At 61.8% G+C, this 230,152-nt stretch carries 208 protein-coding genes, 2 tRNA genes, 2 pseudogenes and 1 riboswitch (2 of these 213 cut by a window edge); of the genes and pseudogenes, 97 read left to right on the forward strand and 115 right to left on the reverse strand.

Annotation, left to right across the window (positions count from 1 at the left end; all coding sequences use genetic code 11):
* Positions 1-1,299, reverse strand: the 5' portion of a protein-coding gene (cobG, locus tag QNH97_RS26230; protein WP_283554535.1) for a precorrin-3B synthase. The gene continues 21 nt to the left of window position 1, outside the view; the window shows 1,299 of its 1,320 coding nt (coding positions 1-1,299); it begins with the start codon at positions 1,297-1,299; its stop codon lies off the left edge, out of view.
* 412 nt (positions 1,300-1,711) lie between these two features.
* Between cobG and cbiE the strand changes: the two genes are divergently transcribed.
* From cbiE to ureC, 19 genes are all read left to right on the forward strand, one after another.
* On the forward strand, positions 1,712-2,923 hold the full coding sequence (gene cbiE / locus QNH97_RS26235; protein WP_283554536.1) for a precorrin-6y C5,15-methyltransferase (decarboxylating) subunit CbiE: 1,212 nt from the start codon (positions 1,712-1,714) through the stop codon (positions 2,921-2,923).
* Entirely contained in the window at positions 2,916-4,013 is a 1,098-nt protein-coding gene (locus QNH97_RS26240; RefSeq protein ID WP_283554537.1) for a cobalt-precorrin-5B (C(1))-methyltransferase, read from the forward strand. The genes cbiE and QNH97_RS26240 overlap by 8 nt, the downstream gene beginning before the upstream one ends.
* Positions 4,010-4,732: a cobalt-precorrin-6A reductase gene (locus QNH97_RS26245; protein WP_283554538.1), complete on the forward strand. Its 723-nt coding sequence runs from the start codon at positions 4,010-4,012 to the stop codon at positions 4,730-4,732. The genes QNH97_RS26240 and QNH97_RS26245 overlap by 4 nt, the downstream gene beginning before the upstream one ends.
* A gap of 302 nt (positions 4,733-5,034) precedes the next feature.
* Positions 5,035-5,445 carry a DUF2946 domain-containing protein gene (locus QNH97_RS26250; protein ID WP_283554539.1) on the forward strand — a complete coding sequence of 137 codons (411 nt, stop codon included), beginning with the start codon at positions 5,035-5,037 and terminating at the stop codon, positions 5,443-5,445.
* Positions 5,446-5,493: 48 nt separating this feature from the next.
* Positions 5,494-5,973: a copper chaperone PCu(A)C gene (locus QNH97_RS26255; protein WP_283554540.1), complete on the forward strand. Its 480-nt coding sequence runs from the start codon at positions 5,494-5,496 to the stop codon at positions 5,971-5,973.
* A gap of 39 nt (positions 5,974-6,012) precedes the next feature.
* On the forward strand, positions 6,013-6,435 hold the full coding sequence (locus tag QNH97_RS26260) for a DUF2946 domain-containing protein (protein ID WP_283554541.1): 423 nt from the start codon (positions 6,013-6,015) through the stop codon (positions 6,433-6,435).
* Positions 6,436-6,518: 83 nt separating this feature from the next.
* Positions 6,519-8,639, forward strand: a complete 2,121-nt coding sequence (locus tag QNH97_RS26265; RefSeq protein WP_283554542.1) for a TonB-dependent copper receptor — start codon at positions 6,519-6,521, stop codon at positions 8,637-8,639.
* 206 nt (positions 8,640-8,845) lie between these two features.
* Complete coding sequence (locus QNH97_RS26270) at positions 8,846-10,225, forward strand: PepSY-associated TM helix domain-containing protein (RefSeq protein ID WP_283554543.1); 1,380 nt, start codon at positions 8,846-8,848, stop codon at positions 10,223-10,225.
* Positions 10,226-10,606: 381 nt separating this feature from the next.
* Positions 10,607-11,872: an urea ABC transporter substrate-binding protein gene (gene urtA, locus QNH97_RS26275; protein WP_283554544.1), complete on the forward strand. Its 1,266-nt coding sequence runs from the start codon at positions 10,607-10,609 to the stop codon at positions 11,870-11,872.
* Between the two features lie 158 nt (positions 11,873-12,030).
* Entirely contained in the window at positions 12,031-13,533 is a 1,503-nt protein-coding gene (gene urtB, locus QNH97_RS26280; RefSeq protein ID WP_283554545.1) for an urea ABC transporter permease subunit UrtB, read from the forward strand.
* Positions 13,533-14,609: an urea ABC transporter permease subunit UrtC gene (urtC, locus tag QNH97_RS26285; RefSeq protein ID WP_283554546.1), complete on the forward strand. Its 1,077-nt coding sequence runs from the start codon at positions 13,533-13,535 to the stop codon at positions 14,607-14,609. Before urtB ends, urtC begins: the two co-directional genes overlap by 1 nt.
* Positions 14,609-15,469, forward strand: a complete 861-nt coding sequence (gene urtD, locus QNH97_RS26290) for an urea ABC transporter ATP-binding protein UrtD (protein WP_283554547.1) — start codon at positions 14,609-14,611, stop codon at positions 15,467-15,469. The genes urtC and urtD overlap by 1 nt, the downstream gene beginning before the upstream one ends.
* A 131-nt stretch (positions 15,470-15,600) precedes the next feature.
* On the forward strand, positions 15,601-16,299 hold the full coding sequence (gene urtE / locus QNH97_RS26295) for an urea ABC transporter ATP-binding subunit UrtE (RefSeq protein ID WP_283554548.1): 699 nt from the start codon (positions 15,601-15,603) through the stop codon (positions 16,297-16,299).
* Positions 16,300-16,329: 30 nt separating this feature from the next.
* On the forward strand, positions 16,330-17,181 hold the full coding sequence (locus QNH97_RS26300) for an urease accessory protein UreD (RefSeq protein ID WP_283554549.1): 852 nt from the start codon (positions 16,330-16,332) through the stop codon (positions 17,179-17,181).
* Between the two features lie 150 nt (positions 17,182-17,331).
* A complete protein-coding gene (gene ureA, locus QNH97_RS26305; protein ID WP_283554550.1) occupies positions 17,332-17,634 on the forward strand; it encodes an urease subunit gamma in 303 nt (100 codons plus the stop codon).
* 9 nt (positions 17,635-17,643) lie between these two features.
* Entirely contained in the window at positions 17,644-18,177 is a 534-nt protein-coding gene (locus QNH97_RS26310; RefSeq protein ID WP_283554551.1) for a GNAT family N-acetyltransferase, read from the forward strand.
* 5 nt (positions 18,178-18,182) lie between these two features.
* Positions 18,183-18,716: a GNAT family N-acetyltransferase gene (locus QNH97_RS26315; RefSeq protein ID WP_283554552.1), complete on the forward strand. Its 534-nt coding sequence runs from the start codon at positions 18,183-18,185 to the stop codon at positions 18,714-18,716.
* Positions 18,713-19,021 (forward strand): urease subunit beta, encoded by a 309-nt coding sequence (locus QNH97_RS26320; RefSeq protein ID WP_283554553.1) that lies wholly within the window; start codon positions 18,713-18,715, stop codon positions 19,019-19,021. The genes QNH97_RS26315 and QNH97_RS26320 overlap by 4 nt, the downstream gene beginning before the upstream one ends.
* A gap of 142 nt (positions 19,022-19,163) precedes the next feature.
* Positions 19,164-20,864 (forward strand): urease subunit alpha, encoded by a 1,701-nt coding sequence (gene ureC / locus QNH97_RS26325; protein WP_063325175.1) that lies wholly within the window; start codon positions 19,164-19,166, stop codon positions 20,862-20,864.
* Positions 20,865-21,040: 176 nt separating this feature from the next.
* Here the strand turns inward: ureC and QNH97_RS26330 are convergent, their stop codons facing one another.
* Both QNH97_RS26330 and QNH97_RS26335 read right to left on the reverse strand, forming a co-directional pair.
* On the reverse strand, positions 21,041-21,340 hold the full coding sequence (locus QNH97_RS26330) for a chaperone modulator CbpM (RefSeq protein ID WP_283554554.1): 300 nt from the start codon (positions 21,338-21,340) through the stop codon (positions 21,041-21,043).
* Positions 21,341-21,550: 210 nt separating this feature from the next.
* A complete protein-coding gene (locus tag QNH97_RS26335; RefSeq protein ID WP_283554555.1) occupies positions 21,551-22,492 on the reverse strand; it encodes a DnaJ C-terminal domain-containing protein in 942 nt (313 codons plus the stop codon).
* Positions 22,493-22,798: 306 nt separating this feature from the next.
* Between QNH97_RS26335 and QNH97_RS26340 the strand changes: the two genes are divergently transcribed.
* Positions 22,799-24,073, forward strand: coding sequence for an Hsp70 family protein (locus QNH97_RS26340; protein ID WP_283554556.1), 1,275 nt, complete (start codon positions 22,799-22,801; stop codon positions 24,071-24,073).
* A gap of 133 nt (positions 24,074-24,206) precedes the next feature.
* Here QNH97_RS26340 and QNH97_RS26345 read toward each other — a convergent pair whose 3' ends face one another.
* The 3 genes from QNH97_RS26345 to QNH97_RS26355 all read right to left on the reverse strand — a co-directional run bounded on the left by QNH97_RS26345 (position 24,207) and on the right by QNH97_RS26355 (position 26,833).
* Positions 24,207-25,220 carry an AI-2E family transporter gene (locus QNH97_RS26345; RefSeq protein WP_283554557.1) on the reverse strand — a complete coding sequence of 338 codons (1,014 nt, stop codon included), beginning with the start codon at positions 25,218-25,220 and terminating at the stop codon, positions 24,207-24,209.
* A gap of 232 nt (positions 25,221-25,452) precedes the next feature.
* Positions 25,453-25,734 (reverse strand): PsiF family protein, encoded by a 282-nt coding sequence (locus tag QNH97_RS26350; protein ID WP_283554558.1) that lies wholly within the window; start codon positions 25,732-25,734, stop codon positions 25,453-25,455.
* A gap of 208 nt (positions 25,735-25,942) precedes the next feature.
* The gene (locus QNH97_RS26355) at positions 25,943-26,833 is read right to left on the reverse strand and encodes an esterase/lipase family protein (RefSeq protein ID WP_283554559.1); all 891 of its coding nucleotides are present in this window, start codon (positions 26,831-26,833) and stop codon (positions 25,943-25,945) included.
* Between the two features lie 195 nt (positions 26,834-27,028).
* On the opposite strand from QNH97_RS26355, the gene QNH97_RS26360 reads away from it, so the two are divergent.
* Entirely contained in the window at positions 27,029-27,559 is a 531-nt protein-coding gene (locus tag QNH97_RS26360; protein ID WP_025211584.1) for a ferritin-like domain-containing protein, read from the forward strand.
* 129 nt (positions 27,560-27,688) lie between these two features.
* Here the strand turns inward: QNH97_RS26360 and QNH97_RS26365 are convergent, their stop codons facing one another.
* Complete coding sequence (locus QNH97_RS26365; RefSeq protein ID WP_283554560.1) at positions 27,689-29,764, reverse strand: AsmA family protein; 2,076 nt, start codon at positions 29,762-29,764, stop codon at positions 27,689-27,691.
* A gap of 385 nt (positions 29,765-30,149) precedes the next feature.
* Here QNH97_RS26365 and QNH97_RS26370 point away from each other — a divergent pair, with 385 nt between their 5' ends.
* The 7 genes from QNH97_RS26370 to QNH97_RS26400 all read left to right on the forward strand — a co-directional run bounded on the left by QNH97_RS26370 (position 30,150) and on the right by QNH97_RS26400 (position 35,433).
* Positions 30,150-30,644: a hypothetical protein gene (locus tag QNH97_RS26370; RefSeq protein WP_283554561.1), complete on the forward strand. Its 495-nt coding sequence runs from the start codon at positions 30,150-30,152 to the stop codon at positions 30,642-30,644.
* A 156-nt stretch (positions 30,645-30,800) separates the two neighbouring features.
* Positions 30,801-31,433, forward strand: a complete 633-nt coding sequence (locus tag QNH97_RS26375; protein WP_283554562.1) for a TetR family transcriptional regulator — start codon at positions 30,801-30,803, stop codon at positions 31,431-31,433.
* Between the two features lie 281 nt (positions 31,434-31,714).
* Positions 31,715-32,215, forward strand: a complete 501-nt coding sequence (gene ureE / locus QNH97_RS26380; protein ID WP_283554563.1) for an urease accessory protein UreE — start codon at positions 31,715-31,717, stop codon at positions 32,213-32,215.
* Positions 32,212-32,886, forward strand: a complete 675-nt coding sequence (locus QNH97_RS26385; RefSeq protein WP_283554564.1) for an urease accessory protein UreF — start codon at positions 32,212-32,214, stop codon at positions 32,884-32,886. Before ureE ends, QNH97_RS26385 begins: the two co-directional genes overlap by 4 nt.
* A gap of 9 nt (positions 32,887-32,895) precedes the next feature.
* The gene (ureG, locus tag QNH97_RS26390) at positions 32,896-33,510 is read left to right on the forward strand and encodes an urease accessory protein UreG (RefSeq protein ID WP_283554565.1); all 615 of its coding nucleotides are present in this window, start codon (positions 32,896-32,898) and stop codon (positions 33,508-33,510) included.
* Between the two features lie 31 nt (positions 33,511-33,541).
* Entirely contained in the window at positions 33,542-34,114 is a 573-nt protein-coding gene (locus tag QNH97_RS26395; RefSeq protein ID WP_283554566.1) for a HupE/UreJ family protein, read from the forward strand.
* A 185-nt stretch (positions 34,115-34,299) separates the two neighbouring features.
* The gene (locus QNH97_RS26400; RefSeq protein ID WP_283554567.1) at positions 34,300-35,433 is read left to right on the forward strand and encodes an AGE family epimerase/isomerase; all 1,134 of its coding nucleotides are present in this window, start codon (positions 34,300-34,302) and stop codon (positions 35,431-35,433) included.
* 123 nt (positions 35,434-35,556) lie between these two features.
* Here QNH97_RS26400 and QNH97_RS26405 read toward each other — a convergent pair whose 3' ends face one another.
* The 8 genes from QNH97_RS26405 to amaB form a co-directional block, all read right to left on the reverse strand.
* Positions 35,557-36,321: an SDR family oxidoreductase gene (locus QNH97_RS26405; RefSeq protein WP_283554568.1), complete on the reverse strand. Its 765-nt coding sequence runs from the start codon at positions 36,319-36,321 to the stop codon at positions 35,557-35,559.
* Between the two features lie 848 nt (positions 36,322-37,169).
* On the reverse strand, positions 37,170-37,886 hold the full coding sequence (locus QNH97_RS26410) for an ABC transporter ATP-binding protein (protein ID WP_283554569.1): 717 nt from the start codon (positions 37,884-37,886) through the stop codon (positions 37,170-37,172).
* Complete coding sequence (locus QNH97_RS26415; protein ID WP_283554570.1) at positions 37,883-38,755, reverse strand: ABC transporter ATP-binding protein; 873 nt, start codon at positions 38,753-38,755, stop codon at positions 37,883-37,885. Before QNH97_RS26415 ends, QNH97_RS26410 begins: the two co-directional genes overlap by 4 nt.
* The gene (gene livM / locus QNH97_RS26420) at positions 38,752-40,035 is read right to left on the reverse strand and encodes a high-affinity branched-chain amino acid ABC transporter permease LivM (RefSeq protein ID WP_283554571.1); all 1,284 of its coding nucleotides are present in this window, start codon (positions 40,033-40,035) and stop codon (positions 38,752-38,754) included. The genes QNH97_RS26415 and livM overlap by 4 nt, the downstream gene beginning before the upstream one ends.
* 3 nt (positions 40,036-40,038) lie before the next feature.
* The gene (locus tag QNH97_RS26425; protein ID WP_283554572.1) at positions 40,039-40,953 is read right to left on the reverse strand and encodes an ABC transporter permease subunit; all 915 of its coding nucleotides are present in this window, start codon (positions 40,951-40,953) and stop codon (positions 40,039-40,041) included.
* A gap of 224 nt (positions 40,954-41,177) precedes the next feature.
* The gene (locus QNH97_RS26430) at positions 41,178-42,311 is read right to left on the reverse strand and encodes a branched-chain amino acid ABC transporter substrate-binding protein (protein WP_283554573.1); all 1,134 of its coding nucleotides are present in this window, start codon (positions 42,309-42,311) and stop codon (positions 41,178-41,180) included.
* Positions 42,312-42,682: 371 nt separating this feature from the next.
* On the reverse strand, positions 42,683-43,966 hold the full coding sequence (gene amaA / locus QNH97_RS26435) for an L-pipecolate oxidase (RefSeq protein ID WP_283554574.1): 1,284 nt from the start codon (positions 43,964-43,966) through the stop codon (positions 42,683-42,685).
* 168 nt (positions 43,967-44,134) lie between these two features.
* Positions 44,135-45,625: an L-piperidine-6-carboxylate dehydrogenase gene (gene amaB / locus QNH97_RS26440; RefSeq protein WP_283554575.1), complete on the reverse strand. Its 1,491-nt coding sequence runs from the start codon at positions 45,623-45,625 to the stop codon at positions 44,135-44,137.
* A 178-nt stretch (positions 45,626-45,803) separates the two neighbouring features.
* On the opposite strand from amaB, the gene QNH97_RS26445 reads away from it, so the two are divergent.
* From QNH97_RS26445 to nadE, 3 genes are all read left to right on the forward strand, one after another.
* The gene (locus QNH97_RS26445) at positions 45,804-46,712 is read left to right on the forward strand and encodes a LysR family transcriptional regulator (RefSeq protein WP_283554576.1); all 909 of its coding nucleotides are present in this window, start codon (positions 45,804-45,806) and stop codon (positions 46,710-46,712) included.
* A gap of 235 nt (positions 46,713-46,947) precedes the next feature.
* A complete protein-coding gene (pncB, locus tag QNH97_RS26450; protein ID WP_283554577.1) occupies positions 46,948-48,174 on the forward strand; it encodes a nicotinate phosphoribosyltransferase in 1,227 nt (408 codons plus the stop codon).
* Positions 48,175-48,178: 4 nt separating this feature from the next.
* Positions 48,179-49,006, forward strand: coding sequence for an NAD(+) synthase (gene nadE, locus QNH97_RS26455; RefSeq protein ID WP_283554578.1), 828 nt, complete (start codon positions 48,179-48,181; stop codon positions 49,004-49,006).
* Positions 49,007-49,528: 522 nt separating this feature from the next.
* On the opposite strand, the gene azu is transcribed toward nadE, so the two are convergent.
* Positions 49,529-49,975, reverse strand: a complete 447-nt coding sequence (azu, locus tag QNH97_RS26460) for an azurin (RefSeq protein WP_283554579.1) — start codon at positions 49,973-49,975, stop codon at positions 49,529-49,531.
* 343 nt (positions 49,976-50,318) lie between these two features.
* On the opposite strand from azu, the gene QNH97_RS26465 reads away from it, so the two are divergent.
* Together QNH97_RS26465 and QNH97_RS26470 are read left to right on the forward strand one after the other, a co-directional pair.
* Positions 50,319-50,906: a cytokinin riboside 5'-monophosphate phosphoribohydrolase gene (locus QNH97_RS26465; RefSeq protein ID WP_283554580.1), complete on the forward strand. Its 588-nt coding sequence runs from the start codon at positions 50,319-50,321 to the stop codon at positions 50,904-50,906.
* A 68-nt stretch (positions 50,907-50,974) separates the two neighbouring features.
* Complete coding sequence (locus QNH97_RS26470) at positions 50,975-51,166, forward strand: hypothetical protein (RefSeq protein WP_283554581.1); 192 nt, start codon at positions 50,975-50,977, stop codon at positions 51,164-51,166.
* A gap of 72 nt (positions 51,167-51,238) precedes the next feature.
* Here QNH97_RS26470 and QNH97_RS26475 read toward each other — a convergent pair whose 3' ends face one another.
* From QNH97_RS26475 to rnr, 14 genes are all read right to left on the reverse strand, one after another.
* A complete protein-coding gene (locus QNH97_RS26475) occupies positions 51,239-51,616 on the reverse strand; it encodes an NUDIX hydrolase (RefSeq protein WP_283554582.1) in 378 nt (125 codons plus the stop codon).
* 142 nt (positions 51,617-51,758) lie between these two features.
* A complete protein-coding gene (locus QNH97_RS26480) occupies positions 51,759-52,652 on the reverse strand; it encodes a transglutaminase family protein (RefSeq protein ID WP_283554583.1) in 894 nt (297 codons plus the stop codon).
* Positions 52,652-55,138 carry a circularly permuted type 2 ATP-grasp protein gene (locus QNH97_RS26485; protein WP_283554584.1) on the reverse strand — a complete coding sequence of 829 codons (2,487 nt, stop codon included), beginning with the start codon at positions 55,136-55,138 and terminating at the stop codon, positions 52,652-52,654. Before QNH97_RS26485 ends, QNH97_RS26480 begins: the two co-directional genes overlap by 1 nt.
* A 227-nt stretch (positions 55,139-55,365) precedes the next feature.
* The gene (locus QNH97_RS26490) at positions 55,366-58,659 is read right to left on the reverse strand and encodes a transglutaminase family protein (RefSeq protein WP_283554585.1); all 3,294 of its coding nucleotides are present in this window, start codon (positions 58,657-58,659) and stop codon (positions 55,366-55,368) included.
* 175 nt (positions 58,660-58,834) lie between these two features.
* Positions 58,835-59,296 carry a hypothetical protein gene (locus QNH97_RS26495; protein ID WP_283554586.1) on the reverse strand — a complete coding sequence of 154 codons (462 nt, stop codon included), beginning with the start codon at positions 59,294-59,296 and terminating at the stop codon, positions 58,835-58,837.
* A complete protein-coding gene (gene ssp4, locus QNH97_RS26500) occupies positions 59,293-60,219 on the reverse strand; it encodes an Ssp4 family T6SS effector (RefSeq protein WP_283554587.1) in 927 nt (308 codons plus the stop codon). Before ssp4 ends, QNH97_RS26495 begins: the two co-directional genes overlap by 4 nt.
* 325 nt (positions 60,220-60,544) lie before the next feature.
* Positions 60,545-62,845, reverse strand: a complete 2,301-nt coding sequence (locus QNH97_RS26505; RefSeq protein WP_283554588.1) for a YgiQ family radical SAM protein — start codon at positions 62,843-62,845, stop codon at positions 60,545-60,547.
* Positions 62,846-63,033: 188 nt separating this feature from the next.
* Positions 63,034-64,431: a replicative DNA helicase gene (gene dnaB / locus QNH97_RS26510; RefSeq protein ID WP_003186384.1), complete on the reverse strand. Its 1,398-nt coding sequence runs from the start codon at positions 64,429-64,431 to the stop codon at positions 63,034-63,036.
* Between the two features lie 134 nt (positions 64,432-64,565).
* The gene (rplI, locus tag QNH97_RS26515) at positions 64,566-65,012 is read right to left on the reverse strand and encodes a 50S ribosomal protein L9 (RefSeq protein WP_283554589.1); all 447 of its coding nucleotides are present in this window, start codon (positions 65,010-65,012) and stop codon (positions 64,566-64,568) included.
* Between the two features lie 18 nt (positions 65,013-65,030).
* A complete protein-coding gene (locus tag QNH97_RS26520; protein ID WP_283554590.1) occupies positions 65,031-65,924 on the reverse strand; it encodes a YybS family protein in 894 nt (297 codons plus the stop codon).
* Between the two features lie 36 nt (positions 65,925-65,960).
* Positions 65,961-66,191, reverse strand: coding sequence for a 30S ribosomal protein S18 (gene rpsR, locus QNH97_RS26525; protein WP_002551829.1), 231 nt, complete (start codon positions 66,189-66,191; stop codon positions 65,961-65,963).
* 28 nt (positions 66,192-66,219) lie between these two features.
* Entirely contained in the window at positions 66,220-66,648 is a 429-nt protein-coding gene (rpsF, locus tag QNH97_RS26530; protein ID WP_003186395.1) for a 30S ribosomal protein S6, read from the reverse strand.
* 305 nt (positions 66,649-66,953) lie between these two features.
* Positions 66,954-67,715, reverse strand: coding sequence for a 23S rRNA (guanosine(2251)-2'-O)-methyltransferase RlmB (gene rlmB / locus QNH97_RS26535; RefSeq protein ID WP_283554591.1), 762 nt, complete (start codon positions 67,713-67,715; stop codon positions 66,954-66,956).
* Positions 67,712-70,330, reverse strand: coding sequence for a ribonuclease R (gene rnr, locus QNH97_RS26540; RefSeq protein WP_283554592.1), 2,619 nt, complete (start codon positions 70,328-70,330; stop codon positions 67,712-67,714). Before rnr ends, rlmB begins: the two co-directional genes overlap by 4 nt.
* 226 nt (positions 70,331-70,556) lie before the next feature.
* Between rnr and QNH97_RS26545 the strand changes: the two genes are divergently transcribed.
* The 4 genes from QNH97_RS26545 (at position 70,557) to QNH97_RS26560 (ending at position 73,796) form a co-directional block, all read left to right on the forward strand.
* A tRNA-Leu gene (locus QNH97_RS26545) sits at positions 70,557-70,643 on the forward strand.
* Positions 70,644-70,818: 175 nt separating this feature from the next.
* A tRNA-Leu gene (locus QNH97_RS26550) sits at positions 70,819-70,905 on the forward strand.
* Between the two features lie 315 nt (positions 70,906-71,220).
* The gene (locus QNH97_RS26555; protein ID WP_283554593.1) at positions 71,221-72,231 is read left to right on the forward strand and encodes an extracellular solute-binding protein; all 1,011 of its coding nucleotides are present in this window, start codon (positions 71,221-71,223) and stop codon (positions 72,229-72,231) included.
* Positions 72,231-73,796, forward strand: coding sequence for an ABC transporter permease (locus QNH97_RS26560; protein ID WP_283554594.1), 1,566 nt, complete (start codon positions 72,231-72,233; stop codon positions 73,794-73,796). The genes QNH97_RS26555 and QNH97_RS26560 overlap by 1 nt, the downstream gene beginning before the upstream one ends.
* Before the next feature lie 542 nt (positions 73,797-74,338).
* On the opposite strand, the gene QNH97_RS26565 is transcribed toward QNH97_RS26560, so the two are convergent.
* From QNH97_RS26565 to QNH97_RS26620, 12 genes are all read right to left on the reverse strand, one after another.
* Positions 74,339-76,273 (reverse strand): methyl-accepting chemotaxis protein, encoded by a 1,935-nt coding sequence (locus QNH97_RS26565; protein ID WP_283554595.1) that lies wholly within the window; start codon positions 76,271-76,273, stop codon positions 74,339-74,341.
* A gap of 151 nt (positions 76,274-76,424) precedes the next feature.
* Entirely contained in the window at positions 76,425-77,717 is a 1,293-nt protein-coding gene (locus QNH97_RS26570; protein WP_072407084.1) for an adenylosuccinate synthase, read from the reverse strand.
* 54 nt (positions 77,718-77,771) lie between these two features.
* Positions 77,772-78,959, reverse strand: coding sequence for an ATP phosphoribosyltransferase regulatory subunit (locus tag QNH97_RS26575; RefSeq protein WP_283554596.1), 1,188 nt, complete (start codon positions 78,957-78,959; stop codon positions 77,772-77,774).
* A 313-nt stretch (positions 78,960-79,272) separates the two neighbouring features.
* Positions 79,273-80,142, reverse strand: a complete 870-nt coding sequence (hflC, locus tag QNH97_RS26580) for a protease modulator HflC (RefSeq protein ID WP_214913593.1) — start codon at positions 80,140-80,142, stop codon at positions 79,273-79,275.
* Positions 80,142-81,314, reverse strand: a complete 1,173-nt coding sequence (hflK, locus tag QNH97_RS26585) for an FtsH protease activity modulator HflK (RefSeq protein WP_283554597.1) — start codon at positions 81,312-81,314, stop codon at positions 80,142-80,144. Before hflK ends, hflC begins: the two co-directional genes overlap by 1 nt.
* Positions 81,315-81,399: 85 nt before the next feature.
* Entirely contained in the window at positions 81,400-82,701 is a 1,302-nt protein-coding gene (gene hflX, locus QNH97_RS26590; RefSeq protein WP_283554598.1) for a ribosome rescue GTPase HflX, read from the reverse strand.
* Positions 82,702-82,713: 12 nt separating this feature from the next.
* Positions 82,714-82,974 (reverse strand): RNA chaperone Hfq, encoded by a 261-nt coding sequence (gene hfq, locus QNH97_RS26595; protein ID WP_003186419.1) that lies wholly within the window; start codon positions 82,972-82,974, stop codon positions 82,714-82,716.
* A gap of 92 nt (positions 82,975-83,066) precedes the next feature.
* Positions 83,067-84,038 carry a tRNA (adenosine(37)-N6)-dimethylallyltransferase MiaA gene (gene miaA, locus QNH97_RS26600; RefSeq protein WP_283554599.1) on the reverse strand — a complete coding sequence of 324 codons (972 nt, stop codon included), beginning with the start codon at positions 84,036-84,038 and terminating at the stop codon, positions 83,067-83,069.
* A complete protein-coding gene (mutL, locus tag QNH97_RS26605) occupies positions 84,038-85,951 on the reverse strand; it encodes a DNA mismatch repair endonuclease MutL (protein ID WP_283554600.1) in 1,914 nt (637 codons plus the stop codon). Before mutL ends, miaA begins: the two co-directional genes overlap by 1 nt.
* Positions 85,948-87,378 carry an N-acetylmuramoyl-L-alanine amidase gene (locus tag QNH97_RS26610; RefSeq protein ID WP_283554601.1) on the reverse strand — a complete coding sequence of 477 codons (1,431 nt, stop codon included), beginning with the start codon at positions 87,376-87,378 and terminating at the stop codon, positions 85,948-85,950. Before QNH97_RS26610 ends, mutL begins: the two co-directional genes overlap by 4 nt.
* Positions 87,378-87,848 (reverse strand): tRNA (adenosine(37)-N6)-threonylcarbamoyltransferase complex ATPase subunit type 1 TsaE, encoded by a 471-nt coding sequence (tsaE, locus tag QNH97_RS26615; protein ID WP_283554602.1) that lies wholly within the window; start codon positions 87,846-87,848, stop codon positions 87,378-87,380. The genes QNH97_RS26610 and tsaE overlap by 1 nt, the downstream gene beginning before the upstream one ends.
* Positions 87,836-89,335: an NAD(P)H-hydrate dehydratase gene (locus tag QNH97_RS26620; RefSeq protein WP_283554603.1), complete on the reverse strand. Its 1,500-nt coding sequence runs from the start codon at positions 89,333-89,335 to the stop codon at positions 87,836-87,838. Before QNH97_RS26620 ends, tsaE begins: the two co-directional genes overlap by 13 nt.
* 63 nt (positions 89,336-89,398) lie before the next feature.
* On the opposite strand from QNH97_RS26620, the gene queG reads away from it, so the two are divergent.
* Positions 89,399-90,478, forward strand: coding sequence for a tRNA epoxyqueuosine(34) reductase QueG (gene queG, locus QNH97_RS26625; RefSeq protein WP_283554604.1), 1,080 nt, complete (start codon positions 89,399-89,401; stop codon positions 90,476-90,478).
* On the opposite strand, the gene QNH97_RS26630 is transcribed toward queG, so the two are convergent.
* Positions 90,460-91,074, reverse strand: coding sequence for a trimeric intracellular cation channel family protein (locus QNH97_RS26630; protein WP_283557557.1), 615 nt, complete (start codon positions 91,072-91,074; stop codon positions 90,460-90,462). The genes queG and QNH97_RS26630 overlap by 19 nt on opposite strands.
* A 242-nt stretch (positions 91,075-91,316) precedes the next feature.
* Positions 91,317-91,859 (reverse strand): oligoribonuclease, encoded by a 543-nt coding sequence (gene orn / locus QNH97_RS26635; protein WP_024780809.1) that lies wholly within the window; start codon positions 91,857-91,859, stop codon positions 91,317-91,319.
* 107 nt (positions 91,860-91,966) lie between these two features.
* Between orn and rsgA the strand changes: the two genes are divergently transcribed.
* On the forward strand, positions 91,967-92,998 hold the full coding sequence (gene rsgA / locus QNH97_RS26640; RefSeq protein WP_283554605.1) for a small ribosomal subunit biogenesis GTPase RsgA: 1,032 nt from the start codon (positions 91,967-91,969) through the stop codon (positions 92,996-92,998).
* Positions 92,999-93,218: 220 nt separating this feature from the next.
* On the opposite strand, the gene motB is transcribed toward rsgA, so the two are convergent.
* Complete coding sequence (motB, locus tag QNH97_RS26645) at positions 93,219-94,256, reverse strand: flagellar motor protein MotB (protein ID WP_283554606.1); 1,038 nt, start codon at positions 94,254-94,256, stop codon at positions 93,219-93,221.
* Positions 94,257-94,259: 3 nt separating this feature from the next.
* On the reverse strand, positions 94,260-95,111 hold the full coding sequence (motA, locus tag QNH97_RS26650; protein ID WP_283554607.1) for a flagellar motor stator protein MotA: 852 nt from the start codon (positions 95,109-95,111) through the stop codon (positions 94,260-94,262).
* Positions 95,112-95,277: 166 nt separating this feature from the next.
* On the opposite strand from motA, the gene QNH97_RS26655 reads away from it, so the two are divergent.
* From QNH97_RS26655 to QNH97_RS26670, 4 genes are all read left to right on the forward strand, one after another.
* Positions 95,278-96,816: an HDOD domain-containing protein gene (locus tag QNH97_RS26655; protein WP_283554608.1), complete on the forward strand. Its 1,539-nt coding sequence runs from the start codon at positions 95,278-95,280 to the stop codon at positions 96,814-96,816.
* A 42-nt stretch (positions 96,817-96,858) separates the two neighbouring features.
* Positions 96,859-97,674: a rhodanese-like domain-containing protein gene (locus tag QNH97_RS26660; protein WP_283554609.1), complete on the forward strand. Its 816-nt coding sequence runs from the start codon at positions 96,859-96,861 to the stop codon at positions 97,672-97,674.
* A gap of 19 nt (positions 97,675-97,693) precedes the next feature.
* Positions 97,694-98,557 (forward strand): archaetidylserine decarboxylase, encoded by an 864-nt coding sequence (asd, locus tag QNH97_RS26665; RefSeq protein ID WP_283554610.1) that lies wholly within the window; start codon positions 97,694-97,696, stop codon positions 98,555-98,557.
* Positions 98,558-98,747: 190 nt separating this feature from the next.
* The gene (locus tag QNH97_RS26670) at positions 98,748-100,508 is read left to right on the forward strand and encodes a cyclic-di-GMP receptor FimW-related protein (RefSeq protein ID WP_283554611.1); all 1,761 of its coding nucleotides are present in this window, start codon (positions 98,748-98,750) and stop codon (positions 100,506-100,508) included.
* 169 nt (positions 100,509-100,677) lie between these two features.
* Here QNH97_RS26670 and serB read toward each other — a convergent pair whose 3' ends face one another.
* Positions 100,678-101,892: a phosphoserine phosphatase SerB gene (gene serB / locus QNH97_RS26675; RefSeq protein WP_123345118.1), complete on the reverse strand. Its 1,215-nt coding sequence runs from the start codon at positions 101,890-101,892 to the stop codon at positions 100,678-100,680.
* 133 nt (positions 101,893-102,025) lie between these two features.
* Between serB and QNH97_RS26680 the strand changes: the two genes are divergently transcribed.
* The gene (locus tag QNH97_RS26680; protein ID WP_283554612.1) at positions 102,026-103,540 is read left to right on the forward strand and encodes an AhpA/YtjB family protein; all 1,515 of its coding nucleotides are present in this window, start codon (positions 102,026-102,028) and stop codon (positions 103,538-103,540) included.
* Between the two features lie 236 nt (positions 103,541-103,776).
* On the opposite strand, the gene QNH97_RS26685 is transcribed toward QNH97_RS26680, so the two are convergent.
* The 12 genes from QNH97_RS26685 to tkt form a co-directional block, all read right to left on the reverse strand.
* Positions 103,777-104,481, reverse strand: coding sequence for a PqiC family protein (locus QNH97_RS26685; protein ID WP_283554613.1), 705 nt, complete (start codon positions 104,479-104,481; stop codon positions 103,777-103,779).
* Positions 104,482-104,651: 170 nt separating this feature from the next.
* Positions 104,652-106,925: a DNA topoisomerase IV subunit A gene (parC, locus tag QNH97_RS26690; protein WP_283554614.1), complete on the reverse strand. Its 2,274-nt coding sequence runs from the start codon at positions 106,923-106,925 to the stop codon at positions 104,652-104,654.
* A gap of 10 nt (positions 106,926-106,935) precedes the next feature.
* The gene (locus QNH97_RS26695; RefSeq protein ID WP_283554615.1) at positions 106,936-107,457 is read right to left on the reverse strand and encodes a retropepsin-like aspartic protease family protein; all 522 of its coding nucleotides are present in this window, start codon (positions 107,455-107,457) and stop codon (positions 106,936-106,938) included.
* The gene (locus QNH97_RS26700; protein ID WP_283554616.1) at positions 107,454-108,440 is read right to left on the reverse strand and encodes an esterase-like activity of phytase family protein; all 987 of its coding nucleotides are present in this window, start codon (positions 108,438-108,440) and stop codon (positions 107,454-107,456) included. The genes QNH97_RS26695 and QNH97_RS26700 overlap by 4 nt, the downstream gene beginning before the upstream one ends.
* Positions 108,440-110,344: a DNA topoisomerase IV subunit B gene (gene parE / locus QNH97_RS26705; RefSeq protein WP_283554617.1), complete on the reverse strand. Its 1,905-nt coding sequence runs from the start codon at positions 110,342-110,344 to the stop codon at positions 108,440-108,442. Before parE ends, QNH97_RS26700 begins: the two co-directional genes overlap by 1 nt.
* A 41-nt stretch (positions 110,345-110,385) precedes the next feature.
* Positions 110,386-110,994: a YqiA/YcfP family alpha/beta fold hydrolase gene (locus QNH97_RS26710; RefSeq protein WP_283554618.1), complete on the reverse strand. Its 609-nt coding sequence runs from the start codon at positions 110,992-110,994 to the stop codon at positions 110,386-110,388.
* Positions 110,995-111,306: 312 nt separating this feature from the next.
* Entirely contained in the window at positions 111,307-112,371 is a 1,065-nt protein-coding gene (fba, locus tag QNH97_RS26715) for a class II fructose-bisphosphate aldolase (RefSeq protein WP_003177554.1), read from the reverse strand.
* Positions 112,372-112,645: 274 nt separating this feature from the next.
* Positions 112,646-112,978: an MliC family protein gene (locus QNH97_RS26720; protein ID WP_283554619.1), complete on the reverse strand. Its 333-nt coding sequence runs from the start codon at positions 112,976-112,978 to the stop codon at positions 112,646-112,648.
* 56 nt (positions 112,979-113,034) lie between these two features.
* The gene (locus tag QNH97_RS26725; protein ID WP_283554620.1) at positions 113,035-113,262 is read right to left on the reverse strand and encodes a hypothetical protein; all 228 of its coding nucleotides are present in this window, start codon (positions 113,260-113,262) and stop codon (positions 113,035-113,037) included.
* Positions 113,263-113,293: 31 nt separating this feature from the next.
* On the reverse strand, positions 113,294-114,457 hold the full coding sequence (locus tag QNH97_RS26730; RefSeq protein WP_283554621.1) for a phosphoglycerate kinase: 1,164 nt from the start codon (positions 114,455-114,457) through the stop codon (positions 113,294-113,296).
* A 24-nt stretch (positions 114,458-114,481) separates the two neighbouring features.
* The gene (gene epd / locus QNH97_RS26735) at positions 114,482-115,552 is read right to left on the reverse strand and encodes an erythrose-4-phosphate dehydrogenase (protein WP_283554622.1); all 1,071 of its coding nucleotides are present in this window, start codon (positions 115,550-115,552) and stop codon (positions 114,482-114,484) included.
* A gap of 148 nt (positions 115,553-115,700) precedes the next feature.
* Positions 115,701-117,698 (reverse strand): transketolase, encoded by a 1,998-nt coding sequence (tkt, locus tag QNH97_RS26740; protein WP_283554623.1) that lies wholly within the window; start codon positions 117,696-117,698, stop codon positions 115,701-115,703.
* Between the two features lie 30 nt (positions 117,699-117,728).
* Here tkt and QNH97_RS26745 point away from each other — a divergent pair, with 30 nt between their 5' ends.
* Genes QNH97_RS26745 through metK form a run of 3 tightly spaced genes read left to right on the forward strand, consistent with a single transcriptional unit; the run spans position 117,729 to position 120,176 of the window.
* Positions 117,729-117,959, forward strand: coding sequence for a hypothetical protein (locus QNH97_RS26745; RefSeq protein WP_283554624.1), 231 nt, complete (start codon positions 117,729-117,731; stop codon positions 117,957-117,959).
* 11 nt (positions 117,960-117,970) lie between these two features.
* Entirely contained in the window at positions 117,971-118,966 is a 996-nt protein-coding gene (locus QNH97_RS26750; RefSeq protein WP_283554625.1) for an ArsR/SmtB family transcription factor, read from the forward strand.
* A gap of 19 nt (positions 118,967-118,985) precedes the next feature.
* Positions 118,986-120,176: a methionine adenosyltransferase gene (gene metK, locus QNH97_RS26755; protein ID WP_123343703.1), complete on the forward strand. Its 1,191-nt coding sequence runs from the start codon at positions 118,986-118,988 to the stop codon at positions 120,174-120,176.
* A gap of 216 nt (positions 120,177-120,392) precedes the next feature.
* On the opposite strand, the gene QNH97_RS26760 is transcribed toward metK, so the two are convergent.
* The gene (locus QNH97_RS26760; protein ID WP_283554626.1) at positions 120,393-121,013 is read right to left on the reverse strand and encodes a LysE family translocator; all 621 of its coding nucleotides are present in this window, start codon (positions 121,011-121,013) and stop codon (positions 120,393-120,395) included.
* Between the two features lie 208 nt (positions 121,014-121,221).
* On the opposite strand from QNH97_RS26760, the gene ligB reads away from it, so the two are divergent.
* Positions 121,222-122,895: an NAD-dependent DNA ligase LigB gene (gene ligB, locus QNH97_RS26765; protein WP_283554627.1), complete on the forward strand. Its 1,674-nt coding sequence runs from the start codon at positions 121,222-121,224 to the stop codon at positions 122,893-122,895.
* Between the two features lie 91 nt (positions 122,896-122,986).
* Positions 122,987-123,391 carry a DUF1090 domain-containing protein gene (locus QNH97_RS26770; RefSeq protein ID WP_283554628.1) on the forward strand — a complete coding sequence of 135 codons (405 nt, stop codon included), beginning with the start codon at positions 122,987-122,989 and terminating at the stop codon, positions 123,389-123,391.
* Between the two features lie 48 nt (positions 123,392-123,439).
* Here the strand turns inward: QNH97_RS26770 and QNH97_RS26775 are convergent, their stop codons facing one another.
* Positions 123,440-123,889, reverse strand: a complete 450-nt coding sequence (locus QNH97_RS26775; RefSeq protein WP_283554629.1) for a c-type cytochrome — start codon at positions 123,887-123,889, stop codon at positions 123,440-123,442.
* A gap of 125 nt (positions 123,890-124,014) precedes the next feature.
* On the opposite strand from QNH97_RS26775, the gene mltA reads away from it, so the two are divergent.
* Positions 124,015-125,202, forward strand: a complete 1,188-nt coding sequence (mltA, locus tag QNH97_RS26780; RefSeq protein WP_283554630.1) for a murein transglycosylase A — start codon at positions 124,015-124,017, stop codon at positions 125,200-125,202.
* 153 nt (positions 125,203-125,355) lie between these two features.
* On the opposite strand, the pseudogene QNH97_RS26785 reads toward mltA, so the two are convergent.
* Both QNH97_RS26785 and QNH97_RS26790 read right to left on the reverse strand, forming a co-directional pair.
* Positions 125,356-125,738 (reverse strand): annotated as a pseudogene (locus tag QNH97_RS26785) (MAPEG family protein).
* 51 nt (positions 125,739-125,789) lie between these two features.
* Positions 125,790-126,059: pseudogene (locus QNH97_RS26790) on the reverse strand (EamA family transporter); the annotation flags it as partial.
* 186 nt (positions 126,060-126,245) lie between these two features.
* Between QNH97_RS26790 and QNH97_RS26795 the strand changes: the two are divergent.
* Both QNH97_RS26795 and QNH97_RS26800 read left to right on the forward strand, forming a co-directional pair.
* Positions 126,246-127,406, forward strand: coding sequence for an MFS transporter (locus tag QNH97_RS26795; protein WP_283554631.1), 1,161 nt, complete (start codon positions 126,246-126,248; stop codon positions 127,404-127,406).
* Between the two features lie 244 nt (positions 127,407-127,650).
* On the forward strand, positions 127,651-129,717 hold the full coding sequence (locus QNH97_RS26800) for a patatin-like phospholipase family protein (RefSeq protein WP_283554632.1): 2,067 nt from the start codon (positions 127,651-127,653) through the stop codon (positions 129,715-129,717).
* A gap of 39 nt (positions 129,718-129,756) precedes the next feature.
* Here the strand turns inward: QNH97_RS26800 and QNH97_RS26805 are convergent, their stop codons facing one another.
* Together QNH97_RS26805 and QNH97_RS26810 are read right to left on the reverse strand one after the other, a co-directional pair.
* Complete coding sequence (locus QNH97_RS26805) at positions 129,757-130,638, reverse strand: formate/nitrite transporter family protein (RefSeq protein ID WP_283554633.1); 882 nt, start codon at positions 130,636-130,638, stop codon at positions 129,757-129,759.
* A gap of 225 nt (positions 130,639-130,863) precedes the next feature.
* Positions 130,864-131,268, reverse strand: a complete 405-nt coding sequence (locus QNH97_RS26810) for an acyl-CoA thioesterase (RefSeq protein WP_283554634.1) — start codon at positions 131,266-131,268, stop codon at positions 130,864-130,866.
* 191 nt (positions 131,269-131,459) lie between these two features.
* Positions 131,460-131,566, forward strand: a riboswitch (S-adenosyl-L-homocysteine riboswitch).
* 23 nt (positions 131,567-131,589) lie between these two features.
* Between QNH97_RS26810 and ahcY the strand changes: the two genes are divergently transcribed.
* The 4 genes from ahcY to rhlE2 all read left to right on the forward strand — a co-directional run bounded on the left by ahcY (position 131,590) and on the right by rhlE2 (position 137,155).
* Positions 131,590-132,999 (forward strand): adenosylhomocysteinase, encoded by a 1,410-nt coding sequence (gene ahcY, locus QNH97_RS26815; protein WP_283554635.1) that lies wholly within the window; start codon positions 131,590-131,592, stop codon positions 132,997-132,999.
* Positions 133,000-133,182: 183 nt separating this feature from the next.
* Entirely contained in the window at positions 133,183-134,028 is an 846-nt protein-coding gene (gene metF, locus QNH97_RS26820) for a methylenetetrahydrofolate reductase [NAD(P)H] (protein ID WP_283554636.1), read from the forward strand.
* Between the two features lie 208 nt (positions 134,029-134,236).
* Complete coding sequence (locus tag QNH97_RS26825; protein ID WP_283557558.1) at positions 134,237-135,019, forward strand: substrate-binding periplasmic protein; 783 nt, start codon at positions 134,237-134,239, stop codon at positions 135,017-135,019.
* A 261-nt stretch (positions 135,020-135,280) separates the two neighbouring features.
* Positions 135,281-137,155, forward strand: a complete 1,875-nt coding sequence (gene rhlE2, locus QNH97_RS26830; protein ID WP_283554637.1) for an RNA helicase RhlE2 — start codon at positions 135,281-135,283, stop codon at positions 137,153-137,155.
* 183 nt (positions 137,156-137,338) lie between these two features.
* On the opposite strand, the gene QNH97_RS26835 is transcribed toward rhlE2, so the two are convergent.
* The 3 genes from QNH97_RS26835 to QNH97_RS26845 form a co-directional block, all read right to left on the reverse strand.
* Positions 137,339-137,935: a YceI family protein gene (locus tag QNH97_RS26835; RefSeq protein WP_283554638.1), complete on the reverse strand. Its 597-nt coding sequence runs from the start codon at positions 137,933-137,935 to the stop codon at positions 137,339-137,341.
* Between the two features lie 32 nt (positions 137,936-137,967).
* Positions 137,968-138,519, reverse strand: coding sequence for a cytochrome b (locus tag QNH97_RS26840; RefSeq protein WP_283554639.1), 552 nt, complete (start codon positions 138,517-138,519; stop codon positions 137,968-137,970).
* Between the two features lie 1,603 nt (positions 138,520-140,122).
* Positions 140,123-141,880 (reverse strand): flavin monoamine oxidase family protein, encoded by a 1,758-nt coding sequence (locus tag QNH97_RS26845; protein WP_283554640.1) that lies wholly within the window; start codon positions 141,878-141,880, stop codon positions 140,123-140,125.
* A gap of 224 nt (positions 141,881-142,104) precedes the next feature.
* Here QNH97_RS26845 and QNH97_RS26850 point away from each other — a divergent pair, with 224 nt between their 5' ends.
* Together QNH97_RS26850 and QNH97_RS26855 are read left to right on the forward strand one after the other, a co-directional pair.
* The gene (locus QNH97_RS26850; RefSeq protein ID WP_283554641.1) at positions 142,105-143,511 is read left to right on the forward strand and encodes an adenosylmethionine--8-amino-7-oxononanoate transaminase; all 1,407 of its coding nucleotides are present in this window, start codon (positions 142,105-142,107) and stop codon (positions 143,509-143,511) included.
* A gap of 159 nt (positions 143,512-143,670) precedes the next feature.
* The gene (locus QNH97_RS26855) at positions 143,671-144,390 is read left to right on the forward strand and encodes a 16S rRNA (uracil(1498)-N(3))-methyltransferase (RefSeq protein ID WP_283554642.1); all 720 of its coding nucleotides are present in this window, start codon (positions 143,671-143,673) and stop codon (positions 144,388-144,390) included.
* A gap of 136 nt (positions 144,391-144,526) precedes the next feature.
* On the opposite strand, the gene trhA is transcribed toward QNH97_RS26855, so the two are convergent.
* Positions 144,527-145,144 (reverse strand): PAQR family membrane homeostasis protein TrhA, encoded by a 618-nt coding sequence (gene trhA / locus QNH97_RS26860; RefSeq protein ID WP_283554643.1) that lies wholly within the window; start codon positions 145,142-145,144, stop codon positions 144,527-144,529.
* 298 nt (positions 145,145-145,442) lie between these two features.
* Here trhA and QNH97_RS26865 point away from each other — a divergent pair, with 298 nt between their 5' ends.
* The gene (locus QNH97_RS26865) at positions 145,443-146,357 is read left to right on the forward strand and encodes a LysR family transcriptional regulator (RefSeq protein ID WP_283554644.1); all 915 of its coding nucleotides are present in this window, start codon (positions 145,443-145,445) and stop codon (positions 146,355-146,357) included.
* Positions 146,358-146,495: 138 nt separating this feature from the next.
* Here the strand turns inward: QNH97_RS26865 and madM are convergent, their stop codons facing one another.
* The 17 genes from madM to QNH97_RS26950 all read right to left on the reverse strand — a co-directional run bounded on the left by madM (position 146,496) and on the right by QNH97_RS26950 (position 165,401).
* Positions 146,496-147,260, reverse strand: coding sequence for a malonate transporter subunit MadM (gene madM, locus QNH97_RS26870; RefSeq protein ID WP_283554645.1), 765 nt, complete (start codon positions 147,258-147,260; stop codon positions 146,496-146,498).
* Between the two features lie 5 nt (positions 147,261-147,265).
* Complete coding sequence (gene madL / locus QNH97_RS26875; protein WP_283554646.1) at positions 147,266-147,658, reverse strand: malonate transporter subunit MadL; 393 nt, start codon at positions 147,656-147,658, stop codon at positions 147,266-147,268.
* Positions 147,659-147,724: 66 nt separating this feature from the next.
* Positions 147,725-148,645, reverse strand: a complete 921-nt coding sequence (gene mdcH, locus QNH97_RS26880) for a malonate decarboxylase subunit epsilon (protein WP_283554647.1) — start codon at positions 148,643-148,645, stop codon at positions 147,725-147,727.
* On the reverse strand, positions 148,642-149,265 hold the full coding sequence (locus QNH97_RS26885; RefSeq protein ID WP_283554648.1) for a malonate decarboxylase holo-ACP synthase: 624 nt from the start codon (positions 149,263-149,265) through the stop codon (positions 148,642-148,644). Before QNH97_RS26885 ends, mdcH begins: the two co-directional genes overlap by 4 nt.
* On the reverse strand, positions 149,259-150,062 hold the full coding sequence (gene mdcE, locus QNH97_RS26890; RefSeq protein WP_283554649.1) for a biotin-independent malonate decarboxylase subunit gamma: 804 nt from the start codon (positions 150,060-150,062) through the stop codon (positions 149,259-149,261). Before mdcE ends, QNH97_RS26885 begins: the two co-directional genes overlap by 7 nt.
* Positions 150,059-150,910, reverse strand: coding sequence for a biotin-independent malonate decarboxylase subunit beta (locus tag QNH97_RS26895; protein WP_283554650.1), 852 nt, complete (start codon positions 150,908-150,910; stop codon positions 150,059-150,061). Before QNH97_RS26895 ends, mdcE begins: the two co-directional genes overlap by 4 nt.
* Complete coding sequence (locus QNH97_RS26900) at positions 150,903-151,202, reverse strand: malonate decarboxylase subunit delta (protein WP_003177514.1); 300 nt, start codon at positions 151,200-151,202, stop codon at positions 150,903-150,905. Before QNH97_RS26900 ends, QNH97_RS26895 begins: the two co-directional genes overlap by 8 nt.
* Positions 151,202-152,077, reverse strand: coding sequence for a triphosphoribosyl-dephospho-CoA synthase (locus QNH97_RS26905; RefSeq protein WP_283554651.1), 876 nt, complete (start codon positions 152,075-152,077; stop codon positions 151,202-151,204). The genes QNH97_RS26900 and QNH97_RS26905 overlap by 1 nt, the downstream gene beginning before the upstream one ends.
* Positions 152,078-153,748 (reverse strand): malonate decarboxylase subunit alpha, encoded by a 1,671-nt coding sequence (gene mdcA / locus QNH97_RS26910; protein ID WP_283554652.1) that lies wholly within the window; start codon positions 153,746-153,748, stop codon positions 152,078-152,080.
* Positions 153,749-153,999: 251 nt separating this feature from the next.
* Positions 154,000-154,425, reverse strand: coding sequence for a hypothetical protein (locus QNH97_RS26915; RefSeq protein WP_123343674.1), 426 nt, complete (start codon positions 154,423-154,425; stop codon positions 154,000-154,002).
* Positions 154,388-155,017, reverse strand: a complete 630-nt coding sequence (locus QNH97_RS26920; RefSeq protein ID WP_283554653.1) for a nucleotidyltransferase domain-containing protein — start codon at positions 155,015-155,017, stop codon at positions 154,388-154,390. Before QNH97_RS26920 ends, QNH97_RS26915 begins: the two co-directional genes overlap by 38 nt.
* 203 nt (positions 155,018-155,220) lie before the next feature.
* Positions 155,221-155,682: a chemotaxis protein CheW gene (locus QNH97_RS26925; protein ID WP_283554654.1), complete on the reverse strand. Its 462-nt coding sequence runs from the start codon at positions 155,680-155,682 to the stop codon at positions 155,221-155,223.
* Entirely contained in the window at positions 155,675-161,605 is a 5,931-nt protein-coding gene (locus tag QNH97_RS26930; RefSeq protein WP_283554655.1) for an Hpt domain-containing protein, read from the reverse strand. Before QNH97_RS26930 ends, QNH97_RS26925 begins: the two co-directional genes overlap by 8 nt.
* 189 nt (positions 161,606-161,794) lie before the next feature.
* A complete protein-coding gene (locus QNH97_RS26935; RefSeq protein ID WP_283554656.1) occupies positions 161,795-163,855 on the reverse strand; it encodes a methyl-accepting chemotaxis protein in 2,061 nt (686 codons plus the stop codon).
* A 155-nt stretch (positions 163,856-164,010) separates the two neighbouring features.
* Positions 164,011-164,550, reverse strand: coding sequence for a chemotaxis protein CheW (locus QNH97_RS26940; RefSeq protein WP_283554657.1), 540 nt, complete (start codon positions 164,548-164,550; stop codon positions 164,011-164,013).
* A 10-nt stretch (positions 164,551-164,560) separates the two neighbouring features.
* Positions 164,561-164,926, reverse strand: coding sequence for a twitching motility response regulator PilH (gene pilH, locus QNH97_RS26945; RefSeq protein ID WP_283554658.1), 366 nt, complete (start codon positions 164,924-164,926; stop codon positions 164,561-164,563).
* A gap of 46 nt (positions 164,927-164,972) precedes the next feature.
* Complete coding sequence (locus tag QNH97_RS26950; RefSeq protein ID WP_283554659.1) at positions 164,973-165,401, reverse strand: response regulator; 429 nt, start codon at positions 165,399-165,401, stop codon at positions 164,973-164,975.
* Positions 165,402-165,625: 224 nt separating this feature from the next.
* On the opposite strand from QNH97_RS26950, the gene gshB reads away from it, so the two are divergent.
* From gshB to QNH97_RS26985, 7 genes are all read left to right on the forward strand, one after another.
* Positions 165,626-166,579: a glutathione synthase gene (gshB, locus tag QNH97_RS26955; protein WP_053126210.1), complete on the forward strand. Its 954-nt coding sequence runs from the start codon at positions 165,626-165,628 to the stop codon at positions 166,577-166,579.
* Between the two features lie 77 nt (positions 166,580-166,656).
* Positions 166,657-167,553 carry an energy transducer TonB gene (locus tag QNH97_RS26960; protein ID WP_283554660.1) on the forward strand — a complete coding sequence of 299 codons (897 nt, stop codon included), beginning with the start codon at positions 166,657-166,659 and terminating at the stop codon, positions 167,551-167,553.
* A 185-nt stretch (positions 167,554-167,738) separates the two neighbouring features.
* Positions 167,739-168,308: a YqgE/AlgH family protein gene (locus QNH97_RS26965; RefSeq protein ID WP_283554661.1), complete on the forward strand. Its 570-nt coding sequence runs from the start codon at positions 167,739-167,741 to the stop codon at positions 168,306-168,308.
* A complete protein-coding gene (ruvX, locus tag QNH97_RS26970; RefSeq protein WP_283554662.1) occupies positions 168,308-168,745 on the forward strand; it encodes a Holliday junction resolvase RuvX in 438 nt (145 codons plus the stop codon). Before QNH97_RS26965 ends, ruvX begins: the two co-directional genes overlap by 1 nt.
* 86 nt (positions 168,746-168,831) lie before the next feature.
* Positions 168,832-169,338: a bifunctional pyr operon transcriptional regulator/uracil phosphoribosyltransferase PyrR gene (gene pyrR / locus QNH97_RS26975; protein WP_135847618.1), complete on the forward strand. Its 507-nt coding sequence runs from the start codon at positions 168,832-168,834 to the stop codon at positions 169,336-169,338.
* A gap of 24 nt (positions 169,339-169,362) precedes the next feature.
* Positions 169,363-170,367: an aspartate carbamoyltransferase catalytic subunit gene (locus QNH97_RS26980; RefSeq protein ID WP_003177495.1), complete on the forward strand. Its 1,005-nt coding sequence runs from the start codon at positions 169,363-169,365 to the stop codon at positions 170,365-170,367.
* Positions 170,364-171,635 carry a dihydroorotase gene (locus QNH97_RS26985; protein WP_283554663.1) on the forward strand — a complete coding sequence of 424 codons (1,272 nt, stop codon included), beginning with the start codon at positions 170,364-170,366 and terminating at the stop codon, positions 171,633-171,635. The genes QNH97_RS26980 and QNH97_RS26985 overlap by 4 nt, the downstream gene beginning before the upstream one ends.
* 132 nt (positions 171,636-171,767) lie before the next feature.
* Here QNH97_RS26985 and QNH97_RS26990 read toward each other — a convergent pair whose 3' ends face one another.
* On the reverse strand, positions 171,768-172,196 hold the full coding sequence (locus tag QNH97_RS26990) for an NINE protein (protein WP_283554664.1): 429 nt from the start codon (positions 172,194-172,196) through the stop codon (positions 171,768-171,770).
* A 248-nt stretch (positions 172,197-172,444) separates the two neighbouring features.
* On the opposite strand from QNH97_RS26990, the gene QNH97_RS26995 reads away from it, so the two are divergent.
* Entirely contained in the window at positions 172,445-173,056 is a 612-nt protein-coding gene (locus QNH97_RS26995; protein ID WP_283554665.1) for a C40 family peptidase, read from the forward strand.
* 153 nt (positions 173,057-173,209) lie between these two features.
* On the opposite strand, the gene QNH97_RS27000 is transcribed toward QNH97_RS26995, so the two are convergent.
* Positions 173,210-174,244 carry a type IV pilus twitching motility protein PilT gene (locus QNH97_RS27000; RefSeq protein WP_283554666.1) on the reverse strand — a complete coding sequence of 345 codons (1,035 nt, stop codon included), beginning with the start codon at positions 174,242-174,244 and terminating at the stop codon, positions 173,210-173,212.
* 53 nt (positions 174,245-174,297) lie between these two features.
* Between QNH97_RS27000 and QNH97_RS27005 the strand changes: the two genes are divergently transcribed.
* From QNH97_RS27005 to QNH97_RS27050, 10 genes are all read left to right on the forward strand, one after another.
* A complete protein-coding gene (locus QNH97_RS27005) occupies positions 174,298-174,984 on the forward strand; it encodes a YggS family pyridoxal phosphate-dependent enzyme (protein ID WP_283554667.1) in 687 nt (228 codons plus the stop codon).
* A gap of 36 nt (positions 174,985-175,020) precedes the next feature.
* On the forward strand, positions 175,021-175,839 hold the full coding sequence (gene proC / locus QNH97_RS27010) for a pyrroline-5-carboxylate reductase (RefSeq protein WP_283554668.1): 819 nt from the start codon (positions 175,021-175,023) through the stop codon (positions 175,837-175,839).
* 10 nt (positions 175,840-175,849) lie between these two features.
* The gene (locus QNH97_RS27015) at positions 175,850-176,440 is read left to right on the forward strand and encodes a YggT family protein (protein WP_283554669.1); all 591 of its coding nucleotides are present in this window, start codon (positions 175,850-175,852) and stop codon (positions 176,438-176,440) included.
* A gap of 5 nt (positions 176,441-176,445) precedes the next feature.
* Positions 176,446-176,739, forward strand: coding sequence for a DUF167 domain-containing protein (locus QNH97_RS27020; RefSeq protein ID WP_283554670.1), 294 nt, complete (start codon positions 176,446-176,448; stop codon positions 176,737-176,739).
* A gap of 251 nt (positions 176,740-176,990) precedes the next feature.
* Positions 176,991-178,130: a homoserine O-succinyltransferase MetX gene (gene metX / locus QNH97_RS27025; RefSeq protein WP_283554671.1), complete on the forward strand. Its 1,140-nt coding sequence runs from the start codon at positions 176,991-176,993 to the stop codon at positions 178,128-178,130.
* Positions 178,131-178,137: 7 nt separating this feature from the next.
* Entirely contained in the window at positions 178,138-178,758 is a 621-nt protein-coding gene (gene metW / locus QNH97_RS27030) for a methionine biosynthesis protein MetW (protein ID WP_283554672.1), read from the forward strand.
* Positions 178,759-178,783: 25 nt separating this feature from the next.
* Positions 178,784-179,218 (forward strand): DUF4426 domain-containing protein, encoded by a 435-nt coding sequence (locus tag QNH97_RS27035; RefSeq protein WP_283554673.1) that lies wholly within the window; start codon positions 178,784-178,786, stop codon positions 179,216-179,218.
* Positions 179,215-179,811, forward strand: a complete 597-nt coding sequence (gene rdgB / locus QNH97_RS27040; protein ID WP_185045904.1) for an RdgB/HAM1 family non-canonical purine NTP pyrophosphatase — start codon at positions 179,215-179,217, stop codon at positions 179,809-179,811. The genes QNH97_RS27035 and rdgB overlap by 4 nt, the downstream gene beginning before the upstream one ends.
* Entirely contained in the window at positions 179,808-181,007 is a 1,200-nt protein-coding gene (gene hemW / locus QNH97_RS27045; protein ID WP_283554674.1) for a radical SAM family heme chaperone HemW, read from the forward strand. The genes rdgB and hemW overlap by 4 nt, the downstream gene beginning before the upstream one ends.
* Before the next feature lie 21 nt (positions 181,008-181,028).
* Complete coding sequence (locus tag QNH97_RS27050) at positions 181,029-181,352, forward strand: DUF3392 domain-containing protein (protein WP_003177482.1); 324 nt, start codon at positions 181,029-181,031, stop codon at positions 181,350-181,352.
* Positions 181,353-181,496: 144 nt separating this feature from the next.
* On the opposite strand, the gene trmB is transcribed toward QNH97_RS27050, so the two are convergent.
* The 4 genes from trmB to QNH97_RS27070 form a co-directional block, all read right to left on the reverse strand.
* Complete coding sequence (gene trmB / locus QNH97_RS27055; RefSeq protein ID WP_283554675.1) at positions 181,497-182,222, reverse strand: tRNA (guanosine(46)-N7)-methyltransferase TrmB; 726 nt, start codon at positions 182,220-182,222, stop codon at positions 181,497-181,499.
* Between the two features lie 9 nt (positions 182,223-182,231).
* The gene (locus QNH97_RS27060) at positions 182,232-183,026 is read right to left on the reverse strand and encodes a thiazole synthase (protein WP_003177480.1); all 795 of its coding nucleotides are present in this window, start codon (positions 183,024-183,026) and stop codon (positions 182,232-182,234) included.
* A 54-nt stretch (positions 183,027-183,080) separates the two neighbouring features.
* A complete protein-coding gene (thiS, locus tag QNH97_RS27065) occupies positions 183,081-183,281 on the reverse strand; it encodes a sulfur carrier protein ThiS (RefSeq protein ID WP_283554676.1) in 201 nt (66 codons plus the stop codon).
* A gap of 90 nt (positions 183,282-183,371) precedes the next feature.
* Positions 183,372-183,743, reverse strand: coding sequence for a DUF423 domain-containing protein (locus QNH97_RS27070; RefSeq protein ID WP_047226019.1), 372 nt, complete (start codon positions 183,741-183,743; stop codon positions 183,372-183,374).
* Between the two features lie 73 nt (positions 183,744-183,816).
* On the opposite strand from QNH97_RS27070, the gene mtgA reads away from it, so the two are divergent.
* Positions 183,817-184,539 (forward strand): monofunctional biosynthetic peptidoglycan transglycosylase, encoded by a 723-nt coding sequence (mtgA, locus tag QNH97_RS27075; RefSeq protein WP_283554677.1) that lies wholly within the window; start codon positions 183,817-183,819, stop codon positions 184,537-184,539.
* A gap of 199 nt (positions 184,540-184,738) precedes the next feature.
* Here mtgA and rpoH read toward each other — a convergent pair whose 3' ends face one another.
* The 4 genes from rpoH to ftsY all read right to left on the reverse strand — a co-directional run bounded on the left by rpoH (position 184,739) and on the right by ftsY (position 188,838).
* Positions 184,739-185,593, reverse strand: coding sequence for an RNA polymerase sigma factor RpoH (gene rpoH / locus QNH97_RS27080; protein ID WP_003177476.1), 855 nt, complete (start codon positions 185,591-185,593; stop codon positions 184,739-184,741).
* 112 nt (positions 185,594-185,705) lie between these two features.
* On the reverse strand, positions 185,706-186,728 hold the full coding sequence (gene ftsX, locus QNH97_RS27085; RefSeq protein ID WP_283554678.1) for a permease-like cell division protein FtsX: 1,023 nt from the start codon (positions 186,726-186,728) through the stop codon (positions 185,706-185,708).
* Positions 186,725-187,396 carry a cell division ATP-binding protein FtsE gene (ftsE, locus tag QNH97_RS27090; protein WP_025215982.1) on the reverse strand — a complete coding sequence of 224 codons (672 nt, stop codon included), beginning with the start codon at positions 187,394-187,396 and terminating at the stop codon, positions 186,725-186,727. Before ftsE ends, ftsX begins: the two co-directional genes overlap by 4 nt.
* Positions 187,393-188,838, reverse strand: a complete 1,446-nt coding sequence (ftsY, locus tag QNH97_RS27095; protein WP_283554679.1) for a signal recognition particle-docking protein FtsY — start codon at positions 188,836-188,838, stop codon at positions 187,393-187,395. Before ftsY ends, ftsE begins: the two co-directional genes overlap by 4 nt.
* A 344-nt stretch (positions 188,839-189,182) precedes the next feature.
* Here ftsY and QNH97_RS27100 point away from each other — a divergent pair, with 344 nt between their 5' ends.
* The 4 genes from QNH97_RS27100 to QNH97_RS27115 are packed head-to-tail and all read left to right on the forward strand — an operon-like array spanning position 189,183 to position 193,662.
* Positions 189,183-190,538: a M16 family metallopeptidase gene (locus QNH97_RS27100; RefSeq protein WP_283554680.1), complete on the forward strand. Its 1,356-nt coding sequence runs from the start codon at positions 189,183-189,185 to the stop codon at positions 190,536-190,538.
* On the forward strand, positions 190,531-192,021 hold the full coding sequence (locus QNH97_RS27105; RefSeq protein ID WP_283554681.1) for a M16 family metallopeptidase: 1,491 nt from the start codon (positions 190,531-190,533) through the stop codon (positions 192,019-192,021). The genes QNH97_RS27100 and QNH97_RS27105 overlap by 8 nt, the downstream gene beginning before the upstream one ends.
* Positions 192,021-192,632 carry a 16S rRNA (guanine(966)-N(2))-methyltransferase RsmD gene (gene rsmD, locus QNH97_RS27110; RefSeq protein WP_283554682.1) on the forward strand — a complete coding sequence of 204 codons (612 nt, stop codon included), beginning with the start codon at positions 192,021-192,023 and terminating at the stop codon, positions 192,630-192,632. The genes QNH97_RS27105 and rsmD overlap by 1 nt, the downstream gene beginning before the upstream one ends.
* 31 nt (positions 192,633-192,663) lie before the next feature.
* Positions 192,664-193,662 (forward strand): hydrolase, encoded by a 999-nt coding sequence (locus QNH97_RS27115; protein ID WP_283554683.1) that lies wholly within the window; start codon positions 192,664-192,666, stop codon positions 193,660-193,662.
* 132 nt (positions 193,663-193,794) lie between these two features.
* Here QNH97_RS27115 and QNH97_RS27120 read toward each other — a convergent pair whose 3' ends face one another.
* Positions 193,795-194,649 (reverse strand): sulfurtransferase, encoded by an 855-nt coding sequence (locus QNH97_RS27120; RefSeq protein ID WP_283554684.1) that lies wholly within the window; start codon positions 194,647-194,649, stop codon positions 193,795-193,797.
* Positions 194,650-194,683: 34 nt separating this feature from the next.
* Complete coding sequence (locus QNH97_RS27125; RefSeq protein ID WP_283554685.1) at positions 194,684-195,355, reverse strand: TetR/AcrR family transcriptional regulator; 672 nt, start codon at positions 195,353-195,355, stop codon at positions 194,684-194,686.
* 148 nt (positions 195,356-195,503) lie between these two features.
* Between QNH97_RS27125 and QNH97_RS27130 the strand changes: the two genes are divergently transcribed.
* The 5 genes from QNH97_RS27130 to QNH97_RS27150 all read left to right on the forward strand — a co-directional run bounded on the left by QNH97_RS27130 (position 195,504) and on the right by QNH97_RS27150 (position 200,231).
* Entirely contained in the window at positions 195,504-196,934 is a 1,431-nt protein-coding gene (locus QNH97_RS27130) for a coniferyl aldehyde dehydrogenase (protein WP_283554686.1), read from the forward strand.
* Between the two features lie 27 nt (positions 196,935-196,961).
* Positions 196,962-197,507: a twin-arginine translocation pathway signal protein gene (locus QNH97_RS27135; protein ID WP_283554687.1), complete on the forward strand. Its 546-nt coding sequence runs from the start codon at positions 196,962-196,964 to the stop codon at positions 197,505-197,507.
* A gap of 145 nt (positions 197,508-197,652) precedes the next feature.
* Positions 197,653-199,248: a GMC family oxidoreductase gene (locus QNH97_RS27140; RefSeq protein ID WP_283554688.1), complete on the forward strand. Its 1,596-nt coding sequence runs from the start codon at positions 197,653-197,655 to the stop codon at positions 199,246-199,248.
* A 115-nt stretch (positions 199,249-199,363) separates the two neighbouring features.
* Positions 199,364-199,843: a pantetheine-phosphate adenylyltransferase gene (coaD, locus tag QNH97_RS27145; RefSeq protein WP_283554689.1), complete on the forward strand. Its 480-nt coding sequence runs from the start codon at positions 199,364-199,366 to the stop codon at positions 199,841-199,843.
* A gap of 136 nt (positions 199,844-199,979) precedes the next feature.
* Entirely contained in the window at positions 199,980-200,231 is a 252-nt protein-coding gene (locus tag QNH97_RS27150; RefSeq protein WP_060740180.1) for a YfhL family 4Fe-4S dicluster ferredoxin, read from the forward strand.
* Between the two features lie 162 nt (positions 200,232-200,393).
* Here QNH97_RS27150 and QNH97_RS27155 read toward each other — a convergent pair whose 3' ends face one another.
* The 3 genes from QNH97_RS27155 to QNH97_RS27165 are packed head-to-tail and all read right to left on the reverse strand — an operon-like array spanning position 200,394 to position 202,433.
* Positions 200,394-200,714 carry a multidrug transporter gene (locus QNH97_RS27155; protein WP_283554690.1) on the reverse strand — a complete coding sequence of 107 codons (321 nt, stop codon included), beginning with the start codon at positions 200,712-200,714 and terminating at the stop codon, positions 200,394-200,396.
* A 46-nt stretch (positions 200,715-200,760) separates the two neighbouring features.
* On the reverse strand, positions 200,761-201,573 hold the full coding sequence (gene mutM, locus QNH97_RS27160) for a bifunctional DNA-formamidopyrimidine glycosylase/DNA-(apurinic or apyrimidinic site) lyase (RefSeq protein ID WP_025215995.1): 813 nt from the start codon (positions 201,571-201,573) through the stop codon (positions 200,761-200,763).
* A gap of 44 nt (positions 201,574-201,617) precedes the next feature.
* On the reverse strand, positions 201,618-202,433 hold the full coding sequence (locus tag QNH97_RS27165) for an HDOD domain-containing protein (protein ID WP_283557559.1): 816 nt from the start codon (positions 202,431-202,433) through the stop codon (positions 201,618-201,620).
* 190 nt (positions 202,434-202,623) lie between these two features.
* Here QNH97_RS27165 and QNH97_RS27170 point away from each other — a divergent pair, with 190 nt between their 5' ends.
* From QNH97_RS27170 to ilvD, 3 genes are all read left to right on the forward strand, one after another.
* Positions 202,624-203,820 (forward strand): class I SAM-dependent rRNA methyltransferase, encoded by a 1,197-nt coding sequence (locus QNH97_RS27170; RefSeq protein WP_025215997.1) that lies wholly within the window; start codon positions 202,624-202,626, stop codon positions 203,818-203,820.
* 250 nt (positions 203,821-204,070) lie between these two features.
* The gene (locus QNH97_RS27175) at positions 204,071-205,276 is read left to right on the forward strand and encodes an MFS transporter (protein WP_283554691.1); all 1,206 of its coding nucleotides are present in this window, start codon (positions 204,071-204,073) and stop codon (positions 205,274-205,276) included.
* 258 nt (positions 205,277-205,534) lie between these two features.
* A complete protein-coding gene (gene ilvD / locus QNH97_RS27180; RefSeq protein ID WP_025216001.1) occupies positions 205,535-207,376 on the forward strand; it encodes a dihydroxy-acid dehydratase in 1,842 nt (613 codons plus the stop codon).
* Positions 207,377-207,565: 189 nt separating this feature from the next.
* On the opposite strand, the gene QNH97_RS27185 is transcribed toward ilvD, so the two are convergent.
* Both QNH97_RS27185 and QNH97_RS27190 read right to left on the reverse strand, forming a co-directional pair.
* The gene (locus tag QNH97_RS27185; RefSeq protein ID WP_283554692.1) at positions 207,566-208,621 is read right to left on the reverse strand and encodes an HAD family hydrolase; all 1,056 of its coding nucleotides are present in this window, start codon (positions 208,619-208,621) and stop codon (positions 207,566-207,568) included.
* A 225-nt stretch (positions 208,622-208,846) separates the two neighbouring features.
* The gene (locus QNH97_RS27190; RefSeq protein WP_283554693.1) at positions 208,847-209,371 is read right to left on the reverse strand and encodes a dihydrofolate reductase; all 525 of its coding nucleotides are present in this window, start codon (positions 209,369-209,371) and stop codon (positions 208,847-208,849) included.
* 96 nt (positions 209,372-209,467) lie between these two features.
* Here QNH97_RS27190 and QNH97_RS27195 point away from each other — a divergent pair, with 96 nt between their 5' ends.
* Positions 209,468-210,835: a DUF2868 domain-containing protein gene (locus QNH97_RS27195; RefSeq protein WP_283554694.1), complete on the forward strand. Its 1,368-nt coding sequence runs from the start codon at positions 209,468-209,470 to the stop codon at positions 210,833-210,835.
* On the forward strand, positions 210,828-212,201 hold the full coding sequence (locus QNH97_RS27200) for a GTPase/DUF3482 domain-containing protein (RefSeq protein WP_283554695.1): 1,374 nt from the start codon (positions 210,828-210,830) through the stop codon (positions 212,199-212,201). The genes QNH97_RS27195 and QNH97_RS27200 overlap by 8 nt, the downstream gene beginning before the upstream one ends.
* Before the next feature lie 181 nt (positions 212,202-212,382).
* Here the strand turns inward: QNH97_RS27200 and QNH97_RS27205 are convergent, their stop codons facing one another.
* Together QNH97_RS27205 and QNH97_RS27210 are read right to left on the reverse strand one after the other, a co-directional pair.
* Entirely contained in the window at positions 212,383-212,874 is a 492-nt protein-coding gene (locus QNH97_RS27205) for a 2-thiouracil desulfurase family protein (protein ID WP_283554696.1), read from the reverse strand.
* A 2-nt stretch (positions 212,875-212,876) separates the two neighbouring features.
* Positions 212,877-213,509, reverse strand: a complete 633-nt coding sequence (locus QNH97_RS27210; protein WP_283554697.1) for a 2OG-Fe(II) oxygenase — start codon at positions 213,507-213,509, stop codon at positions 212,877-212,879.
* 140 nt (positions 213,510-213,649) lie between these two features.
* Here QNH97_RS27210 and QNH97_RS27215 point away from each other — a divergent pair, with 140 nt between their 5' ends.
* Positions 213,650-214,393 carry a hypothetical protein gene (locus tag QNH97_RS27215; protein WP_283554698.1) on the forward strand — a complete coding sequence of 248 codons (744 nt, stop codon included), beginning with the start codon at positions 213,650-213,652 and terminating at the stop codon, positions 214,391-214,393.
* 127 nt (positions 214,394-214,520) lie between these two features.
* Here QNH97_RS27215 and bipL read toward each other — a convergent pair whose 3' ends face one another.
* A complete protein-coding gene (gene bipL / locus QNH97_RS27220; protein WP_283554699.1) occupies positions 214,521-215,468 on the reverse strand; it encodes a phospholipase BipL in 948 nt (315 codons plus the stop codon).
* 107 nt (positions 215,469-215,575) lie between these two features.
* On the opposite strand from bipL, the gene QNH97_RS27225 reads away from it, so the two are divergent.
* From QNH97_RS27225 to QNH97_RS27235, 3 genes are all read left to right on the forward strand, one after another.
* On the forward strand, positions 215,576-216,163 hold the full coding sequence (locus QNH97_RS27225) for a DUF6436 domain-containing protein (protein ID WP_283554700.1): 588 nt from the start codon (positions 215,576-215,578) through the stop codon (positions 216,161-216,163).
* 101 nt (positions 216,164-216,264) lie between these two features.
* Entirely contained in the window at positions 216,265-218,673 is a 2,409-nt protein-coding gene (locus tag QNH97_RS27230) for a penicillin acylase family protein (protein WP_283554701.1), read from the forward strand.
* 102 nt (positions 218,674-218,775) lie between these two features.
* On the forward strand, positions 218,776-219,117 hold the full coding sequence (locus tag QNH97_RS27235) for a carboxymuconolactone decarboxylase family protein (protein ID WP_014340738.1): 342 nt from the start codon (positions 218,776-218,778) through the stop codon (positions 219,115-219,117).
* Positions 219,118-219,128: 11 nt separating this feature from the next.
* On the opposite strand, the gene QNH97_RS27240 is transcribed toward QNH97_RS27235, so the two are convergent.
* Positions 219,129-220,094 carry a GlxA family transcriptional regulator gene (locus QNH97_RS27240; RefSeq protein ID WP_283554702.1) on the reverse strand — a complete coding sequence of 322 codons (966 nt, stop codon included), beginning with the start codon at positions 220,092-220,094 and terminating at the stop codon, positions 219,129-219,131.
* A gap of 187 nt (positions 220,095-220,281) precedes the next feature.
* Between QNH97_RS27240 and QNH97_RS27245 the strand changes: the two genes are divergently transcribed.
* Complete coding sequence (locus QNH97_RS27245) at positions 220,282-220,920, forward strand: HD domain-containing protein (protein ID WP_283554703.1); 639 nt, start codon at positions 220,282-220,284, stop codon at positions 220,918-220,920.
* A gap of 214 nt (positions 220,921-221,134) precedes the next feature.
* Here QNH97_RS27245 and QNH97_RS27250 read toward each other — a convergent pair whose 3' ends face one another.
* From QNH97_RS27250 to QNH97_RS27285, 8 genes are all read right to left on the reverse strand, one after another.
* Positions 221,135-222,022 (reverse strand): ABC transporter permease subunit, encoded by an 888-nt coding sequence (locus QNH97_RS27250; protein ID WP_283554704.1) that lies wholly within the window; start codon positions 222,020-222,022, stop codon positions 221,135-221,137.
* Positions 222,019-222,939, reverse strand: a complete 921-nt coding sequence (locus tag QNH97_RS27255) for an ABC transporter permease subunit (RefSeq protein ID WP_283554705.1) — start codon at positions 222,937-222,939, stop codon at positions 222,019-222,021. Before QNH97_RS27255 ends, QNH97_RS27250 begins: the two co-directional genes overlap by 4 nt.
* Positions 222,936-224,078, reverse strand: coding sequence for an ABC transporter ATP-binding protein (locus QNH97_RS27260; RefSeq protein ID WP_283554706.1), 1,143 nt, complete (start codon positions 224,076-224,078; stop codon positions 222,936-222,938). The genes QNH97_RS27255 and QNH97_RS27260 overlap by 4 nt, the downstream gene beginning before the upstream one ends.
* Before the next feature lie 69 nt (positions 224,079-224,147).
* Positions 224,148-225,245 (reverse strand): polyamine ABC transporter substrate-binding protein, encoded by a 1,098-nt coding sequence (locus tag QNH97_RS27265; protein ID WP_283554707.1) that lies wholly within the window; start codon positions 225,243-225,245, stop codon positions 224,148-224,150.
* A 184-nt stretch (positions 225,246-225,429) separates the two neighbouring features.
* Entirely contained in the window at positions 225,430-226,527 is a 1,098-nt protein-coding gene (locus tag QNH97_RS27270) for a polyamine ABC transporter substrate-binding protein (protein ID WP_283557560.1), read from the reverse strand.
* Between the two features lie 181 nt (positions 226,528-226,708).
* The gene (locus tag QNH97_RS27275; protein WP_283554708.1) at positions 226,709-228,073 is read right to left on the reverse strand and encodes an aspartate aminotransferase family protein; all 1,365 of its coding nucleotides are present in this window, start codon (positions 228,071-228,073) and stop codon (positions 226,709-226,711) included.
* Positions 228,074-228,132: 59 nt separating this feature from the next.
* Positions 228,133-229,491, reverse strand: a complete 1,359-nt coding sequence (locus QNH97_RS27280) for a glutamine synthetase family protein (protein ID WP_283554709.1) — start codon at positions 229,489-229,491, stop codon at positions 228,133-228,135.
* A gap of 40 nt (positions 229,492-229,531) precedes the next feature.
* Positions 229,532-230,152, reverse strand: partial view of a gamma-glutamyl-gamma-aminobutyrate hydrolase family protein gene (locus tag QNH97_RS27285; RefSeq protein ID WP_283554710.1) — the 3' portion only. It continues 156 nt past the right edge of the window; 621 of the gene's 777 nt are visible here — the last part of the coding sequence; its start codon lies beyond the right edge, outside the window; it ends in the stop codon at positions 229,532-229,534.

Genomic DNA, 230,152 nt, shown 5'->3' on the forward strand with positions numbered 1-230,152 from the left:
GGGGCGAGCGTCGAGCCAGTGGCCGAGCGCTTCAATAGTTAGATTGTGTGCCTGCAACGCGCCGAAACCCGGCAGCGTGGCATCGCGAAAATACAGGTCGTAACGACCGGGGGCGACCGCCAGCAAGGTGGCAGGCGCAATATGGGCCGCCGCGCAGGAACGCGGGCAGCCCGACAGATGGACCTTCAGGGTTTGGCCCTGGCGTTGTAGCAGCTCGGCCAGTTGGCGGGCATCGGCCTTGGTGTCGGCCAAGGCTTTGCCACAGCCACTGGAGCCGGTGCAGGCGATGAGTTGCGCCAGAGGTTGAGCGAGCGAGCACAACAGGCCCAATTTATCGAGCCGCGCCAAGACGCCGTCCGCATCCTCGCGGCGCACGTTGGGCAGCAGCAGGCTTTGCCACGGTGTGAAACGAAGGCTGGCGTCGCCCTTCTCCCGCGCCAGTTGCGCCGCCCCTCGCAGCATCACGGGGTCAAGCCGGCCCAGGGGCGCCGCAGCCCCCACATAGACGCGGTCGTCGTGCTGGGCGTGGACACCGATGTGCAGTCCGTCGGTGGACGCGTCCCGCTGCCAATCGCGGCACACTTGCAGTGGTACGCGACGGGCTAGCCGGGCCATGAACTCATCCGTGTGGATTTCATCCAGCAGGTGGCGCATGCGTGTCTGGTCCGGGCGGGCCAGGTCGAGAAACTGCTCCAGCACCGCTACCACCAATGCATGCCCCTGGGCCATCGGGACCCTGCCCGCCGGCGCATCCAGCGGCGAGCCGGCCAGACCGAAGGCCAACCAGGGCTCGCCTTCGCGGACAAGGGCCGACAGCCACAGGTCGTGGTGATGTTCGAGCATCGCCAGCGCTTCCCCGCCGTCCAGCTGCACGGCGAACTTGGCCGACAGTTCATGGAAGCGCTCATGGGTTTGCAGGGTGAAGAGGATCTGCGCGGCCAACGGACGAATATCGAGCAGCATCTGCCGGTCGATCCCGGCCGAGGGGCTGAGCATCAGGTTACGCACGTCATCGCCAGCGGGCGTTCGCGGACCGAGTCCGGCGGCCAGCAATGACTCGATCAGCGCGCCGTGCTCGGAACCAATCCCGCGGATTTGCAGGTTGCCGCGGTTGGTCGCCTCGATCACGCCAGCGGCGAAGCGCTCGGCCGCCGTCGCCACGGCTTCGGCCTGATCCGCCCGGATGGAACCGCCATCGAGCTTGATTCGACAGATCCCACCGTCCAATGCCCGGACGACACGCAACAAGCCCGGGCAACCCGAGGGGCGTATGACGTTGGTTGATGGGCGTTCGTTCAAGGGATAACCGGTAGATAGGCACGCCGCCACGGCGAAGGAGCGCCATTATGCCTGCTTTGCCGGGGGTCATGAAAAGCTTGCCGGTCGGATTGAAGCGAGATTGCTCAAGAACAGGGCTGCCTGATCCGTTGATGTTGTCTGTACCTTCGCCATCGCGAGCAAGCTCGCTCCCACAGTTTTGATCGGGTTGTTCACAAACCCTGTGTTCAGCACAAATCCCCTGTGGGAGCGAGCTTGCTCGCGATAGCGGCCTGTCTGAAAAGATGATGCTGGATGGACCGACGCCTTCGCGAGCAGGCTCGCTCCCACAGGGGATGGTTCGCGCCTGATCCGTCGGGGCGCGGTATGATGGCGGCCCGGTTCGCGGCTGCAACGCGCCTGTCGATCAACCCTATTTAATCGAGGAATACAGATGACCCCCTGGCTGACCGTAGTGGGCATCGGTGAAGATGGCTTCAAGGGTCTGGGCCGAATCGCTCGCCATGCCTTGCTGCGGGCGTCGCGCATTGTCGGCAGCGATCGGCAACTGGCGCTGTTGCCGGTGTGCATCCGCGGCGAACGGGAATTGTGGCCCAGCCCGTTTTCCCTTGAACCGCTGCTGGCGCGACGGGGCGAGTCGGTGTGTGTGCTGGCCAGCGGCGATCCGATGTTCTATGGCGTGGGCGCCAGCCTGGCGAAACAGGTGCCGGAGGATCAAATGCGGGTGATCCCGGCGCCATCGTCCTGTTCGCTGGCGGCGGCGCGCCTGGGCTGGCCGCTGCAGGACGTGGTCACGCTGTCGCTGGTAGCGCGCCCCCTGGCGGCGCTCAATGTTCATTTATCCACAGGCGTCCGGCTGTTGCTGCTGAGCAATGACCGCCACAGCCCTACCGCCGTGGCGACGTTGCTGCGCGAGCAAGGGTTCGGGCCCAGCGCCATGGTCGTCCTGGAACACTTGGGCGGCGCGGCGGAACGACGGATCGAAGGCACTGCGACGCAATGGTCCGACCCAGCCGTCGCGGACCTGAACCTGATCGCTGTCGAATGCCGCAGCGAACCCTCGGTGCTGCGCCTGTCACGCCTGGCCGGTTTGCCGGACAGCGCGTTCGAACATGACGGCCAGTTGACCAAACGCGACGTGCGCGCCATCACCCTCGCCCGCCTCGCCCCAGCCCCTGGCGAGTTGCTCTGGGATGTCGGCGCCGGCAGCGGCTCCATCGGCATCGAATGGATGCGCACCCACCCCAGTTGCCGGGCCCTGGCCATCGAAGCCGACGAAGGCCGCCAAGTCTTGATTGAACGCAACCGCGACAGCCTCGGCGTGCCCGGTCTGCAACTGATTCGCGGGAAAGCCCCACAAGCGTTGGAGGGCCTGGAGCGTCCGGACGCGGTGTTCATCGGCGGCGGTGTCACCCGCGAAGGTGTGCTCGACACCTGCTGGGCCCGACTCAAACCGGGCGGCCGGCTCGTGGCCAACGCCGTGACCCTGCAAAGTGAGATGACCCTCATGGACTGGCGTGCACGGCACGGCGGCGAGCTGACCCGGATCCACATCGCCCAGGCCCAACCCTTGGGCGAGTTCGACACTTGGCGCCAAGCCTTGCCAATCACCTTGCTGGACCTGACGAAACCTCTCGATGCGTGACGAAACCGCCGAACACCCCGCGCCCCTGCGCAGCGGCCTGACCACTGGCAGCTGCGCCACCGCCACCAGCCTGGCGGCGGCCCGCTTGCTGCTGGGCGGTATCCACGCCGACGCCGTGGAGATCGTGCTGCCCAAGGGCAAGCACGTGCAGATGCGCCTGGAGTTCTGCCGACGGACCGAACAAGGCGCCGAGGCCGGGACGATCAAGGACGCCGGCGACGACCCGGACGTGACCCACGGCGCGTTGTTGTTTTCCCACGTACGGTTGATCGCCGAACCGGGCGTGCGCTTCGTGGCCGGGCGCGGCGTGGGGACGGTAACGCGCCCCGGCCTGGTGTTGGAAGTTGGTGAGCCGGCGATCAACCCGGTGCCGCGCAAAATGATCAACGATCACCTTGGGCGGCTGGCCGAAGACAGCGGTTATGCCGGCGGTTTCGAGGTCACGGTCAACGTCGAGGGCGGCGAAGCCCTGGCGCTGAAAACCATGAACCCGCGGCTGGGCATCCTCGGTGGCCTGTCGATCCTTGGCACCAGTGGCATCGTCCGGCCATTTTCCTGCGCGGCCTACATCGCCTCGATCCACCAGGGCATCGACGTAGCGACAACCAATGGTTACCAGCACGTCGCCGCCTGCACCGGCAATGCCAGCGAAGACACCATGCGCCGAGTCTACAACTTGCCGGAAATCGCCCTGATCGAAATGGGTGACTTCGTCGGCGCCGTGCTCAAACATGTGCGCAAGGTGCCGGTGGAAAAGCTCAGCCTCTGTGGCGGCTTTGGCAAGATCAGCAAACTGGCCGCCGGCCACATGGACCTGCACAGCCGTCATTCGAGTATCGACCTGCCACAATTGGCCGAATGGGCAGCGGCTATCGGCGCTGATGAAACCTTGCAGCAAGGCATCCGCACGGCCAACACCAGCCAGCAAGCCCTGGCAATGGCCAGCGCCGCCGGCATCGCCCTCGGCGACGCGGTGTGCGCACACGCGTTGGCCTTCGCCCGCAGTGTGGTGCCGGCCCAGGTCCAGGTCGAAGTCTTCGCCATCGATCGCCAGGGCGGGATTGTCGGCCACGCCGGAGAGTTCCAATGAAACCCATCCTGCTGCTGGGCGGCGTTACCGAAGCCCTGGCCATCGCCCGTACCCTCGGCCCCCAACATATCTACAGCCTGGCAGGCATCGGTCGCGTTCCCACGGACCTGACCTGCCAGGTACGCGTCGGCGGCTACGGCGGAGCCGACGGCCTGGCGCAGTTCATTCGCGAGCAAGGCATCGGCCTGCTGCTGGACGCCACCCATCCCTACGCCGCACAAATCAGCCACAACGCCGCCCGTGCGGCCCGCACCTGCGGCATTCCGTGCTGGGCCCTGCGACGTCCGGCATGGCAACCCCAGGCGGGGGATGACTGGCGCGAAGTGGCCGATTGGGCCGAACTGATCCAAGCCCTGAAACCCTTCCGCCGCCCGCTGTTCACCCTCGGCCGCGAACCGCTGCAACACTTGCACGAAATTCCGCCAGAGCAATTCTGGACCCTGCGCACCCTGGACGTTTATCCCGGCAATGAACGCTGCGAAGTCATTGGTGCCCGTGGGCCATTTCACATCGAAGACGAGCGCGAGCTGTTTGAGCGAAGGCAGATTGATGTGCTGATCAGCAAGAACAGCGGTAGCACGGCCACTGAGCCGAAGCTGGAGGTGGCGCGGGAGCGGGGGGTGCCGGTGTTGGTTTTGCGGCGGCCGGTGTTGCCTAGGGTAGACCGGGAGTTGGGGACGGTGGATGAGGTATTGCAGGGTTTGCGACATCGGGTCTGACAGCCTCTGGTCTGATCAAAATCGAATGGCCACCCCTGTGGCGAGGGAGCTTGCTCCCGCTGGGCTGCGCAGCAGCCCCAAGAAGGCGGACGCAATTTTCCTGAGACACCGCGATGTACGATTCAGGGCCGCTTCGCGCCCCAGCGGGAGCAAGCTCCCTCGCCACGACAGCATCCACTTACAAAACTGTTGCTACTGTTAAGGCAAACCCTGCGACCCTATACCGCACGTGGCTTTTTTACTTCTCAACCCCGATCAGGCTAAATACCGCCACCTGATCGCCCAACCGAGCGGATTCGCCCATGTCCCGACAACGGCTTGCATTTGCCTGGATCGCCTGCTTCGCAGTGCTATTCAATATGCTTGCCATGCCGCTGTCCGGCAGCGTTGGCGCGATGGCGAATGCGCAGGCCCAGGCGCCGTCGGAGCAGCTGTTGTGGGGCAGTTTCTGCTCGTCCAACGGCATGAAGATGGTGGCGATTTCCCTGGGCAAGCTCGAACAGGGCTCGCCGCAGAAAGACAATCATTCGACGATGCAGCATTGCTGGTGCTGCTCAGGTTCAGCGCCGTTGGTGGCACTCACCGGTCACGCCCCGCAGTTGTACCTGGATGCTCGGCCCAGCCATCGCGGCATTGCTCAATTGAAGCTCGACAGCCCCACGCCCCGCCAGCAATGGCCAAGCCTTAATCCCCGCGCTTCGCCTCTGGTCTGATTCCTCCGCATTTGAACCTGCGCCCTGAATCGTTCTGGAGAATCACCCATGTTGAACAGACTCATCCTGCTGGCTGCCCTGCTGCTTCCCGTCGGCTTCGCCCAAGCTCATCAATACAAGGTGGGCGAGCTCGAGATTGCCCATCCGTGGTCTCAAGAGTTGCCGCCCAACGCGCCGACCGTGGCCGCGTATTTCGTGATTCACAACAGCGGTTCCACCGCCGATAAACTGCTCAGCGTCGACTCGCCCATTGCCGGCAAGGCCGAGCTCCATGAGCATGTGATGCAAAACGACCTGATGAAGATGCAACCGGTACCCGTCGTGGACATCACCCCTGGTGCGACCGTCACTTTCGCGCCAATGGCGTACCACGTGATGCTGCTGGAGCTGAAGGACCGCAGCCTGCTCAGCGACGGCAAACGCTTCTCCATGACGCTGCATTTCGAAAAAGCCGGGGATATCACGGTTGACGTTGCGGTGCAGAAAAAAGCCCCCGACGGCAGCAAAACCCAAATGCACATGCACTGATAGCACCTGCCCATGGGTCTTCCTCGCAACAGGTCAGCCATGCCCCGCCGCCAGCCCTTGAGCCTGGCACGCGGCAGCTGGATCAGCCTGTTCGCCATGCTGATGATCTTTATCGGTCCACTGATTTCTCAGTCGATGCCGATGGATCAGCGCATGCCCATGAACATGCCCATGAACATGTCGATGGACATGAGCATGGACATGCCGGCGGGAGCCCACGCCGAGCATGAGGCGCCCGCCGCCGAACACTGCCCGCCCCAGAGCGAACATCACGCACTGTGGGAAAAATGTGGCTATTGCAGCCTGCTATTCAATTGTCCGGCACTGACTGGCGGCCATAGCTTCACCGCCTTCGATACACCGCTCGCCAACACCTACACCAGCCCGTCTCCGCGCCTAGGCCATGCCCGGCCAGCGTTCTTCCCGGGTGCCCGCACCCGCGCACCGCCCTTCGTCGCGTAAACCCGACACTTACCTCACCCGGTCGCACAAGACAGCCTCAGGCTGACCGACCGTGTCGTTTATGTCTGTTCGATGGAATCATCATGTCCAGGTTTTCTGCCGGCATCGCTTTGGGCACTGCCCAGGTTAGCTGCCCCCCGAACGAGCCCCGGGTTCGTTTGCGTCACACCATCGCTGCGCTGTGCGGCCTGCTGCTCACGCCTTACGCAGTCGCCGATGAGCACGACCATCACGAGGTCGAAGAACTGAGCCCGACGGTCATCACGGCCATCGCCCCCAGTTCGCCCCTGACCGTCGTCACCAATCCCAAGGACCCACGTCAGCCGGTCCCGGCCAGTGATGGCGGCGACTACCTCAAGACCATTCCGGGTTTTGCCCTGGTACGCAACGGCGGCACCAATGGCGATCCGGTGCTGCGCGGCATGTTCGGCTCGCGGCTGAACATCCTCACCAATGGCAGCATGCTGCTGGGTGCCTGCCCGGGACGGATGGACGCACCGACGTCCTACATCTCGCCGGAAACCTACGACAAGCTCACCGTCATCAAGGGTCCGCAAACCGTGCTCTGGGGCCCCGGGGCATCGGCGGGGACCGTCCTGTTCGAGCGTGAACCGGAACAGTTCGGCGAACTGGGCACCCGGGTCAATGCGAGCGTATTGGCCGGCTCCAACGGCCGCTTCGACAAGGTCGTGGATGCAGCAGCGGGCGGGCCGCTGGGTTACGTTCGGGTGATCGGCAACACCGCCCACTCGGACGATTACCGCGACGGCAACAACGACACCGTGCCGTCGCGCTACGACAAGTGGAACGGCGACGTGACCCTCGGCTGGACGCCGGACGCCGACACCCTGCTGGAACTGACGGCCGGCAAGGGCGACGGTGAAGCGCGCTACGCCGGGCGCGGCATGGACGGCTCGCAGTTCAAGCGCGAAAGCCTCGGGCTGCGTTTCGAGCGGTCGAACATCGGCGAGGTACTGGATAAGGTCGAGGCCCAGGTCTACTACAACTACGCCGACCATGTGATGGACAATTACACGCTGCGCACGCCGTCCGGCACCGGGATGATGGCCGGGCCCATGGCCTCCAACGTCGACCGCCGCACCCTGGGCGCACGCATCAAGGCCACCTGGCGCTGGGCCGATGTGCAATTGATCAGCGGCCTGGACGCCCAGACCAACGAACATCGCCAGCGCAGCAGCATGGGGATCGATACTTACAAAGAACTGCCACGCACCAAGGACGCCGACTTCCACAATTACGGAGTCTTCAGCGAATTGACCTGGTATGCCGCCGATCGCGACCGAGTGATTACCGGCGCCCGGCTCGACCGCGCCTCGGCCAAGGACTACCGCCAGAACATCGGTTCCGGCATGGCGGCCCGGCCCAATCCCACCGCCGACAAGACCCGTGCCGACACCTTGCCCAGCGGTTTCGTGCGTTACGAACACGACCTGGCCGACAGCCCCACCACGTTGTATGCAGGCTTGGGACACGCGCAACGTTTCCCGGATTACTGGGAGCTGTTCTCGCCGAACGCCGGCCCCAGCGGTTCGCTAAATGCCTTCGACGCGATCAAGCCGGAGAAAACCACCCAGCTCGACTTCGGCCTGCAGTACAAGACCGAAACCCTCGAAGCCTGGGCATCGGGTTATGTCGGGCAGGTGCGCGACTACATCCTGTTCGACTACACCCGCGGAATGATGGGCACCACCTCCCGGGCCGAGAACATCGACGCACGGATCATGGGCGGTGAACTGGGGGCGGCCTACAAGCTGACCGACCATTGGAAAGCCGATGCGACCCTGGCCTATGCGTGGGGCAAGAACAGCAGCGACGGCAGCGCACTGGCGCAAATGCCGCCGCTGGACGCCCGCCTGGGCCTGACCTACAGCGAAGACCGCTGGAGCGCCGGCGCCTTGTGGCGTGTGGTGGCGGCACAGCACCGCGTCGATGAAAACAAGGGCAACGTGGTGGGCAAGGACTACGGCACAAGCTCGGGGTTCGGCGTGTTCTCACTCAACGGCGCCTACCGCATCAACAAACACTGGAAGGTCAGCAGCGGCGTCGACAACCTGTTCGGCAAAGCCTATGCCGAGCACTTGAACCTGGCAGGCAACGCCGGGTTCGGTTACCCGGCGAGCGACCCGCAAGCCATCAACGAACCGGGGCGCACGCTCTGGACGAAGGTGGACATGAGTTTCTAACCACATTGTAGGCAAGGCCTGACACCTGACCCCGTGGCGAGGGAGCCTGCTCCCGCTCGGTTGCGTAGCGACCGCATTAAAAGAAGGACTGCTGCGCAGCCCAGCGGGAGCAAGCTCCCTCGCCACAGGGTCTGTGTTCAATCATGGTTTTGCTGAAACCGCCAAAAAAACATAACGATTACATTTGCCCTGCGGAGCGCTTTCTGATGAGCCAACCGAAACCGAACTTCTTCAACCTGGCCTGGCGCTGGCATTTTTATGCCGGGCTGTTCGTGGCGCCGTTCATGGTGATGCTGGCCCTGACCGGCATCATTTATTTGTTCAAGCCCCAACTCGATCCACTGATGTACGGCAGCCTGCTGAATGTGCCCGCCGGGCATCACACCCTGGCGGCGGACGACTTGCTCAAGCAGGTCCGCCAGGCCTACCCCGAAGGCCAGGTCAAACAATACCTGCCGCCGCTCAACGCCGAGCGCAGCGCGCAGTTCGTGGTCATCGACAAGGGCCGGGAACTGAATGTGTTCATCGACCCGTACCATGGCGACGTTCTCGGTGAACAGGATGCAAAAAACAACCTTCAGGCCATGGCCCGTGCCATCCACGGCGAGCTGCTGATCGGCACCGTCGGTGACCGACTGGTGGAAATGGCCGCTGGCTGGGGCGTGGTGCTGGTGGTGTCGGGGCTGTACCTGTGGTGGCCTCGCGGACAATCGTCCGCCGGGGTGCTGTGGCCACGCTGGAGCGCCCGCGGTCGCGTGTTCTGGCGCGACCTGCATGTGGTCGTCGGCTTCTGGGGCGCGGCCTTGTTGCTGGTGATGCTGCTCAGCGGCATGACCTGGACCGGCTTTTGGGGCAAGCAATACGCCGACCTCTGGAACCGTTTCCCGGCGGCGATGTGGAACGACGTGCCCAAGTCCGACGTCGAGGCTCGCAGCCTCAACAACGCCCACCGCCAGACCGTGCCGTGGGCCGTAGAAAATACGCCGATGCCGATGTCCGGCGACCACGCCGAACACATGGCCCATGGCGGCGCCCACGAAGGTCCGGCGGCCCCGACCGTCAGCCTGCAAGCGGTGCAGGACATCGCCACCGAACGCCAGGTCACACCCGGCTACAGCATCACCCTGCCAACCACGTCCACCGGTGTGTTCACCGTCGCCGTGTTCGCCGATGACCCGCGCAACGACGCGACCCTGCACGTGGACCAATACACCGGCAAAGTCCTGGCCGATGTGCGCTGGGCCCATTACAGCCTCGTCGCCCGCGCCACCGAAACCGGCGTGATGCTGCACGAAGGCAAGATGTTCGGCCCGCTGAACCAGATCATCGTGCTGCTGATCTGCCTGATGATCCTGCTCAGCGCCGTGAGTGGCCTGGTGATTTGGTGGAAGCGCCGGCCGCAGGGCAAGTTCGGTGTACCGCCGCTGCGTCACGACCTGCCGACATGGAAGACCGGAGTGTTCATCATGCTGGCCCTGGCAGTGGTGTTTCCGTTGGTGGGGGCGTCGCTGGTGGTGGTGTGGTTGTTGGATCGGCTGCTGATCCGCTGCAATCGCGAGCCTGAAGTGGCCTCATCTTCAAGCTGAAGACAGTGCACTAACGGAAGACGGCGCGAACGCTCTATTATCGCGCCCGCCATCCAAACGGTGACCACAGCCCCTGTGGGAGCGAGCTTGCTCGCGATGGCGTCAGCCCATCCAGCATTGGTGTGGCAGACAAACAGCTATCGCGAGCAAGCTCGCTCCCACAGTTGATCGTTGGCGACCGTGATATCGGCGCCCCAATGCGGCGCACCCCATCGCACCAACCCCCGAATCGCGATCACTCATGGTGCACCATCCTTTCTCCCCTCCTCGCCACCCCCCTGTTTCCGGGCCTTTTTCCGACCGGGCACACCCCTTGCAAAAGCGCCTTCAGCGTTTGCATCTGCCCTCGAAAAAAACTCATAAGTCCACGGAGATCGCACAATGAAGCGTCGTAGCTTGATCAAGGCTTTTACACTCTCGGCAAGCATTGCCGCGATGGGCATGGCCTGGACCGTCCAGGCCGCCGAGACCATCAAGGTCGGCATCCTGCATTCGCTGTCCGGCACCATGGCGATCTCCGAAACGTCCCTCAAGGACATGGCGCTGATGACCATCGATGAGATCAACGCCAAGGGTGGTGTGAACGGCAAGAAGCTCGAAGCCGTGGTCGTCGACCCTGCATCGAACTGGCCGCTGTTCGCGGAAAAAGGTCGCCAACTGCTGACCCAGGACAAAGTCGCGGTGGTGTTCGGCTGCTGGACCTCGGTGTCACGTAAATCCGTGTTGCCGGTGTTCGAAGAACTCAACGGCCTGCTGTTCTACCCGGTGCAATACGAAGGCGAAGAGATGTCGCCGAACGTGTTCTACACCGGTGCTGCGCCAAACCAGCAGGCGATTCCGGCGGTGGAATACCTGATGAGCGAAGAAGGCGGCAGTGCCAAGCGCTATTTCCTGCTGGGCACCGACTACGTCTACCCGCGCACCACCAACAAAATCCTGCGCTCGTTCCTGCACTCCAAAGGCGTGGCGGACAAGGACATCGAAGAGGTCTACACGCCGTTCGGCCACAGCGATTACCAGACCATCGTGGCCAACATCAAAAAATTCTCGGCCGGTGGCAAGACCGCCGTCATCTCCACGGTCAACGGCGACTCCAACGTACCGTTCTATAAAGAACTGGCGAACCAGGGCCTGAAAGCCACCGACGTGCCGGTCGTAGCATTCTCGGTGGGCGAAGAAGAGCTGCGCGGCATCGACACCAAACCGCTGGTGGGCAACCTGGCGGCGTGGAACTACTTCGAATCCGTGGATAACCCGGCGAACAAGAAATTCGTCGATTCCTGGAAAGCCTACGCCAAGGCCAAGAACCTGCCGGGCGCCGACAAAGCAGTGACCAACGACCCGATGGAAGCCACCTACGTTGGTATCCATATGTGGGCGCAAGCGGCGGAAAAAGCCAAGTCCACCGATGTCGACAAGGTCCGCGAAGCCCTGGCCGGCCAGACCTTCGCCGCACCGTCGGGCTACACCCTGACCATGGACAAGACCAACCACCACCTGCACAAGCCGGTGATGATCGGCGAGATCCAGGCCGACGGTCAGTTCAACGTGGTCTGGCAGACCGAAGGCCCGATCCGCGCCCAGCCGTGGAGCCCCTTCATCGCCGGCAACGACAAGAAGCCTGACTATGCGGTGAAGAGCAACTGAGCCCATGGGTGTTGGTCCAGATCCCCGGGCCGACATACAACCCCTGTGGGAGCGAGCTTGCTCGCGATAGCGGTGGGTCAGCCAGAGGAACAGTGACTGACACACCGCCATCGCGAGCAAGCTCGCTCCCACAAAAAGCACTGTGCAAGGCCTAGCATATGCCCACCGCCCTTTACCGCCTCATCCTCGCCCTGGTGCTGCTGTTGCCACTGGAGGCCCACGCCGGTGACGCCGAAGACTTCGTCGCCGCCAACCCGACCCAGCAAGCCAAGCTGCTGGAAACCTGGGCCGCCCAGCCTGAACCCGAGCGTGTCGAACTGATCAACGCCTTGCAACAAGGCCAGTTGACCGTCGATGGCCAGCCCAAGACCCTGCGTCTGAACAACCGCTTGCGCGGACTGATCGAAACCGCCCTCGCCAGCCATCAACTGCTGGCCGTCGATGCCCGCGTACGCCTGGGCGCCGCGCAGCAGCTGCAAAAAAGCGCCCGCCCGGCCCAACTGACCTTTCTCGATCGGCAACTGGCCGGCGAGCAGGACGAAGACGTGCATGCCGCCCTGAGCCTGGCCCTGGCGAACCTGCAACTGGTGGACGCCAACCCGGCCGTGCGCCTGGCCGCCGTCCGATTGCTGGGGGAAACCGGCGATCCGCTGGCCCGCACCCGTCTCGAAGGCCTGCTTGAGCCCGGCGTCGAAACCGATGCCAACGTGCGCACCGCCGCCGAAACCAGCCTCGCCCAGGTCAAACGCAAACTGCTGGTGGGCGAGCTGCTGGGCCAGGCCTTCAGCGGCATGTCCCTGGGCTCGATCCTGCTGCTCGCCGCCCTCGGCCTGGCCATCACATTTGGCTTGCTGGGGGTGATCAACATGGCCCACGGCGAGATGCTGATGCTCGGCGCCTACTCCACGTATGTGGTGCAGATGCTGTTCCAGCGCTTTGCCCCGAACGCCATCGAGTTCTACCCGCTGATAGCCCTGCCGGTGGCGTTTTTCATCACCGCCGCCATCGGCATGGCCCTGGAGCGCACGGTGATCCGCCACCTCTACGGACGCCCATTGGAAACCCTGCTCGCCACCTGGGGCATCAGCCTGATGCTGATCCAACTGGTGCGCCTGGTGTTCGGCGCACAGAACGTTGAAGTCGCCAACCCGGCCTGGCTGTCGGGTGGGATCCAGGTGTTGCCAAACCTGGTGCTGCCGTACAACCGCATCGTGATCATCGCCTTTGCGCTGTTCGTGGTGGTGCTGACCTGGCTGCTGCTGAACAAGACCCGCCTGGGCCTGAACGTGCGCGCCGTGACCCAGAACCGCAACATGGCCGCCTGCTGCGGCGTGCCCACCGGCCGCGTGGACATGCTCGCCTTCGGCCTCGGCTCGGGCATCGCCGGGCTCGGCGGCGTGGCCCTGAGCCAGATCGGCAACGTCGGCCCGGACCTGGGCCAGAGCTACATCATCGACTCGTTCCTGGTGGTAGTACTTGGCGGCGTGGGCCAGTTGGCCGGTAGCGTGTTCGCCGCGTTCGGCCTGGGCATCGCCAACAAGATTCTCGAACCGCAGATCGGCGCCGTGCTCGGCAAGATCCTGATCCTGGCGTTGATCATTCTGTTCATCCAGAAGCGTCCGCAAGGCCTCTTCGCGCTCAAAGGACGGGTAATCGACTGATGAACCAGCCCCTGATGCTCACGGCCACGCAAAAGGCCGGCCCCAAAGTCACCCTCGCCGTCGGCGCGGTAATCCTGGTCGTGCTGCTGAGCCTGCCACTGTTATCGCTGTTGGCGGCGGACAATCCGTTGCACGTCTCGGCGTACACCCTGACGCTGGTGGGCAAGATCCTCTGCTACGCCATCGTCGCCCTGGCCCTGGACCTGGTCTGGGGCTACGCCGGGTTGCTCTCCCTGGGCCACGGCCTGTTCTTCGCCCTTGGCGGCTACGCCATGGGCATGTACCTGATGCGCCAGGCCGCTGGGGATGGCTTGCCGGCGTTCATGACCTTTTTGTCCTGGACCGAATTGCCTTGGTATTGGGCCGGTACCAGCAGCTTTGTCTGGGCGATGTGCCTGGTGGTGCTGGCGCCGGGGTTGCTGGCGCTGGTGTTCGGCTTCTTCGCCTTCCGCTCGCGAATCAAGGGCGTGTATTTCTCGATCATGACCCAGGCCCTGACGTTCGCCGGAATGCTGTTGTTCTTCCGCAACGAAACCGGGTTTGGTGGCAACAACGGCTTCACCAATTTCCGCTCGATCCTGGGCTTTGGCATCACCGAGCCGGGCACCCGAGCGGTGCTGTTCCTGGCCACCGTGCTGTTGCTGGTGGCGAGCCTGTTCATTGGCTGGCGCCTGGCCCGCAGCAAATTCGGTCGGGTGCTGACGGCCCTGCGGGACGCGGAAAACCGCCTGATGTTCTGCGGCTACGATCCCCGAGGCTTCAAGCTGTTCGTCTGGGTATTGAGCGCGGTGCTGTGCGGCCTGGCCGGGGCGTTGTATGTACCGCAGGTGGGCATCATCAACCCCAGCGAAATGTCACCGACCAACTCCATCGAAGCCGCCGTGTGGGTCGCCCTTGGCGGGCGTGGCACGCTGATCGGGCCGCTGCTGGGCGCCGGTGTGGTCAATGGCATGAAGAGCTGGTTCACCGTGGCCTTTCCTGAGTACTGGCTGTTCTTCCTCGGTGCGCTGTTCATCGTGGTGACCCTGTACTTGCCCAAGGGCGTGATCGGGTTGCTGAAGAAAAGGGGCGAATGATGAGAATCACACCAACGGCCGATTTCATGCTCGAACCCATTCTTGAGCCCAACAAAGACCAAGGCAGCAGTCGCGACGCCATCGGCCTCGGTCAAGCCGCGGGCGTGGGCCTGAACACCCGTCACGGCACCATCCTGACCCTCGAAGACATCAGCGTCAGTTTCGACGGTTTCAAGGCCCTGAACGATCTGAACCTGTACATCGGCGTTGGCGAATTGCGCTGCATCATCGGCCCCAACGGCGCGGGCAAGACCACGCTGATGGACGTGATCACCGGCAAGACCCGTCCCAGCCACGGCAAGGCCTGGTTCGGCGAGACCCTGGACCTGACCAGCATGAGTGAAGTGCAGATTGCCCAGGCCGGCATCGGGCGCAAGTTCCAGAAACCCACAGTGTTCGAAGCCCTGAGCGTGTTCGAGAACCTGGAGCTGGCGCTGAAAACCGACAAGTCGGTGTGGGCCAGTCTGCGGGCGAAACTGAGCGGCGAACAGCACGACCGTATCAGCGAAGTGCTGGAAACCATCCGCCTCACCCCCTCGGTCAATCGCGCGGCCGGCTTGCTGTCCCACGGCCAGAAGCAGTTCCTGGAGATCGGCATGCTACTGGTGCAAGACCCGCAACTGCTGTTGCTCGACGAGCCGGTGGCAGGCATGACCGACGCCGAAACCGAGTTCACCGCCGAGCTGTTCAAGTCCCTGGCGGGCAAGCATTCGCTGATGGTGGTGGAGCACGACATGGGCTTCGTCGGCGCGATTGCCGACCACGTCACCGTGTTGCACCAGGGCAGTGTGCTGGCCGAAGGGTCGTTGGAACAGGTGCAGGACAATGAGCGGGTGATCGAGGTGTATCTCGGTCGCTAGAGCGGCAATGCTGTTCCCTGTGGGAGCGAGCTTGCTCGCGATGGCGGCGACACATTCAACACCTAAGCAAGCTGACCCACCGCTATCGCGAGCAAGCTCGCTCCCACAGGGACTTGAGGAGATTCTGGAATATGCTGCAAGTCGACAAGCTGCACCAGTACTACGGCGGTAGCCACATCCTGCGGGGGCTGTCCTTCGATGCCAAAGTCGGCGAAGTGACCTGCCTGCTGGGTCGCAACGGCGTGGGCAAGACCACCCTGCTCAAATGCCTGATGGGCCTGTTGCCGGCCAAGGAAGGTGCGGTGAGTTGGGAAGGCAAGGCCATCACCACCTTCAAGCCGCACCAACGGGTGCATGCCGGCATTGCCTACGTGCCTCAGGGCCGGGAGATTTTCGGGCGGCTGACGGTGGAAGAAAACCTGCTGATGGGCCTGTCGCGTTTTCCCGGTGCCGAGGCCAAGGAGGTGCCGGCATTCATCTACGAATTGTTCCCGGTGCTGCTGCAAATGAAACAGCGCCGAGGCGGTGACTTGTCCGGCGGCCAGCAACAGCAGCTTGCCATTGGCCGGGCCCTGGCCAGCCGTCCGCGCCTGCTGATTCTCGATGAACCCACCGAAGGCATCCAGCCATCGGTGATCAAGGAGATCGGGGTGGTCATCAAGAAACTGGCGGCACGGGGCGACATGGCGATTCTGCTGGTGGAGCAGTTCTACGACTTCGCCGCCGAGCTGGCCGATCAATACCTGGTGATGTCCCGGGGCGAGATCGTGCAGCAGGGCCGCGGGGAAAATATGGAAGCCGAGGGTGTGCGCGGGCTGGTTACGATCTAGTCTGTAGCGTCCTGACGATAATTAGAAATCATGAACCTACCTGTCTCGCTGTTGACGCCTTCGGCCCTGTTCACCCCCAGCTGGCATGCCGAGCTGGAACTGGGCTACGCCCGGTTTGGCGACTGCACACGCCCGGTACAGCGCCGCCATAAAGGCCCGCTGCGGGTACAAAAGCACCTGTACGCCGAAGGCCCGCAGGTGTGCCAGCACATCATCGTCCACCCGCCCGGCGGGATTGCCGGCGGCGATCGGCTGGACATCTCGGCCCACGTCGGGCCTGGTGCCTGGGCACAACTGACCAGCCCCGGCGCCGCCAAGTGGTACCGCGCCGCCGCCCCGGCGTACCAACAACTGAGCCTGAGCGTGGCCACCGGTGCGACCCTGGAATGGCTGCCCCAGGAAACCATCGTCTTCAGCGCGGCCCAGGCCGAGCTCGGCACCTCCATTGACCTGCAGGGCGACGGGCGTTTGTTCTACTGGGACATGGTTGCCCTCGGCCGACCGGCCAGCGGCGAGCGCTTCGACCTGGGGCATTTCCAGTCGCGGCTGGACATCCGCCGCGACGGCCAGTTGCTGTGGCATGAACGCCAGCGCATTGTGGGCGGTGATGGATTGCTCGACTCGCCCATCGGGTTGGGCGGTGATCCGGTGTTCGCCACGTTGTTGGTGACCGGTGAAGTCGATAGTGCGCTGCTGGAGCAATGCCGCTCCCTCGGCCATGCCGTACGCGGCGACCTGACTCAATTGCCCGGCCTGGTCGTGGCGCGGTGCCTGGCGAGCGAGGCGTTGCTGGCGCGGGGGTGGTTGATTGAATTGTGGCGTTTGCTTAGGCCTGCATTGCTTGGAAGAGAGGCCGTACCACCCAGAATCTGGAGCACCTGAATTGGCTTTCCTGTGGGAGCGAGCTTGCTCGCGATGGCGGAGTGTCAGTCGACATCTACTTTGAATGTCCTGCCGCTATCGCGAGCAAGCTCGCTCCCACAGGGGATGTGTTTACAGCGAAAACTATTTATCTGCCCTTATGGATTGCACATGGACCTGACCCCACGCGAAAAAGACAAGATGCTGATCTTCACCGCCGGCCTCGTCGCCGAACGACGGTTGGCTCGTGGCTTGAAGCTCAACTACCCGGAAGCCATGGCCTATATTTCCGCGGCTCTGCTCGAAGGCGCCCGTGACGGCCAGACCGTGGCCGAGCTGATGCACTACGGCACCACGCTGCTGACCCGTGAACAGGTGATGGAAGGCATCCCGGAAATGATCCCGGAGATCCAGGTCGAGGCGACCTTTCCCGACGGCACCAAACTGGTCACCGTCCACCAGCCGATCGCCTGAGGCCGCGCCATGACCTATCTCGTTCGTGACGCCCAGCCTGCCGACCTGCCCGCGATCCGCGATATCTACAATGACGCGGTACTGAACACCACCGCGATCTGGAACGAACAGCCCGTGGACTTGGGCAATCGCCAGGCGTGGTTCAGCGCCCGGCAATCCCAAGGCTACCCGGTGCAGGTGGTGGTCGACGCCGAGGAGAACGTGCTCGGCTACGCTTCATTCGGCGACTGGCGGCCTTTCGACGGTTTCCGGCACACCGTGGAGCATTCGGTGTACGTGCGCAAAGATCAGCGCGGCCATGGCCTCGGCCCTCTGCTGATGACGGCACTGATCGAGCGCGCCAGGGCCTGCGGTAAACACATCATGGTCGCCGCCATTGAAAGCGGCAACGTCGCCTCGATTCGCTTGCACGAGCGAGCCGGTTTCACCACCACCGGGCAGATGCCCCAGGTGGGTACCAAGTTCGGCCGCTGGCTGGACCTGACTTTCATGCAGCTGGTCCTCGATCCCGGGGCGCAACCGCCTGCCTTTGACAAGGAGTGATGTCTATGAACCCCGCCCAGTTGCGTCGAGTCCCCGCTGAAAGCTTTGCGCATTATCGCCAGGGCCTGATCGATCTGTTGCTCGACGCCGTCGGCTATGGCGCCAGTGTGGGGTTCATGGCCGACCTCGATGCCGTCCAGGCCCGCGCTTATTTCGACGAGGTCCAGGCCAGCCTTGACCAGGGCCATCTACTGCTGTGGGTGGTGGTCAAGGATGAGCAAGTGCAGGCCAGCGTCCAGCTTGCCCTGTGCCAGAAACCCAACGGTCTCAACCGTGCCGAAGTGCAGAAACTGCTGGTGCGCGGCGAAGCTCGGCGCCGTGGCCTGGGCCAGCAATTGATGAGTGCCCTGGAACTCGGCGCCCGCCAGCACAAGCGTGGCCTGCTCTATCTCGACACCCAGGCCGGCTCCGAGGCCGAGGCGTTCTACCGCGCCATGGGCTATACCCGCGTGGGTGAACTGCCCGACTACTGCCAGAGCCCGGACGGGACCTATACCCCGACCACCATTTACTACAAGACTTTGGGGCAACCGCAATGATTCCAGGCCAATACCAGGTCCAGCCCGGCGACATCGAGCTCAACGTCGGCCGCCGCACCCTTACGCTGAAGGTCGCCAACAGCGGTGACCGGCCGATCCAAGTCGGCTCGCACTATCACTTTTTCGAAACCAACGACGCCCTGGCCTTCGACCGTGCCGCCAGCCGTGGCATGCGCCTGAACATCCCGGCCGGCACCGCCGTGCGCTTCGAGCCGGGCCAGAGCCGGGAAGTCGAGCTGGTGGATCTGGCGGGGCATCGTCGGGTGTTCGGGTTTGCCGGACGGGTGATGGGCGAGCTGGATTGACACGCTCTTGTGGCGAGGGAGCTTGCTCCCGCTGGGGCGCGTAGCGGCCCTGTTTTTTGGGGTCTGCTGCGCAGCCCAGCGGGAGCAAGCTCCCTCGCCACAGTGATCGCACATTTCGAATGTTGAATTCCAAGGCATACGCATGAAAATTTCGAGACAAGCCTACGCCGACATGTTCGGCCCCACCGTCGGTGACAAGGTCCGCCTGGCCGACACCGAGTTGTGGATCGAAGTGGAAAAGGACTTCACCACCTACGGCGAAGAAGTGAAGTTCGGCGGCGGCAAGGTGATTCGTGACGGCATGGGCCAGAGCCAGCTGTTGGCCGCCGAGGTCGTGGACACGCTGATCACCAACGCGCTGATCATCGACCACTGGGGCATCGTCAAGGCCGATGTCGGCCTCAAGGACGGGCGCATCGCGGCCATCGGCAAGGCCGGCAACCCGGACATCCAGCCCGACGTAACCATCGCCATCGGCGCCAGCACCGAAGTGATCGCCGGCGAAGGCATGATCCTCACCGCCGGGGGTATCGATACCCACATCCACTTCATCTGCCCACAACAGATCGAAGAAGCGCTGATGAGCGGCGTGACCACCATGATCGGCGGCGGCACAGGCCCGGCCACCGGGACCAACGCCACCACCTGCACTTCTGGGCCGTGGCACCTGGCGCGCATGCTCCAGGCCGCCGACGCGTTCCCGATGAACATCGGTTTCACCGGCAAGGGCAACGCCAGCCTGCCGGAGCCGCTGATCGAACAGGTCAAGGCCGGGGCCATCGGCCTGAAACTCCACGAAGACTGGGGCACCACGCCGGCGGCCATCGACAATTGCCTGAGCGTGGCCGACCAGTACGACGTGCAGGTGGCGATTCACACCGACACCCTCAACGAGTCCGGTTTCGTCGAAACCACCCTGGCCGCGTTCAAGGGCCGCACCATCCACACCTACCACACCGAAGGCGCGGGCGGCGGTCATGCGCCGGACATCATCAAGGCCTGCGGCTTCCCCAATGTGCTGCCCAGCTCGACCAACCCGACCCGGCCGTTCACCCGCAACACCATCGACGAACACCTGGACATGTTGATGGTCTGCCATCACCTGGACCCGAGCATCGCCGAAGACGTGGCGTTCGCCGAGAGCCGCATCCGTCGCGAGACCATTGCCGCCGAAGACATTCTCCACGACCTCGGCGCGTTCTCGATGATCAGCTCCGACAGCCAGGCCATGGGCCGCGTCGGCGAAGTCATCACCCGTACCTGGCAGACCGCCGACAAAATGAAGAAGCAACGTGGCGCCCTGCCCGGCGACGGAGAAGGAAACGACAACTTCCGCATCAAGCGCTACATCGCCAAGTACACCATCAACCCGGCGATCACCCACGGTATCAGCCATGAAGTGGGCTCCATCGAAGTGGGCAAGTGGGCTGACCTGGTGCTATGGCGACCGGCGTTCTTCGGCGTCAAGCCGACGCTGATCCTCAAGGGCGGCGCCATCGCCGCCAGCCTGATGGGCGACGCCAACGCCTCGATCCCAACGCCGCAGCCGGTGCACTACCGACCGATGTTCGCAAGCTTTGGCGGCTCGCGCCACGCCACCAGCCTGACCTTCATCAGCCAGGCCGCCGCCGAGGCGGGGCTACCGGAGCAATTGGGTTTGAAGAAGAGAATCGCCGTGGTCAAAGGTTGCCGCGATGTGCAGAAGACCGACTTGATTCACAACGACTACCTGCCGAGCATCGATGTTGATCCCCAGACTTACCAGGTCAAGGCCGATGGGGTGTTGCTGTGGTGTGAGCCGGCTGAGGTGCTGCCGATGGCGCAGCGGTATTTTCTGTTTTGAGGTGAATCAAAAAGCATACCTGGCCAAACACTTAACCCTGTGGCGAGGGAGCTTGCTCCCGCTGGGCTGCGTAGCAGCCCTCGCTTTTTGGCGGTTGCTGCGCAACCGAGCGGGAGCAAGCTCCCTCGCCACGGGTGGTGTGTCTGCTCACGTAGGGTATCGGCCGTTGCCTCGCATCACTCCACCAACCGCCCCAACCGCTGCTTGAGCATGCGGTTTTCAGTACGCAGCTGCTGCACTTCCTCCAGCAGGTCCAGCGCCAGGGCGACGCCTTCCCATTCCAGCTCCAGTTCGCGGCGCAGCTTGACCGCACGGCGGGCCAGGACCAGTTCGTAATCGGTGAAACGCCAATCTCCCGGGGCCGTGCCGTGGGGTTCGAGGATGCCATGGGCGACGATCTCGATCACATGGACATCCTGCAACGCGGCAGCCTCGCAGAACTCCGTCAAGGTCAGTTCAATGATCGGGTTGTTCATGGTCTGCTTCTCCCAATGCTTTAACTGTCGAGTCTAGCCGTGACTGTGGCGAGGGAGCTTGCTCCCGTTCGGCTGCGAAGCAGTCGTAAAAGACTGCCAACTGTTTTTTCCTGGCTCACCGTGCCCGATGGTTTTGGGGCTGCTTCGCAGCCCAGCGGGAGCAAGCTCCCTCGCCACGGGTCTTGTGTCCAGCGGGTCATTAACCACAGGTCAGAAATTCTCCCGCGGGTCGAACGCGGCTTTCTTCGCCAGTTCTGCCCACAACGCCTTGACCGCCTCATCGCTGGCCTTGGGCATCACCGCCTTGAGCTGCACGAACAGGTAACCGCGCTCGCCGGCCTTGTTGCGCAGGCCGTGGCCCTTGGCGCGCATGCGCTGGCCGTTCTGGCTGCCGGCCGGGATCTTGAGATTGATCTTGCCGGTCAGGGTCGGTACCGCCACTTCGGTGCCCAGCGCCAATTCCCATGGGGCGAGGGGCAAGGTGATGATCAGGTCCTGGCCTTCGACGTCGAACTTGGGGTGCGGCGCGAAGCGAATCGTCAGGTACAAATCACCATTGGCACCACCACCGATACCGGGCGCACCCTGGCCCTTGAGGCGGATGCGTTCACCATCGGTCACACCCAGCGGAATCTTCACGTTCAGGCTTTTGCTGGTGTTGCTCACATGCTGGCCGGCCGCGTTGTACTGCGGCACCTGGAAGCTGACTTTCTTCGACTCGCTCGACAGGGTTTCTTCCAGGAAGATCGGTAATTCCATTTCCACGTCTTGCCCTCGACGGCCGGCGCTGCGACCTGACTGTCCGCCACCGAAACCCGGTCCGCGATTACCGAAAATAGAACTGAAAAAGTCCGAAAAATCGCCCGTATCCTGACCGCCGCCAAAACCGCCACGGCTTTGCCAACCCGGCGGGCCCTGGAACGGCTGGCCGTGCTGGCCATAGCGACGCAGGTCGTCGTATTCGGCGCGTTTGTCGGCGCTTTTCAGCGCTTCATAGGCTTCGGAGACGTCCTTGAACTTGGTCTCGGCATCCTTTTCCTTACTGACGTCCGGGTGGTATTTGCGCGCCAGTTTGCGATAGGCGGCCTTGATCGTGGCGTCGTCGGCCGTCGGCTCCACCCCCAGAATCTTGTAATAGTCTTTGAAGTCCATTGAAGGATCACCATCCGTTATCGATATCGCACCGCCACCCGCAGCATGCTCGTGATACAAGTCCTGGAGTTTGACCGATCTCAAGGTTTGTGACCGGGCGGTGCAGCAGAAGTTTATCGGCAGCCGGTGGCGGTTCTTGTATCCGCCCTGTGGCTACCAGGCTCATGCCAGCAAGTTTGGGGGTGCAAGGGCGTCTTTCAAGGCCCAATGGCCCAGCGTTTGCGAATTAGCAGATAACCGGCCTTCGAATCCGGGCCGCACTGACATACACTGCGCGGCCGTTTTTTCAACTGGAACCCGAAAGACATGAAAAACGCATCCCCGGCCCGTGCCTGCGGCATCGACTTCGGCACGTCCAACTCCACTGTCGGCTGGCTGCGCCCCGGCATGGAAACGCTGATCGCGCTGGAGGATGACAAGATCACCCTGCCCTCGGTGGTTTTCTTCAATTTCGAGGAGCGCCGCCCGGTCTATGGCCGCCTGGCCCTGCACGAATACCTGGAAGGCTACGAAGGCCGGCTGATGCGCTCGCTCAAGAGCCTGCTGGGCTCCAAGCTGATCAAGCACGACACCAGCGTGTTGGGCACGGCCATGCCCTTCAAGGATTTGCTGGCACTGTTCATCGGCCAGCTGAAGAAGCGCGCCGAAGCCACCGCCGGTCGGGAGTTCGAAGAGGTGGTGCTGGGTCGTCCGGTGTTTTTCGTCGATGACGATGAAATGGCCGACCAGGAAGCGGAAAACACCCTGGTGGACGTCGCCCGCGCCATCGGCTTCAAGGAAGTTTCATTCCAGTACGAGCCTATCGCCGCGGCGTTCGATTATGAATCGACCATCGAGAAAGAAGAGTTGGTGCTGATCGTCGACATCGGCGGTGGTACGTCGGACTTCTCCCTGGTACGCCTGTCGCCCGAGCGTCGCACCCACGACAACCGTCACGCCGACATCCTCGCCACCGGCGGCGTGCACATCGGCGGTACCGATTTCGACAAACAACTGAGCTTGCAGGGCGTGATGCCGCTGTTCGGCTACGGCAGCCGCATGAAGAGCGGCGCCTACATGCCCACCAGCCACCACATGAACCTGGCGACCTGGCACACCATCAACGCGGTGTACTCGCAGAAATCCACCTTGGCCCTGGGCAGCATGCGTTACGACATCGAGGACACTGGCGGGATCGACCGGTTGTTCCATCTGATCGAACAGCGCGCCGGGCACTGGCTGGCGATGGAAGTGGAAGACACCAAGATCCAGCTGACCCACACCGACCACCGCCACGTGCCGCTGGACCGGATCGAGCCGGGCCTGAGCGTGGACCTGAGCCGGGCGCTGTTTGAATCGGCCATCGGCGGCTTGCTGGAACGCGTACGCGCCAGCGTCACGCAACTGCTGGGCGATGCCAACGTACGCGTCGATCAGGTGGACACGGTGTTCTTTACCGGCGGCTCCAGCGGCATCCCGGCGCTGCGCAACAGCGTCTCGGCGATGCTGCCCCAGGCGCGCCATGTGGAAGGCAATATCTTTGGCAGCATTGGCAGCGGTTTGGCGATTGAGGCGATGAAGCGTTATGGCACTCAGGTCTGATCCAGGACCGAGGCGCCTGAATCGCGAGCAAGCTCGCTCCCACAGTTAACCGAGTTTCTTCAGAAAGAATGCGGTCAACTGTGGGAGCGAGCTTGCTCGCGATGGCGCCAGACCAGACGCCACATACCCCCGATCAAACCATCCCCACCTGCTTCAACTCACTCTTCAGATAGGCATAGTAAATCGGCCCCGCCACCACCCCCGGCAGGCCGAATGCCGCCTCGAACACTAGCATCGCCATGAGCAACTCCCAAGACTTGGCGCTGATCTGCCCGCCAACGATGCGGGCGTTGAGGAAGTATTCGAGTTTGTGGATCACGATCAGGTAACCCAGCGCCGCCACCGCTACCCAGATCGACAGTGACAAGGCAACGATGGTGATCAGGGTATTGGACATCAGGTTGCCGATGACCGGCAGCAGTCCCAGCAAGAACGTCATCACGATCAGGGTCTTGGTCAACGGTAGATGGATGCCGAACAGCGGCAACACCACCGCCAGGAAGATCCCGGTGAAGAAGGTGTTGAGCAGGGAAATCTTGATCTGGGCAAAGACGATGTTGCGGAACGCCTTGACCAGCAGGTTCAGGCGATCGAACAGCGCAGCCGCCAAGGGTTTGCGCTTGGTCAGGTCGGGGATGCGCTGCAGGGCGACGATTGCTCCCAGCACCATGCCGATCAGCAGCGTCACGAACATATGGGCCGCGTCCTTGCCCACCAGTTGCAAATCACTCAGGTGCTTGCTGACCCAGTCACCAATGGCCACCCGGAACTCGGCGGCGCTGGCGGGCAGATAGGCGTCGATGAACGGCGGCAATTGCCCACGGGCGCGGTCGACCACCCCCATGAACTTGTCCAGGGAAGCGCCGGGGTTTTCCGCTTCATGCAGCAGGAAGCTGAAGGCGCCGGCGAAGATCAACGACAGCACGCTGACCACCAGCGTGCCCAACAACGCCACCGCCAGCCAGCGGGCGCGCCGGCCTTCGATCAGCCGTTGCAACTGCGGGGTGAGCATGTTGACCAGTTCGAACACCAACAACCCGGCCAGCAGGCTCGGCAACAGGCGCAGCGGCAACACCAGCAACAACCCACCAAAAATGATCACCCAACTGATCACCAACAATACATGACGCTGAGAAAACGTTGGCATACAGCCTCAAAACGAAACGGCGTGAAAGGATTGGCAGTCTGCCAGCCTTCCACTAGCAGCACTAGAGATTGTATCGACCGACCTTGATCGGGGTTCAGTTATTTTTTGCAGCGATTGTGAGGGTCTTATCGCGAGCAAGCTCGCTCCCACAACAGATCAAGCAATGCGAATCCAATGTGGGCGCGAGCTTGCTCGCGATGGGGCCCTCACTGGCTCAGGAAAATCCCGGCTATTACTTCTTTTTCAGGCACTCACTCATGAACGCCTTGCGGGCATCGCCCTTCAGCGCCTGGGTGGTGGCGTCGGCGTTGCAGGTTTTCATGCGTTCCTGCGGCGTAGTCGGGGCAGCCTTGAGGCAGGTGCTCATGAAGGCTTTGCGCTCGTCACCCTTGAGCGCCTTGGCCGTGGCGTCGGCGTTGCAGGTGGTCATCTTGGTCTGTTGCGCCGTGGCGGCGAAGCCCTGGGAACACAGCAGCAAACCGATCATCAACAAAGGCACACGCAGCATCTTCATGATGTTTCTCCTGGTTGCCGCACGAGGGTACGGCGATGAGATGGAGTGTAGACAAAGCCTGTTACACCTTCACCCGATTGATCTTCTGTGCCTGAGCTACCGCTTTCGCGAGCAGGCTCGCTCCCACAGTTGCCCGCATTGCTTCTGACGGCACTCGGTCGAAGGTGGGAGCGAGCCTGCTCGCGAAGAACGATAACGCGGTGGCGATCTAAACACCGGCAGCCTTCAACCGCTCGGCATGCTCAACGAACAACCGCACAGGCTCGGCGCCCTTACCCACCAGCCCCAGCGACTGGTTGACGATGTCGAAGTGATCCAGCGGATAGTCATCACCAATCACCGTACCCAGGTGCGAGCTGTAGCGCCCGACCATGCCGTCGCATTGCCCCGCCTCGCGCACGAAGGTGCGGGCGAACAGGCGGCAGCTGCGGTTAGTTCCATCAAACAGGTTGCCCCCTTTATCGGTCTTGCCCGGCTGCAAGGTCCCGGACCAGGAATAGTAACGAACGCCGTCAACCTCTTCCGGCCCCTGTCCACCCCAGGTTTCAGGCAATCCCTGTGGATAATGCTGGTTGAACAAGGCCACGCCCTGCGTGGTGAGCGAGGCATGGGAAGCCTGGATATCCACCGGCAGCTTCGGCCCGCGATAGCCGGTTTCCAACAGGCTCATCAAGGCATTGATCAGTCGCAACAAGGCCGTGAGCAAGCGGCCCCTGGCGCTGTCGGCCGGATAGTGGGTTTGCAGGTAGTCAGCCAGTTCGGAGCCGTGGTTGGTGCCGGCCACCGATGTGACCGATGCCACCAGGTCAGGGCGTTTGGCGGCTGCGTAGCGAGCGGTAAGGCTTCCCTGGCTGTGGCCGATCAGATTGACCTTCTGCGCACCGGTTTGCCGCAGGATCTCCTCGATCCGCGCCAGCAACTGCTCGCCGCGCACCTCGGATGAATGCAGCGGCGAAACCTTCACCGCCACCACCATGGCCCCACCCCGACGCAACGCCGAAACGATCCCATACCAGTAGGGATACAACACCAGGCGAATAAACCCGAGCATGCCCGGGACCAATACCAGCGGGTAGCGAGTGGCGCAGCGTTGCGACATAGCGACATCCTTGTGATCGAGAGGGCCCAGCATCGGTACCGATGATGACCAGTCTATGACACCGGCGTCACTTCGGCCCGATCAGCCTGCGGACAAATTCGGTAAAACTTTTTCCGGATCGCGTCACTCAGACCTAGAGTGATCGCGCCTGCAGAGCGTGACGCCTCAACCGGATCAGCCTCCAGGAGAAACGAGATGAGCGACATGCACTTATCCGATGTAACCACCCTGCGCGAACGGGCACGGCAGAACGTGCAGAACGGCGCCGTGACCGAGGGCTACAGCGCCGATCGACAGGAGGTCGTTCGCCTGCTCAACGAAGCACTGGCCACCGAACTGGTGTGCGTGCTGCGCTACAAGCGCCACTACTTCATGGCCACCGGCCTCAAGGCCAGCGTGGCCGCCAGTGAGTTCCTCGAGCACGCGAACCAGGAAGCCGAGCACGCCGACAAGCTTGCCGAACGCATCGTGCAACTGGGCGGTGAACCTGAGTTCAACCCCGACCTGTTGACCCGCAATTCCCATGCCCAGTACGTGGCCGGCAATACGCTCAAGGAAATGGTCTACGAAGACCTGGTGGCGGAACGGATCGCCATCGACAGCTATCGGGAAATCATCCAGTACATCGGCGAAAAAGACCCGACCACCCGGCGTATCTTCGAAGACATCCTGGCCCAGGAAGAAGAGCACGCCGATGACATGGCCGACATCCTGGCCGATTTGTAAGAGCCTTTAGGGCCCCATCGCGAGCAAGCTCGCTCCCACAGGGGACCGCATTCTGTCTGAAAGAATGCGGTCAAAATGTGGGAGCGAGCTGGCTCGCGATGAGGCCAGCCGCCTCACAGCACAATCTGGCTACCGGGTAGGTTTGACCGTCACCGGCGCCTTGCCCGCCTTCATCTGCTCCAGCAACGGCGCACACTGGTTCGGCTCGCCACCGCTGGGAGCGACCAACGCCAGCAACCCGGCCGCAGGCGCCGCGATCACACCCAGCGCCACCATCCCGGCACCGCGCAGAATCAGCGGTACAGCCTTGACGCCGGCGGCGGGCTTGGAGAACTTGCCTCGCACGTACAACGGCGAGCGCAAGGAAATCAGTCTCCAGCCCTTGGACTCGGGGGTGATGGTCAGGTCCAACTGTTCAGTGGCCATGTTCGCCGTGCCGTCGATGTAGATGATTGCGTTCTCGGTGTCGAACACGAACAGGCGGGTGGTCGCCAGGCCGGTCTTGATGTCGAAGTCCGCGGCCGCGCAGTTGATCTTCACTTCCTTGTCGCCAAAGATTTTTCCCACCACGTAGTTGCCGACGTTCAACCCCGCCAACTCCATCAGCTCCCGACTGATAGCGCCGTCGTTGATGAGCATTTTCAGGGTGCCGTTGGAGGTACCCAGCAACGCCGCCACCGAATTGCCGCGCCCGGCAATATCGGCATCGCCGTTCAGCTCACCAAAACTGGTTTTCATCGGCTCGAAGCCGGGGAACAGTTGCTTGAGCTTGAAACCCCGCGCGGTCAGCTTCGCCTGGCCTTCCAGAGGCTGGGCGTGGCCATTGAGGCGGACCTGCGCATCAAGGCGGCCACCGGCCACGCCGAAACGCAGGGGTTCGAGGCTTAGCTGACCATCGTTGAGCACCAAGTGAGTGTAGAGATCGGTGAATGGCAATTGCTCGCTGTGGACGATTCGTTTGCCGGTGAACTCCACATCGGCATCCATCACCCCCCAGCGCTCGGTACGAAACTCCTCTACGGGCAGGACCTTGTCGGTCGGCTGCTTGCTCGCACCGCCACGGGCCTTTTGTTCGGTATTGGAGTCGGCACCGATCAGCGGTGCCAGGTCGCTGAACAGCAGTTGATTGGAGACCAGCGCGCCACTGAGTTTCGGCCGGGGCTGGCTGGCGACATAGGCCAGGTCGCCATGGATATCGCTGTCGCCGATCTTGCCGTTGAACGCTTCGTAGCGAAACAGCGCCCCGCCCGGTTCGTGGAGCTTGGCGATCAGATGGCCGTCGGTGGAATAGGGCGGCGAATCCGGCAGGGTCACGCCGGTCAGGGGGTAGAGATTGGCGAGGCTGGTGCCGGCCAGTTTCAAGCGCAGGTCCAAGGCTCCGAGGTTCATCGGGTCGGTGAGGGTGCCAGCCAGTTCGACGCGGGTGTCACCGATTTTCGCCTGGGCCTGAAGCGGAAAGGGTCGTGAGGCGTCCTGCAACGCCAGCAAGCCGCCCACCTTGCCGGAGCCGGTGAGGTTCTGCCCCTGATACTGCCCGTTGACCTTGAAGGCGAACGCATAGTCCTGCGGCGTCGCCCCCTGGTCCTGGGCTTTCTTGGCGGCCTTGTCACCGACGATATCGCTGAAGGGGATGGGCTTGCCCAGCGGGTCGATCAGCAGGTCGAGGCGGGTTCTCAGCGTCTGGTCGTCAAGGGTGACGTGGCCCTTGTCGAAGCCGATGGCACCGATGTCCACCACCCAACTGGACGGCTCGGCGTCCGGGTCCTTCGGGTCGAACTGAAACGTCCAGTTGGCGCGCCCGTCGGCCAGGCGTTGCAGGTTGGCGTCGGGCTCGGTCAGGTCGATACGGGGAATGGTCACTCGCCGGACCAGCAAGGCCAAGGGGGAAATGCGCAACTCAACCCGCTTGAGCGTGACCATCTGCGGGGTTTTCGACCAGTCCGGGTTACCCAGGCTCAAGTCTTCGGCCACCACGTGAGGCCACGGCACCCAAGCCCGCCAGCCCCCCTCTGCAGGCTCGCGCTGCCAGATCACCGCCAGGTTGCCGTTGATCGCGAACGGCCGGTGCAACTCCTCCGAAACCTTGGCGTTGAGTGGAGGCTTGATCCGGTTCCAATCGAAGAAGGCGATGATCAGCACCAGCACCGCCAGCAAGACAACAAGGCAGGCGAAGCTCCAGGCGAAGATTTTTGAGGTGCGCGTCATGCACAAGGCTCCTGATGACAATTCAGCGCCGACCTGCGACGCCTTTGGAAACACGAACCTGTAATCGGCTCGCTATGAGAATAGGACTGGCGAAACGGCCAACAGGTTTAACCCCACGGGCGATGAACGGCACAAGAATCGTCGAAAATCCTGACCAGTTCGCCAAGTATGTGTTACCGACCCCGCACGTTTTGGAAGCACTACTGGGTACAAAATACCCATCACAGTGCAAAACCACGCCCCTGAGAGGCCCGTTCTAGAGCCTTCGCCCGTAACAATCAATTCCGTTGATTATTACCATTGCGTTTATGAACTTTTATATCGACTTATCGAGAGTAGCATTGCCCTCGTACCCACTTTATCGCCCTCCCAAGGAGCAATGATCATGAAACGCCAATTACTGATGAGCCTTTCCCTTTCACTGCTGGCCTCTACCGCTTTCGCACTGCCAGCCTCCGAACAAGCCACCCCTCAGGTCAGGGACAGCCATTCGGTCTACAGCCAGACCGTTGCCGAAGGTGGAAGTGATCGCCTGAAAGAAAAAGGCTTGGCCGAAGACGGTTCTGACCGCACGCCACAAGGCCAGACCCTGGCTGAAGATGGTTCCGACCGCACGCCACAAGGCCAGACCCTGGCTGCTGACGGTTCCGACCGCACTCCAGGCCAGACCTTGGCTGCTGACGGTTCCGACCGCACTCCAGGCCAGACCTTGGCTGCTGACGGTTCCGACCGCACCCCAGGCCAGACCCTTGCCGCAGATGGTTCCGACCGTACTCCTGGCCAGACCCTTGCCGCAGATGGTTCCGACCGTACTCCTGGCCAGACCCTTGCCGAAGGCGGTGGTGACCGTGTGATCGAACGCAACGGCACAGTGAGCTGAGCCCATGGTATCTCGGAAAAAAGCCCGATTCCTCCAATCGGGCTTTTAACTTTTCAAACGTCCCATTTCCCCGCCTGATCCCTCTCTACCGTTCGACGTCGGCAAAGCCGATTTGCTAGAGTGCATCGCTCCCGTGAATCAGAAGTCAGCCTTGCGATGCTGCCCCGCGCCGAACAGAAACAACAGACCCGAAACGCCCTGATGGATGCAGCCCGGCATTTGATGGAGAGTGGCCGGGGGTTCGGCAGCCTGAGCCTGCGGGAAGTCGCCAGGACGGCGGGCATCGTGCCCACCGGGTTCTATCGGCACTTCGACGACATGGATCAACTGGGCCTGGCACTCGTCAGCGAAGTCGGCCAGACCTTCCGCGAAACCATTCGACTGGTGCGCCACAACGAATTCGTCATGGGCGGCATCATTGACGCGTCGGTGCGGATTTTCCTCGATGTGGTGCAAGCCAACCGCTCGCAGTTCCTGTTCCTGGCCCGCGAGCAATACGGCGGCTCCCTGCCGGTGCGCCAGGCCATCGGACGACTGCGCGAAGGCATCAGCTCGGATTTGGCCGCCGACCTGGCACTCATGCCGAAACTGCAGCACTTGGACTTGGCCGGGTTGAGTGTGATGGCCGACCTTATCGTCAAAAGCGTGTTCGCCACCCTGCCGGACATCATCGACCCACCCGCCGAAGCCTTGCCCGAGCACCTCACTCCCCAAGTGAAAATCACCCAGCAGCTGCGGTTTATCTTCATTGGTCTCAAGCATTGGCAAGGGCTGGGTAGCACCGAATAATTCCCCGAATGTACCCACTGTGGGAGCGAGCTTGCTCGCGATAGCGATTCATCAGTGGAGTTGATGCTGACTGACACTCCGCTATCGCGAGCAAGCTCGCTCCCACAAGTTTTTCTCAAGCCGCAAAATAGTGCACCGCTTTACGGCGCGCACCAAAATGGCACGCAACGCGAGACGCCAGCAAACACCTTCCCCAGCAGCCCCCCCTATTTCCTACACCCCCTTCGATTGGCAAGCCCCTTGCTCTAAACACAGCACTGTTCATTGCTGGAAGCACTCCGATGCTGGTGATTCATCGCAGAATCGACCCTCAACCCCGCTGGGACGCCGAACTGCTACTGACCTTCGACGCCCGTAGCAAAAGCCGCCTGCGCTGTTTCAGTGCCGAAGGTGAAGATGTGGGATTGTTTCTGGAGCGAGGCCAACCGCCGCTGTATGACGGCGAATGCCTGCAGGCCGAAGACGGTCGCATCGTGCGTGTCTGTGCCCGTCCCCAACAATTGTTGCACGTCACCTGCGCCAACGCGTTCGAACTGACCCGTGCCGCCTATCACTTGGGCAATCGCCATGTTGCCCTGCAAGTGGGCGATGGCTGGTTGCGCCTGCTGGACGATTACGTGCTCAAGGCGATGCTCGAACAACTGGGCGCCAGCGCCGAACCCATCGATGCTCCGTTCCAACCGGAACATGGCGCCTATGGTGGTGGTCACCATCACTCACGGCACGGCGACGAAGACTTCAACTACGCGCCGCGCCTGCATCAGTTCGGCGTGCGCACATGAACCCGGCCTGGGCGCTGCTGCGCCTGGCCAGCCCGCAACTGCCGATTGGCGGCTACAGCTATTCCCAGGGGCTGGAGATGGCGGTGGATAACGGCCAGGTCAAGAATCCCGACGATGCGCGTCGCTGGATCAGCGATCAATTGCTGCTGAACCTGGCACGCTTCGAAGCGCCCTTGCTGCTGGCTCACTGCACTGCAGCCGCCGCCGACGACTGGAACGCCCTGCTGCTGCATTGTGAAGAGCACCGCGCCAGCCGGGAAACCCGTGAGCTGTATCAGGAGAGCCGGCAGATGGGCTACTCGTTGCAGCAATTGTTGAACGGCCTGCCGGAACTGGACGCCGCCGCACGAGCCTTTCTCGAACAACGCAGCGAGCCGCACCTGGCCCTGGGCTGGGCCCTGGCCGCCCGCGCCTGGCAGATCACGCCCCAGGACGCCCTCGCCGCCTGGCTATGGAGCTGGCTGGAAAACCAACTGGCGGTGTTGATGAAAACCCTGCCCCTGGGCCAGCAAGCGGCCCAACGCCTGACCAGCGAACTGCTGCCGTTGCTGCAGCAGGCCCAGCACAACGCTTCGAACATCGACCCCGATCATTCCGGCAGCGCCGCGTTTGGCCTGTCACTGGCGTGCATGGCCCATGAGCGCCAGTACAGCCGTCTGTTCCGTTCCTAGGAGACACACATGAATACACAACCTTTGCGCGTCGGTATCGGCGGCCCAGTGGGTTCCGGCAAAACCGCGTTGACGCTGGCCCTGTGCCTGGCCCTGCGCGATCGCTACAACCTGGCGGTGGTTACCAACGACATCTACACCCGCGAAGACGCCGACTTCTTGGTGCGCAACGAGGCCCTGGCGCCAGAGCGGATCATCGGCGTGGAGACCGGCGGTTGCCCGCACACGGCGATTCGCGAAGACGCCTCGATCAACCTCGAAGCAGTGGACCAACTGAACCGGCGCTTCCCGGGCCTGGACTTGATCCTGGTGGAATCGGGCGGCGACAACCTTTCGGCGACCTTCAGCCCGGAACTGTCGGACCTGACCATCTATGTGATCGACGTCTCGGCCGGTGACAAGCTGCCGCGCAAGGGCGGGCCGGGCATCTGCAAATCCGACCTGCTGGTGATCAACAAAATTGACCTGGCACCGCTGGTAGGCGCGTCCCTGGAGATGATGGACAGCGACACCCGGCGGATGCGCAACGGCAAGCCGTTCGTGTTCAGCAACCAGAAGACCGGCCAGGGCCTGGACGCCATCATTGCGTTCATCGAGCGCCAGGGCCTGCTGACCGCCGCCTGATTTTTCCGACCTTCAACAAGGAAGCTTATCCATGACATGCAAACGTATCCTCGGCGCCCTCGTCCTGCTGCTGACCCCGGCCCTGGCCTTCGCCCACCCCGGCCATGGCGACAATGGTCTGATCGCTGGCCTCGGCCACCCCATTGGCGGGCTCGATCATTTGCTGGCGATGCTGGCGGTCGGCTTGTGGGCCGCGCAACAACAAGGCGCGGCGCGCTGGGCGCTGCCGTGCACTTTCGTCGGGACCATGCTGCTCGGCGGCTTGCTGGGTTTTGAAGGCCTGGACCTGCCGGCGCTGGAAAGCGGGATTGCCGCCTCGGTCCTGGCCCTGGGCCTGGCCGTGGCACTGGCGGTGCGTCCACCGCTGGGCCTGGCGGTCGCCGCTACCGCGATGTTTGCGCTGTTCCATGGCGTAGCCCATGGCTTGGAACTGCCGGACATGTCGAGCCCTTGGGCCTATGCGGCCGGGTTCGTCGCGGCCACGGCGGCGCTGCATGGCGCGGGGTTTGCGCTGGTTCGCGTATTGCCGCGAGCGGCCGCGCCGCTAGTGCGTTTGGCTGGGGCGGCTTCGGCGGCGGCTGGGGTTTGGTTGTTGGCAGGTTGATTTTCTAGCGCCTCCAAAGGCCCCTTCGCGAGCAAGCTCGCTCCCACATTAAGTACGGTGTACACCGAGCAAATGTGGGAGCGAGCTTGCTCGCGAAGGCGGCCTGACAGGCGCCCCATCTCCCACGGCCTGCCACTCTGCTACCATGTCGCGCAATCGCCCCCCAGCCGTGACGACGTCCGCCCATGCCTGATGCTTCCCGCCCCGCTCCCCAGCCTGAATTGACCGCCCTGTTCGCAACGGTGCATCAGCATTTTCACGACGTGATCGTGCCAATGTGGCAAGGCCCGGGCTGGAATGCCGATTTGGCATTGCCCTATGAATCCCTGGACGCCGGGCATTCGCCGCTGCCGCCCCAGCGCTATCGGGCCATGGCCTGTGCGCGGCAGTTGTACATGTTCGCCAGCCTGATCGGCGAAGTACCGCAAGCCGAGGAACGGGCCGGGGCACTGTTTCGCTCGCTGCAACGGCATTTCCACGATGCCGAACACGGCGGCTGGTTCTACAGCATCGACCCGCAAGGCGCGCCACTGGACACTGGCAAGGACCTCTACACCCACGCCTTTATCCTGTTCGCCTGTGCCCACTACTGGGGCAAGGTCCGCGAGCCGCTGGTAGAGTCGGTACTCAACGCCGCCCTGGAAGTCATCGCCCGGCGCTTTGCCAGCGCCGATGGCCTGTACGAAGCCAGCCTCAAACGCGACTGGTCAACGCTCGGATCCGGCCCTCTGCAAAACCCGCTGATGCACTTGGCCGAAGCGTTCCTCGCCACCCTCTCCGTGCGCGAAGACGCCCATGTCCGCCAAGCGCTGCTGAGCCTGTGCGACGGGATGTTCAAGCGCTTCATCGACCCCAGGCAGCGCGTCATGATGGAGAAACCGCTCAAGGCTGTGGATAACTGGTTCGAGCCAGGACACCAATTCGAGTGGTACTTCCTGCTCAGTTCCTCGCCCCTGCTGCGCGGTGGCAAGTTGCATGGGGCCTTGGAGCGCAGCTTTGGCTACACCGAGCAACAAGGCGTGAACCCGCAGTCCGGTGCGGTGCGCGCCATGCTGGGCCTGGAACCGCACGTTGTCGCGCGAGACGCGACCCAGCGCATCTGGGCCCAGGCAGAGTATTTGCGGGCACTGACCTTACGCCCTGGGAACGAGGGAGCCTTGCTGCGTCAGTTGCAGGCGCTGCAGCAACACTTCCTGCACCCCCGGGGCTGGAATGAATGCCTGGACGCCAATGGCGCTGTCAGCCGCCTGGACATGCCTTCCACCACGCCGTACCACCTGCTGACCTGCTATCGCGGACTCGCCGATTATCTGGCCTAAAGCCCCTGTGGCGAGGGAGCTTGCTCCCGTTCGGCTGCGAAGCAGCCGTTAGCTTTTGGGGCCGCTACGCGCCCCAGCGGGAGCAAGCTCCCTCGCCACAGGTGTCCACAACAATGTCAGCCATCAAGCCTTGTTGCGCTCGATGGCAAACCCGGCCCAGGTCTGGCTCACCGGCATCAGCTCCAGACTGTTGATGTTGATGTGGGCCGGCGCGTTAAGCACCCAGAAAATGGTATCGGCGATGTCCTGCGGCTGGATCGGCTCGGCGCCAGCGTAGGTCGCGTTGTAGCGCTCCTGATCGCCGCCAAAGCGGACCAGGGAGAATTCGCTTTCGCACAGCCCCGGCTCGATGTTACTCACCCGCACCCCGGTACCTTGCAGGTCGCAACGCAGGTTCAGGGAGAACTGTTTGACGAACGCCTTGCTCGCGCCATACACGTGGCTGCCCGGGTACGGGTAGTTACCGGCGATGGAGCCCAGGTTGATGATCCCGGCACCACGGCCATGGGCTATCAGGCGCGGCAGCAACAGGCGGGTGCTGTAGAGCAGGCCCTTGACGTTGGTGTCGACCATGGTGTCCCAGTCATCAAGGTCGCACTTGGGCGCCGGGTCCACGCCCAAGGCTAGCCCCGCGTTGTTGATCAGCCCCCGCAACTTGGCGAACGACGGCGGCAGGTTCGCGATGGCCTCTTCCATGGCCTTGCGATCACGTACGTCCAGTACCAAGCCATGGACCTCGGTCTGCTTCGACAGCTCGGCACACAGGGCATCGAGGCGCTCTTCACGACGGCCGGTCAGCACCAACTTCCAGCCAGCCTCGGCGAAACGACGGGCACAGGCCTCACCAAAACCGGACGTCGCACCGGTAATAAACAGGGTGTTGGACATCATGTTCTCCTTGCTTTGGGCTTAAGCCATTGAATGAAATTCGGCCAACAGAATGCCCGGCCCGACACGCTACCGGCAAGGCTTGTGGAGACAAGCGTTATGTCCCGCGACTGTCCATAAAATAACCAATTACCGCCAGACCTTATCAAACAAGGCCCACAGCCAATTACCCGCACCTTATCCACAGGCGCGTCCACAGTAATCGGGGGCAAGTGCAAACTCTGCAAGCCGCTTTGCATAAGGCTTTGCGAGGTATTTGGAAAGTTTTTTCCCTTGACCCCGCAACGCAGGTTGTGCAGTTCAAGTTATCTGCTATAAGCCGCCAATCAGCGAGCGATGGCTCCAAGCCAGTAACGACGGCCCTGAGCGCGGTCTTTCCAGAGTTTAGTCACAGACTTATCCACAGGCCTGCCCACAGATTTTCGAGCTCTTTCCAATGCTCATAAAAGTGTTGACAAGCCTAGCGTCAGCTTGTCTAAAAACGCCTGATCAAAAAACGATCACACACCTGTAAGCCTTGTATTTAAAGGCTTTCAGCCAGCTACTCCCACGTTACCCACAGTCGGTTCCACAGCAAACGGGGACAAGTCAAAACTGTGACAAAACAACTATTTGCGGCGACTTTATGTCGCGGTTTCGTAAGGGCTCAGGATTGTTGTCCACAATTCTCGCCATGGCCCAAAACCCTGTGGGAGCGAGCTTGCTCGCGATAGCGGTCTACCTATCACTTCTCCATTGAATGTGCCGCCGTCATCGCGAGCAAGCTCGCTCCCACAAGGGTGGGTGCATTCTGAAGGGATAAAAAAACCGGCGATCACTCGCCGGTTCCAGTCACTGCAACAACAGCCTCAATGCCCGCCCAGGTACGCGTTGCGCACCTCTTCGTTGACGAGCAACTCCTTGCCGGTGCCGGTCAGGCGGATTTCGCCGTTGACCATCACATAGGCCCGGTCCGACAGCCTGAGAGCGTGGTTGGCATTCTGCTCGACCAGGAAGATGGTCATCCCGGTGGACGCCAGCTCACGCAGGGTTGAGAAGATCTGTTTCACCACGATCGGCGCCAACCCCAGGCTCGGCTCATCAAGCAGCAACAACTTCGGCCGGCTCATCAACGCCCGAGCGATGGCGAGCATCTGCTGCTCACCGCCGGACATGGTCATGGCCCGCTGGTTACGTCGCTCCTTGAGCCGCGGGAACAGCTCGAACATGCGCTGCATGTCTTCACCGGCGTGCTTGTCACCGATGGGGATGGTGCCCATTAGCAGGTTTTCCTCAACGGTCATGTCCGGGAATACCCGCCGCCCTTCCGGCGACTGCGCGATGCCATGGGACGCGATGTAATGGGACGATTTGTGGGTGATGTCCACGCCCTGGTAAATGATCTGTCCGCTCGCGGCTCGCGGCTGGCCGAAAATCGACATCAGCAGCGTGGATTTGCCGGCACCGTTGGAGCCGATCAGGCTCACGGTCTCGCCTTCGCCAATGTGCAGCGAGACTTTCTTCAAGGCCTGGATCGGCCCGTAGAACACGTCCAGCTCCTTGAGTTCGAGGATAGGTCCACTCATACCAGCTCCTCTTCGTCGGCACCCAGGTAAGCCGCGATCACTTTCGGATCGTTGCGAATCGCCTCAGGACCGCCTTCGGCGATCACAGTGCCGTGGTCCAGCACCACGATGTGGTCGGAAATGCTCATTACCATGCCCATGTCGTGTTCGATCAGCACCACGGTCAGATCGTGCTCGTCGCGCAGCAGCCGGATCATCGCGCTCAGCGCTTCGGTTTCTTGAGGATTGAGGCCAGCGGCCGGTTCGTCGAGGCAGATGATCTGCGGACGGGTGCACATGGCCCGGGCAATTTCCAGGCGCCGTTGCTGGCCGTAGGAAAGCTCGCCCGCGAGGCGGTTGGCGCAATCCACCAGGTCCACCACTTCCAGCCAATAGAAGGCATGATCCAGGGCATCGCTTTCGGCCTGGCGGTAGCCCTTGGTGTTGAGGATGCCCGCTAGCAGGCTGCGGTTGACCCACATGTGCTGGGCCACCAGCAGGTTTTCCAGCACCGACATTTCCTTGAACAGGCGGATGTTCTGGAAGGTCCGCGCCAAGCCGGCACGGTTCACCAGGTGAGTGCCGCCGAACATCTTGTAGTACATGCGGCTGCAGAAGGATGTTGGTGACACGAAGTCAGTCGGGCGAAACGCTTCGCCCAACAACTTGATGACATCGGTCCGTTCGCCGCGCACGTTGAGTTCGATCTTGCCGCCCGTGGCCTTGTAGAACCCGGTCAGGCAGTTGAATACCGTGGTCTTGCCCGCACCGTTGGGGCCGATCAGGGCGAAGATCGAGTTACGTTTGACTTGCAGGCTGACGTCGTTGAGGGCCTTGATCCCACCGAATTGCATCATCAGGTTTTCGACCTGGAGTACGACTTCGCTCATGGCGCTACTCCTTTACGCGGCGTCACACCGGTACGGCTGATGCGAATCAGGCCGCGGGGGCGCCAGATCATCATCAACACCATCAGTATGCCGAACAGCAGCACCCGGTATTCCGCGAAGCCGCGCAGCAGTTCCGGCGCCACGGTCAGCACGAAGGCCGCAATCACCACGCCGATGGTCGAGCCCATGCCGCCCAGCACCACGATGGCGAGGATCAGGGCCGATTCGAAGAAGGTGAACGATGTCGGATTGACGAAGCCCTGGTAGGTGGCGAAGAACACACCGGCCAGGCCGGCCGTCGAGGCCCCGATGGTGAACGCCGAGAGCTTGACCAACACGTGGTTCAGGCCCATCGAGCGACAGGCGATTTCATCTTCGCGCAAGGCTTCCCAGGCGCGACCGACCGGCATGCGGGTCAGGCGATGCTTGATGTACAACACGCCCAGCACGACAAGGAACAACACTGCGTAGATGAAGTAGTACTTCACGTCCGGGTTGTAGGTGAGGCCGAAAAACTCATGGAAGGGTATGCCGCCGTCCTTCGCTCTTTTACCGAACTCAAGGCCAAAGAAGGTGGGCAACGGCGCCGCCATGCCATTCGGGCCGCCCGTCAAGGACAGCCAGTTATTGAGGACCAGCCGGATGATTTCACCGAAACCCAGGGTCACGATTGCCAGGTAGTCACCGTGCAGGCGCAGCACCGGGAACCCGAGGATGCAGCCCGCCAGCCCCGCCGTGATCGCGGCCAATGGCAGCACCGTCCAGAAACCCAGCCCCAGGTATTGATAACCGAGTGCCAACCCATAGGCGCCAATGGCGTAGAACGCCACATAACCGAGGTCAAGCAGGCCCGCCAGCCCCACCACGATGTTCAACCCCAGGCCCAGCAAGACATAGATCAACCCGAGGATGACCACGCCCAGAAGGTAGGAGTTGGAGAAAAACGGGAATACCACGGCAACGACAATCAGCACCGGGATGATCCAGCGCAACCGGGTCTTGTAATCAGGCGGCAGTACATGGACTCCCGAGCCGGTGCTTTCAAAACCCTCAAGGATTTTCAGGCCCTTGGGACTTTGCAGGAACAGGCTCAGGGCAAAGCGGCCAGCCATGACAATGGCGACAATCCACGCCACGCGGGTCGGTTGCAGGTTGAAGCCGTAGCCGTCCAGGACCACGCCGACAATCGGGCCGAACACAATCAGGGCGACAAGGCCGGCGAGAATCGCATCAACCAGGCTTCTTTTGATATCAATGGTTTTTTTAGTGGTTGAAGACATCGCTTACACCTTCGACACAAGAGGACGGCCAAGCAGGCCTTGGGGCCGAAAGACCAGAACGAGAACGAGCAGCGAGAAGCTGAAGACGTCTTTGTAATCCGAGTTCACGAGGCCGGAGAACAGCGACTCGGAGATCCCCAGGATGATCCCGCCAAGCATCGCTCCAGGCAGTGAGCCGATCCCGCCAAGTACCGCTGCGGTGAATGCCTTGATCCCAATGATGAAACCGGCATAGAAGTCGAACGTTCCGTAGTTCATGGTGATCAGCACGCCGGCCAGGGCCGCCATCGCTGCACCGATGATGAAGACGTAGGAAATCACCCGGTCGGTGTTGATCCCCAGGATCGAGGCCATCTTGCGGTCTTGCTGGGTAGCCCGGCACATACGGCCAAGCTTGGTGTACTTGATGACGTAGGTCAGCAGCGCCATGCCGGCAAACGCAGCAATCAGGATGAAGATCTTGGTGTAGGTGAGCTGGACGAATCCCGTGCCGACTTCGACACGCAAGGCCCCCGTCAGCAAGGTTGGAACGCCTTGTTGCTTCGCGCCCTGGGCGATCTGTGCATAGTTTTGCAGGATCAGCGAAATACCGATGGCGCTGATCAGCGGTGCCAGCCGGGTGGAGTTACGCAGGGGTTTGTAGGCGACGCGCTCGATGACCCAGCCATACACCGCCGTGACAATGATGGTGAAGACCAGCGTGCCAAGCATCAGCAGAGGGAAGGATTCAATACCGAAGTATGCCAGCAGAGCCAGACTGATCGCCGCGAGGTACGCAGAAATCATGTAAACCTCGCCGTGGGCGAAGTTGATCATGCCGATGATGCCATAGACCATTGTGTAGCCGATGGCGATCAGGCCATAGACCGACCCGAGGGTCAGGCCGTTGACCAGTTGCTGCAGGAAAATACCATCCATAACGCAATCTCACGCAGTGAGAACCTGCACACCCTTGAGTGTGCGGTTCTTCTAAGGAAAATACAGATTTACGTCGGAGCAATGTCAGTCAGAACACTACATCCCTTGTGGAAGCTGGCCTGCCAGCGATAGCGGACAGACATTCAACAAAGATGTCGCCTGTCAGTCCGCCATCGCGAGCAAGCTCGCTCCCACATGGGATCGGGGGATCTAGCCGATCGCGTTTATTTCTGTTTTTCCAACTGGTGGTATTTACCTTCCTTGTCCCACTCGTAAACCACGTAGTCGGAGACTTTCAGGTCGCCCTTGGCGTCCCACTCTTTCTTGCCCATTACGGTCTGGACCGAGTTGGCCTTGAGCCACTTGGCCGCGGCTTCGCCATCGTTTTTCTTGGCACCGTTGAAGGCCGCCGCGAGAGTCTGGACCGAAGCGTAGGCATACAGGGTGTAGCCTTCCGGCTCAGTACCTTTAGCGCGGAACGCGTCCACTACAGCCTTGCTGTCTGGCAGCAGGCGTGGGTCGGCACCGAAGGTCATCAGCACGCCGTCGACAAACTGCGGGCCGCCAGCGGTGGTGACCAGCTCATCGGTCACGATGCCGTCATCGGACATGAACTTGACGTCTTTCAGGCCTTGCTCACGCAGTTGACGAACCAGGGGACCGGCTTCCGGATGCAGGCCGCCGAAGTAGACGACGTCGGCGCCGGCGCCGCGGATCTTGGTGACAATGGTGCTGAAGTCTTTCTCACCACGGGTCAGGCCTTCATACAGCACGGGCTTCACGCCACGCTTCTCGAGCTGGGCTTTGGTTGCATCCGCCAGGCCCTGACCGTAGGTATCCTTGTCGTGCAGCACGACGACTTTTTTACCCTTGAGCACGTCAACGATGTAGTCGCCGGCGACGATGCCTTGCTGGTCGTCACGACCGCACATACGGAACATGGCACTCAAGCCGCGCTCGGTCACAGCAGGGTTGGTCGAGCCCGGGGTGATTGCAATGATGCCTGCTTCGTCGTAGATCTCGGAGGCCGGGATGGTCGACGAGGAGCAGAAGTGACCGACAACGCCCGCCACTTTCTGGTTGGTCAGGTCCTTGGCCACCGTAACAGCCTGTTTCGGTTCACAGGCGTCATCGCCTTTGACCAGCAGGATTTTTTCCCCGTTCACGCCGCCCTTGGCATTGATCTCGTCTGCCGCGGCCTGTGCACCCTTCATGTACTGCTCGCCGAATGCCGCGTTGGCGCCTGTCATGGGACCCGCTACGCCGATCTTGATGTCGGCCTGAGCAAACGCAGAAACACCCAACGCAGCAGCCACTGCGAGGGCCAGAAAGCCTTTCTTGTAAAACGTCTGGGACATGAGGTGGTGCTCCAAGGTTTTTTTTAGTTGGCACTGCGACTTCACTTTCACGCAGAAGCTAAGAGCAAGGGCCGTGCCATCGGTTTTTTATTCTGAGAAAAGTCGCTGCTTTATTGTTAATTCGACTGTTTCGGGCCCTTTTTCATAGGGCGTGCAACCGTCTAAACCGCGCGAGGTACAACCTTTTTGTAGAACAGGTACAACCCTCAACGAGCCATCATTGCAACCGTCGTGCGAAACGGCGTGCAACCATGCTGTAACAACCTACGCTACCTAACTGCACACTCCCGGTGCGCGACTGCTACAACCCGCACCATAACAGGCTAGCCGCTATGCCGGAAAACGCTGGCCCCGGTAACATTTACCAACACTCAAATGACGATCCGCAGGCACTGGCCCGCGTGATACAGCGAAAAGCCCGCTTCATACAAGCAACTTCGCACCCCCGCCCCGACCAGTGGCTGCATCGGAGCAAAGGGGATCGGCAGCGCCTTGGCGTCACCGCGGCACAGGTAGTCGGCGAAGGCCTTGCCCACCACCGTACCGGTGGTCACGCCCCGGCCGTTGTAACCCGTCACCGCCACCAGACCGGGGGCCGGCTCGAACAGGCGCATCAGATGATCAGGCGTAAAGGCGATGCAACCGGTCCAGGTACATTCCCACTCCACCGGCTTGAGGTAGGGGAAATAGTGCTGCTGCACCCGATCGGCCCAAGCCTTGAGGAACCAGGTTGGCTTACGGTTGCCGTTGCCCAGGCTGCCCAGCAATAAACGGCCGTCCTTGTCCCGACGGATGCTGCTCAACACCTGGCGGGTGTCCCACGAACCTTGCCCACCCGGCAGAATGCGCCGCGCCGCCTCGTCGGTCAGCGGGGCGGAGGCGACTTGGTAGTAGTAGCCAGGAAAGAAGTTGCGTCGCAGCTCGGTCCAGTCACCCTCGGTGTAGGCATTGGAGGCGATCACCACCTGCTCGGCCAGTACCGAACCCTGGGCGGTCTGCACCGACCAACGCTGGCCCTGGCGCTCCAGGCGTGTCACCGGTGAATGGTCGAACAGTTGCCCCCCCAGATCCTGCGCGGCCTTGGCCAACCCGCTGGTGTAGGCCATCGGATTGAGCGTTCCGGCACGCCGATCGAGCAACGCCGCGGCGATTTTCGAGGTACCGGTGGCCTCGACGCAGGCCTGGCCGGTGAGCAACTCCACCGGGGCGCCTCGGCGTTTCCATTGTTCTTCGCGACTGCGCAGGTCCGCCTCGCCCCTGGCGTTATGGGCCATGTGCAAGGTGCCTTCGCGGCGCAACTGACAATCAATGTTGTATTTGTCGACGAGACTGAACACCAAGGCCGGCGCGGCGCCCAGCATGCGGTTGAGCTGGCTGCCCACCGCCTCGCCAAAGCCAGCCTCGATGTCGTCCGGCGGGATCCACAGGCCGGCGTTGACCAGGCCGACGTTGCGGCCCGATCCCCCGTGCCCGGCCCGATGCGCTTCCAACACGGCAACCCGCTTGCCTTGTTCCAGCAAGTGCACCGCCGCCGACAGGCCGGTGAAGCCTGCGCCGATCACGCAGACATCGACGGTGACTTCCCCTGCGAGCGCAGTATTTTCAGGCCTTTGCGGCGTCAGACTTTCCCACAGACATTCTTCGCGTAACGGCATTGCAGACTCCGGAAATGAAACCCAACCATCACACTATTTAATGTGGGAGCGAGCTTGCTCGCGATAGCGGTTCTCCAGTCACTGCCCTGTTGAATGTTCCGCCGTCATCGCGAGCAAGCTCGCTCCCACAAGGGATCTTCACGAATCGAAAATCCGACCCAAGCGACCTCAGTCGAAGGTAATCCCCTGCGCCAACGGCAACTCCAGGGAGTAGTTCACGGTGTTGGTCTGGCGGCGCATGTAGCCGCGCCAGGCGTCGGAGCCGGATTCGCGACCACCGCCGGTTTCTTTCTCGCCACCGAACGCGCCGCCGATTTCCGCGCCGCTCGGGCCGATATTGACGTTGGCGATGCCGCAGTCGCTGCCCACCGCCGACATGAACTGCTCGGCTTCACGCACGTCGGTGGTGAAGATGCAGGACGACAGGCCCTGGGGTACCGAGTTGTTCAGGTGCAGGGCTTCGCTGAAGTCCTTGTAGCCAACCACGTAGAGAATCGGAGCAAAGGTTTCGTGGCGCACGACGTCGCTCTGCTCTGGCATCTCGACGATGGCCGGCGAGACGTAATAGGCATTCGGGAACTGATCTTCGAGCTGGCGCTTGCCGCCGAACACTCGCCCGCCTTCGCTCAGGGCCTGCTCCAAGGCATCCTGCATGTTGTCGAAGCTGTGTTTATCGATCAACGGCCCGACCAGGTTGCCTTCCAGCGGATGGCCGATGCGCACTTTCGAATAGGCGGCCTTGAGGCGGGTGACGATCTCTTCCTTCACCGATTCATGGGCGATCAGGCGGCGCAGGGTGGTGCAACGCTGGCCGGCGGTGCCGACGGCGCTGAACAGGATGGCGCGCACGGCCATGTCCAGATCGGCGCTAGGGGCCAGGATCATCGCGTTGTTGCCGCCCAGTTCCAGAATGCTGCGGGCAAAGCGCGCAGCGACTTTCGGCGCCACTTCGCGGCCCATGCGGGTGCTGCCGGTGGCGCTGATCAATGCCACACGCGGGTCATCCACCAACGCTTCACCGGCATCACGACCGCCAATGATGACTTGGCTCAGGTACGGAGGCGCATCGCTGAAATTCTTCAGCACGCGTTCGAACAGCGCCTGGCAAGCCAGGGCGGTGAGTGGAGTTTTTTCCGAGGGTTTCCAGATCACCGCGTTGCCGCATACCAGGGCCAGCGTGGTGTTCCAGGCCCAGACCGCCACGGGGAAGTTGAAGGCACTGATCACCCCGACCACGCCCAGCGGATGCCAGGACTCACGCATGTGGTGGCCCGGACGCTCGGAGGCGATGGTCAGGCCGTACAGCTGGCGGGACAAGCCGACGGCGAAATCGCAGATGTCGATCATCTCTTGCACTTCACCCAGGCCTTCCTGGGTGATCTTGCCGGCTTCCCACGACACCAGTTCGCCGAGATCGGCTTTGTACTCGCGCAACAGGTCGCCGAACTGACGTACCAGTTCGCCGCGACGCGGGGCCGGTACGTTACGCCACAGGTCGAAGGCGTGTTCGGCACGGCTGACCTGCTGCTCGACCTCGGCGGCACCTTCCCAGTTCACGGCACCGATGCGGCTGCCATCAATGGGTGAGTGCACCGGCTCAGTGCCGTTCTGGTACAGGGCCGGGCTGACGCCCAGACGATCAAGCAATGCAGCAACCATGGGGAATTTCCTCAAGCAAAAGACAAAGGATTGGCAACCGGACGATCACGGCTGATCAGGCCTGTAGTTGTAGCTGGCCTGAGTCTTGTCAACAAACGACCTTTAAGCGAGATATCATTCCGTTTATTCATGCTGCCCATGACCGGTTAAGCAGAGCGACAAGAAATAGGGCCTCATCATGCTCAATAAACGCTATTTGCCGTCGATCACGGCGCTGCAGTGCTTCGAGGCGGTGACCCGTCACCTGAGCTTCACCCGCGCCGCCGAAGAGCTGAACCTGACCCAGAGCGCGGTCAGCAAACAGGTCGCGCAACTGGAGGAACTACTGCAGCACCTGCTATTTCGGCGCGTGCGCCGACGCTTGCAGCTGACACCAGCGGGGGATTTGTACTTGGGAGAGGTCCGAAAGATCCTTACGCAGGTGGAAATGTCCACCCACTACCTGCGCTCCTACGGTGGCGACACCGAGGTCCTACGGGTCTCCACACCTCCGACCTTCGGGGCGCGCTGGCTGGTTCCACGGTTGAAGGGCTGGCGCCTGCGGCATCCGACGATTCATCTGGACCTGTGCAGTGAACAGGAGGCCGACGACTTGCTGCAAGGGCGCAGCGACCTGGCGTTCTACTTCGGCCAAGGCTCGCGGGCCGGCACCGAGTCCCTGAAGCTGTTCGGCGAAGAACTGGTGCCGGTGTGCGCCCCGGGCAGCCTGCCGGACCAGCCCTTCACCGAGCCGACGCAACTGGCCGACCTGGTGTTGCTGCAGAACGCGTCGCGCCCCCAAGCCTGGCACGACTGGTTCGCCAGCCAGGGCTACCACACCGAACACAGCTACCACGGGCCGCGCTTCGAAACCTTCTACATGTGCATCCGCGCCGCCCAGGTCGGCTGCGGCGTGGCCCTGTTGCCACGGTTTCTGGTGGAGGAAGAACTGGCCGATGGCAAGCTGGTCATCCCCTGGCAGCATGCAATGCCGAGCACCGACGCTTACTACCTGGCCTACCCCGAACACTCGGCGGAAGTGCCCAAGGTGCGGCTTTTTGTGGAGTGGATGCTGGGGCAGATCGAGAGCCCTGATACGCCGCAGTAGCAGTAGCCAGCACCAAACCCTGTGGCGAGGGAGCTTGCTCCCGCTGGGGCGCGAAGCGGCCCTGTTTCTAGGCGGGCGCTGCGCACCCGAGCGGGAGCAAGCTCCCTCGCCACAAAGGCCTGTGAACACTAAAAAATCACTGGCAATACCCACCCAGGTTATGCGCCACTACCCTCTTCACCTAAAACCGCCGCACCCCGCCGCCCACCCAGCGGCTTGCCTGGAGATTCCCGTTATGAGCGAGAGTGTGTTTGCCGATCGTATCGTGCAGAACCTGCTCGACACCGACTTCTATAAACTGACGATGATGCAGGCGGTGCTGCACAACTACCCCAACGTCGAAGTCGAATGGGAATTTCGCTGCCGCAACAGCGAGGACCTGCGGCCGTATCTGGCGGAGATCCGCTTTCAGATCGAACGCCTGGCGGAGTTGAACCTGAGCGCCGACCAGTTGGGGTTCCTGGAGCGCATCAGCTTTCTCAAGCCGGACTTCCTGCGCTTTCTGGGCCTTTTCCGCTTCAACCTGCGCTACGTTCACACTGGCATCGACAACGGCGAGCTGTTCATCCGCCTGCGCGGGCCGTGGCTGCATGTGATTCTGTTCGAAGTGCCGTTGCTGGCCATTGTCAGCGAAGTGCGCAATCGCTATCGCTACCGTGAAATTGTCTTGGAACAGGCGCGGGAACAGTTGTATCGCAAGTTCGACTGGCTGAGCGCCAACGCCAGCGCCGATGAATTGTCCGAACTGCAGGTAGCGGACTTCGGCACCCGTCGGCGGTTTTCCTACCGGGTCCAGGAAGAAGTGGTGAACGTGCTCAAGCACGACTTCCCCGGGCGTTTTGTCGGCACCAGCAATGTCCACCTGTCCCGGGAGCTGGACATGAAGCCCTTGGGCACCATGGCCCATGAATGGATCATGGCCCACCAGCAACTGGGCCCACGGCTGATTGACAGCCAGATCGCCGCCCTCGACTGCTGGGTGCGCGAGTACCGGGGCCTGCTAGGGATCGCGCTGACCGACTGCATTACCATGGACGCTTTCCTGAAGGACTTCGATCTGTTCTTCGCCAAGCTGTTCGACGGTTTGCGCCATGACTCCGGTGACCCGATCATCTGGGCCGAAAAAGCCATCGCTCACTATCACAAGCTCGGGATCGACCCGATGAGCAAGACCCTGGTCTTCTCCGACAGCCTGACTTTGCCCAAATGCCTGGAGATTTTTCGGGCCTTGCGTGGTCGCATTAATGTCAGCTTCGGTATTGGCACCAACCTGACGTGTGACATTCCGGGTGTAGAGCCCATGAGCATCGTGCTTAAAATGATCAGCTGTGACGGGCAACCCGTGGCCAAGATTTCAGACGAGCCCGGCAAGACCCATTGCAAGGACCCGAATTTCGTCGCCTACATGCGACACGTGTTCCAAGTACCTGCCGCCCTTTCTGACACATCAAGCAAGGAGTGAATTCATGCAAGCCGTACAGCGTGAGATTGCTGAACAGCTCAAGGTCCAGCCACCGTTCGCCGATGACGCCGCCCTCAAGGCCGACATCGCCCGCCGGGTGAGCTTTATTCAGGATTGCCTGGTCAACTCCGGGCTCAAGACCCTCGTACTGGGCATCAGTGGCGGGGTCGACTCGTTGACCGCCGGCCTCCTGGCCCAGCGCGCCATGCGCGAGCTACGGGAGAAAACCGGTAACGCGGCCTACAAGTTCATCGCCGTGCGCTTACCGTACGAAACCCAGTTCGACGAACATGACGCACAAGCCAGTGTGGACTTCATCGAACCGGACGAGCGCCATACCGTCAACATCGGCCCGGCGGTCAAGGCACTGGCCAACGAGGTCCTGGCGTTCGAAGGCAAGGCGCCGGGCATGCGGGATTTCGTGGTGGGCAATACCAAGGCGCGGATGCGCATGGTGGCGCAGTACACCATCGCGGGCGCCGAGCAGGGCCTGGTGATCGGCACCGATCACGCGGCCGAAGCCGTGATGGGTTTCTTCACCAAGTTCGGTGACGGCGCCTGCGACCTGGCCCCGCTGAGCGGCCTGGTGAAAAGCCAGGTCCGCGCCATCGCCCGGGATTTCGGCGCGCCGGAATCACTGGTGGAAAAAGTCCCCACCGCCGACCTCGAAGACCTGTCCCCCGGCAAACCCGACGAAGCCGCCCACGGCGTGACCTACGGCGAGATCGATGCCTTCCTGCACGGCAAGACGATCCGCGAAGAAGCAGCCCGAATCATCTGCGACACCTACCGCAAGACCGAGCACAAGCGGGTGATGCCGTACGCCCCGTGATGGGCAAATCCCTGTGGGAGCTTGCTCGCGATAACGGTGTGTCAGCCAGCGTCAATGTTGGCTGATCCGACGCCATCGCGAGCAAGCTCGCTCCCACAGGGGAAACGCGGTCCCACCCAAACCAGGTCGGCTATAAGGCCGCCTCGCGATGGACGTTGATTTCTGCGCCCCGTTAACCACGCTGGCCGAACGCAGGCATTGCGCAGTGGGCAACCCGGCATGGATGCCGGGTTAGCCGCGCTGGGCCATGGATGGTCCTTCGCGGCGGGCCCACGGAGCAATGCCTGCGTTCGGGCATGCCGAGCCTAGGCGAGGCACCAAGTGGTGGGGCAAAAGCGTTTTGCTTACTTTTGCGCTTCTCAAAAGTGAGCCGCCGTCAGGGCGGAACCATAAGTCGCCGTTACCGCAGAAACGGATATACACACGACTTAAAAACTCACCAATAAAGACGAGCCCAAAAAAACGGCGCGTTTCATCTCGGAAAAGCGCCGTTTTCTTAAGTAAATTGTGCCCTGAAGTTGCTTATTTCAGAGTCACAGTACCTTTCATCATCGAGATGTGCCCCGGGAACGAACAGAAGAAACCGTATTTCTGCGCCGCGTCGAGCTTCGACACATCAAAGGTCACCGAGTCAGTCTCCTTGGCCCCGATGAGCTTGGTGTGAGCAATGATGCGGGCATCCCCTTCTTTCAGATAGTCCTTGTCGATACCAGCGCCCACGCCATCAGTGGCGATCGCCTGCATATCCGCCTCTTTACTCAGCACCCAGTTATGGCCCATGACATTTTTTGGCAGGCTGCCCGAATGAGTCAGTTCAACGGTGAAGGTCTTGCAGCTCTTGTCGATCTCGATGGCCTTGGTGTTAAAGGACATCTGGTCGGTCGAGTCGATCGTGGTCTTGCACTCCGCTGCCATCAGTTGGCTGCTGGCCAGCGTTAACAGGGATACTGCAACAAGTTTGGCAAACATCGTGAATCTCCAAGGCATGGTTAACAAAATTCCTTCAAAGGGGAAGACTGCCTGAATTCGAGGCAAGTTCCTATGACCTGAATCAAAGATTGTATACAACTTAAGGCTATCAGCCTGATGAACACAATCAACCAGCCAGACGTATGACTCCCCCTCTATGATCGCTCCCATCACCTCTCTGGAGCGCCCATCATGAACATCAACAGCCTGCTATGCAGCTTGCTCGCCGCCTATGCCTGCGGCGCCAGTGGCACCTACGAAAAACCACGGCGCGAGGTTTAAGTGCTTTGCGCAACCCAGGCCAGGCTTTACTCTGAACCGGTCAATGACCACGGAGTAGAGCATGTCCATCGCGTCTGTTTGTGTATTTTGCGGCGCCAGCACCGGCACGAACCCAGCCTATCGTGAAGCGGCACAGGCCTTGGGACGAGCGTTGGCGGAGCGAAAGCTGACCCTGGTCTATGGCGGTGGAGCCGTGGGCCTGATGGGCATCGTCGCCGATGCGGCCCTGGCGGCTGGCGGCGAGGTCATTGGCATCATCCCGCAAAGCCTGAAAGACAAGGAAATCGGCCACAGCGGCCTGACCCGCCTGGAGGTGGTGGACGGCATGCACGCCCGTAAAGCGCGCATGGCCGAACTCAGCGATGCCTTCATCGCCCTGCCCGGCGGCCTCGGCACGCTGGAAGAACTGTTCGAAGTCTGGACCTGGGGCCAGCTCGGCTACCACGGTAAACCGCTGGGATTGCTGGAAGTGAACGGGTTCTACAGCAAACTCACCGGTTTTCTCGATCATATCGTCGACGAAGGCTTCGTCCGCGCGCCGCATCGTGACATGCTGCAAGTGAGCGACGCACCGCATAACCTGCTCGATGCGCTGGACGAATGGCAACCGTCGGTGCAGCCAAAGTGGGCCGAACAAAAACCCAGCTAACCGCTCGACCCCGATACAGGGCAGAATACGCGCCGCTCAACCTCACCTTCGACCCCAGAGGATCGCCCATGGCTAAACCCAATTATTCCTTCGCCAAACGTCAGAGAGACTTGGCCAAGGAGCAGAAGAAAGAGGAAAAACTTCAGCGCAAGAAAGCGACAGCTGAAGAGGAAGCCGCAGCACTGAACCCGGATACCGAAGGCGAAGTCGCGGCAAAAGATGATGTTGATGCACCGAAAGATCAGGCACCCGACGCCTGAGCCCCTCCGGGCCCGATGATGTAATCCGGCCCCACGGTTTGTGTCCAGGGCCGGCAGCCTAGCTGCCGGCCCTCACAACCCTAGCGCCTTGATAATCGAATCGCGATAACCTGTTGGCAGATTGCCCGGCAACCGCCCCGGTTCGAACAGCCCGATTTCCTTGTGTTCATGACTGATCATCGGCACGAAACCGCCCAGTAATTGGCAGCGGTAAGTGGAGATGAAGACGTGCTTGCCGGGAATGACCTCGAACAAGTACGAATCCAGCGGCTCCCCCACGCTTACCTCAACAGCCAGTTCCTCGTCGATCTCCCGCGCCAGGCATTGCGGCGCCGTTTCGCCCAACTCGATCCGCCCGCCAGGCAACTCCCATTCATCCCGTTCGTTGAGCATTAGCACGACCAGGCCTTCGGGGGATTGCAGCACGCCTTTGATAGATACAGGGAACATAACGGATCTCGCGGTTGATGAGTGCCCTTGTGGCGAGGGAGCTTGCTCCCGCTGGACTGCGCAGCAGGCCCATTTTTGTGAGCGCTTCGCACTCAAGCGGGAGCAAGCTCCCTCGCCACAGGGTATTCGCCCAGAAAGCGGGTCATGACTCCAGCGGCATCACCGTCACCCGCACCTCGGGATCATGACTCCCGCCCCCCAGGATCACTCCCCGCAACGGCGACACATCGGAAAAATCCCGGCCCCAGGCCAGGGTGATGTGTTCCAGGGCGGGTTGCACGTTGTTGGTCGGGTCGAAGTCCACCCAACCCAGCACCGGGCAATACACCGAAATCCAGGCGTGGGAGGCATCGGCACCGATCAGCCGTGGCTGGCCGGGCGGCGGCTGGGTCAGCAGATAGCCACTGACGTAGCGCGCCGCCAGCCCGCGGGAGCGCACGCATGCCAGCATCAGGTGGGCAAAATCCTGGCACACACCCCGCCGCCGTTCCAACACCTCCACCAGCGGCGTCGCCACGTGAGTCGCTTCGGCATCGAAGGTGAACTCATCGAAGATCTTTTCCATCAGCGCCCGAACGCAGAGCATCAATGGACGCCCCGGCGGAAAGCAACTTTCGGAAAACTCGACAAAGCTCCGCTTAAGGTGCACATAAGGCGACTCGAAGCGGTAGCGGCACGCCTCCAGCAGCGGCGCAGCCAGCGGCCGGCCGCTGTAGGTCAGCGCGTGACAGGTCGACTCCCAGGCTGGGGACAGGTTGAAATCCAGCTGCGGGCGGGCCAGCACCTCGACGCTCAGACGAGCGTTGACCAACAACTCGTCATGGGGCCGTTCGAAGGCCAGGCGGGTCAGCGGATTGCCAAACACATCCAGCTCATCGCGACGGGTGGTCGGCTCCGGGCTGATCAACAACATCTGCTCGGTGCAACGCTGCCAGTCACAGGGTCGCGGCCACAGGTGGGCAAGCTGCTGGGCCAGGGATACTGGGCTGTCGTAGTGATAATGGGTGTCGTGGAGGATCTGGTAACGAGCGTTCATCAGACGGACACCGTGCGCTGGCTGACATCATCGACATGGGCAAAATGCCGCAAGGCCAGCCGATCGGAAACCTGGCCGCTGACGTCAGCCACTTCCTGCAACAGATCGGCCAAGCCGTCGAGCGCGGCGCGCAGACTGGCTTCGCCGAACAGTGGATTTTCCAGGCAGCGCAGGTCAAAGCGCGAAAGACGCGCCACCAGTTCTGGCAAGGCCGTTTCCCTGGGCGCGCCAAAATCGTCGTTCAGACGCTTGAGGGTGCGGGCGACCAGCTTCAACTGGAAGAGCACGGCATGGGGGTTTTGTTCGTCCAGCAGCAACAGGTCGAGCACCGGGATCAACTGGGCCACCGCCAGGTAACGCGAACGGTAGGTGATACTGCTGTTGCCCAGTTCCAGAAGCCACTCCAGCCCAGCCTGATCGAACACCGCCTCGCCCCGCAGGAACGCGGCCAGGCTGCTGCTGAGAAACTGCAAACGCTCCAAGCGCCGCCCCATCATCAAAAAGCGCCAGCCTTCGTCGCGGGTCATGTCGTCCAGGGCGAATCCGGACAGTGCCGCCAGGGACATCACCAAGCGGTTGAGGAAGTCCAGCAGCTCGCCGAAGTCCGGCTCCTCGGTTTCCAGCTCCATGGCTTCGCGCTGCAGTTCCACCAGCGCCTGCCAGTTTTCCCGGGAGAGCTTTCCGCGAACCTGCGAGGCCGCCCACTGCAAGCGCTGCAGGTTGGAGCGTAGGCTGAACGACCAGTCATCCCCCAGCAACGCCGCCTGCAGACGCTCCGGCAATTCGCCCTCTTCGGGCAGCAGCATCAGGCTTTCGCCCAGGGACACCGCCGATTCCAGAGCCTGCGGATCGTCGCCATCGACATAACGCGCCAGCATAATCCGCAGCAACCGTGCACTGTCATCGCAACGTTCGCAGTAGCGGCCAAACCAGAACAGGTTTTCCACCACCCGCGAAGGCAGGTACGGATCACGCCGAACCAGATCGTGGACACCCACGGTTCGTTGGGCCTTCCATTGTTCACTGCCAGGCGCCTGCTCCCCCAGCACCCAAGTGTCCTTGCTGGCGCCACCGCGTTGCATCGACACCACTTCGGCGTCGGCCTCGGCGGCCACGCGTGTCAGGCCACCCGGCAGCACCCGGTAATCGTCCTCCCCGGACACGGCATACACACGCATGCCAATGGCCCGGGGTTGAAGTTGACCGTCTTCGGCCTGCCAGACCGGAGCCTGGGACAGTTGCGCCAACTCCTGGGCGACATAGGCATAGGGCCGCGCCTGCATGCGCGCCGCCAACTGGCCGCGCTGTTCCTCGTTCAGGTCGCGACCGAATACCGGGCTGAAGCTTTGAGAAGGAAACGCCGGCTTGATCAACAAGTGAGGCAATTTTTCCAGGGCCTGGGCCAGCACCGGCGGCTCGCCGCACCACCAGGTGGCAATGGACGGCAGCATCAGTTCCTCGCCGAACAAATACTGGTTGATCTTCGGCAGGAACCCCAGCAGCCCCGGGGATTCCAGCACGCCGCTGCCCAGGGCATTGGCCACCAGCACCCGCCCCTGGCGCACCGCCTCCAGCAGCCCAGGCACGCCCAGGGCCGAATCGGTGCGCAGTTCCAGTGGGTCGCAGAAATCGTCGTCGAGCCGACGCATGATCGCGTGGACCCGGCGCAGTCCGCTGAGGGTCTTGAGGTAAACCGTGGCGTCCCGAACGGTGAGGTCGCCCCCTTCCACCAGCGGATAACCCAGCTGGCGCGCCAGGTAAAGATGTTCGAAATAGCTTTCGTTGAAGCGCCCCGGCGTCAGCAGTACCACCAGCGGCGGCTCCCCCTCGCTGGGGGCCTGCCGCGCGAGGGTTTCCTGCAAGGTGCGGAAAAAACCGGACAGGTGCTGCACCTTCAGGTCGCGATACAGGTCGGGAAAAGCGCGGGACACGATCATGCGATTTTCCAACGCATAACCGGCCCCCGAAGGCGCCTGGGTCCGATCCGCCGTGACCCACCAGCGACCATCGGGCGTACGGGCCAGGTCCACGGCATACAAATGCAGGAAAATGCCGTCCGGCGGGGCGATGCCCTGGCACGGCCAGAGAAAATTGTTGTGCCCAAACACCAGCTCCGCCGGCAACAGCCCTTCGCTGATCAGCCGCTGCGGCCCATACAGGTCGGCCAGCACCGCATTGAGCAGCCGCGCACGCTGAGCGATCCCGGCCGACAGCTGCTTCCATTCCTGCGCATCGATCACATGGGGCAGCAGGTCCAGTTCCCACGGCCGATCCGCGCCCTTGGGATCCGCGTAGACGTTATAGGTGACGCCGTTTTCCTGGATCTGCCGGGCCAGCAGCGCCTGACGCTGGATCAGATGGGCCGACGTACTGCGCTGCAACTGATCGAACAACCGCCGCCAGTGCGGACGCACCGCGCCGCTGTCGTCCAACAGTTCGTGATAGGTGCCCGTCGTCAGCGGGTAACGGTCAAGCAGGTCAGGCATGGAAAGCTCGGCAGACGGCAATAAAAGGTGAGACTAGCGCAGCGCGTGACGCCCGGATAGCTGAGTTTGGAGCGGAACATCACGACTGTGGCGAGGGAGCTTGCTCCCGCTAGGCTGCGCAACAGCCCCACGGCAGCCGACTCCATTTGCCTGACGCACCGGGTCGTCAGGTTTCAGGGCCGCTTCGCAGCCCAGCGGGAGCAAGCTCCCTCGCCACGGGGGTTCTCTTACACCTTGGGGGCCCCTTGAAAACGTCGCAGGTCGAGCGTGAGGGGAAACTCGTCGTCCATCGCCAGGCTGGGGATCGGAAGTTTCCCAGGCGTGTGTCCCAGACGGAAGAAACGCGCCATCCGCCGGCTCTCGGCCTCGTTCGCATTCACCGGCAGGCTGTCGTAGTTGCGTCCGCCCGGATGGGCCACGTGATACTGGCAACCGCCCACGGAACGTTGCATCCAGGTGTCGAGCAAGTCGAAGACCAGCGGCGCATGCACCGGGATGGTCGGTTGCAGGCAGTTGGCCGGTTGCCAGGCGCGAAAACGCACCCCGGCGACGAACTCACCGACCCGTCCGGTGGGCTGCAAAGGCACGGGCACGCCATTGCACGTCAGCAGGTAGCGTTGCGGTGCCAGGCCACTGAGCTTGACCTGCAAACGCTCCAGGGAGGAGTCCACATAACGCACGGTGCCGCCCACTGCGCCCTCTTCCCCCAGCACATGCCAGGGTTCGAGGGCCTGGCGCAGTTGCAGCTCGATGCCGTTGACCGCGTAGTCGCCCACCTTGGGGAAACGGAACTCCAGGTGCGCGGCGAACCAGTCGGCCTGCAACGGGTAGCCGGCGACGTTCAGCTCATGGATGACGTCGGCAAAATCCTGCTCGATAAAGTGCGGTAACAGGAAGCGGTCATGCAGCTCGGTGCCCCAGCGCGCCAGCTTCGCCGGTGCATAGGGTTCACGCCAGAACCGCGCCACCAGCGCCCGCAGCAATAACTGCTGGGCCAGGCTCATGCGGGCGTGGGGTGGCATCTCGAAAGCACGCAACTCCAACAGGCCGAGGCGTCCGGTGGCACCGTCCGGTGAATAGAGCTTGTCGATGCAGAATTCGGCGCGGTGGGTGTTGCCGGTCACGTCGATCAACAAGTTGCGCAACAGCCGATCAACCAGCCAGGGCGGGCATTCCTCACCCGACAGGGGCATTTGCGCGAAGGCGATTTCCAGCTCGTACAACGCGTCGTTGCGCGCCTCATCCACCCGTGGTGCCTGGGAGGTCGGGCCGATGAACAATCCGGAAAACAGGTAAGACAACGACGGGTGGTTATGCCAGTAACTGATCAGGCTGCGCAGCAGATCGGGACGCCGCAGAAACGGTGAGTCAGCCGGTGTCGCGCCACCCAGTACGAAATGGTTACCGCCACCGGTACCAGTGTGCCGGCCATCGATCATGAATTTTTCGGTGGTCAGGCGGGTCTGTCGCGCCTCTTCGTAAAGAAACTCCGTGCGCTCGACCAACTCATCCCAGGTCGCCGAGGGTTGCACGTTGACCTCGATCACACCCGGGTCGGGGGTGATGCGGAAATTGCCCAGGCGCGGATCGCTCGGCGGCTCATAGCCCTCCAGCAGCACCGGACACTGCAACGCCTCGGCCGTCGCCTCGATGGCGCTGACCAGTTCCAAGTAATCTTCGACCCGCTCCAACGGCGGCATGAACAGGTACAACCGGCCTTCGCGGGCCTCGGCACAGAATGCAGTGCGGGTCAGCCAGTCGGCGGACTTGTCGATCTCTGGAACACGATCCTGCTCGGCCGCCGCCTCGCCGTGCCGCGCCAGCTGTTCCGTGTCGGGCAGCTCGGGCAAATCCTGGTTCGGGTCGGTGGGGTGGATGAACGGGTACTCGGCCGCCGTCACCCAAGGTTGGGACGCCAGTGGCAAGCGATAACCCAGGGGCGAATCCCCCGGCACCAGTCGACAGTGGTTGTCCCGCAGGTACCAGCGACCGCTTTGCCATTGATCACCTTTGGCGGTGCGGGCCAGCGGCAGGACCTGACCGATCACCTTGTCCAAGCCCTGGTTGAAGACCTTGCGCAACCGGGCCCGCTCCAAGGCGTCTTCCAGGCGTGGATCCTGAGCCGTGACGTTCGACGGCAACGCGCCTTCACGCCAGAGGTAATAGAAGTTGTCTTCGTAGGCGGGAAAAATGAACCGCGCCGGAATGTTCAAGCGCTCGGCGACGCTGCTCAGAAACCGCCCAGCCAGCTCGCCGTCGGCGCCGTAGTCTTGCTGCTCGTCGGCGATCAACGCGCTGTTGTGCCAGATCGGCACCCCGTCTCGCCGCCAGTAGCAGTTGAGGGACCAGCGTGGCAACTGCTCGCCCGGGTACCACTTGCCCTGGCCGAAATGCACCAGCCCCTTGGGCGCATAGTGATTGCGCATGCGCTGGAACAGCTCGGCGGAGAGCCGGCGCTTGTCCGGCCCGAGCGCCGCGGTATTCCACTCGGCGCCGTCCGGGTCATCGATGGACACGAAGGTCGGTTCGCCGCCCATGGTCAGGCGCACGTCCCCCTCCAGCAGGTCCGCATCGATCTGGTGACCCAGCGCCTGGATCGCCAGCCATTGTTCTTCGGTGTAGGGCTTGGTGACACGCGGCGCTTCCCAGATCCGCTCCACGGACATTTCGTGGCTGAACTCACACTCGCAAGGCTCCACCAAGCCACTGATGGGTGCCGCCGAGGACGGATCAGGACTGCAGGCCAATGGGATGTGTCCTTCGCCGGCGAACAACCCGGACGTCGCATCCAGGCCGATCCAGCCGGCACCGGGCAGGTAGACCTCGCACCAGGCGTGCAGGTCAGTGAAATCCACTTCTGTACCGGACGGGCCGTCGAGGCTTTTCACATCGGCGGTCAACTGGATCAGGTAACCGGAAACAAACCGCGCGGCCAGCCCCAGGTTGCGCAATAACTGCACCAGCAGCCAGGCTGAGTCGCGGCAGGAACCGGACGCATGCTCCAGAGTGTGCTCCGGGGTTTGGACGCCTGGCTCCATGCGGATCAGGTAGTTGATGTCTTCGCTCAGGCGCTGGTTGAGCGCCACCAGAAAATCCACCGCCGGCAGCGGCGTGCGGTCAATACCGTCCAGATAAGCCTGGAACCTTGGCGTCAGCGGCAAGGTTTCCAGGTAAGGCGCCAACTCCTTGCGCTCATCGGCCGCGTAGACGAACGGGATTTTTTCGGCATAGGGTTCGAGGAAGAAATCGAACGGATTGAACACCGCCATTTCCGCCAACAGATCGACTTCGATTCGCAGTTCCCTGGTTTTCTCGGGAAAGACCAATCGCGCCAGGTAATTGCCTTGGGGATCCTGCTGCCAGTTGATGAAGTGCTGGTCCGGCGAGACCTTCAGCGCATACGAAAGAATCCGCGTGCGGCTGTGGGCGGCCGGGCGCAGGCGAACAATCTGCGGGCCGAGTTCGACGGCGCGGTCGTAGCGGTAATGCGTGACGTGGTGCAATGCGACATGGATCGACACGACGTGCCTCCTGCGAGCCTGGGCGTTAGTGAAAGCGGCGCAAGACTTATGCCATGCAGGCAGGTCGGACACTTTCTTTGTCTACTCAAGGCAGTAGAGCACTAAAACCGCGCGATGCTCGCATTCAGGTGCAACGGGGCGCACATAAATGTGGCGGGCGTGGTAGCGAATCGACTCAGCGGCGCGTGCGCGAGGTCTTGGCCGCTTGGATGATGAGCTCACGTTGGCGGCGGATTTCTACCAGTTTGCTGCGCATTTCACGATGGCGCTTACTATTGAGCAACAACAACCCCAACAGCGGCAGCAGCACAGCGAACAGGTAGACGCCTTGATGCGGGCCGTAGGCAAACATCGGCAACACCGCTGCCAGGCATGCCAGGAAATAACCCGCCACCCACCAAACCGCCCAGGCGCGCCCGCGAGCAATCATGAGGTTGCCCAAGACCAGCACGAGCACCAGGGCCAGGGTGCCGAGGCCAACATAGTCGACCCTGACGGAAGGCTCGAGGGCACGCCAATACGTAGTCCCAGCCAAGACCAGCAGCGTCGAGCCTGAAAAGCAACCCAGTAGAATGGTGCCCATGAACACCGGAAAATATCGAGCAAGAAAGCTCTTCAGTGAGCCTCCACCGATCATTCTGTGAACTCCTCGTACAGCCCGACGGCAACGGTTTTCACATGGCCGCCCCCTGTGTAGCTGCCGATGACGCCCAAGGCGCCGCCCAAAGAATCTTTAATTTGAGTCAGCGTAGCGTGCCTGATTTCAGCCGACGAATAACGCTTGGGCAGGGCCCCCGCGCGTTGCTGCAGCTTGAGTAACTTTGCGGTCAGGCTCGGGTCCTTCAGCGTCAGCAGCTCTTTGGTCAACTTGCTTCGCTCCTGCCGGCTCAACCCTTTGAGTAGCTGATACCAGCTTTTTCCGGTGCCTGCGGCTTTGTTGGCCTTGAGCAGACGGACAGTCGTCAGGGCTGAACCGCCGACACCCACCAGGGAAACCGCGTCAAGAATCGGGGAAACTATGTTGTACCAGTCAGCGTCGTTCATCTCATCATTGCCAGTCGGATTGGTCAGCTCATTCGCCACCCGCATTCCGCCAATGACGCATTGCGCGGTACTGGCCGTCGCGGCAGCAGCTCCCAGGGCAACGACAAAAGCACTTGCCCCCGCCGTAAAGGGCACAGCCACACTTCCACTGAACACCACCACCCAACCAATCACCGCAGCGACACAGGACAAGCCGGCATTGGTTGTTTCAAGCCCCAGCTTGGACTCCCGTGGACTGCTTTTTACCTGATCGATGAACTGTTGTGGCGCGATGTATGTTTTCGCTTCCCGCAGAATCACGCGCTTGGGGGCGATGCTGCAGATCGGCTTGAATTCCCGCAGGGTCACCACGTTGTATTCGGCATCGATATACACCACGCCCGCGCCGGCGATGCCAGGATCGGCGTCGATGGCAGCAAACAGCCGTGGCAGGTTGACCTGGCTTTCAATGCGCTGGCGGGCCATGTACTGGGAGAAGGTGAAGTCCATGCCGATGGCCGGTGCAGGGGTGCTCATTCGAATCGTCCTTGAGGATCGGAGAGGGCAAACTTTATTGCTGTGCCGCTGAATACCATCATTGTGGCGAGGGAGCTTGCTCCCGCTGGGCTGCGCAGCAGTCCCAAATCAATCGACGCACTCTTCCAGGCAGACCGCATCAGCCGGTTTTACGACGGCTTCGCCGTCGAGCGGGAGCAAGCTCCCTCGCCACAAGGGCAGCGCCCGGCTTTATTGCACTGAACTGGCGCGTATCGCGGCGGCCACGATAGCAAATGGGCAGCACCGCCGCTAGAAAGCAAAACGCCAGCACTGAGGCTGGCGTTTTACATCGTAGATTGACCCGTTAGCGCGGCACGACAGGCTTGCGCGCCGGTTTCGGTCCTTTGCCCTTGGCGGCGTCCTTGCGTTCCTTGGCAGCTTGCTGGTTGCGGGCGAATGCCGCGGCCTTGGCTTGCTCGCGCTTGTCCCACGGATTGCCACCATCGCTGGCGCGCGGTGGCAGGCCGGTGTGCTGGGTCAGGATCTTGGTGGTTTCCTTGGCCACTTTGTGGCTGCCGGCCGGCGTCGAGTTCTTGCGACGGGCGCTCTGGTAGCTGTCGGTGGCCGGCTGGTGCAGCGGGATCAATTGGTTCTTGCCCGGCCCGATCAAGTCGGCGCGGCCCATGCGAGTCAGCGCTTCACGCAGCATCGGCCAGCCTTTCGGGTCGTGATAACGCAGGAAGGCCTTGTGCAGCCGGCGCTGCTCCTCGCTCTTGACGATGGTCACCGCGTCGCTCTTGTAGGTGACCTTGCGCAGCGGGTTCTTGCCCGAGTGGTACATGGCGGTGGCCGTGGCCATCGGCGATGGATAGAACGCCTGCACCTGGTCGGCACGGAAACCGTTGCCCTTGAGCCACAGTGCCAGGTTCATCATGTCTTCGTCGGTGGTGCCCGGGTGAGCGGCAATGAAGTACGGAATCAGGTACTGCTCTTTCCCGGCTTCCTTGGTGTACTTCTCGAACATCCGCTTGAATTTGTCATAGCTGCCGATGCCCGGCTTCATCATCTGGTTGAGCGGGCCTTCTTCTGTGTGCTCCGGGGCGATCTTCAGGTAACCACCAACGTGGTGGGTCACCAGCTCCTTGACGTATTCCGGCGACTCGACTGCCAGGTCGTAACGCAGGCCGGAGGCGATCAGGATCTTCTTCACCCCAGGCAATGCCCGGGCGCTGCGATACAGCTGGATCAGCGAAGAATGGTCGGTGTTCAGATTCGGGCAGATGCCTGGGAACACGCAGGATGGCTTGCGGCACGCGGATTCGATTTCCGGGCTCTTGCAGGCGATGCGGTACATGTTCGCGGTCGGGCCGCCGAGGTCGGAAATGACGCCAGTGAATCCCGGGACCTTGTCGCGGATTTCTTCGATCTCGCGAATGATCGATTCTTCGGAGCGGTTCTGGATGATCCGGCCTTCGTGCTCGGTGATCGAACAGAACGTGCAGCCACCAAAACAGCCACGCATGATGTTCACCGAGAAACGGATCATCTCGTAGGCCGGGATCTTTTCCTTGCCGTAGGCTGGGTGCGGAACACGTGCGTAAGGCATGCCAAACACGTAGTCCATTTCCTCGGTGGTCATCGGAATGGGCGGCGGGTTGAACCAGACATCGACCTCACCATGCTTCTGCACCAAGGCACGGGCGTTGCCCGGATTGGTTTCCAGGTGAAGGACGCGGTTGGCATGAGCGTAAAGCACCGCATCGCCACGCACCTTTTCCACCGACGGCAGACGAATCACGGTCTTGTCGCGGGTCATGCGCGGGCTTGCCAGGATCTGTACGACCTTGGCTTCGCTCGGGTCCTCAACCGGCCCCTTCTCTTGCTCGATGGCGCAGGCCTGAGTGTCCTGGGTGTTCACGTACGGGTTGATGATCTTGTCGATCTTGCCCGGACGGTCGATGCGCGTGGAATCGACTTCGTACCAGCCTTGCGGCGTGTCGCGGCGGATGAACGCCGTGCCGCGCACATCAGTGATGTCTTCGATCTTGTGACCGTAGGAAAGACGTTGGGCGACTTCGACAATCGCCCGTTCGGCGTTGCCGTACAGCAGGATGTCGGCGCAAGCGTCGATCAGGATCGAGTTGCGCACCCGGTCCTGCCAGTAATCGTAATGGGCGATGCGACGCAGGGAAGCTTCGATACCGCCAAGCACGATCGGTACGTTCTTGTAGGCTTCCTTGCAGCGCTGGCTGTAGACCAGGCTCGCACGGTCCGGCCGCTTGCCCGCCATGCCGCCGGGGGTGTAGGCGTCATCGGAGCGAATTTTCTTGTCGGCGGTGTAGCGGTTGATCATCGAGTCCATGTTGCCGGCCGCGACACCGAAGAACAGGTTGGGCTCGCCGAGCTTCATGAAGTCGTCTTTGGACTGCCAGTTCGGTTGGGCGATGATCCCGACGCGAAAGCCCTGGGCCTCCAGCAGTCGGCCGATGATCGCCATGCCGAACGACGGGTGATCGACGTAGGCATCACCGGTCACGATGATGATGTCGCACGAATCCCAGCCGAGCTGATCCATCTCCTCCCTGCTCATGGGCAGGAACGGCGCCGGGCCGAAACATTCGGCCCAGTACTTGGGATAGTCAAATAACGGCTTGGCTGCTTGCATGTCGATGACCGGTATAAAAGATGAAAAATCGCGGGCGCGGAATATAGCACAAAAAATAACCAATTCCGACGGCTATGGTCGGAAATTGGTAGCACACCTTTCGCGAGCAGGCTCGCTCCCACAGAGGAATGCATTCCAAGGCGGGAGCGAGCCTGCTCGCGATGAGGCCGGATCAGACGACGAAGAACTTACTCGTCGTCATCAAAATTGTAGCTACCCGGTGCCAGGTTCTCGAATCGGGTGTACTTGCCGATAAAGGCCAGGCGAATGAAGCCGATCGGGCCGTTCCGCTGCTTGCCGATGATGATTTCGGCGATGCCTTTGTGTTCCGTCTCAGGGTGATACACCTCGTCGCGGTACACGAACATGATGACGTCGGCGTCCTGCTCGATCGCTCCGGATTCCCGCAAGTCGGAGTTCACCGGGCGCTTGTTGGGGCGCTGTTCCAAGGAACGGTTCAACTGGGAAAGCGCCACCACCGGGCAGTTGAATTCCTTGGCCAAGGCCTTGAGGGAGCGGGAGATCTCGGAAATCTCGTTGGTGCGGTTGTCGCCGCTGGAGCCCGGGATCTGCATCAACTGCAAGTAGTCGATCATGATCAGCCCGACTTCACCGTGCTCGCGCACCAGGCGACGGGTTCGGGCGCGCATTTCCGACGGACTGATACCGGCGGTATCGTCGATGAACAACTTACGGTCGTTGAGCAGGTTGACCGCCGACGTCAGGCGCGGCCAATCGTCGTCTTCCAGTTGGCCGGAACGGACCTTGGTCTGATCGATCCGCCCCAAGGACGAGAGCATACGCATGATCAGCGATTCGCCTGGCATCTCGAGGGAGTACACCAGCACAGCCTTTTCGCTGCGCAGCACGGCGTTTTCCACCAGGTTCATCGCAAAGGTGGTCTTACCCATGGACGGACGGCCGGCGACGATGATCAGGTCGGAGGGCTGCAAGCCGCTGGTCTTCTCATCGAGGTCGGTGTAGCCGGTGGACAGGCCGGTAATGGCATTGTCGGTGTTGAACAAGGTGTCGATGCGGTCGATGGCCTTGGTCAACAGGTCGTTGACGCTGACCGGCCCCCCGGTTTTCGGCCGGGCCTCGGCGATCTGGAAGATCTGCCGCTCGGCTTCGTCGAGGATCTCAGCGGCGGTGCGGCCTTCCGGATTGAAGGCGCTGTCGGCGATTTCGGTGCTGATGCCGATCAACTGGCGCAAGGTGGCCCGCTCGCGCACGATCTGGGCATAGGCCTTGATGTTGGCGACCGACGGCGTGTTCTTCGCCAGTTCACCCAGGTAGCCGAGGCCGCCGACCTGGGACGTCTGGCCTTCCTTGTCCAATTGCTCGGACAGGGTGACGACGTCGATCGGCATGTTCTGATCGGCCAGCTTGGCGATCGCACGGAAAATCAGGCGGTGGTCATGTCGATAGAAATCGCCGTCGGATACTTGATCGAGCACGCGTTCCCAGGCGTTGTTGTCCAGCATCAGACCACCGAGCACAGCCTGTTCGGCCTCGATGGAATGCGGCGGCACCTTCAGGGCAGCGGTTTGCAGATCGTATTGCTCAGGAGCGGTGATTTCGTTCATGGCCACTTGATTCTTGGGAAACGCAGGGGTTTTGAAAATCAGCAATTGCAGAAAGACAAAGGGCACGACCTGTAAACAGGATCGTGCCCGATGTTACCGGCTAGCACCCGAGGGCACCAGTCGACAGGTATTGCTTAAGCTGCTACCACGACAACGCGTACGGTGGCTTCAACTTCGGCGTGCAGGTGCACGGCTACGTCGAATTCGCCTACGTTGCGGATGGTGCCGTTCGGCAGACGAACTTCGCTTTTCGCCACTTCAACGCCGGAGGCGGTCAGTGCGTCAGCGATGTCGTGAGTACCGATCGAACCGAACAGCTTGCCTTCGTCGCCAGCGGTGGCAGTGATGGTCACTTCCAGCTCGGCCAGTTGGGCAGCACGGCTTTCAGCCGATGCTTTACGGTCTGCGGCAGCTTTTTCCAGCTCAGCACGACGCTCTTCGAACGCAGCCAGGTTGGCAGCGGTCGCATCGGTGGCTTTGCCGAAAGGCAGCAGGTAGTTACGACCGTAACCGGCCTTAACGTTTACTTTGTCGCCCAGGTTGCCCAGGTTGGCGATTTTTTCCAGAAGGATCAGTTGCATGTGAAAATCCTCTAACTTTTAACCTTCACCGTTCGCGTTGTCGGCGTCTTTCGGCGCCATACGACCGCGAAAATCAATCAGGCTGTCGACGATGGCCAAGACCACCAGCAACGGATAGATCAGTTGCATGAACAGCAATAACGTGACGTACAACCCCACCAGCCAGAACCTGCCCAGTCGCTTTTGCGCCACCAGCCCGTGAATCAGGGCCAGGGCGGCAAAGACCAGCGGTACACTGCACAACGGCGTGAGCATCGCCATCTGCGGACCGAAGTTCGGCCCCAGAAGCATGCCCGCCAGCAGCAACATCGCCAGCCCAAGCGGGAATCGGATGGCGCGAAATTCGCGACCAAAACCACCCGGGTTGTACAACAACGCCTGCCAGTAGCGCCCAATGATCAGGCTCAGCACACTGACGATTTGCAACAAAGCCGCAATCAGGCCGGTCAGGACCGGTGCAATCAGGGACGCGAAACGCGCCTGCTCCTCTACCGACATCTGCTGGTAGAGATCACCGAGGGCTTCGGGCAGGATTTTTATCAAAGCCTGCGACAGCATCTCGATCTGGGGTGCGAAAGCCACCCCGAGCACCACTGAAAACACCACTCCAATCGCTATGCTGACCAGCAGCACACGGTTCCAGGATTCACTTGCGCGCAACACCAACGCCAGCGCCGAAGACCCCAGCAGCACCATGAGTGCCCGCGGGTCAGCGGAATACCACCACCAGAGCAAAGCCGGCAGCAGTCCCAGAGCAAGAACGCCAAGGGCGTCCTTCAATCCGCGCCGCAGGAGTACAAGACTTCCCGCGGCAGCACCCAACCAATACAACAACGGCAATGCCGCGCATCCAGCCACTACCAGAGTGGCCTGCATACGACCGCGCATGATGAACTCAGCTATGGCGCGCATGCATTCAATCCTTTGCTACGTGTCGACTGCCCGGTCTCAGCGGCCGTGGCTGTCGGTGTAGGCCAGCAGGGCCAGGAAGCGGGCGCGCTTGATAGCGGTGGCCAGCTGACGCTGATAACGAGCTTTGGTACCGGTGATACGGCTTGGAACGATTTTGCCGGTCTCGGATACGTAGGCTTTCAGAGTGTTGAGATCTTTGTAATCGATCTCTTTCACGTCTTCAGCGGTGAAGCGGCAGAATTTACGACGACGGAAGAAACGTGCCATGTGATTGGCTCCTTAAAAGGTCCGTGGATTACTCGTCAGCGTTATCGCTGTTGTCGCTGTCGCTATCGCTGTCATCGCCATCGGCGCTGTCAGAGTGCTCAGGACGGTCGCGACGCTCACGGCGCTCACTGCGGTTTTCTTCAGCCTTGAGCATCTCGGATTGGCCGGTGACGGCTTCTTCGCGACGGATGACCAGGTTACGGATCACTGCATCGTTGTAGCGGAAGTTGTCTTCCAGCTCGGCCAGGGCCTTGCCAGTGCATTCAACGTTCAGCATCACGTAGTGAGCCTTGTGAACATTGTTGATTGCGTAGGCCAGTTGACGACGGCCCCAATCTTCCAGACGGTGGATTTTGCCGCCGTCTTCTTCGATCAGCTTGGTGTAACGCTCAACCATGCCGCCGACTTGCTCGCTTTGATCCGGGTGGACCAAAAAGATGATTTCGTAATGACGCATGAATGCTCCTTACGGGTTGTAGCCTGCCGCTCAAAAACGGTCAGACAAGGAGTGAATGACACTTATGGACTTGTGGACGCTAGACACATAAGTGCCTGCCATCACAGCAAGGGGCGCAATTGTAGAGAAGGGTCGAGGGAGGCGCAAGGTGATTGGCGATTATTTGAACAACCGCCGATCTTTGCCAACACAAAAATACTGTGGGAGCGAGCTTGCTCGCGATAGCGGCGCGCCAGGCAACATTTATGTCACTGATTCGCCGCCATCGCGAGCAAGCTCGCTCCCACATTTAATACGCATCTGGCTCAGGGCTTCTTGGCAGAAGCCTTGACACTGCGCTGGCGCAGGGCCTCGAACAGGCACACACCGGTCGCCACCGAAACGTTGAGGCTGCTGACGCTACCGGCCATCGGCAGCTTGACCAGGTAGTCGCAATGCTCACGGGTCAGGCGACGCATGCCCTTGCCTTCGGCACCCATGATCAGGATGGTCGGGCCCGTCAGGTCCTGGTCATAAATGCTGACCTCCGCCTCGCCCGCCGTGCCTACCACCCACAGGCCGCGCTGCTGGAGTTTCTCCAGGGTACGCGCCAGGTTGGTCACGGCCACCAGCGGAATCACTTCCGCCGCGCCGCAGGCAACTTTACGCACCACCGGCGTCAACGTCGCCGACTTGTCTTTAGGCACGATGACCGCCAACGCACCGGCTGCATCCGCCGAGCGCAGGCAAGCGCCAAGGTTATGCGGATCGGTCACGCCGTCCAGCACCAGCAACAAAGGCGCGCCCTCGGTGCGATCGAGCAACTCGTCGAGCATCGCCTCGCCCCAGACCTGGCTGGGGCTGACTTCAGCCACGACGCCCTGGTGCACGCCTTCGACCCAGGCGTCCATCTCGCGCCGCTCGGCTTGCCCGACGGCTACACGACTTTCGTTGGCCAACTCGATCAGCGTCTGGACCCGCGGATCACTGCGACCTTCCGCCAACCAGATCTGCTTGACCCGCTTGGGATGATGGCGCAGCAACGCTTCCACGGCATGCACGCCGTAGATTTTTTCCAACTGACTCATGACTTGGCCTTGGGTTTACGCGACCCGCCGCTTTTGGCCGGGGCCGAGCCCGCTTTTGGCGGGCCTTTACGGTGCTTGCTCGGCTTGCTGGTCGCCGTGTCCGGGGCCGACCGTCCGGCCTTTCCCCCAGACGCCGCTTTACCACCGCTTTTGGCTTCGGCGAGCAATGCCTGCTTCATTTCCCGGCTTTTGCGCAGCTCGGCGTTTTTCGCCGCCGCATCGCTCGGGCGATAGGCCTCTGCGGCCTTTTCCTTGGCCGGGCCGCGACGCCCGGACTTGGACGAGGCCGGCTCAGCGGCGGTCTTGGCTGCAGGCGCGGCGGTTTCGCTACCGCGCTTCTTGCGACCAATCGGCGCGCTGATGGTTTTTTCCGCCATCTCGAAGTCAATTTTGCGCTCGTCGAGATCGACACGCATCACCCGCACTTCGACGGTATCGCCAAGACGGAAGCTGCGACCAGTGCGCTCGCCCGCCAGGCGGTGATGCACAGGATCGAAGTGGTAGTAATCACCCGGCAGCGCGGTGACGTGCACCAGGCCTTCGACGTAGATATCGGTCAGTTCGACGAACAGGCCAAAACCGGTCACGGCGGTGATCACGCCTGGGAAGGACTCACCCACGCGATCTTTCATGAACTCACACTTGAGCCAATTCACCACATCGCGAGTCGCTTCATCGGCGCGACGCTCACTCATCGAGCACTGCTCGCCGAGTTGCTCAAGGGCGGCTTCGTCGTACGGATAGATGCGCGCCTTCGGTATGGACATCGCACCGGCACGCTTGACGTGCGGGGTGTTCATCTTCGAATGGATGACGCTGCGGATCGCCCGGTGCGTGAGCAGGTCGGGATAGCGGCGAATCGGCGAAGTGAAGTGGGTGTAGGCTTCGTAATTCAGGCCGAAGTGGCCCTGGTTATCGGCGCTGTACACCGCCTGGCTCAACGAGCGCAGCATGACGGTCTGGATCAGATGGAAATCCGGGCGATCCTTGATACTGGCCAGCAAGGCCTGGTAATCCTTGGGCGACGGACCGTCCTTGCCTTTGTGCAAGGAGAGGCCAAGCTCACCGAGGAACGCCCGCAGTTTTTCCAGGCGCTCCGGTGGCGGACCGTCGTGGACCCGGTACAGCGCAGGAATTTCGTGTTTCTTCAGGAACTCGGCAGTGGCCACGTTGGCGGCCAGCATGCATTCCTCGATCAGTTTGTGCGCATCGTTGCGCACCGTCGGGCGAATCTCGGCGATCTTGCGCTCGGTACCGAAAATGATCCGGGTTTCCTGGGTTTCAAAATCGATCGCACCGCGTACATGGCGGGCCGCGAGCAACACCTTGTAGAGCGAGTACAGCTCCTTGAGATGCGGCACGACGTCGGTGTATTCACCGCGCAGCTTGCGCGACTCGGCCAGTTTCGGCGTTTCCAGCATTGCGCTGACCTTGTTGTAGGTCAGGCGCGCATGGGAATGGATGACTGCTTCGTAGAAGCAGTAATCCGTCATTTCGCCGGATTTGGAGATGGTCATCTCGCAGACCATGGCCAGGCGATCGACGTGTGGGTTGAGCGAGCACAGCCCGTTGGACAGTTGCTCAGGCAACATCGGCACGACACGCTCGGGGAAATACACCGAGTTGCCGCGCACCTGTGCTTCAGCATCCAGCGCCGAACCGAGCTTCACATAACTGGAAACGTCGGCAATGGCGACGTACAACTTCCAGCCGCCGGAGAACAGGCGCAACTTGCCAGGCTTGGCTTCGCAGAATACCGCATCGTCGAAGTCCCGAGCGTCTTCGCCGTCGATGGTGACGAACGGCAAGTGGCGCAGGTCGATGCGTTTCTCTTTGTCTTTATCTTCGACTTCCGGCTTGAGTTTCGCGGCTTCTTTGAGGACCGCTTCAGGCCAGACGTGGGGGATGTCGTAGGTACGCAGGGCAACGTCGATTTCCATGCCCGGCGCCATATAGTTGCCGACCACTTCCACCACATCGCCTTGGGGCTGGAAGCGCGGGGTTGGCCAGTGGGTGATCTTCACCTCGACGAACTGACCGACCTTGGCGTTGGCGTTACGACCCGGAGTGACCAGCACTTCTTGCTGGATCTTCGGGTTGTCGGCGACGACAAAGCCGATGCCGCCTTCTTCGAAGTAACGGCCGACGATGCTTTCGTGGGCGCGGGACACCACCTCGACGATCACGCCTTCGCGACGACCGCGGCGGTCCAGGCCGGACACGCGAGCCAGCGCCCGGTCACCGTCGAACACCAGGCGCATTTGCGCCGGGCTCATGAACAGGTCATCGCTGCCGTCGTCCGGGATCAGGAAACCGAAGCCATCACGGTGACCGGCGATGCGGCCCAGGATCAGGTCGAGTTTGTCCACGGGGGCATAAGTGCCGCGCCGGGTGTAGATCAGCTGAGCATCGCGCTCCATGGCACGCAGACGGCGGCGCAGGGCTTCGAGCTGGTCTTCGGTGGTCAGACCGAACTCTTCGACCAGTTGCTCGCGGCTAGCAGGCGAACCCCGATCGGCGAGATGCGCCAGGATCAGTTCGCGGCTAGGAATAGGGTTTTCGTATTTTTCCGCTTCACGAGCGGCCTCGGGATCGAGGGACTGCCAATCGGCCATTAGAGAGTTTTCACCTTGTCTATATACGGGTTAGTTTGGCATAGGCGTAATGAAACGGGAAATTTCAAGCAATGGATGCCTGTTCTAAAGCCTTTTGACCCACCTTTGAAGCCCCGGGATGCGCCGCTCAGGAAATTTCCCGGTTTTTTTCTCGGGAGGGGTTTACAGTTAAAAACACGCTCCGTATAGTGCGCGCCATCGACGACGCACACACGTTGCCGATACTGCCCAGATGGTGAAATTGGTAGACACGCCAGCTTCAGGTGCTGGTGACCGCAAGGTCGTGGAAGTTCGAGTCTTCTTCTGGGCACCAATTTCGAGCGACAGACCAACGGTCTGCACGCTCAACAAGAACCCGCGAAAGCGGGTTTTTGCATTTCTGGCCCTGCCATTTTGTTTGGCAATTACCAAAAGAAAAACAGGGGTTTACAGATCAAAACGCGCTCCGTATAGTGCGCCACATCAACAGCGGCAACGCTGAAGATGCTGCCCAGATGGTGAAATTGGTAGACACGCCAGCTTCAGGTGCTGGTGACCGCAAGGTCGTGGAAGTTCGAGTCTTCTTCTGGGCACCAATTCAAGCTTCAAGGTTTACGATCTTGAACCTCACAAAAACCCGCGAAAGCGGGTTTTTGCGTTTTCGGCCACCTGAAACTGCAAACACTCCTTCTGTGGCGAGGGAGCTTGCTCCCGCCGGAGGGCGAAGCCCTCCCCCCAATACCCATGGTGAACCGCGACTTCAGGGTTTTGGGGCTACTGCGTAGCCCAGCGGGAGCAAGCTCCCTCGCCACAGATCTGACCCGCAGCACACTCCCAAGCCGTACATGAGAAACAATATCGTTTATTATTGTTACAAGTTTTTGCTACACGACAGTGAGGAACCCCCGCGAATGATGTTTCGAACCACCCTGTGCCGCGCCCTGACCTGCACCCTGCTCGGCCTGACCCTCGCAACGCCCCTCGCCCACGCCACCGACAAGGTGGAACTGACCCTCTACAACGGCCAGCACAAAGAAGTCGGCGACGAACTGGCCAAAGCCTTCGAAGCCAAGACCGGCATTCACGTCAAGGTGCGCAAGGGCAGCAGCAACCAGCTCGCCAGCCAGGTGGTCGAAGAAGGCGACCGCTCGCCGGCCGATGTGATCTACACCGAAGAATCGCCGCCCCTGAACAAGCTCGGCGAACAAGGCTTGCTGGCGAAAATCGACGACGCGACCCTCAACGTCCTGCCCAAGGACTATGTTGCCGGCAACGGCACCTGGATGGGCGTTACCGCCCGCGTACGTGTCGTGGCCTACAACCCGAAGCTGATCGACGAAAAAGACTTGCCCAAAACCGTCCTCGATTTTGCCCAGCCCCAATGGCAAGGCAAGGTCGGCTTCGTACCGACCAGCGGTGCATTCCAGGAACAAGCCGTGGCCATTATCAAATTGCACGGAATGGATGCCGCCGAAGAATGGCTCACCGGTCTGCGCGCCTTCGGCAAGGTCTACAGCAACAATATGGTTGCCCTCAAGGCCGTGGAAAACGGCGAGGTCGCCACCGTCCTGGTGAACAACTATTACTGGTTCGCCCTGCAACGAGAGAAAGGCCAGCTCGCCTCCAAGTTGCATTACTTCACCGGTGGAGATGCCGGGGGCCTGGTGACCGTGTCCAGCGCCGCCGCGCTGAAATCCAGCAAACATCCTAAAGAAGCCCAACAGTTGCTCGCCTATATGGCCAGCGAAGAGGGCCAGCGCGTGATCACCCAGACGTCCGCCGAATATCCGCTGCACAAAGGCATGACCTCGGATCGCGGCCTCAAGCCCTTCAGCGAACTGGAGCCGCCGAAGGTCACCCCGGCCGACCTCGGCAACGCCGAAGAAGCTCTGGAACTGGAACGCGAAGTCGGCCTGAATTGATGACCCCATCGCTAAGCGCCCCGCCCCCCACCGTGAGCTACGTTCCGCGCCGCAAGCGCCCGCCGCTCGGGGTGTTGCTGCCGGTGCTGCTGTTGGTGTTCCTGAGCGCGCTGCCGCTGCTCTACGTCGTTGTGAAGGCCTGGCAAGCTGGCTGGGCCGAGGCGTTGCATCTGTTGTGGCGCCCTTATGTACTCGGGCTGCTGCGCAACACCCTGGCACTGATGGTCGGCGTCACGCTGGCCTGCGGGATCATCGGCCTGTCCCTGGCCTGGCTGCTGGAACGCAGCAACCTGCCGGGGCGTCGAGTATGGGGCGTCATTCTCTGCCTGCCGTTCGCGGTGCCAGCGTTTGTCAGCAGCTTCACCTGGGTGTCCCTCAGCGCCCAGTTCGAAGGCCTGGGCGGCGCGATCCTGGTGATGACCCTGTCCAAATACCCGCTGATCTTCCTCCCGGTGGCGGCGACGTTGCGCAACCTGGACCCTTCCCTTGAAGAGTCCGCTCGTACCCTGGGGCAAAATCGTAGGGGGGTGTTCTTTCGTGTCACCTTGCCGCTGCTCTGGCCCTCGCTGCTCGCCGGCTCATTGCTGATCGCATTGCACATGCTGGTGGAATTCGGCGCATTGTCGATCATCGGCCTGCAAACCTTCACCACGGCGATCTATCAACAGTTCGAGCTGGAATTCAGCAACGCCAATGCCGCCATGCTGTCGGCGGTGTTACTGGCGCTGTGTTTGATTCTGCTGTGGCTGGAACTGCGGGTGCGCGGCAAGGGCCGGCATGTGCGCACTGGCCAGGGCGCCGCGCGACAGGCCGAACAAGTACGACTAGGGCCTTGGGCTCTTCTCGGGCAGGGCTATTGCCTGGCACTGACGATCATCGGGAGCGGTATTCCCCTGGGGATGCTGGCGTATTGGCTGGCGGTCGGCACCTCCGCCGCGTTCCCGGTGGGCGAAATCAGCGAGGCGCTGCTGTCGTCCCTGGCGCTGTCTCTCGGAGGGGCCGCGCTCTGCCTGGTGCTGGCGGTGCCGGTCGGCTTGCTGGTGGTGCGCTACAAGGGTCACTTGGCCCTGTGGGCCGAACGCCTGCCGTACTTGCTCCACGCATTACCAGGGCTGGTGATTGCCCTGAGCCTGGTGTATTTCGCGCTGCACTACGTGCCGGCGCTGTATCAGACGTCAGGCCTGCTGCTGATAGCCTACGCGCTGCTGTTCCTGCCACTGGCCCAGGCGCCGGTACGTACCGCCCTGAACAAGGCGGCACCGCAACTGGAAGAAGCCGCGCGCACACTGGGGGCTTCGTCGTTCAGCGCATTTTGCCGAGTGACCTTGCCGATCATCTTCCCGGCGCTTGGGGCGGCGTTTGCATTGGTATTCCTGGATGCGATGAAGGAGCTGACAGCCACGCTACTGCTGAGCCCCACCGGGCTCAATACGTTGGCGACGGCGGTCTGGGCCCATACGTCAAATGTGGAGTTCGCAGCCGCGGCGCCGTATGCGGCGCTGTTGATCGTGGTGTCGGGGTTGCCGGTGTATTTGCTGACGACGCGGATGTACCTGAGCCGCTGAAACCGCCATCGCGAGCAAGCTCGCTCCCACAGTTGGATTGGAGTACGACAGGGAGAAACAGGTCGGCTGGCAGGCCGCCTTCGCGAGCAGGCTCGCTCCCACAGTTGGATTGGAGCACGACAGGGAGAAACAGGCCGGCTGGCAGGCCGCCTTCGCGAGCAGGCTCGCCCCCACAATTGGATCGGAGTACGACAAAAGAGACAGGTCGGCTGGCAGGCCGCCTCGCGACGGACGTTGATTTCGGCGCCCCGTTAACCACGATGGCCGAACGCAGGTATTGCGCAGTGGGCATCCCGGCATGGATGCCGGGATAGCTGCGCTGGGCCATGGATGGCCCTTCGCGGCGGGCCCACGGAGCAATGCCGGAGTGAGGGCATGCCGAGCCTAGGCGAGGCACCAAGTGGTGGGGCAGAAGCGCTTTGGTTACTTTCGCCTGGGCCGGCTTCCGGATTTTCGAAAGTGACCCGCCGTCAGGGCGGAACCATAAGCCGCCGTTACCGCAGCAACGGATATGTACCCGATCAAAAACCCCCAGCCAGACGTCAGGCCCTGAACTGCCCCAAACTCGCCTTCAACTGCGCCGCCAAACCATCCAACACCTTGCCACTGGCCGTAGTCTCAACCACAGCCTGAGCCGCTTTCTCAGCCTGCGCATGAATGGTCTCCACCCGCCCACGCACCGCCTGCGCACCCTGAGCCTGATGGGCCGCCGCCTGAGTCGCCAGACCAATAGCCGCATGCACCTGCTCCACAGAAGCCTGAACCGACTGCTGCAACCGCGCACTGTCACGCAACACCAGCAAGCCCTCACTGGCCTGACGCCCAGCCTGACCGATAGCCGCCACCGCCTCGCGAGCACCCTGCTGCAAAGCCACAATGTGCGCCTGGATGTCCCCGGTCGAACTCTGGGTCTTGCTCGCCAAGGCCCGCACCTCATCCGCTACCACCGCAAACCCACGCCCGGTCTCCCCAGCCCGCGCCGCTTCGATGGCCGCGTTCAAGGCCAGCAAGTTGGTCTGCTCGGCAATCCCATGAATCACAGTCAGCACCACTTCGATCTGCTCACTCTGCTGCGCCAGCCGTTCGATCACCTTCGCCCCGGTATCCACCTGCCCGGCCAGCGCCTCGATCAAGCCGCCAACCTTGGCCGAGGTGCGGGTGTTTTCATCAGTGGCCTTGCGAATCTCCACCACTTGCTGCAAGGCCGCTTGCATTGCGTGGCTTTCCGACTGCGCTTCGTCAGCCATTTGCGACAGCGCCCGCAGGCTCTCAGCCACTTCGTCGCGCTGCATGCCCGCCGCCGCGTCAGCACCGGAGTTACGCAGGGTCATCGCGCCAATTTCCTGACCGGTGCGCTGGGCCACGTCACCCGCCTCTCGCACGATCGGTTGCAACTTATCCACAAAGCGATTGACCGCCGAGGCCATCTCGCCAATTTCATCTTTGCTGCTGATCTGCACACGCTTGGTCAAATCGCCTTCGCCCGCCGCCAGGTCGTTCATCGCCGCGATCAACAACTTCAAGCGATTGACTACCCGACGCCCCAATACCACGGCCAACAGAACCAGTACACCGAAGCCCACCAGCGCCAGGCCCATACCGATGCGCCAGCGCAACGTGCCCGCCGCGTCCTGCACAGTGCTCGCGGTATTGGTCTGCATTTGCGTGGCCGTAGCCTGGGCCGACTCCAGGCGACCGCGCATGGCGGCGGCACTGTCGGCTGCCGCGCCCTTGAGGCTGTCGCCGACCAACTGGTCGCTGCTGGCGATCAAGGCCGAGAAACGCTGGTCCAGCGCCTTCAGGTCGGTTTCAACGGAAGCCGTGGAGACCCCCATCAAGACTTTGCCGATTTCCACGCCGTTGGGGTTGATCGAGGCTTCAAGGTAATACACCGACGGATCACTCTTCGCCGCATCCAACACCTTGTCCAATGCCCGCTCGCCCTTGCCTTTTTCCAGCAAGGCCTTGTTGATCGGATTTTCCCGGTTCAGATAGCGGGTCAGGTGCTCACCAGCAGCATCGTCATAGATGACGAACAACACATTGGGATTGCGCTGGGCCCGACGGGCGAACTCGGAGAGTGTGGGCACGTCATTGTCCCACATGGCGCGGGGTGCGACGGAGGCCAAGAGTTGCGCCATATCATTGGCGGAATCCTTGAGCGTTTTCTCCAATGTCACCCGTAATTGCGCCTGTTCGTCCTTCAGACGCGCGGATAAACCGGCGGTGAGGCGCTGACGGGTGCTGGCAGACAAACTGTCCAGGCTCGAGGTGACCTCGCGCCCGGCCTGCTCCAGTTCGCCAGACAATTTCTGACTGTCGCCCCCCAGTCGAGCGCCTAGATCGGCCTCCAGCGCGGTGACCGTGCTTCGCGTCAGCGCGACAGCCACCAGCACTTGCACCAAAAGGGCGATACCAAGGGTAACGAAGACAGGCCGCAACAAACGGCTTTGTAACAGTGAGAGAACGGCCGACACAGGGGAATCCCTCTACTAAACGCCATTAAATTGATGGCACTTCAAAGAAGTACTGATTATTAATGGTGCATAGCAAAGGTCGTGCCGTTCGGCAGGCAAAAACACAAAAGGCCCCAAAAGAGGGGCCTTTATGTTTTACATCAACGAGTTATCAGGCAAATGGGTGACGCAGTACGATGGTTTCGTTGCGGTCTGGCCCCGTCGAAATAATGTCAATCGGCGCACCGACCAACTCTTCAACGCGCTTGATGTAGTTGCGGGCCGCCACTGGCAGCTCTTCCAGGGTCTTGGCACCCACGGTCGACTCGGTCCAGCCTGGCATCTGCTCGTACACCGGCTCCAGGCCGATGTAGCTGTCCGCGTCGGTCGGGGCATCGATGACGGCGCCGTCCTCGTTCTTGTAGCCCACGCAGATGTTGATGGTTTCCAGGCCGTCCAGCACGTCCAGCTTGGTCAGGCACAGGCCCGAGATGCTGTTGACGTCGATGGCGCGACGCAGGATAACGGCATCGAACCAACCGCAACGACGGGCACGGCCAGTGGTGGCACCGAACTCGTGGCCGCGCTTGGCCAGGAAGGCACCGACGTCGTCGAACAGCTCAGTCGGGAACGGACCCGAACCGACGCGGGTGGTGTAGGCCTTGGTGATGCCCAGGATGTAGTCCAGGTACATCGGACCAAAACCCGAACCCGTGGCGATGCCGCCGGCGGTGGTGTTGGAGCTGGTGACGTACGGGTAGGTACCGTGGTCGATGTCCAGCAGCGAACCCTGGGCACCTTCGAACATGATGTCCTTGCCGGCGCGACGCAGCTCATGCAGCTCGGCGGTGACGTCGAGCATCATCGGCTTGAGCAGCTCGGCGTACTCCATGCACTCGTCCAGGGTCTTCTGGAAGTCGATGGCCGGTTCTTTGTAGTAATTGACCAGCACGAAGTTGTGGTAGTCCAGCAACTCGCCCAGTTTGGCGGCGAAACGCTCGCGGTGGAACAGGTCACCGATACGCAGGCCACGACGGGCCACTTTGTCTTCGTAGGCCGGGCCGATGCCGCGACCGGTGGTGCCGATCTTCAGCTCGCCACGGGCCTTTTCACGGGCCTGGTCCAGCGCAACGTGATAGGACAGGATCAGTGGGCAGGACGGGCTGATACGCAGGCGCTCGCGCACCGGTACGCCTTTCTCTTCCAGCTTGATGATCTCCCGCAACAGGGCGTCGGGGGCAACTACCACACCGTTGCCGATCAGGCACTGCACACCTTCGCGCAGCACGCCCGAGGGAATCAGGTGCAGAACGGTTTTTTCACCGTCGATCACCAACGTGTGACCTGCGTTGTGGCCACCCTGGTAGCGCACTACGGCGGCAGCATGTTCGGTCAGCAGATCAACGATCTTGCCTTTGCCCTCATCACCCCATTGGGTGCCCAGGACTACGACATTCTTACCCATAACACTTGTCCTCATTCGCGCAAACTTGGTGCCGGCCGCAGCCGACAGGAAAACTCAAGAAGCCAGCGGCAATACTTGCCAAAGCCCGTTCTGCTGAATCAATTGCCGGTCGCAGTCCGCTTCACGGGCGGCGGCCAAAGGTTGCCCAGGCAAAGCCTGGACAACGCGCTGACCCTCACTGCGCAACTGGCAGACCGTCTGCCAGAGTGCCGCATCCGTACTGTCAGGCATCCAGATACCGCCAGACGGTAGCTCGATTTCAGCACGCCCCAGGGTCACCAGGGTTTTCAAATCGGTGGAGAAACCAGTCGCTGGACGGGCACGACCGAAGTCGGCACCGATATCGTCATAACGACCGCCCTGGGCGATGGATTGGCCCACGCCCGGTACAAACACCGCGAACACAACGCCCGTGTGGTAGTGATACCCGCGCAACTCGCCCAGGTCGAAATACAGCGGCAACTCCGGGAAACGCACCGACAGACGCTCGGCAATCGCCAGCAAATCGTCCAGTGCCGCCAATACAGGCGCTGGCGCATGGGCCAGGCGTTCGCGGGCGGCGGTCAGCACTTCACGACCACCACACAGGTCCACCAGGGCCCGCAGCATGCCCGACAGATCGGCCGGCAGGCCTTCGGTCAAGCTGATGACTTCATCGATGGCCTTGCGCTGCAGGGCATCGAACAGCTGTTGTTCCACTTCGCCAGACAGACCCGCCGCACGGGCCAGGCCGCGATAGATGCCGACATGGCCCAGGTCCATGTGGACATCCGGCACGTCAGCCAGTTGCAGCATGGCCAACATCAGGCTGATGACTTCCACGTCGCTGCTCGGACTGGCGTCGCCATACAGCTCGGCACCTAGCTGGATAGGGCTGCGCGAAGACGACAAGGCACGTGGCTGGGCGTGCAGCACACTGCCGGCATAGCACAGGCGGCTCGGCCCTTCACGGCGCAGGGTGTGGGCATCGATGCGCGCCACTTGTGGCGTGATGTCGGCACGAAAGCCCATCTGCCGGCCCGACTGCGGGTCGATAACCTTGAAGGTGCGCAGATCCAGGTCCTGGCCCGCACCGGTCAGCAGGGATTCCAGGTACTCGATATGCGGGGTGACGACGAACTCGTAACCCCAGCTCTGGAACAGATCCAACACCTGCCGACGCGCGACTTCGATACGCGCGGCTTCCGGTGGCAGTACTTCTTCGATGCCATCTGGCAGCAGCCAGCGGTCTACCGTTGCCATTACGCCATTCCCCTATGGTCCGGGCGGCCAGCCCTCGGGCAAGCCTTGAGTGAAGCAGAAAACACTTGGCCCACGCGCAAAACACGCGCATGAGCGACGTGACGAATGGCCAGCAATCGGCCTCGCCCAGCGCTTTCCTCGAAAAACCTGTCGAGTCGTTCAACCCGACGCCTGCAACCAAAACCACAATCAAACGTGCAGACGCAAAAAAGCCGGGAATTTCCCGGCTGCCGCATCATACACACGTTTTCCCAAAGGATCACCCCGCCCGACGCTTTAGCCGCCGGGCGGAGTGCTTCAGGTCAACGTCGCATCAAGGCTTGGACTTTTCCAGGTAACGGAAGAAGTCGCTGCTTGGGTCCAGGACCATGACGTCGGATTTGTTAGCGAAGCTTTCACGGTAGGCGCGCAGGCTACGGTAGAACCCGTAGAACTCCTGATCCTGGCCATAAGCCTTGGAGTAGATCGAAGCAGCCTGGGCATCACCATCACCACGGACCTCTTCCGATTCCCGATAGGCTTCGGCCAGCAGCACGCGACGTTGGCGATCGGCGTCGGCACGGATGCCTTCGGCCAGCTCGTTACCCTTGGCGCGGTGCTCGCGGGCTTCTCGCTCACGCTCAGTGCTCATGCGTTCGAACACGCTGCGGTTCACTTCCTTCGGCAGATCGATGGCCTTGACCCGGACATCGACCACTTCGATACCCAGCTCTTTTTCCGCCATCGCATTCAGCGAACGGGTGATGTCGGCCATGAGCGCATCACGCTCACCGGACACGACTTCATGCAGCGTGCGCTTACCGAACTGGTCACGCAGGCCCGATTCCAGACGACGGGACAGACGCTCGTCGGCGATCTGCTTGAGGCCGGAAGTCGCGGTGTAGAAGCGTTCGGCATCTTTCACGCGCCACTTGGCGTAGGCATCCACCATCACGGCTTTCTTTTCCAGCGTCAGGAAGCGCTGCGTCGGTGCATCCAGCGTCATCAGGCGGCCGTCGAACTTGCGCACCTTGTTGACGTACGGCACCTTCACATGCAGCCCTGGCTGGACATCAGCCTGGACCACGCGACCAAACTGCAGCAACACCGCACGCTCGGTCTGAGCCACGATGTAGAAGCAGTTCCAGGCAGCGATCGCCACGACGACACCGACAATAAGGGCGATCAGCGATTTATTGCTCATCAGCGACTCTCCCTGGTACGTGCTTGCTGTTGCTGCAGTTCCACCGCACGGGCATTGCCTTCATTATTGCTGGCCGCTGCCGCGCCGGTCGACGGCGTGCTGGTGTTGCGACCGCTCTCGACCATTTTGTCCAGCGGTAGGTACAGCAGGTTGCTCTGGCCGTTCTTGTTGCCGGTCACGAGGACCTTGCTGGTGTTGCTGAAGACCTCCTGCATGGTGTCCAGGTACAGACGCTCACGGGTGACTTCAGGGGCCTTGCGATACTCGGCCACCAATTTGGTGAAGCGATCCGCCTCACCCTTGGCACGGGAGACCACTTCGTCGCGGTAACCGTTGGCATCTTCGATGATGCGCTGGGCCTGACCACGGGCTTCCGGCACGACGCCGTTGGCATAGGTTTCGGCCTGGTTGCGCGAACGCTGTTCGTCTTCACGAGCACGAATCACGTCGTCGAAGGCTTCCTGGACTTCACGCGGTGCCGCTGCGCTCTGGACGTTGACCTGGGTAACGGTGATACCGGTGCGATAGGTATCGAGGAACCGTTGCAGGCGCTCCTTGATTTCGCTGGCCATCAGCTCGCGACCTTCGGTCAGCACCTGGTCCATGGCGGTGGAACCCACCACATGGCGCAAGGCACTTTCGGTCGCATGCTGCAGGCTGATTTCCGGCTGGTCGACGTTCAGCACGAAGTCCTGCAGGTTGGTGATCTTGTATTGCACAGTCAGCGGCACTTCGACGATGTTCTCGTCTTCGGTCAGCATCTGGCCCTGCTTGGTGTAGGCACGCTCACGCGTGACGTTTTCCAAATACTTCTGGTCGATCGGCGGAAAATAGATGTTCAAGCCCGGCCCGACGGTTTCGTAGTACTTGCCGAAGCGCAGCACTACGGCCTGCTCCTGCTCGTCCACGACATAAACCGCGCTGTACAGCCAGACAGCCGCGAGCACGACGAGGGCGATGCCGAGCAGGCCAAAACCGCCGCCCTTGCCCGAACGACCACCGCCGTCATCACCGCGTTTTTTTCCACCACCGAACAAACCGTTCAGGCTTTCCTGCAGCTTTCGAAAGGCCTCGTCGAGATCTGGCGGCCCCTTGCGGTCGCCGTTGTTACGACGTTTGCCACCCCAAGGATCCTGATTATTCGAGTTGCCACCCGGCTCATTCCAAGCCATAGCGCTCTCCATCTGATAAAGCAAAGACGCACCCACGGCGCGCCGACCAATGCTACAGAATGCCTGACACAGCTTTCTCAGGCTTTTATTGCAAAGTGTGTTGCTCGATGAACTCCATCGGTTGCAGCCCTTCGCGACTGACCAGCCGGTTAAGCTCCGAGCGAGGCAGGCGAACAGCCAGCAGGTAGTCGCCTTCTTCGTCGTGTTCTTCTTTTTGCACCGCCCCCAACTCAAAGAATTGGGCACGCAGCCGGGCGAAACGTTGCGGTAACTTCAGCGTGCCGACAAACAGATCATTGCCCAACAGCTCCGCCACCGCCTGCTTGAGCAGGTCCAGGCCGCTGCCGTCACGGGCCGACAACCAGACCCGTTGCGGCTTGCCATCGGCATCGCGCTGAATCTGCGGTTCCACGCCTTCGAGCAAATCGAGTTTGTTGTATACCTCGAGGATCGGCAAGTCCTGGGCCCCGATCTCGCCCAGCACTACCATCACTTGCTCGATCTGCAGCATCCGGTCCGGCTCGGCGGCATCGATCACGTGCAGCAGCAGGTCGGAGTTGCTCGACTCTTCGAGCGTAGCCCGGAAAGCCTCGACCAGTTTATGCGGCAGGTGGCGGATGAAACCCACGGTGTCGGCCAGCACGATCGGCCCGAGGTCGTCCAGGTCGAGCCGGCGCAGGGTCGGGTCGAGCGTGGCGAACAACTGGTCGGCGGCATAGACGTCCGACTGAGTGACGTTATTGAACAGGGTCGATTTGCCGGCGTTGGTATAACCCACCAGTGAAACCGTCGGGATGTCCGCGCGCTTGCGCCCGCGTCGCGACTGCTCGCGCTGGCTGCGGACCTTTTCCAGGCGCCCCTTGATCTGGCGCAGGCGAACCCGCAGCAAGCGCCGGTCGGTTTCCAGCTGGGTTTCACCCGGGCCACGCAGACCGATACCGCCCTTCTGCCGCTCAAGGTGAGTCCAGCCGCGAACCAGCCGCGTACTCATGTGTTCAAGCTGGGCCAGTTCGACCTGGAGCTTGCCTTCATGGGTGCGGGCGCGTTGGGCGAAGATGTCGAGAATCAGGCCCGTCCGGTCGATCACGCGACACTCGAAAACACGTTCGAGGTTACGTTCCTGACTGGGCGTGAGGATGTGATTGAAAATAACCAGATCGACCTGCTCGGCCTTGACCAGATCGCGCAACTCCTCGACCTTGCCACTACCGATCAGGAATTTGGCGGTTGGCCGATGACGCGGCACGTTGAAAAACGCGACGGTCTCGGCGCCAGCCGAAAGTGCCAGCTCCTGAAACTCCTGCGGATCTTCGCGCGCCTCAGGGTCCTGTCCATCCAAGTGAACGAGAATGGCCCGCTCACCACCACCGTGGCGCTCAAAGAACAAAGGAGACTCCTATCAGGCGTTACCCGGCTCAGCGTCACCGCCTTCGGATTCGGTTGCGCTAGGCAGACGAATTGGACGAACTGGCACGACTGTCGAGATCGCGTGCTTGTAGACCATCTGGCTGACGGTGTTTTTCAGAAGGATGACGAACTGGTCGAAAGACTCGATCGTGCCTTGCAGTTTGATCCCGTTGACCAGATAGATGGACACCCCAACTTTCTCTTTACGTAAAGTGTTCAAGTAAGGGTCTTGTAGCGAATGCCCTTTTGACATGTGCCGCACTCCTTTAAGGATCAATAATAAAAAATCGGAATCAGATGGCTTGGGCCGTCACACCCCCAAGGATAGACGGCAATTGCAAGGACTCAGCTCAATATGGAGATGGTCCCGAGGTATTTCAAGGCGCGTGGCAGATTGTCGCAATCGAGACTGTCAAGCCAATGCAGGTCAGTCCAGCTGCGCAACCAGGTGAACTGGCGCTTCGCCAATTGGCGCGTGGCAATGATCCCACGCTCCTGCATCTCGGCTGACGTCAGCTTACCGTCCAGGTAATCCCAGACTTGTCGATAACCTACTGCACGTATAGACGGCAACCCGGTATGCAGGTCACTTCGCTCACGCAGGGCTACGACCTCGTCTATGAATCCCTGTTCCAACATTAATGTGAATCTTTGTTCAATTCGTCGATGCAGCACTTGCCGGTTCGCCGGAGCGATGGCCAGATTCGCGACAGTATAGGGCAATTGTTGCAGTCCCGAAGCGGCTGCTTCAGTACTTTGCGCAGATTGTCGCTGGCGCAGGGCCGTCATGCTCTGGCCACTGACCCGATAAACCTCCAGGGCCCGGCTGAGCCGCTGCGGGTCGTTGGGGTGAATACGCTCCGCCGATTCCGGGTCGATGACCGCCAATTGCTCGTGCAGGGCTTGCCAGCCAAGGCGCCCAGCCTCTTCTTCGATCTGCGCGCGCACCTGCGGATCGGCCGCCGGCATGTCCGCCAGCCCATCGACCAAGGCTTTGTAATACAGCATCGTGCCGCCCACCAGCAGCGGAATCTTGCCCCGCGCGGTGATATCGGCCATGGCCTGAAGGGCATCGCGACGGAAGTCCGCAGCCGAATAGGCCTCGGCCGGGTCGAGGATGTCGATCAGCCGGTGCGGAAACTCGGCCAACAAGGCTTTCGACGGCTTGGCGGTGCCGATGTCCATGCCCCGGTAAACCAGCGCCGAATCGACGCTGATCAGCTCGCAGGGCAGGACTTTGGTCAATTCGATGGCCAGGTCGGTCTTGCCGGCGGCGGTCGGCCCCATCAGGAAAATCGCGGGAGGTAACTGGCTCATCAGCGACCGCGCAGGAACAGTTTGTCCAGATCGTCCAGGCCCAGCTGGGTCCAGGTCGGCCGGCCATGGTTGCATTGGCCGCTGCGCTCGGTGTTTTCCATGTCTCGCAGCAGGCCGTTCATTTCCGGCAAGGCCAGACGCCGGTTGGCGCGGATTGCGCCGTGACAGGCCATGGTGCCGAGCAGTTCGTTCAGGTGCGCCTGGATCCGGTCGCTGGTGCCGTATTCCATCAGGTCTGCCAGCACGTCGCTGACCAGCCGATTGGCCTCGGCCTGCTTCAACAACGCCGGGATCTGACGGATCGCCAGAGTTTCCGGGCCCAGGCGCTGCAATTCGAAGCCCAGGCGCTGGAACCAGCTCACGTGCTCCTCGGCGCAATCGGCTTCGCGCTGACTGACGGCCAGGGATTCGGGCACCAGCAGTGGCTGGCCGCTGAGGCCTTCGCTGGCCATGGCGATTTTCAGCCGCTCGTACATGATCCGCTCGTGGGCAGCGTGCATGTCCACCAGGACCAGGCCTTGGGCATTTTCCGAGAGGATATAAATGCCTTTGAGTTGCGCCAATGCATAACCCAGCGGCGGGATGTCGCCCTGGCCGTCGGGCAGCGCCGCTGCGCCAGCTTCAGGCAAGGGCTTGAAAAACTCGCGATAGGCCGCCTGGGCCTCGGCCGCCGGTACGTTCGATTGCGGGCGTGGCGTGTATTGATACTGATAGCCGCTGCCGGCCCCTGCGCCCGCCGTGTTGTAGCTCGGCTGTGGCTGGGGTTGTTCCAACAGTGCGTTGGCCGCCAGGCGCATCTCGCCTTGGGGACCGAATTCGCCGGCATCGAGCCCCGTCGGCCGGACCATGCCAGCCACCGCCGCAGGGGCCGCCAGTTGATCTTCCGGCCGCACGTCGCCCAGGGCGCGGTGCAAGGTGCCGTAGAGGAAGTCGTGCACCATGCGCCCGTCACGGAAACGTACCTCGTGCTTGGTTGGATGCACGTTGACGTCCACCACCGCCGGATCGACTTCGAAAAACAGCACGAAAGTCGGATGCCGGCCGTTGAACAGCACGTCGCGATAAGCCTGCCGCACCGCGTGGGCTACTAGTTTGTCGCGCACCGCCCGGCCGTTCACGTAGAAGTATTGCAAGTCTGCCTGGCTGCGGGAAAAAGTCGGCAACCCGACCCAACCCCACAGGTGCAAGCCATTGCGCTCCACCTCGATGGGCAAGGCCTGTTCCAGGAAACCGGCACCGCAGACGGCGCCCACACGCCGGGCACGGGCCGCGTCGTCATGGGCTTCGTGCAGGCTGAGGATGGTCTTGCCGTTGTGGCGCAAATGGAATGCCACGTCAAAACGCGCCAGGGCCAGGCGCTTGATGACTTCCTGCAGGTGATCGAATTCGGTCTTCTCGGCCTTGAGAAACTTGCGCCGGGCCGGGGTGTTGAAGAACAGGTCGCGCACTTCCACCGAGGTACCCACCGGGTGGGCCGCGGGCTGGACGCGAGAAGCCATCTCCCGGCCTTCGGTCTCGACCTGCCAGGCCTGCTCGGCATCGCGAGTGCGGGAAGTCAGCGTCAGGCGCGACACCGAACTGATGGACGCCAGCGCCTCGCCACGAAAGCCCAGGCTCATGACCCGCTCGAGGTCTTCCAGGTCGCGAATCTTGCTGGTGGCGTGCCGCGCCAAGGCCAGCGGCAGGTCGTCGGCAGAAATACCGCCACCGTCATCGCGCACCCGCAGCAGCTTGACGCCGCCCTGCTCGACATCCACATCGATACGTTTGGCCCCGGAATCGAGGCTGTTTTCCAGCAGTTCCTTGATGACCGACGCAGGACGCTCGACCACTTCGCCGGCGGCGATCTGGTTCGCCAGCCGAGGGCTGAGCAGTTCAATGCGAGCGTTGTTGCCGATCACTTCGTCACTCATCGCTGTACCGCCACTTCATTGCTGGGAATGGTCAGGGTCTGACCGATCTTGAGCGCGTCGCTCTTGAGATTGTTGGCACTGCGCAAGGTGGCGGGTGACACCTGATAGCGCACGGCGATCATCGCCAGGGTTTCGCCGGGGCTGACCCGATGGTCCCGCGGGCCTTGGGCGATCTTGCCCGAGTCGCGCAACCAGGCAATGTAGGTGCCTGGCGGTGGGTTCTGCTGGAAGAACTGCCGCACGCCACTGCTGATGGAGCGGGCCAGCGCCTGCTGGTGGTTGGCAGACGACAGCTTGGACGCTTCGTTGGCGTTGGAGATGAACCCGGTCTCCACCAGGATCGAGGGGATGTCCGGCGACTTGAGCACCATGAATCCGGCCTGCTCGACCCGCTGCTTGTGCAACGGCGTGACACGACCGATGTTGCTCAAGACCTTCTGGCCAACGTTCAGGCTGGAGGTCAAGGAGGCGGTCATCGACAGATCGAGCAAGACACCGGCGAGCATCCGGTCCTTGTCGTCGAGGCTGACATTACCGGCACCGCCAATCAGGTCGGAACGGTTTTCGCTGTCGGCCAGCCAACGGGCGGTCTCGGAGGTAGCGCCACGGTCGGACAGGGCAAACACCGAAGCCCCGAAGGCAGCCGCCGAGGGCGCGGCGTCGGCGTGGATGGAGACGAACAGGTCTGCGCCTTTCTTACGGGCGATTTCCGTGCGGCCACGCAAGGGGATGAAGTAGTCGCCGGTACGGGTCAGTTCGGCCCGGAAACCTTTCATGCCGTTGACCTGACGCTGCAACTCACGGGCGATGGACAGCACCACGTCTTTTTCACGCTGTCCGCGAGAGCCCGAGGCCCCCGGGTCTTCGCCACCGTGGCCGGCGTCGATCACGACGATGATGTCACGCTTGCCGGCCGGGGCCGGTGGCAGCTTGATCGCAGGTTCAGTCGGCGTGACCGGTACTGCCGGCAACGTCGCGACATTGGTGGGCGGCGGCGGTGGCGGTGCGGCGTCGGCCGGATTGTCGAACAGGTCCACCACCAACCGGTTGCCATACTGGGCGTTCGGGGCCAGGGTGAAGCTTTTCGGGGTCACAGCCTTTTTCAGGTCGATGACCACCCGCAGGTCGGTCGGCGTCCGCTGGGCCGAGCGCATCGAGGTAATGGGGGTGTTGGCGGTGGCCACGTTCAACGGCGCCCCCAGGGACGCGCCATTGATGTCGATCACCAGGCGATCCGGGGCCGTCAGGGTGAATACGCTGTGCTGCACCGGGCCCGTCAGGTCAAAGACCAGCCGTGTGTTGTCCGGCGCCCGCCAGAGGCGAACGCTGTTGACCTTTGTCTCGGCCACAGCATCGACGGCCAGTGCCGTAAGCAACAGTCCTACGACAGCAACCACCGCGCGAACGCGCATACCAAACCCCATCATCAATTAGTTTCCAATGCCAAAGCGGCACACCACGACTCGCCACGCGAGCCTTGCGGCGTCAGTTTCAGCGAACGCCCGCCGTTCTGCGCGCCAATGGTAATGGTCAGGTCGGGCTTTGGCAAAAAGCCTGCACCCTTCTGGGGCCATTCGATCAGGCACAAGGCATCATCTTCGAAATAATCGCGGATGCCGAGGAATTCCAGCTCCTCAGGATCCACCAGTCGATACAGATCGAAATGGAAGGCACGAACGTCACCGATCTCGTAGGGCTCGACCAAGGTGAATGTAGGGCTTTTTACCGAGCCGACATGCCCGAGGCCGCGAATGATGCCGCGGGACAAGGTGGTTTTCCCCGCACCTAGGTCGCCTTCGAGAAAAATCAGCCCATGACCCGCAGTGGTGCGCGCTATACGCGCCCCGAATTCCGTCATGGCGTGTTCGTCCGCCACGTACAGGGTTACTTCAGACACGGTGAATGCTCCTCCAACAACTGACGAATGGCCGGGATCAAATCGGTCGCCGCCAGCCCCCGGCCCGACCGACCGGCTTGGGCACCGGCATTGGCGTGCAGCCAGACCGCCAGGCACGCTGCCTCAAAACCCTCCATGCCCTGGGCCATCAAGGCGCCGACCACGCCGGCCAACACGTCCCCCAGGCCGGCCGTGGCCATGGCCGGATGGCCCTGACTGCAAACGGCCAGGCGACCGTCCGGGCTGGCAATCAGGCTGCCGGCGCCCTTGAGAATCACTGTGGCAGTGTATTTGTTACTCAATGCGTAGGCCGCCGCTGGCCGGTCGGCCTGTACCTGAGCCGTGGAGATATTCAGAAGCCGCGCCGCCTCGCCCGGATGCGGGGTGATGACACAGTGCTCGGGCAAACTGACATCGCCGCTGCCCAGCAGGTTCAGCGCATCGGCATCCCACACTTGCGGCAGCGGCGCATTGGCCGCCGCCGACAGCAGGCTACGCCCCCATGCAGCCTGGCCCAGCCCCGGCCCGACCACCAGCACACTGGCCTGTTTGAGCAAGCCCATCAACTGGTTGGCCGAATGGGTGCCCTGCACCATGACCTCAGGCAAGCGCGTCAGCGCAGCGGACACATGCTCGCTGCGGGTTGCCATGGACACCATGCCCGCGCCGCAACGCAGGGCGCTTTCGGCACTCATCTGGATGGCGCCGCCAAAACCCCGGTCGCCGCCGATCAACAGGACATGACCAAACCGGCCTTTGTGGGACGTGGGCATGCGAGGCGTCAGACGCGGCAGATTATGCGGTGAGAGCAGTCGGGCACTGGCAGGTGCCGCTTCAACGATGTCAGGGTCGGCGTGCAGGTCGTTGAACACCAACTCGCCCACCCGATCCGCCGCGTCCCCCGTGAACAGGCCCAGCTTCAGGCCAATGAACGTCACGGTCAGGTCGGCGACCACCGCCGTACCCAGCACCCGACCGGTGTCGGCACACAGCCCGGAAGGAATATCCACCGCAGCGACCGGCAGGCCACTGACATTGATCGTGTCGATGGCACGAACGTAGGGCTCGCGTACTTCGCCGCTCAATCCAGTGCCGAGCAACGCGTCCAGCAGCACGCCGCGCAATTCGGACTCGTCCGACCACGATTCTACCGGGACGCCTACAGCGACAGCCTCGGCGTGGGCATTGGCGGCATCGCCCAGCAGACGCCGGGGCTCACCCACCGTCAGCACCCGCACCGACCAACCGGCGCGTCGGGCCAGGGTCGCCACCAGGTAACCATCGCCCGCGTTGTTGCCGTGGCCGGCCAGCACGGTCAGCTCGCTGGCATCAGGCCAGTGCCGGACGATCGCGCGCCACGTCGCGCGAGCAGCGCGCTGCATCAATTCGAAGCCGGCGGTGCCCGCCGCGATCAGTTGTGCGTCGAGGGCCCGGACCTGCGCGGCGCTGTACAGCGCGTCGGGAAAATCATCTTTAGTGTGCGGCATGCGTCTTCGGGCTCCGATGTCTGGCAGAATTATACGCATCTCAGCTCCGGTTTCTCTCGCCTCATGCCTGTCATCCCCACAGACCTCCCCGCCCTCGCCCAATCCATCAAGGACTGGGGGCGCGAACTGGGTTTCCAGCAAGTCGGCATCAGCGGCCTGGACCTTGCCGAGCATGAGCAACATTTGCAGCGCTGGCTCGACGCGGGCTATCACGGCGAGATGGACTACATGGCTGCCCACGGCAGCAAACGCTCGCACCCCGACGAACTGGTGCCGGGCACGCTGCGGGTGGTGTCCCTGCGTATGGACTACCTGCCGGGCGACACGCAAATGGCGCAATTGCTCGCCGAACCGGAAAAGGCCTACGTCTCGCGTTATGCATTGGGCCGCGATTACCACAAATTGATCCGTAAACGTGTGCAGCAACTGGCAGAAAAAATCCAGGCCGTCATCGGCCCCTTTGGCTATCGCGCCTTCGTCGACAGCGCACCGGTGCTGGAAAAAGCCATCGCCGAACAGGCCGGCCTGGGCTGGATCGGCAAAAACACCCTGGTGTTGAACCGCAAGGCTGGCAGTTATTTTTTCTTGAGCGAGCTGTTCGTTGACTTGCCCCTGCCGGTAGACCCGCCCCACACCAGCGAACATTGCGGAAAATGCACGGCGTGCCTGGACATCTGCCCTACGAATGCCTTCGTCGGGCCCTACGTGCTGGATGCCCGTCGGTGCATTTCCTACCTGACCATCGAACTGAAAAGTGCCATCCCCGAAGAACTGCGGCCCTTGATTGGCAATCGGGTGTTCGGGTGTGATGACTGCCAGATCGTCTGCCCGTGGAACCGCTTCGCCCGACCCTCCGGGGAAAGCGACTTCAAGCCGCGACACAACCTGGACAACGCCGGGCTGGCCGAGCTGTTCCTGTGGGACGAGGACACGTTTCTACGCAGCACCGAAGGCTCGCCGCTGCGCCGCGCCGGTTATGAGCGCTGGCTGCGCAACCTGGCGGTGGGCCTTGGCAATGCACCATCAACCATTCCGGTGCTGCAAGCGCTGGAGGCGCGACGCGATTATCCGTCGGAACTGGTGCGCGAGCATGTCGAGTGGGCGTTGCGCCAACACGCCAAGCGTCAGACCTCGTCGTTATAAACGAACTTCGGCATTTCCCAGTGAAAGCGGATCGCCAGGAGCCGCAACAGGAAACCGCCGAACAAGGTGATGAGAATCGCCTGTTCGCTCGGCAACTGCAGGTAGACGCACAACAAGTAGCACCACGCCGCAGCAAACGAGACGCTGGCATAGAGCTCACGACGGAAAATCAGTGGAATATCGTTGCAGAAGATGTCCCGCAGGATGCCGCCGAACACGCCCGTGATAACCCCGCTGACCGACGCCACCAACATGCCGTGGCCCATTTCCAGGGCCGTCATGCAGCCGATCAGCGTAAACGCCACCAGGCCCACGGCGTCGAGCACCAGGAACAACGAGCGCAGATGGCGCATCCAGCGCGCCAGGAACACCGTCAGCATCGCCGCCGCGGTGGTCAGCACCAGGTATTCCGGGTGTTTGACCCAGGTCAGCGGGTAATGGCCGAGCAGCACGTCGCGCACCGAGCCGCCGCCCAACGCCGTGATACAGGCGATTAGCACCACGCCGAACCAGTCCATGCCACGACGCCCGGCGGACAAGGCGCCGGTCATGGCTTCGGCGGTGATGGCAATCAGATAAAGCATCAGCAACATGATGGCGGTCCTTGCAGGAAGGCGCGCAGTCTAGCCATTTCGGGCAGGCACCAAAAGAGGGCAAAGCCACGACCTCTGCCTGAACCCCAGTCCAAACAAGATCCCCGTGGCGAGGGAGCTTGCTCCCGCTCGGCTGCGCAGCAGTCGCAAACCGGACAACTCGGTCTACCTGAAAGACTGTCAGGGCCTGCTTCGCAGGCCAGCGGGAGCAAGCTCCCTCGCCACAAGAGCTCCGTACGCTTCGATCAGAACTTGATGAAATGCTTGCGGTAATGCTGCAACTCGGCAATGGACTCGCGAATGTCGTCCAGGGCCAGGTGGCTGCCACCCTTCTGGAAGCTGTCACGCACCTCTGGAGCCCAGCGGGCGGCCAGTTCCTTGAGGGTGGAAACGTCCAGGTTGCGGTAATGGAAATAACTTTCCAGGGATTTCATGTGGGTGTAGAGGAAGCGACGGTCCTGACAGATGCTGTTGCCGCAGATCGGCGACTTGCCCTTCGGCACCCACTGCTCCAGGAACGCGATGGTCTGGGCTTCGGCCTCGGCCATGCTGATTTTGCTCTCGCGCACCCGCTGGGTCAGGCCCGAGCCGCCGTGCTGGCGAGTGTTCCATTCGTCCATGCCGGCCAGGATCTCGTCGCTGTGATGGATCGCGATCACCGGACCTTCGGCCAAGGTGTTGAGGTCACTGTCGGTGACGATGGTGGCCATTTCGATGATGACATCGGTGTCGGGATTCAGACCGGTCATTTCCAGGTCGATCCAGATCAGGTTCTGCGGGTTTTGCATGGGGGAGCTCCTCGGCGTAGCTGCGCAGTTTAGCCTAGGCGGGCCCTTGGGCGTGCTAAACTCGCCGCCGTTTTACCTAATCGCTGCATTCTTCATACGGAACACCCATGGCCAAACGCCAACTCAATCGTCGTCAAAATTGGCGCATCGAAAAAATCCAGGGTGAGCGCGCTGCCCGCGCCGCCAAACGCGAGTCCAGTGCTGTCGAAGCCTTGGAAGGTGGCGACCTGGGCCCGGAACAGACCGGCCTGGTGATCGCCCACTTCGGTGTGCAGGTCGAGGTCGAGGCCCGGGAAGGCGAACTGGCCGGCCAAGTGTTCCGCTGCCACTTGCGCGCCAACCTGCCAGCCCTGGTCACGGGCGACCAAGTGGTCTGGCGTGCCGGCAACCAAGGCATCGGCGTGATCGTGGCGCAATTGCCACGCAACACCGAGCTGTGCCGTCCGGACAGCCGAGGCCAGCTCAAGCCGGTTGCCGCCAACGTCGACATGATCGTCATCGTGTTCGCCCCACTGCCCGAGCCCCACGCCAACCTGATCGACCGCTACCTGGTGGCAGCCGAACACGCCGGCATCCGCCCGTTGTTGCTGCTCAACAAGTTCGACCTGATCGATGAGTACAACGCGCCGGCGCTGAACGCCCTGCTGTCGGTCTATCGGGATCTGGGTTACCCGGTGCTGGAAGTCTCGGCCCATCACGGCGACGGCATGGAGAAACTGCAGGAACAACTGGACGGACGCATCAGTGTGTTCGTCGGCCAGTCCGGCGTGGGCAAGTCTTCGCTGGTCAACAGCCTGCTGCCGGAAGTCGAGACCCGCGTCGGGCCGTTGTCCGAATTGTCCGGCCAGGGCACCCACACCACCACCACTGCGCGGTTGTTCCACTTCCCCGGCGGCGGTGAATTGATCGACTCGCCGGGTATCCGTGAATTCGGTCTGGGCCACGTCAGCCGGGCCGATGTCGAAGCCGGGTTCATCGAGTTCAATGAGCTGATCGGCACCTGCCGCTTCCGCGACTGCAAACACGACCGCGAACCCGGCTGCGCCCTGCTCAAGGCGCTGGAAGAAGGCCGCGTGCATCAGCAACGGATGAACAGCTATCGCTCGATCATCGCCAGCTTGCCGGAAAGCAGTTACTGACCTGCATGCAATTTGAAGCCGATCACTAGCGTGGCGAGGGAGCTTGCTCCCGCTGGGCTGCGAAGCAGCCCCAAAACCTGCCAAATACAGAGCATCAGACACACCGCACCCGCCGGCTTACGACTGCTTCGCAGCCGAGCGGGAGCAAGCTCCCTCGCCACAAAGGCAAGCAGTCTCAAGCCCACAAAAAAGCCGACAACGATGTCGGCTTTTTTGTGGGTCACTGTGCAGGCGCTCCGTCAGGCTTGGGCGCAGCGTCGTCGAACAGGTTCAGACGCTCACGCAGCTCATGGGCCGGCACGGGCTGCTGGTCCGCCGGCAAGGCGTTCGGATCAGCTGCGGCGCCAGGCGTCTCGGGCACCTCACCCGGTGCGCCCTGCCCTTGGGCCGGATCCGGCGCCGGATCATCGGTTTGCGAACCTTCGATGGCTTGCTGGGCCTTTCTGGTCAACACCACGATATCAATACGCCGGTTGACCGGGTTGAACGGTTCCTTGCGGTCGAACAACGCCGAGGACGCATACCCCACCACCCGCGCCACCTGTTCGTCCGGATAACTGCCAGCCACCAAGGCACGGCGTGCCGCATTGGCGCGGTTGGCGGACAGCTCCCAGTTACCGAAGTCACCCTTGCCGACGAAGGGCTTGGCGTCGGTATGACCGCTTATGCTGATTTTGTTCGGCACCGCTTTGATGGTGTCGGCCATGGCCAGGAGAATATCTTCGAAATAAGGCTTCAGGCGCGCGCTGCCGGAATCGAACATCGGCCGGTTCTCGGCGTCCATGATCTGGATGCGCAGGCCGTTCGGTGTGATTTCGAACAGGATCTGGTCCTTGAATTTCTGCAGTTGCGGATTTTCTTCGACCTTGTTCTGCAACTCTTGCAGTAACAACTCCAGGCGCTCGCGCTCCATCTGCTCGGCCATGCCCTCAACCTGCTCGGAATCCACCGTCACCTTGTCGGGCTGAGGCTGGGATTTGACTTCCGGGTTGAGGGTCGTTTCCGGCGCCAGGGTCGGCGAGCCACCCAGGTCGATGATGTACGGTGTGCCGCTTTCGGAAAAGCCGACCGGATCCTTGAAGTAACCGGCGATGGCGATCTTCTGTTCCGGGGTCGCGGTGGACAGCAGCCACAGCACCAGGAAGAACGCCATCATCGCCGTCGCGAAGTCGGCGAAGGCGATTTTCCAGGCGCCCCCGTGATGCCCAGCGGCTATGCGCTTGACGCGCTTGATGATAATCGGCTGGTTATTTTCCATGACTTAACGACCGCGAACCGCTTGTTCCAACTCGGCGAAGCTTGGACGGTGCGCCGGATACAGGACCTTGCGACCGAATTCCACCGCCAGCGATGGCGGCATGCCCGAGGCCGAGGCCACGAGCGAAGCCTTGATGGCTTCGTAGACGTTCAGTTCTTCCTTGGCGTCGTGGGCCAGGGAATGGGCCAGCGGGCCGAAGAAACCATAGGCTGCCAGGATACCGAAGAAGGTACCGACCAGTGCCGCGCCCACATGCAGGCCGATAGAGGCCTGATCACCTTCGCCCAGGGAAGCCATGGTGACCACGATCCCCAATACGGCCGCAACGATACCGAAGCCGGGCATGCCGTCGGCGATGCCGTTGACCGCGTGGGAGGGATGCTCCAGGTCTTCCTTGAGGCTGTACAGCTCCATGTCGAACAGGCCTTCGAGCTCATGGGGAGCCATATTGCCGGACGACATGATGCGCAGATAATCACAGATGAACGCCGTCATGCGGGCGTCCTTGAGCACCGAGGGGTACTTGGCGAAGATCGGGCTGGCGGAGGCGTCTTCGATATCGCCTTCGATCGCCATCATGCCTTCGCGGCGGCTCTTGTTGAGGATCTCGTAGATCAGCCCCAGCACCTCAAGGTAGAAGGTGTGGCTGAAACGCGAACTGAACATGCTCAGGGATTTCTTGAGCACATGCATCGTCATATAGCCGGGGTTGGCCTGCAAGAATGCGCCGAGGGCCGCGCCACCGATGATCAACACCTCGAAAGGTTGGACCAGGGCGGCAATCTTGCCATGGGAGAGCACGTATCCGCCCAGCACGCTCGCGAACACGACAATGATGCCGATAATTTTAGCCATAGATAGAAAGTACTTATTTAAGTCGGGTTCAAGGTCATATTCGGAAGCTGAAAAATCTCTTCTTCTACTTATCGGCAAAACTGCGCCAGACTATAGCCAGTTCCGGCGAAAAGCCAATTTGCCCCGCTCCGGGCGTAGATACCTCCTATGATGATCGCGTCCAACCATGGCTAATGAAACGAAGGTCCCAACTCCACGACCCACCACGCTCGAAGGCTGGGTAAAGCTGCTCGACGGTGTTCACCTGCCCGTGCCCCAGGCCAGTCATGACCTGGTCTGCAAAGCCCTTGCCGACAGCCGCCGGTCGTTGCGTGACATCGCCGAACTGATGCAGGACAGCCCCGCCCTGGCCCTGAGCGTCATCCGCGAAGCCAACCACCACACCCATGGCAGCCTCGCGGAACCGGCGGAAAATCTCGAAGTAGCCCTCAACCGCCTCGGTCTTAAACGCACCGAAGAACTGCTCGCTCGCCTGCCCTCATTGCCGGGGCAAGAAATCCCCGTTGTCCTGCGCCAGCTGCAATTGATCAGCCAGCATGCCACGCAACAGGCCAATGGTTTTTTTGCCAGCCGCCTGGCGCGGCTGTGGCAAGACATCCACTGGGGCAGCCTGCTGTTTCTGTCACCGCTCTGGCCACTGGCCCTGACTCACCCGCGATTGCTGGGGGAGTGGGAGTTGCGGGTCATCCATAAAGGCCAGCCGGCAAGCGAAGTCGAGCGCGAACTGTTCGGCGTCAGCCTGCTGAGAATCTGCCTGGCACTGGTGGAAACCTGGCGCCTGCCGATCTGGGTGATGCAGGGCTACCGCCTGCTGCTCAACGAACGCCGCGAACTGGTGCAAGTGCTCCGCATCGCCCGGGACAGCGAGCACCCGCTGCGCCAGCAGAATCGCCTGGACGATGACCCGACCCTGCGGCGCTGGCTCAACCAGCCCGCCAATACCGTGCTGCTGGCCAACGGTCTGGCGCTCTCAGCGCAGCAAGCCTGGGACTCCCCCAACAGCGCCCGCTGGCAATACCTCACTAGTTTGTACCTGCAAATGTCGATGGATGAGGTCCAGCAGCAGTTGCACCAACAAGCCGTCACCAGTGCCCGCCACGATGCCATGCCAGATCTCTGGCACCCTGCCGTGGCGCTGATCTGGCCCTGGGGCAGCCGCCGCATCCACCCCGGATTGCTACCTGCTGCCCCGCCCAGTGCCGCAGACTTGACCCAGTGGCGCAAGCAATGCTCCGCGCTGCTGGTGGAACCGAGTCCTTTCAGCAATGCCATGCACCTGACCACCTCGGCACGGGATGCGTTGGTGGCGTGCGGAATGCGCCGGGTGATGATCCTGATGGCCGACCGCAGCCAGACCAGCGTGCGCGTGCACCAGACCGCCGGCCTGCCCAAGGAGGCAGCTGCCACCAGTTTTTCCATCAATCAAAGCAAGGTCTTGCAGCGATTGCTCGCCCAGCAGGCTCAGGTTCGCCTGAATCCGGACAACAATGCCCAGTTTTCAGCGTTGCTGCCGCCGGGCCTGCGCAGCCTGTTCCGAGGTGAGCACCTGCTGCTGCGCTCGCTGACCTGCAACGGTCGAGTGATCATACTGGTGGTGGTGGACCAGGGTGGCGGACCGTTCTCGGACGTGACCGTGCAGGCGTTCGGCAAAACCGTGCAATGCATCGAAAGGGCCCTGCATACCTTTACCAACCGCGGCCGCTGAACTTGATACAATCCTTTCCCTTTGCGCTCCTGGAGACCTCACATGCCTGACTTCTCTGGCTTGCCGCTGGTAATCGAGCCGAGCGAGCTGCTGCCGCGCCTCGACAGCCGCGAACTGATCCTGGTGGACCTGACCAGCGCGGCCCGTTACAGCACCGGCCATATCCCCGGCGCACGTTTCGTCGACCCCAAGCGCACCCAACTGGGCCAGCCGCCAGCGCCGGGCCTGTTGCCGGCCAAAGCCGACCTGGAAGCACTGTTCGGCGAATTGGGGCATAACCCGGATGCGGTCTACGTGGTCTATGACGATGAAGGCGGCGGCTGGGCCGGGCGTTTTATCTGGCTGCTGGACGTGATCGGTCACTCAAATTATCACTACCTCGACGGCGGCCTGCTGTCGTGGCTGGACGAAGGTCTGCCGGTGTCTGTCGAAGTGCCAGCGCCCGTTGCCGGCCCGGCGAGCCTGACGCTGCACGATGCCCCCACCGCCACCCGCGAATACCTGCAAAGCCGTCTCGGTGCTGCCGACCTGGCGATCTGGGACGCACGCGGCCCACTGGAGTACTCAGGCGAGAAAGTTGTCGCCGCCAGGGGCGGGCACATACCCGGCGCGGTCAATTTCGAATGGACGGCTGGCATGGACCAGTCGCGCAACCTGCGCATCCGCAAAGATATGCCGCAGATCCTCGAAAAATTGGGCATCACGCCTGACAAAGAAATCATCACCCACTGCCAGACTCACCACCGCTCTGGCTTCACCTATCTGGTGGCCAAGGCGCTCGGTTATCCGCGGGTCAAAGGCTATGCCGGTTCCTGGGGCGAATGGGGCAACCACCCCGACACCCCTATCGAGCTCTGAAGGTTCTTAAGGACAGTTAATGAAAAACCGTTTGTTCATCCTCTCTCAGTATCTATTGCCCCACCACCTGCTGTCGCGGCTGGCCGGCTGCATTGCCGAATGCCGCGTGCGCTGGTTCAAGAATGCCTTCACCCAGTGGTTCGCCAAGCGCTACCAAGTGGACATGTCCCAGGCCCTGGTGGAGGACCTGACGGCCTATGAGCACTTCAACGCCTTCTTCACCCGTGCCTTGAAAGACGGCGCACGCCCGCTGGATGAAACCCCGGGCGCGATCCTCAGCCCCGCCGACGGCGCCGTCAGCCAGCTCGGCCCGATCGAGCACGGTCGGGTATTCCAGGCCAAGGGCCACAGCTTCAGCGTGCTGGAACTGTTGGGCGGAGACGCGGCCAACGCGGCGCCCTTCATGGGCGGCGACTTCGCCACCATCTACCTCTCCCCCAAGGATTACCACCGCGTGCACATGCCGCTGGCAGGCACTTTGCGCGAGATGGTCTACATCCCCGGGCGGATTTTCTCGGTCAATCAGACCACCGCTGAAAATGTTCCGGAGCTGTTCGCCCGTAACGAGCGCGTTGCGTGCATTTTCGACACCGAACGCGGGCCGATGGCCGTGGTGCTGGTGGGCGCGATGATCGTGGCCTCCATCGAAACCGTCTGGGCCGGTCTGGTGACGCCGCCCAAGCGTGAACTCAAGACCTTCCGCTACGACGAGGCCGCCCGGGCGCCGATCCACCTGGAAAAAGGTGCCGAAATGGGCCGCTTCAAACTGGGCTCGACCGCCATCGTGTTGTTTGGGCCAGATCAGGTGAAGTGGGCCGAAGAACTGGTGGCCGGTTCGCCAGTGCAGATGGGGCAAGGGTTGGCACTGCCAAAGGCTGAGTAAAAGATCAAATGTGGGAGCGAGCTTGCTCGCGATAGCGATTTTTCAGTCACCTCTATATCGACTGGTCAGACGCCATCGCGAGCAAGCCGCTCCCACTGGGCATCCAACATCGATAGGGCACTTCTTTTCGTGCTACAACTGCTAGAGTTGGAAACATCCTTTTCATTTTCGGCCGGAGCCCGTCCACGGCATGAATGAGACCAGCCCTCTCCAGCTATTGCGCGTCCCGACCCCGACACAGTCACGCCTGTCGTTCTGTGATGCCACACCACGGGACCTCAAGCGCTGGATCGCTAACCTGCCCAAGGCCAACATCGGCGAAACCGCCCGCCAGCTGTATCAGGCCCTGGGCGAACTCAACCAGTTGCTCACACCCAGCGAGAACCGCCTGCAGTTGCTCGAGCTGCTGCGACCCGAGGTGTATTACGTCTGCAAGCACTTGGAGCGCCACTTCCTCCAACAGGCCATTGTGCTGGATGAGCGCTCGCGCAAGATCGTCAATCTGTGCCAGGCCCTGCAAACCCAGCTGGCCGTGGGCTACAAACAGATCGTGGCGCGCATCGCGTCGAAGTACACCAAGGACCAGGCCCGCCTGCTGAGCACCGCATTGCAACGGGCAATGCACGCCATCGACGGCACGTTGCTGCGTGTCACCCAGCTGTACAGCCCCATCCCCGAAGGGCTGTGGCTCGATTTGCATCAGCTGTACCGGATCGCCTGCCAACATCGGCTACAGCACCAAAACGTCAGCGATGAATTGGCCAGCCAGGTTCATCAGTTGAATGCCGAGCAAACCTATGTGGTCGCCCTGCTACTGGGCGCCTCACGCAGCAATCAGCTGCGCCAGGGCCAGATCGCACGGCTGGCCGAAGTACTGGAATCCTGGAGCCAGTGGGTCAAGCTGGACCCGGCCACCACCGCCACCAGCCTGTTTGCTGTCGCGCCGGAGCTGGATGTCGGGCCACGCTATCGCTCCAAGTTCAGGGCCGAGCAACAGCCGACCTTGCAAGGGTTTGATCCACAGCCACTGGTGCACGCGATCGCCACCCACCTGGAAAAACCGGCCGATCACACCCTGCCTGTACCGGGCGGCATGAGCGCCGACACTCTGCATCACCTGCAAGCCGCCTGGGGCGAAGCGGCCGAACGCAGCTTCCAGCGCACCGAAGGCAACGGCACACTGACGCTGTGCGTAGGCATGAGTGCACTGCACTACTACCTCGGCGGTGAGCGCTCTTTCAGCGAAATCCTGAAAAACCCCACCACGCGCAAGGCCCGCTTCGAAGCCTCGCCAACCAAGACCAGCGACACCTGGAGCCAGGCCTTCGATGCCGCCCCAGTTGGCGACAGCGACCTGTTGCCCTATGAAGAAATCGAATATCCGGTCAACCCGGCCGATGACGACGGCAGCAGCTCCGACAACCAGCACCACTTCCCCACCTACGACCTGCCGATCATCAACCACAGCCCCGGAGGTTACTGCCTCGGCTGGCCGAAAGAGGTGCCGGACCAACTGCAAGCCGGGGAAATGGTCGGTATTCGGGACACCAGCGATCAAGCCTGGAGCATCGCCGTAGTGCGCTGGATCCGACAAGTGCGCAACGGCGCCATGCAAATGGGCATCGAACTGGTCGCCCCCCATGCCCAGCCTTGCGGGCTACAACTGGTGCGGGAGGAGAATGAGCCCGGTCACTACTTACGCGGGCTGCTGCTTCCCGAGATCAGTGCCATTGACCTGCCCGCCACCATGATCGCCCCGCGCATGCCTTTCCAGGAGGGGCAGCGCGTGCTGATCAACACCAACGGTCAGGAACGCCGGGCCGGCCTGGACCGGCGGGTCACCAGCACCCACAGCTTCAATCAGTTTGCTTATCACCCGGAGGATGCAGGTACTACCGAGGAGGGCAGCGACCAGGAGGGGAATTTCGATTCGTTGTGGAAGTCGCTCTAAGCCAAACACAATCCCCTGTGGCGAGGGAGCTTGCTCCCGCTGGGCCGCGAAGCGGCCCTAAAACCTGACGCCCAGGTGTGTCAGGTTGACCGCACCGGGCCTGCTGCGCAGGCCAGCGGGAGCAAGCTCCCTCGTCACAAGTGCGCTCACTCCAAAATCGGCGTATCGCTCACAACTGCCCATCGCGATCCCTGAAACCCAACAGATACAGCACTCCATCCAACCCCAGGGTTGAAATCGCTTGCCTGGCTGACTGCTTGACCAACGGCTTGGCCCGGAACGCCACGCCCAGGCCGGCTATGGCCAGCATTGGCAAGTCATTGGCGCCGTCGCCCACGGCGATGGTCTGCTCCAGGCGCAGGCCCTCCTTCTCGGCCAGTTCACGCAGCAGGTCGGCCTTGCGCTGGGCATCGACAATCGGCTCGACGGCCACGCCGGTCACCTTGCCGTCCACCACTTCCAGTTCGTTGGCAAACACGTAGTCGATGCCGAGCTTGGCCTGCAACTGCTTGGCGAAGTAGGTGAAGCCGCCAGACAGGATGGCGGTCTTGTAACCCAGCCGCTTGAGTTCGGCGAACAGGGTTTCGGCACCTTCGGTCAGGCGCAGGGACGCACCGATGGAATCCAGCACGCTGACGTCCAGGCCCTTGAGCAGCGCCAGGCGCTCCTTGAAGCTGGCGCGAAAGTCCAGTTCACCGGCCATGGCTCGCTCAGTGATGGCCGAGACCTTGTCGCCGACACCAGCAGCCTTGGCCAGCTCGTCGATGACTTCGGCTTCGATCAGCGTCGAATCCATGTCAAATACCGCCAGACGACGGTTGCGACGGAACAGCGAATCTTCCTGGAACGCGATATCGACGTTCAATTCCTGGGCCACGCTGAGGAATTCGGCGCGCAACGCCTGGGGATCCGCCGGCTCGCCGCGCACGGAAAACTCGATGCAGCCCTTGCCTTTGTCATCCGGGGTATCCAGCGGCATGCGCCCGGACAGCCGGTCGATGTGATCGATGTTCAGGTCATATTTAGCGGTGATCGAACTGACGCGCTGCAATTGCTCGGCGGTGACCTTGCGGGTCAACAGGGTAACGATGTGACGCTTCTTGCCTTGGCCGGCCACCCATTGCTGGTAATCGGCTTCGGACACCGGGGTAAAACGCACCTGCTGGTCAAGCTTGTAGGCCGTGAACAGGATGTCCTTGAGCACCGACTTGCTTTGTTCGGCGTCCGGGATTTCAACCAAGATGCCGAACGACAGCGTGTCATGGATCACCGCCTGACCGATGTCGAGAATGTTCACACCACCCTGGGCCAGAACGCCGGTAATGGCCGCAGTCAGACCCGGACGGTCGCTGCCAGTGATGTTTATCAGGACGATTTCGCGCAAGGCGCACCCCCGCAGGTGGAAAAAAACCGCATTCTACCCATATTCAGTGACCATCGGGCACCGCCAGTGCTTTGCCGGTCATGGGGCTGTCGCTATACTGCGCGTCAATTTCACGGACAAAGAGCCGAGCTCAGTGAACCGGCCCACGCCAGTCAAAACCGACAACTTCTTCCTGCTGATCTTCCGTGCACTGCGCCACCGTCGTGTGCCGATTGCATTGCGCATTGCCAGCCATAACGTGATTCTGGTCGCACTGGCCCTGGTCATCTATGCCTGCGTGATGGGCCTGCAGTTCAAGCAGGCCATGCATGAGCAGGCCGATGCCCTGGGTGAGAGCCTGACCACCCAGACCGCCACGTCCGCCACCGAGCTGTTGGTGTCCAACGACATCCTCAGCCTCAACGTGCTGCTCAACAACCTGACCAAGAACAAGCTGGTGGCCCACGCCGCCATCTACAGCGTGGACAACCGCATCCTCGCCGAGGCCGGCCAGCGTCCCAAACCCGGCTTGCTGGGCGAGTCCGGGGGCATGTACCAAAGCAAGATCACCTTCCAGGACGTGACCGCCGGGCAACTGCGCATCAGCCTGGACATGGACCAGTTCCAACAGCCGATGACCATCAGCCTGCAAAGCATGGGCATCCTCAGCGCGATCCTGCTGGCGCTGGCATTGGCCTTGAGCCTGCGCCTGGGCCGGCACATCTCCACGCCGCTGCTGCAATTGCGCGTCTGGCTGCGTGACATCGACGAACACACCCCGGCCACGCAGCGCCAGGACGAAATCGGCGATCTGGCCCGGCAACTGCACGCCAGCTTCGCGCCAGAGCCTGAGCCCGTGCCAGAGCCTGAAGACATCGACTACGCAGAAGACGATGACGAGCCGGGGTTCGAAGTGCGCAACCTGCGCGATCCGGGCTTCGACGAAAGCCAGCCGATGCCCGCGGCCAAACCTGCGCCTCGCCAGGTGGTTCGCACGGCTGAGGACGATGAAGACGACGACGCCTTTGCCGACCTACGGGACGAGTCGGTCACCGCAGAGCCGCAACCAGCCGCCAGGCCAGTCGCCTCGAACCAGCCACAGCACAGCGCCGTGCTGGCGGTGCAGTTGGGCGCCCAGGAGCAACTGCGTCGCCTGCCGCAAGCGCGCCTGAAGGAGCTGCTCGAGCGCTACCGCGACTGCCTCGACCAGGCCGCATCGCTTTATCAAGGCGAATTGCACACCCTGAACGACGGCAGCACCCTGATGCTGTTCCACACCGAAGACAGCGGCGACGACTACCTGACCAACGCCATTTGCTGCGGTGAATTGCTGCGGGCCCTGGGTCACCAGTTGCAGATCGAAGTCGCCGACAGCGGTATTACCTTGCAACTGCAACTGGGCCTGACCCTGGGCGATGGGCTGTTCGGCCTGAGCCAGATCGACTTGTTGCTGACCGAAACCGCCCAGGACGCCCTGGCGCTGTCGCAACACAGCCGCAACCTGCTGCTGGTGGAACGCAAGATCAACGATAACGCGCTGATCCGCCAGCGCGCCCGCATCCGCCCCATCGCCAGCCCCGAAGGTGCGTGCTGCGTGGAGCGCCTGATGGAGCCTTATCCGTCGATGCTGGAACGGCAACTGGCGCGGATGCATGAGCGCCAGGCCTGAGCCCCAGTAGCTGAAACACAGAAAGCCCGCAGATGAGTGATTGTCTGCGGGTTTTTTGTTGCCTGGGCTGGCCCCATCGCGAGCAAGCTCGCTCCCACAGGGGATCTTGCAAGCCACAGTTCCAGTGTGGGAGCGAGCTTGCTCGCGATGGGGCCAGGACAGGCACCGACGATCCAACCGACAGAAACAACAAAGCCCGCATCAACGCGGGCTTTGTCTTGTTGGCAGTCCAACCGTCAGAACCTGAACACTTCCATGTCCGTACGAATCGGCAAGGCCATGGGGATCTTATCCTTTTCCTTTTCGACCGGCTTGGCCGGGGCAGGAGCAGCCTTGCGTGGCGCTTCGGCCACTGGAGGCTGGTTGGCCAGCGGCTTGAGCGACACCGACAGCTGCTCGGCCAGGCGCTGCAAAAGCACACCTTGAGCCTGGACCTGCGCTGCGGTGGTGCCAGCATGCGGCTCTTGCAGATGCACGATGCGGTTTTCACGCACCTTGCCGCGACGGTCGATCAGCCGCCATTGAGCATCGAGCACCGCCGGTTGCGATTTACCCGAGTCGAGGCGGGTAATCGACAGCAACACCTGGACATCCGGCGTGAAGCCTTGGGTGGCCGGCGCTAATACGACGCGCTGGCTGTCCAGATGCCCAGCAACCTGACGCAGCAACAACTGATCGATATCCGAAGACAGGCTGCCGGCCCAACGACCGTCCGTAGCGGCCTGAAGGCTGCCGTCCGGTTGGCGTTGCAGTAGAGTTTCGCGTTGCAGGTAGTCGGCGATCAACACCGGGCCAAGCAAAACCGCCATGCCGGCGCTTTGCGCAGGCTGGGCCGGGGTGCCGCTGTCGAGTTGATACAGCGACACCGGCTGATTGACGCTGCAGCCCGCCAGGCCAAGCAGGCCAGCGAGCCACAAAATAGGAAGGCGCAGAGCAGTCATCGTCCCGTCCAGGTGGCGGCCACAAGGCTTACCACAGTGAAAAAAAACTTGGTCATTATGAAGAACGCTCGGCCACGCCGGCGCTTGAAAGGGCCTATCATCCGTGAATATGCGCCGCGACTCCAGCGCGAAAGCGTCGGCCTGCGGCTTTTAATCGCAGACCAAGCCCTCTAGGACGGCTGATTCAGGTTTTCGACGAGCAGTGCATCGACCCGTTGAAACCCCCTTGGAAGCTTATTGCCCCGCCGACCGCGTTCACCTTTGTAATGTTCAAGATCGTCTGCTTTCAACGAAAGCGTACGCTTTCCGGCCTGTAGCACAAGCGTGGCGCCTTCCGGCAACACTGCAATATCCGTGACATATTCCTCGCGGCTTGCCACCCGTTCGCCGGAAATACCAATAATCTTGTTGCCCTTGCCCTTACCCAATTGCGGCAAGTCACTGACCTTGAAGACCAGCAACCGGCCTTCGGTCGTCACCGAAGCCAGCCAGTTGCTCTCGCGATCGCTGACCGGCCGCGGCGCAATGACCTTGGCGTTGTTCGGCAGGCTCAACAACGCCTTGCCCGCCTTGTTCTTCGCTTGCAGATCCTCACCCTTGACCACGAACCCGTAACCCGCATCCGATGCAATAACATACAGCCCATCATCATCAGGCATCAGCACGCATTCAAAAGTTGCACCCGGTGGCGGAGTTAATCGACCGGTCAGCGGCTCGCCCTGGCCCCGTGCCGATGGCAGGGTGTGGGCCGGCACCGAATAGCTGCGTCCGGTGGAGTCGACGAACACCGCAAACTGGTTGGAGCGCCCGGCGGCCAACGCCTTGAAGCCGTCACCGGCCTTGTAGGAAAGCCCCGCCGCGTCAATATCATGACCCTTGGCGGAGCGTACCCAGCCTTTTTCCGACAGTACGACGGTGACTTTTTCGTTCGGCAGCAGATCGTGCTCAGTCAGCGCCTTCGCTTCGGCGCGCTCGACGATTGGCGAACGGCGGTCGTCGCCGTAGGTTTCGGCGTCCTTGAGCAATTCAGTGCGCACCAGCTTCTTGAGCTTGGCTTCGCTTCCCAGCAGGGCTTGCAGCTTGGCCTGCTCTTTGAGCAATTCATCCTGCTCGGCCCGCAGCTTCATTTCTTCCAATCGCGCCAGCTGCCGCAAGCGGGTATCGAGGATGTAGTCGGCCTGGATTTCGCTCAGGGCAAAGCGGGCGATCAGGCTGGCCTTGGGGTGTTCCTCGGTCCGGATGATGTGGATCACTTCATCCAGGTTGAGGTAGGCAATCAGCAAACCGTCCAACAGGTGCAGGCGACGCTCGACCTTGTCGAGGCGAAATTGCAGGCGTCGACGCACCGTCTTGACCCGGAATTCCAGCCATTCCACCAACAATGCCCGCAGGTTTTTCAGCTGCGGCTTGCCGTCCAGGCCGATGATGTTGATGTTGACCCGGTAGCTGGACTCCAGGTCGGTGCTGGCGAACAGGTGCTGCATCAACGCGTCATGGTCGACCCGGCTGTTAACCGGAATGATCACGATGCGGCACGGGTTTTCATGATCCGACTCGTCGCGCAAATCGGCAACTTGCGGGGCTTTCGACGGCTTTGCCTGCATCATCGCGGCAATTTGCTCCATCACCTTGGCCCCGGAGACCTGGTGGGGCAAGGCCGTGACGATGATGTCGCCGTCTTCGATGTGGTACACGGCACGCATACGCACCGAACCGCGGCCAGTCTCGTAGATTTTCAGCAGGTCGGCGCGCGGCGTGATGATTTCCGCGTCGGTTGGGTAGTCCGGCCCTTGGATGTGCTCGCAGAGCTGTTCCACCGTGGCTTTCGGTTCGTCCAGCAGACGCACGCACGCCGTGGCCACCTCCCGCAGGTTGTGCGGCGGCACGTCAGTGGCCATGCCGACGGCAATGCCAGTGGTGCCATTGAGCAGGATGTTCGGCAAACGTGCCGGTAAAACCAGAGGTTCATCGAGGGTACCGTCGAAGTTCGGCCCCCAATCCGCTGTGCCCTGGCCCAGTTCGCTGAGCAGCACCTCGGAATAGCGCGACAGGCGCGCCTCGGTGTAACGCATGGCGGCGAAGGACTTGGGATCGTCCGGCGCACCCCAGTTACCTTGCCCGTCCACCAGGGTGTAGCGGTAGCTGAACGGCTGGGCCATCAGCACCATGGCTTCATAGCAGGCCGAGTCACCGTGGGGGTGGAACTTACCGAGCACATCACCGACGGTCCGCGCCGACTTCTTGTGCTTGGAGTCGGCGTCCAACCCCAGCTCACTCATGGCGTAGATGATCCGCCGCTGGACTGGCTTCAAGCCGTCGCCGATGTGCGGCAGGGCGCGGTCCATGATCACGTACATGGAGTAATTGAGGTAGGCACTTTCGGTGAAGTCAGCCAGCGATCGGCGTTCTACGCCGTCTAAGCTGTCTGCAAGAATGTCGCTCATGCGGGCCTCATCAGTTCGTTGTCTGGCGCAGCAGCATGGTGCCGTCGCGCTGGGTAAATTCAAGTTTGTTCAGGGCACTCATGCCCAGCAGCACTTGCGTGCCGCCCAGGCCTGGCGCCACCAGGGCACGCACATCGCGCAATACGATGTCGCCCAACTGCAACCGGTCGATGCGGGTGCGATAGCCCTCGCTCAAACCGTTGGCGGTACTCAATGTCACGCCGAAACCTTTTTCCAACTTGAGGCGCTCGGCCAGCTCAACCGGAATCGCCACGTCGGTGGCACCGGTATCGAGCATGAAATCCACCGGCTGGCCATTGATCTGCCCGCTGGCGACAAAGTGCCCCTGTTTATTGCCGACCAGCTTCACCTCGATAAACCCTTCGCCTCTTTGCGAATACACCTCGGTATTGGGGTTCTGCTGACGCTGCTCCCATTGGGCAAAAAATCGCGTTGCCAGAAACAACGCCGCGCACCAGGCCAATATCATCAGCACCCGGCCGGCGCGCTTGCCCGGCGGCTGCTGACTCATGGCAAGGCGCTCCAGCCACCGGCCGGCGCAGCGAAGCGCCAGATGATCGGGCGGCGTTCGCCATCGGCGCGTGCACCGTCGTTGTTGTCCAGGCCGATCCAGGCGCCCTCGGCGTCCACTATCAGCGCTTCGGCCAGGCCATAGTCCTGTGGATAACGCCGATTGTCTTGCAGCGCCTCGGCGGCGAACGACCAGCAGCGCTCCACTTTGGCTGTCTGCGGATCACGGCGGCACACCTGGAAGGCGTTGCGATCCAGGGTAAACAGCTTGCCATTGAACAATGACAGATCGGCGAAATCCCGGGAGACCGCCCTGGCCTCGGGGAACTGCGCCGGCTGCATCTCCAGTCCCGCTTCGCTCAGCAATACGCAATTGCCATCACAGTCCCACACCGTCTGCTGGCGCTTGATCTGCACCAGACCGCGACGTTCGCGCTCCGCTGCCAGCCATAATTGATCGCCGGCCGGGTTGATCGCCAGGCCTTCGAACAAGGCGTTGAAATGCAGCAACATGCCGCTGCCCCGGGCCTGACGGATCATTGTCGGGGCGATTTTCAGCCAGGACGCATCGCCCGACGGCGACACTTGCAACACCGCAGCATGAGACTCGCTCACCACGTAGCGATTGCCAGCGCTGTCGCAGCTGATGCCTTCGAAATCCAGTTCGCCTCCGCGCAGGAACGATGCCGCCCAGGTTCGGGAACGCAAGCCCCAGGGCAAACCGCTGTCCGGCACCTCAGGCACGTCGATATCCAGCACTTCTGCGGGCCAAACCGCTGCGTCGGAAGGATTGAGGCGGTAGATCCGATCATCGTCGCGATCTGATACCGTCCACATTTCGCCGCCGCACAGGGCCAACCCGGACAGATTGCCGCCGCGCATGCCATCGACGGCGTGTTCGGACAGCAACGTCAGTTCCGGAACCGGTCCGGCGACAACCACCCCCGCCCACAGCAACAACGCCAGGGCGAAACCGTTGCGCATCAGCCCAGCACCTCGGCCAGGTCCCCTTTGGATTCGAGCCAGGACTTGCGATCGCCAGCACGTTTCTTCGCCAGCAACATGTCCATCATTTCCGACGTCGCTTCGAAATCATCCAGGGTCAACTGCACCAGGCGACGGGTGTTCGGGTCCATGGTGGTTTCCCGCAGTTGCGGCGGGTTCATCTCACCCAGGCCCTTGAATCGGGTGACCTGTGGTTTACCGCGTTTCTTCTCGGCCACCAGGCGATCGAGGATGCCGTCGCGCTCGGCCTCGTCCAGGGCGTAGTAGATCTCCTTGCCCAGGTCGATTCGGTACAGCGGCGGCATCGCGACGTAGACGTGACCGGCATCCACCAACGGGCGGAAATGCTGGACGAACAATGCACAGAGCAACGTGGCGATGTGCAGGCCGTCGGAGTCGGCGTCGGCGAGGATGCAGATCTTGCCGTAGCGCAGCTGGCTCATGTCGGCAGCGCCCGGGTCGACCCCAATGGCCACGGCGATGTTATGCACTTCCTGGCTGGCCAGCACTTCGCTGCCGTCCACTTCCCAGGTGTTGAGGATCTTGCCCCGCAGCGGCAGGATCGCTTGGAACTCTTTATCCCGCGCTTGCTTGGCAGAACCACCGGCGGAGTCACCTTCCACCAGGAACAGCTCGGAACGCATCGGGTCCTGCCCGGCGCAATCGGCAAGCTTGCCCGGCAACGCCGGCCCCTGGGTGATGCGCTTGCGCTCGACCTTCTTGCTGGCCTTGAGGCGGCGGCCGGCGTTGTTGATCGCCAGCTCCGCCAGGGCCAGGCCGGTTTCCGGGTTGGCGTTGAGCCACAGGCTGAACGCGTCCTTGACCACACCGGAGACAAACGCCGCCGCCTCACGGGACGACAGGCGCTCCTTGGTCTGGCCGGAAAACTGCGGCTCCTGCATCTTCATCGACAGCACGAAGGCAATGCGTTCCCAGACGTCTTCCGGCGCCAGCTTCACACCACGGGGCAGCAGGTTGCGGAATTCACAGAATTCGCGCATCGCATCGAGCAGCCCCTGGCGCAAGCCGTTGACGTGGGTACCGCCCTGGGCCGTAGGGATCAGGTTGACGTAGCTTTCCTGGACGCTTTCGCCACCTTCGGGCAGCCACAACAAGGCCCAGTCCACCGCTTCCTTGTTACCGGCCAGGCTGCCGCAAAACGGCTCGTTGGGCAGGCGTTCGAAACCGTTGACCGCATCCACCAGATAAGAACGCAGGCCGTCTTCGTAATGCCACTCGACTTTCTCGCCGGTGGCCTTGTCTTCGAAACTGACCAGCAGCCCCGGGCACAACACCGCCTTGGCCTTGAGCACATGCTTGAGGCGGCTGACGGAGAACTTCGGCGAATCGAAGTACTTCGGGTCCGGCGCAAAGTACACGCTGGTCCCGGTGTTGCGCTTGCCGACGGTACCGATCACTTCCAGCTCGGTAGCCTTGTAGCCGTCGGCGAAGGTCATCTGGTATTCGTTACCGTCACGCTTGACCCGCACCCGGACCTGGGTCGACAAGGCGTTGACCACGGAAATACCCACCCCGTGCAAACCGCCGGAAAACTGGTAGTTCTTGTTGGAAAACTTGCCGCCCGCGTGGAGCTTGGTGAGGATCAGCTCGACGCCCGACACGCCTTCTTCAGGGTGAATGTCCACTGGCATGCCGCGGCCGTCGTCGCTGACCTCCAGCGAATGATCGGCGTGCAGGATGACCTGCACCGAACGGGCGTGCCCGGCCAAGGCTTCGTCGACACTGTTGTCGATGACTTCCTGGGCAAGGTGGTTCGGCCGACTGGTGTCGGTGTACATGCCGGGGCGTTTGCGCACCGGGTCGAGGCCCGAGAGGACTTCGATGGCGTCTGCGTTATAAGAGCTAGCGCTGGGAGTGGCCATGGGGTCTCGTCGTCAGTGTTCAATGAAAAAGGGGCGATGGCTCACAGCGACGTGAAGTCGATCGCCTGGTACAAATCGGCGCCAATGCCGGCAAAACTCAACAGCGCCGGCAACTGCTGGGCGAACCCCTGGAAACTGTGGTCGCCGCCGGCCTGGATACGCAAGGCACAGGCGCGGTAATACTGCTGGGCGTGGCGATAATCCAGCGTTTCGTCCCCGGTTTGCAACCACACCTGAAACCGCTGCGGATCCCGGGGCGCTGGTATGTCCAGTTCCGCCAGGGCCGTGACGTGGTCGTGGGTCAACTCCCAGGTTTCGTCGGTGTACAAATTTTTCTGCGTGCCCAGGTAACCGTCGAACATCCGATGCGGGCTGACGGCAGGGTTGATCAGCAGGGCCTTGAGACCGTGGCGCTCGGCCAAGTGAGTCGCATAGTAGCCGCCGAGCGAGCTGCCGACCAGCAGCGGCCGCCCCAGTTGTGTAATCGCCTGTTCCAACTGACCGATGGCCTCGCGGGGGTGGTGATGCACAGCTGGCACTTGCAGCCGGTCACTCAGGCCCAGGCGGGCCATCACGTCGATTAATTGGCTGGCCTTGGTCGACGCCGGGGCGCTGTTGAAGCCGTGAATATAAAGGATAGAACCCGACATTGCCGACTCCCTGGGTGTTGGGCAAAAGCCGGAGTTTACAGGGAGTTTGCGGGGGATTGGGGTGTTTTAACACCTTCCTCACCTCGCCCATTGGCCTTTGCGGCGAGGGAGCTTGCTGCCGCTGGGCTGCGAAGCAGCCCCCTCTTTTCGTCAGGCCGACCCCATGCCCAGGATTTACGGCGGCTTGCGCCACCGAGCGGGAGCAAGCTCCCTCGCCACGGGGTTTGTGGGCGACTTACAGCTCGATTGTCGCTCAACCCCACCCATAAAAAAACCCGCATCACTGCGGGTTTTCTCACCAACGCTGAAGCCTTAGTTGACCTTGGCGTTCAACTCACCCTTCAGATACCGCTGATACATCGCTTCCAACGAAATCGGCTTGATCTTCGAAGCATTGCCAGCCGTCCCAAACGCCTCATAACGCGCAATACACACATCACGCATGGCTGTCACGGTAGCGCCGAAGAACTTACGCGGATCAAATTCGCTCGGATTGGTCGCCATCAAACGACGCATCGCACCCGTAGAGGCCAAACGCAGGTCGGTGTCGATGTTGACCTTGCGCACGCCGTACTTGATGCCTTCGACGATTTCTTCAACCGGCACGCCGTAGGTTTCTTTGATGTCGCCGCCGTACTGGTTGATGATCGCCAGCCATTCCTGCGGTACCGAGGAAGAACCGTGCATCACCAGGTGGGTGTTGGGGATGCGCTTGTGGATCTCCTTGATGCGGTCGATGGCCAGCACGTCGCCGGTAGGCGGCTTGGTGAACTTGTAGGCGCCGTGGCTGGTGCCGATGGCAATGGCCAGGGCGTCGACCTGGGTTTTCTTGACGAAATCGGCGGCTTCTTCCGGGTCGGTCAGCATCTGGCTGTGATCCAGCACGCCTTCAGCGCCGATGCCGTCTTCTTCACCGGCCATGCCGGTTTCCAGCGAGCCCAGGCAACCCAGTTCGCCTTCCACGGAAACGCCGCAGGCGTGGGCCATGGCGACGGTCTGCTGGGTAACGCGCACGTTGTATTCGTAGTCGGTCGGGGTCTTGCCGTCTTCGCCCAGGGAGCCGTCCATCATGACCGAGCTGAAGCCCAGTTGAATGGAGCGCTGGCAGACGTCAGGGCTGGTGCCGTGGTCCTGGTGCATGCACACCGGGATATGCGGGAATTCTTCGATCGCCGCCAGGATCAGGTGACGCAGGAACGGCGCACCGGCGTATTTGCGGGCACCGGCCGAAGCCTGGACGATCACCGGAGAGTCAGTCTTGTCAGCGGCTTCCATGATGGCGCGCATCTGCTCAAGGTTGTTGACGTTAAAGGCTGGAACGCCGTAGCCGAACTCGGCTGCGTGGTCCAGCATCTGACGCATGCTGATAAGTGCCATTAGTGTTTCTCTCCCGGTCGAGGGTCGTTAATCGTGCCAGCCTGCCGGAGCGGCGGCGGCTATTCAAGTCATTGCGGATCGGGGGTCGGCCCCGGCCTGCGTGTTCGGTGTCGCTAAACCCAAATATGTACGATCCCTGTGGGAGCGAGCTTGCTCGCGATGACGGCGGCACATTCAACAATATTGTTGCCTGATACACCGCTATCGCGAGCAAGCTCGCTCCCACACTGGATCTGCTCTCACATTTGGATCTGTGTGGATCAATTCAATCGTATTACTGCGCCTTACAACCACGGCCAATCAGGTCATTAGTGGCGACCCAATACACCAAGCCTTCCTCACCCTTGACGTGAAACGCCAGCATGTCATCGCTATACAGCGAACCCGACGCGCCTGGCTCTTGCTTCAGGTGATAAACCCGGTCGGCACCGCCGAGACGTACGTCGACTTCCTGGTGGGCGGTATCGGTGTAGCGCCAGAGCACTTTGGCCTCGCTGTCACAGGTCCAGGTCGTCCAGCTGTCCGCAGGCTCGGATGAGAGCGACAAGCCCAACTGCGCGCAACCGGCCAACATTGCCAACGCCACAACGGCGATCAAGCCTTTCATCCGCGTTCCTCGACTGACAGCACACGCCATCAGCCTTGAGTTAAGAGTCAGACCCGTCAAGGACAACCATGTTCCTTGGCGGGGGTTTGCGTCTCGTATTTATCCAGGCCATCGGGCCCGGAACGCTTGTTCAGCACCGGGTTGGTCTCGGCCTGCCAGTCGGCCTGGTAACAGCCCTTTTCAGGTGTCGGCGTCCCGGCCTCCGGGGCTGACGGGGCCTTCGGGCTGCTCGAACACGCCACCAGCATTGTCGCGACCATCAGTAACGTGAACGTCTTGACCATTACAACACTCCTTTGCCTGGCCAACGAAACCTCAGGCCTTGGCCCGGCTTTCCAGGACTTCCACGGCCGGCAGGACCTTGCCTTCGACGAACTCGAGGAACGCGCCACCACCGGTAGAAATGTAGGAGATCTGATCGGCCACGCCATATTTGTCGATGGCCGCCAGCGTGTCGCCGCCACCAGCGATAGAGAACGCGGAGCTTTCGGCGATGGCCTGGGCCAGCACCTTGGTGCCGTTGCCGAACTGGTCGAACTCGAACACACCGACCGGGCCGTTCCACAGGATAGTCCGGGAAGATTTCAACAGTTCGGCGAAATGGGCGGCAGTTTGCGGGCCGATGTCGAGAATCATGTCGTCCTCGGCCACGTCAGCGATCAGCTTGACGGTGGCGGTGGCACTTTCGGCGAACTCCTTGGCCACCACCACGTCCACCGGCAACGGCACGCTGACCTTGGCGGCGATTTCCCGGGCGGTGTCCAGCAGGTCTGGTTCGTACAGGGATTTGCCGACCGGATGACCGGCCGCGGCCAGGAACGTGTTGGCGATGCCGCCGCCGACGATCAACTGGTTGCACACCTGGCTCAGGCTGTTGAGCACGTCGAGCTTGGTGGAAACCTTGGAGCCGGCCACGATGGCGGCCATCGGCTGCGCTGGGGAGCCCAGGGCCTTGCCCAGTGCGTCCAGTTCGGCTGCCAGCAACGGGCCGGCGGCGGCCACTTTGGCGAACTTCGCCACGCCGTGGGTCGAACCCTCGGCGCGATGGGCGGTGCCAAAGGCGTCCATGACGAACACGTCGCACAGGGCCGCGTATTGCTGGGCCAGTTCGTCAGCGTTCTTTTTCTCGCCCTTGTTGAAGCGCACGTTTTCGAACAGCACGACATCGCCGGCCTTCACGTCCACGCCGCCCAGGTAGTCAGCCACCAGGGGCACGTCACGACCCAAGGCTTTGCTCAGGTAATCGGCTACCGGCTTGAGGCTGTTTTCGGCCGAGAATTCGCCTTCGGTCGGACGGCCCAGGTGCGAGCAGACCATCACGGCCGCGCCTTTTTCCAGGGCCAGCTTGATGGTCGGCAGCGAAGCCAGGATGCGCGCGTCGCTGGTGACAACACCGTCCTTGACGGGAACGTTGAGGTCTTCGCGGATCAGTACGCGCTTACCTTGCAGATCGAGGTCGGACATCTTCAACACGGTCATGGGTCGCAATTCCTGGATAACTGTTTAGAGAGCAGATTTGTTGGAAGCAGAAAGCGAAGTTGCTGTTTGCAGATAATGTTCAGCAACGTCCAGCATTCGGTTGGCAAAACCCCATTCGTTGTCGAACCAGGCCAGGATGTTCACGAGCCGTGGCCCTGAAACACGGGTCTGGCTGGCATCGACGATGGCCGAATGGGGGTCATGATTAAAATCACAACTGGCGTGAGGTAACTCGGTGTAGGCCAGCAGGCCTTTGAGCGGGCCGCTGGTGGCGGCCTCGCGCAGAATCCGGTTGACCTCGGTGGCGTCGGTATCGCTCACGGTCTGCATCGTAATATCGAGGCAGGACACGTTGACGGTCGGCACCCGCACGGCTTTGGCCTGAATTCGCCCCGCAAGTTCCGGCAGCAGCCGTTCAATGCCACGCGCCAGACCAGTGGACACCGGAATCACCGACTGGAACGCCGAACGGGTGCGGCGCAAGTCTTCATGGTGATAGGCGTCGATCACGGGCTGATCGTTCATCGCCGAGTGGATGGTGGTAATCGACACGTATTCCAGGCCGATGGCCTGATCCAGCAGGCGCAACAGCGGCACGCCGCAATTGGTGGTGCAGGACGCGTTGGACACCAGCAGCTCGTCACCGGTCAGGCAATCCTGGTTCACGCCGTAGACAATGGTCGCGTCCACATCCGCTTCGCTGGCCATAGGTTGGGAGAACAGCACCCGTGGCGCACCGGCGGCGAGGAAACGCTGGCCGTCTTCGCGGGTGTGGTAGGCACCGGAGCATTCGAGCACCAGATCGACGTCCAGGGACGCCCAATCGATGCCTTCGGGGGTGGCACTGCGCAGGACTTTCACGCAGTCGCCATTAATATGCAGACAATCGCCCTCGACCCGCACTTCGCCGGGAAACCGGCCGTGGGTGGAGTCAAAGCGTGTCAGGTATTCGATGCTGGCCATGTCAGCCAGATCGTTGATGGCCACAATCTCGAACCCGGCCTTGGCCCCTCGCTCGAACAACGCACGCAAGACGCAACGACCAATCCGGCCGTAGCCGTTGAGTGCAACTTTGTAGGGACGCGGTTGAGGCATGGGATTCTCTGACCTGGTTGAATCCATTGAGGCAGTGTCGTCTGAGCCACCGCTATCGCGAGCAAGCTCGCTCCCACAGGGTCGGTGAAAATCCTTGTGGGAGCGAGCTTGCTCGCGATGGCGTCAGAACAGACAACCTGTTTGCGGATCAGTCTTCCAGCAGCTCTTCAGCCTGACCCAGGATGTTCTCCAGAGTGAAGCCGAATTCCTCGAACAGCGCCGGCGCGGGCGCCGATTCGCCATAGGTGGTCATGCCGATCACGCGGCCTTCCAAGCCCACGTACTTGTACCAGTAATCGGCGTGAGCAGCTTCGATGGCGATCCGGGCACTGACTTGCAACGGCAACACCGCCTGCTTGTAGCCGGCATCCTGGGCGTCGAACACGCTGGTGCACGGCATGGACACCACACGCACGTTGCGGCCTTGCTCGGTCAGCTTGTCGTAGGCCTGCACGGCCAGGCCGACTTCAGAACCGGTGGCGATCAGGATCAGCTCAGGCTCGCCGATGCAGTCCTTGAGCACGTAGCCGCCGCGGGTGATGTCGTCGATCTGGCCGGCGTCACGGGTTTGGTGCTGCAGGTTCTGGCGGGAGAAGATCAGCGCCGAAGGGCCGTCTTTACGCTCGAGGGCGTATTTCCAGGCCACTGCCGACTCCACGGCATCGCAGGGGCGCCAGGTGTCCAGGTTCGGGGTGCAACGCAGGCTCGCCAGTTGCTCGATCGGCTGGTGAGTCGGGCCGTCTTCGCCCAGGCCGATGGAGTCGTGGGTGAACACGTAGAGCACGCGCTTTTTCATCAAGGCCGACATGCGCACGGCGTTGCGGGCATATTCCATGAACATCAGGAAGGTCGCGCCGTAAGGCACCAGGCCACCGTGCAGCGTCACGCCGTTCATGATCGCGCTCATGCCGAACTCGCGAACACCGTAGTACATGTAGTTGCCGCTGGCATCTTCGGCGCTGACGCCTTTGCAGCCTTTCCACAGGGTCAGGTTGGAACCGGCCAGGTCGGCCGAGCCGCCCAGCAGCTCCGGCAGCAATGGACCGAAGGCGTTCAGGGTGTTCTGACTGGCCTTGCGGCTGGCGATGGTTTCGCCCTTCGCGGCGACTTCAGCGATGTAAGCCGAAGCTTTTTCGGCGAAATCGGCAGGCAGCTCGCCGCTAAGGCGACGCACCAGTTCATTGGCCAGCTCAGGGAATTCAGCGGAATAAGCCGCGAAACGTTGGTCCCACTCGGCTTCGAGCGCACGACCTTTTTCCTTGGCATCCCACTCGGCATAGATGTCGGCCGGGATTTCGAACGGGCCGTGGTTCCACTTCAACGCGGCGCGGGTCAGGGCGATTTCCTCGGCACCCAGTGGCGCGCCGTGGCAGTCTTCCTTGCCTTGCTTGTTCGGCGAGCCGAAACCGATGGTGGTCTTGCAGCAGATCAGGGTCGGCTGGGCGCTCTTGCGAGCGGTCTCGATGGCGGTCTTGATCTCTTCCGGGTCGTGGCCGTCGACATTGCGAATCACCAGCCAGTTGTAGGCTTCGAAGCGCTTGGGGGTATCGTCGGTGAACCAGCCTTCGACTTCACCGTCGATGGAGATGCCGTTGTCGTCGTAGAAGGCGATCAGCTTGTCCAGGCCCAAAGTGCCGGCCAGGGAGGCGACTTCGTGGGAAATGCCTTCCATCATGCAGCCATCACCCAGGAACACGTAGGTGTGGTGATCGACCACATTATGGCCTGGTCGGTTGAACTGCGCGGCCAGGACTTTTTCCGCCAGGGCAAAGCCCACGGCGTTGGCCAGGCCTTGGCCCAATGGACCCGTGGTGGTTTCCACGCCTGGGGTGTAGCCGTATTCCGGGTGGCCCGGGGTGCGACTGTGCAGTTGGCGGAAATTCTTCAGGTCATCGATCGACAGGTCGTAACCAGTCAGGTGCAACAGCGAATAGATCAACATCGAGCCGTGGCCGTTGGACAGCACGAAGCGGTCACGGTCGGCGAACGATGGGTTGCTCGGGCTGTGCTTGAGGTAGTCGCGCCAAAGCACCTCGGCGATATCCGCCATACCCATAGGGGCACCCGGATGGCCGCTGTTGGCTTTCTGCACGGCATCCATGCTGAGGGCACGAATGGCATTGGCACGCTCACGACGGCTGGGCATCGCTGATCTCCTGCGGGAATTGAATCGAGAATGAATAAAACGAAACTGAAAAAAGGCGAGCATTTTCCCTCACCCACCCGCCTCGGGGCAATGACAGATAGTCATCCAAAGGCGTTTTTCCGGTGGATAAACTCCCTTTATCCAGGTGAAACCTTTCCGCTGATGAGTTGTAGAGTCAAGCAGCTTCTGGGAAGTGCCATTTATCGAGCAATATCAAAACTTTTTGATATTGACCTTGCGATGAGCCAGACCCCTCTCTAGACTGCCGCCCCATGAACTTACGCGTGCCCTCCATTCGCCATGACGATTGCGATGAGCTGGCGGCCCTTTGCAAGGCCGGCGGCGATCCGTTGCGGCTCAATGTATTGCGCGCCCTGGCCAACGATTCGTTCGGCGTGCTGGAGCTTGCGCAGATCTTTGGCATCGGCCAGTCAGGCATGAGCCACCACCTCAAGGTCCTGGCCCAGGCCGACCTGGTGGCGACCCGCCGCGAAGGCAACGCAATTTTCTACCGCCGCGCCCTGCCCCACACCGATCTTTTAGGTGGCAAGCTGCACGCCGCGTTGTTGGAGGAAGTGGACGAGCTGAATCTGCCCACAGATGTGCAGGCACGCATCGCCCAGGTGCATGGGCAACGGGCCGCCGCCAGCCAGGACTTTTTCGCACGGGTGGCCGAAAAGTTTCGTGCCCAGCAAGACCTGATCGCAGGATTGCCGCAATACCGTGAGAGCGTCGTGGCGCTGCTCGATAAATTGAGCTTCGAGCCCAGCGCCACCGCCATCGAAGTCGGCCCCGGCGACGGCGCGTTTTTGCCTGAACTGGCGCGGCGCTTCAGCCAGGTGATCGCGCTGGACAACAGCCCGGCCATGCTCGAACTGGCGCGCCAGGTGTGCGAGCGGGAAACCTTGGCTAATGTCAGCCTGCAACTGGCCGATGCCTTGGATGGCGTGAGCCTGCAGGCCGATTGCGTAGTATTGAACATGGTGCTTCACCATTTCGCCGCGCCAGCCGATGCACTCCGGCACATGGCCGGCCTGCTGCAACCAGGCGGTAGCCTGTTGGTGACAGAGTTATGCAGCCACAACCAGAGTTGGGCCAGGGAGGCCTGCGGTGATCTCTGGTTGGGGTTTGAACAGGACGATTTGGCCCGTTGGGCCACCGCTGCGGGTCTCGTGCCCGGGGAAAGCCTCTATGTAGGCTTACGTAATGGTTTCCAGATCCAGGTCCGCCACTTTCAGCGACCGGCTGGCGACACTCACCATCGGTAACTTGTAGGAAAACATCGAGATGAGCGAATACTCCCTTTTCACCTCCGAGTCCGTGTCTGAAGGGCATCCGGACAAAATCGCCGACCAGATTTCTGATGCGGTGCTGGACGCCATCATTGCTGAAGACAAGTTCGCCCGCGTGGCGTGCGAGACTCTGGTGAAAACGGGCGTGGCGATCATCGCCGGCGAAGTCACCACCTCGGCCTGGGTCGATCTGGAACAGATCGTTCGTGACGTCATCCTGGGCATCGGCTACAACAGCTCCGACGTCGGTTTCGACGGCGCGACCTGCGGTGTGATGAACATCATCGGCAAGCAGTCCCCCGACATCAACCAAGGCGTTGACCGCGCCAAGCCTGAAGACCAGGGCGCCGGCGACCAGGGCCTGATGTTCGGCTACGCCAGCAATGAAACCGACGTGCTGATGCCAGCACCGATCACTTTCTCGCACCAGCTGGTCCAGCGTCAGGCTGAAGCGCGTAAATCCGGCCTGCTGCCTTGGCTGCGCCCGGACGCCAAGTCCCAGGTCACTTGCCGTTACGAAGGCGGCAAGGTGGTCGGTATCGACGCCGTCGTGCTGTCGACCCAGCACAACCCGGAAGTCTCCTACAAAGACCTGCGCGAAGGCGTAATGGAACTGATCGTCAAGCACGTGCTGCCTGCCGAGCTGCTGTCCAAGGACACTCAGTTCCACATCAACCCGACTGGCCAGTTCATCATCGGTGGCCCAGTGGGCGACTGCGGCCTGACCGGTCGCAAGATCATCGTCGACAGCTACGGCGGCATGGCCCGTCACGGCGGTGGCGCGTTCTCCGGCAAGGATCCATCGAAGGTTGACCGTTCGGCGGCCTATGCCGGTCGTTATGTCGCCAAGAACATCGTCGCCGCCGGCCTGGCTGAGCGTTGCGAGATCCAGGTGTCCTACGCCATCGGCGTCGCCCAGCCTACGTCGATCTCGCTGAACACCTTCGGCACCGGCAAGATCAGCGATGACAAGATCGTCAAGCTGGTTCGTGATGTGTTCGACCTGCGTCCATACGCCATCACCACCATGCTCGACCTGCTGCACCCGATGTACCAGGAAACCGCAGCCTACGGTCACTTCGGCCGCACGCCGCAAACCAAGACGGTCGGTGACGATACCTTCACCACCTTCACCTGGGAAAAAACCGACCGCGCCGACGCCCTGCGCGCCGCTGCCGGCCTGTAAGACCTGCTGGTACGAAAAAGCCCCTGGCGACTGGGTCGCCGGGGGCTTTTTTTTGTGCCAAAAGATAACCCCGTGGCGAGGGAGCTTGCTCCCGCTGGGGTGCGAAGCGCCCCCCCCTGCAACCTCAGGTGTATTGGGTTGCCTGGGGGGGTGGTTGGGGTCGCTATGCAACCCAGCGGGAGCAAGCTCCCTCGCCACAGGGGACCTTCAGTGAATCTAGGTCCGTCGCGCCACCAGCAAAAACGACGCGGCACTGGCCAGCAGTCCCGCGCACATGCGATTGAACAGACGCTTGCCGCTGGGCCGGGCAAACAGCCGCCGCGCATAAATGCCCATGTAGCAATACAACCCGATGGCGACGCACTCCAGCGCCAGGAACAAACCACCCAGCACGGCAAACTGCTGGGTAACGGTGCCGGCCCGGTCGACGAACTGCGGCAGGAACGCGGTAAACAACAGAATCGCCTTCGGATTGCCGATCGCCACCAGGAACTCCTGGCGCGCCAGGCTGGCCATGCTCATCGAAGTGCCCCCCGCTTCGCTTCCGACCTCAGGCTGTGCCCGCCACAACTGCACGGCGAGGTAGAACAGATAACCGGCACCGACTAGCTTGATCCCCAGGAACAGCAATTCCGAAGTGTGCAGCACAGCGGTAAGCCCCACCGCCGCCAAGGCGATCATGAGTGCAAATGCCACCAGCCGCCCGATGCCGCCGCTGCACGCCCGGGCGAAGCCATAACGCGAGGCGTTGCTGATGGACAGCAGGTTATTCGGCCCCGGCGCCATGTTCAGCGCGAAGCAGGCTGGAATGAAAACAGCGAGGGTCGTCAGGTCCATCGTGGGCGCTCCAGGCAGAGGCGGATCGAAGGCCCATTCTGCGCCGGCCGATGAAGGGTTCAAGGGACAGTTGCGCGGTTAAATCGCGCCGCACTGTACCGCCGCGACTTCGCCACCAGGCCCTGCAAAATCCGGTAACGCTCCAAGCCTCGCGGCTTCCACCACAGTGACTAGCCTTCAAATACACCACCCAAGCAAGGATGCTTAGATGCTGCCGTTATTGCGTGCACTCACCTGTTTTATAGCCACCATCCCTTCCGTTTTCGCGGCGCCCTGCCCCGATTGGCCCACCGAGCGCGCCCAGGCAGAGATCACCACCCTGCAACGGCAAATCGACAGCTGGGACGACAGCTATCACCGCCTCGGCCGCTCGCTGGTAGCCGATGAGCTCTACGATCAGTCCCGCGCACAACTGGGCCGATGGCGCCATTGCTTCAGCCTCGAGGCGCCCGGTAATCCCTTGCGCACCGCAGGCGGAAAGATACCGCACCCTGTTGTCCATACCGGCCTGGATAAACTCAAGGATGCCGATGCCGTGAAGGCTTGGTTGCACAATCGCAAGGACGTCTGGGTCCAGCCGAAAGTCGATGGCGTGGCGGTAACCTTGATCTATCGCGAGGGGCTCCTGCAGCAAGCGATCAGCCGCGGCGACGGCGTGCAAGGGCACGACTGGACACCGAATGCGCGCAAAATCGGCGCCATCCCCCAACGGTTGCGCCGGCCTCTGGACCTCGTCATCCAGGGTGAGTTGTACTGGCGGTTGCTCACCCATGTCCAGGCCAGCAGCGGCAGTCTCAACGCCCGGGGGACCGTGGCGGGCCTGATGGCGCGCACGAATATGACGGCGCAGGAGGCGGCGGACATCGGCCTGTTTGTCTGGGACTGGCCTGAAGGGCCGGCCACCCTGCCCGAACGGATGGCCGCGCTGAGTGAGCTGGGCTTCGCTGACACGCTCCATTACAACCAGCCTGTCCAGGTTCTGGCCGATGCCGAGCACTGGCGCGACCACTGGTATCGCACACCACTGCCTTTCGCCAGCGACGGCATCGTCCTGCGCCAGAGTCGCCGCCCGCCCGCTAACCGCTGGCAGGCCAGGGCGCCGTTCTGGAGCGTGGCCTGGAAATACCCCTATGCCCAAGCCCTGGCCGAGGTGCGCAAGGTGCACTTCAAGATCGGTCGTACCGGGCGCATCACGCCCGTATTGGAACTCGAGCCGGTCATGCTCGATGACCGGCGAATCCGTCGGGTGAGCGTCAGCTCCCTCCAGCGCTGGGAAGAAATGGACATCCGCACCGGCGATCAGGTCGCCATCAGCCTGGCCGGGCTGACCATTCCACGCCTCGACAGCGTCGTACTGCGCAGCATCCAGCGGCAAGACCTCAACGCCCCCAAGGCAACCGATTATCACTTCTTGAGTTGCTGGCAGCCCACTCCCGGCTGCGAAAGCCAGTTCCTCGCGCGCCTGGATTGGCTCAGCGGCAAACACGGACTCGCCCTGCCCCATGTCGGCCCGGGCACCTGGAAAAAACTCCTGGCTGCCGGTCGACTCGACGGATTACTGGATTGGTTGACCCTCGATGCCGCCGAGCTTGCTAACATTGCTGGCTTCGGTGAATACAGCAGCGCCCGCTTGCTCGCCAGCTTGCACAGTGCCCGGCAGCGCCCATTCGAGCAATGGCTCAAGGCCCTCGGCCTGCCACCTACCGGAGAGGCCCGGCTGGAGGGGCCGTGGCAGGCGTTGGCCGAGCGCAACACCGAACAATGGCAAGCCGAAGTTGGCATCGGACCGGGACGCGCCGCGCAATTGAGCGCTTTTTTCCGCGACCCGCAGGTGCTGGCTTTGAGTGAAATATTACGCACTGCCGGGGTCGACGGTTTTTGACGCAAGCTCCGAGCAGTTGAACCCAAGGGGCAAACGTGCGCTCCAACAGCGCATCTGTACCGACCGCTCGCGAGTTTTTTACGGAGTTGCTATGAATTTCCTGTCCCCCGTTGCCCTGCTGGTCTTATGCAGTGCCATGGCCGCCCCTTTGATGGCCGACGAGCAAACCCCGGAAACACCGGAGCTCACCGGCTGCGCGGCCAAGCGCCAGGGCATCATCAATCAGATCGAACTGGCCAAGTCCCGCGGCAACCAGGACCAGCAGGCGGGGCTGGAGACTGCGTTGAACGAAGTCACCACCCATTGCACCGACGCTTCCTTGCGCAAGGAGCGTGAAAACAAGGTGCTCGACGCCAAGCACGAGGTCAGTCGACGTCAGGCCGACTTGGAAAAGGCCATGAAAAAAGGCGACGCCGAGCGAATCAACAAGCGCAAGGACAAGCTGGCAGCTTCACGCAAGGAACTGCAGGAAGCGGTGGAGGAGTTGGATCAGTAGCAGCTGCAAGCGTGCCGCTTGAAACTTGAAGCTCGCCGCTGCCTTTATTCAATGATCCCGAAACTCTTTATGACAGGCACTGCACGCATCTTCGACCTTCTGCACCGCCGGCCCCAGATTACTGGCCTTGTAGGGCTGGACTTTGCTGGCGGTCACCAACTCACCGGTGGCCGCTTCAAGGCCACGGGCCAGGTCCTGGAAGCGCGCCTGCTTTTGCCAGACCTCATCCAGGGCACTGGTGTGGTCTTGCTCGCGTACTGGCGGAAAGTGCTTCCACGGTTCGTGGGACAGCTGATCCAGTTTCACCGCGCCGTCAGCAAATCGCGCGCCGTCGAACGGGACTCGGCCACGCAACATGCCCCCCAACTCTTCGTTGGTCTTGAGCATCTGTTTGAAAATGGCCTTGCGCTGGCCCAGGGGAGAATTGGGATCGACGCCACCACACGCGGTCAACATCAGGCAGGCCAGCACGGCCATGGGAAATCGTTTTACAAACATCTTGGCCTCGGGACAGGAAACGGCGGTTAGTATCCTCGGGTCATCGGTAAAGACCAATGGCCCTATCAACAATACGGGTTGTTTGAGTGCCTGACAGCGTTCGAATGACTGCAAAGGAAATCTTCATGAACAGCCGCTTCAAGACCTGGCACAAAGGCTTGGCATTGACCCTACCGTTGATCGCGCTGCTGGCCGGCTGCAATCGCGGCGACAAGGTCGAAAAGCCGCAGACACACGCCCTCGCCACTTATGTCAGCGCGCCATGGGAAGCCTTGCCGTCGGTGTCCGATGAAGACCTGCTGGCCGGTTTCGGCTCCTGGCGCAGCGCTTGCACCCGGCTCAAGGCCGATGCGACCTGGGGACCGACCTGCGCGGCAGCGGCCAATGTGCCGCAGGCCGCAGCAGCTGTACGCGATTTCCTGAAACAGAACCTGGACGTCTATGGCCTACGCTCGGGGGACAACAGCCCCAACGGGCTGATTACCGGCTACTACGAGCCGGTCTACCCTGGCAGCCTCAAACAGACCGCCACCGCGAATGTCCCGGTGTACGGCGTGCCGGAGGACATGATCATCGTGGCGCTGGACAGCCTCTACCCCGAACTCAAGGGTAAACGCCTGCGCGGCCGCCTCGAAGGCCGGGTGCTCAAGCCCTACGACGACGCGGCCACCATCGAAACCAACGGGGTGAAGGCACCGGTGATTGCCTGGCTGACCGATCCAATGAACCTGCAGTTCTTGCAGATCCAGGGCTCGGGGCGCATCCGCCTCGATGACGGTCGCCAGTTGCGCATCGGCTATGCCGATCAGAATGGCCACCCTTATCGGCCCATCGGGCGCTGGCTGGTCGAACAGGGCGAACTGAAGAAAGAAGATGTGACCATGGGCACCATCAGTGCCTGGGCCAAGGCGAATCCGAACCGGATTCCCGAGTTGCTGGGCAGCAACCCCAGCTACGTGTTTTTCAACCGCAACCCCGACAGCAACGAAGGCCCACGAGGTTCGCTGAATGTGCCGCTGACCGCAGGCTACAGCGTGGCGGTGGATCGCAAGGTGATTCCGCTGGGCAGCTTGCTGTGGCTATCCACGACGCGCCCCGATGGCAGCGCATTGAACCGGCCGGTCGCCGCCCAGGACACCGGCGGTGCGATTGCCGGCGAAGTCCGGGCGGACCTGTTCTGGGGCACGGGCGATGCGGCGGGGCAATTGGCCGGGGACATGAAGCAGCAGGGTCAGATCTGGATGCTGTGGCCCAAGGGCATGGCATTGCCACAAGTGCCACAGGTGGCGAATGCGGTCAGCGCCAACCCCTAAGGAATGAGGTGCTTTATCCGGCCCCATCGCGAGCAGGCTCGCTCCCACAGTTGATCTCCAGTGGACACCTATTTTGTGTACGACTAGATCCAATGTGGGAGCGAGCCTGCTCGCGAAGGGACCCGCACAGACACAGCAAAAAACCAGGCAAGCTCAGACAGAAACAAAGAAGAAACTCAGCACCAACCCCGCCCCCACGAACCACACCAGCGAACGCAGGATCGCCCAGTCCGCCAGATAGCAAATGATGTAGAGCAGGCGACTGGTGATGAACAGCACCGCCAGCACGTTGATGGTCACCAATTCGGCATTGCCGGCCAGGTGCGCGACGATCACGGCGGCAGCGAAAAACGGGCTGATTTCAAAGCTGTTCAGTTGCGCGGCGTAGGCACGCCGGGGGCACCTTCGAGGGTTTCCAGGAAATCCCGCGGGTCGTGGTTATCCTGCAATCTGTATTTTCCTCCGATCTTGGCGATGGCGATGCACACGTAAGGCAGGAGAAAGGCAATCAACACACACCACAGGGCAACCGTCATGACGCAGTTCCTTCTTTGAGTTTTATAGAAAATCGAGAGTCCGGGCGCGGGTCAGAATTTCATCACCAGCATACCAAGCAGCACCAGCCCGCAGGCTAAGAGCCGCGGCCGGCCAAAAGGTTCTTTCAGATAACGCATGCCAAACAACCCCATCAGGATCACGCTGATCTCCCGCAACGCCGCCGCTTCGGCGATTGACCCCAGTTGCATGGCCCACAGCACCAGAGCGTAACTGAACAATATGTAGAAGCCTACCGCCAACCCCAGCCGCCACTGCTCACGCCAGAATCCCATGAACGCTGGCCGCTTGCTTATCAATGCCCGTGTCCATTCAGAGAATTGATTCGCCATCCATCAGCAGCCGTTTATACTGCTGGCGACCACGCCGCACTCAGTTGCGCATAAGCCAATTCCAATAATTCTGCTGCTGCCCTGTTCGTTCGAACCAGGGCGCCGGCATGCGTATGCCTGATCAGAGCGTCAAGACTACAGACAGAGACCCTGCGCATGCCACTCGCCTTGCTTGCTTTGGCCGTTGCCGCTTTCGGCATCGGCACGACTGAATTCGTCATCATGGGCCTGCTGCCCGATGTCGCCCGCGACCTGGCCGTGAGCATTCCCCAGGCCGGGCTGCTGATCACCGGCTACGCCCTGGGCGTGGTGTTCGGCGCGCCGATCCTGGCCATCGGCACCGCCAACATGCCGCGCAAGGCGACGCTGCTGGGCATGACGCTGATGTTCATCCTCGGCAACGTGCTCTGCGCCCTGGCGCCGAACTACACCACGCTGATGGCCGCCCGGGTCGTCACTGCCCTGTGTCACGGCGCCTTCTTTGGCATCGGTTCGGTGGTAGCGGCCGGGCTGGTGGCACCGAATAAACGGGCCCAGGCGATTGCCATGATGTTCACCGGCCTGACCCTGGCCAACGTGCTGGGCGTACCGCTGGGCACCGCCTTGGGCCAATACGCCGGCTGGCGCTCGACCTTCTGGGCGGTGTCGGTGATCGGGGTGATCGCAGCCATTGCCCAATGGGTCTGGCTGCCCAAGGAAATCCCCATGGAAAAAGCCAACCTGGCCAGCGAGTTCAAGGTCCTGGGCAAGGCCAACGTATTGCTGGCCCTGGGCATGAGCGTGCTGGCCTCCACCAGCCTGTTCAGCGTATTCACCTACATTGCCCCCATCCTGCAAGACATCACCGGCGTCAGCCCCCATGGCATCACCATCATGCTGCTGTTGTTCGGGGTCGGCCTGACGGCGGGCAGCTTCCTCGGCGGACGCCTGGCCGACCGGCGCCTGCTGCCCTCGCTGGTAGGCATGGCCCTGGCCGTGGTGCTGGTGCTCGCTGCGTTCAGCCAGACCAGCCAGTCGGTGATTCCGGCGGCGATCACCCTGGTGTTGTGGGGCATCTTCGCCTTCGCCCTGTGCCCGATCCTGCAACTGCTGATCATCGATCAGGCCCATGAGGCGCCGAACCTCGGTTCGACCCTGAACCAGAGCGCCTTCAATCTCGGCAACGCGGCCGGGGCTTGGATCGGTGGATTGGTGGTGGCCAGTGGGGCTGACCTGGCGGACTTGCCGTGGACGGGGGCAGCTGTCGGCGGCCTTACGGTATTGACGGCCTTGTTCTTTATTCATCGACAACGACGCTTGGCGGCAATCGCTGTCTGAGCATGTAGGAAATTTGCCCCAGCACCTCGATGAATGGGCGGCACGTTCAGTAGGACCTCAACCCTGATCCGTGCGGGCTGTTTTACCTGCCCGACAAAAAGCCCATTCCAGAGCGCTCGCATCGAAATCATGCGAGCGCCGTTCGCGGGCGGCTGATGTTTTTCCAATTGAGTAATGACGCAATCTGCCTTCAGGTTTTGTTTACAGTTCGCGCCTCCGCCCTAGGTACAAGGAACGAACCTGAATGCCCATATCCCCGATCGCCCTTTCTTTCCCTACCGGTCAGAAGCCCATCCAGACATCGCCAGAAGTCGTCGACAATGTATATGACTGTCACGACTTCGATTGCGAGGACAACGTACTAGCGAACCTGAAAAACCCACGCGTATTGGTACGCGGCGCGACAGAACAGTCGATAACCATCGTCGAACATGACGATGGTGTCGTACTCATTATTGGTCGCCCCCCTATCGGTCGATTGGCCATGAGTGGGGGTGGCGTCAAGGGGGCCGCCTTCTCCGGCGCCATCGAGGCACTCGAAGCCATGGGCATCATGAAGTCTATCCATACGATTTCAGGATCCTCCGCAGGGGGCTTATCGGCCGCTCTGCTGGCCAGCGGAATGAACCATAAGGGCTTCGACCGGATCTCTGACGATATTTCCCTTATTCAATTGCTCGACAGTGATAAGCCTGACGTTAAAGCGGAGCAGGAAGAGTGGTCGAGGATGGGCAAGAACATGAAAGCCCTCCCCATGGTGCAACTGCTTTGCGATCTATTGCCACGCCTGGGTACCAAAGGTACGGAGCTGGAAAAGCTGATCAGGGAAGAATCCTGTGCGGCGTTCCTGGCGTTGTGTAAAAACAAGACAGGGCTTACCCAGTTAGCGCAAGAGGCTATTGCCAATGTGCAGACGCGCAATTATGTCACCTTCCGCGACCTGGAGATCCTGAGCAAGGAGGTCAAGGAGATCAAGACCCTGGAGATCACCGGCACCGCCATGTTCAAGGAAGGTGCGCAACGGGTGGTTTTCAGTGCGGAGCTGACCCCCGACATGGACATCGCCAAGGCAGCGCATATCTCCGCAGCGCTGCCGATCGTATTCAGCAAACCGACCGAGCAAGGGCTGCCGTTCCAAGAAAGGAAGGAGGAAGGCAGTGCTGAAGGCATCGATGAGGTCACGGCATTTGCCGATGGCGGTATCCTGCGCAACACACCGATCCACGGACTCGGCGACCCCGTGACCAGCATGAGCCCGATACCGGATGAGGAGTCGTTGATTCTCGTATTCGAGTCGGTACCCGCCAAGGAAAGCACGCACGGCACAGGTCTATCGGCCTTGGTCGACTGGTTCCTTGGAGCCCCTCATGCGGCGAGCTCTGCCCACGATGCCAAACGAATGGAAGATTTCGAGAAGCAGATCGTCACCGTGCTGCTGAACACCAAGGAAGGCGATCGCCGTGGAATGCTCAAGGGAACACTCGCCTTCGACATATCCGAGGAGAGCAAGAACTATCTTCAGGAAGAGTTGCGCAAGGAGACCTTGAAACATTTGGACAAGCGTGGCACCGCACGAAAAACCCATCACTTCCCTTCGCACGACGCCGCCCTGCTGGCATTGAATGACAAGCTGTTCATCCAGTTAGGTGCGCAGTTGGAAGACAACGAAACCTATGCCGAGGTGAAAGCCTTCAGACAGGCAGCACTGACAGCACTGTCGGAACTAAAAGTCGCGATCACGCCCTCCGGCCTTGAGCCGACCCCGGAGCTACGCAACGCCATTCTGAACCTCGACGTCGTGGCGGATACTCCCGACAAGGTGGAGTGGCTGGCGAAACGCATTACTCACGACAACGATCCGGATTTCATGTACTTGCTTCAGGCTGCTGTTCGTTGGGATCGCGAAGCTTCTGACACAGCTCGCCGAGCCGTAGAGAAACTGAACCTCGGAGATGATCAGGACCTCATCCAGCACCTGCAGGCCGCGGCTCGCAGGGAAATCCGTGCATCCGCTCATACCCCCCAGGTGATCCGCCAGGCCGTCGAGGAAATGAATAGACAGGACATCGCTACCCGCGCCGCTAACGTCGTGCAACACGTGCTGTACCGCTCGCTCTTTCGCGGCGGCCAGCCTGGCTCGAACATCAAACTGTTGAGCCGCGCCATTCACGATCTAAACGATGTGCAAAACAAGTACGCGTTCAACAACGTACTCCTGCGGGTCATCCACAACTACAAGTCGCGCTCTACGGGATTGCCCAACCCCAAATCAACCACCATCAATGATCTGCGCGAAAGATTGATCCACTGACGGCCCACACACGCCGGGAGCCCGCGATCAGGCTCCCGTTCATTCCGAGTCGTTGCGCTGTTTTACCGGATCTGACGGCTTACCTTTGGGTGGGCCGACTTCGCTACGAATCTGCGCATGGCTGATCAGCGCAAAAATAAAGCTGCCACCGATGATATTCCCCGCCAACGTCGGTCCGGCAAACACCATCCAGAAATCCTCCCACGACAACTGCCCGGCAAAGACCAGATACGACACCTCGGCCGAGCCGACGACGATGTGGGTGAAATCCCCGAGCGCCATCAAGTAGGTGATGAGGATGATGATCCACATCTTGGCGCTTTCCATGGACGGGATCATCCAGACCATGGTGGCGATCATCCAGCCGGAAATGATGCCCTTGGCGAACATCTGGCCAGTGTCGTTTTCCATGACCTTGCGGCCGATTTCCAGGAAGGCCTGGTCGGTGCGCGGGTCGAAAATCGGCAGGTGCAGCATCACGTAGGCCACCAGCAAGGTGCCGCACAGGTTCCCCACCAACACCACGCCCCAGAGCCGCAACAGCCGACCGAAGTTGCCCAGGGTGGGTTTGCTCATGATCGGCAGTACGGCTGTCAGGGTGTTTTCGGTGAACAACTGCTGCCGGGCGAGGATCACCGCGAGAAAGCCGGCGCAGTAACCGAAACTGGCGATCACCTTGAAGGCTTCACCCTCCGGCAACCGGGCATTGAGCAGCCCCATCGCCATCAGCGACAGGCCCATGGTCAGCCCCGCCGCCAGGGCCGACCACCAGAGCGCAGCGACACTGCGCTCCAATTCCTGATTGCCCTGGGTGCGGATGATTTCATGCAGCACCGCGGCCCGCGGCGGCTGGTTGCGGTCGACTTCGTGTTGCTCCTGAGCCGAAAGGTCAGGGGTCTTGCCTTCTTTGTGGGTGTCCATACAACTCCTGAACCGGTGGCGTGATGTACCTACGACACGCGGCGTTCGGAGCTGTTCAGTGGTGGGACCTGCTGTTCATCGCGGCTTCAGATTTTGAGGAGCCAGTAAAACCGTCATCGCGAGCAAGCTCGCTCCCACAGGGGATTGGTGGTGTACATAAATCCTGTGACCGGTCCGAAGACCATGTGGGAGCGAGCCTGCTCGCGATTGGAGACACCGCCGATATCACTCGCTGGTAATGTCATCCTGGAACTGATCCTTGACGTACCTGATCTCGGTCCGCCCATGAGGCGCCGGCAAACCGTCTTCACCGAGATTGACGAAGACCATTTTTTCCACGGTCAGGATGCTCTTGCGGGTGATTTTGTTACGCACCTCGCAAGTCAGGGTGATGGACGTGCGGCCAAACTCAGTGGCGGTGATGCCCAGCTCGATGATGTCGCCCTGCCGCGAGGCGCTGACAAAGTTGATTTCCGAGATGTACTTGGTGACCACGCGCTGGTTGCCGAGCTGGACGATGGCATAGATCGCGGCCTCTTCGTCGATCCAGCGCAACAGGCTGCCGCCGAACAGCGTGCCGTTGGGGTTGAGGTCTTCGGGCTTGACCCATTTGCGGGTGTGGAAATTCATGTTCACTCCTGAGCGTCTGGCCGATGAATGCCTGCATCATGGCAGACCGAGCTGCCCGGCTCTATGTCGCAGGCCCTATAACGGTCATCGGCAATTTTGATTTGCCGACAGAAACCCTTTTGGAAGATCCGATTAGCCCGTTATAATCGCCCCCGTTTTACCCGGTCCACACTTTGGACCGTTCCCGCCACCTGTCCGAGGGGCGCTGCAGCAGGCTCGACCTGTCAGGCTCGGATGGGGCGTTGTTTGTACGGGGCTCCCCGCACGGACACTAAACGCACAACGGCGCCCATTCGCATACATTACGAATGGAGGCTCTTCATGAGCGCTGTTATCACGCCTGCAGCTTTTACCGACTACAAAGTCGCCGACATGTCCCTGGCCGCCTGGGGCCGTCGCGAAATCATCATCGCCGAATCCGAAATGCCAGCCCTGATGGGCCTGCGTCGCAAGTATGCCGGCGAGCAACCGCTCAAGGGCGCGAAGATCCTCGGCTGCATCCACATGACCATCCAGACCGCCGTGCTGATCGAAACCCTGATTGCCCTGGGGGCCGAAGTGCGCTGGTCGTCCTGCAACATCTTCTCGACCCAGGACCAGGCCGCAGCCGCCATCGCCGCTGCCGGTATCCCGGTATTCGCCTGGAAGGGCGAGACCGAGCAAGAGTACGAGTGGTGCCTGGAGCAAACCATCCTCAAGGATGGCCAGCCATGGGACACCAACATGATCCTCGACGACGGCGGCGACCTGACCGAGCTGCTGCACAAGAAATACCCGGCCGTGCTGGAAAAAGTCCACGGCGTGACCGAAGAAACCACCACCGGCGTACACCGCCTGTTGGACATGCTGGCCAAGGGCGAGCTGAAAATCCCGGCCATCAACGTCAACGACTCGGTGACCAAGAGCAAGAACGACAACAAATACGGCTGCCGTCACAGCCTCAACGACGCCATCAAGCGCGGCACCGACCACTTGCTGTCCGGCAAGCAGGCGCTGGTGATCGGCTACGGTGACGTGGGCAAAGGTTCGTCCCAGTCCCTGCGTCAGGAAGGCATGATCGTCAAAGTGTCGGAAGTCGACCCGATCTGCGCCATGCAAGCCTGCATGGACGGTTTCGAGCTGGTCTCTCCGTTCATCGACGGGATCAACGACGGCACCGAAGCCAGCATCGACAAAGCACTGCTGGGCAAGATCGACCTGATCGTGACCACCACCGGCAACGTCAATGTCTGTGATGCCAACATGCTCAAGGCCCTGAAGAAGCGCGCCGTGGTCTGCAACATCGGTCACTTCGACAATGAAATCGACACCGCCTTCATGCGCAAGAACTGGGCATGGGAAGAAGTGAAGCCACAGGTCCACAAGGTTCACCGCACCGGCACCGGCAGCTTCGACCCGCAAAACGACGACTACCTGATCCTGCTGGCCGAAGGCCGCCTGGTCAACCTGGGCAATGCTACTGGCCACCCAAGCCGCATCATGGACGGCTCGTTCGCCAACCAGGTCCTGGCCCAGATCTTCCTGTTCGGCCAGAAATACGCCGACCTGTCGCCGGCCCAGAAAGCCGAGCGCCTGACCGTGGAAGTCCTGCCCAAGAAACTCGACGAAGAAGTAGCCCTGGAAATGGTCCGTGGTTTCGGCGGCGTGGTCACCCAGTTGACCAAGCAGCAAGCTGACTACATCGGCGTGACCGTCGAAGGCCCGTTCAAGCCACACGCTTACCGCTACTGATCGGCGCTGCTCCCCTGTGGGAGCGGGCTCTTTTGTGTGAGCGAGCCTGCTCGCGATGCAGACACCTCGATCTGACTGTTGGACCGAGGTGAGACTGATCGCGAGCAAGCTCGCTCCCACACCAGCCTGCCTTACAGGATCTGCGTAGGCTTCTCCGGCTCACGAGTTTCCAAGGATATGACCATGTCCCAAGAACGTCGCTACAGCTTCGAGTTCTTCCCAACGAAGACCGATGCTGGGCATGAAAAACTGATCGCCACTGCCCGTCAGTTGGCGAGCTACAACCCCGATTTCTTTTCCTGCACCTATGGCGCCGGCGGTTCGACCCGTGACCGCACGATGAACACCGTGTTACAGCTCGAAAGCGAAGTCAAAGTCCCGGCCGCCCCCCACCTGTCTTGCGTGGGCGACAGCAAGGACGACCTGCGCGGCCTGCTGACCCAGTACAAGGCGGCGGGCATCAAGCGCATCGTTGCCTTGCGCGGTGACTTGCCCTCGGGCATGGGCATGGCCAGCGGCGAGCTGCGCCACGCCAACGATCTGGTTGAATTCATTCGTGAAGAAACCGGCGATCACTTCCACATCGAAGTCGCGGCGTACCCGGAAATGCACCCCCAGGCGCGCAATTTCGAAGACGACCTGCGTAACTTCGTGCGCAAGGCCAATGCCGGCGCCAACAGTGCGATCACCCAGTACTTCTTCAACGCCGACAGCTATTTCTATTTCGTCGAGCGCATACGCAAGATGGGCGTCGACATTCCTGTCGTGCCGGGCATCATGCCGATCACCAACTACAGCAAGCTGGCGCGTTTCTCCGACGCCTGCGGGGCGGAAATCCCACGCTGGATCCGCAAGCAACTGGAAGCCTACGGCGACGATACATCCAGCATCCAGCGCTTCGGCGAGGAAGTCATCACGCAAATGTGTGAGCGCTTGCTCCAAGGTGGTGCGCCGGGGTTGCATTTCTATACGTTGAACCAGGCCGAAGCCAGCCTGGCGGTATGGAACAATCTCAAGCTGCCGCGTTGACACTGATGCAGTGGCACAAAAGGCCTTGGTGAAAACCAGGGTCTTTTTTTATGCAGTTTGTTGCGCCGCTCCAGCCCTTGCCAGGAGCATTTACCCTGAAACGTATACTGCGGGCGATCGATCCGTATCGCACGCAGGCAAAAGGCAACTAAGGCCCGAACCAGAGCACTCTAGCTATTTGATGAGTTCTCGTCGTAACCTCGGGTCCATGCCCGTTATTGCCCAGTTACTCACTGCCCTTCTTCTTTTCTTCCTGAGCATGGCTGCCCGGGCCGAGAAGTTGCGCATTGTCACCGAACCCTGGGCACCTTATGTCTACGAGGAAAACGGCAGGATGCTGGGCCTGGACTACGAAACCACGGCCATTGTATTCAAGCGCCTGGGTATCGACGTGGAATGGCAGTTCCTCCCATGGAAGCGGTGCCTGGCAATGCTGGAACAGGGACTGGCGGACGGAGCGCTGGATATTTTTCACAGCGACGAACGCGACGCCATGCTGCTCTATCCCAGCGAACCGCTGTCGGACGTGGAGTTCGTGATGTTCTACGCCAACGCCCGGCCCTATCCGTTTCGCACGCTCGATGACCTGGGTGGCCTGACCGTCGGTACATCGCCCGGCTACCTGTACAGCCCGGCTTTCAGCGAATCGTCCCTGTTCAAGCGTGAAACGGCGCCGACCCACGAAGCCAACTTCGGCAAATTGCAGCTGGGCCGGATCGACCTGCTCATCACCGACCGCCGGGTGGGCCGGCATGTACTCACGCAAATGCAGTTGGGCGACCAGATCACCGAAAACCCGACGGTCGTGAGCCGTCAAAGCCAATACCTGGCGGTACGGCGCAATGCCGGGATGGATTTGCTGGTGCAGCGCTTCGGGGCCGAACTCAAGCGTTTCAAGCGCGAACCAGCCTATGCCGAGCTCAGTGCCCGCTACGGAGCCAACCTTGCGACCAAAACGGCAGCGCCCTACCCGGCCGCCACACTGAAATAAACCGTTGAGCAGCAGGAAAGCGGCGCACGGCGTTTGCTCTGTTATACTCCGGCCTTCCCGCCAGGCTCACGCCCGGACGCCCGGTCTTGCAAAAGGCATCCCGACACCGCTACAGCGCAGCTTCCAGCCCGCGCGAGCCCTGTCCGGACCCGTCTTTCAGACTCGGCAGGACCGGACGGGGTGACGTCTTTTTGTTGAACGTCATTCGCGCCCGGCAAGACTATCCCATTGGGCCAGGCCCTCACTAAAACAGGATTACTCATGTCCTTTGCTTCCCTCGGTCTCTCCGAGGCTTTAGTCCGCGCCATCGAGGCCGCCGGCTACACCCAGCCTACCCCGGTGCAACAGCGGGCAATTCCCGCCGTGTTGCAAGGCCGCGACCTGATGGTTGCGGCGCAGACAGGCACTGGTAAAACCGGCGGTTTTGCCCTCCCGATTCTGGAGCGGCTATTCCCTAACGGTCACCCAGACAAATCCCAGCGTCACGGCCCGCGTCAACCGCGCGTACTGGTCCTGACCCCAACCCGCGAACTGGCCGCCCAGGTGCACGAGAGCTTCAAGGTTTACGCTCGCGACCTGAAGTTCGTCAGTGCCTGCATTTTCGGCGGCGTCGGCATGAACCCCCAGGTCCAGGCCATGTCCCGTGGCGTCGACGTGCTGGTGGCGTGCCCCGGTCGCCTGCTGGACCTGGCTGGCCAGGGCAGCGTCGATCTGTCCCACGTTGAAATCCTCGTGCTGGACGAAGCCGACCGCATGCTCGACATGGGCTTTGTCCATGACGTGAAGAAAGTGCTCGCCCGCCTGCCTGCCAAACGCCAGAACCTGCTGTTTTCGGCGACGTTCTCCAAGGACATCACCGACCTGGCTGGCAAGCTGCTGCACAACCCGGAACGCATCGAAGTCACGCCGCCGAACACCACGGTCGAGCGCATCGAACAGCGTGTGTTCCGCCTGCCGGCCAGCCACAAGCGTGCCTTGCTGGCGCACCTGATTACCGCCGGTGCCTGGGAACAGGTGCTGGTGTTTACCCGCACCAAGCACGGTGCCAACCGTCTGGCCGAGTACCTGGACAAACACGGCCTGCCGGCCGTGGCGATCCACGGCAACAAGAGCCAGAACGCCCGTACCAAGGCCCTGGCCGACTTCAAGGCCGGCGAAGTGCGCATCCTGGTGGCCACCGACATCGCTGCCCGCGGCCTGGACATCGACCAACTGCCCCACGTGGTCAACTTCGAGCTGCCTAACGTCGACGAAGACTACGTCCACCGTATCGGCCGTACCGGTCGGGCCGGGCGTTCGGGTGAAGCGATCTCGCTGGTCGCACCGGACGAAGAAAAGCTGCTCAAAAGCATCGAACGCATGACCAAGCAGAAAATCTCCGACGGCGACCTGATGGGCTTTGATGCCAGCACGATCGAGGCCGAGAAGCCTGAAGTGCGTGAACGTCCGGACGTGCGCAACCCGCGCAATGCCCGTGGCCCACGCGGCGACGGTCCAAATGGCGGCGGTGGCGGCGGCGGTCGCAAGGACAAAGGCAAGGATAAGGGCAAGGAAAAATCGGCCAGCACTAGCAATGGCCGTGGCGAACGCCCAGCCCGCGAGCAGAAGCCGCGCGAAGGTACGCCGGCCCGTGAACAACAGCGCCCGGCACCTCGCGCCTCTGCAGATCGCGCGCCCGACGAGTTCCTGGACGACGATGTCGATAACTTCGGTAACCGCGTCGACTATGTGCCGCAGCAGAAGCCGGCCCAGGGTCGCGGTCGCCGCCCGGGTGCCCCGGCACAAGGCGCAGCAGGCGCGGGGGCACCGCGTAGCGGCCAGCCACAGGGTCGCCAGAACGGTCCACGCAACAGCAACGGCTCGTCCACCGGCACCCCGCCGGCCAAGCGCAGCGGTCCACGCAATGGTGCCCCTCGTGACGGCCAGGCCCGCCGCGAAGACACCCGCCCGCGCCGCCCGGCCCGTGACGACGACCAGCCTCGCCAGGAGCCTGCGGTGCAGGCCCCACGTGGCAACCAGCCAAAGATCATGCACAAGGAGTCGAAAGCCGATCGCTTCCCGACACCTGAACAGCTGGATCAACTGCCAAGCCGTCCACGGGGCGAGAAGCCGGCATTGCTGACACGCAATCGCTGAGTGTTTCCAAATGTGGGAGCGAGCTTGCTCGCGATAGCGGTGGTTCAGTCAACATCAATGTGACAGAACTGACGCCATCGCGAGCAAGCTCGCTCCCACAGGGTTCTCTGTGTTGCCCGAATCCGAGTAATAAAAAACGCCCCCGATCGCAAGATCGGGGGCGTTTTTTGTCAGGCGCGAAAATTACTTCGCTTTGACACCTTCAAACGTAACGTACAGTTCGACCACGTCGGACGATGGGCCCAGGTCTTTCTGCTTGCCGAAGTCGGAACGCTTGATGCTGGTAGTGCCTTCGAAGCCGGCACGGTAGCCGCCCCATGGGTCCTTGCCTTCACCCAGGAAGGTGGCCTTGACCACGACCGGCTTGGTCACGCCCAGCAGGGTCAGGTCACCGGACACGTCCGCAGTTTCTTTGCCATCGGCGTTTTTACCGGTGGATTTGACGCTGGTGGAAACGAAGGTGGCCTTGCCGAACTTGCTCACGTTCAGGAAGTCGCCGCTGGCAATGTGCTTGTCACGTTCAGCGTGATTGGTGAATACGCTGGCGGTATTGACGTTGAACTCGATCTTGCTGTCTTCAGGCTTGGCGGCGTCGAAGCTGAACTTGCCGTCGATGTCCTTGAAAGTCCCGGTGATGTAGCTGTAGCCCAGGTGGCTGATCTTGAAGTCGACAAAGGCGTGCTGGCCTTCCTTGTCGACCACGTAGTCGGCAGCCATGGCCTGGCCGGCCGACAGCAGGGCGGAACCAATTGCCAGGGCGGCGAGCGTCTTTTTCAACATGCTTTCTATTCCTTTGGAGTCGAGGTTGAACATCAGGCTTGGCGCCCCAGCATGCGCTTGAGGGTCGCGTCACGGTCGATAAAGTGGTGTTTCAATGCAGCCAACGCGTGAAGGCCGGAAAAAATTACCAGCCCCCACGCCAGGTAGAAGTGAATCTGGCCGGCGACGTCTGCCTGATCGGGCAGTCCGGACACCAACGCGGGTACTTCAAACAGGCCAAACACCGGAATCCCGACACCGTCTGCGGTGGAAATCAGGTAACCGGCAATCATCACGGCGAACAACCCGAGATACAGGGCGCTATGGCCAAGCTTGGCGCCGATACGGGTGAGGCGCCCGTAGCTTTGCAGGGTCGGCGGCGGTGGGCTGACAAAACGCCAGATCACCCGCAGCAACATCACCGCCAACAGCACCAGGCCAATGCTCTTGTGCAGGTCCGGCGCGTCTTTGCGCCAGGTGCTGTAGTAGTCCAGGCCGACCATCCACAGGCCCAGGGCGAACAACCCGTACACCACCAGCGCAATGCCCCAGTGCAGGGTGATACTGACCCAGCCATAGCGAGAAGAAGAGTTGCGTAGCTGCATTGCTCATATCCTGTAAAAACTGCGACCAAGACTAGCGAGTTATCTATCGATTTAAAGCGGAAATTTTCGCTTTGAAATATCGAGAAATACGATGATCAGTCTGGCGGGGGTGGGTTAAGGAAAGATTAAACGGAAAAATGGCGGGTGTGATGGCAAGAAGGCAGGCAGCCATGGGATGGCCGCATGGATCTCATCGCGAGCAAGCTCGCGCCCACAGGAGACCACGCTGGCGCCGTCATCGTGATTAATTTTTTTTGCCCACGCAATATATATGTATCACCTTTTCCATTTTTTATCCTTGATTAAATGCGAGCTTCAACATTCATTGAACAAAGATAAAAAACATGGCTGTTCCTTACACTCCATTTCGAGCAAGTGGCTCGCCGTTGCTGCCTCCCAATCAAACAATGTCACCGGGGCAGTACCTCCAGTCTCCAAATGGGCGATTTCGATTGGTATTGCAGGTTAATGGAAACTTGGTCATCAAAGAGGGTGAAGCCGTAGTCTGGGTTGCAGATGGCAATCAACGCTATAGTGCAACCTTGTATCCAAAGAGAATGCGAGAGCCCCTGCAATTTGTAATCGCTAATAGTGGTTTTCTTTACGACCCATCCAGAAGACGCTTATGGATTGCTGAAAGTAGCCATAGCAGGGACAAGTCGCTTTGGTACAACGCTTGTATGGTCATTCAGGATGACGGCAACCTGGTCATCCCTGACAGGCGAACGGGAAGCTAATGCTGGGCTCGCTTTGGCTTCGTCCCGGGACGTATGTCCAAGCGAAAGCGGGTCAAAATTTTATTTGAGGACTTTGAAATTAAAACCTGGTCGTTTTCACTGCCGCCTCTCTAGAGTCACTTATTGACGCACTCAGGCCTGTAAGGATCCATGTCGCATCTATAAACTAATTGAGGATCGTGCTTTTTCAGCACCATACGACCATCAGCAGTGCAACCACTGACACCGAATACTGCCAATAGCATTAAAGCCGCTATCAACCTCATATTAACTCCAACTTTTACGAGGTGAAAATTGTGAATTATTAGTTTACCGAGCACTCAGGCCTATATGGATCGATGGAGCATTTGTGTGCTAGCTGCGGATCTCTTTTTGGAATCATTGGAATTTTTAAAGGATCCCGGCATTCGCCATACACGCACCCGTACATCGAAACCAATACGACCATTGCCATCAGTATTTTCATACACGCTCCTGTTTTTCGAGGAGCCTAGACTTATGGCTTGGTAAGCACTATCGCCTGCTTCCGGTTAAAGGGTGGGAAGTTTCCGATATATCGCCGAGGCGTGTAGGACGTCGCGCTTATCAAGCGGCGCCGATACGCTTGATGCGGGATAAAAAAACGCGGCCCTTGGGCCCATGTGGTTCATTCAAGAAAAATGAAGGACCTGTGGCGAGGGAGCTTGCTCCCGCTCGGCTGCGAAGCAGTCGTAAACCGGCGGGTGCGGTGTGTCTGATGCTCCGCATTTGGCAGGTTTGGGGGCCGCTTCGCGGCCCAGCAAGAGCAAGCTCCCTCGCCACGGGTTTGTCGATTGCCTTAAGTGAACAGCATTAGGTCCTTGAACCGCGTTCTTTCCACCTGATCGTTACTGAGACTTGGTTTCAGTAGTCGTCGTCGGTTTGACTGCTGGCTTCTTCGCCGGCTCGGCCTTTTTCACCGGTGCCTTGGTCGGCGCTTTTTTAGCCGGGGTCTTGGCAGCTGGTTTTTTCGCCGCCGGTTTGGCCGTTGCTTTCTTGGTTGGCTCAACTTTCGCCGGAGCAGGCGCTGGTGGTTCCACCGGTGCGGGTGCTGGGACGGGCGCAGGCGTTGGAGCAGGCGCTACCGGCTCCGGTGCCTTGACCGGCTCCGGCTTCTTGTCGTCATCCGAGCCACCAAACAGGTTACTGAAGAAGTTGCCCTTCTTCGCCGCCACGGCACCGGCCGCTGCTGCCGTTGCAGCCGGAACAACCTTGGCCGGTTCAAACGACTTGCCCGCCGCCAGGTCTTCAACCTGGCTGGCGGCCCGCTGGCCGCTGCGCAACGCGCCTTCCAGGGTGCCCGGATACAGGGTGTCGGTGTGTTCGCCGGCAAAGGCTACGCGCTGCAAGGGCTTTTCCCACAGGCGCCAGTACTTGCTGATCTGGCCCGGACCAAAGGCCAGGTACGCCCCGCCCATGGAGGGGTCGGTGCTGTAGCGACGGATCTCATAACCCGTAAACGCGCCACGGGCCTGTGGATAAAACGCGTGGAGGCGGATCAACACCTGGTCGACCATCTGCTTGTCGCCGAACGCCTGCATCACCCGGGCATTGTCGCCGGACAGGTTGATGACCACGTTGGCGCCGCCCTTCATGGCCGGCTCGATCCACATCATGCCCAGGCCAGTGTTGCTATAGATCTCGCCCGACATGCGCGCCTTGCTGTCCCAGACCGGGGTCTTGAACTTGAGCATGATCTGGTCGCGCCAGCCGTAGTTGGTGCCCTTGATCGCGCCTTGATGCTGGGCGTCCAGCGCCGGGGTCAGCTGGATCTTGTTCAGGGCCCGCAATGGCACGGCCAGCACCACGTAATCAGCCTGGTAACCGACGCTACCGACCTTGACGGTCACGCCGTCCTTGTCTTGTGAAATGGCCGATACAGGTGAACTGGTCTTGATGGTTTTCAGTTGCTTGACGAACGCCTGGGCCAGGGTCGGACTGCCGCCCAACAACCGCGAAGCCCGCAGGTCCCGGTCGGACACGCCACGATAGACCCGGTTCTGCTGTGCGAAATACAGCAACGACAGGCGCGAAGGTTCGTCGTAGCGCGTGCGAATCTCTTGGTTCACCAACTGACGGGCCGTGGCCGGCAGTTGCAGGCGGTCGAGCCAGTTGGACACGGTGATCTGGTCCAACGAGTGCAACGTGCTGTTGGCGGACGGGTTCTGCGGGTCGTCAATCGAGCGCGCCAGGTCGTCCACCGTAGTTTCGTAGCGCTTGAGGGCTTCGGCCGTGGCGGGCTGCTTGGCCGCAAGGTCAGCGGTCGTGTAGTAGGTACCGTCGATCAGGTAGCTGGGGGTGCGTACGAATTCCGGGGCCGGCGTGGTGCTCAACTTGAAGGTCGAGACGTACTTGTTCAGCACCGGCTGCGTCTTCTCATTGCCGATCCACTCGCTGGTGGCCATGCCCGAACGACCGCCCAAGCTCGGCTTGGCTTCCAGCAGGGTCACGGCCCAGCCTTTGTTCTGCAGCTCATAGGCCGCCGTGAGTCCCGCCAGGCCGCCGCCAATGACGATAGCCGTCGGTTGTTTGTCCTTGGCCAGCGCCGAAACGCTGGACAGCCCTATCATCACCAGCGCACAGGCGCGCAGCCAACCAGCAGACATTCAACGAACTCCGGAATAAACGTAGGGAATTTCAGTTTTTCGAGCCAGACCGCTCAGAAGAGCCGCGAAGAATACGTCAGCCATCAAAGCGCCGCCAGCGGCGTCTATCGCCCCGCTCTAAGTAGCCGCGATGACACAATGGGTTGTCCCCAAGGCCGCCATTGCATAGGCTTGCGCGATTGTTTTGCCCGCGCCCGCCGCGAGCCGCCTCGAGGAGACTGTATATGGGCCTGAATAACCAGTGGATGCAACGCGACCTCGCGGTGCTGTGGCATCCCTGCACCCAGATGAAAGACCATGAACAGCTGCCGCTGATCCCCATCAAGCGCGGTGAAGGCGTGTGGCTGGAAGACTTCGAAGGCAAGCGCTACCTCGACGCCGTCAGTTCCTGGTGGGTCAACGTGTTCGGCCACGCCAACCCGCGCATCAACCAGCGAATCAAGGACCAGGTCGATCAGCTGGAACATGTGATCCTCGCTGGATTCAGTCATCAGCCAGTGATCGAACTGTCCGAGCGCCTGGTGAAGATGACGCCCGAGGGTCTGACCCGGTGCTTCTACGCCGATAACGGCTCGTCCTGCATCGAAGTGGCGATGAAGATGAGCTTTCACTATTGGATCAATCGCGGCCGGCCGGATAAAAAGCGCTTTGTCACCCTGACCAACAGTTACCACGGCGAAACCATCGCGGCGATGTCCGTGGGCGATGTGCCGCTGTTCACCGAAACCTACAAGGCACTGTTGCTGGATACGATCAAGGTACCGAGCCCCGACTGCTACCACCGTCCCGAAGGCATGGGCTGGGAGGAACACTCGCGCACGATGTTCGCTGCCATGGAGCTGACCCTCGCCGAACACCACGACACGGTGGCCGCAGTGATCGTCGAGCCGCTGATCCAGGGCGCCGGCGGCATGCGCATGTATCACCCGGTGTACCTGAGACTGCTGCGCGAGGCCTGCGACCGCTACGGCGTGCACTTGATCCACGACGAAATTGCCGTCGGCTTCGGTCGCACCGGGACCATGTTCGCCTGTGAGCAGGCCGGTATCACGCCGGACTTCCTCTGTCTGTCCAAGGCCCTGACGGGCGGCTACCTGCCGCTGGCGGCGTGCGTGACCACCGACGATGTCTACAGCGCCTTCTACGACGACTATCCAACCCTGCGCGCCTTCCTGCATTCCCACAGCTACACGGGCAATCCACTGGCCTGCGCGGCGGCCCTGGCGACGCTGGATATCTTCGAAGAAGACAACGTCATCGAAAACAACAAGGCCCTGGCTCAGCGCATGGCCAGCGCCACCGCACACTTGGCTGATCACCCGAACGTGGCCGAAGTGCGTCAGACCGGCATGGTGCTGGCCATTGAGATGGTCAAGGACAAGGCCAGCAAGACCGCCTATCCGTGGCAGGAGCGTCGCGGCCTGACGGTGTTCCAACATGCCCTGGAGCGCGGCGCGTTGCTGCGTCCGTTGGGTAGCGTGGTGTATTTCCTGCCGCCGTATGTCATCACCCCGGAGCAGATCGACTTCCTGGCAGAAGTCGCCAGCGAAGGCATCGACATCGCGACGCGGGACAAGGTCAGCGTGGCGGTACCGAAGGATTTCCACCCTGGGTTCCGTGATCCGGGCTGACCACAAGTTTCTCTGTGGCGAGGGAGCTTGCTCCCGCTGGGCTGCGCAGCGGCCCCCAAAAGAGCGGGCGCTGCGCACCCGAGCGGGAGCAAGCTCCCTCGCCACAAAAACGCTCGATCAACCTGCAATGCCGATTATCAGATTCAGTAGAGAACGCACATGAGACTGTCCCGCTTCTTCATCGACGCCCCCCTGAGCCTCGGCGACCACGAACTGCCCGAAGCCCAAGCCCATTACATCGGTCGGGTGCTGCGCATGGCCGAGGGCGATGCGGTGCAGGTATTCGACGGCTCCGGCCAGGAGTTTCGCGGCACGTTGGCCGAGGTCGGCAAAAAGCGCGTGCGGGTGCAGCTGGACGAGCAGTTCGCCGGGCAGGTTGAATCGCCGTTACGCATTCACCTCGGCCAGGGCCTGTCCCGGGGCGAGCGCATGGATTGGGCGATCCAGAAAGCCACGGAACTGGGGGTCAGCGAGATCACGCCGATTTTCAGCGAACGCTGCGAGGTGCGCCTCAAGGACGAACGCGCCGATAAACGCCTGCTGCACTGGCGCCAGGTAGCGATCAGCGCTTGCGAGCAGTGCGGGCGCTCCACCGTGCCGATGATCCACCCGCCGCTGCTGTTGGCCGACTGGCTGAAGCAGACTGAGGCCGAACTGAAACTGGTACTGCACCCGGTGGCCGAGCCGCTGGTCAGCCACGTCAAGCCGCAGGCACTGGCATTCCTGATTGGCCCCGAGGGAGGGCTGTCGGACGCCGAAGTCGAACAGGCCAAGACCGCCGGCTACCACGCCGCCCGCCTCGGTCCCCGGGTGCTGCGCACCGAAACCGCCCCGGTGGTGGCGCTGGCGGTGGCACAGCAGTTGTGGGGGGATTTCTAGTTTCCTGCGACCACTGAAGATCAATGTGGGAGCGAGCTTGCTCGCGATAGCGGTTTAACATTCAACATGGATGCCGACTGATCCACTGCAATCGCGAGCAGGCTCGCTCCCACAATGGATCAGCGGTGTTAACGAATCAGAGCACATAAAACAAAATCGCGACGAAGTGCAGCAGGCTGCCGGCGATCACAAACAGGTGCCAGATCCCATGGGCGTGGCGCAGACGGTTGTCGAGGGCGAAAAAGATGATGCCCACGGTGTACAACACACCGCCCGAGGCCAGCCAGGCAAATCCGGTGCTGCCAAGGGCCGCCATCAACGGCTTGACCGCCACCAGCACGATCCAGCCCATCACGGCGTAGATCACAATCGACAGGATCCGCGCTTCGGAACGAGGCTTGATCTCCTGCAAGATGCCGATCAGCGCCAGCCCCCAGACGATCCCGAACAAGGTCCAACCCCACGGCCCCCGCAGGGTCACCAGGCAGAACGGCGTATAACTGCCGGCGATCAGCAGGTAGATCGAAAAGTGATCGACCTTCTGCATGATGGCTTTTTTGCGCCCGCGCACGCTGTGGTACACCGTTGAAGCACTGTAGAGCGCCAGCAAGGTAAAACCGTAGATGGCCACGCTGACGATCTTCCACGGATCGCCGGCCATCCCGGCAATCACCAGCAGCCATACCGCCCCGATAAAAGCCGCGACCGCCCCGACCAGGTGCGTCCAGGCATTGAGTCGTTCCCCGTGATACATCCAATCCCCCCGCATACTCCAAAACAGACGCCAAGGCTCAGGCTTGGCGCTGCAAAGTGCAATGGTTTGCTTCAAGCCTGCCAACACTCAAGAGTGGTGAGGTCTCTGTGGCGAGGGAGCTTGCTCCCGCTGGGTGGCGCAGCCGCCCCCAGAATTTTGTGAGCGCTGCGCACTCAAGCGGGAGCAAGCTCCCTCGCCACAGGTAGTGTTCCTCCACTGGATATTCATCGCAGCTAAATTCCCTCGCTACAAAGACCGATTGGGGCACAATCGGGCGATACAAATAAGAGCCCACCCCATGCTGATCGACGAAGAATTGACCCTGAAAAAACTCGAGGTGTTCCTGGCCTTCATGCGTACCGGCAACCTGGCGCGGGCAGCGGCCGACTTGCAGACCAGCAACGTCAGCGTGCACCGGGCCATTCACTCGCTGGAGAGCGCCTTGCGTTGTCCGCTGTTCAAGCATGAAGGCCGCAACCTCACGCCGCTGGAAAGCGCCTATGTGCTGGAGGAGCGGGCGCAGAAGCTGATCCAGGACGTGCTCGAAAGTGTGCGCCTGACCCGTGAAGCCGCCGGGTTCTCCGCCGAGCGCTTCAAGCTCGGCTCGCTGTATTCGTTGACGGTCAAGACCGTGCCACAGCTGATCATGGGCCTGAAAATCCGCCGCAGCGAACTCAATATCGACCTGATCCTGGGCTCGAACATCGACCTGCTGTACAAGCTCAAGAACATGGAGGTGGACGCGATCCTGATCGCCCTGGACGACAGCGTGAACGACCCGGACTGCGAGCATATCGAGCTGTTTTCCGACGATATCTTTCTCGCCACACCGGCCGACTCCCCCTTTGCCCAGCGCAGCGAAGTGGACCTGGCCGAGGTGCGCAACGAAACCTTCATCACCCTCACCCAAGGCTTCGCCACCCACCAGGACGGTAACCGGGTGTTCAAGCAGGCGGGGTTCGAGCCGAAGGTGGCGATGCAGGTCAACGACATCTTTACCCTGCTGAGCATGGTCAGCTCCGGGGTGGGCTATGCATTGTTGCCGGGCAGGATTGCGGCCGTGTATGAAAACCGGGTGAAACTGATCCCGTTGCAGGAAAAGTACCGGTTGCAGCAGCACATCGGCGTGGTGTTCCTCAAGGCAAAGGAGCGTGATCCGAATCTGCTGGCGCTGTTGGCGGAGTGCCGGATGTATGCCAATCGGCAGGCTTGAGACCGAGTCGCCCCCTTCGCGAGCAGGCTCGCTCCCACATTGATTTGTGTCGTCCCCAACATCTGAGTACGACACAAGACCTGTGTGGGAGCGAGCTTGCTCGCGATGAGGCCAGTCCTGTCAGCAAAAGACTAAGCCCTACCCCATCAACCCCCGCATGATCAGATACAACAACGAAGGCCCGAGCAAACACCCCAGCGCCGTATAAAACGCCGCCGTCAGGCAGCCGTACGGCACCAGCTTCGGATCGGTGGCCGCCAGGCCACCGGCGACGCCGCTGGAGGTGCCCATCAAGCCACCGAAAATCACTGCGCTGCGGGGATTATTGAGGCCGATCAGCGGTGCCACGAAAGGCGTTGCCACCATCACCAGGATCGCCTTGATCAACCCCGCGGCAATGGACAACGCCATCACCTCCGAACTGGCGCCAATCGCCGCGCCAGTGACCGGCCCGACGATGTAGGTCACTGCCCCGGCACCGATGGTGGTCAGGCTCACTGCATCGGTGTAACCGAAGGCCATCGCCACCCCGACGCCAGCAATGAACGACGTACCTACCCCAACAAACAGTGCCAACACCCCGACGAATCCGGCGCGTTTGAGTTCCTCGACACTCACGCCAAACGCCGTGGCGACAATGGCAAAGTCCCGCAGCATGGCGCCACCGAGCAAACCAATCCCGGACAGCAATGGAATGTCCACCACACCCTTCTGCCCACCGGTCATCGCACCGCCGATGTACGACAGCACCAGCCCCAGCAGGATCGCGATGGCCGAGCCGTGCAGGCGACCTTTGGTGAAGGTGTCGCTGATCCAGTACGACACCCACATGGTGATGCCGACAATCGCAAAACCACTGATCAGGCCGTAGCCGGTGATCACTTTCATCATTGATTCGTACATGGCGATCACCCCACCGTCTTCGCGGAGACATTTTCGTCGGGCGTCTTGTTACCAATGCGTACCAGCACCGGCACCAACGCGAAGGCAATCACCACCGCCAGGGTGCCGGCCAGGATCGCCATCGGCCCGCCCTTGAGCGCACCGTAGACGTTTTGCTGTGCGGCCATGGCCACCACGATAGGAATGTAGATCGCACTCCAGAATTCCACACCGGCCTCGGACTTGCCCTTGAACAGGCCACGCTTGCCCAGGTAACTGCCCAAGCCGATCAACAGCAGCATCGCAATGCCGACGCCACCGACGTTGGCCGGCACGCCGATCAATTTGCCCAGCAGCTCGCCAATGAAAATACCCGCCAGGGTACAAAAGGCCAGAAACGCCACACCGTAAATAATCATTGTTGTAGTCCTCAAAGTGCATCGTCGAAGTTGTTGTTTTTGTGCTTCGCCAGCTTGAGTCGGTGTCTAGGGTTGGCGGCTTCCCTCCTCACGCAGTAGCGCCTGCAAAGTGTCGAGCCGGGCACCGTCGACAGCCATGACCGTGCCCTGCTCGAATACCCGGCGCGCCAGCCCGGTGAGTACCGCTCCGGGTGGCAGTTCGATCTGTAGCCGCACGCCACGCTCGTACGCGCTTTGCACCGTGCCGCGCCAATCGACGACGCGGCACATGTTGAACGCCAGGTCGTCGCGCAAGGCCTCGATATTCGTCACGGGCCGGGCGCGGCTGCCGCTGAGATAACCCAACCGCGGGGTTTTCATCGACACGTCGGTAAAGGCTTGCGCCAATGCCCGGGCCGGTGTCTCCAGCAACGGGCAATGGGACGGCACGCTGACCGCCAGCCGACAGGCCTTCCCGGCACCCAGGCTTCGCGCTTGTTTGGCAACATTGTTCATTGCCTCATCACTGCCCGCGATGACCACCTGATTATCTGCGTTGATGTTGGCCAGGTAGACCGGTGTCCTGTCGCTGTGCACCCGCGCCAGCAAAGCCTCCACTGCCGCGAGGTCCAGGCCGATGATCGCAGTCATGCCGTAGCCTTGCGGATACGCCTGTTGCATCAACTCGCCCCGCAGGCTAACGAGTCGCAACGCATCGTCAAACCCCAGCGCACCAGCCACCACCGCCGCTGGATACGCCCCGATGGACAGTCCCGCCACGTAGTCCGGTGCTGGTGCCTCTTCCAGCAAGCGACGGGACGCCGCCACGCCAGCGATCAACAGGCACAGCTGCACGGCGCGGGTCGATTGCAGCGCGTCGGCGCTGTCCAGTTGCAGCGCGTCCTCACCGAGTACGTCACTCGCCTCCTTCAGGATCTGCGCCGCCAGGCCATGGAGCATGCCTGCCCGTTGCGCACCCTGGCCGGGAAACACCAGGAGGCTGCTCACGCGACCTGCTCCAGCGACGGCCGCCAGGGATCGATCACCAGCCGCGCCTGAACGTCATCCTTGAGCAAGACTCGGCACGACGATCCGGCCCATTCTCGCAGGGCGACGGCACCGCGAGGCGTTTGCAACTGCATGTCCACGGTGCATACCGAGTCGTCCAGTTGCGCCAGCAAATCCCTGGCCCGAGAACGCTCCAACGGTTGCGGCGTGCGCAGGATCAGGTCCAGGTCACTGTGCTCATGCAGCGCCTCGATGCCACTGGCGAGTTCGAACCCGGCACTGCCGCTCACACCCCAGGTCCAGCCGCCGGCGTCGAGCAGCGGCCGCAACTGCGCCAGCGCCTGCAGCGCTGGCAGGTCGCGGCTGAGCTCGACCTGGCACAGGTCCTCCGGCCGCACCCGACGCTGGATGGCGACCACCGGCATCGACGTGGCGTAGCGTTGCTCCCGCGACGCACCTCGCACACCCACCGCGACGTGCCCCACAGCGGTCATCGCCCTTCGCACCACCACCGGTTGCCCGAGGCTCAGGGCTTCAACAGCCCAGCCCGGCGCTTCCACAGGTAACCGCTGCGGGGTCATCCCCCAGAGCAGATCGTGGGCCATGAGGTGATTCACCACTGCGCGCTCAGCAACTGGCGAACCGTGCTGGAGGCCGCCCGATGGGGCGCGCCCAGACGACTGCTCAAGTCTCGAGGCGCAGCCGCAGCGGCATTGATCGCCTGTTTCAGGCAATCGGTGACCCGCGCCAGATCAGCCGCCGTCGGTTGTTCGATCTGCTCGACGGACAAGGTTTCCCATAGCAAACCGAGGCTGGCAAAGCTGTCGATGTCATAGGCCATCGGCGGCACGCTGGCAGCCAGGGCTTCAAGCTCTTCGACGCTGCGCAGGGTCACCCGCGCCGCTGAGGCCTTGCCCATGGCGTGGACCATCACCCCAGGATCGCGCAGCGCAATCAGCCGGTTGGCCTGGTAGCCGTGGGCCAGGAACGCCCCGGACATCGCCTTGCCCACCAACAAGCCAATCACCGGATGCCCGGCCAGCCGCGCACGGGCATAGCTGTCCGCCGCTCCGGCCAACGCCTGATGAATGCCGAGGGCTTCTTCGCGCCGGCCATAGGCTTGGCTCGGCACATCGACAATGGCGATCAGCGCTCGCTTGTGGGGCGCATCACGGTCGGCATCGATGACAGCATCCACGGCTTTGGCCAGGCCCCAGCCTTCCAGCAAACCGACTTCGCCATTGCGAGCACGGGGAAAGCGACTGTCGGGATCCGCCACTACCGCCAGCAGGCGCACGTTTTGCTCGCCCAGCGTGACATCGGCGACTTTCAACGAAGCCGGCAATCCTTCCAACGGTTTGGCGCCGCCACTCAAGGCCTCGAACCAGCGCAAGCCTCTCAATGAATACGAGCTCATGGGCGTTCTCCCTGATACAGCTGGCGAACCGCTGCCGGTTCGATTTGCACGTCAGTGTCCAACCGCGCCAAGCGTTGCAGGAACAGCTCGGCCTGGCCGCTGCGGTGTTCGGCGGGAACGCCCAGGTGCAGCAATTGGCTGACCTGTTGGCGGATCCGCGCCACATCATCGGCGACGTAACGGTCCACCAGCCCGGTGGCGAAACGTTGTTCGCCGCCAGTCAGGCTCCAGATGAACGGCCGGTCGCGGGAGTCGTATTCGTCGATCCCGGCCTCCTGCTCGATCACTTGCGGGCCGTTCAGGCCCAGCCGGGCTTCCTGGGTCACCAACAGATAACTGCACAGCCCGGCGGCGATGGACATGCCGCCAAAGCAGCCAACGCTACCGGCCACCACACCGACCACCGGCTGGTATTGGCGCAGGTCGACAATCGCCGAATGAATCTCGGCAATCGCCGCCAGCCCAAGGTTGGCTTCCTGCAAACGCACGCCGCCGGTTTCCAGCAGCAACACGGCACGGGTGGGGATGCCTTTGCGGTTGTCCTCGGCGGCCAGCTCCAGCGCACCAGCAATCTTCGCCCCGCCGACTTCTCCGAGACTGCCGCCCTGGAACGCGCCTTCGATGGCAGCGATCACCACCGGCAGGCCATCGACGCTGCCCTTGGCGATCACCACGCCGTCGTCGCTTTGCGGCACCACACCCTGGCGCAGCAGCCAGGGCGACATGATTCGATGGAAGGGATCGAGCAGCTCGCGGAACGTACCGTCATCGAGCAAGGCTTTCGCCCGTTCCCGGGCACCGAGTTCGACGAAGCTGTGCTTGTTGAGCAACGCTGCACTGTCAGTCATGGCCGATCTCCTCGAAGCCTTGTTCCAGGCGCAAACGCACCACGCCGGGAGTGGCACCGAAGTCGTGGATGTCGATCGCCAGGGCCGGCGGCGTCTGGCCGTCGAACATCCGCGCAAACAGATGCTCCCAACGTTGTTGGCTACCATTGACCGAGGTCTGCACCTGGATGGTCAGCTTGCCCGCCAACCCGGGTTCGATCAGCACTTCCAGGTCGCCCGAGCCGACGCAGCCCACCAGCGCCCGGCCCCGTGGCGGCTGCCCGGCGGGGAATTCAAAGGATAAGGTTTCCATCAGCACGCTCCAGGGAAGAGGCCATCGCCGCGTTCTATGCGGTCGAGAAACAGGCAGGCGGCGAGCAGGTCGGCGGCGCCGCCGGGCGAGGCGTTCAAGGCAATCAGTTGTTGGTCCAGCGCGTGCAACTGGCGACGTCCGCCCAGGCTGGCACTGCCGCCGGCATCGAGCACCGCTTTGGCGCCCTGTTGCATGGCCTGCAAACCCGGTTCGCCAGCGCGGTAGAGCACGCAGGTGTCGGCCAGGGTGGTCATGATCGCCAGCAAGGCATCGAGCCGAGCGTTCTGCTCCCCCACCCCCGCCACGCGACTGCGCTTGAGCTGCGGCAGGCCAAGGCCGGTCACCGCCGGGAACGCCAATTGCGCCTCTTCCCGGGCACCGCGTACGCCGTAGCGTTGGGTCACCTGGGCGCCATGGCTCAAGGGTTTCGGCGCGTAGCGGTCGTTGAGCAAGGCCAGGCGAGCGGCCCTCAGGGTGACTGAGCCTGGAGCACTGGACTCAGGTTCCAGCGCCGCTGCAGCCACGAGCAAGCCCAAGGCCCAGATCGCGCCACGATGAGTGTTCACGCCGCCCGTGGTGATGAGCATCGCCGCTTCACCCTCACGGCCAATCCGTCCGAGGGCTTCGCGCAATGGCAGGCCAATTTCGCCGCAGTCGAGGGCGACTTCGGCCATTTCCTTGAACGCGGGCCACAACGACAGCGCCGAGGCATGCATCAGGCCCAGGTGCAAATCGGTATGGGCGCCGCTGCCGCGTCGGTCTACCAGGGCAGGTTTTGGCGACAGGTCGGCTTCGTCGATCAGCGCGTCCACCGCCATATCGGCCAAGCGCTCGGCCAAAGAGAGTTTTTCAGGTTGCAGGTTGAAAGCGTGCATTTACCAACTCCTGAACTTGGCGGGCGGGTTGTAGAGGCCCCCGGACCACTCCACCAGATCGGCCACGCTCTTGGCCGCCAGCAGCTCGCGGGTAGCGTCGGTCCGGCGGATGCCGAGGTCTTCGGGCAAGGCGATCAACCCTTCGCGACGCATGCGGGCGGTGTCTTTCGGGTTGTGGCGCAAGCCGATGGCAGTGACCCCGGCCACGGCCGCGATCATCGCCTGGCGCTCTTCCAGGGAACGGGCCTTGTACAGGTAGGCGATGCCTTCCTCGGTGAGCAAATGGGTGACGTCGTCGCCGTAGATCATGATCGGCGCCAGGGGCATGCCGGCTTTTTTCGCCACCTCCACCGCATCGAGGGTGTCGACGAAGGTCGGTTTGCCGCCCTCCTGGAACGTCTCGACCATCTGCACCACCAGTTTCTTGCCGCGCTCGAGCAGCGGTGCCTCGCCGTCGCCGTGGCGCATGTCGAGCCAGGCCGGCGTGCCGTGACGGCGACCACGCGGATCGTGGCCCATGTTCGGCGCACCGCCGAAACCGGCCAGTCGGCCACGGGTCACCGTAGAGGAATGGCCGTCGCCGTCCACTTGCAGGGTGGCGCCGATGAACAGGTCCACCGCGTACTGTCCGGCCAATTGGCAAACCATGCGGTTGGAACGCAACGAGCCATCGCGTCCGGTGAAAAACACGTCAGGACGGGCAGCAATGTAGTTTTCCATGCCCAACTCAGTGCCAAAACAATGCACGCTTTCAACCCAGCCGCTTTCAATGGCCGGGATCAAGGTCGGGTGAGGATTGAGGGTCCAGTTACGGCAGATCTTGCCCTTCAAACCGAGGGATTCGCCGTAGGTCGGCAGGATCAGTTCGATGGCCGCGGTGTTGAAACCGATGCCGTGGTTGAGGGACTGGACGTTGTGTTTTTCGTAGATCCCACGGATCGCCATCATCGCCATCAGCACGTGCACCGGCTTGATGTGGCGCGGGTCGCGGGTGAACAGCGGTTCGATGTAGAACGGCTTGTCGGCCACCACCACGAAATCGACCCAGGACGCCGGGATGTCGACTCGCGGCAGGTCGCTGACGTCGTCCACCAACTGGTTGACCTGGACAATGACAATCCCGTCGCTGAACGCCGCCGGCTCGATCAGCGCCGGCGTGTCTTCGGTGCTGGGGCCGGTGTAGATGTTGCCGGCACGGTCGGCCATGAAACCGGCCGAGAGCACCACGTTGGGAATCAGGTCCACCACCAGTCGGGCGTAGAGCTCGATGTAGGTGTGGATCGCGCCGATTTCCAGCAGGCCATCTTCCAGCAATTGGCTGATGCGCAGGCTCTGGGTGCCGGCGAAGGAAAAATCCAGCTTGCGGGCGATGCCGCGTTCGAACAGGTCCAGGTGCTCGGACCGGCCGACACTGGGCATGATCATGTGCAAATCGTGCAACTTCGAAGGATCGACTTTCGCCAGCGAGCGCGACAGAAAGTCCGCCTGCTTCTGGTTATTGCCCTCCAGCACCACGCGGTCGCCGGGCAGGATCAACGCTTCCAGCGCCGCGACGATCTTGTCGGTGGGCAACACCACACCGTCGGCAAGCCCCTTCACCAGCTCGAGACGCCGCTGCTTTTCGCTGCGCCGCCGCGTCCAGCGCGAGTCGGGGGATATTGTTGTTGTCATGACCACTCCACGGGTTCGCTGTCGTGGGGGCTACCTTAGGAGTGTCGTGGCAGATGCATCAATCAAGCTCAACGGCGAATCGTTACGGTTGGAGTAATGGTGGGAAGGATCACACCGCCCTGTGGCGAGGGAGCTTGCTCCCGCTGGGCTGCGAAGCGGCCCCAAAAAAAGCGGCCGCTACGCGCCCGAGCGGGAGCAAGCTCCCCACAAGAATTGCGTTTGGCTTTGGATCTTGTGGCGGCCACCAGGAATCAACTCATACTCATCAATTGCCGGACCCGTTCGAGCAGCTCTACCGCACTCTCAATCAGTTGGGTAAGAAGTGCGTCATCTTCATCCATATAGCCCTCGTACTCGGCAAGGTTGCGCCGCTCATGGCATAGGGCGAATAGCCGGACCTGCACTTTGGTGACATCCGCCGTATGAACCAGACACTGAAAGACCAGATAACGCTTGTCCGAACGATAACCGCTCAAACGTAGCGCCGTAAGGGCGGCGGCATGGGCGGCGTTGTACGCCAGGTCGAATCGACTGGCAAACGAAAGAGACACTGTTTGCGCATCTGTCAGGCGGTCCATTGCAGAACGCATCAACCCTTCGCATTCCTGGCGATCCGGCGGTTCTGCTTTGAGGCTGCCGCTACGTAACAGGTTCTCCAAGCTTTCCTGCTTGCCCATCCTTGGACTCCAAAGGGTCTTCACCCAGCAAGTTGATCTTGTCCTGCCGCGCTACCCGCACCACGAAGCTGTTGCCCGCCGCAAATTTTGCGGCCCAGTCCTGGGGCGTGTAGAGCGTAGGGTTAAGAGGACGGCCCAGTTGCTCCTCCAGAGGCATAAGCCGCTCCATCACTTCACTGTAATGCAGGCCTTCGCCGATCAGCATGAGATCTATGTCACTGGATGCGTTCGCCTGGCCTTTGGCGATGGAGCCGTAGACGAATGCCCAGCTCAACTGCTTGGAAAACGGCTCCAAGGCTTGGCGCAAGGGCTCGGCTATACCCATGGTTTTCTGAACGATGCCCAACAGTTCCGCGTAGATCGGGCAGTGCACATTGGCCTGGTAATGGGTTTGATTGCCCTGACGAGTCATCATCAGAATCCCTGAGTTTTGCAAACGCTCCAGCTCCCGCATGAGACTGCCCTTGCCGACTTGAGCCCAGCGAGCAATTTCATTGGCATAGAAACTTTGATCCGGTTTACCGAACAACAGGCCCAGGACCCGTTGTTGGGTGGCCGTAAACAAGGCATCGCTTAGAGAGAGGTGATTCATGGAGAAGGCTACAAGTCCCAAAAAGGGAACGATAGGTCCCTTTTTGGGACTTATCAAGCTCAGCACTATGCGCTACTTGTTCTGAATGGTGGGTTCGACGCCAATAAAAGAGAGACAGCCTGACTTCTGGCAGCAAACTCCTGTGGCGAGGGTATCGGTGGACCGATCTATCAGGTGGATGACTACTTTATGGGGTAGCGGACTCAGGCTCTCACCAATCCCGCAGCCACCACCAACTCCTCCAACGCCAACAAATCCGGCACTTTCGCCACATGTTCCCCCACTTGCACCGCCGCCTGTTCCAACCCGCAGAGCGGCACGTCGACGTAGCTCAATTGAGTGTCGAGCTTGTAGGAACGTGGGATGCCTTGCACCAGCAGGGCAATGAACCTCAGCTCCGGCCGTCCGCCCAGGGCGTTGAGGATGACGATGCGCACTCGTTCGCCGATCACGGTTTTCTGGCCGCAGGCCGATTCGAAGCTCAGCAGCGGGATCTGCCGTTCGCGCCAGCTCACCCAGCCGAGAAACCATGGCGGGGTGTCCATATCGAAGGCGCTGCTCTGGTAGTCGATCAGTTCGGCCACGGCCACGTTGGGCAGAATCAGGTGCCGGTCAGCCAGGGGTAGCAGCAACCCGGTGAGGTGGTGGGTGCGGTGTTCATGCATGGGTCTTGCTCCAGCGGGCGATGCTGTCGAGCAGCACCGATTCCTGGTACGGCTTGCCCAGGTAGTCGTTGACGCCGATGGCCATGGCGCGGTCGCGGTGTTTCTGGCCGGTGCGGGAGGTGATCATGATGATCGGCAGGTGCGCCAGGCGCGGGTCGTTGCGCACTTGCGTGGCCACTTCGAAGCCGTCCATGCGCGGCATTTCGATGTCCAGCAGCATCAGGTCCGGGGCGTGTTCGGCCAGCAGCGCCATGGCATCCACGCCGTCCTTGGCGGTGAGGACGTGCATGCCATGGCGCTCCAGCAGACGGCTGGTGACTTTGCGCACCGTCACCGAATCGTCCACCACCAGCACCAGCAACGGTCGTTGGTGTTCGCCCTCGCCTTCAGTCGTCGGGCGGCGCGGCGCGTGGCTGGGCATGGCGCGAATCGGCGCCAGCAGGTCAAGGATCAGCACCACCCGGCCGTCCCCCAGGATGGTCGCCCCGGACAGGCCCTGCACCGCCGAGAATTGCGGGCCGAGGCTCTTGACCACGATCTCCCGAGTCCCGGCGGTGGCGTCCACCTGCACCGCGACATGCCGCTCGTTGCATTGCATCAGCAGCACCGGCAAGGGTTGGCTCTGGCCCAGCAGTTTCGGGCGGGCGCCGGTTTTCAGCAGTTCGCCCAGGTAGCACAGCTCATATCGCTGCCCGGCGTAGGTATAGGTCGGCGGATCGCTCTGGTAATAACCGTCCAGCTCGGCAGGCAACACCCGGACGATGCTTTCGATGGTGTTCAGCGGAATCGCGTACTGGTCTTCATGACACTGCACCATCAGTGCCCGGTTGACCGCCACGGTAAACGGCAGGCGGATGCGGAAATGCACGCCCTGCCCCGGCGTGGAGTCGATCACCATGCTGCCGCCCAGTTGCCGTACTTCTTCATGAACCACGTCCATGCCGACGCCGCGCCCGGAGATCTGGGTGATTTTTTCGGCGGTGGAGAACCCCGGCTGCAAGATGAACTGCAGCACGTCGCGGTCATTCATGTCGCTGTCCGGTGCCAGCAAGCCCCGCTTGATCGCCTTGCGCCGCACCGCGTCCAGCGGTACCCCGGCACCGTCGTCGCGGATGTCGAAAATGATGTCGCCACCTTCCCGGGCCAGGTCGAGGCTGATGCGTCCGCGGGCCGGTTTGCCAGCGGCGATGCGCACGTCGGCTGGTTCCAAGCCGTGGTCGACGGCGTTGCGCAGCATGTGTTCCAGCGGCGCGGCCATGCGCTCGAGCACGTTGCGGTCCATCTCGCCTTCGGCATTGTCGACCACGAATTCCACGTCCTTGCCCAGCTCCTGCGCCACTTGCCGGACGATGCGCTTGAGGCGCGGCAACATGCGCTCGAACGGCACCATGCGTGTACGCATCAGGCCTTCCTGGAGTTCGGTGTTGATGCGCCCCTGCTGTTGCAGCAGATTCTCTGCATCGTGGTTGCTGCGGTCGAGGGTTTCCTTGAGGTCGAGCAGGTCCGAGGCGGATTCGAACAGGGCCCGGGACAACTGCTGCAACTGCGAATGGCGGTCCATTTCCAGCGGGTCGAACTCTTCGTACCCCAGACGCTCGGCCTCCACCTGCTGACGGCTGAGAATCCGCCCCTGGGTTTCGGTATCCAGACGGCGCAACTGGTCACGCATCCGTTCGATGGTGGTTTCCATCTCGCCCAACGCCACTCGTGCATCGTTGACCTGCTGTTCGATGCGTCCACGGAAAATCGACGTTTCCCCGGCCAGGTTCACCAGATCGTCGAGCAATTCGGCGGAGACCTTGACCATGTCCGCACCATCACTGGGTGCGGCTGGCTCGGTTCTGACGGGCGCGGGCGTCGGGGCCGCAGGCGGGGCAGGCGCCGGTTCCGGGGCAGCGACGGCTTGGGGTGCCTCGCGCGCCTGCGGATGGTTCACAGCCTGGATCTGCGCGATCAGCCGATCTGCCAGCGGACACGGTTGCCCAGCGCGCACCGCGTCGAGCATTTGGGCGATTCGGTCATGGCTGCTCTGCAACAGACTGAACAGCGCCGGGGTCGGCTGAAGCAGGCCCGCGGACAGGCCTTCGTAGAGGTTTTCCAGCTCATGGGCCAAATCGCCGATGGGCACGATTTCCACCATCCGCGCGCCGCCCTTGAGGGTGTGCAAATCCCGCAACAGGGTTTCCACGGCCTGGCGGTTCGACGGCTCTTCCTGCCACCGCAGTAGTGCCGCGCCAGAGCTGTCGAGAATGTCGAAGCCTTCTTCGAGGAAGATTTCCAGCAGTTCGGGGTCATGCCCGGCCGCATCGCCCTGGGTCGGCCCGCTCGCCTCCAGTGTGTTCGGTTTGTCCTGACGAAACCGGCGAATGGCGTCGATCAGTGCAACGGGGTCGCCCAATGGCTGGCGCTGCTGCAACTGCCCGAGCAACAGGTCGAGGCGTTCGTGGCTGCTGTTGAGCAGTTGCGCCAGCTCCTCGCTGTAGCTGTAGCGGCGGTCCACCAGCCCTTCATAAAGATTTTCCAGCTCCTGGGCCAGATCGCTCACCGGCCGCACGCCCGCCATCTTCGCGCCGCCCTTGAGGGTGTGCAGGTCACGTTGCAACGAGGACAGCGGCGCAGCATTTTCCGGATCAGCCAGCCAGCGTTGCAACGCCTGGGCGGCGCTCTCGAGGATGTCTTGGGCTTCTTCGAGAAAGATCGAGGCGATGTCGTCGTCCACCGAGGTCTCGGTGGGGACGCTGCGTTCGAGCTCAGCCGTGGCATTACCCAGTTCGCGGATGCTCAAGGTACGGCTGCCGTCGCTGCGGATCAGGCCGGTGGCCGCTGGGTCGAGACTGGTCTCGAGCAGGCTGCGCAGGGCCTGTACCCGTTCGGGTTGCGCATGCACATGTTGCCCGGCGGCCAGCTCGTCGAGCATGTCGATCAGGGCCTCATGGGCGCGCTGCGCTTCCTTGAAAAACGTGTCGCTGACCGCCAGGCTGCTTTCTTCCACCGCGCCATAAAGATCAAGCAGGGCTTCGCAGAGTTCGTCCACCGGGTGCAAGTCGGCCAAGTGTGCGCCTTCGCCGAGGGTGGTCAGCTCATCCAGCAGCGCACTCAGTTCCTGGCCTTCGCCCGGGTGCTGCTGCCAACGCTGCAACAGGCTTTCGGCGTCCAGCAGGATGTCCATGCCCTGGGCGAGGAAGTTGTTGATCAATTGTGGGTCGCGCTTGGCCCGCAACCCTTTGTTGGGTGCGCTGAGGGTCGCTTGCAGACGCTCCGCCAACAGGGCCTGGGCACGTTGGATCAGCGCCTCGGCGCCGGGGATCGGCGCCAGCGGCTCGCTGTGCAACTGGCGCAGGCCCAGGCGGAGCAGGCCTCCGGCCTCCAGCAGCAGTTCGACCTCATCCAGGTCGAGAGCGATCAGGTGCGCCTTGTATTCCCGGGCCAGTTCGTCCAACGCACCGGCCAACTCGGCGATCGGCAGCACACCGGCCATGGATGCGCTGCCCTTGAGGGTGTGCAAGGCCCGCTGCAGTTCGTCGCTGGCCTGTAACGGCAGGTGATCGGCGGCCTGGTCGAGAAAGCGATTGAGGCTGGAAAGGTGGCCCTGGGCTTCGTTGTCGAAGATCTTCAGCAACAGCGGATCGAGGGCCGCGACATCCTGTACGTCTTCGTCTTCTTCATCGCCGCCCCTGGCGAGCCCGTGGGCGCGGGCGGCCAGACGGTCGACGTCGTCACGCTGGCGCTGGCGCTGGGCAGCAAATTCAGCCACCAGGTCGGGGAGCAATTGCACCGTCTCGTCTATCAACTGCCGGACCGACGCATCGGGCTCGACGCTGCGTTCCAGCACCCGGTTGAGCAGGTTTTCCACGGCCCAGGCCAGCTCACCCAGCACCAACGCCCGGACCATCCGGCCGCTGCCCTTGAGGGTATGGAAGGCCCGACGCAGTTCACTCAGAGCGCCCTGGTCGTCAGGGTGAGTCGTCCAGCGCGGCAGGTACTCGCGCAGGACATCCAGCACTTCGCCGGTTTCTTCGAGGAAGACCTCGCGCAACTCATCATCCACCGGATGCTCATCCACCGGTGGCGGCAGCAGGCTGCCCGGGATGTTCCTGGCGGGTGGGTTGACCGCCGAGACCGGACTGGCCAGCACTTGGGCCAGGGACTGCACGGTCTGTGGGTCATCCAGCTCCTGCAAGTCCTGCATAAGCTGGGCTTCGTTGGGGCTCAGCACATCGTCAAGCAAGGGCACCCGAGCTTCGTCGGGGAAATAACCGAGCGCGGCCAGGCTCCGCTCCACCACGTCCAGCAAGGGTTCGCCGGGGGTTTCCGGGTCTTCGCTCAAACGCTCCAGGTAGTACTCGAGGCCGGTGATCACGTCAGCCAGGTGGTCGAGCTCTTCCCAGCCTGGCTGGGCGTGCTCCAGCAACAGATGTTCACGGATGAAACCATTGCAGGCCTCCACCAGACTGGCGGCACGGCCCAGGGGGATCATCGCCAGCGCGCCACGGACCTGGGTCAGCAGCGCCGGTAAGGTTTGCAACTGCTCGCTGTTCCAGTCGGCGTCGATGTAGTCGACGATCATGTCTTTGGCCTGTTGCAGGCAGGTGTGCGCCTCTTTGATGACGATCTGGTGGATCTGGGTCAGGTCCGTGGTAGGCAGGTGGGTGTCTTCGCGGCTCTCGGGCTCGACGGTGCCGACCATGCCGGCCAGGGTCGCCTCGACGTAGAGCAAGGCCCCGGCGACGTCCATGAGGGTCGCGTCATCCGGCTCGCGCTGCCCCTGGGCGAGGCTCAGCACCACCGCCAGTTGATCGATGATGACCTTGCGCGGCTGGCCGAAACCGAGCACCGCCAGGGTGTCGGCGATCTGCCGCAGGGGCGCCAGCAGGCTGTCCAGCTCCGAAGCGTGCTGACGGTCACTGCGCACGAACAGGTCGAGGCGTTCCTTGACCCGCACCAGCTCTTCGCAGAGCGCGGCGAGCACCGAGCGCATGGCATCGCGGTCGGGCCCGGCCAGGCGCGCCCGCTCCTCGTCGACCATGGCGCTGTCAGGCAGCGCGTCGTCCAGTGAGTAGCGTTCTTTCATGATCTGCATCTGCCCGCTGGGATGTTCGGCCTTGGCAATATAGAACAACAAGCTCTTGAGCAGGTGTGGCGGTGCCGGTTGATTGATGCCGGGCATGCCTTGGTCCAACAGGCGCTTGAGTTCCTTGTCCGCTTCTTTAAACAGGCTGCGCAACGCCGGACTGTTGGCGATGCGGCCGTCGCGCATGCCCTCGACCAGCGCCGAAGACACCTGCCACAGGGCATTGAGCGGTGCACCGGCGCACAGGCCCTCCAGACGAAGGAAGACTTTGGCCAGGTAACCGAGGTGAGTGGTGTCATCCTGCTCGCGCAGCAAGCCCACCAGTGCCACTTGCAGGGTCTGGCGCAATTTGCGCAGGGTGCTTGGCAGGTCCGCCGGTTCGAGGCGTTTCAAGACTTCGCCGCTGAGCGGCGCGATATCCGGCAGCTCGGGACTGAACAGGCTGGTTTCCGACAACAGGCTCTCGCCTCGGGCGCTGCGCAGGTCGTTGATCAGCGGCAGCACCACCAGCGGCAGGTCACGACGGGCGCTTTGTATGCGGTCCAGGTAGATCGGCAACTGTCCCAGGGCTTGACTCAACAGGCTGATGGCTTCGTCGCGATGAACGATGCGGTTGTCCTGCACGGCGGCGCACAGTTGCTCCATTTCCTCGGCCAGCAACGCCGCGCCGTAGAACTCGACCATCTGCAGGCTGCCATGGACCTGGTGAATGCAGGCCAGGCATTGCCCGAGGGCATCCGACGCCTGCGGATCGTCCACCAGGCGGTTGAGGGCCAAGTGGGCCTGCTTCAGCGTTTCGGCAATCTCGCCCTTGACCCACTCCAGGGCCACATAGTCGTGCCGATCACCCATAACCACTCCAAATCAAAGTCGTATGCCAAGGGTAAAAATCAAACCCTGTGGCGAGGGAGCTTGCTCCCGCTTGAGCGCGCAGCGCTCACAAAATCCGTGGGGGCCGCTGCGCAGCCCAGCGGGAGCAAGCTCCCTCGCCACAAAAGCTTCCTCGCCACATAACCCTTCTCACGATGCATATCCGGCCAGTCACGCTTTGTCTTCATCCGCCGCAGGTCCTGCCGGCAAAGTAAACCCCGACACCGAGCGGCGCAGCTGGCTGGCCATTTTCGCCAGGTTGCCGATGCTCTCGGCGGTGGCGGTGGAGCCGGACGAGGTTTGCGTGGTGATCTGCTGGATCACGTTCATGGTCAGGGAAATCTGCCCCGCCGAGGTGGTCTGTTGCTGGGCCGCGTTGGAAATGCTCTGGATCAGCGCCGCCAGGGTCTTGGACACGCCCTCGATTTCTTCCAGGGCGACGCCGGCATCCTGGGCCAGCCGAGCCCCGCGCACCACTTCGGTGGTGGTTTGCTCCATGGAGATCACCGCTTCGTTGGTGTCGGCCTGGATCGCCCGCACCAGGGTCTCGATTTGCCGGGTCGCCGCCGAAGAACGTTCCGCCAGCCGCTGCACTTCATCGGCCACCACGGCAAACCCGCGCCCGGCATCACCGGCCATGGACGCCTGGATGGCGGCGTTGAGGGCCAGGATGTTGGTCTGGTCGGCGATGTCGTCGATCAGGCTGACAATATCGCCAATCTCCTGGGACGACTCACCCAGGCGCTTGATGCGCTTGGCGGTGTCCTGGATCTGCTCGCGAATGTTGTCCATGCCATGAATGGTGTTGTGCACCACCTCGTTGCCCTTGTTGGCAATTTCCACCGAACGCTCGGCCACCGCCGACGACTCGGCGGCATTGGCCGACACCTGGTCGATGGACTGGGCCATTTCATTGATTGAAGTCGAAGCTTCGCTGATCTGCTGGGCCTGGTGCTCGGAAGCCTGGGCCAGGTGCATCGCCGTGGCCTGGGTTTCCTGCACGGCGGCGGCGACCTGGCCGGCGGTGAGGTTGATGGTGGCGACCAGATCGCGCAGTTGATCCACCGAGTAATTGATGGAGTCGGCGATGGTGCCAGTGAAGTCTTCGGTCACCGAAGCGGTGACGGTCAAGTCACCGTCGGCCAGGTCTTCGATTTCGTCCAGCAAACGCATGATCGCGTTCTGGTTACGCTCGTTCTTTTCCGCCGTTTCCCGAAGCTGGCGGTTGGTTTCGCGGACCATCACCAGCCCGATCAGGATGATCGACATCAGCGCCAGCAGGCCCAGCACATAACCGCCGATGCTGTTGACCGAGCGCCCACCGGCCAGGTTCTCGAAGGCCGTGGCCAGGTGCGAGGCTTCGTCGAGCAGGGTTTGCGACAGGTTGAAGATATTGCCGGCCGATTCGCGGACTTTGAACAGCTCCGGGGAGGTTTCGAGTATTTCGTCCACCGAGCCCGAGACAAACTCGAACAGCTCGCTGATTTCGGCCAGGCGTGCGCGGGCGTCGCGGTCCTGGACCTGGGAAATCTTCAAGGCCGGGTCACCTTGCAGCATGCCATTGAGCACTTGGCCGAAACGCTCGGCGTCGCGGCCAAAGGTGTCGGCGGCCTGGCTGGCGTTCTCGTCCCCGGCCAACACGGTGTTCACCGCGCCGAGAATCCGCTCGGCCAGCAGCGACTGGCGCTGGGCCATGGCTACCTGGGCGGCAGGCGCGCCGCGCTGGAGCAAAATCTCGACGACTTTTTCGTACTCGACCTGCAATTGCGGCACGGTTTCAGCCAGGGTCGCCGCCACCTGATGCAGCGACAACACAGTCTGTTCGCTGGAGAGAATGGCGTCGGTGTTCTGGAGCAGACGCTCCCAGTCCAACTGCACGGCGCGCATCTGCGGACGCAGGGTGGCAGGAGCCGGTGGCAAGCCGGTCACCGGGTCCCCCTGCTTCAGGTAACCCCAGCGCTGGGCAAAATCATTGCGCGCATCGCTCAGCAACTTGAACGCCGCAGGCTTGCCAGCGGCGGCCTCGGTGGCGTTCTTGGCGATGCGTTGGGACAGTACCCGCAACTCACCGGCGTGGCCGATGTACTGCTTGTCGTAGGTGGACTGGGTGTTGAGGTAAGCGAAGTTGGCGAACAGCAACATGATGAAGACTATCAATGCGACGAACAGCACGATGATCTGCGAACGACTGCGCGACGCTTCCAGTGGCTTGCCTGTTTTTGCTTTGCTCATCGGTTCTCGCCTGTACTGCCCAAAACCCCAACCCACCGCCACCCATTGTGGGAGCACGCTTGCTCGCGATGGCGCCAGCACCATCAATATTGATGCAAGCTGTACCGCCGCTATCGCGAGCAAGCTCGCTCCCACAGGGGCCGCATTACGGCCTGTTAAATTGCCACATCCATGAACCCCGGCGAGCGCGTCAACGCAAACGGGCTGAACACTTGCCACTGGCGCTCGCCGCGAAAACGACCTTTGACGAAGGCCGCCTCCGGGCCGTCGAGATCGTCCGCAAGCGTCGTTTCCAGGCTGTCCTGGGCAAAATGCTGCAGCCCGAGGACCTCGTCCACCAACAACCCGGTGAACACCTCGTCGTGATCGACCACCAATACCCGCCGCTGCTTGCGCACCGACGAAAGTTCATGACCGAAGTAACCGCACAGGTCCATCAGTGGCAACAATCGCCCACGCAGGTTAGCCACACCACGAACCCATGGCTTGACCCCGGGTAAATGCGTGTAACGCGGCTCATGCAGCACTTCACTGACTTCGCCCATGGGCGCCACGTACCAGTGTTCACCCAAGCGAAAGCCGATGCCGCTCCAACTGGCGCGATGGGTCGGTTGGGACGGCAGGTCCGCCCCCAGTAGCCGGCAGCGCCGATCGATCTGCAGCAGCAGCTCGAAAGCGGTCAGGGATGGGCTCATGGCCGCGCCTTCAACCCACCAGCACTTTGTTCAGGGTCGCGATCAGGGTTTCTTCGTCCACCGGTTTGGTCAGGTAGTCCTTCGCGCCCTGGCGCGTGCCCCAGACCTTGTCGGTGTCCTGGTCCTTGGTGGTGATGATGATCACCGGGATGTGCCCGGTGTCCGGGTCCTTGGTCAACTGGCGCGTGGCCTGGAAACCGTTGAGGCCGGGCATGACGATGTCCATCAATACGGCATCGGGTTTTTCCTGGCGGGCCAGGGCCACACCGTCGGCGCCGTTTTCAGCCTTCAAGACCTCGTGGCCGTGCTTTTCCAGCATGCCGGTCAATTTGTACATTTCGGTCGGCGAATCATCGACGATCAGGATACGTGCCATGGTGTTCCCCATTTTTGTTGACCCCAGGCCCATTGGCCGAGCGTCATTAATGTGCCTGGTGCGGCTGGACAGCGGCAAAGCCCGGGACATGGGCTTGTATCGCACCCAGCAGTTCTTCCTTGCTGAACGGCTTGGTCAAAAACTGATCGGAGCCGACGATGCGCCCCTTGGCCTTGTCGAACAGCCCGTCCCGGGACGACAGCATGATCACCGGCGTGGCCTTGAACGCGCTGTTGTTCTTGATCAGGGCGCAGGTCTGGTAACCGTCCAGACGCGGCATCATGATGTCGACAAAGATAATGCCCGGATGATGATCGGCAATCTTGGCCAGGGCATCGAAGCCGTCGACGGCCGTGATCACCTCGCACCCCACGTTGCGCAGCAGGGTTTCGGCGGTGCGGCGGATGGTCTTCGAATCGTCGATGACCATGACCTTCAAGGCGCTGGGTTGCTGCTGCGTAGGATGCTCTGCCATTGCCACTGCGGACCGGTTTTTAACGCTTGAGAGTGAACGACAGCGCAAACCCTTGATGTTCAAGGCCCGCACGTCACATGGCAGCCTTTTTAGCACAGTCTCCATCGCCGATCTATCGGCCACTCGGCGCGGTGGTTTTTCCTTGACCGCCAATCTTCCGGGCGCCACTCTGACGCCACTTTTTCACGCCATTTGTGCCCATCAAATTTTCGAGGAACCAAGCCATGAGCGTACGCGTCGGCATTGTCATGGACCCTATCGCCAGCATTTCCTATAAAAAGGATAGCTCGCTGGCCATGCTGCTGGCCGCTCAAAAGCGCGGCTGGGAGTTGTTCTATATGGAGCAGCGCGACCTCTACCAGGCCGAAGGCCAGGCGCGGGCGCGGATGAAGCCGCTGAAAGTCTTCGCCAACCCCGAGAAGTGGTTTGAACTGGGCGACGAAAGCGACGCGCTGCTGAGCGACCTGGACGTGATCCTGATGCGCAAGGATCCGCCGTTCGACATGGAGTTCGTGTACTCCACCTACCTGCTGGAGCAGGCGGAAAACGCTGGTGTGCTGGTGGTCAACAAGCCCCAGAGCCTGCGTGACTGCAACGAAAAGCTGTTCGCCACACTGTTCCCGCAGTGCACGCCACCCACCATTGTCAGCCGTCGACCGGACGTGTTGCGCGAATTCGCCGACCACCACGGCGACGTGATTCTCAAGCCCCTGGACGGCATGGGCGGCTCCTCGATTTTCCGTCACACCGCCGGCCACCCGAACCTGTCCGTGATCCTGGAAACCCTGACTTTGCACGGCAAGCAGCAGATCATGATCCAGGGTTACCTGCCGGCCATCGTCGATGGCGACAAGCGCATCCTGATGATCGACGGCGAACCGGTGGATTATTGCCTGGCGCGCATCCCGGCCGCCGGTGAAACCCGTGGCAACCTGGCGGCCGGCGGTCGTGGCGAAGCGCGTCCGTTGACCGAGAAAGACCGCTGGATCGCGGCCCAGGTCGGCCCGACCCTGCGCGAGAAAGGCCTGCTGTTCGTGGGCCTGGACGTGATCGGCGAGCACCTGACGGAAATCAACGTCACCAGCCCGACCTGCATCCGCGAGATTGACAACGCCTTTGGCACCGACATCGGCGGGATGCTGATGGATGCCATCGATCAGAAGCTCAAGGCTCGTTGATCCAGATCCTGCTGAAGGAAACCCACATTGCGTTATCATGCCCGGCCTGAAAAAAACGCGATGTTGGTTTCCTTGTCATGACACTCCCGTCCGATCTGCCCCCAGAGCTTGCCCATCGTGGCGTGCGCCCGGCCGATCGCCTCGGTTTTACCCTGTTCCTGGCGGCACTGATCCACCTGGCCTTGCTGCTGGGCGTCGGGTTTGCCACGGTCGAACCCAAGCAGATCAGCCGGACGCTGGAAATCACCCTGGCCACCTTCAAGAGCGAAACGAAGCCGGCAAAGGCGGATTTCCTGGCCCAGGAAAACCAGCAGGGCAGCGGCACCCTGGAAGAAAAGGCGATTCCCAAGACCACCGAGATCGCACCGTTCCAGGACAATAAGGTGCAAAAGATCACCCCACCGCCCTCGGCCAAGCCCGAAGTGCAGGAAACGGCGCCCAAGGCCGCCGTGACCACCGTGGCGCCCAAACCGAAAAAAGCCCCGGTCAAGGAAGAGGTCAAGCCCGATCCCAAGCCCAAGGCGCCGGCACCCACTTTCGACAGTTCCCAGCTGTCCAGCGACATCGCCAGCCTGGAAGCCGAACTGGCCCAGGAGCAACAGCTGTATGCCAAACGCCCGCGCATCCACCGCCTGAGCGCCGCCTCGACCATGCGCGACAAGGGCGCCTGGTACAAGGACGAATGGCGCAAGAAGGTCGAGCGCATCGGCAACCTCAACTACCCCGACGAAGCCCGGCGCAAACAGATCTACGGCAACTTGCGGCTCATGGTCTCGATCAACCGCGACGGCTCGCTGTATGAAGTATTGGTGCTGGAGTCCTCCGGCCAGCCACTGCTGGACCAAGCCGCCCAGCGGATCGTGCGCCTGGCTGCACCGTTCGCGCCGTTTACCGGGGATTTGTCGGACATCGACCGGCTGGAAATCATCCGCACCTGGAAGTTTGCCCGGGGCGACCGGCTTTTCAGCAATTGATCCACCGCCAATCCCTTTGTGGGAGCGAGCTTGCTCGCGATAGCCATGGATCATTCAACATGGATGGCGACTGACACATCGCATCGCGAGCAAGCTCGCTCCCACAGGGTTTTCATGTCGGTTTCGGGTATTTCCTGCACATCCCCAGCTTGTCAGTTCGCCCCTCGGCCGCCACACTAGCGCCTATGAAAAACGTCAGCCCCACCTACCTCAAGCATCAATTCCTGATTGCCATGCCGCACATGGCTGATCCGCACTTTGCCCACACCTTGACCTACATCGTCGAGCACACGGCCAATGGCGCCATGGGGCTGGTGATCAATCGCCCGCAGGAGCTGAACCTGGCGGACATTCTTGAGCAGTTGCGTCCCGACATCGAACCGCCAATCCTGTGCCAGCACGTGCCGATTTTCATCGGCGGCCCGGTGCAGACCGATCGCGGTTTCGTGCTCCATCCGTCGGGGCCGACCTACCAGGCCACCGTGGACCTGAACGGCGTGTCGCTGTCCACGTCCCAGGACGTGCTGTTCGCCATCGCCGACGGTGTAGGCCCGGAAAAAAGCCTGATCGCCCTCGGCTATGCCGGTTGGGAAGCCGGGCAACTGGAAGCCGAGCTGGCCGACAACGCCTGGCTGACGTGCCCGTTCGACGCCGACATCCTGTTCAACACCAGCAGCGAACTGCGCCTGGAAGCGGCGGCCAGCCGGCTGGGGGTCAACCTCAGTCTGCTCACCAGCCAGGCGGGACACGCCTGATGGCCCTGCGCCTGCTACTGGGTTTCGACTACGGCACCAAACAGATCGGCGTCGCGGTGGGCCAGGTCATCACCGGCCAGGCCCGCGAACTGTGCACGTTGAAGGCGCAGAACGGCATTCCCGACTGGAACCAGGTCGAAGCGCTGATCAAGGAATGGAAACCTGACGCCGTGGTGGTCGGCCTGCCGCTGAACATGGACGGGACGCCCAGCGACATGTGCCTGCGCGCCGAAAAATTCGCCCGCAGGCTCAATGGCCGCTTCAACTTGCCCTTTTATACTCATGACGAACGCCTGACCACCTTCGAAGCCAAGGGCGAGCGCCTGGTGCGTGGTGGGCAGAAAGGCAGTTACCGCGACAACCCGGTGGACGCCATCGCGGCCGCCCTGCTGCTGCAAGGCTGGCTCGACGCCAACACCGCTCTGTTTGAAACCTGATTTTTTTACAAAGCGCCGCCAAGGCGCTTTCTTTTAGCGATAAGCCGCGCCACTCACCACCGGCCCGGGAACCTGAAGGAGCCAGCATGAGCCTGCCCAATCCTGCCGAACTGATCAGCCAGATGGCGATTCGTCTCACGGCGCACCTGGAACACCGCGGCATCAGCGAACCGCGCTACATCGGTATTCGCACCGGTGGCGTCTGGGTCGCCCAGGCCTTGCTCGATGAACTGGGCAGCCAATCGCCCTTGGGCACCCTGGATGTGTCGTTCTACCGCGACGACTTCAGCCAGAACGGCCTGCACCCGCAAGTGCGCCCTTCGGCCCTGCCGTTCGAGATTGAAGGCCAGCATCTGGTATTGATCGACGACGTGCTGATGAGTGGCCGGACCATCCGCGCCGCCATGAACGAACTGTTCGACTATGGCCGCCCGGCCAGTGTGACCCTGGTGTGCCTGCTGGACCTGGACGCCGGCGAGCTGCCGATCCGCCCGAACGTGGTCGGCGCGACGCTGACGCTGGCCGCCCATGAGCGGGTCAAGCTCTCCGGCCCATCGCCGCTGCAACTCGAACTGCAAGACCTTGCCCTTTAACTGCCCTTGTAAGAGTCCATCGCGATGACGCCTCTCGAAACCAAGCGCCCGCTGCAGCTCAACGATCAGGGCCAGCTGCGGCACTTCCTGTCCCTCGACGGCCTGCGCCGCGAGCTGCTGACGGAAATCCTCGACACCGCCGACTCGTTCCTTGAGGTCGGTGCCCGGGCGGTGAAGAAAGTCCCGCTGCTGCGCGGCAAGACCGTGTGCAACGTGTTCTTCGAAAACTCCACCCGCACCCGCACCACCTTCGAACTGGCGGCCCAGCGGCTCTCGGCGGACGTGATCACCCTCAACGTGTCGACATCCTCGGCGAGCAAGGGCGAAACCCTGCTCGACACCCTGCGCAACCTCGAAGCCATGGCTGCCGACATGTTCGTCGTGCGTCACGGTGATTCCGGCGCCGCGCACTTCATTGCCGAACACGTGTGCCCGCAGGTGGCGATCATCAATGGCGGTGACGGCCGTCATGCCCATCCGACCCAGGGCATGCTGGACATGCTGACCATCCGCCGGCACAAGGGCAGCTTCGAGAACCTGTCGGTGGCCATCGTCGGCGACATCCTGCACTCGCGGGTGGCCCGTTCGAACATGCTGGCCCTCAAGACCCTCGGTTGCCCGGACATCCGCGTGATCGCGCCGAAGACCCTGCTGCCCATCGGCGTCGAGCAATACGGCGTGAAGGTCTACACCGACATGACCGAAGGCCTCAAGGATGTGGACGTGGTGATCATGCTGCGCCTGCAACGTGAACGCATGACCGGCGGCTTGCTGCCCAGCGAAGGCGAGTTCTACCGCCTGTTCGGCCTGACCACCGCCCGCCTGGCCGGGGCCAAGCCGGACGCCATCGTCATGCACCCCGGACCGATCAACCGCGGCGTGGAAATCGAGTCGGCAGTGGCCGACGGTCCGCACTCGGTGATCCTCAACCAAGTGACCTACGGCATCGCCATCCGCATGGCCGTGCTGTCCATGGCCATGAGCGGGCAAACGGCCCAGCGCCAATTCGACCAGGAGAACGCCCAGTGAAGCTCAGCATTCTCGGCGCACGCTTGATCGATCCAGCCAGTGGCCTGGATCAAGTGACCGACATCCATATCGATGCCTGCAAGATCGTCGCCCTGGGCGCCGCTCCGGTCGGCTTCGTGGCCGTCGAGGTCCTCGACGCCCATGGCCTGGTGGCCGCCCCTGGCCTGGTGGACCTGAACGTCGCCCTGCGCGAACCCGGCTACAGCCGTAAAGGCAGCATCGTCAGTGAAACCCGGGCCGCCGCCGCTGGTGGCGTCACCAGTCTGTGCTGTCCGCCGCAGACCAAACCGGTGCTGGATACGTCGGCCGTGGCCGAACTGATCCTCGACCGCGCCCGCGAGGCCGGCAACGCCAAGGTCTTCCCCATCGGTGCGTTGAGCAAAGGCCTCGACGGCGAGCAACTGGCAGAGCTCATCGCGCTGCGCGACGCCGGTTGCGTGGCATTCGGCAACGGCCTGAACACGTTTCGCAACACCCGCACCTTGTGCCGCGCCCTGGAATACGCGGCGACCTTCGGCCTGACGGTGATCTTCAACTCGCAGGATCACGACCTGGCCGAAGGCGGCCTCGCTCACGAAGGCCCGACCGCCAGTTTCCTTGGCCTGCCGGGCATTCCGGAAACCGCAGAGACCGTGGCCCTGGCCCGGGACCTGCTGTTGGTGGAACAGAGCGGCGTACGCGCGCACTTCAGCCAACTGACCAGTGCCCGCGGCGCGGCACTGATCGCCCAGGCCCAGGCCCGCGGGCTGCCAGTCACCGCCGATGTGGCGCTGTACCAGTTGATCCTGACCGACGAAGCGCTGATCGACTTCAACAGCGTCTATCACGTCCAGCCGCCGCTGCGCACCCGCGCCGACCGCGACGGCCTGCGCGAGGCGGTGAAATCCGGGGTGATCTCGGCCATCTCCAGCCATCACCAACCCCATGAGCGCGATGCCAAGCTGGCACCGTTCGGCGCCACCGAGCCGGGCATCAGCAGCGTCGAACTGCTGCTGCCGCTGGCCCTGACGCTGGTGGAAGACGGCTTGCTGGACCTGCCGACCCTGCTGGCACGCCTGAGCGCCGGCCCGGCCCAGGCGCTGCAATTGCCGGCGGGGAAACTGGCGGTTGGCGCGGCGGCGGATTTGGTGCTGTTCGATCCCACGGCGTCCACTGTGGCAGGTGAAGCCTGGCGCTCCAAGGGCGACAACTGCCCGTTCCTGGGCCACAGTTTGCCGGGTGTGGTGCGCTACACCTTGATGGACGGGCGGATAACCCACCAGGCCTGATACCGCGTCGCCCTTATCGCGAGCAGGCTCGCTCCCACATTGGATCTTCAGTGATCACATGATTTGTGAACACCTCGGATTAAATGTGGGAGCGAGCCTGCTCGCGAATGTAGGCAACTCGGTCTAGCTGACTTAGTGAAAAGCCCCCCGCTTCTGCGCATTGCGAATCGAAACCTGATCGTTCAGCGTCCAGAAGTCATACAGCACCCCCAGGAAAAACACCCCACCCGTCAGCAGGTAAAGGATCCCGCTGAGCCATTTGCCCTGGTACATGCGGTGTACACCCAACACGCCGAGAAACGTCAGCAGGACCCACGCCACGCTGTATTCGAGGGGACCCGGGGTAAAACGCAAGTCCGCTTCGCGATCCATGGCCGGGATCAGGAACAGGTCGATCAACCAACCGATGCCCAGCAGGCCGAAGGTGAAGAACCAGATCGTGCCGGTGACCGGCTTGCCGTAATAGAAGCGGTGGGCGCCGGTGAAGCCGAAAATCCAGAGCAAATAGCCAATGACTTTGCTGTGGGTATCCCGGATAGCGTCCTGTTGATAGCTGTTCATGAATGGCCTCTTTGCCTCGATAGATAAATTTTTTCGGACTTTTTGTGACTTTTTTGTGTCTGGCCGACAGGCGGTTCCGGACCACTTGAACCAAGGAAACCCCCGTGGTGTCGGGGTTCTGTCGGACAATCGGGACAATTTGCCGCAATTGTGCGGGGTTCGTGGCGGCTTTCGAATCGACAAACGGCCTCAGGAACGCGGAAAAAGCTGTTATAAAGTTGCGCGCTAACCTCTAAGAGCCCTGCCTAATGCGTCCATTTTTCAAGACATGGCTAACCATTTGCCTATTAATGCCACTGGCCGCCCACGCCACCAATCGTGAGCAACGTCTTCCCAACGTCAACGGCTACACTCCGAAATCCCATGTTTCTGCTCCTTCGAGCAAGAACAAGCAAAACGTCCAGCGCTTGAGCACAGCTAACAGCAAGCTGGTTCCGCCGATGGCGACCAAAACCAGCAGCAACGTATTGAGCCGCGCCGTAAATGTACTCGGCACACCTTATCGTTGGGGCGGCAGCAGCCCAAGTAAAGGCTTCGATTGCAGCGGTTTGGTGAAATATGCTTTCAACGACGCCACGTTCGACCTGCCACGCACTTCCAATGCGATGGCCTCCGGTCACGGCGAGAAAGTCGATCGCAAGGATCTCAAGCCCGGCGACCTGATTTTCTTCAAGCTCAAGAGCCGGCGAGTCAACCACGTTGCCATCTACCTGGGCAATGACCGCTTCATCCATGCTCCGCGCCGTGGCAAGTCGGTGAGCATCGACACCTTGAACAAACCGTATTGGAACACCCATTACGTGGTTGCCAAGCGCGTCTTGCCGAAAGAGCCGGGTGGGTTGCGGGTGGTTCAGCGCTGATCTGAAGCGCCCTGTGGCGAGGGAGCTTGCTCCCGCTGGGTGGCGCAGCCGCCCCAAACAGACCCATGATCTCTGTGGCCCCCATTATTTTGGGTCCGCTTCGCGGCCCAGCGGGAGCAAGCTCCCTCGCCACAGGGGTTCCACCATCCCTCTCTAAAAGTTATCCGGCGTACGCGCCTTCTCCCGCGCATGCTCGCGGCTGATCAGACCTTTGCTCAGCAAATCCTTCAAACACATATCCAGCGTCTGCATCCCCAACGAACCGCCGGTCTGGATCGACGAGTACATCTGCGCGATTTTGTCTTCGCGGATCAGGTTCCGGATAGCCGAGGTGCCCAGCATGATCTCGTGCGCGGCAATCCGGCCTCCACCGATTTTCTTGACCAGTGTTTGTGAAATCACCGCCTGCAGTGACTCCGACAGCATCGAGCGAACCATGGACTTCTCGTCGCCGGGGAACACGTCGACCACCCGGTCGATGGTCTTGGCCGCCGACGTGGTGTGCAGGGTGCCGAACACCAGGTGCCCGGTTTCAGCGGCGGTCAGCGCCAGGCGAATGGTTTCCAGATCGCGCATCTCCCCCACCAGGATTACGTCCGGGTCTTCCCGCAGCGCCGAACGCAGGGCCGTGGAGAAGCTTTGGGTATCGCGGTGCACTTCGCGCTGGTTGATCAGGCACTTGCGTGGTTCGTGGACAAATTCGATGGGGTCCTCAATGGTGAGGATGTGATGGTGCTTGTGGCTGTTGAGGTAGTCGATCATCGCCGCCAGGGTGGTGGATTTACCCGAGCCGGTCGGTCCAGTCACCAACACCAGCCCGCGCGGCGATTCGGTCACTTTGCGAAACACCTCGCCCATCCCCAGGTCTTCCATGGTCAGGACTTTCGACGGGATGGTACGGAACACCGCCCCTGCGCCGCGATTCTGATTGAAGGCGTTGACCCGAAACCGGGCGACGCCCGGCACGTCGAAGGAAAAATCGGTTTCCAGGAATTTTTCGTAATCCACCCGCTGCCGGTCGTTCATGATGTCGTAGATCAGCTCATGAACCTGCTTGTGGTCCAGCGCCGGCAGGTTGATCCGCCGTACATCGCCATCGACGCGGATCATCGGCGGCAGCCCAGCGGACAGGTGCAAGTCCGACGCGCCCTGTTTGGCGCTGAACGCCAGTAACTCAGTGATATCCATAGCGCTCCTCAATTCCAGTAGAATGCCGCGAACCTCACCGCTGGCGCTTCCTTATGTCCACGATAGCAGACAACATTGCTCAGGTTAGTTCGCGTATCCGCGCTGCGGAGCAGGCCGCCCAGCGTGCCGAGGGCGGTGTCCAGCTGCTGGCCGTGAGCAAGACCAAGCCCGCCCAGGCCTTGCGCGAAGCCCATGCCGCCGGCCTGCGGGACTTCGGCGAGAACTATCTGCAAGAAGCACTGGGCAAACAGGCCGAACTGACCGACCTGCCCTTGATCTGGCACTTCATCGGCCCCATTCAATCGAACAAGACGCGCGCTATTGCCGAACACTTCGACTGGGTGCATTCCGTGGATCGCTTGAAAGTTGCACAACGCCTGTCCGAGCAGCGCCCCGCCGAGCTGCCGCCGCTGAACATCTGCATCCAGGTCAATGTCAGCGGTGAAGCCAGCAAGTCCGGTTGCACCCCCGCCGACCTGCCCGCGCTGGCAAACGCCATCGGCGCCTTGCCACGCCTGAAGCTGCGCGGGTTGATGGCGATTCCCGAGCCGACCGATGATCGCGACGCCCAGGATGCCGCCTTCGCCGCTGTGCAACGTTTGCAAGCCAGCCTGGACCTGCCACTGGACACCCTCTCCATGGGCATGAGCCATGACCTCGAGTCGGCCATTGCCCAGGGCGCCACTTGGGTGCGCATCGGTACCGCATTGTTTGGTGCCCGCGACTACGGTCACTCCTGAAGCATGACCCACTCATTTCTTTAATAAGGACCTGTCATGAGCAACACGCGTATTGCCTTCATCGGCGCCGGCAACATGGCCGCCAGCCTGATCGGCGGCCTGCGGGCCAAGGGCCTGGACGCTTCCCGGATCCGCGCCAGCGATCCGGGTGAAGAGACCCGCACCCGCGTGAGCGCCGAGCATGGCATCGACACCTTCGCCGACAACGCCCAGGCCATCGACGGCGTGGACGTCATCGTGCTGGCGGTCAAGCCGCAAGCGATGAAAACCGTGTGCGAAGCCCTGCGCCCAAGCCTCAAGCCCCATCAACTGGTGGTGTCGATTGCTGCGGGCATCACCTGCGCCAGCATGAACAACTGGCTAGGTGCCCAGCCGATCGTACGGTGCATGCCCAATACCCCGGCGCTGTTGCGCCAAGGCGTCAGCGGGCTGTTCGCCACCGCACAAGTGACCGCAGAGCAACGCCAGCAGGCCGAAGAATTGCTGTCGGCCGTCGGCCTGGCACTGTGGCTGGAAACCGAGCAACAACTGGACGCCGTCACCGCCGTCTCTGGCTCGGGCCCGGCCTACTTCTTCCTGCTGATCGAAGCCATGACCGCCGCTGGCGAGAAACTCGGCCTGCCGCGGGAGATCGCCGCCCAACTGACCGTGCAAACCGCCTTGGGCGCCGCGCACATGGCGGCCTCCAGCGATGTCGACGCGGCCGAGCTGCGTCGCCGCGTAACCTCGCCGGCCGGCACCACCGAAGCCGCCATCAAATCGTTCCAGGCCGGGGGCTTCGAAGCCCTGGTGGAAAATGCACTCGGCGCCGCCGCGCACCGCTCGGCCGAAATGGCCGAACAACTGGGCCAATAAGGAGCCATTCATGATTGGATTGAACACTGCAGCGGTCTACGTGCTGCAAACCCTCGGCAGCCTGTACTTGCTGATCGTGTTGCTGCGCTTCGTGCTGCAACTGGTGCGCGCCAACTTCTACAACCCGCTGTGCCAGTTCATCGTCAAGGCCACCCAGCCGCTGCTCAAGCCGCTGCGTCGGATCATCCCAAGCGTGTTCGGCCTGGACATGTCCTCTCTGGTGCTGGCGATCCTGGTGCAACTGGCGCTGATGGCCCTGACCCTGCTGCTGACCTACGGCACCACCGGTAACCCGCTGCAGCTGCTGATCTGGTCGCTCATTGGCGTGACCGCGCTGTTCCTGAAGATTTTCTTCTTCGCCCTGATCATCAGCGTGATCCTGTCGTGGGTCGCACCCGCCAGCCACAACCCCGGTGCCGAACTGGTGAACCAGATCTGCGAACCGGCCCTCGCGCCGTTCCGCCGTATCGTGCCAAACCTTGGCGGCCTGGATATCTCGCCGATCCTGGCGTTCATGGTGCTCAAGCTGATCGACATGCTGGTGATCAACAACCTGGCAGCAATGACGCTGATGCCGGATATCCTGCGCCTGCTGATCTGAGCCACATGAGCTACTTTCGTTGGGACGGCGACGACCTGATCCTGGAGTGCCACCTGCAACCAGCAGCCCGCAGCGATGATTTCGCCGGGCTGCACGGTGACCGCCTCAAGATCCGTCTCACCGCCCCGCCGGTCGAGGGCAAGGCCAACGCGTACCTGATGGCGTTCCTGGCCAAGGCGTTTGGCGTGTCCAAGAGCCAGGTCAGCCTGATCAGCGGCGAATTGAACCGGCAGAAGCGGGTGCGGATTCATGCGCCGAAGAAGCTGCCGGAGTTGCCTGGGTTCGTCCGGCCTACCTGATGAATGACCAACCCTGTGGCGAGGGAGCTTGCTCCCGCTGGGCTGCGAAGCAGCCCCCAACCAGGCACTGATGGCATGGGACATCCGCCTGACAGGGCCGCTTCGCGCCCCAGCGGGAGCAAGCTCCCTCGCCACAAAGAAACTCATCCGGCGCAGGGTTTTCACTCAAGAAACAATCAGCTCAGCCCGTTGCTTGCCGCTTGCCACAGCGGTCTTTAGACTTACGCCTCATTTCAACGCGAGCAGGGTCGATGCCAGCTGCCTTTCCCCCCGATTCCGTTGGTCTGGTGACGCCGCAAACGGCGCATTTCAGCGAGCCCCTGGCCCTGGCCTGCGGCCGTTCGTTGCCAGCCTATGACCTGATCTACGAAACCTACGGCACCCTCAATGCCACGGCGAGCAACGCCGTGCTGATTTGCCACGCCTTGTCGGGGCATCACCATGCCGCCGGCTACCACAGCATCGACGACCGCAAGCCAGGTTGGTGGGACAGTTGCATCGGCCCGGGCAAGCCCATCGATACCAGCAAATTTTTCGTGGTCAGCCTGAACAACCTCGGTGGCTGCAACGGCTCCACGGGTCCCAGCAGCCTCAACCCGGACACCGGCAAGCCCTTCGGCGCCGACTTCCCGGTACTGACCGTCGAAGACTGGGTCCACAGCCAAGCACGCCTGGCCGATCGCCTCGGCATCGCACAGTGGGCCGCAGTCATCGGTGGCAGCCTGGGCGGCATGCAAGCGTTGCAGTGGACCATCACCTACCCGGACCGCGTGCGCCATTGCCTGGCGATCGCCTCGGCCCCGAAGCTGTCGGCGCAGAACATCGCCTTCAACGAAGTGGCGCGCCAGGCGATCCTCACCGATCCCGAATTCCACGGTGGCTCGTTCCAGGAACACGGCGTGATCCCCAAGCGCGGCTTGATGCTGGCGCGGATGGTCGGGCACATCACCTACCTGTCCGATGACTCGATGGGCGAAAAATTCGGCCGTGGCCTCAAGAGCGAGAAGCTCAACTACGACTTCCACAGCGTCGAGTTCCAGGTGGAAAGCTACCTGCGCTACCAGGGCGAGGAGTTCTCCGGGCGCTTCGACGCCAATACCTACCTGTTGATGACCAAGGCGCTGGATTACTTCGATCCAGCGGCGAACTTCGACGATAACCTGGCGAAAACCTTCGCCGGCGCCACCGCCAAGTTCTGCGTGATGTCGTTCACCACCGATTGGCGCTTCTCCCCGGCGCGCTCCCGGGAATTGGTGGACGCGCTGATGGCCGCGCGCAAGGACGTCTGCTACCTGGAGATCGACGCACCCCAGGGCCACGACGCCTTTTTGATCCCGATCCCGCGCTACCTGCAGGCGTTCGGCAACTACATGAACCGTATAACGCTGTGAGGACGCCATGAGAGCCGATCTGGACATCATCCAGGAATGGATCCCCGCCGGCAGCCGCGTGCTCGACCTGGGCTGCGGCAACGGCGAACTGCTGACCTGGCTGCGGGACAACAAGCAAGTGACCGGCTACGGCCTGGAAAACGACCCGGACAACATCGCCGAGTGCGTGGCCAAGGGCATCAACGTGATCGAGCAGGACCTGGACAAGGGCCTGGGCAACTTCGCCAGCAACAGCTTCGACGTCGTGGTCATGACCCAGGCGCTGCAAGCGGTGCACTACCCGGACAAGATCCTCGACGAAATGCTGCGGGTCGGGCGCCAGTGCATCATCACCTTCCCCAATTTCGGGCATTGGCGTTGCCGCTGGTACCTGGCGAGCAAGGGCCGCATGCCGGTATCGGATTTCCTGCCCTACACCTGGTACAACACGCCGAACATCCACTTCTGTACCTTCGAGGATTTCGAGGCACTGTGCCGCGAACGCCAGGCCAAGGTCATCGATCGCCTGGCGGTGGACCAACAGCACCGCCACGGGTGGGCCAGCAAGCTATGGCCTAATCTGTTAGGTGAAATAGGCATCTATCGGGTCAGCAGCCCAGGCCTTGCCGATCATCAGGTCGCGGTGTAATCCCCGGCCGTACCAGGAGCACGACATGAAACGTCTAGGGTTGTTTCTCATCACCGCCTGCCTGAGTGTTGGCGCCATGGCCGCCGATGTCATCAAGGGCGAGCGCAAGGAAGTGTTCGGTGACGTCACCGTGCACTACAACACGTTCAACTCCACCTTCCTGACGCCGGACATTGCCAAGGCTGCCGAGCTGATTCGCAGCAAGAACCAAGGTGTGATCAATGTCTCGGTGATCAAAAGCGGCAAGCCATTGATCGCCAATGTCAGCGGCACGGTGAAGGACCTGACCAGCAAGACCGTCCCCCTCTCCTTCCGCCAGATCACCGAACAAGGCGCGATCTATTACATCGCCCAGTATCCAGTGGACCAACAGGAAACCCGCACCTTTGAAATCAAGGTGCAAACCGGCGACAAGATCAACACCATCAACTTCAACCAGGAACTGTTCCCGGGCCAATGATGAACCTCACCCAACTCGTACTGGCCAGCCACAACGCCGGCAAGCTCAAGGAACTCCAGGCCATGCTCGGTGGATCGGTGCAGTTGCGCTCGATTGGCGAGTTCAGCCAGGTGGAACCTGAAGAAACCGGTCTGTCATTCGTCGAGAACGCCATCCTCAAGGCCCGCAACGCCGCGCGCATCTCGGGCCTGCCGGCGTTGGCCGACGATTCCGGGCTGGCGGTGGACTTTCTCGGCGGCGCGCCGGGCATCTACTCGGCCCGTTACGCCGACGGCCAAGGAGACGCGGCGAACAACGCCAAGCTGCTCGAGGCTCTCAAGGACGTACCGGAAGCCGAGCGCGGCGCGCAGTTCGTGTGCGTCCTGGCCCTGGTCCGGCATGCCGATGATCCGCTGCCGATCCTGTGCGAAGGCTTGTGGCACGGGCGCATTCTCACCGAAGCCAGCGGCGAACACGGTTTCGGCTACGACCCGCTGTTCTGGGTCCCGGAACGCAATTGCTCCAGCGCCGAGCTGGGCCCGGTGGAAAAGAACCAACTGAGCCACCGCGCCCGCGCCATGGCCCTGCTGCGTCAACGCCTGGGCCTGCAATGACCACTGATTCTCCCGCACCGCTGATTCACGGCGGCGCACACACACCTCGGGCGCCGCTGCCGGTGCTGCCGCCGCTGGCGTTGTACATCCACATCCCGTGGTGTGTACGCAAATGCCCTTACTGCGATTTCAACTCCCACACCGCCAGCCCGCAGCTGCCGGAAGAGGAATACGTCGACGCTTTGCTGGCCGATCTCGATCAGGACCTGCACGGGGTTCATGGCCGCGAACTGAGCTCGATCTTCTTCGGTGGCGGCACGCCAAGCCTGTTCAGTGCCCAGGCCCTGGGCCGATTGCTCAAGGGGGTCGAGGCGCGGATAGCGTTTGCCCATGACATTGAAATCACCCTGGAAGCCAACCCTGGCACGTTCGAGCAAGAGAAGTTCGTCGCTTACCGGGCCCTGGGCATCAATCGCCTGTCCATCGGCATCCAGAGCTTCCAGCAGGCCAAGCTCGAGGCCCTGGGGCGGATCCACAACGGTGACGAGGCAGTGCGCGCTGCCGGCATGGCCCGTCAGGCCGGGTTCGACAACTTCAACCTAGACTTGATGCATGGCCTGCCCGACCAGTCCCTCGACGACGCCTTGAGTGATTTGCGCCAAGCCATCGCCTTGAAGCCGACCCACCTGTCCTGGTATCAACTGACCCTGGAACCGAACACGGTGTTCTGGAACCAGCCGCCGACATTGCCGGAAGACGACACGCTGTGGGACATCCAGGAAGCCGGGCAAGCACTGCTGGCCCAGCACGGCTACGCCCAATACGAAGTCTCGGCCTACGCCCAACCCGGTCGGGCGGCGCGGCATAACCTCAATTATTGGAGTTTCGGCGACTTCATCGGCATCGGCGCCGGCGCCCATGGCAAGCTCAGCCATCCGGACGGGCGCATCGTGCGCACCTGGAAGACCCGCCTGCCCAAGGACTACCTCAACCCGGCCAAGCGCTTCCTCGCCGGCGAGAAAACCCTGGCCAACGAAGAGCTGCCCTTCGAGTTCCTGATGAACGCCCTGCGCCTGACTGAAGGCGTGGAAGCGCGGCTATACCCGGAGCGCACAGGCCTGCCCCTGGAAAGCCTGGCCGAAGGCCGGCGCGATGCAGAACAAAGTGGGTTGTTGCAGGTCGAGCCGACACGTCTGGCGGCCACCGAGCGCGGACAGCTGTTCCTCAACGACTTGCTGCAGACATTTTTGAGCTAATTACCCAAACAAGGAAATCGAATGGATCTGGTACTCGACCTGCTCGCCACCGTGTCCCGCTGGAGCCGCAGCAACCTGTCGGAAATCTCCCTGGCACTGGTAGGTTGCCTGCTGGTGCTGTTTGGCGCTGACATCAAGGGCTGGGTCGAGCAGCGCCTGGGCAGCATTGCCGGCGCCTTGCGCGTCCCCTTGATCGCCCTGCTGTGCATGATCGGCAGCGGCGCGGCACTGATCTACGCCACGCCGTGGGTCGTCAGGGGGCTGAGCCAGTTCAACAACTACAGCCTGGCGCCGGTATTGTTGGTGGTGCTGGTGTTGATTGGCGTGGTGGCGGATCGTCGCTGATCCCTCAGACGCCACAAAACAAATGTGGGAGCGAGCCTGCTCGCGAATGCGGTGTGTCAATCAACGAAACATCGTCTGACACACCCTCTTCGCGAGCAGGCTCGCTCCCACAGGAGATCCCATTTCAACAGGATCTTCGGGTGCTTACGCCACCTTCTCGAACTTCAAATCCCAAACCCCATGCCCCAGCCGTTCTCCACGGCGTTCGAACTTGGTGACCGGCCGTTCGGCCGGGCGTGGGACGCACTTGCCGTCTTCGGCCAGATTGCGATATCCCGGCGCGACGTTCATCACTTCCAGCATGTATTCGGCGTAGGGCTCCCAGTCGGTGGCCATGTGCAGCACACCGCCGACCTTCAACTTGCTGCGCACCAGCTCAGCGAACGACGCCTGGACGATACGGCGCTTGTGGTGACGGCTTTTGTGCCACGGGTCCGGGAAGAACAGCATCAGCCGATCAAGGCTGTTGTCGGCCACGCAGCGGTTGAGCACTTCGATAGCGTCGCAATCGTAGACCCGCAGGTTGGTCAGCCCTTGGGTCAGCACGCCGTTGAGCAGCGCACCGACGCCAGGACGGTGTACTTCCACGCCGATGAAATCCTGCTCCGGCGCGGCGGCGGCCATTTCCAGCAGCGAGTGGCCCATGCCAAAGCCGATTTCCAGCGAGCGCGGGGCCGAACGGCCGAACAACTGGTCAAAATCCACCGGCGCATCGGCCAGGGGCAGGACAAACAGCGGCGTGCCCTGGTCCAGGCCACGTTGCTGGCCTTCGGTCATGCGCCCGGCGCGCATCACGAAACTCTTGATGCGGCGGTGTTGGCGCTCTTCGCCTTCTTCCGGCAGGACAGGCGTGTCGTTCGATTCAGTCATCAATGGCTCTTACTTGATCAGACCATCCAGCGGCGAGGAGGCGCTGGCGTAGAGTTTTTTCGGCATGCGGCCGGCAAGGTACGCCAGGCGCCCGGCGACAATGGCGTGTTTCATCGCTTCGGCCATCAGGATCGGTTGCTGGGCGTGGGCGATGGCGGAGTTCATCAGCACCGCTTCGCAACCCAGTTCCATGGCGATGGTCGCGTCGGAGGCGGTACCGACACCGGCATCCACCAGCACCGGGATCTTGGCTTCTTCAAGGATGATCTGCAGGTTGTACGGGTTGCAGATCCCCAGGCCCGTGCCGATCAAACCGGCCAGCGGCATGACCGCGATGCAGCCGATTTCCGCCAGTTGACGGGCGATGATCGGGTCATCGCTGGTGTACACCATCACGTCGAAACCTTCCTTGACCAGGGTTTCTGCGGCCTTGAGGGTTTCGATCACGTTGGGGAACAAGGTTTTCTGGTCAGCCAGCACTTCCAGTTTCACCAGGTTGTGGCCGTCGAGCAGTTCGCGGGCCAAGCGGCAGGTGCGCACGGCCTCGATGGCGTCGAAGCAGCCGGCGGTGTTCGGCAGGATGGTGTAGCGATCTGGCGGCAGGATATCCAGCAGGTTCGGCTCGCCCGGGTTCTGGCCGATGTTGGTCCGGCGCACGGCGACGGTCACGATCTCGGCGCCCGAGGCTTCGATGGCCAGGCGGGTTTCTTCCATGTCGCGGTACTTGCCGGTGCCTACCAGCAAGCGCGACTGGTAGGTACGACCGGCCAGGACGAAGGGCTTGTCGCTACGAACGATGCTCATGGGAAATCCTCTGTTGGGGTGAGGTTCTTGCGAAATGCTGTGAAACCGAGGCGACTAGCCGCCGCCGATGGCGTGGACCACTTCGACGCTGTCGCCGTCGTTCAAGGTGGTTTCGGCGTGCTGGCTGCGCGGGACGATATCCAGGTTGAGCTCCACCGCCACACGGCGTCCGGTGAGGTCCAGACGGGTCAGCAGGGCCGCAACGGTTTCACCGTCGGGCAGATCAAGGGGGTCGCCGTTCAACTGAATGCGCATGCCGGAAGCCGCCATCATTTTTAGGGGCTGGCATTCTAGCCCGATCAGTCAGGGTGACCCAAGCCATTCGTCATGAAATGGACCGCCCGGTCAGCCCAGCCGCCAAGCGGCAAGCCCCAGGCACAGCCAGCCGATCAGGAACGCCACGCCGCCAAACGGCGTGATGATGCCCAGCTTGCTGATGCCCGTAAGGGTCAACAGGTACAGGCTGCCGGAGAACAACAGGATGCCGATCACAAACGAAATACCGGCCCAGGTGACGATGCGACCGGGAATGTGTGTGGCCAGCAGCGCAACGCCCAGCAACGCCAGGGTGTGCACCAGTTGATAGGTGACGCCGGTGTGGAAAATCGCCAGGTAATCGGCGCTCAGGCGGTTTTTCAGGCCGTGGGCGGCAAATGCTCCCAGCGCCACGCCCGTGAAGCCGAAAAAAGCAGCCAGCATCAGAAAGCTACGCAGCATGAGAACTCCAATCAGACTCGGTGGACAGGGTCTGTATAATGGCCCGCTCGACGGGTTCGGCCAAGCCATCTCTATGCTGCGTTCATTGTTTCGACGATTCGTTAAAGCCCTGCTCTGGTTCGCCGTCGGCAGCGTTGTACTGGTGCTGCTGTTTCGCGTGGTGCCGCCGCCGTTCACGGCGCTGATGATCGAGCGCAAGGTCGAATCCTGGTTCGGCGGCGAACCGATCGACCTGCAACGCACCTGGCAGCCTTGGGACAAGATCTCCGACAGCCTCAAGGTTGCGGTGATTGCCGGCGAAGACCAGAAATTTCCTGAGCACTGGGGCTTCGACATCGGCGCGATCCAGGCCGCGTTTGCCCACAATGGGCGCGGCGGTTCGATTCGCGGCGCCAGTACCCTCAGCCAGCAAGTGTCCAAGAACCTGTTCCTGTGGTCGGGCCGCAGTTGGTTGCGCAAAGGGCTGGAGGCCTGGTTCACCGCCCTGATCGAAGTGCTCTGGCCCAAGCAGCGGATCCTCGAGGTGTACCTCAACAGCGTCGAGTGGGATGACGGTGTGTTCGGGGCTGAAGCCGCGGCACGCCATCATTTTCGCGTCAGCGCCGACGCCTTGTCCCGGCAGCAGGCAAGCGTACTGGCGGCGGTCTTGCCCAACCCACGGGTATGGAACGCCAGCCGGCCGAGCCCTTACGTGCTACGGCGGGCGAGCTGGATTCGCCAGCAGATGAGCCAGTTGGGGGGCGACAGTTATTTGCTGGGGCTTAATGATTCGCGACGGGCGCCTTGGGCGCGGTAGCCCAAACACTGAGGCCCCCCTGTGGGAGCGAGCTTGCTCGCGATGGCAGTTCGACAGCCAACACTGATGTTGAATGTAATGGCCTCATCGCGAGCAAGCTCGCTCCCACAGGATCAGCAGTGAATTCAAATTATCGAGCCCGAACAAAAACGCCCCGATCATCACTGATCGGGGCGTTTTTTATGGCCATTGCTGCAGGTCAAGCCGCAATCGACACCTTGAGCTTGTTCATCGCGCTTTTCTCAAGCTGGCGAATCCGCTCGGCCGATACGTTGTACTTCTGCGCCAGGTCATGCAGCGTGGCTTTTTCCTCGGCCAGCCAGCGCTGGTAAAGGATGTCACGACTGCGCTCGTCCAGCACTTCCAAGGCTTCGTGCAGGTTGGTGTTGGAGTTGTCGCTCCAATCGGCGTCTTCCAGTTGACGCGCCGGGTCGTACCGGTGGTCTTCCAGGTAGTTGGCCGGCGATTGGAAAGCGCTGTCGTCGTCCGCTTCGGCGGCCGGGTCGAAGGCCATGTCATGGCCGGTCAGGCGGCTTTCCATCTCGCGCACTTCCCGAGGTTCTACGCCCAGGCTTTCAGCCACGCGATGGACTTCTTCGTTGTTCAGCCAGGCCAGGCGCTTTTTCTGGCTGCGCAGGTTGAAGAACAGCTTGCGCTGGGCCTTGGTTGTCGCGACTTTCACGATGCGCCAGTTACGCAGGATGAATTCGTGGATTTCCGCCTTGATCCAGTGCACGGCAAACGACACCAGGCGCACACCCATTTCCGGGTTGAAACGCTTGACCGCCTTCATCAGGCCAACGTTGCCTTCCTGGATCAGGTCGGCCTGGGCCAGCCCGTAGCCGGAATAGCTGCGGGCGATATGTACGACAAAACGCAGGTGGGCGAGCACCATCTGCCGAGCCGCCTCCAGATCCTGCTCATAATAGAGACTCTCGGCCAGTTCACGCTCCTGCTCGGGCGTCAGCAATGGAATGCTGTTCACCGTGTGCACATAGGCCTCCAGGTTCGCACCCGGGACCAGAGCATAAGCAGGTTGCAAAGAAGTGGTCATACGAAAAAACCTCCGACTCACATAACTCGTGCAGTTCAGCACTGCGAAAATTGACCGGGAACCGTAGGACAAGGTCCCACAAAAACCGAAAGGTCAATACACGCAAAAAACCCTATTTTGGCGCAAGCTCACGCAAGTGGCGTGCTACCGCAATCCAGGCACCGATATAACCCAACAGCACCGCGCCAAGCAAGAGCGACAGACCGTCGGCGGCCGGTACTCCGGCCAGCGCAAAATCACTGCCATACAAACCGGCCAGCCCCACGACCGCGTCGTTCAGCCAATCCAGGCCGAACGCCAATACACCCCAGGACAGAATCCCGGCACCGAAGCCATACAGCGCCCCCATATAAAGGAAGGGCCTGCGTACATAACTGTCCGTGCCGCCGACGAGTTTAATCACTTCTATCTCGGTGCGGCGGTTTTCAATATGAAGACGAATGGTATTGCCTATCACCAAAAGTAATGCAGACACCAGAAGCACCGTCAGGCCGAAGACAAACCGGTCACCGAGCTTGAGTATCGCCGCCAGACGCTCGACCCAGACTAGATCAAGTTGTGCCTGTTGTACCTTCGGCAATTCGGAAAGTCTTTGTCTTAATGCTTCAAGGGTCGGCTTGTCGACTTCATTCGGCGTCACCAGCACTACGCCTGGCAGCGGGTTGTCCGGCAGTTCCTTGAGGGCTTCGCCCAGGCCGGACTGCTGCTGGAACTCTTCCAGCGCTTGCTCGCGGCTGATGTATTCGGCATCGGCCACGCCCGGCATGGCTTTGATCTGCTCGCGCAGCGCCTGGCCTTCGGTCGGGGTCGCCTCCAGTTGCAGGTACAGTGAAATCTGCGCCGCACGCTGCCAGGAACCACCCAGGCGCTCCACATTGCTTAGCAGTAATGACAGACCCATGGGCAAACTCAGGGCCACCGCCATCACCATGCAGGTAAAGAAACTGCCGATGGGTTGCTTGCCCAGGCGCCGCAGGCTGTCCAGCAGGCTGGCGCGATGGCTTTCGATCCAGGCGCGCAACAGCGTGGCGAAGTCCGGACCGTCGTCATCGTCGCGCTTTTTCTTTTGCGGCTGCGGGTCGGAGGCTTTCGGGGCCACCCGTTCGGCCACTTTCGGGCTGCGAGTCGCACTCATACGCCGGCCTCCCCGTCACCGATCAATCGACCGCGTTGCAAGGTGAGCATGCGGTGACGCATGCGCGCGATCAGCGCCAGGTCGTGACTGGCGATCAGCACACTGGTGCCCAGACGATTGATGTCTTCGAACACGCCCATGATTTCCGCCGCCAGACGCGGGTCGAGGTTACCGGTGGGTTCGTCCGCCAGCAGCAAGGCCGGGCGGTGGACGATGGCGCGGGCGATGCCGACGCGCTGTTGCTGGCCGGTGGACAGGTCGCCGGGGTAGAGGTCGGTCTTGTCCGACAGGGCCACACGCTCCAGGGCCGAATCCACACGCTTGACGATCTCGGCCTTGGACAGGCCAAGGATCTGCAACGGCAACGCCACGTTATTGAACACGGTGCGATCGAACAGCAACTGGTGATTCTGGAACACCACGCCGATCTGCCGCCGCAGGTAAGGGATCTGGGCATTGCTGATGGTGCTCAGGTCCTGGCCGGCCAGCAGCAGCTTGCCGGTGGAGGGCCGCTCCATCGCCAGCAGCAGGCGCAGCAAGGTGCTTTTGCCGGCGCCGGAATGGCCGGTGACAAACAGAAACTCGCCGCGACGGACCCGAAAGCTCAGCTCATGCAAGCCGACGTGACCGTTCGGATAGCGTTTACCGACCTGTTCGAAACGAATCATGAATGCTCCCGCTCGGCAAACAGTGCCTGGACAAAGGGCTCGGCTTCAAAGGTGCGCAAATCGTCGATGCCTTCACCCACGCCGATGTAGCGAATAGGCAGGCCGAATTGCTTGGCCAGGGCGAAAATCACCCCGCCCTTGGCGGTGCCGTCGAGTTTGGTCAGGGCCAGCCCGGTCAGTTCGACGGTCTGGTTGAACTGCTTGGCCTGGTTGATGGCGTTCTGGCCGGTACCGGCGTCCAGCACCAACAGCACTTCGTGGGGGGCGTCGGCATCGAGCTTGCCAATCACCCGGCGAACCTTTTTCAGTTCTTCCATCAGGTTGTCTTTGGTGTGCAGGCGACCGGCCGTGTCGGCGATCAGCACGTCGATGCCACGGGCCTTGGCGGCCTGCACGGCGTCGAAGATCACGGAAGCGGAGTCGGCGCCGGTGTGCTGGGCGATCACCGGAATCTTGTTGCGCTCACCCCATACTTGCAGTTGTTCGACAGCGGCGGCACGGAAGGTATCACCGGCGGCCAGCATGACTTTCTTGCCATCAAGCTGCAGCTTCTTCGCCAGTTTGCCGATGGTGGTGGTCTTGCCGGCGCCGTTGACGCCCACCACCAGAATCACGAACGGCTTGTTCTGCGAAGCGATCACCAGTGGCTGTTCCACCGGTTTGAGCAGGCTGGTCAACTCGTCTTGCAGGGACTTGTACAGCGCGTCGGCATCGGTCAGCTGTTTGCGTGCGACCTTCTGGGTCAGGCTCTGGATGATCACCGAGGTGGCCTCGACGCCGACATCGGCGGTCAGCAGGCGGGTTTCGATGTCTTCGAGCAATTCGTCATCGATGACTTTCTTGCCCAGGAACAGGCTGGCCATGCCTTCGCCGATGCTGGCGCTGGTCTTGGACAGGCCTTGCTTGAGGCGGGCGAAGAAACCGACCTTACTCTCCTCGGCGGTACGTACGGGCTCGGCCGGAGCAACGGTTTCCAACAGCGTGGGTTCTGGTTCGGGGGCGGCTTGCGCAATCACAGGCGCAATGGCGGCGACCGGCGGTTCAATGACCGGTTCGACGATTGGCACCTCGACAGCGTGTGTCGGAGCCGGAATCGGTGGAGAGACATGGGGTACCTGTGCGTCCTCTTCCACCAGCGCGACCGGCTCTTCCGCCACCGGCAAGGTCAGCCACGGCGTGTGCTCGGCGGGCGGGGTCAGCGGCTGCTCGACCACCTGCCCGACAGCGACCTCAGGCTCGACCGGTTGCAGCACTGGCTCGGCCATCGGCAAGACGATGGGCGCCGCTTCTTCTTCGGCCACAGTCTCGACGGCGGCGGGATCCGGCAGTGCTTCTGGCTGTTCGACGGCGGTTTCCTGCGGCTTCTTGCGCAGCCATCCGAACAGGCCTTTTTTCTCGCCAGCCGCAGCTGGGGTCTTCTTGTCGTCGTTGGAACCAAACATGGAGGACGGCTATCTCACGGTAGCGAAGCGCCACGAGGGCGCTTCGGTAATAAATATTCGATGCTGAACAGACTGCGTTTCATCCAGCTTGTTCACGCGCAACAGATTGTCGAAATGTCCCAAGGACACCTCATCGTCGATTTTTTCGAAGGACTGGCACGGCATCATCGGCGAAAACGCAGGGATCAACGAACAAACCCAGGGTTTCTCCGGAGAACCCAAACAGCCCGGGACCGATAAAAGGCCCGATAGGCGTGGCCGCCAGTAAAACGGACCGTTATCCTAGCACCCTCTCGCCCGCCGACGCTAAGACCTAGCGGGCAGCCCAACAGGTTTAAACACGAATGAATGCTCTTGCCCGCCGTGCTGCAGGCCTGCTGCTCAGCACAGTTTGTCTGCCCTTTTCAGTCCTGGCTGCCGATCCACAACCCACCCACGAATTTACCCTCGACAACGGCCTGAAGGTCGTGGTGCGCGAAGACCATCGTGCGCCCGTGGTCGTGTCCCAGGTCTGGTACAAGGTCGGCTCCAGTTACGAAACGCCGGGCCAGACCGGTTTGTCCCACGCCCTGGAACACATGATGTTCAAAGGCAGCGAGAAAGTCGGCCCCGGCGAAGCGTCGCTGATCCTGCGGGATCTTGGCGCTGAAGAAAACGCCTTCACCAGCGATGACTTCACTGCTTACTACCAGGTACTGGCCCGGGATCGCCTGGGTGTGGCCTTCGAACTGGAAGCCGACCGCATGGCCAGCCTGCGCCTGCCGCCCGAAGAGTTCAGCCGCGAGATCGAGGTGATCAAGGAGGAGCGCCGCATGCGCACCGACGATAAGCCTATGTCCAAGGCCTACGAGCGCTTCAAGGCCATGGCGTATCCGGCCAGCGGTTATCACACACCGACCATCGGCTGGATGGCCGACCTGGACCGGATGACCGTCGAGGAGCTGCGCCACTGGTACGAATCTTGGTACACCCCGAACAACGCGACCCTGGTGGTGGTTGGCGACGTGACGCCAGACGAGGTCAAGGCCCTGGCCCAGCGTTACTTCGGCCCGATTGCCCGGCGCGACGTGCCGGTGGCGAAAATCCCCCTGGAACTGGCCGAACCCGGCGAGCGCCAGATCACCCTGCATGTGCAGACCCAGCTGCCAAGCCTGATGCTGGCCTTTAATGTGCCCAGCATCGCGACCGCAACGGACAAAACCTCGGTCAACGCCCTGCGGCTGATCTCGGCCCTGCTGGACGGCGGCTACAGCGGCCGGATCCCGACCCAGCTGGAGCGCGGCGAAGAGCTGGTGTCCGGCGGATCGTCGAGCTACGACGCCTACACCCGTGGCGATACGCTGTTCACTCTGTCGGCAACGCCCAACACGCAGAAAAACAAAACCCTCGCCCAGGCTGAAGCCGGTCTGTGGCGCCTGCTCGATCAGTTGAAAACCACCGCCCCGACCGCCGAAGAACTGGAGCGCGTGCGCGCCCAGGTCATCGCCGGCCTGGTGTATGAGCGCGATTCGATCACCAGCCAGGCCACCGCCATCGGTCAGTTGGAAACCGTCGGGTTGTCCTGGAAGCTGATGGACACCGAGCTCGCCGAACTGCAAAGCGTGACCCCCCAAGATATCCAGAAGGCAGCCCAGCTGTATTTCACCCGCTCGCGCCTGAGTGTTGCGCATGTCCTGCCCGAGGAGAAAGCTCATGAGTGAGCGCAAATCATCGCGCCTGGTGCTGATCGGCCTGGTGTCTGTCGCACTGATCGGCGCCCTGGCCTTTTACCTGTCCCCCACCACGGGTGTCATCGCGAGCCAGGCCTTGGATAAAGCCAAGTCCGGCAACAAGCTGCAATCCCTGGCTGAACTGGACGACAAGGCCCCCAGTCGCCGCCAACTGGACGTGCAAACCTGGAAAACCGCCGACGGCACCCAGGTGCTGTTCGTCGAAGCCCGGGAATTGCCGATGTTTGACCTACGCCTGACCTTCGCCGCTGGCAGCAGTCAGGACGGCGACGCCCCCGGTCTTGCCCTGCTGACCAATGCCATGCTCAACGAAGGCGTGGCCGGCAAGGACGTCAGCGCCATTGCCGAAGGGTTTGAAAGTCTCGGCGCGGATTTCGGCAACGGCGCCTACCGGGACATGGCCGTGGCATCGCTGCGCAGCCTGAGCGCGGTGGACAAGCGTGAGTCGGCGCTGAAGCTGTTCGCCGAAGTCGTCGGTAAACCGACCTTCCCCGCCGACTCCTTCGCCCGCATCAAGAACCAGATGCTCGCCGGTTTCGAATACCAGAAACAAAATCCCGGCAAGCTCGCAGGCCTGGAATTGATGAAGCGCCTGTACGGCGATCATCCTTATGCCCACTCCAGTGACGGCACCGCAGAAAGCATTCCACCGATCACGCTGGCCCAGGCTCAGGCTTTCCATGCCAAGGCTTATGCCGCCGGCAACGCGGTGATCGCGCTGGTGGGCGACCTGTCCCGCGCCGAAGCCGAAGCGATTGCCAGCCAGGTGTCCGCCGCATTGCCCAAGGGCCCGGCCCTGGCGCAAACCCCACCGCCGGTGGAACCGAAGGCGAGCGTCACTCACATCGAGTTTCCGTCCAAGCAGACCAACCTGATGCTCGCGCAATTGGGTATCGATCGGGACGATCCAGACTATGCCGCAGTGTCCTTGGGCAACCAGATTCTCGGCGGCAGTGGTTTCGGCACGCGGTTGATGACCGAGGTCCGGGAGAAGCGCGGCCTGACCTACGGCGTTTACTCGGGCTTTACACCGATGCAGGCCCGTGGCCCGTTCATGATCAACCTGCAAACCCGTGCCGAGATGAGCGAAGGCACGTTGAGATTGGTGCAGGAGGTGTTTGCCGACTACCTCAAGAACGGCCCCACCCAGAAAGAACTCGATGACGCCAAGCGTGAGCTGGCCGGCAGTTTCCCGCTGTCCACCGCCAGCAACGCCGATATTGTCGGCCAGCTCGGCGCGATGGGTTTCTATGACTTGCCGCTGAGCTACCTGGAGGACTTCATGCGCCAGTCCCAGGACCTGACGATCGAGCAGGTCAGGGCCGCGCTGAACAAACACCTGAACACCGATAAAATGATCATCGTCACTGCCGGCCCGACCGTGCCGCAAAAGCCGCTACCGGCCCCTACTGACAAACCTGCCGAGCAGCCGCTCGGGGTTCCGGAGCACTAATGGCCCGCCCATCGAATTCCAGCAAGAAACCCGTTCACAACGGGGTGAATCAATTGCGCATCATCGGCGGCGAATGGCGCAGCCGCCGCTTGAGCTTCCCCGATGCACCCGGCCTTCGACCGACTCCGGACCGGGTGCGCGAAACCCTGTTCAACTGGCTCGCGCCTTACGTAGCGGGCGCCCGAGTGCTCGACCCGTTCGCCGGCAGCGGTGCGCTGTTTCTCGAAGCGCTGTCCCGTGGCGCGGCCATGGGCCAGGCATTGGACGCCAGTAGCCTGGCGGTCTCCAGCCTGAAAGAACACCTGGGTACCCTGCGCTGCACCGTCGGCCAAGTACAAACGGCTGACGCGCTGCGCTACCTCGACAGCCAACCGGCGACCCCGTTTGACCTGGTGTTCCTCGACCCGCCGTTCAACCAGAATCTGCTGCCAGCGGTCTGTGCCTTGCTTGAGGAACGGCATTGGCTGGCCGAGGACGCCTGGGTCTACACTGAAAGCGAGACCGCCCCGTCCACCCTTGGCTTGCCGGGCAATTGGCGCCTGCATCGCGAGCAGAGGTCTGGACGGGTGTACTACGCGTTGTGGCAACGTCTGGCAGAGACCGTTAGCTGAACGGCTGACCAGTGCATCGAGAATAATAATGATGTCCGCTGCATCTGAGCGTTTCGTCCCTGCCTTGGGCCTTGGCAACCCGCACTTGCAAACCTTGTGGGGGCCACTGTGGCGCAAGACCACCCACGTCGAACGCGAGCGCGAGCGCCTCTGGCTGGATGACGGCGATTTCCTCGACCTCGACTGGCATGGCCCCCACAGCGCCGATGCGCCACTGGTGCTGGTGCTGCACGGCCTGACGGGTTCTTCCAACTCGCCTTACGTCGCCGGCCTGCAACAAGCCCTCGGCGGCAAGGGTTGGGCCAGTGTCGCCCTGAACTGGCGCGGCTGTTCGGGCGAACCGAACCTGTTGCCCCGCAGCTATCACTCCGGCGTCAGCGAAGACCTGGCCGCCACGATCACCCACCTTCGGGCCCGACGGCCGTTGGCGCCGCTGTTTGCGGTGGGTTATTCACTGGGCGGCAACGTGCTGCTCAAGCACCTGGGGGAAACCGGCGGCGACAGCCAGTTACAGGGGGCAGTGGCGGTCTCGGTGCCGTTCCGCCTCGACCAGTGCGCCGATCGCATTGGCCAGGGATTTTCCAAGTTCTACCAGGCGCACTTCATGCGGCAAATGGTGGCCTACGTGCGCAACAAACAACGCCAATTCCAGCATGACGGACGCCACGAAGGCCTGGCGACCCTGGCGGCGCTTGGCCCGCTGGAAAACATGCGCACCTTCTGGGATTTCGATGGCCGTATAACGGCGCCGTTGCACGGGTTCTCGGATGCGGCGGATTACTATCGCCGCGCCTCCAGTCGCTATTTCATGGGCAGGATCACGACACCGACCCTGGTCATCCAGGCCGCCGACGATCCCTTCGTATTTCCGCACAGCTTGCCCGAACCCGGCGAGTTGTCCGCCTCGACCCAACTTGAGCTACACGCCCAGGGCGGGCATGTGGGGTTTGTCGAAGGGACCTTGCGGCGTCCGGGGTATTACCTGGAGCGGCGGATTCCTACATGGTTGGCCCATCTGGCTCGTGAATGAGCCGTGGCGTGGCTTTTGGTGGCGAGGGAGCTTGCTCCCGCTTGAGTGCGCAGCACTCACCGAAAGGCGGGCCGCTTCGCAGCCCAGCGGGAGCAAGCTCCCTCGCCACCAAAAGCTCCCTTGCCAATAGCACTATTCGCCCTTCGCCACGCCGCGCTGCGGATCGGTGATCCATTCGCTCCACGAGCCGGCGTACAACCTTCCCAACGGATAGCCTGCCAGGCACAAGGCAAACAGGTTATGGCACGCCGTCACGCCGGAGCCGCAGTAAGCCACCAGATCAGTCGGCGAACGCTCCCCCAGCTTTTCGGCGAAGCGCTGCTTGAGCTGATCCGCCGACAAGAAGCGCCCGTCTACGCCGAGGTTGTCGGTGAACGCTGCGCATTGGGCGCCGGGAATGTGCCCGGCCACGGGGTCGATCGGCTCGACTTCACCCTTGAAGCGCGGTAACGCCCGGGCATCCAGCAGGGTCATGTCCGGCTGGCCGAGGCGCTGTTGCAGCGTTTGGGCATTGAGGACCAAGGCCGCGTCCGGCGAACCACTTAAGGTCCCGCGACGGTCCAGCGGCGGATCGAGACTCAGCGGCAGGCCGGCGGCATGCCAGGCCTTGAGCCCGCCGTCGAGGATGAACACACCATCACGTTTACCCAGCCAGGCCAGCAACCACCAGGCTCGGGCGGCATAGGCGCCGGGGCCGTCGTCATACAGCACGATGTCGCTGTCGTTGCTGATGCCCCAGGCTTGCAGGCGCTCTATCAAGGCCTCGGGCTCCGGGAGCGGATGACGTCCGGTCACGCCCTTGGTCACCGGCCCGCTCAAATCTCGCTCGAGGTCCGCGAACGACGCTCCGGCGATATGGCCCTCGGCGTAGCTGCGCTGACCGTAATCGGGGTCTTCCAGGGCGAAACGACAATCGAGGATCACCAGCCCGGGCCGTGACATTTGCTGCTCAAGGGTTTGAGGGCTGATGAGTTGCGCGATGGGCATGCTGAGCTCCTGTGGCTAAGTCGAGGGTCCGATGCTACTGCCCTTCTTCCAGGGTCCGGGCCAGGGGGACGTAATACTCTTTGAACAGTGCATCCACCGCTTCGCGGGCCTGATCGGTCACGAAGCCGGCCTCCAGCACCAGCACCTGGTAGACGCCACGCTTGATGGCCTGTTCACTCAGATGGTTGGAGTTTTCTCGCGTCGTACACAGGAATCGCACCCAGGACGTGAGAATAATCCAGGCGTTGAGGGTCAGGGACTCGATCTGCACCCGGTCCATCTTCAGGATACCGGCCGCCACGAAGCCCTCGTAGATGGCCGTACCGTGGATCAGGCAGCGCTGGGAAAACCGACGATAGCGAGCCGCAAGGTCTGGGTCGCTGTCGAGCAGGTGTTCCAGGTCCCGGTGCAAGAACCGGTAGCGCCACATCGCCGACAGCAGTTCCTGCAAGTAGAAACGCTTGTCGTCCACCGTAGACGCCCGGCCCTGGGGCGGACGCAGGAAGCTGTCCACCAGGTTTTCGTATTCGCTGAACAGCACGGCGATGATCGCCTGCTTATTGGGAAAGTGGTAGTAGAGGTTGCCCGGGGACATGTCCATGTGGGCGGCAATGTGATTGGTGCTGACACTGCGCTCACCCTGCTGGTTGAACAGCTCGAGGCTGTTTTGCACGATGCGCTCGCTGGTTTTCATTCGTGGGGCCATGGTTTGGGCTTTATTTCGACGAAGGCATTGAATGGCATCTTACGACCTATCGGTCACAGGAAAAACCCAAAGCCGCTACAGATGCCATTGACTTTATAGAGTACAAGCTCTAGAAATCACCCATTCCAAGAATATCCGGTGCCCGACAATGCCTGCCGACGTTGCTTACCTGCACGAATCTCAACAGCAACTGGACGAGCTGCGGGCGCTCTTCGATGCCCAGCGCCAGGCTTATGCCGCCCATCCGATGCCACCGGCCGAACAGCGCCAGCAATGGCTCAAGGCATTGCGGGAACTGTTGAGCAACGAACGACAGGCGTTGATCGATGCCATCAGCCAGGATTTCAGCCACCGCAGCGCCGACGAAACGCTGTTGGCCGAGCTGATGCCAAGCCTGCACGGCATCCATTACGCCAGCCGGAACCTCAAGGGTTGGATGAAACCTTCCCGGCGCAAGGTCGGCATGGCCTTTCAACCGGCGTCGGCCAAGGTGGTGTATCAACCATTGGGTGTGGTCGGAGTCATCGTGCCGTGGAACTACCCGCTGTTCCTGGCCGTCGGTCCGTTGGTGGGGGCGTTGTCGGCGGGCAACCGGGTGATGCTCAAACTCAGCGAATCGACCCCGGCGACCGGGCTGCTGCTCAAACAATTGCTGGCTCGGGTCTTTCCCCAGGACCTGGTCTGTGTAGTGCTCGGCAAGGCTGAGGTCGGCATGGCATTTTCCAAGTTGCCCTTCGATCACCTGTTGTTCACCGGTGCCACCAGCATCGGCAGGCACGTGATGCGTGCCGCCGCCGAGAACCTGACCCCGGTCACCCTCGAGCTGGGTGGGAAATCGCCAGCCATCGTGTCCGTCGACGTCCCCCTCCAGGACGCCGCTGCGCGTATTGCCTTTGGCAAAACCCTGAATGCCGGGCAAACCTGCGTGGCACCAGACTACGTGCTGGTGCCGCAAAGCCGTGTAGGTGAATTCGTAGAAGCCTATCGCCAGGCGGTTCGCGGGTTCTATCCAACCTTGGCTGACAACCCGGACTACACCGCGATCATCAACGAACGACAGCTGGCGCGACTTAGCGGTTACATCAGCGACGCCACCAGCAAGGGCGCGTTGCTGATCGAGTTGTTCGATGAAGGCCAGGGGCGGCGCATGGCCCACAGCCTGTTGCTCAACGTCAGCGATGACATGACCGTCATGCAGGATGAAATCTTTGGCCCGCTGCTGCCTATCGTGCCTTATGACAATCTCGACCAGGCATTTGCCTACATCAATCAGCGACCTCGTCCGTTGGCGCTCTACTATTTTGGCTACAACAAGGCCGAACAGAATCGCGTACTCCACGAGACCCATTCCGGCGGCGTCTGCCTGAATGACACGCTGTTGCACGTTGCCCAGGACGACTTGCCGTTCGGCGGCATCGGCGCCTCGGGAATGGGGCACTACCACGGGCACGAAGGTTTCCTGACCTTCAGCAAAGCCAAAGGCGTGCTCACCAAGCAGCGATTCAATGCCGCAAAGCTGATCTATCCGCCCTACGGCAAGACTTTGCAGAAACTGATCCAGAAGCTGTTCGTCCGCTAACGCGAGTTTGCCCGGGTAATAACAATAATGAACCCAAGCCTGATCGATACACCCGCCCTGTCACGGCGCGGCCTGCTGAAATTCAGCCTCGGCGCCAGCGCGTTCCTGGCCACCGTTGGGCTGGGCGCCAGCCTGAGCGGTTGCTCGCCCCACCAACCGGCCAGCGGTCTGGCGGCCCTGCGTGACAGCGATCTGCCGTTCTTGCGTGCCGTCATCCCGGTGATGCTGGACGGCGCCGTGGCCGCTGGGAAGATTCCCGCCGCCGCTGCAGCCACTCTGCAATGCCTCGACACCGGCCTGGCTCACCTGTCTCCGGCCGTGCTCAAGCTCACCCGCCAACTGTTCGATGTGCTCACGCTGGGTGTGACTCGTGGGCCGTTGACCGGGATCTGGGGCTCATGGGAAAACGCCAGCGCCGATGACATCCGCCAGTTCCTCGAACGGTGGGAAAACAGCTCGCTGGACCTCCTGCGACAAGGCCACAGCTCACTGCTGCAAATGGTGATGATGGCGTGGTACAGCCGGGCCGAGGCCTGGGCGCATTGTGGGTATCCGGGCCCGCCCAAGATTTGAAAACCAAGTGAAATCCTGTGGGAGCGAGCTTGCTCGCGATGGCGGTGTGTCAGTCAATGCAGTTGCGCCTGATCTGACGCCATCGCGAGCAAGCTCGCTCCCACGGGAGGGCATCGCAGATCCATAACAACAAGAGAACCTGAACATGCCCATACCCGATCCCTTCCGCGAAGGCCTGGCCCGTGGCTGGATCACCTACAACGGCGCGCAGTTGACCCAGAACCTGACCCTGGAAGCGGACGTGGCGATCATCGGCAGCGGCGCGGGGGGCGGCACCACGGCCGAAATCCTCAGCGCAGCCGGCTACAACGTGTTGCTGATCGAGGAAGGCCCACTCAAGACCAGCCATGACTTCAAGCTGCTCGAGGACCAGGCCTACACCAGCCTCTACCAGGAAGGCCTCGGGCGCCTGAGCAAGGACGGCGCCATCACCATTCTCCAGGGCCGGGCGGTCGGTGGCACGACGTTGATCAACTGGACCTCCTGCTTCCGCACACCCGACCAGACCCTCGACCACTGGGCGGCCGAGCACAACGTCAAGGGCCACAGCCCCGCTGAAATGGCGCCCTGGTTTGAGCAGATGGAACGACGCCTGGGTGTGGCGCCCTGGCTGATCCCACCCAATGCCAACAACGACGTAATCCGCAAAGGCTGTGAGCAATTGGGTTATAGCTGGCACGTGATTCCGCGCAATGTGCGCGGCTGCTGGAACCTGGGCTATTGCGGCATGGGCTGCCCGACCAACGCCAAACAGTCGATGCTGGTCACCACCATTCCGGCCACGCTGGACAAGGGTGGGGCACTGCTTTACCTGGCGCGGGCCGACCATCTGACCATCAAGAACGATGCGGTCACCGGGCTTGAGTGCGTGGCCATGGACGAGCGCTGCGTGGCGCCGACTGGGCGACGCATTACGGTCAGGGCGCGCCACTACGTACTGGCCGGCGGTGGTATCAACAGCCCGGCCCTGCTGCTGCGCTCCGACGCGCCGGACCCGCATGAACGCCTGGGCAAGCGCACTTTCCTGCATCTGGTGAACATGTCCGCCGGGCAATTCGACGAGGTCATCAACCCGTTCTACGGCGCGCCGCAGTCGATTTATTCGGATCATTTCCAATGGCAGGATGGTACTGCCGGCAAGATGTCCTACAAGCTTGAGGTCCCGCCCTTGCATCCGGCTCTCGCCGCCACGCTATTGGGCGGGTTCGGCAGCGAGAACGCCCTGCACATGGCGCAACTGCCCCACACCCACGCCATGCTGGCGTTGTTACGCGACGGGTTTCATCCGGACAGCCCCGGCGGCAACGTCGAGTTGCGCAGCGACGGCACGCCCGTGCTCGATTACGCGGTGTCGCCCTACGCCTGGGACGGTTTGCGCCGGGCATTCCACAGCATGGCCGAGATTCAGTTCGCCGGCGGCGCCAAGACGGTCATGCCGATGCACAGCGATGCCCGCTACGTGAAAACCCTGGCCGAAGCCCGCACGCTGATCGACGGCTTGGACCTTGCTTTGTACCGCACGCGCCTGGGCAGCGCCCACGTGATGGGTGGCTGTGCCATGGGAGAAGATCCGAAAACCGCCGTCACCGACAGCCTTGGCCGTCATCATCAACTGGGTAATCTTTCGATCCATGACGGCTCGCTGTTCCCCACCAGCATCGGCGCCAACCCACAGTTGTCGGTGTACGGTCTGACCGCTCAACTGGCGACTTCCTTGGCCGAACGTCTGAAAAAATCATGAATATATGGATTATTCGCAACGTCTATAGTGCTTTCTTACCCAACAGCCGACTTGGCCGACCGAGAAGGCTGCGATACCATCCGACTCCCCAACGGACACCCACCAGGACGACGCGATGAACCGAGTGTTGTACCCAGGTACCTTCGACCCTATTACCAAGGGCCATGGCGATCTGGTCGAACGCGCCTCGCGCCTGTTCGACCACGTGATCATTGCCGTCGCCGCCAGCCCGAAGAAAAACCCGCTGTTCCCGCTGGAACAACGTGTAGATCTGGCTCGCGAGGTCACCAAACATCTGCCCAACGTGGAGGTGGTCGGTTTCTCGACGCTGTTGGCGCATTTCGCCAAGGAAAAGAACGCCAATGTGTTCCTGCGCGGCCTGCGGGCGGTCTCGGACTTCGAGTACGAGTTCCAGCTGGCCAACATGAACCGTCAGCTGGCACCGGACGTCGAGAGCCTTTTCCTGACACCGTCGGAGCGTTACTCCTTTATTTCTTCGACCCTGGTGCGGGAAATCGCGGCCTTGGGCGGTGATATCACCAAATTCGTCCACCCGGCCGTGGCCGATGCGCTGACCCTGCGCTTCAAGAAATAACCTGCGGGCTGCGATCCGCTTCGCAGCCCGACACAGCGCAGTCCATCGCCCCCGCGTGCACTGCGCTCGCCAATGCGGCACAATTGCGCCCATACGTTTTCAGATGCCCGGGCCCAACGCCCCGGCAGGAGCCTGCATGTCCCTGATCATCACCGACGACTGCATCAATTGCGACGTCTGCGAACCCGAGTGCCCGAACGAAGCCATTTCCCAAGGCGAAGAGATCTACGTCATCGACCCGAACCTGTGCACCCAATGCGTCGGCCACTACGACGAACCCCAGTGCCAGCAGGTCTGCCCGGTGGATTGCATCCCGCTCGACGAAGCTCATCCGGAAACGGAAGAGCAGTTGATGGCAAAGTATCGCAAGATTACGGGTAAGGATTGAGCCAGATTATTTTGTAGGGTCTGTGCGGGCCTCATCGCGAGCAAGCTCGCTCCCACAGGGGCTTTGCTTCAGGCACAAAGGGTGTAAACACAGCAGATCCCTGTGGGAGCGAGCTTGCTCGCGATGAGGCCCGTTGCAACACCCAAGATCCAACTGCCAACCTCACTCCTGCCGTTCAAATCCTTCCCCAACGCACCCCAGGCACCGCACAAACGTGGCCTTCGCCGGGTCCACCACCAACGCTTTCCCCGCATCACCAACCCCACCGCCCAGCGCAGTAAAAGGCAGGGACACCACAAATGCCCCGGCACCGATCACAGTGGCGGCGAGCAGCAGCGGGCGGGCGATCAGCAGGTCGCCGATCATGGCGAAAGCGGGAGGATTCTGGATGGTGTAGCGCGGGTCACCGCTGCCTTCGTTCGCCAAGGCAGGCAAACCGACACTCAGCAGCAGCGCAAGAACAACAGGTCGAAGCAGATTCATGGGGCGATCCTTCGGCTAAACAGTATGACTACTGACTATAGACGGATCAGCTCTGGCAGCGTGGACACCAGACACTGGCGCGCTGGCCCAGGCGGATTTCCCGCAACCCTGTGCCACACACCTTGCACAGCTCCCCGCCCCGGCCGTAGACGAACAATTCCTGCTGGAAGTAGCCGGGCTGGCCGTCGCCACCAATGAAATCCCGCAACGTGGTACCGCCACGCTCGATGGCATGGGCGAGGATGCGTTTGATCTCGATCGCCAGCTTCAGGTAACGCGCCCGGGAAATACCTCCGGCCGCGCGGCGCGGGTCGATGCCGGCGGCAAACAGCGCCTCGGTCGCGTAGATATTGCCCACACCCACCACCACCGCGTTGTCCATGATGAACGGTTTGACCGCCATGGAACGGCCACGGGAGAGCTGGAACAAACGTTCGCCATCGAACAGATCGGTCAACGGCTCCGGTCCGAGGCGAATCAACAGTTCATGGTTGAGCGGGTCGAGGCTCCAGAGCATCGCCCCGAAACGCCGCGGGTCGGTGTAGCGCAGGGCCAGGCCGGATTCCAGCTCGATGTCCACGTGCTCATGCTTGGCGGCGGGCATGCCGACTTCCACCAATCGCAAGTTGCCGGACATGCCCAAATGACTGATCAAGGTGCCGACTTCGGCGTTGATCAGCAGGTACTTGGCCCGCCGCTCCACCAGCACGATGCGTTGGCCCGAAAGCCGCACATCGAGGTCTTCCGGAATCGGCCAGCGCAGGCGGCGGTCGCGTACCACCACGCGACTGACCCGCTGGCCTTCAAGGTGGGGCGCGATTCCGCGGCGGGTGGTTTCGACTTCCGGCAGTTCTGGCATAGGGCTCTCGAGTCAGACGAAGGCTCGGCGCTTGTATTCAGCGCTCAGCGAGTAGCGAGGTCGCGGATTTCCTGTTTCTGGGTCTGGAAGTCGTATTCCGACAAACCGATGTAATCGAGCACCAGCGCTCCGACGCTATCCCACTCGTGGTCTTCGGCCTGATTGCCCAGCACCCGGTGGGAAGCACAGATGTTCTCGGACATCTTCAGGATCGCCAGCAGGTTTTTCAGCTGGCTGTTGTTGCGTGAAGAGTCGTCGCTGAAAACCGCCAGGGCATTGTGGTGGTTGGCGATGGCCTGGCTGACGTGATCCGGCAGGCGCCAGGATTTTGAGGTGTAGTAACCGACCACCGCATGATTGGTGTTGAACACACGGTTCTCGGTGTCCACCACCCGGCACTCGGCGCTGGCATTGGCGTAGGCCTCCTCCAGCACGCTCATGTAGTTGGGGAACTGCTTGAGCATCAACGGCACGCCGCAATCGTGGAACAAGCCCAATGCGTAGGCTTCGTCGCCATTCTCCAGGCCGACGCGCTTGGCCAGGGTCAGGCAGGTCATCGCCACGTCCTGGGCCGTATCCCAGAAGCGGTTCAAGGTGACGATGGCATCATCGTGCAGCTCGCCCTTGATCGACTGCGCATTGATCAGGTTGATGATCGAGCGGCTGCCCAACAGGTTCACCGCACGCTGGATCGAGGTGATCTTGTTGCGCAGGCCGTAATACGGTGAATTGACGATCTTGAGCAAGGCCCCTGAAAGCCCCGGGTCCTGGGAGATCAACTTGGCGATCGTCTCCAGGTCCGGATCGGGCATGTACTGCTCCATCTGCAGATCCACCATGATCTGCGGCTGGGGCGGCACACTGATGCCTTGCAGGGACTGTTGGATCTGTTCGGCGGAAAGTTCTTTGGACATGAGTACACACTCTGGGTCAGGCGGGGATTCTAACCCTTAAAGATGGATCCGATACACCGCTGGGCCACCGATCGTCCTTCAAGCACGCCAATACCGCAACACGGTATACTCCCGCTCTTTTTTCCGGAGCGACGTCATGTCCCTGCCTAGCCTGCGCCTCAAAGCCAACGCCGACCGTCGCCTGCGCGCCGGCCACCTGTGGGTCTACAGTAACGAAATCGACGTGGCCGCCACTCCGCTGCACGGTTTCAAGGCCGGCGACCAGGCCATCCTCGAGGCCGCCGGTGGCAAACCGCTGGGCATCGTCGCAATGAGCCCCAACAACCTGATCTGCGCCCGCCTGCTGTCCCGTGACGTTAAACTGCCACTGGACAAATCCCTGCTGGTGCATCGCCTCAACGTGGCGTTGTCGTTGCGCGAGCGGCTGTTCGACAAGCCGTTCTATCGCCTGGTCTACGGTGATTCCGACTTGTTGCCGGGCCTGGTGGTCGACCGTTTCGGCGACATTCTTGTGGTGCAGATCGCTTCCGCCACCATGGAAGCCCATAAAGAAGACGTGATCGCCGCCCTCACCCAGGTGCTCAAGCCCAGCGGCATTCTGTTCAAGAACGATTCCGCCGCCCGTGACGCCGAAGGCCTGAACCGCTACGTCGAGACCGTGTTCGGCCTCGTGCCGGAATGGGTCGCCTTGGAAGAGAACGGCGTGAAGTTCGAAGCACCGGTGATGGAAGGTCAGAAAACCGGCTGGTTCTACGACCACCGCATGAACCGTGCACGCCTGGCGCCGTACGCCAAGGGCAAACGCGTCCTGGACTTGTTCAGCTACATCGGTGGTTGGGGCGTGCAAGCGGCGGCATTCGGTGCCAGTGAAGTGTTCTGTGTCGACGCCTCGGCCTTCGCTCTCGACGGTGTCGAGCGCAACGCGGCGCTCAATGGCTTCGCCGAGAAGCTGACCTGCATCGAAGGCGACGTGTTCGAAGCCCTGAAGGAACTCAAGGCCAGTGAAGAGCGTTTCGACGTGATCGTGGCCGACCCGCCGGCCTTCATCAAGCGCAAGAAAGACCTGAAAAACGGTGAAGGCGCCTATCGCCGCCTCAACGAACAGGCCATGCGCCTGCTCAGCAAGGACGGCATCCTGGTCAGCGCTTCGTGCTCGATGCACCTGCCCGAAGACGACCTGCAAAACATCCTGCTGACCAGTGCCCGTCACCTGGACCGCAACATTCAGTTGCTCGAGCGCGGCGGCCAGGGGCCGGACCATCCGGTGCACCCGGCCATTGCCGAAACCCGCTACATCAAGAGCATCACCTGCCGGCTGTTGCCCAACAGCTGAGGCCGGGCGGGGCCAGGGCCGTCGCTCTGTGCCCCGCGCGTCAATACTGACCGACATCCTGATCGCAGCCTAGGCTGCGATTTTTTTTGCGCGTCTGTCGAGCTCGAACATGAAGGTTAACGAATAGCAAAAGCCTGTAGGAGACCCCTCACGCCATTACCAGAACCTTCCTACTCAATCTCCCCGTATCCGCTGGGGATTACGCATTAGGATTGAAACGTGCCACTCAGGCACGCCCTGGGACTCGTCGATGACTGATCCGCAAAATCGCCTGGTTAACCGAAAGCCTGCCACCGTTGGCTTATTGATGACGCTCACATTGCTCGGCGTCTTTCCTATCGATGTTGTGCTGCCGTCTTTTCCTGCCCTTTCCGAGCAATTCGAACGGCCATCGTCGGACATCGCCCTGTCTGTCAGCTTGTACGCGATCGGCATTGCACTGGCGCAACTGGTGATCGGTCCGCTCTCCGACACGATCGGTCGCAAGAAACTGTTATTGGCCGGCATTACCGTTGCAGCCACTGGCGCAACCGGCTGCGTATTCGCTACTGAATTTGGATTCTTCCTGCTGTTTCGCATCATCCAGGCCTTGGGATGCGGTTGTTTCGTGCTGTCCCAGGCATTGATTCAGGATCTTTTTACAAGCGATGAGCAGCCGCGCTTACGCATATTCCTGGTCACCTGCGGGGGGATTTTCATTTCCACCTCACCGTTGGCCGGCACCTGGCTGCAGAGCTGGATGGGTTGGCGTGGCAGTTTCCTGGTGTTCATCGCCCTGGCGGTCGTTGCATTCCTGGGCGCCTGTCTCTTGCTGCGCGCTTCGATAATGGACAGCAACCCCAGGCACCTGAATTTCATGAAGGCCTATCGAAACGTATGCAGCGACTTCAGCTTCTTGGCTTATTGGCTCACGTCAGCTCTGGCGTTTTCCTGCCACTTCTCGTTCATCGTCATCTCGCCGCTGGTTTTCATCGACCAATTGCAACTCTCGCCCCGGGCTTTCTCGCTTGTCCTGCTAGCCTACGGACTGGCCTACATCGGCGGAGGAGCAATCGCTGCCGCGCTGAGCAACCGAATCGACACTCAAACGCAGATCATCACCGGCCTGTGTCTGATTCTGATGGCGGGTGTCCTGATGATGGTGTCCTTGCGTTATCTCGGCTCGACGGTAGCAACCCTATTGCTACCCATGATTATCTGCACCACCGGAACGACGATTGCCCGGGCAGCGGCCCACACCCGGGCAATGAATATATTCCCGGGGCAAGCCGGTACGTCCGCCTCGGCCGGTAGCGTACTGATCTTCATTGTCGGCGGGCTGACCAGTGCCGCGATCAGTGCCTCCCCGCTGGACTTGCAGCTGACGCTGGGCCTGTGCCTGATACTGCTCAGTCTCCTGGGTCTACTGCTCAATACCCTGGCCCGGCATCGCCACAGGGGACTGTTGGCAGGCTGAACGCTGCCAGTCGTCATCCCAAGCGCGACATTGGCGTCCGATCAGCGCTTTGCGTCATTTCATCCTGGCGCCAGCGGTGTAGAATCGCGACATTCATCGCCATTCATCCCCGGCGGGTTTATGAGCTCATGCTGAGGCGCGCAGCGATCCTGCACAGTCATCGGCCACTTCCGGACACTCGGCCAATCCCCGGTGTTCCAGAACGTCAACAGAAGCTCACTTCCCCTTTGATATCTGATTAGCCGCCCGGAGTGCTCCATGCCTGATTACCGCTCGAAAACATCCACCCACGGCCGCAACATGGCCGGCGCCCGTGCCTTGTGGCGCGCCACGGGGATGAAAGATGACGACTTCAAGAAGCCGATCATCGCTATTGCCAACTCCTTCACCCAGTTCGTACCAGGCCACGTGCATCTCAAGGATCTGGGCCAGCTGGTTGCCCGGGAAATCGAACGCGCCGGCGGCGTAGCGAAAGAATTCAACACTATCGCCGTGGACGACGGCATCGCCATGGGCCACGACGGCATGCTCTATTCGCTGCCGAGCCGCGAGATCATCGCCGACTCCGTCGAATACATGGTCAATGCCCACTGCGCCGACGCCATCGTGTGCATTTCCAACTGCGACAAGATCACCCCAGGCATGCTCATGGCCGCCCTGCGCCTGAACATCCCGGTGATCTTCGTTTCCGGCGGTCCGATGGAAGCGGGCAAGACCAAGCTCGCCAGCCACGGTCTCGACCTGGTGGATGCCATGGTCATTGCCGCCGACTCCAGCGCTTCTGACGAGAAAGTCGCCGAGTACGAGCGTAGCGCCTGCCCGACCTGCGGTTCATGCTCCGGCATGTTCACCGCCAACTCGATGAACTGCCTGACCGAAGCCTTGGGCCTGGCCCTGCCAGGCAACGGTTCCACCCTGGCCACCCACAGCGACCGCGAACAGCTGTTCCTGCAGGCCGGCCGGACCATCGTCGAGTTGTGCAAGCGCTACTATGGCGAGAACGACGAGTCGGTGTTGCCGCGCAACATTGCCAACTTCAAGGCGTTCGAAAACGCCATGACCCTGGACATCGCCATGGGCGGTTCCACCAACACCATCCTGCATTTGCTGGCCGCCGCCCAGGAAGCCGAGATCGATTTCGACCTGCGCGACATCGACCGCCTGTCCCGTCACGTGCCGCAACTGTGCAAGGTCGCGCCGAACATCCAGAAGTACCACATGGAAGATGTCCACCGCGCTGGCGGGATCTTCAGCATCCTTGGCTCCCTGGCCCGTGGCGGTTTGCTGCACACCGACCTGCCGACCGTGCACAGCAAGACCATGGCCGAAGGCATCGCCAAGTGGGACATCACCCAGACCACCGACGAAGCCGTGCATCATTTCTTCAAGGCCGGCCCGGCGGGCATTCCGACGCAAACCGCGTTCAGCCAGTCGACCCGCTGGGAAACCCTGGACGACGACCGTGAAAACGGCTGCATCCGCAGTGTCGAGCACGCGTATTCCCAAGAAGGCGGCCTGGCCGTGCTTTACGGCAACATCGCCCTGGACGGCTGCGTGGTGAAAACCGCCGGCGTCGATGAGTCGATCCATGTGTTCGAAGGCAACGCCAAGATCTTCGAAAGCCAGGACAGCGCGGTGCGCGGAATCCTCGCCGACGAAGTGAAGGCCGGCGATATCGTGATCATCCGCTACGAAGGCCCGAAAGGCGGTCCGGGCATGCAGGAAATGCTCTACCCCACCTCCTACCTGAAGTCCAAGGGCCTGGGCAAAGCCTGCGCCTTGCTGACCGATGGTCGTTTCTCCGGAGGTACCTCAGGCCTGTCCATCGGCCACGCTTCGCCGGAAGCCGCAGCTGGCGGTGCCATTGGCCTGGTGCGGGACGGCGACAAGGTGCTGATCGACATTCCAAACCGCTCGATCAACCTGTTGGTCAGCGATGAAGAACTGGCCGGACGTCGCGCCGAACAGGACAAGAAAGGCTGGAAGCCTGTGGAAGTGCGTCCGCGCAAAGTCACAACGGCACTCAAGGCCTACGCCCTGCTCGCCACCAGCGCCGACAAGGGCGCGGTGCGGAACAAGGCGATGCTCGACGGGCTGTAAGCGTTCCTGGCCACAAACAAAAATGCCCCGCCTAGTGCGGGGCATTTTTTTGGCGATGAACGAAAATCCTGAGAACACCGACCATCGAATGTGGGAGCGAGCTTGCTCGCGATGGCGGCGTGTCAGCCAGCAAGGATGCTACTGATCCGACGCCATCGCGAGCAAGCTCGCTCCCACAGGGGGTGGGTGTTACTGGATATCCTCCGGCTTGACGATCACCCAGTTCTTGTCCGCGGTAACCGGCAACCCTTCCTTGGCCTGGGCAGCGGCGTGCTTGGCCATCATCCCGTTAATCTGGGCCATGTATTTGTCCTTGCGGTTAATCCACAGGTGGATGCCGCCCTTGGCCACGTCCACATCGTGGAACAGCATGTAGCCATCGCTGCTTGGCGTGTCGCCGGCCACGAGCACCGGTTTTTTCCATTCATCGATGTAGGTCAGGATCGCCGCGTGCTTACCGGCCATCCAGGTCGCCGGGGTCCACAGGTAAGGCGTGTACTCCAGGCCCAGGTTGGCTTTCTCGTCATATTTACCGGCGGTAATCTGCTTGCGGGCAGTGGTCAGTTCGCCAGTCTTGCGATCCTTGAGCAACGTGGTCACGCCGATCACGTTCTGCGGCTTGAGGTTGTAGCCGTACTTCGGATCGGAAGCGACCATGCGCACCAGCTCTTCCGACGCCGCGGTCATGACATAGACCTCGATGCCATTTTCCATCAGTTTGTTGTACAGCTCGGCCTGGCCGGTGAAGATTTTGGGCGGGTTGACCTCGTAGTTCACCACCTTGTCGCCGTCGTAATACGTGGTTGGCACCGGCTTGCCCGAAGCCATCAACTCATCGACGTAGCCCTTGAGTTCCTTGAGGGTAAAACCGGAGAACACCTGGGCAACCCACGGGTAGCAGACCATGTCGTCCACTTCGCACAGACGGTAGTAATAACTGAACAGGCTTTCCTTGTGATCGGCCGTGTCCTTGAACGGCATCAGCTTCAAGGAAGGGTCCAGGGTTTCACGGGTGATGAGGCCCTTGTTCTCCATGAACGGCAGCAACGATTCTTCAAGATCGTAGCGGTAGCTGGTGTTGTCCATGTCGAACACCGCGTAGTTGCCCTTGTTGGCATTGGCCGCGATCATCGTGTCCAGTGCCTTGGCCTGTTCCGCCGGCCAGTGCTTGAGATCGGTGGCGAATGCCTGCCCCATGAGGCCCAGGCCCAAGGCAACAGCGAGAAGGTGAGGTACGAGCTTCATCGGCATTTCTCCCAGGTTCAAAGAATCCGACGCTAACAAATGCTTGTGACAGTTCTCGCCTGTGCACGACCGCTTACATCGTGATAACGCCAGAGGCGTATCCGTAAACGTCACTGCCTTATTCCATAAACGACAATCTACATGCCATTTTAGTATTAATTTATTAGTTATCAGGCTGTTAGGCACACGGCCCGCAGTCGCAGCTCCAGGCGACTGGCACATGTCTTATCCGAGCTTTTTTGACTTCTCCCACACCTCAAAGCTGTAGGCCGGCTTGTCCCCTTCCGCCGGGTTCGGTTGGTTCGAAACCAACTTCCACTGGCTTGAATCAAATTCCGGAAACCACGCATCCCCCTCCGGGCTCAGCGCCACGCGGGTGAGGTACAGCCGATCGGCCTGCTCCAGGGCCTGGGCGTACAGTTGGGCACCGCCGATCAACATGAGCTCATCGACACCCTGTTCCAATGCCCAGGCCTCGGCTCGTTCCACCGCGGCCTCGAGTGCGGAAAAGACCTCCGCCCCCTCCAGCACCAGATCCGGCTGACGACTGACCACGATGTTCAGGCGCCCCGGCAACGGCCGGCCGAGGGAATCCCAGGTCTTGCGCCCCATGATGATCGGCTTGCCCAAGGTGGTGGCCTTGAAGTATTTGAAATCCCCCGGCAGGTGCCAGGGCATGCTGTTGTCGACGCCGATCACACGGTTTTCACCGAGGGCTGCGATCAGGCTTAGGGGGAGAGTTTTTTTCATGGCGGCGAGGATACCAGAGGCTTGGCGCCTGGCAACGTACCCCGACGGGCGCTACAGCGGTTATGCTCACCCCTCATTCGAGCGACGGGAGCGCCCGTGACAGAACTGCAAAATCTCTGGTTGACCGAAACGGTACGCCTGCGTGAAGAACACGCCGGCCCGCTCGAAGACCAGGAAGCCAATCGCCTGGCCCGCGCGGCCGGAGGCGACTTATCCACCCGCATCCGCCACCGCGCCCGCTGGCTGGCCGAACGTGACGGTCTCACCAACGCCCTGCGCCATTGGCTGCAAGGGGCGCGCCTGGCGCTGATCGTGCTCGCGGTGCTCGCCATCATCAGCGGCGCCGGCCTCGGGTTCGCCGCGCTCGGCGACGGGCAAACACCGGTCAATGTGTTCTGGGCCCTGGGCAGTCTTTTGGGGCTGAACCTGATCCTGCTCATCGGCTGGCTCCTGGGCCTGATATTCGCTGGCGAGCAAGGTGCGGCGCTGGGGCGTCTGTGGCTGTGGCTCAGCGAAAAACTCGCCCGCGATGCCAAGGCCGCCCAACTGGCACCGGCCCTGCTGCTGTTGCTGCAACGGCACAAGCTCAATCGCTGGGCCCTCGGTGCGCTGGTCAATGGTTTGTGGCTGCTGGCGATGCTCAGCGCGCTGGTCATCGTACTGATACTGATGGCGACCCGGCGCTATGGCTTTGTCTGGGAAACCACGATCCTGGGTGGCGAAACCTTCGTCGCCATGACCCAAGCCCTCGGCGCGCTGCCTGCCCTGCTGGGCTTCAGCGTGCCGACCGTGGAGATGATCCGCGCCAGCGGCGACGGCGCCCTGGGCATCGAAAGCGCCCGCCAGGCCTGGGCCGCCTGGCTGGTGGGCGTGGTGCTGGTCTACGGCGTGCTGCCGCGCCTGTGCCTGGCATTGTTATGCCTGTGGCGCTGGCAGCGCGGCCGGGCCTCGTTGCGCCTGGACTTGAACCTGCCGGGCTACGCCCAACTGCGCGAACGCCTGATGCCCAGCAGTGAGCGCCTGGGCGTCAACGACGCCGCGCCCGCGCAGTTGCATCAGATCGAAAGTGCGGTCAGTGCGGTGGAAAGCGACGGCGCGTTGCTGGTGGCGATCGAACTGGACGAGCGGCCCTGGCCGCCGAAGCTGCCAGATACGGTAAAGAACGCCGGCATCCTCGACAGTCGCGAATCCCGCCACCGGCTCCTCGAACAACTGTCACGTTTTCCTCCGGCGCGGCTGGCGATTGCCTGCGACCCGCGTCGCTCGCCGGATCGTGGCAGCCTGGCGTTGATCGCCGAGCTGGCCCGCAGCGCCAGCGCCACCCGCGTCTGGTTGTTGCAGGCCCCGCCGGGCGAAGCGCTGGACGCCGAGCGCCTGGGCGACTGGCACAACGCACTGCAGCAGTTGCAATTGCCCTTCGCCGACTGCGCGCCCTTGAACTGGCTGGAGACCGGTCATGACTGACCCCACGAAGCCGCTGAAACTGGCCGTGGTCGGCCATACCAACGTGGGCAAGACCTCCCTGCTGCGGACCCTGACCCGGGACGTCGGCTTTGGCGAGGTATCCCACCGCCCGAGCACCACCCGCCACGTCGAGGGTGCACGCTTGTCGGTGGACGGCGAAGCGCTGCTGGAGCTGTACGATACGCCGGGCCTGGAAGACGCCATCGCCCTGCTCGATTACCTCGAGCGCCTGGAGCGTCCCGGTGAACGCCTGGACGGCCCGGCACGCCTGGCCCGTTTCCTTGAGGGCAGCGAGGCGCAACAACGCTTCGAGCAGGAAGCCAAGGTGCTGCGGCAACTGCTCGCCAGCGACGCCGGGCTCTATGTGATCGATGCCCGGGAACCGGTATTGGCCAAATATCGCGATGAGCTGGAAGTCCTCGCCAGTTGTGGCAAACCGTTGCTGCCGGTATTGAATTTCGTCAGCAGCGCCCATCATCGCGAGCCCGACTGGCGCGAAGCCCTGGCTCGATTGGGACTGCACGCCCTGGTGCGCTTTGACAGCGTCGCTCCGCCCGAAGACGGTGAACGACGCCTGTATGAAAGCCTCGCGCTGTTGCTGGAAAGCGCCCGCGGGCAACTGGAACGACTGGTCGCCGATCAACAGGCCCAGCGCCTCGCCCGTCAACGAAGCGCGGCGCGATTGATCGCCGAATTGCTGATCGACTGCGCCGCCTGCCGGCGCAGCGTGGCCAGCGATGCCGAGCTGGAGCGCCAGGCCATCAGCGAGCTACGCGGCGCGGTCCGTCAACGCGAACAGCGCTGCGTCGAGGCCCTGCTCAAGCTCTACGCCTTCCGTCCCCAGGACGCGGCCGCCAGCGACCTGCCGCTGTTGGACGGGCGTTGGGGCGATGACCTGTTCAACCCCGAAACCCTCAAGCAACTGGGCGTACGCGTGGGCGGTGGCATCGCGGCGGGCGCGGCGGCCGGCGCCGGGGTGGACTTGCTGGTGGGCGGCCTGACCCTCGGGGCCGCCGCCCTGGCCGGAGCCATTGTCGGCGGCACCCTGCAAACCGCCCGCAGCTACGGCAACCGGCTGATGGGCAAGCTCAAGGGCCAGCGGGAACTGACGGTGGACGACAGCGTTCTGCGCCTGCTGGCCCTGCGCCAACGCCAACTGCTGCGAGCCCTCAACGAGCGTGGCCATGCGGCGATGGACAGCATCCGCATCGCCGCGCCCCAGGACAAGACCTGGCGCGAAGGCAAGCTGCCCGAAGCCTTGAGCAAGGCTAGGGCGTATCCGCAGTGGTCGTCGCTCAATCCCAAGGCACGATTGAGCCAGGCGGAGCGGCAGGAGCAGATTGAGCGGTTGGCCGAGGAAATCTGAAGCGACACAAAACCCTCTGGCAGCACACAAGACCCGTGGCGAGGGAGCTTGCTCCCGCTGGGTTGCGAAGCAACCCTAAAACCTGACACCTCGGTGTATCAGATCAATCACACTTTGGGGCTGCTTCGCAGCCCAGCGGGAGCAAGCTCCCTCGCCACAACAGCAATCAGCGCCCTAGAGATCAGTCGTTGATCAGCGCCTTGAGCGCCAAGACCGCTTCGGCCAACTCCAACTCACTGAACACCCTCACCCCATGGCGCTTGAGCAACGCTGCCGTCACACCTTCGCCACTGACTTTCACGCCACTGAACGTCCCGTCATAGGTCAACAGATTGCCGCACGACGGGCTGTTGGCCTTGAGCACGGCGATCCGGATGCCGTGCTCGCGCACCAGCGCCAGCGCCTGATGCGCACCTGACAAAAACTGCGCACTGACATCTTCGCCGTCGGTCGTGATCACTGCTGCGCCGCCATCGAGCACTTGCCCACCCTGCCCGCCGGGAATCTCCGCCGCCGCCCGGGGCGTGGGCAGGCCACCGGCGACTTCCGGGCACAGCGCCACGATCCGGCCTTCGTCGAGCCATTGCTGAAGCTGATCGAACGGCCCGCTGGCGCCGCCGTCGTAGCGCACGCGGTGCCCGAGCAGGCAGCGACTGACCAGGATTTTTTCCATCCTCAGAACAACTCGTTGCCGCGGCGCCGGAACCACCCCGTCAAGGACAGTCGATCCCGCGTGGCAGGCAAGACTTCATGGGGGATATCCCCCGACAGGAATACCACCAGGCAACCGCCGGTGGGCACCACGTCATGTTCCGCGCCGTCGTCCAGGTACATGCGCAGTTGGCCGCCATGTTCCGGCAACCAGCCGTCGTTGAGGTAGAGCACCGCCGACACCATCCGTCGATCGTTATCGCGGAAGCGGTCGACGTGCTTGAGGTAGAACGCACCGGGCGGGTACAGGGCGAAATGGCTTTCGAAATCCTCCAGGCCCAGAAACAGCCGGCGATTCATCGTCTCACGCAGGCTGTCCATCAACCCCAGGTAACGATCGCAGGCTGGCGCCTGGCCGGGCTCGATCCACTGGATGCGATCACCACGAATACCTTCACGAATCTCCGAGAACGGCCCGCGCCCAACCGCCGCCGGGGCCAGTTCGCCTTCGGCGGCACGCTGGCGGCACTCGTCCGCCAGGGCGCGGGTCAGCGCATCCGGCAGGAAGATGTTCTGCTGCGACCAGCCGCGCTCGGCCAGGTCGTCGACGATACGTAACAGCAGCGGGTGATCAGAAGGTATTTGCATGGCGCGCATAGTATTCCTGTGCCTGCAAAACCGACAGCGATGCCCGACAGGTTTTTAACGCCAGATAACACCGCCGTAGGAACTTGATACGAATTCTCGACAAGTCCCCACACCCCACGGAGAATAGTCGGCTGCTGACAGGAGTCCCTATGCGCCGTTTGCTTTTCTCACTGTTGATGTTCTGCGTATTACCTGCCTGGGCAGACAGCTACGACCAGTTGTATAAGGTCGCCGGCTGGCCGGAACAGCGGGCGCATTTCAATGACGCCTTGAGCGCCGCGCAACAGCGCTACCAGAACAGCCTGCCGCCGGCGGTGTTCCAGGCGCTGGTGAACAACAGCAATCAACGTTTCGCCCCCCAGGCCATGGACCAGCGGGCCGAGGCGCAGATGCGCAAGAATCTGCGTGACCCTCAGCCGTCCCTGGCTTTTTTCCAATCGCCGTTGGGCCGCAAAGTCGTGGCCGCCGAGCTGCTGGCGACCCGTCGCGATCAATTGGCGAAAAACGCCAAGGGCCTGCCGAAGATGCAAGCCAGTGACAACCGACTGTTGACCATCGGCCACCTGGCCCAAGCCCTGCCCGCCCGCGAGGCCGGCGCCGAGGTCAGCCTGGCGATCGCCGGCGTGGCGGCCGACAGCTTGAGCTCGATGATCCCCGGCCTGCTGGGCGGCGGACAGGCCCAGGGCATGCTGAACGGCCAGCGCCAGCGGCTGATGGAGCAGATCGGCGCGGACCTGAACAACACGTTGCTGTACGTCTACCGCGACCTGTCGGATACCGAGCTGGAAGAATTCGCCACCTTCGCCGAATCGGCCGAGGGCCAGGCTTACTACCAGGCGGCTTTGGCGGCGATTCGGGCGGGGTTGGCGGTGGGGCAGACGCTCGGGCAGTAGCTTTGTGGTGCCTTGACTGGCGCTATCGCGAGCAGGCTCGCTCCCACAGGGGTTGAGTGAACTCAGGTTTCGCGAGCGTCAAAGGTCCAATGTGGGAGCGAGCTTGCTCGCGATAGCGATCACAAAGTCACCGCCGAACCCGGCTCATCCGCTTGGTCAGAAACCCAAACATCTCCTGCCGCATCGCCAAGGCCTCATTGGCCAGATGATGCCGGCCCTCGGGCAGCATCAACACCTGCGGCCGGTCGAACTTGCTGCGCAGCACTTGCAGGTTGTGCACCCAATCCACCGTCATGTCCGCCTGCCCTTGCACGATCAACGGCTGGCGCGGGCTGCTCGGAGCAGCTTCGATGCGCTTGATCCATTGCCCCAACGCTCCCACCCACGCGGTGGGCAGGCGTAGCGGTTGCAGCGGGTCGGCTTGCAGGAACGGCAGGAACTGCGGGTCGGTGGAGTTCTCGCTGAAACGCCGGGCGATGCCGGTCACGAAAGGTTTGAGCAGGTAGTAACTCAGGCGCGACCAACCCCAGGCCCGCGGCCGTACCAGCGGCGACAACAGGATCACCTGGCCCTGGGCCGGGCTATTGGCGCCATGATTGAGCACGTGGTCCACCACGATAGCCCCGCCGGTGCTTTGTCCGCACAAATGCCAGGGTTGCGGCAGGTCCAGTGTCCCGGCCTCGGCCAACAGGCCCTGCAACGTGGCCTGATACTCAGCGAAATCACCAATGCTGGCGCGCTCGCCACTGGACAGGCCGTGGCCCGGCAGGTCGCAGGCAATCACCGCGAATTTCTGCGCCAAGGCCCACTCGATCAAGTGTCGATACAGTCCCATGTGATCGTAATACCCGTGGAACACGAACAACGTCGCCACGGCTTTTTCCGGCCACCAGACCTGGGCAACCACCTCATACCCGTCGATTTCGAAACGCCCCAGTCCCTTGCGCAATGGGTATTGGGGGAAATCCAATTCATAGAAGCGCTGATAGGCCTGTGCTTGCTCCGAGAGGGGCTGCCACTGGGCCAGGGATTGCAGGCTGGCACGCAGGTGATCGGGGTCGAAAGTGGCAGGCATCAAGATTCCCAGGCAAGGCGCATCGCGCGAAACAGACTTTATAGGCTTGCGATATTCATCTGTCGCGGCAGGCATGGCAAGCTACCCGGCCTCAGAGGATCGACTTCATGCGCCCGTCCCACCGCACGACCTTGCTTGCCAGCCTGCTTGCCCTCGCGTGCGCCGCCGTGTTGTGGTTCGCCTACGACTGGTTCCAGGGGCGTTTCCTGCGTACGTTCAGCCAACACACGGCGGTGTTTTCCGGTGACCCACTGAGCCTGCCTGCCGACCTGGCCGGCCCTGGCGCGATCCGCCTGGTGCATTTCTGGGACCCTGCGTGCCCGTGCAACGTCGGCAATCAGCAACACCTGGCCGAACTGGTCGATAAATATGGACCGCAAGGCGTCGAGTTTTATGCGGTACAAAAGACCGGCAGCCAAGGTCGGTTACCGACCACGCTGAGCCACCTCAAAGCCCTCCCGGCGCTTCCCGGTTCAAGCCAGATTCCCGCCAGCCCGGCCGTGGCGATCTGGGACCGCAGCGGCAAGCTCGCGTACTTCGGCCCCTACAGCGAAGGCCTGACCTGCAATTCGAGCAACAGCTTCATCGAGCCGATTCTCGAGGCGTTGAGCGTCGGCCGAGCAGTCAACGCAACCCACACGTTGGCGGTAGGTTGCTATTGTCCGTGGGGCGAGGACACATCTGCCAAAGAATAAGGAATCCCTCCGGGGGGCGATGCGCAGAAAGGCAACGGCATGCTAAACAGGGAATCAACAGCGAGACCATGGGACCGCTGTCATCAGAATAAGGAATCACCATGAAACGCACCCTCATCGCCTTCCTGTCATTGGTCGTCACCGCCATCATCGTCGCCGGCGGCTACCTCTACAGCAAGCAGCCCACCCGCCAGGGCACGGTTCAGCTGCAAGGGCTGCACGGCTCGGTGACGGTGCGCTACGACGAACGCGGTGTGCCGCATATCCGTGCCGAGAACGAAACCGACCTGTACCGCGCCCTCGGTTATGTCCACGCCCAGGATCGGCTGTTCCAGATGGAGATCATGCGTCGTCTCGCCCGTGGCGAACTGGCCGAGGTGCTGGGGCCGAAGCTGCTCGACACCGACAAGCTGATGCGCAGCCTGCGCATCCGCGAGCGCGCCGCGACCTATGTGACGGAGCAAGACCCACAATCCCCGGCCTGGATTGCGATGCAGGCCTATCTGGACGGTATCAACGCCTATCAGGACAGCCACACCCGGCCGGTGGAGTTCGACGTGCTGGGCATCCCCAAGCGCCCGTTCACCGCCGAAGACACCGTCAGCATTACCGGCTACATGGCCTACAGCTTCGCCGCAGCGTTTCGCACTGAGCCGCTGTTGACCTACGTGCGCGATCAACTAGGCGCTGACTACCTGAACATCTTCGACCTCGACTGGCAGCCCCAGGGCGTGCTGGCCGAAGATCGCAAGCGCGGCCTGCCCCTGGCCGCCGCCGACTGGAAAGACCTCAACGCCCTCGCCCGCCTGAGCGAGCAGGCACTGGCGGAAAACGGTATGCCACAGTTCGAGGGCAGCAACGCCTGGGCGGTCGCCGGCAACCGTACCCACAGCGGTAAACCGTTGCTGGCGGGCGACCCGCACATCCGCTTTTCCGCGCCGTCGGTGTGGTACGAGGCGCACCTGTCCGCGCCGGGCTTCGAGCTCTACGGGCATTACCAGGCGCTGCTGCCCTTCGCAACGCTGGGCATGAACAAGGATTTCGGCTGGAGCATCACCATGTTCCAGAACGATGACTTGGACCTGGTCGCCGAGAAGGTCAACCCGGACAATCCTGAACAGGTCTGGTATCGCGGCCAATGGGTGGACATGACCCGCAGCGAACAGCAGATCGCGGTCAAGGGCCAGGCACCGGTGACGCTGGTGCTGCGCCAGTCGCCCCACGGGCCGATCGTCAACGATGCCCTCGGTGCGAACGCCGGTAAGACACCGATCGCCATGTGGTGGGGTTTCCTGGAAAGCCGCAACCCGATCCTCGACGCCTTCTACCAGCTCAACCGCGCCGATACCCTGGCCAAGGCCCGTGGCGCTTCGGCCAAGATCCACGCACCGGGGCTGAACGTCGTGTGGGCCAATGCCAAGGGCGATATCGGCTGGTGGGCCGCCGCGCAATTGCCCAAGCGACCGGCCGGCGTGAAGCCCGGGTTCATCCTCGATGGCAGCAGCCCGGAAGCGGAAAAGGAAGGCTTCTACCCGTTCAGCGACAATCCTCAGGAAGAAAACCCGGCGCGGGGCTACATCGTCTCGGCCAACTTCCAGCCGGTGCCGGCCAGCGGCATCGAGATCCCGGGCTACTACAATCCCGCCGACCGCGGCCAGCAACTCAACCGCCAGCTCAGCGACAAGCAGGCGAAGTGGGACATCCAAACCACCCAGAAGCTGCAACTGGACACGACCACCGCCTACGGTCCGCGCCTGCTTGCATCCTTGTTGCCGGTGCTGCGTGAGGTAGTCAGCGACCCGCAGGAACGCAAATGGGTGGAACAACTGGCCCAATGGCCGGGCGATTACCCACTGGACTCCAGCAGCGCCACGCTGTTCAACCAGTTCCTGTTCAACCTGGCCGATGCCGCGCTGCACGATGAACTGGGCGATGGGTTCTTCGAGACCGCGCTGTCGACCCGGGTGATCGACGCGGCCCTGCCACGCCTGGCGGCCTCGAAGGATTCACCGTGGTGGGATGACCGCACGACGCTGGGCGTGGAAACCCGTGCCGACACGGTGAACATCGCCTGGAAGAAAAGCCTCGCGCACCTGCGGGCGACCTTGGGTGACGATGCCACGCAATGGCAGTGGGGCAAGGCTCACACCCTGACCCATGGTCATCCGCTGGGTCTGCAAAAACCGCTGGACCGGGTCTTCAACGTCGGCCCGTTTGCGGCCCCCGGTACCCATGAAGTGCCCAACAACCTCTCGGCCAAAATCGGTCCGGCGCCTTGGCCGGTGACCTATGGTCCTTCCACCCGACGCATCATCGACTTCGCCGACCCGGCCCACAGTGTCACCATCAACCCGGTCGGCCAGAGCGGCGTGCCGTTCGACAAGCATTACGAGGATCAGGCCGAGGCGTACATCGAAGGGGTCTATCACCAGGCGCACCTGGCCGAGGAAGAAGTACTGGCCAATACCCGCGCGACCTTGAAACTGTTACCGGCGAGGAGCTCGCCCTGATTCTGGCGGGCGTGATTTTTCATCACCAACAGGCTCAATCTTCATTGATGGTCAAGACTGCAAGGGTTCAACACCCCGCCCCCCCTCACAGGAGTCAATGCAATGTTCAATAACTGGTCCGAACTGCTGCCCACCATCAAAAGTGCCTTTGGCGCCCTGGGCAAGAGCAACCCGAAGATGGTCAAGGCCTACATGGCCCTGGATGAAGCCGCCGCTGAAAACAACGTGCTCGATGCCAAGACCCGTGAGCTGATTTCCATCGCTGTAGCCATCACCACCCGTTGCGACGGCTGCATCGGCGTGCACACCGACGCGGCCATCAAGGCCGGCGCCACCCGTGAAGAAATCGCCGCCACCCTGGCCACGGCGGTGTCGCTGAATGCCGGCGCGGCGTACATCTACTCCCTGCGCGCGCTGGAGGCCCATGACGCGCTGAAGAAGTGAGCGGTTGCCCCCTACACCAGCGCACCGAAGTTCAGCCTGAATTGCTGCGGCGTCACGTCCAGCCTGCGATTGAAGACGCTGCGCATGTGCTGGGCATCGCGAAATCCGCATTGGTACGCCACGGTCTTGAGCGGTGCGCGGGTGCTTTCCAGCATCACCCGCGCCGCGTCTACCCGGGCTTGCTCGACAAACTCTGCCGGCGTGACCTTCGCTTCCCGCGTGAACACCCGGGAGAAATTACGCGGGCTCATGTTCGCCGCTTTGGCTAGCTTGGCGATGGTCAGGTCACCGTTCAAGTGCGCCAGTACATGCGCCTGGACCTGGGCCACGGTGGACGTCGGCTCAGCGTGAGGCGTAAGAAAAGGGCTGAACTGTGACTGCCCGCCCGAGCGCTGGGTAAACACCACCAGCCGCTTGGCGACACTCAGCGCCACGTCTGGCCCGTGGTCCTGGGCCAGCAGGAACAACGACAGGTCGATCCCTGCGCTCACCCCAGCGGAAGTGTAGAGTTCACGATCCTGCACGTACAAACGATCCGCTTCAACCCGGGTCGAAGGACACAGCTGCGCCAGCGCCGCGGCGTCGCCCCAATGGGTGGTGACGGTCCGCCCCTCCAGCAATCCGGCCCGAGCCAGCATGAAAGCGCCATTGCAGATTGAGCCAAAGCGCCGCGCTCGCCCACAGGCCTCCCGCAGCCAGGCATCGAATACCGTGCCAAATTGCATCAACGGTAACTGCGGCCCGCCCGCCACCAATAGCAGGTCGTACGCCTGCGAAGCCTCGCTGAAGTGCCGATGGGCATTGAGGGACAAGCCATTGGAACAAGACATCGCGCCCTGTTCGACGCCGATCACTTCAAGCCGATAGTGGTCCTCGGCGGCCAGGAACCGATTGGCTTCGCTGAACACATCCATGGGCCCGGAAACGTCCAGCGACTGGACCCCTGGGAATACCACGACGGCGACGATTTTCTGCATGGTTCACGCGTGCCTTCGAGTTCAACGACTCCGCCACCCTAGCCAATCCGTGCCTCGCAAGCCACCCTGGCACGAAACCCAGGCTTATTGGCAAGGATCGCAGCCATGGGAAGATTGTTGCGCGACCTCCCGGCGAACAGACTGAAACCTCGGCGCCGCACTGGCCCATCGTCAAGAGGAGAACAGCATGAACAGCATTGCCGGCATCAAAATCCCCAACAGCGCCCTTGCCCGCGCCACCACCGACTACATCCGCGATATCGAATCCGACCTGCTGTACCATCACTCTCGCCGGGTATTTCTGTTCGGCGCCTTGAGTGGCCAGCGTCGGCAGTTGGCCTATGACCCGGAGTTGCTGTATGTCGGCGCGATGTTCCACGACCTCGGCCTGGTGGAGGGTTACCGCAGCGACGGCGAACGTTTCGAAGTGGACGGCGCAAACGCCGCCGCGGCATTTCTCAAACCCTACGGGTTGAGCGATGACGATATCGAACAGGTGTGGCTGTCCATCGCCCTGCACACCACTCCAGGCGTGCCCAAACACCTGCGCCCCACCGTCGCCCTGGTGACCGCCGGGGTGGAGATGGACGTACTGGGCATGGATTACGCCGCGTTCCCGGCCGCGCAGCGAGACGCCGTGGTGCATGCTCATCCGCGTGGGGAAGGGTTCAAGGAATGCATCATCTGCGCTTTCGCCGACGGCTTGCGGCATCGCCCGCAGACGACCTTCGGCAATGTGAAGACGGATGTGCTGTTGGATCAGGCGCCGGGCTTCAAGCCGATGAACTTTGTCGAAATCATTCGTACGTCCCCCTGGAACTCATAACCCTCCGTCCAACAGCTTCAGTGACTGTCCCGCTGCTATCGCGAGCAAGCTCGCTCCCACAATTGAACCGGCGGCAGTTGGCGAATTTTGGAGCAACAACAAAACCTGTGGGAGCGAGCTTGCTCGCGAAGGCGGACTGACATTCAACATTTTCGTCGACTGTCTCACCGCTATCGCGAGCAAGCTCGCTCCCACATTTGCCGCCAGTGTCGGGTTAGACCGGTGCGGTCTCGGCCCGGCGTATATCCGGCTGTTTCCAGGAGTCGGCAGCGCTTTCCTCGATGGCTTGCTGGATCGCCCGCTTGCGGTTTTCTTCGGCGCGGCGGCTGAAGTACCAGACCAGGAAGGTCACCAGCGACACCGCCAGCAGGATCAAGCTCGCCACAGCGTTGATTTCCGGTTTCACACCCAGGCGCACCGCCGAGAACACTTCCATCGGCAATGTCGTCGAGCCCGGCCCGGAGACGAAGCTCGCCAGCACCAGGTCGTCAAGGGACAACGCGAACGACATCATGCCCCCCGCCGCCAGCGATGGCGCGATCATCGGGATGGTGATCAGGAGGAACACCTTCCACGGCCGCGCACCGAGGTCCATGGCCGCCTCTTCGATGGACAGGTCCAGCTCACGCAAGCGCGCCGAGACCACCACCGCCACATAAGCCGCGCAAAACGTAGTGTGGGCGATCCAGATGGTGACGATGCCTCGTTCCTGGGGCCAGCCGATCATCTGCGCCATGGCCACGAACAGCAGCAACAGCGACAGACCGGTGATCACTTCCGGCATCACCAGCGGCGCGGTGACCAGGCCGCCGAACAGCGTGCGGCCCTTGAAGTGGGTGATGCGGGTCAGCACGAAGGCCGCCAGCGTACCCAGGGCCACTGCGGCAATCGCGGTGTAGCAGGCGATCTCCAGCGAACGCATGACCGAGCCCATCAGTTGGCTGTTGTCCAACAGGCCGACGTACCACTTGATCGACCAGCCGCCCCACACCGTCACCAGTTTCGAGGCGTTGAACGAGTAGATCACCAGGATCAGCATCGGCGCGTAGATGAACAGCAAACCCAGCACCAGCATCAGGCTTGAAAAACTGAAGCGCTTCATTCCTTGCCCTCCATTTCTTTGGCCTGACTGCGGTTGAACAGGATGATGGGCACGATCAGGATCGCCAGCATCACCACCGCCAGGGCGGATGCCACCGGCCAGTCACGGTTGTTGAAGAATTCCTGCCACAGCACTTTGCCGATCATCAGGGTTTCCGGGCCACCCAGCAGTTCAGGGATCACAAACTCGCCCACCACGGGGATGAACACCAGCATGCAGCCAGCGACGATGCCGTTCTTGGAGAGCGGCACGGTGATTTTCCAGAAACTGTTGAACGTACTCGAACCCAGGTCGGATGCGGCTTCCAGCAGGCTGGCGTCATGCTTCACCAGGTTGGCGTACAGCGGCAGGATCATGAACGGCAGATAGGAGTAGACGACCCCGATATACACCGCCAGGTTGGTGTTGAGTATCTGCAGCGGTTCACTGATCCAGCCCATGCTCAGCAAAAAGCCGTTGAGCAGGCCGTTGTTGCTGAGAATACCCATCCACGCGTAGACGCGGATCAGGATCGCGGTCCAGGTCGGCATCATGATCAACAGCACCAGCACCGTCTGCATCTCTTTGCGGGCGTTGGCAATGCCGTAGGCCATCGGGTAGCCGATCAGCAGGCACAAGACCGTGCTGATCAGGGCCATTTTCAGCGAGCCGAGGTAAGCGGCGATGTACAACTCGTCCTCGCTCAGCATCGCGTAGTTGGCGAGGTTGAGCAGCACCTGCAGCTTCTGGTCGACGTAGCTGTAGATCTCGGTGTACGGCGGGATGGCCACGTCGGCTTCGGCAAAGCTGATCTTCAGGACGATGAAGAACGGCAGCATGAAGAACAGGAACAGCCAGATGAAGGGCACCCCAATGACCAATTGACGGCCACCGGGCGTTATTCGGTCGAGTCGGCGTTTGAATTTGCGCATGTTCATGAGCGAAGTACCACGCCGCTGTCGTCTTCCCACCAGACGAATACCTGGTCGCCCCAGGTCGGTCGCTGGCCACGGCGTTCAGCGTTGGCGACGAAGGATTGCACCAGCTTGCCGCTTGGCAACTCGACGTAGAACACCGAGTGGCCGCCCAGGTAGGCGATGTCATGGACCTTGCCGCTGGACCAGTTGTGGTCGCAGGTCGGCTGCTCGGCGGTGACCAGCAGTTTTTCCGGGCGAATGGCGTAGGTCACGGACTTGTCCTGCACCGAGGTGCTGATGCCGTGGCCTACATAGATGTTGCGGTCCAGGTCCTTGCAGGTCAGCACGGCGTGGCCCTCGGCGTCTTCCACCACCTCGGTCTCGAAGATGTTGACGTTGCCGATGAACTCGCAGACCAGCCGGCTGGTCGGGGTTTCGTAGATGTCGATCGGGCTGCCGATCTGGGCGATCCAGCCCAGGTGCATGATCGCGATGCGCTCGGCCATGGTCATGGCCTCTTCCTGATCGTGGGTCACCATCACGCAGGTCACCCCGACTCGCTCGATGATCTCGACCAGCTCAAGCTGCATTTGCGAGCGCAGCTTCTTGTCCAGGGCACCCATCGGTTCGTCGAGCAGCAACAGCTTTGGCCGCTTGGCCAGGGAACGGGCCAGGGCCACGCGCTGGCGCTGACCGCCAGAGAGCTGGTGCGGCTTGCGCTTGGCGTACTGGCTCATCTGTACCAGCTTGAGCATTTCGGCCACACGGGCGTCGACCTCGGCCTTCGGGATCTTGTCCTGTTGCAGGCCGAAGGCGATGTTCTGCGCCACGGTCATGTGGGGGAACAAGGCGTAGGACTGGAACATCATGTTGATCGGCCGGTCGTACGGCGGCATGTCGGTGATGTCCACACCGTCGAGGAAAATACGCCCTTCCGTGGGCCGCTCGAAACCGGCCAGCATGCGCAGCAAGGTGGATTTGCCCGATCCCGAACCGCCGAGCAAGGCGAAGATCTCGCCTTTCTTGATTTCCAGGGACACATCGTCCACGGCAATCGTCTCGTCGAATTTTTTCGTGACCCGGTCGATTTTGACCAACACCTGTTTGGGTGTCTGGTCGCCCTCGAGGGCTTTCTTATAGGCGCCGGAGGCAACTGCCATTTACGAAACTCCCACAGAATTTACAGTTCGCCCACACGGGCGAACCTGGAATAGTTAAAGCGCTTAACGCTATTTACCCGACTTGACCTTGGTCCAGCTGCGGGTCATGAGTCGTTGAATCTTGGGCGGCAACTCGGAGTTGACGTAGAGCTTGTCGACGACCGCTTGCGGTGGATAAACCGCTTCGTCGGTGCGTACTTTCTGGTCCATCAGTTCGCCAGCCTTGGGGTTCGGGTTGGCATAACCGACGACGTCGCTGACCTGGGCGATCACCTCAGGCTTGAGCAAATAGTTGATGAATGCGTGAGCTTGCTTGACGTTGGTGGCGTCGCGCGGGATCGCCAGCATGTCGAACCAGAGGTTGCCGCCTTCCTTGGGGATCACATAAGCGATGTCGACGCCTTTGCCGGCCTCACTGGCACGTGCACGGGCCTGGAAGATGTCGCCGGAGAAACCGGCGGCCACGCAGATCTCGCCGTTGGCCAGATCCGAGATGTATTTGGAGGAGTTGAAATAGGTCACGTAAGGCCGGATCTTGAGGAGCTGAGCCTCGGCCTTTTTATAGTCTTCAGGGTTTTCGCTGTTGGGGTCCAGCCCCAGGTAATTGAGCATCGCCGGGATCATCTCGTCGCCTGAGTCGAGGAACGAAACACCACAGCTGGAGAGTTTCTTGATGTTTTCCGGCTCGAACAGCATGGCCCACGAATCGATTTTCTCGACGCCCAGGACCGCCTTGACCTTCTCGACGTTGTAGCCGATGCCGTTGGTGCCCCACAGGTAAGGCACGGCGTACTGGTTGCCTGGATCGTTCTTTTCCAGGCGTTTGAGCAGCGAAGGATCGAGGTTGGCGTAATTGCCCAGCTGCGACTTGTCGAGCTTCTGGAATGCCCCGGCCTTGATCTGCTTGCCCAGGAAGTGGTTGGACGGCACGACCACGTCGTAACCGGTACGCCCGGCCAGCAGCTTGCCTTCCAGGGTTTCGTTGGAATCGAACACGTCATACACCGGCTTGATGCCACTGGCTTTTTCGAAGTCCGCCAGGGTGGTCTCGCCGATGTAGTCCGACCAGTTATAAATATGCACGGTGGAAGCAGCCTGGACGCTGACGGCGAGCGTCAGGCCGGCGCCGACCAGCAAGGCGTTGCGTAACAAAGAAAAGACTGGCACGTGGAGGTCCTCTTAAATAGTTGGGCCCAAGTTGCCCCCGTTACCTGGCCGCGATGGGCCCAGCAACAAAACCGGCGCGCAACTTACCCTCGATAAACCGATCCAGCAAAACTTTTAGTTATTTAATTGCTCCTGTTGCCCCCGCCACGATGACAGCGACAACAGGAAGGTACTTCAGGCCGGCTTACTTACCGGATTTGATCTTGGTCCAGCTGCGGGTCATGATTCGCTGGGTCGCCGCTGGCAGGTCGGCAATCGCGTAGAGCTTGGCTTGCACGTCCGCTGGCGGGTAGATGCCCGGGTCGCTGGTGATTTCCTTGCTGACCAGCGGCGTAGACGCCGCGTTACCGTTCGGGAAGCTCACGGTGTCGGTGATTTCAGCCATGATTTCCGGCTTTTGCAGGAAGGTCATGAACTTGTAGGCACCTTCGACGTTTTCGGCATCTTTAGGGATGGCGACCATGTCGAAGAAGCTGCCAGCACCTTCCTTCGGAATGTTGTAGCTGACGTTGACCTTGCCACCGGCTTCGGCAGCACGGGACTTGGCCTGGTAGATGTCGCCCGAATAGCCGACCGCTACGCAGATGTTGCCGTTGGCCAGGTCAGAGATGTACTTGGACGAATGGAAGTAACCAACCGAAGGACGGATCTTGAGGAACAGCGCCTCGGCTTCAGCCAGCTGCTTCTTGTCTTGGCTGTCGGTCGGATAACCTAGGTAGTGCAGCGCCACCGGGATCATCTCGGTCGGCGAGTCGAGGAAGCTGATGCCGCAGGATTTCAGCTTGGCGGCGTTCTCAGGCTTGAACAGCAAGTCCCACGAGTTGGTTGGCGCGTCGGCCCCCAGGGCAGCCTTGACCTTTTCGGCGTTGAAGCCGATGCCGATCGAACCCCACATGTACGGGAAGGCGTGTTCGTTGCCCGGGTCGCTCACCGAAACAGCCTTGAGCAGGTCGGTGTTGAGGTTTTTCCAGTTAGGCAACTTGGACTTGTCGAGTTTCTGGTAGACCCCGGCCTTGATCTGCTTGGCCAGGAAGTTGTTCGACGGCACCACGATGTCATAGCCGGACTTGCCGGCCAGCAACTTGGCTTCCAGGGTTTCGTTGCTGTCGAACACGTCGTAGACGACTTTGATCCCCGACTCTTTCTCAAACTTGGCGACGGTGTCCGGCGCGATGTAGTCGGACCAGTTGTAGACGTGCAGCACTTTATCGTCCGCCTGAGCGGCACCCGCCATCACGCCCATCAGGGACATGGCCAGGAGAGTCTTGCCAGCTATCTTCATACCTAATGCCTTCATGGATTGATGCTCCGGTTATTCTTTTTAGCCACGTTCAGCAGCCGGCTCGCAGGCAACTTGAACAGTCGGTAGTCTGGCAAGTTACAGGGCAGGCTTTCAACAAAAGCCCAGCCTTTTGTTCACACTGGGCGAGACCCTTGCAGGCACCTCGCTCAGAGCCTAGCACTTAGCCCTGCAACGCACTGAGAGTCAGGTCCAGGCACAGTCGCGCCTTGGTCACCAGTTCATCGATCTCGGCCTTGCTGATCACCAGCGGCGGCGCAATGATCATGGTGTCGCCCACCGCGCGCATGATCAGCCCGTTATCGAAGCAGAACTGCCGGCAGATCATGCCCACGCCCTTGCCTTCGTAGCGCTTGCGCGTGGCCTTGTCCTGAACCAGTTCGATTGCCCCCAGCAAACCGACACCGCGCACTTCACCCACCAGCGGATGATCGTTCAGTTCCCGCAGACGCTTCTGCAAATAGGGTGCCGTTTCGCCGTGGACGCGCTCGATGATCTTCTCGTCGCGCAGGATGCGGATGTTTTCCAGGGCGACCGCAGCGGCCACTGGGTGCCCGGAGTAGGTAAACCCGTGGTTGAAGTCGCCACCTTCGTTGAGCACCGCGACCACGTCATCGCGCACAATCAGGCCACCCATGGGGATGTAGCCGGAGGTCAGGCCCTTGGCGATGGTCATCATGTGCGGTTTCAACCCGTAATGGTCGGTACCGAACCACTCACCGGTGCGGCCAAAGCCACAGATCACTTCGTCGGCCACGAACAGGATGTCGTACTTGGCGAGGATTTCCTTCATCCGCGGCCAGTAGCTGTCCGGCGGCACGATCACCCCGCCCGCGCCCTGGATCGGCTCGGCGATAAAGGCACCGACGTTGTCCACGCCGATCTCCAGGATTTTCTCTTCCAACTGATTGGCCGCCCATACGCCGAACTCTTCAGGGCTCATGTCGCCGCCTTCACCGAACCAGTACGGCTGGGCGATGTGGACAATACCCGGGATTGGCAGGTCGCCTTGTTCGTGCATGTAGGTCATGCCACCCAGGCTCGCGCCGGCCACGGTCGAACCGTGATAACCGTTCTTGCGGCTGATGATGACTTTCTTGTTCGGCTGGCCCTTGATCGCCCAATAGTGGCGGACCATACGCAGCATGGTGTCGTTGCCCTCAGAGCCGGAACCGGTGAAGAACACATGGTTCATGCCTTCAGGGGCAATGTCGGCGATGGCTTTGGACAGTTCCAGCACAGGCGGGTGGGCGGTCTGGAAGAACAGGTTGTAATAAGGCAGCTCACGCATCTGTTGGCTGGCCGCATCGGCCAGCTCGTCGCGACCGTAGCCGATCGCCACGCACCAGAGGCCGGCCATGCCGTCGAGGATCTTGTTGCCTTCGCTGTCCCAGAGATAGACACCCTTGGCGTGGGTGATGATGCGCGGGCCTTTCTCTTTGAGCTGTTTGAAGTCGCTGAACGGCGCCAGGTGGTGATCGTTGCTCAGGGCCTGCCATTCACGGGTTTGCGGATTGTTGCGGGTCATGCGAATTCTCCTTTATATCGGTGAGGGCAACGCTGCGCGAGGCAGCGTCGCCCGGCGCATCAGACGGCAAAGAGCAGGAATTCCCGCTCCCACGAACTGATGACGCGCTTGAAGTTTTCATGCTCGGCCCGCTTGACCGCGACGTAGCCTGTGATGAATTTCTTGCCCAGGTATTTCTCGATGGTGGCGCTGTTTTCCATGCGCTCCAGAGCATCTTCGATGGTCAACGGCAGGCGCAGGTTGCGGCGCTCGTACCCTCGACCCACGACGGGGGCGCTCGGGTTGAGGCCTTCGACCATGCCGATATAGCCGCACAACAGGCTGGCGGCAATCGCCAGGTACGGGTTGGCGTCGGCGCCCGGCAGGCGGTTTTCCACCCGGCGGTTCTGCGGCCCGGCATCGGGTACCCGCAGGCCCACGGTGCGGTTCTCTTCGCCCCACTCCACGTTCACCGGCGCCGAGGTATCAGGCAGGAAGCGGCGGAACGAGTTGACATTGGGGGCGAACAGCGGCAACAGCTCGGGGATGAATTTCTGCAAACCGCCGATGTGGTTCAAGAACAGCTCGCTCATGGACCCATCTTCATTAGAGAAGACGTTCTTGCCGGTGTCCTTGTCGATGATGCTCTGGTGCAAGTGCATGGCGCTGCCCGGCTCGCCGGTCATGGGCTTGGCCATGAAGGTGGCCGCCACGTTGTGCTTGAGGGCCGCTTCGCGCATGGTGCGCTTGAACACCAGGATCTGGTCCGCCAGGGACAGGGCATCGCCATGACGGAAGTTGATTTCCATCTGCGCCGTGCCGTCCTCGTGGATCAAGGTATCGAGGTCCAGCTCCTGCAATTCGCACCAGTCATAGACATCCTCGAACAGCGGGTCGAATTCGTTGGCCGCTTCAATGGAGAACGACTGGCGACCGGTTTCCGGGCGACCGGAGCGGCCAATGGGCGGCTGCAGTGGGAAATCGGGGTCGTCGCTGCGCTTGGTCAGGTAGAACTCCATTTCCGGCGCCACGATCGGCTGCCACCCCTTGTCGGCGTAGAGCTTGAGCACCTTCTTGAGCACGTTGCGCGGCGACAGCTCGATGGGGTTGCCCTGCTTGTCGTAGGAGTCGTGGATAACCTGGGCGGTGGGCTCGATGGCCCAGGGCACAAGGAACACTGCGTTTTCGTCCGGACGGCAGATCATGTCGATGTCGGCCGGATCGAGCAGTTCGTAGTAGATGTCGTCTTCGACGTAGTCGCCCGTAACGGTCTGGAGCAGGACGCTCTCGGGCAGGCGCATGCCTTTTTCTGCAATGAACTTGTTGGTCGGCGAGATCTTGCCCCGGGTAATGCCGGTCAGGTCGCCAATCATGCATTCGACTTCTGTGATCTTATGGTCTTTCAACCAATCGGTGAGCTGGTCGAGGTTGTTACTCATAAATGCCTCTAGGCGTGAGTTTCCTGGCTGCTATTAGTAGTCAGGCGTTGGTTGACGCATCGGCGTCGCGTTGTGTTGCCCTTGCTCGGCAGGCATCGCCAAATGCCTGGAAAATCGCAAGGTAGTGCGGATTCGAGCTTACCTCCCATTCAGGGTGCCACTGCACACCTAAAGCAAAAGCCTTGCCTTGTGTCACCGAGACCGCCTCGATCAGGCCATCCGGTGCCAGCGCTTCGGCCTGCAGGCCGCTCGCCAGGCGCTCGATGCCCTGGCCGTGGATCGAGTTGACGTCAATCACCGGCGGCAACCCCAGGCCCGCGAGGATACCGCCCGGCTGGATATGCATGGCGTGAGCCGGCCCGTACTGAATGTCCACCGATTGTGTGTCGTCTTCACGATGGTCGATGAAGGTTCCGACTTCATGAACTCTTTGGTAAAGGCTGCCGCCAAAGGCTACGTTCATTTCCTGGAAACCACGGCAGATGCCCAGCACCGGCACGCCCGCATCGACGGCGGCGCGGATCAGCGGCAGGGTGGTGGCATCCCGTGCAGGATCATGAGCAGTGCCCGCCGCGCTGGCTGGGCCCTGATAATGAAAAGGTTCTATATTTGAAGGAGAGCCGGTAAAGAGAATGCCGTCCAGGGCGTCCAGAATATCGGA

Origin of the sequence: Pseudomonas sp. G2-4, assembly GCF_030064125.1 — a bacterium.
Taxonomy (GTDB): domain Bacteria; phylum Pseudomonadota; class Gammaproteobacteria; order Pseudomonadales; family Pseudomonadaceae; genus Aquipseudomonas.

Bases quoted from the DNA above. Each gene is read 5' to 3' on its own strand.
- cbiE (WP_283554536.1), top strand. From the start codon at position 1,712: ATGACCCCCTGGCTGACCGTAGTGGGCATCGGTGAAGATGGCTTCAAG.
- QNH97_RS26240 (WP_283554537.1), top strand. From the start codon at position 2,916: ATGCGTGACGAAACCGCCGAACACCCCGCGCCCCTGCGCAGCGGCCTG.
- QNH97_RS26245 (WP_283554538.1), top strand. From the start codon at position 4,010: ATGAAACCCATCCTGCTGCTGGGCGGCGTTACCGAAGCCCTGGCCATC.
- QNH97_RS26250 (WP_283554539.1), top strand. From the start codon at position 5,035: ATGTCCCGACAACGGCTTGCATTTGCCTGGATCGCCTGCTTCGCAGTG.
- QNH97_RS26255 (WP_283554540.1), top strand. From the start codon at position 5,494: ATGTTGAACAGACTCATCCTGCTGGCTGCCCTGCTGCTTCCCGTCGGC.
- QNH97_RS26260 (WP_283554541.1), top strand. From the start codon at position 6,013: ATGCCCCGCCGCCAGCCCTTGAGCCTGGCACGCGGCAGCTGGATCAGC.
- QNH97_RS26265 (WP_283554542.1), top strand. From the start codon at position 6,519: ATGTCCAGGTTTTCTGCCGGCATCGCTTTGGGCACTGCCCAGGTTAGC.
- QNH97_RS26270 (WP_283554543.1), top strand. From the start codon at position 8,846: ATGAGCCAACCGAAACCGAACTTCTTCAACCTGGCCTGGCGCTGGCAT.
- urtA (WP_283554544.1), top strand. From the start codon at position 10,607: ATGAAGCGTCGTAGCTTGATCAAGGCTTTTACACTCTCGGCAAGCATT.
- urtB (WP_283554545.1), top strand. From the start codon at position 12,031: ATGCCCACCGCCCTTTACCGCCTCATCCTCGCCCTGGTGCTGCTGTTG.
- urtC (WP_283554546.1), top strand. From the start codon at position 13,533: ATGAACCAGCCCCTGATGCTCACGGCCACGCAAAAGGCCGGCCCCAAA.
- urtD (WP_283554547.1), top strand. From the start codon at position 14,609: ATGAGAATCACACCAACGGCCGATTTCATGCTCGAACCCATTCTTGAG.
- urtE (WP_283554548.1), top strand. From the start codon at position 15,601: ATGCTGCAAGTCGACAAGCTGCACCAGTACTACGGCGGTAGCCACATC.
- QNH97_RS26300 (WP_283554549.1), top strand. From the start codon at position 16,330: ATGAACCTACCTGTCTCGCTGTTGACGCCTTCGGCCCTGTTCACCCCC.
- ureA (WP_283554550.1), top strand. From the start codon at position 17,332: ATGGACCTGACCCCACGCGAAAAAGACAAGATGCTGATCTTCACCGCC.
- QNH97_RS26310 (WP_283554551.1), top strand. From the start codon at position 17,644: ATGACCTATCTCGTTCGTGACGCCCAGCCTGCCGACCTGCCCGCGATC.
- QNH97_RS26315 (WP_283554552.1), top strand. From the start codon at position 18,183: ATGAACCCCGCCCAGTTGCGTCGAGTCCCCGCTGAAAGCTTTGCGCAT.
- QNH97_RS26320 (WP_283554553.1), top strand. From the start codon at position 18,713: ATGATTCCAGGCCAATACCAGGTCCAGCCCGGCGACATCGAGCTCAAC.
- ureC (WP_063325175.1), top strand. From the start codon at position 19,164: ATGAAAATTTCGAGACAAGCCTACGCCGACATGTTCGGCCCCACCGTC.
- QNH97_RS26330 (WP_283554554.1), bottom strand. From the start codon at position 21,340: ATGAACAACCCGATCATTGAACTGACCTTGACGGAGTTCTGCGAGGCT.
- QNH97_RS26335 (WP_283554555.1), bottom strand. From the start codon at position 22,492: ATGGACTTCAAAGACTATTACAAGATTCTGGGGGTGGAGCCGACGGCC.
- QNH97_RS26340 (WP_283554556.1), top strand. From the start codon at position 22,799: ATGAAAAACGCATCCCCGGCCCGTGCCTGCGGCATCGACTTCGGCACG.
- QNH97_RS26345 (WP_283554557.1), bottom strand. From the start codon at position 25,220: ATGCCAACGTTTTCTCAGCGTCATGTATTGTTGGTGATCAGTTGGGTG.
- QNH97_RS26350 (WP_283554558.1), bottom strand. From the start codon at position 25,734: ATGAAGATGCTGCGTGTGCCTTTGTTGATGATCGGTTTGCTGCTGTGT.
- QNH97_RS26355 (WP_283554559.1), bottom strand. From the start codon at position 26,833: ATGTCGCAACGCTGCGCCACTCGCTACCCGCTGGTATTGGTCCCGGGC.
- QNH97_RS26360 (WP_025211584.1), top strand. From the start codon at position 27,029: ATGAGCGACATGCACTTATCCGATGTAACCACCCTGCGCGAACGGGCA.
- QNH97_RS26365 (WP_283554560.1), bottom strand. From the start codon at position 29,764: ATGACGCGCACCTCAAAAATCTTCGCCTGGAGCTTCGCCTGCCTTGTT.
- QNH97_RS26370 (WP_283554561.1), top strand. From the start codon at position 30,150: ATGAAACGCCAATTACTGATGAGCCTTTCCCTTTCACTGCTGGCCTCT.
- QNH97_RS26375 (WP_283554562.1), top strand. From the start codon at position 30,801: ATGCTGCCCCGCGCCGAACAGAAACAACAGACCCGAAACGCCCTGATG.
- ureE (WP_283554563.1), top strand. From the start codon at position 31,715: ATGCTGGTGATTCATCGCAGAATCGACCCTCAACCCCGCTGGGACGCC.
- QNH97_RS26385 (WP_283554564.1), top strand. From the start codon at position 32,212: ATGAACCCGGCCTGGGCGCTGCTGCGCCTGGCCAGCCCGCAACTGCCG.
- ureG (WP_283554565.1), top strand. From the start codon at position 32,896: ATGAATACACAACCTTTGCGCGTCGGTATCGGCGGCCCAGTGGGTTCC.
- QNH97_RS26395 (WP_283554566.1), top strand. From the start codon at position 33,542: ATGACATGCAAACGTATCCTCGGCGCCCTCGTCCTGCTGCTGACCCCG.
- QNH97_RS26400 (WP_283554567.1), top strand. From the start codon at position 34,300: ATGCCTGATGCTTCCCGCCCCGCTCCCCAGCCTGAATTGACCGCCCTG.
- QNH97_RS26405 (WP_283554568.1), bottom strand. From the start codon at position 36,321: ATGTCCAACACCCTGTTTATTACCGGTGCGACGTCCGGTTTTGGTGAG.
- QNH97_RS26410 (WP_283554569.1), bottom strand. From the start codon at position 37,886: ATGAGTGGACCTATCCTCGAACTCAAGGAGCTGGACGTGTTCTACGGG.
- QNH97_RS26415 (WP_283554570.1), bottom strand. From the start codon at position 38,755: ATGAGCGAAGTCGTACTCCAGGTCGAAAACCTGATGATGCAATTCGGT.
- livM (WP_283554571.1), bottom strand. From the start codon at position 40,035: ATGTCTTCAACCACTAAAAAAACCATTGATATCAAAAGAAGCCTGGTT.
- QNH97_RS26425 (WP_283554572.1), bottom strand. From the start codon at position 40,953: ATGGATGGTATTTTCCTGCAGCAACTGGTCAACGGCCTGACCCTCGGG.
- QNH97_RS26430 (WP_283554573.1), bottom strand. From the start codon at position 42,311: ATGTCCCAGACGTTTTACAAGAAAGGCTTTCTGGCCCTCGCAGTGGCT.
- amaA (WP_283554574.1), bottom strand. From the start codon at position 43,966: ATGCCGTTACGCGAAGAATGTCTGTGGGAAAGTCTGACGCCGCAAAGG.
- amaB (WP_283554575.1), bottom strand. From the start codon at position 45,625: ATGGTTGCTGCATTGCTTGATCGTCTGGGCGTCAGCCCGGCCCTGTAC.
- QNH97_RS26445 (WP_283554576.1), top strand. From the start codon at position 45,804: ATGCTCAATAAACGCTATTTGCCGTCGATCACGGCGCTGCAGTGCTTC.
- pncB (WP_283554577.1), top strand. From the start codon at position 46,948: ATGAGCGAGAGTGTGTTTGCCGATCGTATCGTGCAGAACCTGCTCGAC.
- nadE (WP_283554578.1), top strand. From the start codon at position 48,179: ATGCAAGCCGTACAGCGTGAGATTGCTGAACAGCTCAAGGTCCAGCCA.
- azu (WP_283554579.1), bottom strand. From the start codon at position 49,975: ATGTTTGCCAAACTTGTTGCAGTATCCCTGTTAACGCTGGCCAGCAGC.
- QNH97_RS26465 (WP_283554580.1), top strand. From the start codon at position 50,319: ATGTCCATCGCGTCTGTTTGTGTATTTTGCGGCGCCAGCACCGGCACG.
- QNH97_RS26470 (WP_283554581.1), top strand. From the start codon at position 50,975: ATGGCTAAACCCAATTATTCCTTCGCCAAACGTCAGAGAGACTTGGCC.
- QNH97_RS26475 (WP_283554582.1), bottom strand. From the start codon at position 51,616: ATGTTCCCTGTATCTATCAAAGGCGTGCTGCAATCCCCCGAAGGCCTG.
- QNH97_RS26480 (WP_283554583.1), bottom strand. From the start codon at position 52,652: ATGAACGCTCGTTACCAGATCCTCCACGACACCCATTATCACTACGAC.
- QNH97_RS26485 (WP_283554584.1), bottom strand. From the start codon at position 55,138: ATGCCTGACCTGCTTGACCGTTACCCGCTGACGACGGGCACCTATCAC.
- QNH97_RS26495 (WP_283554586.1), bottom strand. From the start codon at position 59,296: ATGATCGGTGGAGGCTCACTGAAGAGCTTTCTTGCTCGATATTTTCCG.
- ssp4 (WP_283554587.1), bottom strand. From the start codon at position 60,219: ATGAGCACCCCTGCACCGGCCATCGGCATGGACTTCACCTTCTCCCAG.
- QNH97_RS26505 (WP_283554588.1), bottom strand. From the start codon at position 62,845: ATGCAAGCAGCCAAGCCGTTATTTGACTATCCCAAGTACTGGGCCGAA.
- dnaB (WP_003186384.1), bottom strand. From the start codon at position 64,431: ATGAACGAAATCACCGCTCCTGAGCAATACGATCTGCAAACCGCTGCC.
- rplI (WP_283554589.1), bottom strand. From the start codon at position 65,012: ATGCAACTGATCCTTCTGGAAAAAATCGCCAACCTGGGCAACCTGGGC.
- QNH97_RS26520 (WP_283554590.1), bottom strand. From the start codon at position 65,924: ATGCGCGCCATAGCTGAGTTCATCATGCGCGGTCGTATGCAGGCCACT.
- rpsR (WP_002551829.1), bottom strand. From the start codon at position 66,191: ATGGCACGTTTCTTCCGTCGTCGTAAATTCTGCCGCTTCACCGCTGAA.
- rpsF (WP_003186395.1), bottom strand. From the start codon at position 66,648: ATGCGTCATTACGAAATCATCTTTTTGGTCCACCCGGATCAAAGCGAG.
- rlmB (WP_283554591.1), bottom strand. From the start codon at position 67,715: ATGAGTCAGTTGGAAAAAATCTACGGCGTGCATGCCGTGGAAGCGTTG.
- rnr (WP_283554592.1), bottom strand. From the start codon at position 70,330: ATGGCCGATTGGCAGTCCCTCGATCCCGAGGCCGCTCGTGAAGCGGAA.
- QNH97_RS26555 (WP_283554593.1), top strand. From the start codon at position 71,221: ATGATGTTTCGAACCACCCTGTGCCGCGCCCTGACCTGCACCCTGCTC.
- QNH97_RS26560 (WP_283554594.1), top strand. From the start codon at position 72,231: ATGACCCCATCGCTAAGCGCCCCGCCCCCCACCGTGAGCTACGTTCCG.
- QNH97_RS26570 (WP_072407084.1), bottom strand. From the start codon at position 77,717: ATGGGTAAGAATGTCGTAGTCCTGGGCACCCAATGGGGTGATGAGGGC.
- QNH97_RS26575 (WP_283554596.1), bottom strand. From the start codon at position 78,959: ATGGCAACGGTAGACCGCTGGCTGCTGCCAGATGGCATCGAAGAAGTA.
- hflC (WP_214913593.1), bottom strand. From the start codon at position 80,142: ATGAGCAATAAATCGCTGATCGCCCTTATTGTCGGTGTCGTCGTGGCG.
- hflK (WP_283554597.1), bottom strand. From the start codon at position 81,314: ATGGCTTGGAATGAGCCGGGTGGCAACTCGAATAATCAGGATCCTTGG.
- hfq (WP_003186419.1), bottom strand. From the start codon at position 82,974: ATGTCAAAAGGGCATTCGCTACAAGACCCTTACTTGAACACTTTACGT.
- miaA (WP_283554599.1), bottom strand. From the start codon at position 84,038: ATGAGCCAGTTACCTCCCGCGATTTTCCTGATGGGGCCGACCGCCGCC.
- mutL (WP_283554600.1), bottom strand. From the start codon at position 85,951: ATGAGTGACGAAGTGATCGGCAACAACGCTCGCATTGAACTGCTCAGC.
- QNH97_RS26610 (WP_283554601.1), bottom strand. From the start codon at position 87,378: ATGATGGGGTTTGGTATGCGCGTTCGCGCGGTGGTTGCTGTCGTAGGA.
- QNH97_RS26620 (WP_283554603.1), bottom strand. From the start codon at position 89,335: ATGCCGCACACTAAAGATGATTTTCCCGACGCGCTGTACAGCGCCGCG.
- queG (WP_283554604.1), top strand. From the start codon at position 89,399: ATGCCTGTCATCCCCACAGACCTCCCCGCCCTCGCCCAATCCATCAAG.
- orn (WP_024780809.1), bottom strand. From the start codon at position 91,859: ATGCAAAACCCGCAGAACCTGATCTGGATCGACCTGGAAATGACCGGT.
- rsgA (WP_283554605.1), top strand. From the start codon at position 91,967: ATGGCCAAACGCCAACTCAATCGTCGTCAAAATTGGCGCATCGAAAAA.
- motB (WP_283554606.1), bottom strand. From the start codon at position 94,256: ATGGAAAATAACCAGCCGATTATCATCAAGCGCGTCAAGCGCATAGCC.
- motA (WP_283554607.1), bottom strand. From the start codon at position 95,111: ATGGCTAAAATTATCGGCATCATTGTCGTGTTCGCGAGCGTGCTGGGC.
- QNH97_RS26655 (WP_283554608.1), top strand. From the start codon at position 95,278: ATGGCTAATGAAACGAAGGTCCCAACTCCACGACCCACCACGCTCGAA.
- QNH97_RS26660 (WP_283554609.1), top strand. From the start codon at position 96,859: ATGCCTGACTTCTCTGGCTTGCCGCTGGTAATCGAGCCGAGCGAGCTG.
- asd (WP_283554610.1), top strand. From the start codon at position 97,694: ATGAAAAACCGTTTGTTCATCCTCTCTCAGTATCTATTGCCCCACCAC.
- QNH97_RS26670 (WP_283554611.1), top strand. From the start codon at position 98,748: ATGAATGAGACCAGCCCTCTCCAGCTATTGCGCGTCCCGACCCCGACA.
- QNH97_RS26685 (WP_283554613.1), bottom strand. From the start codon at position 104,481: ATGACTGCTCTGCGCCTTCCTATTTTGTGGCTCGCTGGCCTGCTTGGC.
- parC (WP_283554614.1), bottom strand. From the start codon at position 106,925: ATGAGCGACATTCTTGCAGACAGCTTAGACGGCGTAGAACGCCGATCG.
- QNH97_RS26695 (WP_283554615.1), bottom strand. From the start codon at position 107,457: ATGAGTCAGCAGCCGCCGGGCAAGCGCGCCGGCCGGGTGCTGATGATA.
- QNH97_RS26700 (WP_283554616.1), bottom strand. From the start codon at position 108,440: ATGCGCAACGGTTTCGCCCTGGCGTTGTTGCTGTGGGCGGGGGTGGTT.
- parE (WP_283554617.1), bottom strand. From the start codon at position 110,344: ATGGCCACTCCCAGCGCTAGCTCTTATAACGCAGACGCCATCGAAGTC.
- QNH97_RS26710 (WP_283554618.1), bottom strand. From the start codon at position 110,994: ATGTCGGGTTCTATCCTTTATATTCACGGCTTCAACAGCGCCCCGGCG.
- fba (WP_003177554.1), bottom strand. From the start codon at position 112,371: ATGGCACTTATCAGCATGCGTCAGATGCTGGACCACGCAGCCGAGTTC.
- QNH97_RS26720 (WP_283554619.1), bottom strand. From the start codon at position 112,978: ATGAAAGGCTTGATCGCCGTTGTGGCGTTGGCAATGTTGGCCGGTTGC.
- QNH97_RS26725 (WP_283554620.1), bottom strand. From the start codon at position 113,262: ATGGTCAAGACGTTCACGTTACTGATGGTCGCGACAATGCTGGTGGCG.
- QNH97_RS26730 (WP_283554621.1), bottom strand. From the start codon at position 114,457: ATGACCGTGTTGAAGATGTCCGACCTCGATCTGCAAGGTAAGCGCGTA.
- epd (WP_283554622.1), bottom strand. From the start codon at position 115,552: ATGCCTCAACCGCGTCCCTACAAAGTTGCACTCAACGGCTACGGCCGG.
- tkt (WP_283554623.1), bottom strand. From the start codon at position 117,698: ATGCCCAGCCGTCGTGAGCGTGCCAATGCCATTCGTGCCCTCAGCATG.
- QNH97_RS26745 (WP_283554624.1), top strand. From the start codon at position 117,729: ATGAATAAAACGAAACTGAAAAAAGGCGAGCATTTTCCCTCACCCACC.
- QNH97_RS26750 (WP_283554625.1), top strand. From the start codon at position 117,971: ATGAACTTACGCGTGCCCTCCATTCGCCATGACGATTGCGATGAGCTG.
- metK (WP_123343703.1), top strand. From the start codon at position 118,986: ATGAGCGAATACTCCCTTTTCACCTCCGAGTCCGTGTCTGAAGGGCAT.
- QNH97_RS26760 (WP_283554626.1), bottom strand. From the start codon at position 121,013: ATGGACCTGACGACCCTCGCTGTTTTCATTCCAGCCTGCTTCGCGCTG.
- ligB (WP_283554627.1), top strand. From the start codon at position 121,222: ATGCTGCCGTTATTGCGTGCACTCACCTGTTTTATAGCCACCATCCCT.
- QNH97_RS26770 (WP_283554628.1), top strand. From the start codon at position 122,987: ATGAATTTCCTGTCCCCCGTTGCCCTGCTGGTCTTATGCAGTGCCATG.
- QNH97_RS26775 (WP_283554629.1), bottom strand. From the start codon at position 123,889: ATGTTTGTAAAACGATTTCCCATGGCCGTGCTGGCCTGCCTGATGTTG.
- mltA (WP_283554630.1), top strand. From the start codon at position 124,015: ATGAACAGCCGCTTCAAGACCTGGCACAAAGGCTTGGCATTGACCCTA.
- QNH97_RS26795 (WP_283554631.1), top strand. From the start codon at position 126,246: ATGCCACTCGCCTTGCTTGCTTTGGCCGTTGCCGCTTTCGGCATCGGC.
- QNH97_RS26800 (WP_283554632.1), top strand. From the start codon at position 127,651: ATGCCCATATCCCCGATCGCCCTTTCTTTCCCTACCGGTCAGAAGCCC.
- QNH97_RS26805 (WP_283554633.1), bottom strand. From the start codon at position 130,638: ATGGACACCCACAAAGAAGGCAAGACCCCTGACCTTTCGGCTCAGGAG.
- QNH97_RS26810 (WP_283554634.1), bottom strand. From the start codon at position 131,268: ATGAATTTCCACACCCGCAAATGGGTCAAGCCCGAAGACCTCAACCCC.
- ahcY (WP_283554635.1), top strand. From the start codon at position 131,590: ATGAGCGCTGTTATCACGCCTGCAGCTTTTACCGACTACAAAGTCGCC.
- metF (WP_283554636.1), top strand. From the start codon at position 133,183: ATGTCCCAAGAACGTCGCTACAGCTTCGAGTTCTTCCCAACGAAGACC.
- QNH97_RS26825 (WP_283557558.1), top strand. From the start codon at position 134,237: ATGCCCGTTATTGCCCAGTTACTCACTGCCCTTCTTCTTTTCTTCCTG.
- rhlE2 (WP_283554637.1), top strand. From the start codon at position 135,281: ATGTCCTTTGCTTCCCTCGGTCTCTCCGAGGCTTTAGTCCGCGCCATC.
- QNH97_RS26835 (WP_283554638.1), bottom strand. From the start codon at position 137,935: ATGTTGAAAAAGACGCTCGCCGCCCTGGCAATTGGTTCCGCCCTGCTG.
- QNH97_RS26840 (WP_283554639.1), bottom strand. From the start codon at position 138,519: ATGCAGCTACGCAACTCTTCTTCTCGCTATGGCTGGGTCAGTATCACC.
- QNH97_RS26845 (WP_283554640.1), bottom strand. From the start codon at position 141,880: ATGTCTGCTGGTTGGCTGCGCGCCTGTGCGCTGGTGATGATAGGGCTG.
- QNH97_RS26850 (WP_283554641.1), top strand. From the start codon at position 142,105: ATGGGCCTGAATAACCAGTGGATGCAACGCGACCTCGCGGTGCTGTGG.
- QNH97_RS26855 (WP_283554642.1), top strand. From the start codon at position 143,671: ATGAGACTGTCCCGCTTCTTCATCGACGCCCCCCTGAGCCTCGGCGAC.
- trhA (WP_283554643.1), bottom strand. From the start codon at position 145,144: ATGTATCACGGGGAACGACTCAATGCCTGGACGCACCTGGTCGGGGCG.
- QNH97_RS26865 (WP_283554644.1), top strand. From the start codon at position 145,443: ATGCTGATCGACGAAGAATTGACCCTGAAAAAACTCGAGGTGTTCCTG.
- madM (WP_283554645.1), bottom strand. From the start codon at position 147,260: ATGTACGAATCAATGATGAAAGTGATCACCGGCTACGGCCTGATCAGT.
- madL (WP_283554646.1), bottom strand. From the start codon at position 147,658: ATGATTATTTACGGTGTGGCGTTTCTGGCCTTTTGTACCCTGGCGGGT.
- mdcE (WP_283554649.1), bottom strand. From the start codon at position 150,062: ATGAGCTCGTATTCATTGAGAGGCTTGCGCTGGTTCGAGGCCTTGAGT.
- QNH97_RS26895 (WP_283554650.1), bottom strand. From the start codon at position 150,910: ATGACTGACAGTGCAGCGTTGCTCAACAAGCACAGCTTCGTCGAACTC.
- QNH97_RS26900 (WP_003177514.1), bottom strand. From the start codon at position 151,202: ATGGAAACCTTATCCTTTGAATTCCCCGCCGGGCAGCCGCCACGGGGC.
- QNH97_RS26905 (WP_283554651.1), bottom strand. From the start codon at position 152,077: ATGCACGCTTTCAACCTGCAACCTGAAAAACTCTCTTTGGCCGAGCGC.
- mdcA (WP_283554652.1), bottom strand. From the start codon at position 153,748: ATGACAACAACAATATCCCCCGACTCGCGCTGGACGCGGCGGCGCAGC.
- QNH97_RS26915 (WP_123343674.1), bottom strand. From the start codon at position 154,425: ATGGGCAAGCAGGAAAGCTTGGAGAACCTGTTACGTAGCGGCAGCCTC.
- QNH97_RS26920 (WP_283554653.1), bottom strand. From the start codon at position 155,017: ATGAATCACCTCTCTCTAAGCGATGCCTTGTTTACGGCCACCCAACAA.
- QNH97_RS26925 (WP_283554654.1), bottom strand. From the start codon at position 155,682: ATGCATGAACACCGCACCCACCACCTCACCGGGTTGCTGCTACCCCTG.
- QNH97_RS26930 (WP_283554655.1), bottom strand. From the start codon at position 161,605: ATGGGTGATCGGCACGACTATGTGGCCCTGGAGTGGGTCAAGGGCGAG.
- QNH97_RS26935 (WP_283554656.1), bottom strand. From the start codon at position 163,855: ATGAGCAAAGCAAAAACAGGCAAGCCACTGGAAGCGTCGCGCAGTCGT.
- QNH97_RS26940 (WP_283554657.1), bottom strand. From the start codon at position 164,550: ATGAGCCCATCCCTGACCGCTTTCGAGCTGCTGCTGCAGATCGATCGG.
- pilH (WP_283554658.1), bottom strand. From the start codon at position 164,926: ATGGCACGTATCCTGATCGTCGATGATTCGCCGACCGAAATGTACAAA.
- QNH97_RS26950 (WP_283554659.1), bottom strand. From the start codon at position 165,401: ATGGCAGAGCATCCTACGCAGCAGCAACCCAGCGCCTTGAAGGTCATG.
- gshB (WP_053126210.1), top strand. From the start codon at position 165,626: ATGAGCGTACGCGTCGGCATTGTCATGGACCCTATCGCCAGCATTTCC.
- QNH97_RS26960 (WP_283554660.1), top strand. From the start codon at position 166,657: ATGACACTCCCGTCCGATCTGCCCCCAGAGCTTGCCCATCGTGGCGTG.
- QNH97_RS26965 (WP_283554661.1), top strand. From the start codon at position 167,739: ATGAAAAACGTCAGCCCCACCTACCTCAAGCATCAATTCCTGATTGCC.
- ruvX (WP_283554662.1), top strand. From the start codon at position 168,308: ATGGCCCTGCGCCTGCTACTGGGTTTCGACTACGGCACCAAACAGATC.
- pyrR (WP_135847618.1), top strand. From the start codon at position 168,832: ATGAGCCTGCCCAATCCTGCCGAACTGATCAGCCAGATGGCGATTCGT.
- QNH97_RS26980 (WP_003177495.1), top strand. From the start codon at position 169,363: ATGACGCCTCTCGAAACCAAGCGCCCGCTGCAGCTCAACGATCAGGGC.
- QNH97_RS26990 (WP_283554664.1), bottom strand. From the start codon at position 172,196: ATGAACAGCTATCAACAGGACGCTATCCGGGATACCCACAGCAAAGTC.
- QNH97_RS26995 (WP_283554665.1), top strand. From the start codon at position 172,445: ATGCGTCCATTTTTCAAGACATGGCTAACCATTTGCCTATTAATGCCA.
- QNH97_RS27000 (WP_283554666.1), bottom strand. From the start codon at position 174,244: ATGGATATCACTGAGTTACTGGCGTTCAGCGCCAAACAGGGCGCGTCG.
- QNH97_RS27005 (WP_283554667.1), top strand. From the start codon at position 174,298: ATGTCCACGATAGCAGACAACATTGCTCAGGTTAGTTCGCGTATCCGC.
- proC (WP_283554668.1), top strand. From the start codon at position 175,021: ATGAGCAACACGCGTATTGCCTTCATCGGCGCCGGCAACATGGCCGCC.
- QNH97_RS27015 (WP_283554669.1), top strand. From the start codon at position 175,850: ATGATTGGATTGAACACTGCAGCGGTCTACGTGCTGCAAACCCTCGGC.
- QNH97_RS27020 (WP_283554670.1), top strand. From the start codon at position 176,446: ATGAGCTACTTTCGTTGGGACGGCGACGACCTGATCCTGGAGTGCCAC.
- metX (WP_283554671.1), top strand. From the start codon at position 176,991: ATGCCAGCTGCCTTTCCCCCCGATTCCGTTGGTCTGGTGACGCCGCAA.
- metW (WP_283554672.1), top strand. From the start codon at position 178,138: ATGAGAGCCGATCTGGACATCATCCAGGAATGGATCCCCGCCGGCAGC.
- QNH97_RS27035 (WP_283554673.1), top strand. From the start codon at position 178,784: ATGAAACGTCTAGGGTTGTTTCTCATCACCGCCTGCCTGAGTGTTGGC.
- rdgB (WP_185045904.1), top strand. From the start codon at position 179,215: ATGATGAACCTCACCCAACTCGTACTGGCCAGCCACAACGCCGGCAAG.
- hemW (WP_283554674.1), top strand. From the start codon at position 179,808: ATGACCACTGATTCTCCCGCACCGCTGATTCACGGCGGCGCACACACA.
- QNH97_RS27050 (WP_003177482.1), top strand. From the start codon at position 181,029: ATGGATCTGGTACTCGACCTGCTCGCCACCGTGTCCCGCTGGAGCCGC.
- trmB (WP_283554675.1), bottom strand. From the start codon at position 182,222: ATGACTGAATCGAACGACACGCCTGTCCTGCCGGAAGAAGGCGAAGAG.
- QNH97_RS27060 (WP_003177480.1), bottom strand. From the start codon at position 183,026: ATGAGCATCGTTCGTAGCGACAAGCCCTTCGTCCTGGCCGGTCGTACC.
- thiS (WP_283554676.1), bottom strand. From the start codon at position 183,281: ATGCGCATTCAGTTGAACGGCGACCCCCTTGATCTGCCCGACGGTGAA.
- QNH97_RS27070 (WP_047226019.1), bottom strand. From the start codon at position 183,743: ATGCTGCGTAGCTTTCTGATGCTGGCTGCTTTTTTCGGCTTCACGGGC.
- mtgA (WP_283554677.1), top strand. From the start codon at position 183,817: ATGCTGCGTTCATTGTTTCGACGATTCGTTAAAGCCCTGCTCTGGTTC.
- rpoH (WP_003177476.1), bottom strand. From the start codon at position 185,593: ATGACCACTTCTTTGCAACCTGCTTATGCTCTGGTCCCGGGTGCGAAC.
- ftsX (WP_283554678.1), bottom strand. From the start codon at position 186,728: ATGAGTGCGACTCGCAGCCCGAAAGTGGCCGAACGGGTGGCCCCGAAA.
- ftsE (WP_025215982.1), bottom strand. From the start codon at position 187,396: ATGATTCGTTTCGAACAGGTCGGTAAACGCTATCCGAACGGTCACGTC.
- ftsY (WP_283554679.1), bottom strand. From the start codon at position 188,838: ATGTTTGGTTCCAACGACGACAAGAAGACCCCAGCTGCGGCTGGCGAG.
- QNH97_RS27100 (WP_283554680.1), top strand. From the start codon at position 189,183: ATGAATGCTCTTGCCCGCCGTGCTGCAGGCCTGCTGCTCAGCACAGTT.
- QNH97_RS27105 (WP_283554681.1), top strand. From the start codon at position 190,531: ATGAGTGAGCGCAAATCATCGCGCCTGGTGCTGATCGGCCTGGTGTCT.
- rsmD (WP_283554682.1), top strand. From the start codon at position 192,021: ATGGCCCGCCCATCGAATTCCAGCAAGAAACCCGTTCACAACGGGGTG.
- QNH97_RS27115 (WP_283554683.1), top strand. From the start codon at position 192,664: ATGTCCGCTGCATCTGAGCGTTTCGTCCCTGCCTTGGGCCTTGGCAAC.
- QNH97_RS27120 (WP_283554684.1), bottom strand. From the start codon at position 194,649: ATGCCCATCGCGCAACTCATCAGCCCTCAAACCCTTGAGCAGCAAATG.
- QNH97_RS27125 (WP_283554685.1), bottom strand. From the start codon at position 195,355: ATGGCCCCACGAATGAAAACCAGCGAGCGCATCGTGCAAAACAGCCTC.
- QNH97_RS27130 (WP_283554686.1), top strand. From the start codon at position 195,504: ATGCCTGCCGACGTTGCTTACCTGCACGAATCTCAACAGCAACTGGAC.
- QNH97_RS27135 (WP_283554687.1), top strand. From the start codon at position 196,962: ATGAACCCAAGCCTGATCGATACACCCGCCCTGTCACGGCGCGGCCTG.
- QNH97_RS27140 (WP_283554688.1), top strand. From the start codon at position 197,653: ATGCCCATACCCGATCCCTTCCGCGAAGGCCTGGCCCGTGGCTGGATC.
- coaD (WP_283554689.1), top strand. From the start codon at position 199,364: ATGAACCGAGTGTTGTACCCAGGTACCTTCGACCCTATTACCAAGGGC.
- QNH97_RS27150 (WP_060740180.1), top strand. From the start codon at position 199,980: ATGTCCCTGATCATCACCGACGACTGCATCAATTGCGACGTCTGCGAA.
- QNH97_RS27155 (WP_283554690.1), bottom strand. From the start codon at position 200,714: ATGAATCTGCTTCGACCTGTTGTTCTTGCGCTGCTGCTGAGTGTCGGT.
- mutM (WP_025215995.1), bottom strand. From the start codon at position 201,573: ATGCCAGAACTGCCGGAAGTCGAAACCACCCGCCGCGGAATCGCGCCC.
- QNH97_RS27170 (WP_025215997.1), top strand. From the start codon at position 202,624: ATGTCCCTGCCTAGCCTGCGCCTCAAAGCCAACGCCGACCGTCGCCTG.
- QNH97_RS27175 (WP_283554691.1), top strand. From the start codon at position 204,071: ATGACTGATCCGCAAAATCGCCTGGTTAACCGAAAGCCTGCCACCGTT.
- ilvD (WP_025216001.1), top strand. From the start codon at position 205,535: ATGCCTGATTACCGCTCGAAAACATCCACCCACGGCCGCAACATGGCC.
- QNH97_RS27185 (WP_283554692.1), bottom strand. From the start codon at position 208,621: ATGAAGCTCGTACCTCACCTTCTCGCTGTTGCCTTGGGCCTGGGCCTC.
- QNH97_RS27190 (WP_283554693.1), bottom strand. From the start codon at position 209,371: ATGAAAAAAACTCTCCCCCTAAGCCTGATCGCAGCCCTCGGTGAAAAC.
- QNH97_RS27200 (WP_283554695.1), top strand. From the start codon at position 210,828: ATGACTGACCCCACGAAGCCGCTGAAACTGGCCGTGGTCGGCCATACC.
- QNH97_RS27205 (WP_283554696.1), bottom strand. From the start codon at position 212,874: ATGGAAAAAATCCTGGTCAGTCGCTGCCTGCTCGGGCACCGCGTGCGC.
- QNH97_RS27210 (WP_283554697.1), bottom strand. From the start codon at position 213,509: ATGCGCGCCATGCAAATACCTTCTGATCACCCGCTGCTGTTACGTATC.
- QNH97_RS27215 (WP_283554698.1), top strand. From the start codon at position 213,650: ATGCGCCGTTTGCTTTTCTCACTGTTGATGTTCTGCGTATTACCTGCC.
- bipL (WP_283554699.1), bottom strand. From the start codon at position 215,468: ATGCCTGCCACTTTCGACCCCGATCACCTGCGTGCCAGCCTGCAATCC.
- QNH97_RS27225 (WP_283554700.1), top strand. From the start codon at position 215,576: ATGCGCCCGTCCCACCGCACGACCTTGCTTGCCAGCCTGCTTGCCCTC.
- QNH97_RS27230 (WP_283554701.1), top strand. From the start codon at position 216,265: ATGAAACGCACCCTCATCGCCTTCCTGTCATTGGTCGTCACCGCCATC.
- QNH97_RS27235 (WP_014340738.1), top strand. From the start codon at position 218,776: ATGTTCAATAACTGGTCCGAACTGCTGCCCACCATCAAAAGTGCCTTT.
- QNH97_RS27240 (WP_283554702.1), bottom strand. From the start codon at position 220,094: ATGCAGAAAATCGTCGCCGTCGTGGTATTCCCAGGGGTCCAGTCGCTG.
- QNH97_RS27245 (WP_283554703.1), top strand. From the start codon at position 220,282: ATGAACAGCATTGCCGGCATCAAAATCCCCAACAGCGCCCTTGCCCGC.
- QNH97_RS27250 (WP_283554704.1), bottom strand. From the start codon at position 222,022: ATGAAGCGCTTCAGTTTTTCAAGCCTGATGCTGGTGCTGGGTTTGCTG.
- QNH97_RS27255 (WP_283554705.1), bottom strand. From the start codon at position 222,939: ATGAACATGCGCAAATTCAAACGCCGACTCGACCGAATAACGCCCGGT.
- QNH97_RS27260 (WP_283554706.1), bottom strand. From the start codon at position 224,078: ATGGCAGTTGCCTCCGGCGCCTATAAGAAAGCCCTCGAGGGCGACCAG.
- QNH97_RS27270 (WP_283557560.1), bottom strand. From the start codon at position 226,527: ATGAAGATAGCTGGCAAGACTCTCCTGGCCATGTCCCTGATGGGCGTG.
- QNH97_RS27275 (WP_283554708.1), bottom strand. From the start codon at position 228,073: ATGACCCGCAACAATCCGCAAACCCGTGAATGGCAGGCCCTGAGCAAC.
- QNH97_RS27280 (WP_283554709.1), bottom strand. From the start codon at position 229,491: ATGAGTAACAACCTCGACCAGCTCACCGATTGGTTGAAAGACCATAAG.